Here is a 229723-nt window from a genome sequence, read left to right as displayed (position 1 = left end):
CCACCGTGCCGTCGCCGCGCCGGGTCTCGACCCGCCCGCGGATCCCCCCGGCCGCGGCGGCCAGCAGCCCGTTCGCCTCCGAGGGATGCCAGACGAACAACTCGCGGACGGGGTCGAAATCGGCTGCCTCGAAGGTGAACACCGCGACCCCGCCGAGCGCGGCCAGCCGGCCGGCCAGTTCCCTGCCGCCGAGTTCCCCGTCCAGTCCCATCCCGGCGACCACCAGCCGCACCGGCAGCCCGGAGCGCACGCTCGCCGCCAGCGCCAGCGAGTCCGCGAGCGGCGTCCGCAGCCCCCGCTCCCCGCCGGTGGCCAGGATGTCGCCGCCGACATCCACCACCACTACCTGGTCTGCGTCGAATTCCTTTGCCGCCGCGGCGATCTGGGCACTCACCCCGGCCGCGCCACCCACCGGATCCAGCAGCAGGACACGCTCGCGCACCACGGCGGCCACGGCGGGCAGGGTCGGCCGGGCCCCGCTGCGCAGGCGCGAACCCCCGAGGATCTCGAACACCCCGGGCGCCACGTCGACCCCGCCGACGAAATCCGCCCGGCCGCGTGGCCCGGGCGCGGGGTCGAGCATGAGCCGATCCCACGAATAGCTCAGTACCGCCGCGATATCCACCCCGAGCCTGCGCCCGGCCACCCCGGCGGATATCGCGTCGCCCCCGCCGCCCGCGGCGATCACCACAGCACGCGCCATGCCCCGAGTCCCCTCCCCCTCTGTCCGCCGATAACCGTGAACCAACTGGTCAGCGGCAAGATGCTACCCGCAGGGCAGCGCCGAACGGCGGCAGAAACGCAGGGCCGGGCGGCATTTCGGGAGCTGCCGTGCGGACCACGCCGCAACCCGGTCGAGTTGCCACCGGAACCGCCCGGTGGACGACCGGTCGCGGTCGCGAACCCCGCCGAGCCGCGAGCGGCCGACCGCCTCGCACCGGGGTGAACCCGGGGCGAGGCGGCGGGCAGTCGGCCCTGCCTCGGCGGGTCAACCGTCGACGGTCAGCACCGTTCCGGCGGCAACGGTCCGGCTGCCCTCGCGGACGGCGAAACCGAGGCCCGGCTCGAGCGGAACCGGGCGGCCCAGGGTCACCGTCACCTCGACGGTGTCGCCGGGTACCGCCCGGCCCGCCGGGAGCACCACGTCGCCGACCACGTCACCGGTGCGCAGGTAGAACTGCGGCCGGTAGCCGGTCACGATCGGCGTACGCCGCCCGCCCTGGGCGGCGGTGAGCAGGTGCACCCGCGCGGTGAAGGTGGTGTGTACCGCGACGCTGCCCACGGCCGCGACCACCTGACCGCGCTGGACCTGACCACGCTGGACCCCGCGCAGCAGCAGCGCGACGTTGTCGCCCGCCTCCGCCGATTCCATGGTGCGGCCGAAGGTTTCGACCCCGGTCACGATGGATTCGAGGCTGTCGCCGTAGCCGAGCACCGCGACGCGGTCACCCATGCGCACCCGCCCGCGCTCGACCGCGCCGGTCACGACGGTGCCGCGACCGGTGATGGTGAGCACGTTCTCCACCGGCATGAGGAACGGCGCGTCGGTGTAGCGCACGGGCAGCGGTATGTACTCGTCCACCGCCTCGAGCAACCGCAGCAGCGCGGCCGACCAGTGCGGGTCCCCGTCCAGCGCGCGCAGGCCCGACACCGGTACCACCGGCACCCCGTCGCCGTCGTACCCCTGCGCGGACAGCAGTTCCCGCACCTCGAGCTCGACCAGCTCGAGCAGCTCACCGTCGCCGGCGTCGGCCTTGTTGAGGGCGACCACGATGTGCTCGACCCCGACCTGCCGGGCCAGCAGCACGTGCTCGGCGGTCTGCGGCATGATGCCGTCCAGCGCCGACACCACCAGGATCGCCCCGTCCAGCTGGGCCGCTCCGGTGATCATGTTCTTCACGAAGTCGGCGTGCCCGGGCATGTCCACGTGCGCGTAATGCCGGGTGGCCGTTTCGTATTCGACGTGCGAGATGTTGATGGTGATGCCGCGCTCGATCTCCTCCGGAGCCCGGTCGATGCGGTCGAACGGCACGTAGGCGCCCCCGCCCTGCTCGGCGAGGACCTTGGTGATGGCGGCGGTCAGGGTGGTCTTGCCGTCACGCTCGGGAGCGCAAGGACCTCAGCGACGGGCCGACCTTCCCCGTCTGAGGTCCGGGACGTCCCGGGAAAGGTCAGCGTCGTGCGCCGTCGAGTGCGGAGATCACCAGGGCAGCGACCATCGCACCCGCGGCTGCGGGCAGGCTTGCGATGGTGTGCGCGAACATGGGTAGCAGGGTGCCCCATGAACGGGGCCGTGCGCCAGCGAATTTCGCTCACGCACGGCCCGGCATCGGGAGCGGGGTCAGCTCGAGAGCACCTCGAGCATGCCCGGGGCGAGCACCGCGCTCAGCTCGGACCAGGGAATCGTGATGTCCACGACCCCCATCGCCGAGGGGCCCACCGAGCCCTGCTGGAAGTAGACGCGCATGCCCTCCGGGGTAGCGGTCCAGACCTCGAAGTTCTCCGAACTCGCGCTCGCGCCGCGGGAATCGAAATCGTCCCCCGCCCGGGTCCGTGGGCCCAGCTCGGCGGCCTGCGCCGCGAGCACGTCGAGTCCGGCCCGGCTGTCGGTGAACAGATCACCCAGCCCGATCGCTTCCCCGGTCTCGCGATCGGTGACATGGCTCGCCAGCATGGACCACGGATGCGCGCCGCCGCCGTCGAAGCTCACCCACAGCAGCCCGCTCACCGCTCCGGCGCCGATGTGCTCCACCACGCTGCGCCCGTTCGGGTCGGTGATGCTGACCGGAGGATCCTCGTCGGATACCTGATGACCGGACACGAAGCCCTCCAGCAGCTCACGCATGCTCGCGTTGAATTCCGTTGCCGCCGCGCCGGTTCCGGGTTCCACCTGCGGAACCCGCACGTCGTAGCTCACCCGGCCCTCGGTCCCGTTCACCCGGACGCTCGCGGCCGTGAGCTTGCCGGTGCCCGGGCGCGTGGTCACGGTCGTGGTGGCCGCGGCCGACGTCGTGGCCGATGTCCCGGGACCCGTGGTCACCGGCACGGTGGTCGTGCCGTCCTCGCAGGCCGACAGGCTCAGTGCGATCGCCGCGATACCGGCGACGGTGGCGGTCCGAATCCACATGGAACCCTCCCGTTGTCAGGGCATCGCCGTCCGGCGGTGCTGTTCCCCCAGGGTCCGGGCTCACACCAGGCGCCGACCAACGAACGACCAATCGAGCCCGCCGGGCCTAGCGGGCTCGGCCCACGAATTCGAGCCAGCGCGGCGCGATCTCGGGCCGGATCCCCATCTCACGCAGCAGTTCCAGGGTCTCGGGCCAGGTCAGTCCCGCGCGGCGGCATGCCCGCCACGCGGCCCGGGTGCGGTCCCCGAGATCCTCGAGGTCACCGGCGACGAGCCAGTCGCGCACCCAGCGCCGATGCGGCAGCAGCGTCGCGATCACCTGCCACAGCGGCACCCGCAGGTCCGGGCTCGGCCGATCGTGCCCGGGATGGCAGCGGCGCAGTTCGTTCACGGTGGCGACGGCCTCGAAGCGCTGTTCGAGGGCGAGCAGATGACCCAGGAACGGCCGGCCGGCGGACTCGTCGGTGTACAGCCAGTGCCGCATCCGGTGTTCGAGGTGGATCTGCAGGCGGTGGATCCGTTCGCGGGTGACACCGAAGTCCACGGCGAGCCGTCCGAGGCCGGCCGGTTCGGTGGCGAAGATCAGCCCGGCGGCCACGGCCCGCCGTCGCACGTCCCAGTCTCCGGTCAACTCGCCGAAGGCGGCCAGTGGCTCGGACAGCAGGGCGGGTGCGGGCAGGATGGCGGCATCCGCGGCGGCGGTGAGCCGGGTGACGCCGCGCGGCGCGGGGCCCGGCCGGGGTGATGCCGCGGGCCGGAATTCACCGAACCGCGGATCGCGACCGAAGCTGTGACACCGTGACACTCGCCCTCCCCCGAAGCACCTGTGCGACCCACGATCGGACCGATATTCCATGATGGGAGGCCCCGATCAATGGGGAATAGTCGACGAATCAACGGAATTTCCGCACCTCTACACTCTCGAACGGGGAGGTCGGTTTGCTGAAGTTCTCGATACTGGGCGAAGTTCGCGCGTGGCTCGCGGACACGCCCCTGGATCTCGGTCCGCCGCAGCGGCGTGCCGTGCTCGCGGCGCTGCTGTTGCGCGCGGGCAGGGCCGTCACGGCCGCGGATCTGGTCGAGGGCATCTGGGGTGAGGATCCGGTGCCGCGCGCGGTCCCCGCCCTGCGCACCCACGTGGCCAAACTGCGGCGCGAACTCGAACCCGGCCGGGCCGCGCGCGGCCCCGCGGCGCTGCTGGTCTCTGTCGGCGACGGCTACACCCTGCGGCTGTCCCCCGGCAGCACCGACATCGACGCGGTCGAGGCCCTGCTCGCCCGGGCCGCCCGGCTGCGCGACGAGGACCCCGTCGCCGCCCGCGACACCCTGGTCGCCGCGCTCGCGCACTGGCGCGGCCCCGCCCTGAGCGGGCTGCCCGGCCCCTTCGCCGAACGCCAGCGCGCCCGGCTCGAACAGTGGCGGCTCACCATCATCGAGGATCGCCTCGCCCTGGACATCGCGACCGGGTACAGCGCGGACGCGGTCGCCGAATTGGGCCCGCTCATCGAGCAATTCCCGCTGCGCGAACGCTTTCGCGCCCTGCTGATGACCGCGCTCTACCACTGCGAACGCCAGGCCGAGGCGCTCGAGGAGTACGCCCGCGCGCGCCAGGCGCTGGTGGAGGGTATCGGCGTGGAGCCCGGCCCGGAACTGAGCGCGGTGCACGCGCACATCCTGCGCGCCGAACTGCCGCCGGTGACGCGTCCGGCGCCCGTGCGCTCCCCCGCGCAGTTGCCGCCCGATATCGCCGACTTCACCGGCCGCTCCCGGCTCACCGCCGAACTCGCCGCGCAGTTGGTCGGCGACCGCAGCGCCGTGGTCATCTCCGCGGTCGGCGGGATGGGCGGGGTCGGCAAGACCACGCTCGCCCTGCACGTGGCGCATCGGGTGCGCGATCGGTTCCCGGACGGCCAGCTGTATGTGAATCTGCGCGGTGTCGACGACGAGCCCACCGCCCCGGGCGATGCCCTCGGCGGATTCCTGCGCGCGCTCGGCGGCGCTGAGGGCGCGATTCCCTCCGGGGTCGAGGACCGGGCGGCGCAATTGCGAACCATGCTGTCCGACAAGCGAATTCTGCTCGTCCTGGACAACGCCCGGGACAGTGCCCAGGTCCGGCACCTGCTACCGGGCACTCCGGGGACCGCGGTGCTCATCACCAGCCGCTCCACCCTCACCGAACTGCCCGCGGTCCGGCGCACCCGCCTGGACGTGCTCGAGCCCGCCGAGGCGCTGACCCTGCTCACCCGGATCCTCGGCGCGGAACGGGTGCGTGCGGAACCGGACGCGGCCCGCGCGGTCATCGAGCAGTGCGCATGCCTGCCGCTGGCGGTGCGCATCGTCGGGGCGCGACTGGCCGTGCGGCCGCGGTGGACCATCGCCGATCTGGCCGCCCGCCTGGCCGACGAGAGCCAGCGCCTGGACGTGCTGCGGACCGGCGACCTCACCGTGGAGGCGGCCTTCCGGCTCGGCTACGCCCACCTGAATCCCGAGCAGGCCGGGGCTTTTCGCGCGCTGGCCCGGGCCGACGTTCCCGACTTCCCGGTGGCGGGCGCCGCCGCGGTGCTCGGGGTGAGCGTCACCCGCGCCGAGTACGTCTGCGAATCGCTGGTCGATCTGAGCCTGCTGGAGACCACCGCGCCCGGCCGCTACCGCTATCACGATCTGCTGCGTCTGTTCGCGCGCGGTCAGTCCGGCGCGGACGAGGAGACGGTGCTCGCGGGTCTGCTCGACCACTATCTGGCCAGCGCCAAGAATCTGCTCGCCGCGATCGACTACAGCAACATCTCGGGCCTGCTCGTGCCCACCGTCGCGCCCGGTCATCGGTTCACCAACGGCTCGGACGGCCAGTCCTGGAACGACATCGAGCGTCCGGTGGTCATCGCGCTGCTGCGCCAGGCCGCGCGCCTGGGCGGCCCGGTGGTCGCGGTGGCGGCCGACCTGGCGTGGATCACCGCCGAGACCATCGACGCGGGCACCCGGGCCCGCGAACTCGCCGAGGCGCTGAAGGCCCTGCTGCACACCGCGATTCGTGACGAGTGCCACGGATCGGTACGCCGCCTGCGGGTTTCGCTCGGCGCACTGCTGCAGGTCGGGCTCGGCGAGGTCGAGGCGAGCAGGCGGTATCTGCGCGACATTCCCCCGCCCACCGACGACGCGGGCCGTCGCCTGCAGGTGCTCACCGAACTGCTGCTCGGCATCGCCGACCGCAGGCTGGGCGACACCGAGGACTCGCACCGGCGCTTCCACGAGGCCCTGGCTCTGACCCGGATGCTCGGCGACCGTTCCATGGAGGCGTGGATCCTGGCGCTGTCGCTGCGCACGCTGTGCGAATCGGGCCGGTACGAGGAGACGATCACCGTCGCCGGCCACGCCCTCGCGCTCGCCCGCGAATCGGCGAACGATCTCGCACTCTGCTGGGCCACACACGAATTGGCCGCCACCTATTCGCTGCGCGGGGACCACGAGCGCGCGCTCGAGCTCGGCGAGCAGGCCGTGCGCATGGCCCAGTGCAACGGCGTACGCCTGTGGGAGGGCTGGGCACGCACCCGGCTGGCCCAGATCCAGCTTCGCGCCGGGCGCGTGTGCGCGGCCGAGACCGAGGCGGCCACCGCCCTGGATCGCCTGGCCATCGCGGCCGATCCGCTGGACCGCGCCCGCGCGCTGGTGCTGCGCGCCGCCGCCCTCGACGCGCGCGGGGCGACCTGCGAGGCGGATCGGGACGCTCGTGAAGCCGCCGCCGTCTTCGACCGCGCGGGTCTGCCGCCACCCACCTTGACCACGCTGTTCAATCCCGCGGCCGCGCTGCCGATCACACAATAGAGAACGTTTATTCCTTATTGATCGGCGCCTGACAGGCTGGTGTCCGGACGCCACGCGTGGTGATGGGCAGATCCCCGGCACCGGCGTCCATCCGGTCATGTCCGCGTATGTGCGAGGGGTACGTACGCGTGTCATGCCGTTCTCGCGCCGCCCGCGGGTGCCCGCGCCGCGCGCCGCCGCCCCCGTTGTGACCGCGTTCTCGCGCCGGATGACACCCGTGTGATTTAGGATTGCCCGCAGTTTCGCCAAGAGTTTGCTGTGCACCGAACCTGTTGTCCGTGATCGGCGATGAAGGCGGGCCCGTGGGCATATTGCGTGAGCACAAGACCTTGCTGTCCAACGTCGCGCTGGTGGCGGTGCTGCTGGCCGGCGGGTCGTATCTCGCCTTCGGCGTGGCCCGGGTGCGGCCGCCGGGCGATACCTACTCCGTCACAGTGCATTTGGATCGCTCCGGCGGACTGCAGGCGGGCAACGACGTGACCTGGCGCGGGTACCGCGTCGGCAAGATCCGGAAGATCGAACTCGTCGAGAACGGGGCGGAGGTGGCCGCGGTCGCGGAGATCTACCGGCGATACGACATTCCGGCCGACACCGCCGTCCACGTCGGCGCGCTGTCCGGGGCGGGCGAGCAGTACCTGGACTTCCGGCCGAACACCGACGTCGCGCCGTACCTGTCCGACGGCACGGTGATCCGATTCGATCCCGAGCGCATCACCACCCCGGTGCCCATCTGGTCGGCGCTGGACAACACCAGCGCCCTGCTGGCACAGGTCGACCCGGACAAACTGACGGTCATCCTGAACGAACTCGACACCGCGCTCAGTGGCGGGCCCGAGCAGCTGCGCCACCTCATCGAGGGTGTCAGCCTGGCCACCACCGGCCTGGACAACCTGCTGCCGCAGACGACCAGCCTCATCGAGAACCTGCGTGTGATCGCCGATACCTCCTCGCACGCGCAGCCGGATCTGGGGACCCTGACCCGCAATTCGCGCATCCTGGTCGATCAGGCCAACGCCGCCAACGGCGAACTGAACCGGTTTCTCACCGACGCGCCCGGCCAGCTGGCCATCGCCGAGGCCACGCTGACCCGCAACGAGCAGCCCATCGAACAGCTGGCCCAGACCCTGAGCGCCATCGTCAAGAGCGCGCTGCTGCGCACGCCCGCGCTGCGGGCGCTGTTCCCGGGGCTGGTGGTCGGCACCTCCGCCATGGGAGTTCCGGCGCACGACAACGAGTTCCACACGATCCTGGACGCCTGGCCGCGGCCGTGGTGCGACTACACCAGCAGGACGACGCCGCTGCAGCAGGCGACCGACGGCACCTTCGCGCGGTGGAACTACTGCGTCAATCCGCCGCCGGAACAGCAGATTCGCGGCTCCGGCAACGCGCCCCGGCCGAGTATTCCGGACAACGGCGCGCAAATGCCGACCTGGGGTGACCCGGAGGACCGCACGCCACCGCCGGTGCGCTGAATTTTCCTCCGCGATTCTCCCCGCGTGTCGGCACACCCGGCGCGGGTTCATCCCGCGAATTTCCGAATGGAGCCCGCAGAATATTCCCGTGGTACCGCCAGGTGGTCCCAATGCTTGTGCCCATGTGATGTCCCGCCGCCCCGATCGGCAGTTCTCGAACCGGGTGGCGGGCAAGGCTAGAGAGGTCAGATGACTCGATGACGATCAAGCGTTCCCTCGGCCTGGCGGCCCGTTCGGCCGTCCTCGCCGGTGTCGCGTCGGCCGGTCTGGTGGCGGCTCCCGCGCAGGCCGAGCCGCTGTGGCCCGGTGGCCCGGAGGTCCCGGGCGTGCCCGCGATCGTGCCCACCGTGCCGGTCACCGCGCCGTGTTCGGAGAAGGCCCGGGCGTGCTTGCGGCTGAGCACGAACGAGGCCTGGCTGATGGACAAGGGCGAGGTTGTTTTCGGTCCCACGCCCATTTCGCATGGAATGCCCGGTTTCGAAACTCCGCCGGGCGTTTTCAACGTGGCGTTCAAACGGCCGTTCCATTGGAGCACGATGCATCACGCGCCGATGGAATACGCCATCTTCTTCAATGGCGATATCGCTTTCCACATCGGTCCGGTGGACAAGCAGTCGCACGGCTGTATTCGTATGACGCCGGACGGGGCGAAGGAGTTCTTCCGCTACCTGCAGACCGGTGATGTGGTCGAGGTCGTGGCCTGACCCGAATCTCGTGTGCGCGGCCCCCTTCCGGTCATCGGGAGGGGGCTTTCCCTTGCCGTCCGAGGTGACCGCCGTTACAGTTACGCACCAGTAGGAACGCTAGCGTTCCCTGAACGCCGGCAATCCCCGATCGAAGTGTGGAGCTGTAGATGACGAGACCGACCACCGCCGTATCGGATCGGACCGCCGTGACCGCCATTTCGACTCCGCTGCACGATGCCCGTGCGCTGTCCCGCACGCTGGTCACCCATTTCGCCGAGCACGTCGCGCCCTGCGGCACGCTGCCGGGCGACGCCCTGCGCGGCGACGTCACCGCGGTGACCAGGACCTGCCTCGAGCTCGCGGCCGCCGTTCTCGAGGGCCGCGACGTCAGCACCAAGCTCGAGCGTCTGCGCCGCGCCGGCGCGGACTGGGCGCGCGAGGGCATCCCGATCGGCACCATTCACCGTGCGGTACACGACGGTTTCGCACTCGGGTTCGATCTCATCCTGGACGCGGCCGGCCCCGAGCACTACGAGCGGATCGCCGAGACGGCCCGGCGGCTCATGGAGGTGCAGGCCATGGTCGGCACCGCGTTCGCGGTCGCGTACGTGCGCGAGCACCGCGCGGTGGTGGCCGAGCACCACTCCGCCGTGCACACCGTCACTTCGGCGCTACTGGCCGGACATTCGGCCGCGACGATGGCGCGCGCCGGCGGGGTCGAGATCGACGAGGCGTATCACGTGCTGGCACTGAGCATTCCGTCGCACAGCGGGGAATCGGATCCGGCCATCGACCCCCAGGTGGTGGCGCGGCGCAAACTGCGCCGCCTGCAGTCCGAACTCGCGGATCGGTGCGGCGGGCGGGCGCTGGCCCTGCTCGGCACCGACGGGGGCACCGTGCTCCTGCCCCAATCCGTCGTCGCCACAGCCGATCTCGACCCCCTGGTGGCCGCCCTGGCCGCCGCCGCGCAGGTGCCGATCACCGCCATCGCGCTGCACACCGCGACCGCGACCATCCCGCAGGCCGCGGACCAGGGACACGAACTGCTGGATCTGGTGCACCGGCTGGGCTGCGCGCCGGGGCTCTACAACTTCGACGACCTGGCCATGGAGTACCAGCTGACCCGGCCCGGCCCCGGACGCGAATACCTCGGCGCGCTCCTGGATCCGCTCGACGAGCACCCCGAACTGCTCGACACCCTGCGCCGGCACATCGCCAACGATCTCAATCGCAAACGCACCGCACGGGTCCTGGGTGTGCACGCCAATACGGTGGACTACCGGCTCAAGCGCATCGGACAGCTCACCGGTTTCGACCCCGCCCAATCCTCGGGACTGTGGTATCTGCGCTCGGCGCTGGTGGCACGCTCCTACGATCGGCCCGGGTCCGCGGTGGGCGACCCGCTGCCATCCGCGCCAGCGTCCCGGCGAAGGCCAGATGTCCCGCGAGAGCCGACCGGCTCGACGCCACCGACCACACCGTGCGCACCCCCGCGGGGTCCGGCGAGCGCTGGGCGAAGCGGTCCGCCAGCCAGTCGGTCATGAGCGGCGCGGCCAGGAACTGCAGGGGCAGATGCATACTCAGCCGATCGCGGATGTAGCGCACGTCCGCGCCGTGGTCGAGATAGCGCCGCACGTGCGCGTCGATATCGGCGACCGCGATGACCTCGTCGTTGACACCCTGCACCACCAGCAACGGCATCGCGGGCGCCTGGGCGCCCGGCCGGATCTCGTCGAGTACCGCGCGCAGGTGCGGATGCGCGAACATGGCGGCCAGCCCAGCCCCGGAATGACGTTCGGCGTCGCGCCCGGCGAACCGGGCGAGCAGCGGGAAGGTGGCGGTGGTCTCGGCGCGCTGCAGCAGCGCCAGGTATGCCGCCGAAAGATGTTCGCGCAGCACCGGATCCAATTGCGGATAGGCGCGGCGCAGCGCGGCGGTGAAGACCATGGCGAAGCCGGCGAAGGGTGACCCGTTCAACCGCATGAACGCCGCCGCCGGATCCCCGACCGGAGATCCGGCGACCGCGCCCACGATGTCGAGTTCGGGCGCGTACTCGGCGGCGAGTTCGGCCGCCCACGCGGTGGCCAGCCCACCGCCGGAGTACCCCCAGAGTCCGATGCGGGTGGCGGCCGAGAGCCCCAGCGGCGCGAAGCGCAGGGCCGCGCGGGCGGCGTCCAGTGCGCGGTGGCCGGGTTCGCGCGCGGCCCCGAAATGCCCGCCGGCGCCCTCGTGATCGGGTACCGAGACCACCCAGCCGCGTTCCAGCGCACCGATGATGAGCGGCAGTTCGATCTGCGGTATCGAGCCCGCCGCGCGGGCGCGATGCCGTAACGCGTAGGAGGGGAAGCACATCGGCGCGACCGCGTCGATCGCGCACTGGAACGAGAGCAGCGGGCGGTCACCCGGATCGGGTCCTTCGGGCAGCAGCACCGTGGTCACCGCGGCCTCGGGCGCGCCGCGCAGGTCGGTGGTGCGGTACAGCAGTTGCCAGGCCCGAACGCGCTGGGGCACCAGTCCGAGCAGCCCCAATCGCACAGCGCGCGTGCGCAATACGGTGCCGGGCGCGAACGCGCCCAGCCCCTCGGGCGCGAGGTGGAACGGATCGGCGTCGGGTAGCAGCGGTCTGCCCCACTCCGGTTCGGCGTCGTTCCGGAGCAGGGGTTCTTCCAGCGAGTCGCCGATGGTCATGGTGTTCCTCTCGGGCAGGGCGCTCGGCGCCGGGCGGGCGCCCGGCGCAAGGTCGCGGTCGCGGTCAGAGCTGTCCGCCGCCGCCGATCAGCCAGGGATTGAACGCGCACGCCAGTTCCGGCGAAGTACCGGATCCCAAGGCGCGCAAGGCGATCGACGCCGCACGCGGCGAGTACAGCATGGTCAGGTGATCGGAGAGATCCTGGTCGCACCCCTCCTGCAGGGTGATGTTCTGAACCGTGGCCCCCGGCCCGGCCTGCAGGAAGGTCCACTCGTACGGGTTGGAAACCTCGTCGTGCCGGGTGCCGACCACGGTGTACTCGACCCCGGGAACGGTGTCACCAGCGGCGTTGAGCCGGGAGTAGAAGGACGAGCCCACCACCTGCTGGATGTTCGACTGCCCGAGCAGCGGCTGATAGAAGCCCAGGATGTCCAGCCCGAGGTTGTTGATGGCCCGCCCCAGCGCCGCGATGCCCATCAGCGAGGTGCCGTGATTGGTCGCGCCGAAGGAGATGAACTTACCTACCTTTCCCTCTCCCCCTTCGAATTTCAGATACTGGGAGGCCACCGGACCGCCCTGCGAATGCGCCACGACATCGACCGCGCCCGCCCCGGTCGCCGCGAGCACCCGGTCCACGAACGTCCCGAACTGGCGGGCGGAGTCCTCCATCGGCCCGACCCCGTGCCTGCCCGGCAGCACCGTCCCGACGCCGCCGCCGTTCAGCAGGTTCTCGCGCCCGTAATTGAAGGCGAACACGCAGTATCCGGCCCGCGCGATCCGGGGCGAGAGGTAGGCGAAACTGTCGTAGGCGTTCATCCAGGTACCGTGCAGCAGCACCACCGGCCGCGGGTGTTCCGCGCTCGGGCGGCAGTCCCACCGGTTCGCCCCGGGCGGGGCCGCGTCGGGATGCAGCAGCCCGTATCCGAAGGCGGCCAGGTACGCCGACACCTCCGGTCCCTCCCCCACCGCGTCGGAGGCGACACTGGCCGTCGCGGATCCCGTCCCGCTCCCGGAACCGCTCCCAGACCCACTGCCGGTCCCGACATCGGCCCGCGCCACGCCGCCGGCGCTCAGCACCGCCAGCGCGGTGGCCCCCGCGCACAGAATCGAGCCCAGCGTCCTGCTCGTCCGTCTCATGACATCTCCCACCGCATCGCATGAATCGACATCGGCGTCGAATTCGCTTGCGAACGTAAGGCGGTGGCGTGAGCGCTGTCACGGGCGCTGTGTCAGATGACAATGCCGCCCTCCCGCGCCGGGCGGGCGGTTGTGGCGATGGACAGCCGGATCAGGCGGCGGGGGTGCCTGCGATGACGATGGCGGTGCGGGTGAACAGATCCGTCAACTCCGGCAGGGCCGCCGCGCCGTGTTGATGCAGGCACGCCCGCACCCGATCGTCGATGCCGCCGAGCAGCATGTCGATCATCTCCCGATCCGGCTCCCCGGTGAGATCGCCGTCGCGGACCCCGACCCGGGCCACGGCCAGGATGTAGTCGGCGAACTTCTCGTGCACCTGGGCGCGCTGGGCGACCAAACCCGGTCCGGCGGCGAGGGTTTCCACGTACAGCGCCCGGGCCGCGCCCGGCTGGGCGGCGAGCATGCCCAGGTAGATCTGGAAGGAGAAGCGCACCCGGTCGGCCCAGCGCACGCCGTCCATGCCGGTGACGGTGGCCTGCAGCTGATCCAGCGCCGAGGTGACCGCGAGATCGTAGGCGGCGGCGAAGCATTCGTCCTTGCCGCCGAAGACGGCGTAGAAGGTCCGCCGGGCCACCTGCGCGCGGCTGACGATGTCGGCCACGGTGGTCGCCGCGTATCCCAGTTCGCCCACCGCCTCCAGCACCGCGCCGCACAGCCGCTGATACTGCGAGGTGACGACTTCTTCCCGGCTCAGCCCGTGCCGCCCGCGCGGCAGGGGTCCGGCCGACCCGATAGCTTCCACACTCACCCCGCCAGAATATGGCCTGTGCGCACGCGGCGAAGCCCGGCTAGCGTTTCGGCCAGTACCAGGGCGGCTCGTCGAGGGTGCCCAGCCCGTCCACGACGGTCGCCCCGTCCCGCTTGACCAGCTCGATGGTGTGCAGGTCCGGGGCGTGCGCGGCGATGGCCGCGATGAGCGGGCGGGCATGGCTCACCACGACCACCTGGGTGTCGCGGGCCACGGCGGCGACGAGCGCGCCGAGCGGGCCGAGCAGTTCGGGGTGCAGACTGGTTTCCGGCTCGTTGAGCACCAGCAGTTCGGGCGGGCGGGGCGTGAGCAGGGCCGCGGTGAGCAGCAGGTAGCGCAGGGTGCCGTCGGAGAGTTCGGCGGTGGTCAGCGGCCGGACGAGACCGGGCTGGTGCAGCAGCAGCTCGAAACGACCGTCCCGGCTGAGGATTTCGATCTCGCTGCCCTCGAACGCGTCGTCGATGGCCCGCGCGAGGCCTTCGGCGTCGCCGATCTCCCGGATCGTCTGCAGGGCCGCGGCCACGTCGGCCCCGTCGTGCGCGAGGACCATGGTTCTGGTGCCGATCCGCGGGGTGCGCGCGGGTGCGTCGGCGTCGGTGCGCAGATGGTCGTAGAAGCGCCACGATCGCATGCGTTCGCGCAGGACCAGCAGGTCGGGGGCGGCCTGCGGATCGGCCAGTTCCGAGAGCATGCTGTCGAAGGACTTCAGCGGGTGCGGCACCATGGCCCAGTCGCCGTCCGCGCCGCGCAGGCGCAGCACCGGTCCGCCGCGCTCGGCCAGCAGGGTCGCGGGCCGCAGTACCGGACCCGCCCACACCGCCTCGGCCTTGATCTCCGGATCTCGATCGAACATCGACTGACCGGGCACCGGCACGCCCAGGTCGGCGGCGTATCCGAAATCGTCGCCCGCGTAGCCCAGCCGCAGGGCCAGGGGTTCACCGCGCGCGGTCCGGCGCGGTCCGGCCCACAGGGTGGAGTCGATTCCGCCTTCGCGGGCCAGCCCGGCCACGGCTCCGTTGCGGGAGAACTCCGCGAGCAACCGCAGGACCCGGTACATGCTCGACTTGCCGCTGCCGTTGGCTCCGGTGACCACGTTGAGCTGACGCAGCGGTACGACCAGCCTGCGCAGTGACCGATAGTTCTCGACAGCCAGGGTGGTCAGCATGCGGCCAGTCAACCATCGGTTACCGACAGTGCCGCGATCGGACGCGGGGCGCGCGGTGCCTATCCCGCGCCGAGTGTGCCGACGTGAACATCGTCGGGCGCGGATGGCGGCCAGGGGATCGGGTGCACACCGGCGCGACCCCACAGGGCGTTCCAGCCGCCGCCGGGCAACCAGGATGCCGGGACGCGCAGACCGGTGTCGGCGACGTGCGCCCAGAACAGGTCGGCGCTCGCGCCCAGCGCGACGGCCGTCGGCCAGCCGCGCTGCCAGGGGCCCGCCGGATCGTCGAGGGTGGTCGCGGGAAAGCCCGGCACGGTGACCATTCCAAGTGCGGCGACCGCGACGGTCCGGCACTCGGGCGGGGTGGTGGTGAGCGCGAGTATCAACGGGCACAGGAATTCGGCGCGCGGATCGCGGAGCAGCGCGCGGGCGAAGACCGGATCGTCCGCGCGGGCCAGGGCGTGCAGCGCCGCGCGCAGGCGCAGCGCGACCAGCTCGATCGAGCGGGCGGTCCCGATGTCGGGATCACGGACCAGCAGGCGCAGGGCCTTCGACGGCAGCGCGGTGTCGTCGGAGAGCCGGCGCACCCGGGGGTGACGAGCGATCAGATCCGGATCGAGTCGCTCGACCGCGCGGGTGAGCGGGCGTGCGCCCGACGCCGCCCAGAGCTGCGGCAGCGTGAGAAGTCCGTCGGACAGCGCCGTTCGGATGTGCCCGGCGAGCCGCTCGGCGCTCGCCCGGCGCAGGACGGTCAGCGCCTTGCCCGCCGCCTCGGCGTCGAACGCCGGTTCCCGCCGCCCCGCGGGCGCGCGGGCCACGGTCCCGCGCCGCGTGTCCGTCGCCGCGGACACCGGTCGGCGGTATTCGACCGGTGCCGGCAGATTGTTCTGTCCGGCAGCCTTTTTCGAGCCGATCGACACTCCCGTCCCGGCGACGGGCGCATCCGCGAGGGCGATGAACACCGCGCGGGTGGTAGCGACGTCTCGCACCGGCTCGCACACCACGGCGCGCAGCGCGGGGCCGAGTTCGCGCACCGCGTTCGGGGCCGAGCGGCGCGGGCGCGCAACCGATTCCGGGTCCGGCGTCTCCGGTTCGGTGTCGGGTTCCACCCGGCGCAACTCCCGTACGAGGCGTTCCAGCGCGGTCTTCAGCACCGGGTCCGGATCGTCGTTGAACCTGCCTTTGATCTCGCTGATCCACCAGCCGTACCCGGTGGACCGGAGTTCGGCGTTGACCAGAATGATGTCCTGCGCGTCGCGCAGGGCGAGCAGCACGTTGCGCCCGGCCATCGCCATGTCTCGATAGGGTGATCCCGCAATACAATTGCCCATGTAGTCCGACCATTCGGCCAGTCGCCCGGTATCGCGCGCGACCTGGACGCGGGCATCGGTGCCCGGCAGCCGCTGCCCGTCGAGGTCGAGAATCGTTTCCGGAACGTCGAATTCACCGCCGAGCGCCGCCGCGACCGCACCGCCGGTCATCAGCCCCGCGCACAGACTCGCCCAGTCGGGGCAGCGCGCGGGCGGGGTCGCGCCCAGCGCGACGAGTTGCGCCGCGCCCGCGACCGCGAGCGGGATCGAATCGAGCCGCGGGGTCAGCGGCTCGGGCCGTTCCGCGGCCGGGTCCGGGTCGAAGTGCGGGACACAGCCGTAGCCGGTCCGGATCTCGGCGGCCCGGTGACCGCGCAGGCTCACGACGGCGTCGGCGAGTTCGCCGTACCACAGCAGATCCGAGGCGTGCTCGCGCGCTGCGGGGTCCTGTTCGAGCCGCCGCGCCAACGGCGTTTCGGCGAAGCGCGCCACATAGGGATTCATGTCCCAGGTCGCCGGGGCGCGGGTGCCGACGTAGCCGATGGCGGCGCGCCACTCGCGCAGCGCCGGCGGATCCCAGTGGGCGCCGGGCAGCAGCTCGGTCATCTCGCGCAGCGTGAGCTGGAAGGCCTGCTCGACGACGGTGGCGTACGCGAGCGCGGTCGCGGTGCGCACGCGCACGAATTTCTCGAACGCCCGGTTCATCGGCTGCTGCTGTCGCAACCAGGAATCGATGTCGCGCACATGGCAGATGGGGCGGGCGGGCAGCGGGCACTCCGCGGGCGCGTCGCGCCGCGCGGACTTGACATCGTGCCGGCCGACCATGGCCGACGCCGCCGCGAGTTGCGGGCGCAACGCGGTGATGCCCGCGACCACGCCGTGCTCGTGCACGGCCACCGCGAGGCGCACCAGGACCGTGGCGGCGACGGCGTCCTGAATCAGCCGCTCCAGCACCGGTTTCCACACCTCGGCGAAGACGGGGACGCGGCGAATCGCGGTCAGCAGCGCCAGCGGATCGGTCGGGTCGATCCCCAGCTCGGCCACCGTCAGCTCGGCGTCGTACTGCCGCCGGCGCCGGTACAGGCTCTCGGCCCGGCTCATGTCCTGGGCGCGAATCCGGCTCTCGGCCAGCGCGAGCGTCGCCTGCCGCGCGCCGACCCGATCCCACAGATCCCGGAGCAGTGCCCGCCTGCGCTGCCGCGGGTAGCGGTTCAGCACCGGCGCCAGATTCGCGGCCAGGGCCGAGGGGGCGCCGGCCGGAATCGGATCGGTCCCCGCCGGCGCGTGCCAGCCCAGCACCTCGGCCACCTGTTCGGGCCCGAGGAGTTCGGCCGCGGCCGAGGCGAGCGTCAGCGCGGCCCAGCGCTGTTCGCGAATCGCCTGTTCGGCGGCGGCGCCGACCGGCTTGGTGGCGCTCACCCCGAACAGCGCGACCAGGGTGCTCGCCCGTGCGCCCAGCCGGGCGGCGCCCTCGATACCGAGGACGCGCAGCGCGGCCAGCACCGCGTCCCGGCGATCGCCGGTGGCCCCGGCCAGCCGGGCCGAGACGAGGCCGTCGCCGAGGTCGATCCCGGCCCCGGCGATCACCGGGCCGCCCGCGGCCATCCACCGCGCCAGGGTGTTCCGGGCCGCGGCGACCCGCTCGGGTGCGCTGTCGCGGTCTCCGAGGACGACCGCCGCGCCGGCCCGCAGGTCGTGTGCGCGCGGATCCACCGGTTCCCCGGTCTCGGCCGACCAGGCCCCCAGTGTTCTGTCCGCGACGACACCCCAGGCCAAACGAACCGCCAAACCGAAACTCCCACCGCCGCTTTCCGCGCGGGCATCGGATCGATGCGCGCGGCGGCCAACCATACGAGTCACCGCCGGCCTCGGCAATCGAATTCTCACCCCGCGCGCCGCGCCCGCGAGACGTAGTGTGCCGTCAGGTTTCCCGCCGGTTCACCGGCGGTGAAATCGCGGATTCCCGATCGCGAGAAATGGCGTGCACCGATGCGAAATAGCGCAGTCCACCTGCGAAATCCAACCGCCCGGAATGCGATCGACACAACCGAATGCCTCCCGTACCATCGCCGTACGGGGAGTAGGGGCCGGTCGAACGGGGGCACGGTGTGAGAGGTCGTCTGTCGGCGACAATCCGCGACGGGGTGGGGTGGCTGCGGCGTTTCGCGCGTACCGCGCCGGGCGCCATGGGCGCGGTCGTGGTGGGTCTGGTGATCGTGTGCCTGGTGTCCGGGCTGGTGTCCGCGAATGAGCTCGATGACAAACGAACTCGCCGCGACACGGTGTTGCAGCACACCGAACCGCTGGCGAATGCCGCCCAGCGCCTGTATGTCGCGCTCTCCGCGGCGGACGCGGCCGCGTCGGCCGCATTCCTGTCCGGCGGAATCGAATCCACCGAGGTGCGCGCCCGCTACCGGCAGGCGCTGGCCGACGCCGCCGCCGCGCTGGCCGAGGCCACCACGGGCGCCTCGGACGCGCAGACCCGCGAGATCGTGGCGCGAATCGCCGTCGACCTGCCCGCCTACACCGGGCTGGTGGAAGCCGCGCGAGCCAACAATCGCCAGAATTTGCCGGTAGGTTCGGCCTACCTGCGCCAGGCGTCCGCGCTCATGCAGGACACCCTGCTGAGCAAGGCCGAGGAACTCGAGCGCACCCGGCTCGCCGCGCTGCACGAACAGCAGCGTGTCATTTCCGGTCCGCCGCTGATCGGTGTCGTGCTGCTCGTACTGCTGCTGATCGGCTGCGCGCTGGGTTCGCGAGAGCTGCTGCGGCACACCAATCGCCGGGTGAATCTCGGCGTCCTGGCCGCCGCGGGGGCGGCCGTGCTGACCCTGCTCTGGATCGCGGGAACGACGATCGCGGCCACCACCGCCGTCGACCGCGGCGAGCACGGCGCCACCGCACGCTTCGAAACCCTCGCCAAGACACGGATTCTCGCCCAGCAGGCCCGCACCGAGGAGACGCTGCTGCTGGTCACCCGGGGTGACGTCGACGCCAGCGAGGCCCGCTATACCGAGATCAGCACCGCCCTGCGCGAGAGTCTGCTCTCGGTGGTGAGCGCCGATTCGCCCGCCGCGCAGGCGTTCTCCAGCTGGCAGGACAGCCATCGCGCCCAGATCGTGTCCTATCGGGGCAACGAGTACGGCGCGGCGGTGCAGCGATCCATCGGCGCGGGCGACGATTCGGCGGCTGCGCGTTTCGCCGCTCTCGACGAGGCGCTGCGCTCCGATCTCGAGCAGACCCGCGAGCGGGTGCGCGACGGGGTGGACGCGGCGGGCGACGCGTTGTTGCTGGCTCCGCAGGGCGCCCTGCTCCTGCTGTTCGGGGCGGCCGCCGCGGTCGCGCTCGGGGTCTGGCCACGGTTGAAGGAGTTCCTGTGAGCAGTCGGCACGCACGAATTCGGCTGGCCCTGCTGGCCGTTGCCGCCACGCTCGCCGCGGCCTGCAGCGGCAACGCGCCCGATGCACCGATCATGGTCGTGGACCCGGGCAGCGGTCTGCCCCCGGGCGCCACCGAGATCACGACCGCCCCGCAACCCCAGCCGCAGACCTGCAATCCCACCGCGAGCCTGCGTCCGGTCAATCAGCCGCGGTCCGGGGCCATGCCCGCCGGATCGACCATGGCCGCGATCGTGGCCAACGGGAAAGTGCGGGTGGGCGTCGACCAGAACCTCTTCCTTTTCGGATTCCGCAACCCGGCCACCAATCAGCTCGACGGATTCGATATCGGCATCGCCAAAGAGATCGCGAAGGATCTGTTCGGAGATCCCGATCGGGTCGAACTGCGCCCCATCGATACCGCCAATCGGGTGGCCGCGCTGCGCGACAACGAGGTCGATCTGGTGGTGCAGACTTTCTCCGCCACCTGTGAGCGCCGCCGTGAGATCGAGTTCTCCACCATCTATTTCACGACCCAGCAGCGCATTCTCACCACCAATGGCAACGGCATCGAATCCGCCGCCGATCTGAAAGGCCGGCGAATCTGCGCGCTGCAAGGAACCACCACACTCGAGGCGATATTCGCGCTGAAGGACCGGCCCACGGTGATCGGGATGAACAATTGGCTCGACTGCCTGACCGCGTTGCAGCAGGGCCAGGTCGACGCCCTGAGCACCGATATGCCCATCCTGGCGGGATTGCGGGTGCAGGATCCGAATCTGCACATCGTGGGTGGGTCGATCGCCGTCGACGATTACGCGGTCGGCGTGCCGAAGCAGGCCACCGATATGGTGCGTTTCGTCAACGGCGTGCTCGAGCGAATTCGCACCGATGGCACCTGGACCCGGCTGTATCAGGATCATCTGGTCGCCGAGCTCGGCGCGTCGCCCGGCCCGCCCGCACCCCGATACCTCGACTGACGGCCATGACGGGGACATCGGGCCGCGCGCTGACCACCGCCGAGATCGACCGCGACATCGGCAGGCGCGCAGGCGAAATCGACGCCATCGCCACCACCCTGGTGGAAGTGGACGGCCATGCCGGCCTGCACCTGGTGCGCCGCTGCCCGCCCACCGGGCGCACCGCCGAACGCTGGGCTCCGGCTCACACCGCGCTCGACCGGCTGTGGGTGGACTTCGGGCACCTGCGCGATCTGCTCGAGCGGGTGCGCACCGCGCGCGCCAAGCGCCGGCTCGAGCCCCGGGACCGCGCCGAGCTCACCCGGCTGCTGCGCGGGCAGCCCGTGGAACTGGCGCGCGTGGCGATTCCGCTGGCGCGGCGCACACTCGACGGTCCGGCCGAACACGTCGAGCACGCGGGCTTCCGGGAGCTGGTGGACCGGATGCGCGCCGAATTCCCCGGCATCGTCGAGGTGCTCGACGCGATCGAGGCCGCACACCGGCGCGCCGTGGACCGGATGACACCGGTGCGGGCCGAGCTCGCCGCCGCGGCGGCGCTGCCCGAATCGCGGTCCCTCACCGCCGATCTCGCCGCCCTCGCCGCGCGCGCCGACACCGACCCGCTGTCCCTGACCAGGTCGGAGCTCGACGCCGGGCTGGGCGAGATCACCACCCGGCTGGCCGATCTCACCGCGCGCCTGGCCGAACTCGAGGCCGTCACCCGTGACCGGGACGCGGCGATCGCCCGCCTGCGGGCGCGGATGGACACCCTGCGCGACACCCGGGCGCGCGCCGAGCTCGCCCGCGTCGCGGTGGAGCGGACCATCCTGACCGGCCCGCTCCCCCGCCACGCCGACGACAGCGGCGCGCTCGGCGCCGAACTCGACACGCTCGCAGCCGATTCGGCCGCGCCCGCCGATCGACTGCTCGACCTGCGGCGGCGCCTGACCGCGGCCATCGCCGCGGCCGCCGAGTCCGAGGAGGTCGCGCTCGGCCTGCTGGACCGGCGGTCCGAACTGCGCGGCAGGCTGACCGCCTACCGGGCCAAGGCGGCCCGGCTCGGCGTCGGCGAGGACCGCGACGTCCTGGCCACCGACCGCATCGCCACCGGTCTGCTCACCCGCAAACCCTGCGACCTGGCCGCCTGCACGCGCGCCGTCGCGGACTATCGCCAGCTCATCGCGCAGAAATCCGGGAGACGACCGTGAAGTGCACCGAACCGGACTGCACCGGAACCGTTGGGACGGACGGCTACTGCGATGTCTGCGGATTCGCGCCCGCGCCGCAACCGACCGCCGCGCCCACGACGGTCGCGCCCGCCGCCGTGGCGCACAGCGGCACGCTCGGCCCCGCCTCCGGCCAGGTCTCCGCGGGCAGCACCGTCTGGTCCGCGAGCCATTCGGTGCGCACCGGCAGTTCGCGCTCGGGCCAGGCCGGGCGGGGCAGGCTGGGCGCGGGCATGGTCAAGATCCCGCCGGTCGCGCCCATCGATCCCGCCTCGGCCGTGCTGGCCGACCCGATGGTGCCCGAGAACCAGCGCTACTGCGGGAACTGCGATCAGCCGGTGGGGCGCAGCCGCGGCGACAAGCCCGGCCGCGCCGAGGGTTTCTGCGGCAACTGCGGCACCCGATTCTCGTTCACGCCCAAGCTGGTTCGCGGTGAGCTGCTCGCCAACCAATACGAGGTGCTCGGCCCGCTCGCGCACGGCGGCCTGGGCTGGATCTACCTGGCCATCGACCACAAACTCGACTTCCGGCCGGTGGTGCTCAAGGGCCTGCTCAACACCGGGGACGCCGACGCCATGCGCGCGGCGGTGGCCGAGCGCCGCTTCCTGTCCCGGGTCAAACACCCGAATGTGGTGTCGATCCACAACTTCACCGAGGAGATCGGCGCGGACGGGGTACCGGTCGGATACATCGTCATGGACTACGTCGGCGGCACCTCGCTCAAGGAGCTGCTCCGGCGCAGGCGTGCGGCCGACGGCACGTATCTGCCGCCGGCCCAGGCCATCGCGTACGTCCTCGAGATGCTGCCCGCGCTGGGCTATCTGCACTCGCGCGGGCTGGCCTACTGCGATTTCAAGCCGGACAACGTGATGCAGGCCGAGGAACAGTTGATCCTGATCGACCTCGGCGCGGTGATCAGCATGAACGACAAGGACAGCCCCATTTATGGCACCCCGGGCTACCAGGCGCCGGAGCTCGCGCACACCGGGCCGACGATCGCCTCGGAGGGCTACACGGTGGGCCGCACCCTGGCGGTGCTGCTCATGAAGATCCCTCAGGTCGACGGCAAACTCGGACCGCTGCCGACCCCGGACGCCGAACCCCTGCTGGCCCGGCACGATTCGCTGCACCGCTTCCTGCTGCGCGCGACCCACGACGATCCGGCGGCCCGCTTCGGGTCGATGGAGGAGATGGCGGACCAGCTCACCGGCGTACTGCGCGAAGTGCTCGCCGCCGAGGACGGTCAGGCCCGGCCCGGTCTGTCGGCGTGCTTCGGTCCGCCGCGCGCGGTCTTCGGCATCGGGGACGCGCTGGCCGATGATCCCGCGGCCATCATCGCCGCGCTGCCGGTCCCGCTGGTCGATCCCGCCGACAGCGGCGCGGCCCTGCTCGCCAGTTCCACCGCGATTCGGCCCGACGAGCTCGAACGCGAGCTCACCGCGGGTTTGAAGGCGGTCATCACCGGTAAAGACGAATCGGTGGAAATTCCGCTTCGATTGCTGCGCGCCGCACTGGAATTCGGCGACATCGCCGAGGCCGACCGCCGCCTGACCGAGCTGGACGACTCGTTCGCCGGTGACTGGCGCCCCACCTGGTATCGCAGTCAACTGCTCCTGCTGCGACGGGAGTGGTCCGCGGCCGCCGGGGAACTCGACGCGCTGTACACCGCGCTGCCCGGCGAGCCCGCGCCCAAGCTCGCGCTCGCGGTCACCGCCGAGCTGATGGCGCGCCACGGCAACGGCGCGGATCCCGAACCGGCCCTGCGCCGTTCGGCGCAGTACTACGAGATGGTCTGGCGCACCGACCGTTCCTACGCCAGCGCCGCCTTCGGCGCGGCTCGCCTGCGCCGCTCGGTGCCCGACCGCCCGGGCGCGGTCGCGGTCCTCGATCAGGTGGACCGGGCCTCGGCGGTGCACACCGAGGCCGGGGTGACCGCGGTCGACATCCTGCTGGCCGTCGACCGCCCGGGTGAGCTCACCGAGGCCCTGCTGCGCGATGCCGGGGCCCGGATCGAACACCTCACCCTGGACTCCAAACGTCGTGCCGCACAGGCACGTATGCGGGTACTGGACGCGGCGCTGCAATGGCTGCGCCTGGGCCGGGTACCCGTCGATCCCGCGCCGCTGCTGGGGGTGACCCTCGATCAGCAGGGCGTGCGGACCGGACTGGAACGCTGCTACCGGGAGCTGGCCCGGGAGACCGACGATATGTGGGAGCGCATCGCCCTCGTGGAACAAGCCAACACCGTCCGCCCCAGGACGACACTGTGAACGCCCGCTGCGGAGCCTGCGGAGCGTTCGCCGCCGAAACGGACCGCTTCTGCGAGGAGTGCGGCCGTGAACTCGTACCGCAGCGCGTGGCGCTGCCGCCCGGCGGCGGCGTGTTCGCGCCCGCCGCGGTCACCCTGCCCGCGGGTGATCCCGCGCTCGCTCCGGCGCCGCTGACCGGGACCACCGTCACCTTCGCCGATACCGCGCCCGGCCCCTGTGACGGCTGCGGCGGAGTCGATTTCGACGCCGACGGTTTCTGCGCGGGCTGTGGTCAGCGCCCGCGCGAACGGGACCGCTTCGAAGCCGATCTCGAAATCACCTGCGTGGTCACCGATCGCGGGCACAGTCACGCGCACAACGAGGACGCCGTCGCGGCCGCCCGCCTGACCGACGCCGGCGGCGCGGCGGGCGTGGTGATCGCGGTCTGCGACGGGGTGTCGAGTTCGGAGGATCCGCAGGCGGCCTCGGGCGCCGCGGTGCGCGCCGGGGTCGAGGCCACCCTCGCGGCGCTGTCGGCCGCGTGCCCCGCCGAGGAGGCGGTGCTGGCCGGGCTCACCGCCGCCGGAAAAGCGGTGCACGACATCGGCACCCCCGACGGCCGCTCGCCGTCCTGCACCTACGTCTCGGCGCTGGTGCTGTTCGACGACACCGGGGGCGCGCGCGTCACCATCGCCAATGTCGGTGACAGCCGGGCCTATTGGCTCCGGCCCGAGCCCACCGGGTCCCTGCGGCTGACCCTGGACGATTCGCTCGCGCAGGAGTTGATCAACTCCGGCGCCATGGACGAGGACGCCGCCATGAGCGCCCCGCACGCCCACGTGCTGACCCGCTGGCTCGGCGCGGACAACGACCGGCACAGCTGGTCCCCCGACTGCGTGCGCACCACCCACATCGCCGAGCCCGGCGTGCTGCTGCTGTGCAGTGACGGTCTCTGGAACTACCTGCCCGAACCGGCGGATCTGGCGCGCATCGCCACCGCCGGCGCTCCGGTCCCCGCGTCCCGCGCGCTGGTCGACTACGCGCTGCAGGCCGGTGGCAAGGACAACATCACCGTCGCACTGGTTCCCGTTCCGTTCTCCGAGCGAGTAGGAGATGCACCATGAGTTCTGCTGAGACACCCGGTCTTTCGGTCTTCATCGATCAGAACGAGTACCTGGCCGAGGGCGTGCGCACCGTCGACGCCATCATCAGCGTCGAGACCACCGACGATCTCGTGGTGGCCGCCCCCGCGCAGGAGCGCGTGGAGATCCTGATCATCGACTGCTCGGGGTCCATGGCCGGGGCGGACAAGTTCCCCGGCGCCCGCCGCGCCACGCTGGCCGCGCTGGACGTGCTGCCCGACGGCTGCCGGTTCGCCATCGTCGAGGGCACCGACAAGGCCGAGGTGGTGTTCCCGCGCGACGGTGCGACCGCGGTGGCCGACCGCGAGACCCGGCAGGCCGCGCGGCTGGCGCTGGACAAGCTGCGTCCGCACGGCGGCACCGCGATGGGCACCTGGCTCGGGTTGTCGCGCATGATCGCCCAGCGGCATCCCGCCGCCATGGTGCACGCCATCCTGCTCACCGACGGCCGCAACGAGCATGAGACCTCCGAGCGGCTGGCCACCGAGATCCGTGCCTCCCAGGGCCTGTTCACCTGCGACTGCCGCGGCGTCGGAACCGATTGGGAGCCCGCCGAACTGGAGGCCATCGCGGCGGCGCTGCACGGGACGGTCGACATCGTCAAAACCCCCGATCTGCTCGCCGCCGATTTCGCCGCCATGATGCATTCCTCACTGGCCAAGGCGATTCCGGAGCTGACCCTGCGGGTCTGGACGCCGGTGGGCGCGCGCGTCAAACTGCTCAAGCAGGTGGATCCGACGCTGGAGGATTTCACCGGACGCCGCACCGAACCGGCCGCGCAGATCGGGGAGTATCCGCTGGGGCCGTGGGGCGCGGAAGAGCGCGGGTACCACATTCAGCTCGAACTCGAGCCCGCCCCCGCCGGACGCGAGAAGCTCGCCGCCCGAGTCAGTGTCGTCGCCGACGGCGAGGTGATCGGCCAGGGCCTGGTGAAGGCGGTGTGGACCACCGACACCGATCTGTCCGCGCGGATCAGCCGCCGCCTGGCCCACTACACCGGGCAGGCCGAACTGGCGCAGGCCGTCCAGGAGGGCCTGGCGGCGCGCAAGCGGGGCGATATCGCCGCCGCCACCGCGAAATTGCAGCGCGCGGTCGAGCTGGCGCGCGAGTCCGGCAACGAGAACACCGCCAAACTGCTCGCGGCGGTGGTCGAGGTGGAGGAGAGCACCGGCACCGTCCGGTTGCGCGCGAGCGTCGACGCCGCCGACGAGATGGCGCTGAACGTGCGGTCCCGCAAGACCGTTCGCGTGCGCGGGGAGGCGGACGCGTGATGCCGAGGTGTCCCGAGGGCCACGAGTCCACCGCCACCGACTACTGCGACTACTGCGGTTCGCCCATGGTGGGCGAACCGCAGGCGACCACCCTGCAGGTCACCCAGTGCCCGGGCTGCGGCGCGCTCATGGAGGGCCGCTACTGCGAGGACTGCGGCCACGATTCGGTGCTCGGCGCGCCGGAGCCGGTCGCGGCGCCGACGGTGACCGATGCCCCCGCGGTGCCGATTACCGTGGCGGACGCGGCGGCGACCTGGGTGGCCACCATCACCGCCGATCCCGCGCATTTTCAGCGCATGCGCGCCCAGAAGGGCCCGGACATGGATCGCGTGGACTTCCCCGCCTACTATCCGGCGCGCCGAATTCCGTTGCCGGAGGGCGACGTTCTCATCGGCAAGCGCAGCTCCTCGCAGGGGGTGAATCCGGAGATCGACCTGTCCATCGCCCCCGCCGACATCGCGGTGTCGCGCTCGCACGCCATCCTGCGCCTGGCGGACGCGACGGTGACGGTCACCGATCTGGGCTCGACCAACGGCACCTGCGTCAACGACAGCCCGACGCCGATCCCGGTCCGGACGCCCGTGCCACTGCGCCCGGGCGATCGCATCCACGTCGGCGGCTGGACCACGATCACCCTCACGACCGAAACGGCCTGATCACCGCACTCGGACCGGATTCCCGGCGGTGGGAATCCACCGAATCCGCCATGCTGGTCCAGCGTCCAAGTTAGGCTCCCGGCTCGAATACGCACGCTCGCGTGCGAAGCTCGCAGACCGAGGGACCCGAATGAAGCTGACTCGCCGAGAGTTCGTCCGTGCCACCGTGGCCGCCGCCGCGGGCGCCGCCGCCGCCGGACTCGCCGCGCCGGGCGCCCTGGCCACACCGCTGCGCCGGACCCTCGGCGCGCCCCGCTCCTGGATGTCCGGTCTGGCCGACAGCACCTCGCTGCTGCGGCTGACCATTCCCGGCACCCACGACTCGGTGTGCGTCGATCCGGCGAACGGCACCGAGTGGTCGCACACCCAGAACTGGGACCTGGCCGAGCAATTCGAGCGCGGCATCCGCTTCCTCGACATCCGCTGCAACGGCCTGCAGGACCACATGGACGATTCGTTCGGCGTCTATCACGGCCCCGCCTATCAGGACATCACCTTCGACGGCGTCCTGAATCGCTGCCGCACCTTCCTGACCGGCAGCCCCGACGAGGTGCTCGTCATGCGGGTCAAGAAGGAGGACGGCACCGAGAACGACGTCGGCGCGGATTTCGCCCGCATCTTCGACGGCTACCTCGATACCAAGGGCTACCGCCCGCTGTTCTGGATCGGCGACCGCATACCCACCCTGGGCGAGGCGCGCGGCCGCATCGTGCTGATCACCCAGTTCGCCAATTCCCTGCCCGCCCTACGCTGGCCGTCCGGTGACAACGGCACGTTCACCGACAGCCGCTTCCACCTCCAGGATCGGTACAAGGGCAAGGGCCTGATGGGCCTGGACACCGCCTCGGCGAGCGGCTCGGCCGGCGGATCGGCGAGCGGTTCCGGTGACACGGCTTCCTCCGGCGGCAACAAGTTCGAAGACGTGCGAGCCTGTTTCGACAGGGCAGCCGCGGATCCGGACAACACCCTGCAGTACATCAACTTCCTGAGCTACGCCGACAACGCCTGGCCCAAGGACAACGCCAAGGCCATCCTGCCCAAGGTGGAGCAGTACCTCACCGAGAACCGCTCCCGCCCGGCCCACTACGGCATCGTCGCGATGGACTTCCCCGACCTGTTCCCGAACATCGTGGATCTGCTGCTGGAGAAGAACTTCGCCTGAGGCCGAGGTCTCCCCGGGCCGGGTACACCGGCGACCGCGCGTCCGAAAGACACTGGGGTCAGTCGATCTCGGCTGTCAGCGGGAGGTCGTCGACCGAGGTGCCGAGGTGCAGGGTGAAGGCGCCCGGCTCGACGGTCCAGCCGCTGTCGGTCCAGTGTTCGAAAGCTCGCGCGGGCACATCGACCGTGGCGGTGACGGATTCGCCGGGCCCCACGGTGACCGCGGTGAAGGCGGCGAACCAGCGGACCGGTCGATCGACCGCGCTGCCGGGGCGGGACAGGTACGCCTGCACCACCTGGCGGCCGGGCCGGTCGCCGGTGTTGCGCACGGTGACGGTCGCGGTCCGGCCGGTGACGGCGAGGTCCGACAGCGCCCACGTGGTGTAGCCCAGGCCGTGCCCGAACGGATAGGCCGGGGCCACACCGGATTTCAGCCAGGCCCGGTAGCCGATGTGGATCCCCTCGGTGTAGGGCAGGGTGTTGTCGGCGGCGGGCTTCGTGTCCACCACCGGCACATCGGCCAACGTCCGGGGCCAGGTGGTGGGCAGGCGGCCGCCGGGTTCGACCGCGCCGGTGAGCACGTCGGCCAGCGCCGCGCCGAACTCCTGTCCGGGGAACCAGGTCAGCAGCACCGCGGCGACCTCGTCCCGCCACGGGAGTTCCACGGGCGCACCCGAATTCACCACCACGATGGTGCGCGGATTGACCGCGGCGACGGCGGCGACCAGTTCGTTCTGCCGGCCGGGCAGGTCCAGATTCTTCCGGTCGAAGCCCTCGGATTCGATCTGCTCGGTGGTGCCGACCACGACCACGGCCACCTCACTGGTGCGCGCCAGCTCCACGGCCGCGGCGAACTCCTCGTCGGCCGCGCGGCGCGGGCGGCCCACCGCGTAGGTGATGCCCATGGCGGGCAGCCCCTGCGCGAGGGCGGGCGCGAGCCGGATGCGCACCTCGACCTGCTCGCCCTCCGCGAGTTCGCGGGTCACGAAGCGCTGCGGCGGATTCAGCAGCAGCTCGACCGGATCGCTGCCCTCGGGCAGCACGGTCTCCTCGAGCACCGGCTCGCCGTCGATGTCCAGGCGCAGCGCGCCCACCCCGGCGAACCCGATCCGCCACTCCCCCGCCATGTCGGCGCGAAGCCTGCCGGTGAGCTCGAAAGCGTCGGCGCGCTGGGCATTCGGATTACCGAAGAGCATGAGGTTGCCCGCGGTCCGGTGCTCGGTCTCGAGGATCGTCTCGCCCTCGAGATAGCGCAGCGACAGTCCGGGGGTACCGGTCTCGGGATCGGTGACCAGGTGCAGCGGAACCGGGATCAGGTGATCGCTCAGATGCACGCCCGGGGTGTACCGCACCGGCAACACGTCCGACAGCCCCCGCAGTGGCGAGGTCGTGTGCCCCGGAATCACGGTGGCGCTGCCGCCGCCCATGAAGCGCGGTTCGGCGGCGGCCGCACCGAGCAGGGCGACGGTGGCCGGCTTGCCCAGCGGCAGCGTGCCGTCGTTGCGGGCCAGCACCATGGCCCTGGCGGCGGCCGTGCGCACCAGTCGCTGCGCGGCCTCGTCGGTGAACGCGGGCGGAACGACCGGATCGTCGTTCAGCGCGCCGACCCGGGTGGCGAATCGCAGTATGCGGCGGACCTTCTCGTCGATCGCGGCCTCGGGCACCTCGCCCGCGCGCACCGCCGCGAGCAGCGGCGCGCCCCACAGTTCCCAGGGCCCGGGCATGGCGATATCGGTGCCCGCGGCCGCGCCGGCGGTACTGCGCACGGCGGTCCAGTCCGAGACGACGACACCGTCGAATCCCCATTCGCCCTTCAAAGGCTCTGCCAGCAGCGGGTTCTCGGTCATGGTGACGCCGTTGACCGAGTTGTAGGCGTCCATGATCATCCACGCGCCCGCGCCGACCGCCCGCTCGAACGGGTGCAGGTACAGCTCGCGCAGGGTGCGGTCGTCGGCGATGACGTCGGCGGTGAAGCGCTCGGTCTCGGAGTCGTTGGCCACGTAGTGTTTCGGGCACGCGCTCACCCCGTGCGCCTGTACGGCGGACACGTAGGCGGCGGCCATCTCCCCGGTCAGCACCGGGTCTTCGGAGAAGCACTCGAAATGCCGTCCACCGAGCGGTGATCGGTGCAGATTGATGGTCGGGCCCAGCACCGCGTACACGTTCTTGCGGCGCGCCTCGGCCGCGATGAGCGCGCCGATCTCGCCGAGCAGTTCCCGGTCCCAGGTCGCGGCCAGCGCGGTGCCCGAGGGCAGGCTCACCGACGGATCGCGCTCGTCCCACAGCTCGCCGCGCACCCCCGACGGGCCGTCCGATACCGGCATCTCGGCCAGGCCGATGCTCTCCTCGCCCGCGAATCGGAAGACCCCCGAGCCCGAGACGAGCCGGATCTTGGCCTCCAGGTCCAGCTTGGCGAGCAGGTCGTCGATGCCGTCGTTCATGCCTGTACCTCCCAGAAGATCGAGGGTTCGCGCCGGGTGTCGGCGTATCGGCCGCCGCGGTTGGCGCGGCCCGGTCCCGCCGACCCGAGTGTGCCAGCGCCCCGCCGGCCTACCGAGCGGACACTAGGTAAAGTTATCGTTTCGTGATCCTCGGCGATTCGGGCCGCCCCCGGGCACGGACTACTGTCCGTGCTCATGAGTCCCCATCCCCAACGCCGCAGACGGGGCGAGGACCGGCGCGAGCAGATCATCGACGAGGCCCTGAAAACCTTCGCCGACAACGGATATCGCCACGCCTCGATCGCCGAGATAGCCACGCGCTGCGGGCTGTCCCAGCCCGGCCTGCTGCACTACTTCCCCACCAAGGCCGCGCTGCTCTCGGCCGTCCTGGACCAGCGCGACCGCCTCGACTACGAACGACTCGGGTTCGAGCGCCGCCCGCGCGGCATCGCGGCACTGGACCGCCTGGCCCAACTGGTCGAGCACAACGCGCACGTCCCCGGCCTGGTGCGACTGTTCACCGTGGTCACCGGCGAGGCCGTCACCGCCGACCACCCCGCCCGAGACTGGGTGGTGCAGCGCTACCGCACGGTCGAGACCTTCCTCGCGGGCGCCCTCGACGACGGCATCGCCGACGGCGACATCCGCGCCGATGTCGACACCCTCGCCCTCGCCCGGCAGATCCTGGCGATGATGGACGGGTTACAGCTGCAGTGGCTGCTCGCCCCGGACCGAGTGGACATGGGACGGCTCTTCCGCGCGTACATCGGCGAGGTCACCGCCCACATCTCGGCCTGAATACGCTACAGTTCGGACACCGCACCCGCGTGGCGCACGCCACTAGAACGCGTTATCGTTCTGTCCATTTGCCAAGGGTGGACGGTGACTCCGTTCGGAAGGTGGGCGACGCGACGATGCGAACCTGGGACACTTCGGCCGATGTGGTCGTCGTCGGATACGGCGGGGCCGGCGTGGCCGCCGCGCTGGCGGCGCGCGAAACCGGTGCGGAGGTTCTGGCCATCGACCGGTACATCGGCGGCGGCGCGACGGTGCTGTCCGGCGGCATCGTCTACGCGGGCGGCGGCACCTGGGTGCAGCGCGCGGCCGGCGTCGAGGACGATGTCGACAACATGCTGGCCTACCTGCGCGCCGAGGTCGGCGACGCGGTGAGCGAGCAGACGCTGCGCCGGTTCTGCGAGGGTTCGGCGAGCATGATCGACTGGATGACCGGGCACGGCGTCCCGTTCGACCCGTCGCTGTGCCCGTACAAGACCTCCTACCCGACCGATGATCACTACCTGTACTACTCCGGTAGCGAGAACTCCGGCGGCTTCCGCGAATTGGCGCGGCCGAGCCAGCGCGGGCATCGCGCGCACGGGCGCGGCGTCTCGGGCAAGAAGATCTTCCAGCCGCTGGCCGCGTCCGCCGCCAAGCGCGGGGTCCGGGCCCAGACCGCCACGCGGGCAACGGGACTCATCGTCGAGGACGGGCGCGTGGTCGGCGTCCACGCCACCACCCTGGCCGACGCGCCGCCCAAGATCCTGCGCCGCTTCCGGCTGCTGTCCAAGATCTCCGCCAAACCCGGTGTGTACCACCCGGGTCTGCGCAAAGCCGTTCAGGCGCAACTGGATCGGCTCGAGCGCCGCTACGGCCATCCCATCCGCATTCAGGCTCGCTCGGGCGTCATCGTCACCACCGGCGGCTTCATCGCCAACGGCGACATGGTGAACAAGCACGCCCCGGACTACCCGTGGGCCGAGGGCCTGCCGCTGGGCACCGCCGGCGACGACGGCAGCGGCATCGCCATGGCACAGGAGATCGGCGCGGCCACCGGCAAGATGGACGCGATGTCGACGTGGCGCTTCATCGCGCCGCCGAGCGCGTTCTTCGGTTCCATCGCCGTCGACGCCAACGGCCAGCGCATGATCGACGAGTCCCGGTACGGAGCGGCGCTGGGCGCCGCCATTGCCACCAGCCCGGGCAATCGCGCCTGGCTGCTGCTGGACGCCGACCTGGAGGCCGAAGCGCGCCGTCAGCTCGGCCCGCAGTCGGTGTGGTTCCAGCGCATGCAGTCCGAACGACTGCTGCGCGTGGGCCGGGTGAGCGGCAACACCATCGAGGAGGTCGCCGCCCGCGCGGGTATCGAACCGGCCGCGTTGCGCAAGACCGTCGACGCCCACAATCGCGCCATCACCGCGAATCTGCCCGATCCCATGGGCAAACCCGCCGACATCCGGCGTTCCCTGGTCGCGGGCCCCTTTGCGCTGCTGGACATTTCGTTCAAGGCACGGCTGAGCTACCCGATGCCCATGCTCACCCTGGGCGGACTGCTGGTCGACGAGGACACCGGGGCGGTGCGCACCGAGGACGGCGGCACCATCCCCGGTCTGTTCGCGGCTGGGCGCGCGGCCGTCGGCGTCTGCTCGAACTCCTACGTCAGCGGTCTCTCGATCGCGGACTGCGTGTTCTCCGGACGCCGCGCGGGCGCGCACGCGGTGCGACTCGCGGCGGAGCCGGCGCAGGCCCAACTCGGCTGAGTTCGGCCGCCACTCAGCTCGGCGGATTCTCCCCGTGGATCACGCCGAAACGGGCACCGAAGGGGTCGGACAGCTTGGCGAAGCGTCCGGCCCCAGCCATGGTGACCGCCGGTGAGCGCACCGCGCCGCCGAGTTCGAGCGCCTTGGCCACGACCGCGTCCACATCCTCGACCTCGAAGTAGGTCAGCCAGTACGGGCCGCCGGCCGCCTCCACCGGATCGCTGTCCAGCGGGACGATGCCCGCGAACATCTCGTCCGGTCCCTGGTCGGCCGGGTTGATCGTGGTGTACTCGCCCTCGGGCATGTCCATGGTGGTGAAGGCGTGGCCGAAGACCGCGTTGTAGAACGGCTGCGCGCCCGCGTCGTCACCGGTGTACAGCTCGAGCCAGCTCAGCGAACCGGGCGTATTGACTGCTTCGAGGCCGGCCATGTCCCCCGGCTGCCAGGAGGCGAAGACGACGCCCGCGGGATCGGTGTACACCGCCATCCGGCCCAGGCTGCCCACGTCCATGGGCGGGGCGAGGACGGTGCCGCCGTTCGCGGCGACGGCCTTGGCGGTGGTGTCGCTGTCGGGCGACTGGAAGTAGACGGTCCAGCCCGGCTCGCCCTGATCCGCGGTGACCTGCATGGCGCCGCCGACCGCCTTGCCGTCCACCAGGAATTGGCTGTAGCCGCCGAATTCCGGGCCGCCGGGCGCGAAGGTCCAGCCCAGCAGTCCGGTGTAGAAATCCGCGGCGGCCCGCAGGTCCGGCGTGGACACGTCTATCCAGTTGGGGGATCCGGTGACGAAACGGGTGGTGAGCATAGGAAACTCCTTTGCGGTCCGGTTCTGGTCCGGTACCGAGTCTGCTCCCGATCCACCCGTCCGGTGGTCGATTCGACCTGGTTGCGGCGATTCACAGGATCTGTTTCACGACCGTTCACCCGGATTCCCGGGCGGCACCGGCAGCCCGGAATCGATGGACCAGTCCGGAATGTGCTCGACGATGCCCAGTACCTCGAGCAGGTTGTCGGCGGTGTCCAGGAGTTGACGTTCGGTGTGCTCGCCGGTGAGGAAGAACCGCAGCCGCTCGGTGCCCGCCGGCACCACCGGGGACAGGATCGCCCCGGCGTTGAATCCGCGCTGCAGCATGGCGGTGGCGGCGTAGCCCGCCCGCACCTCGCCGGGCACGATGACCGGCACGATGGGGGTGGCCTGGGAATCGGCGAGGTTCATGCCGCGCTCGCGCAGCGCGGTGCTGAACACGCGGGCGTTGGTCCACAGCCGCTCGAGGCGATCGGGTTCGGCGGCCATGACGTCGAACCCGGCCAGGACGGCGGCCACGTTCGAGGGTGAGGGCCCGGCGGTGTACAGCGCCATCCCCGGCGCCGCGTACTTGATCGCGCGCACCAGATCGGCGTCACCGGCGATGAATCCGCCGGTGCTGCCCATGGCCTTGGACAGGCTGCCCGCCCAGATGTCGACGAGATCGCCCGCGATGCCGAAGTGTTCGGGGCTGCCCAGTCCGTTCGGGCCGAGCACCCCGAGCGCGTGTGCCTCGTCCACCAGGACCGCGCAGTCGTAATGGCGTGCCACCTCGGCTATTTCGGCGATCCTGCCCAGATCGCCGTCCATGCTGTAGTGCCCCTCGATGATCACCAGTGCCCGGTCGAACCGATGCCGCGAGGACCGCAGCAGCGCCCGCAGGGCCTCGGGATCGTTGTGCCGGAAGGTGACCCGGCGGCATCCGGCCCACCGCGTGCCCGCGACCAGGCTGGCGTGTGCCAGCGAATCGCACACCGCCACATCGCCTTCCCCGAGCAGGAACCCGATGACCGCGGCGTTGGTCAGGAAGCCGCTGGAGGTGACCAGCGCCCCGCCGACCCCGTAGACCTCGGCCAGGAAGTCCTCGAGCTGGGCGTAGAGCGGGATCTCCCCGGTGACGATGCGGGTCGCCGAGGCCGAGGTGCCGTAGCGCTCGGCCGCGGCGTTGGCGGCGGCGACGACCCGGGGATGCTGGGCCAGCTCGAGATAGTTGTAGGAGCTGAAGTTGACCAGTTCCCTGCCGCCGGAATGGATCACCGCGCCGTTGGGCCCGTCCGGGGACAGGAACAGCGGGTGCGGCAGCCCCGTCACGTCGACCAGTTCCTGAATGGCGGCCTGCTTGCGCAGTGCGGCGACGACCTCGGGATGATCGGCGAACTGCCGGCCCGGCCCGCGCCGGGTTCGCACCTGGGCCCGGGGCGGATTCACCGGTGGCCGTGCGGGTCCCGCGTCCCCGCGATTGCCCGCGAGCAGTCGCCGGGCGATGTCGCGGTCGTCGGTGGTCATACGCGCGCCTCCCGTGCCGTGCCGTCCGCGCCGACGATGATGTCCGCGATCCGCGCCCCCGCCTGGGCCAGGCTGAACGAGCGGCCCAGCTGCATACTGTTCATCTCGACGCCCAGGGTCTTGGTCACCAGCGCGCCGAATTCCACCGCCATGAGCGAATCGAGCCCGAGTTCGGGCAGTGGCACATCCAGGTCGATCGAGTCCGCGGCGACGCCCATGACCTCGGCGAGCTGTTCGGCCAGCACATAGCCCACGACCGACGCGCGCTGCGCGTCGTCGAGCGCCCCGATCTGCCGACGCAGCCCGGCCGCGGCCGAATCGTCCTGCGCGGCGGCCGCGATCAGGTCGGCCACGCGCGCGGTATACGCCGCCTGCGGGGCCGCCAGCACGACCTTGCCCCACTCCACCGGGATGATCGCGGCCTGACGCACGCCCAATCGCAGTGCCTCGCCGAGGTATTCGGTGCCCTCGTCCATGTCGATGGTGTCGAACCCGGTGATGCGCAGATACCGCTGCACGGTCTCGTCGGCCTCGACCATGCCGCCGCCGGACATCGCGCCCCAGCCGATGCACAGCACCCGTTGCCCGCGCCGGGCCAGCAGTTCGGTGAAGGCCTGCAGCGCGAGATTGGCCGCGGTGTAGGAGTACTGGCCGATGCCGCCCATGATGGCGCTGCCGGAGGAGAAGAGCACGAACACGTCCAGCTGTGCCCCGGCGGCGGTCACCGCGTCGTGGATCGCCCGTGCCCCATCGAGTTTCGGCCGGAACACCGCGTCGAGGCTGGCGCGGTCCATGGTGCCGATGCGCTGGTCGTCCAGGATGCCCGCGGCGTGGAAGACGCCGCGCAACGGCAGTTCCGGGGTGTGGGCGCGCCGCACCAGCGCCGCCATGGCCGCGGGATCGGTGATGTCGGCCCGTTCCCGAGTGACCTCGATGCCCTCGGAGGCCCACGCCGCCAGCTGTTCCCGGGCCATCTCGGTGCTCGCGCCGCTGCGGCCGACGAGCACGAGATGCCGTGCGCCCCGGCCGATCAGCCATCGGCCGGTGGCCAGGCCGAAGGCGCCGAAGCCACCGGTGACGAGGTAGCGCCCGGCCGCGGTGATCGGCACGTCCGCGTACGCCGGCCGCACCGGCGGGTGCTCGGTGCCCAGATGCAGTGCGATACGGCCGATTCGGGTGGAGCGCAGCGCCTCCTCGAACGCGCCCGCCACCTGGCCGGTGGCGAACGACTCGTAGGGCAGCGGCCGGTACTCCCCGGTTCCCATCTTCTCGTTCACGGCCGCGACCCGGCCCATGACCTCCGCGCGCCGCAGCTTCAGCATGCGGTCCAGGTCGAAGGAGTAGTAGGCGACGTTCTTGTCGAAGTTGCGCATGTCGAGCACGCCGCCCGCGTAGATGTCGGCCTTGCCGATCTCCACGATGCGGCCGAATTCCGCTACGGCCCGGAAGTTCTGGTGCACGATCTCCCCGGGCGCGGTGCTGAGCACGATGTCCGCGCCGCGGCCACCGGTCAGCGCGAGCACGTCGTCGACGAAATTGAGCGACCGCGAATCCAGGACCTCGTCCGCGCCCTGTGCCAGCACGTAGGCGCGGCGCTCGTCGGTGCTCGCGGTGCCGATCACCGTGGCGCCGTGCAGTTTCGCCACCTGCACGGCCAGGCTGCCGACACCGCCCGCCGCGCCGTGCACCAGCACGGTCTCGCCCGGGCGCACCCGCGCCAGGTCCAGCAGGGCGTATTCGGCGGTGACCATGGAGACGGTCGAGGTGCACAGTTCGGGCCGGATGCTGGCGGCCGTGGTGCCGACGAGTTCGGCGGTGGTGACGTGGTAGCGCTCCATCATGCCGGGCGAGGCGAGGCCCACCCGGTCCCCGACCCGGAATCGCTGTTCCCCGGGGCCGACGCGCACCACGGTGCCCGCGCCCTCCATTCCGGGCGATGTCCCGAAAGCCGTTGCCGCGAGCTCGTTCTCGCCCAGCACGCCGAGGATCTTGAGCGGATCCTTGAAGCCGAGGCCAATAGCCTCCATCCGCACCTCGATCTCCCCCGGTCCGGGCGCCCGGCGCGGGGCGGCGCGCCAGCCGAGCTGGGACAGCAGCCGCGATTTCGGGATGTCGAGGGCGAAATTGGCTTCCGGGTCGGTCAGCGGCTCGGGCTGATCCAGGGCCGCGAGGCGGTCGGGCAGCGCCCGCGTGACCACGGTGGACCAGCGCAGGCCGTTGCGCAGGAACACCTCCTCGCGGTAGTCGCCCGAAAAAGCGCCGGGGACAGCGAGTTCGGCGGCGAGTTCGCCCTCGGTGGTGTCGGGCTCGATGTCGATGAGCCGCCACCCCAGTGCAGGCTGTTCGTTGAGTAGCACCCGGCGCGCGCCCGCCAGCCCGGCGTGATCGGGATCGGGTTCGGCCGGATCCTCGGGGTGGGCGAAGGCGCGCTGGGTGACGAGCGTCGCGTGGATCGAGCCGTCGCCGGTGAGCGGCAGCGGTTCGGGGTGCACGCTGTCGGAGAACGCTTCCACGACCAGGGCCAGCCGGCTCAGCAGCCAGAGCGCGTCCGTGGCCGCGGCGTCCCCGGACACGAAGCACACGTGGATCCGGGCCACGCCCGGGGTGCCGTACGCCTCGTGCAGGGCGTCGAGCAGGGTGTGCTCGGCGTCGGCCGCGGCGGTGTCGATGACGAAGCTGCCCGGAACCGATCGGATGATCTGTTCGATCCGGCCCGTGGTCACCGCGCCCAGCGGCGCCAGGATCGTGCGGGCGTTCTCCGCCGGCGCCATCGCCGACCGGTCCAGGGGATCGCGCAGGGTCCAGCGTTCCTCGTAGTAGAGCCCTTCCAGCCGCCGCAGCAGGCCGCCGCCGAACGGGACGGCCTGGAAACGCGCACCGGTGATCTCCAGCACCGGGGTGTGGTCCGCGTCCAGGACCAGGACATCGGCGTGCAGTGGGCCGGTGAGCCGGGCCACGACCACGACCTCGGCCGGGATCGGGGCGTAGTGCCGCACGATGTCCGCGCCGACGGGGATGACCGCGCCGTCGTGGGCCGGGCCGCCGGTATCGCCGAGCGAGACGACCTGCCAGGCAGCGTCCAGGACGCAGGGATGCGCGAGATGCCCGGAGCCCGCGCCGATTCCGCCGTCGATATGGGCGACGACGGTGTCCCCGGCCGCCCAGGCGCGGCGGACGAGCCGGAAGGACGGCCCGTGCTCGACGCCGGTGGCGGACAGGTCCGCGTACAGCGTGGCCGGGTCGATCGCGGTCATGGAATCGGTGTGCGGCACATCGGCTTTGCCGGGATCGAACGCGCCCTCTACCAGCCGGCCGGTGGCGTGCACGGTCCAGGTCGTGCCGGTCGCGGTGCGGGAGCGGATGGTGAAGCGGCGGGTGGCCTGCTCCACGGTCAGTTCCATGACCGGCACGTCACCGGCCCCGATGACCAGCGGCGCGATGAAACGCACCTGTTCGATCGCCGGTGCGCCCCGGTCGAATTCGAGGGCGGCCGCGCTCAGGGCCGCGTCGAGGTAGGCCGCGCCGGGCAGGATGCGGACGCCGTCCACGACGTGATCGTCCAGCCAGGGCAGCACCCCGGCGGCGATGTCCAGGGTCCAGCGCCGCTCGACCAGCAGGTCCGGATCCCCCAGCATGGTCGGTATGTCGGCCGTGCCGTGGCGGTGCTGCGCGCCGAGCGGCAGGTCCGCGCGCAGGCGGGTGCGCTGCCACGGGTAGCGCGGCAACGGCAGGTGCGCGGCCGGTGTGGCGCCGACGAGCGCGTCGATGTCGAGCGCGCCCGCGGCGTACAGTCCGGCGACGAGCTGCCGCAGGCTCACCGGGTCGGGCTGCGTGCGCTGCAGGGTGGGGACCGTCGCGCCCTTCTCCCCCGCCGCGATCAGGATCTCGCGAATGTTCGCGCCCAGCACGGGATGCGGGCCCACCTCCACGAAGACCCGGTGCCCGGCGCCGACGAGCGCGCGGGTGGCGTCGGCGAAGCGCACGGGCTCGCGGACGTTCGCGCACCAGTAGTCCGCGTCCCAGTCGCCGTCGGTGACGCGCGCGCCGGTGACGGTGGAGTACAGCGGAATCGTCGGCGGCCGCGGCGTCAGGTCCGCCAGGGCGGTGCGCAGTTCGTCCAGGACGGGTTCCATGAGAACGCTGTGGTACGGGACCTCGACGCGCAGCCGCTTCGCGAAACCCCCTTGCTCGGTGAGGTATTCGGCGATCGCGTCGAGGCGGTCGCGGTCGCCGGACAGCGTGCAGGCGGTGGGGCTGTTCACCGCCGCGATGTCGACGGCGGTATCGCCGTCCAGCAGTGCGGCCGCCTCGTCGGCGGAGAGTCCGACGGCGAGCATGCCGCCGGTGCCCGCCGTGCGGGCCTGCAGTCGCGCGCGGTGGTAGGCCACGGTCACGGCTTCGGGCAGGGTCAGCACGCCGGTGACATAGGCGGCCGACACCTCCCCCACGCTGTGCCCGACCACGGCGGCCGGCGTGATGCCCAGGGCGGCAAGGGTTTCGAAGAGCGCCACCTGCACGAGGAAGTTCGCCGGCTGTGCGACCTCGGTGCTGGTCACCCGCGATCGCGCCTCGGGCCTGGCCAGCTCGTCCAGGATGGACCAGCCCGCCACGGCGATGAACGCGTCATCGATCCGCCGCGCGGCGGCGGCGAACAGCTCATGGGTGGCGAGCAGGTCACGGCCCATGCCGAACCACTGCGGGCCCATGCCGGTGAAGACGAAGACGGGTGCGCCGGCGGCGACGACGCGGGTGGCGTCACGACCCGCGCCCGTCGCGAAACTCCGCAGTTCGTTGAGCAGTTCGGCGTCCGAGTCGAACGGGACGCCACGCCGATACGGGTGGTGGTTGCGGCGCGTCCAGGCGGCCGCGGCGATATCGCGCACCGCCGCACCGGATTCGATGAGATCGGCATAGGCCCCGGCCAGCTCGCGCACGGCGCGTTCACCGCGCGCGGACAGCGGCAGCACCCCGTGATGCGGGACCGCCCGGCCGCCGTCGCCGGTCGCGAGGTGCCCCTGCAGAATCGCGTGCGCGTTGGTGCCGCCGTAGCCGAAGCCGTTGACGGCCACCGTCATCGGGCCCGCGTCCGCGTCCAGCACCCGCGCCTCGGATTGGATGGCCAGCCGCAGCTCGTCCAGTGCGAGATCGGGATTGGGTTCGGAATCGAGCCAGCCCTGCGGCGGCAGGGTGCGGTGGAAGACCGCCAGCGCCGATTTGATGACGCTCGCGATGCCCGCGGCGGCCTCGGTGTGCCCGAGCGTGGCCTTCAGCGATCCGACGCCCAGCGCCGCGGTGCGGCCCTCGACCACCCCGTACGCCCGCCCGATCGCCCTGAGCTCCAGCGGATCTCCCACCGGCGTCCCGGTGCCGTGCGCCTCGACGTAGTCGATCCGATGGGGTGCGACGCCCGCGCGGCGGCAGACGGCGCGTGCCAGGGCCTCCTGGGCGTCGGCGTTGGGCACGGTGATGGCGGTGGTGCGCCCGTCCTGGTTCGAGCCGGTGGCTTTGACCACCGCGTACACCCGGTCGCCGTCGCGTTCGGCGTCGGCGAGCCGCTTGAGCACGACCATGCCCGCGCCCTCGCCGCGCCCGTAGCCGTCGGCGGACGCGCCGAAGGACTTGCTGCGCCCGTCCTCGGCGAGGAAGCCGCCCTTGCACATGGAGATGAAGGTGCCCGGCTGCAGCATGAGGTTCACCCCGCCCGCGAGCGCGGTCTCGCAGTCGCCGTTCTCCAGCGCGCGGCAGGCCAGGTGCAGGGCCACCAGCGAGGACGAGCAGGCGGTGTCGACGGTGATACTGGGCCCGCCGAGGTTGAGCGCGTAGGAGATTCGGTTGGAGAGCATGGTGTACGAGGTGCCCGCCGAGGAGTGCATGTCGATGTGCGCCACCGCCTCGCCGGTGAATCCGACCGCGAGCTGATCGAGGGTGAACGCGCCGACATAGACCCCGACCGGGGCGCCCGCGCTACGCCCGGCGGCCCCGGCGTCGTCCAGGGCCTCCCAGGCGACCTCGAGGATCAGCCGCTGCTGCGGGTCCATGGCGGTGGCCTCGCGCGGTGAGATGCCGAAGAAGTCCGGGTCGAAGGCCCAGGGGTCGCCGGTCAGGAAGGCCGCTCGGGTGGTGTGCATGCGGCCCGGGGCGCGCCGATCCGGGTCGTAGAAGCGCCGGGCGTCCCAGCGGTCGGCCGGGATCTCGGTGATGGCGTCTCGTTTGCCGACGACGAAGTCCCAGAACGATTCCGGCGAGTCGATGCCGCCCGCGTACCTGCACCCGATGCCGACGATCGCGATGTCCGACAAGGAAGCCCGCTCCTCACAGTGTGTAGCTCGATGTTCTCGCCCGGATTGCTCCCGGGAGTTGGAATTGGTGCCCGTACAAGGTGATTCACCCATCGCGCAGACTCGACGGCAGCCACATCATGACGTTGATCATCGGCCCCGAGCGCCCGAGCCGGATCTTGCCCAGCCGCTGCGCGCCGAACAGCTCGTAGTAGCCGACGTTCCCGTCCTTGCACAGGCACAGCGCGGGCACGGCCGCCTTCTCGATCTCGGTGATGGCGAATCCCAGCAGCGCCGCGCCGACCCCGGAGTGCTGCCGGTGCGGGTCCACGCCCAGGGTGACCCCGAAACAGTGCGGCAGCCCCGGGGCGATGTTGGCGATGGCGGAATCCACCGCGAGCACGCGCGGCCCGCCCGCACCCATGGCCCAGGTGAATTCCGGAATCGAGGCGAGGTAGCGCAGCGGGCCGAACCGGTAGCCCGGCGGCTTCCACAGCATGCCGCCGGCCACGACGCCGTCGAGGGTGGCCACGTGCGCGCCGCCCAGGGGCAGGTACTGGTGCCGGATCATGGCCCGGGTCAGCCGGGGCTGTGCCCGCGCCCGCTTCGCCGGGTCGGGAAACATGTACTCCCCGAAGGGATCATCGGTGCCGAAGGCCCGGTCCAGGGCGGCGGTCAGCGCGGGAATGTCGCTCCGGACGGCCGGTCGAATCTCTATGTCCTGCAGTGTTTTCGGCATGGTGAAACCTTCGGTCCCGCGGTGGTGTGGTTCGTCCGATGCCGGGCATCTCCCGGCGGACGATGTGACGCTCGGGCTGTCGCGCCCGGCTACTCGCGCTGATCCGGCGCGGTGTCGCGGGCGGTGGGCCGCATCATGAGCGCGTGTTCCGGTGCGCCCACGAAGGACATCTGGCGGCGCACCGGTCCGGGCGTCGCGAGGTCGAGCCGGAAGCGCTGGGCGATGATGGCCATGGTGAGCACCGCTTCCATGGTGGCGAAACCCTGTGCGATGCAGACTCTCTTGCCCGCGCTGAAGGCGAGTGAGGCGTGCCGGTGGTCGGCGGTCATGTTCTCCGGCAGATACCGGTTCGGGTCGAACTTCTCGGCGTCCGCCCAGACGCGGCCGTTGTAGTGCACCCCGTGCAGGCTCACCACGACGGTCGTGCCCGCGGTGACCCGGTAGCCGGCGAGGACGTCGTCCTGCTTGGCGACGCGGGTGAGCCCGATGATCGGCGGGTAGATGCGCATGGCCTCGGAGAAGATCGCCTTACACCAGACCAGCTTGTCGATGTCGGCGGCGGTGGGCAGCCGGCCGGCCAGGACGCTGTCGAGTTCCTCGTGCAGCCGTTCGCGCGCCCAGGGGTTTTCCGCGAGCAGGTCCCACACCCAGGTCAGCGCCGTCGCGCTGGTCTCCATCCCCGCGCCGATGAAGGTCATGAGCTCGTCGCGGATCTCGGTGTCGCTGTACCGGTGCCCGGTCTCGGCGTCGGTGGCGGCCATGAGCAGGCCGATCAGGTTGTCCTTCCCCGCGATCCGCCCCGCGCGGTGATCGGCGATGAGCGAGTCGACCGCCGCCTCGATCCCGCGCAGTTCGATCATGAGATGCGGGGCGGACACCCAGGTCAGCGCGCGCATGGCCCGGATGGGCAGTCGCGATCCGATGCGCTTGTCCGGATCCTTCTCGGTGTGCTTGACGACCCACGTCGACAGCTTGCGCAGCGGCCGGCTCAGCCCCGAGGCGAACCCGACCCCGTAGAACTTCAGCAGATTACTGAGGTTGATCTTGTGGATCGGCCCGGACAGGTCGGTCCCGAACATGGTGCGCGCCACGATATCCAGCATGAGCCGGTTCATCTCGGACCCGATGTCGATGGCACTCCCCTGCCGCGCCACGGCATCGATACGGTCCGCGGTGTCCAGCACCGCCGCGGTCATCGGCTCGGCGAACGCGTCGATGGCGCTGCGCGAGAAGATGGGCCGCACGAGCCGCTGGTTCCGCAGATACCGCCGCTCGTCCATGTCGGTGACCAGCCCCTGCCCGAACGTCACCGCCATCATGTCGTACTCCGCACTCTTGGCGTAGTTGTCCTGGTTGGACACCAACACCCGCCGCGCCAGCTCCGGACTCCGCACGATGACGTACTTCAAAAAGGGCAGCCGAGCGACCATGACGTCGTCCGCCCCCGGCAACTCCGCCGCCAGGTAGTGCACGAGCGTCCGGTCCCGCCACCGCTTCCCCATCCCGAAAGCCAGCCGCCACGACTCCCCCCACCCGATCCGGGTCCCGTGCCACCGCATAGGCGCCGGCAACCACGGCGGCGGATACAACTCGGTACCACCCCGAGCAGAGGCCATAACCCACCCTCCACATCCCGAATCTCGTTGACCCCGTATGGGTTCCCAGAATGCTACCGCACAGTAATAGGTTGCACAGCTTGGAATGTGAGTGCGGGTTGTCTGCGGCGTCCCCACACCAAGAAACTGGCACCCACCTGCCAATGTTCCCCAAGAACTAGGGTCTACCCCCGCTCCCAGGTCCGTGCTTCGGAGCCAGATTTCCCATCTCCAGCCGAACCACAGCATAGTTTCCCCAGATCCCCGCACCACGCAACACATTTCAATCCCCGTCACCCCCCACAGCTCCCCTCCCCGCCGACCGCCGGCCCCGCGCCACAATCCGCCCGCCCACCCCGTTTTGTACCAACCGCCCACCCCCTCCCCGGAATGACGAACACGCCCACAACCAGCCGATTTGGAGTTTGAGGGGGGTCCTGATGTACTCTCATCAAGCACAAAGCGCAGCGGAGTGCAACGGGCTGTGGCGCAGCTTGGTAGCGCACTTGACTGGGGGTCAAGTGGTCGCAGGTTCAAATCCTGTCAGCCCGACAGGGTATCAACCCTCCTATCAGCGGAAACGCTGATAGGAGGGTTTCTCTTTTCGCCACTGTATCTTCAGCTGTAGCTTATGAGCTTTGACATTCAGCTGGACACCGCAATGATTCGTCACCCTCACCAGAAGCGAATCGTCGCAATTTCCACGTCCGTTCGAGCACGAATCCTGCAGTCCTGCCGGAGTTTTCGACCCTTCGTCCGGCTCCTCTTTCGAGCACACACCCGGCCCCACCGCTTTCGACCTCGATACCATTCCGGATAGCCGCCCCGGCACGCTGTCGACCTACTTGATGCAATGACTGCGTCACCCTATTGTTGTGTCATGCTGTTTCCCACTCCGGCACTGACCAGCGACGATATCCGCGTCCTCGCTGACGTGGACCGAATGCGCGATCAGCTTCGGCACGAAGTGCAATCCAAGCCCGGCAAATGGGCGGGCGGCCTCCGCAAGTTCCTGACCGCAGACTCCGTAGCCGCGTCGAACTCCATCGAAGGGTTCAGAGTCTCGACCGTCGACGTGGAAGACCTGATGGCCGGCGAGCGGGACGTCGACGTCTCCGAGGAGAACAAGGCCGAGACCCTCGCCTACGAGCGAATGATGACCTACATCCAGAGCCTGCACGATGTGGACGACTTCGCGTACAGCAAAGGCTTTCTCAACGCCTTGCACTGGATGTTGCAGGGGCACCGAAACACTCATCGCCGTCCGGCCGGGCAGTGGCGTTCGGGTCCGGTCTACGTGACCGACCCCCGCGACCCGAGCATCGCCGCCTACACCGGCCCCGACGCCGATTCACTGCCGGAGCTGACCGGAGAGTTGGTCGATTGGCTGAACACCGAGGACGGCACGCATCCACTCGTACGCGCGGCGATGGCGCACCTGCACCTCGTGTCGATCCACCCCTGGGCCGACGGCAACGGCCGCATGTCCCGATCACTCCAAACCCTGATGATCGCCAGGGAAGGCGTTCTCGCACCCGAGTTCTCGTCCATCGAAGCCTGGCTCGGCAGGCCCGGTAACACGTGGGAGTACTACCAGGTCCTCGGCCGCCGCGGCAGCACCTACCGACCGGATCAGGATGTCTCCGAATGGATCCGGTTCAATCTGACCGCCTACCACCAACAGGCCCAAACCGTGCACGCCCGGTGGGTCCGGTCCGGTGCGGTATGGGCAACCCTCGAGGACTACGTCGCAGGCATACATCTCGACGAACGGGTCGTGAGCGCACTCCATGACGTCGCGATGTCCGGCAGGGTCCGGCGCTCCCGCTACGAACAGTCCGAAGGCCTGAGCCTGCAACAGGCCCAACGCGATCTCCGCGACCTCGTGACGCTTCGGGTACTCGAGCCGGTCGGCAAGACGCGGGCCCGCTTCTACACCGCCGGACCGGCATACCCGGCCGCGACACTGGAAGTCGCAAACACCCCGACCACCCTTGATAGCCCGTACTAGCCAGCAGCACATCGACGCACGAACCCTCGAATAGGGCTTGCCACCTGTAGCTACAGCCGACGGTCTGCTGTGTAGCTTTGGCGCGCAACAACCGTCGACCATGCGTGAGATCCACATGCGACCCGGCGGTCCGAAAACGATTAAGCCAGCGACATTTTCTCGCCGCGAACGTTCTCTGCCCGCTGGAAGGTGAGAACGACGGGCGCTGCCAACCGACTTTGTCGCACAGCTCTCGAGATACCGTGACGCCGTGATTCGCAGTGTGGTGTTCGACGTCGGCGAAACCCTGGTCGATGAGACCCGAGAATATGGGACCTGGGCCGACTGGCTCGGCGTACCCCGGCACACGTTCGCCAGCGTTTTCGGCGCCACCATCGCGCAGGGACTCGACTACCGCGAGGCCTTCCAAGTCTTCAAGCCCGGCTTCGATCTCGCCGAGGAGCGCGAGGCGCGCGCTGCAGCGGGCAGGCCCGAGACCTACGGCGAGGAGGATCTGTACCCCGATGTACGGCCCGCGCTGTCGGCGCTGCGCGAGCAAGGGGTCTGGGTGGGCATCGTCGGCAATCAGACGCTACGGAGCGGCAAGATCCTGCGAGGTCTGAGCCTGCCGACGGACTTTATTGCAACGTCGGATGATTGGGGCATCGAGAAGCCCAATGTCGAGTTCTTCGAGAAGGTTGTCGAGGTCGCTCCCGGCGACGCTCACGAGATCGTCTACGTCGGCGACCGCCTGGATAACGACCTCACCCCGGCGAAGGCGGCGGGCATGCGGACCGCATTCGTTCAGCGCGGGCCGTGGGGCTGGATTCAACGCAATGCGCCGGAGGTCGGTGAGCTTGCCGATTGGAGGATCCGCGATCTCCACGAGTTGCCGAGGATCACCGCAGCCGAGAACGGCTAGGAGTTCGATGAGCGAATCATGTTCCGCAATCCATCAGCGCGCCCACACCTATTGATAGCAAATCTTTAGCTACCATTACCGCGTGGCCCCGCAGGATCAGCCCGACGTCAACGAGGTCGTTCGCGCCGCCATCGAGCTGCTGACCATGTGGATCTCCGAGATCGACGGATCACGGGACCAGCAGGCCGAATACATCGGCCGGCGGATCGCGGACCTCGATGAGACGGGGCGCATCCACCTCATCCGCGGGCAGTTGTATCTCAACGAGTTGTTGCTGATGTCCGTCACCGAGACGGACGGCGACGACGACGCCGCGTCCCTGCACGCCCAGAGCCTGCTACTGCTGCGCGAACTCGCCCTCGAAGTGGCCGAGTAGGCAGGACGGTCGGGCCACCGCTTTTCGATCAGGCCGACCATGACTATAGTTCTCTATAGTTAGAGTTCGAGCCTGGACGCGAAGAAGGTAAAACATGACCACACTCGAGGGAGCGACCGTTCTGGTCACGGGCGGACAGCGGGGGCTGGGGAAGGCGTTCGCCCGGGAGTTCCTGGAGCGGGGTGCGGCCAAGGTGTACGTCACCGCCCGGAAACCGCAGGAGAGCGACGACCAGCGCATCGTGCCGCTGGAACTGGAGGTCACCGACCCGAATTCCGTTGCCGCCGTGGCGGAGCGGGCGAGCGACGTCACCATCGTCGTCAACAACGCGGGGGTGCTGCGGCCCGCCCCGCTGCTGCGGGCCGACTTGGCGGGGGTTGAGGAAACCTTCGCCACGAACGTCTTCGGCCCGCTGCGGGTCGCCCAGGCGTTCGCTCCGATCCTGGCGGCGAACGGAGGCGGCGCCCTGGTGAACATCCACTCGGTGCTGTCGTGGAGTTCGGGCGCCGCGGCGTACGGCGCGTCCAAGGCGGCGCTGTGGTCCGTCACGAACTCGCTGCGCATCGAATTGGCCGGGCAGGGAACGCAGGTCGTCGGCGTCCACCTCGGGTTCGCCGACACCGATATGGTCAGGTCGATCCCGGCGGAGAAGCTCGCGCCGGCAGTCGTCGCGGCCCAGGTCGCCGACGGCGTGGCGCAGGGCGCGTCCGAGGTTCTCGTCGACGACTTCACCAGACAGGTCAAAGCCTCCCTGTCGGGGCCGGTGGAGGGACTCGCCCTGACGCTGGGGAATTGAGAGCCCCGGGTGGGCCCGATCGTGAATCCGGCCGGGCCCACCCGTCGCCCCACTACGAGCACTGTGACAGCAACAGGGTGAGCACAACCACCGCGACAACAATGCTGCCGACCCACAACGCCATGCCCGGCCCGTCACCCCCGCCGGATGTCGCAGGCGCGGAGCGGCTCCGGCGCTCGTCTTCCTCCTCCGCGTTCCAGTCGGCGACGATCGCACCGCGAAGCTGGATCATCGCCTGGGACTGGCCGATCTCGTCGGCATAACCATCCAGTTGCCGCGTGAGCCGAACCGGGTCTCCCCCGCGCCAGCGAACCCCTCTGGCGGACAGGATCACCGTCTCGTTCGACGGCGACTTCCCCTCCGACATCAGCGTGACATAGCTGCGGACATTGGCCAGATACTCTGATTCGTCTGCCATGAGCCTTCGCACCTCTTCATAGCTCGAAGCTATAGTTTAAATCCCTTCGTGCAGTAGGCATATGACCTAATGTGCCTGTGCACCATTAGATTCACGCCATGGCGATTGTGGCGGTTATGGCTCCCGACGACGCGCTCGGTTTCGAGGTGATGATCGCGGACGTCGTGTTCGGGGCGGCGAACGCCACGGTCGAACGCGACCACTACGACATCCGGATCGTGACCAAAAGCGGTAGTGCGGACATCGCTTCGGGCGACGGGGTGGTGGGACTGCGCAGCCGGTGGAGCATCGAGAGCCTCGCGGTGGCCGACCTCGTCATCGTGCCGGGCACAGCGGGTTTCCTCACCGAGCCGGACCGGGAGATCGTCGACGCGCTCAAACGCGCCGGCGAGCGCGGGGCCCGGCTCGCCTCGGTGTGCGTCGGCGCTTTCACGCTCGCCGCGACGGGACTCTTGGACGGGCTGCGGGTCACCACGCACTGGGAGTACGCCGACGAGCTGGCGCGGCAGTATCCACGCGTCGAAGTCGATGCTTCGGTGCTGTACATCGACAACGGAAAGGTGCTGACCTCCGCCGGTATCGTCGCCGGGCTGGACCTGTGCCTGCACATCGTGCGCCAGGACCTCGGCGCGGCGATCGCGGCGGACACCGCGCGCCGAATCGTGATGCCGCCGCGCCGAGATGGCGGGCAGGCGCAGTTCATCAACCACGCAGAGCCCGTGCGCACCGACACCTCGCTCCGCCCCGTGCTGGAGTGGATGGAGGCGAACCTATCGCGCTCGCTGACGCTGGAAGAGGTTGCCGCGCAAGCGGCCATCAGCGTACGCAGCCTGAATCGCCGCTTCCGCTTGGAGATCGGAACGACGCCGCTGCAATGGCTGCTGCGCAGACGAGTGCATCACGCACAGCGGCTACTGGAAACCACACGGCTGTCCATCGAACACATTGCTACGGAAGCGGGATTCGGAACCGCGACCACGCTGCGATACCACTTCGCGCGGTTGACGCAGACCACACCCCAGGCCTACCGCAACAACTTTCAGCACCGCGCGGATCCGCACCCGACGCGCATCGCGGGTTAGCGACGACAACCCCGCGACTGGCCAGAATTGTTCGGCATCTGGCTATCCGGCCACTGGGCAACGAGTTCCGGCGATTCGAGACTGGAGACGCGCCACGGAACGATCTCCACTTCGCGGCGCGACCCCGACAACGCGGAGAGGACCCGTCGTGCCACACCCTCAGCCGACCACCGAAAACAGCCGAGCCACAGCACCTTCCGAACACCACGAATCACTGACACTCCCACCCACACCCCTCACCACCGACACCCTCGACCTGATCACCACCGCGCTCGAACCGCCCATCCGCAACCACAGCGTGCGCGGGTTCCTGTTCGCCCGCGCCCTCGCGACCTCCCGCGGCCTGCGCCCCGGCGCGGACTACGACGAGGAAAACATGTTCCTCATCTGCGCCCTCCACGACATCGCCCTGTCCGATATCGCCAACGGCCCACAGCGTTTCGAGGTCGACAGCGCCGACTACGCCGCCCGCTACCTGGAGGAGCGCGGCATCACCGACAACCGCGTCGACATCATCTGGGATGCCATAGCCGCACACACCACCGGCCTGAGCGACTCCCCCGTCTACCAGCGCCGCCGCCCCGCCGAGATCTGGCTGTCCGTCACCGGCATCGGCTACGACCTGGGCGGCGACCCCGGCGACCTACCGCCCGGCTTCGCGGCCCACGTCCACGCGACCTACCCCCGCCTCGGCGGCATCCGCGCCCTCTCCGCCGCGATCGAGCGCCAGGTGGTCGCCGATCCCCACAAGGCCCCGCCCGGCAGCCTGCCCGGTGAGATCCTGCGCCTGAGCCACCCCAAGCTGGTGCCCTTCACCTGGAACACGGTCCTCGACACCAACCCGTGGGGCGACTGACCTTTCGCAGTCAGTCGGTCGATTTCGCCAAACCGTGGGTGATGTACATGAACGTCGGGTCGTGGCTCTCGCCGCGGTAGTAGGCGAAGGCCATGCCCGCCTCACTGTTCATCGACCGGAAGAGGAAGAACTGCAGGTCCGGGAACATCGAGTTCAGGTGTTTCAGGATCCCCATCGCGTCGGTCTCGAAGCGTTGCAGCTGGTCCGGGGAAGCTCCGTTGTCCTTCAGGTGGCGCAGGACCCGCTGGAAGTAGCCCTTGAGGTACTCCTTCAGTTCGCCTTTCGTCTCGAACCCGGTTTCGGTGTAGCCGAACCCGATCGTGTCGTCGATGACGTTGTTGACCCGAGGGGTGTCGGCGTCACCGGGCGCGAGCGGACTGCCGTCTTGGGCGACGATCCGCGACTCGACTTCGAACAGACCGGTGACGACATCGCCCCGGGCATCGGAGACCGCCGCGGTGGCGAACGACTTGGACATCACGTGGTCGTTCGTGAAGATATCGTGCCAATCGCGCATCGCCGTTCACCTTCCGAAGAACTTCAGCCGAATTCCACTGCCATGAAACAGATTACGGGCGCGCTCCGGACCACGAACCGCGTTCGAGTCCTCGACCGGTTCAGCGCAGCACACCCGCCCGGCGCGCCGCCGTCAGCCAATCGGGGAACTCGCTGAAGCTGGTACAGCTCGGCATCACTCATCGCGTCGATGTCGGGAACCGCGAAGAAGCCCGCGTTGTCGACCACGCGACCGTCGAGGGTGTCGAGCTTGCGCAGGATCCCGAAGTCGTTGCGGCCCAACCCGATGAACTGCCAGAACGCCGGCAGGTTGGAGGCCTGGCGCATCAGGGCGGTGATCTGGGCGCGGTTGTGGAAGCCGCCATCGGTGAAGAACAGCACGAGCGCGGGGTCGGCGCCGGGGCGCAGGGACCCCAGAATGTCGGTCATGACGGGTATCTCGTCATTGACGCCGCCGATCTGACGGTCGTAGTCGATGCCGCCGTGCCGCCCGGACAGGTGCAGGTAGGTCGCGCTCCAGGCGTCGGCGGTGGCGACGGTGACATCGGGGAGCTTCGCGAAACTGTCACCGTACAAATAGGTTTCGAGGTTGCCATCGTCGTCTAGCTGGATGGCCACGGGGATCATCCGCTCCACCACCCGGTGCACCACCTTCTTGCGGTACAGGCTGTGCATGCTGCCGGTCTTGTCGATCACCAGGATCACCCGCGCCCGAACCCCGCCCGCGCCCTTGGTGAGCAGCACTTTGGCGACTTCCCGCTTGCGCAGGTCGAGGGTCTGTCGTTTCTCCAGCGAGAGGGTGGCTTCGCCCGCGACGGTGCGCACCCCCGAGGGATCGTCCTGCGGCGTGACGGGCGCATCGTCGACGGTGATGCCGTGGTCGGTGACCAGGTCCGCGAACCCGCCGGCGTAGCCCTGGCCGACGGCGCGGACCTTCCACTCGGCGTTGCGCCGGTAGACCTCGAGCGCGATGACCACCGACTCCGGCCCGAGCTGGTCGATGCGGTACTGGCACAGCACTTTTCCGGTGTGGTCGGCGACGGTGGCGACCGGCGGCGGAAACTGCCCGAAGCTGGCGCGCGGATCGTCGAGGGTGATGACGGCGCGGATCTGGTCGATTCCGGCGGGCACCCGCGCCGGGGAGATCCGCAACGCGCCCGCGGACAGGTCTACCCCCGGCGCGTGCGGCTGGTTGTAGAACACGAAGTCGTCGTCGGACCGGACTCGCCCGGCCGCGGTGACCAGTAGCGCGGACAGATCCACCGCGGCGCTGGAGTGAACGGAGACCACGAGATCGGTGGCCTGCAGAGCGATGTTCTGTCCCTTGAGCAGCTGCGCTGTCATGATCGAATGCCTTTGTCCGTGCCGGGTTCCAGCGAGGAGGATCCGGGCCAACGCTACGGCCTGATCCGGCCCGCCTCACCGTGGTTTCCGCGATGCGGCGCAAATCGTCAGTTTCCGCTGCCTCGAGCGATGCCCGGCGCCGAAGACTGTCGCTCGTGCGCGAAGCGGCCGCTGACCGGGGCACGGACGGACGAACTATGGGATGCTCGGCGGGCCGGTGCGGGTGTAACCGGTCGTGGCGGACCTTGGTTCCGGAATCCGGCCCTGTCCGGCGCGCGACGAATCACACGGGGTGGGTATGGCGCGCAGATCACTGCTCGGGATCCTCGAGCAGGGCAAACGGAATCCCGAAACGCTGGCGGACACCGTCACGCTGCTGCGGCGTGTGCACGCGGTGGTACCCGGGATCGAACCCAGTCTCGCCGAGGCGCTGCACTTCCTGGCGCGGGCGCTGTCCGACGAAGGTCAGCTCGAGCGGGCGCTGGCCGCCGTCGAGGAGGCGATCCGGCTCTATCGCGGCGGGTCGGCCGTCCGGCGATCGCGGCGCGATGCCCGGCTCGCCAGGTCCCTGAGTGTCCGGTCGGACATCCTCGAGGATCTGGGTCGCAGCCGGGAAGCGGCGGCGGACGCGCTGGAGGCGATCGCACTGTGCCGGGCCGGACTCCCCCGCGACCCACGCCGGTTCGGGCCGGCCCTGCTGATGGCGCTGGATACCGCCGCCCGGGCCTTGGACGAGATCGAGGAACCCGAGCAGGCGCTTCCCCTCGGCGCGGAACTCGTCCACATACTGCGCCGCCTCGCACCGCACCGACCGAGATACGAACCCCTGCTGGCCGGCGCGTTGCAACAGCTCGGGCTCTACTCGTTCCACGCGGGCGAGCTCGGGGACGCGCTGCGCGCCACCGACGAGGCCGTTCGGCTGTACCGGCGCCTGGAAGACGAGCAGCCGGAATCCGCTGCGCAACAGCTCGACTCGGCGATCGGCAACCGAGACTACTTCCTCGATCAGCTGGAGCTGTCCGGAAAGGTGGTCCTGGGCCCGTATCCGCTGTGCGCGGAATGCGAACGGACCAACGGCGGTCTGGTGGCGGTGCGCCACCGCCAGATCCACGTCCGCGCCGCCGGTCGCGAGTCCTGCGTCGACCACGCCCTGCGCATGATCATCGCGAGGCTGTGGGAGAACGGTTGCGATACCCGGAACTCCTGCCAGGATTTCGATTCCCGGGCGATGGTTGTCCCGGTGGCGGGACAGACTCGGCTTACTGTAGAAGTATTGGCGCGCATGGGCATTCATGCCGAAGTCGTAGACACCGCCGTGTTCTTCCCGCGTCCGACGGGCACTGCCGACGGACCCGACAACACGCCTTTCAGCGAACAGGCCGAGACGCCGCGTAGTCGCGGAGCACAGTGAGGTAGCCGGGCGCGTAGAGCGAACGAGGGGCGAACAAGGCCGTCGCGACAGCGCGCCAGTCCTGATCGTTCTCGAAGGATGCCTTCACCAGGCTGTGGGAGGCGTTCGGGAATCGGTGGACCGTCAGTTGTTCCGGTGCGAGGTGGGCGCGGTAGGTGCTTTCCGTCTCGGTCACGTCGACGTTCAGATCCTCGTCGCCCAGGACGACCAGGATTGGGGACTTGATCCGGGGCAGGAAGCCGGTCGCGTCGGACAGATAGTTCAAGCGGACGAAATTCCAGCGGGCCGCCGACATCGGGGGCGAATCCGGTTGGGCGGCAAGGTATTGCTCGTAGGTGGCGTTCTCGCGTAAGAGCCGCAGGACGGTGGTGCGGCGGTCCAGGGCCTCGGCCAAGTCCGACTCGGGGGCATCGTGGTGGCGGAGCTCAGCCCGCAAGTTGTACTCGCCCTGGCGTAGCCAATTCACCGCCCCGCCAACGAGAATCAGGAACTGCAGGGCAGGATCGTTCGCGGCCACCTCGGGCAGCACCCAGCCGGCCTGGCTGATCCCCCACAGGCCGATGCGACGGGGGTCTATGTCGGCGCGCTCACGCGCCCAGGCGATCACCGCTTCGGTCTCGCCGGCGCGGTCGTGCATCGTCTGGTCGAGCCAGTTTCCGGGGGCGCCGTCTACGCCGGGCTTGTTCCAGGACACGGACGCGTAGCCGGCCTCGGCGAACGACTCCCAGATCGGTTCGTAGAACGAGTCGCGGGTGGCGTCGGCGGGGCCGTCGCCGTGCACGAAGACGACCAGGCCGAAGGGGCCGTCACCGTGTTCGGGCAGGGCCAGGGTCGCGTGCAGGGGTTGCGTGGATCCGGGAATGGTCAGCTCGTGCCGCTGGACGGCGAAGTCGTTCGCGTGGATCACCCAACCGCCCGCGCCGACCATCAGCGCGATTACGCAGGCGAGCGCCACGACCGCGCGCCGCAACCACCGCCGGGGACTGTGCGCCCGATTCGGGGCATCGTCCGGGTTGGTTCGTGGGTCCGGCACACCTTCCATGTTTCTAACGTATCAGATACGTCCGTTTTTAATTCGTAAGTTTCAATGGACGGCAACCGCGCACTATCGCGACGGACAAGCCGGGCGACCGGAAACGCAGTCGTTGTTGGGGTACTCGTTGACCCAGTGGAACCCGTCTCGGCGCAGCGTGAACCGGTCCGGGTCGTACCGAACCATTTCCACGGTGAGCGGCCTGCCGTTCGCCTCGCCGGTGAGGTGCAGCTGATCCGGGGTCGGACGGGACACGGTGAAAACCGCCCACGGGGCAGGGACCGCATCGTCCAAGGATCGGAAGGTGAGCTGGGCGGTGCCCTGGTTCATGTCCGCCCGGACCGGGGTGAAGCGATCATCCATCGCCTGAATATCCACGGTGTCGAGCTGATCGAACACCAAACGCCGCCAGCGCGTTTCGTCACCCAGTACCGCCGGCACCGGCACGCCGTCCCGGACGAACTCGGTCACATCCCAGATCCCGTACAGCGACGGCTCGGACTGCCGCTGCTGGGCGGACACCAGCCCTTTCGCGGTGCCCGAGATCAGCAACCACAGCAGCAGCGCGATCTGCAGGCCCGCGACGACGCGACGCCCGCGCGGAGTTCGGCACGGCAGCGGCGCGGTCGAGGGGCCGGCGGCGTTGCCGAGCAGCACCGCCGTGATGCGCCGCGCCTCCGGCGCGACCAGGACCAGGGCCATCAGCAGAACGTGGAACGACAGGATCTTGACCGGGACGTCGTAGGTCATGTTCAGGATCCAGATCTGGGTGGACCCGACCACGGTCAGCAGGGCACCGGGCACCGCCGTGCGCGGAGTCAGAAGCAGTACGCCGCAGAGGATTTCCACGAATCCGAGGATGGATTCGTAGACCGGCGACACACCCACCTGGCTCCACAGCACGCCCATGGGCGTGAGATCTCCGAACGGCTGGAGCAGCCGAGTCAGTGACGGCGGCGGCATCTGGAGCTGGAACGCCTTGACGATGCCGTAGCTCAGCATCGTCCCGGCCAGGCACACGCGCAGGAAGACCATGAACCACGCTGCCGCCGTGCGATATTCGGAGCGCCCGCGGTCCAGGACGCTCCAGACGAGCGTCGCGAGCACCGCCGTGACGAGAAGGCAGAACAGCAGCACCCAGTCGTAGGCGGTGTCACCGCTGCCGGAGTTCCGCCGCACGACCTCGATTCCGAAAACCGTGCGCCCCACCCATTCGACGCCTGGCCGCGGCGCTCCAGAGCCGATCGGCCCCCACCACGCCGCCATCCCGGGCAGCTCCAGGATCACCTGGGTCAGTAGCGCGAACAGCCCGAAATACACCACCCCGAACCGAAACAGAATTCGAGTGATCGGCCGCCACCCGGTCTCGCCCGGCGAATCCTGCTCCGCGACAGCACGGCTCGGCTCCACGATTACGGTACTCATCCACGGTCCTTCCCCCAAGGCCACAGCCCCTCCGGAAACAAGATCGCGGTGCGGACGCGGGGCGCAACAATTCCCGCGATCCAGTCCCCGGCAGCCGAGGGAACCCCCCTATCCCCGCGTCGCGGTCAACACCTCCAAAGCGACCGGTTCGACGAATTGCCCACTCGGTTCGATAGCGAGCAGCTCGGCGGCTACCGCCTCTTCGAACTCGGCGCGCCGGTCTCCGAGCAACCGCCGCAGCGGCAACGAGGTCGAATAGAGGTAGCCCATCGCCTGTTCGAGAGTCCACGGCCGAGGGAACTCGTACACCCGCCGGTGCACCCGTGAAAATGCCGACTCTGCCAGCACGTGTTCGTGCCGGTGCCGCGGGTCCGCCGGCGGGGTCGGACGCTCCTGCTGATCCGGGGGCAGAAAGCGGCGCTGCACGCCGTCGATCGCTCGTTGCCAGGCCGTCGTCGGCCGAACGAGACAGCTGTCGTTGGCTATCACCACGCTGCCGCCGTCGACGACCCTGCCGTCGAGGTCCGCCAGCACCTGCGCACGGTCCATCCAATGGAACGACCGGCCCATGGTGACGACCCGAAACCCGCCGAGGTCGACCGGCAGGTCAGCCGAACTACCCCGCCGCCACGTCACATTGGTCACCGCCGCCGCGCTGGCCTGGCGCGCGGCCTCGGCCAGCATCTCCGGTTCGGGATCCACGCCCACGGCCTCTAGCACGTGCCGCGCCAGCGGAATCGTCAATTGCCCGGTGCCGCAACCCAAGTCCAGCAACCTGCCGGCGCCGTCGAGCCCCGTGCGCCGAACCAGATCATCGAGCACTTCCGGCGGGTAGCCGGGGCGATAGCGGGCGTAGTGCCAGGACGTTCCCGCGAAGAGACCGGTGTCCCCCGTCGATTCGATCGCGCTCATCTCGTTATCCTTCCGGCAGAAATCGGCCCATTCGATACCCAGCAGCGACTGTCCCGTGTCTAACACCGTGTTCCGGCCGGCCGATCTATCCGGTATCAACCGTCTCTCTGCCGAAGGCTGGTGCGACATGCGTCGCATACTCTCGATATTCGTAGCGCTCGCAGCGCTCGTTCTCACCCTGCTACTACCCGTCGGGCAGGCCCGCGCGACGCCCTCCTACTGCGGACTGGTCTGGGGCTCGCTCGACAAGTCCGACCCGGACCATTCGACCGCCACACTGACCAATGTGAGGTCCGGGCGGCAGGACTGCTACGACCGCATGGTCATCGACCTCGCGGGCCCGGTCGCGGGCTACCGCGTCGGCTACGTCGACGGTGTCTACATGGACGCCTCCGGCGAGCCGGTTCCGTTGCGCGGCAGTGCTTTCCTGCAGGTGGTCGTGTTCGCCCCCGCCTATGACGGCTCCGGCAACCTGACCTACAACCCCGCCAACCGCAAAGAACTGACCAACGTCTCCGGCTACGACACCTTCCGCCAATTGTCCTGGGCCGGAACGTTCGAGGGCCAGACCACGATCGGCCTGGGCGTACGCGCCCGCCTCCCGTTCCGGGTGTTCACCCTCGACGGTCCGGGCACCGGCAACCGCATCGTGATCGACGTCGCCCACCGCTGGTAGTCGAGCGAACCATCAGCCCCTCCGGAGCCGGCCCGCTCGGCTCCACCCCGGCCGTGCACAATCGTGCCGCCACACGGAGAGCAGGTTCGTTGATCGAGAACACACATCACTCGCGCCCGCACTTCGTCGTGGAGCACTCCGGATCCTCATCTGCTTCCCAAGCACCCACTTCCCTGACTATCGGGCCACCTGCACGAGCGGCGCGCGAAGAGGAGTCAGCTCGTCACCAATCGTAGATTGGCACGATCCGTCACCTCGACGCAGTTAATCGGTGGCATAGCATTATTCGCGCTGTTCAAGCATCAGCAGAGAAGTTCTAGATATACCCAGCGCGACTTCAGACATCAGGGTGGCCCCAACTTGAATACGAGATCTTCGCTCAGCAAAGGCGAGAACGCCTCTCTGTCAATCGGTTCCGTCACTTGCTCCGTCACATTGCCCGGCCTGTCCATTGACGTATCGGCTCTCCTGGTCGGATCCAACGGAAAAGTACGCGGCGATAACGATCTCGTCTTCTACAACCATCCGGTGCAGGACGGAGTGTCCGTATCCGGAAGCACGATCACCGCAGATCTGCCACACATGCCCGGGAACGTCGAGAAGATCGTCATCGCGGCAAGTGCGGATCCCCTGGTCCCGGGGACCGTGTTCACCACTGCGCCCGTGCTGAGCATCTCGCAAAAATCCGGTCCCGAGCTCAATTTCGAAGCGCCGCGGTTCAGCGGAGGAGAGACCCTCGTCGTACTGGCCGAACTGTACCGACGGGGTGAGGGCTGGAAGGTCCGAGCGGTGGGCCAAGGCTACTCCAGCGGTCTCGCTGGGCTCGCCGCAGATTTCGGGGTAGCGATCGATGACGACGAAGGCCCCGCCACACCGACACCTACCGGGTCGAACACGCCCCCTGCCACTGATCCGACGGTCGACCTGACCAAGGTGGAGCGGCGGGCGCCTGCGCTGCTCGCGCCCGCACGCGAAGCAAGCCGAGCGCTCGCCGATGTTGGGTTGAGTGGTCGACGTGCGGCGGTCTATCTGATGCTCGACCACAGCTATGAAATGTCCGATTTCTACGAATCATTCGCGGTCCAGGCCTTTGCCGAGCGAGTTCTCGCCCTGTCTGCGAGTCTCGATGACGACGGCACTGTGCCGGTAATCTTCTCCGGTGATCGTGAACCGTTCATCGAGGAAATGAGTCTCGATAACTATCGCGGCCGAATCGGGGATTTGCACACCCAAGTGGATTGGGGCTGGGGCAATGTCGCCTCGGCGATGCGTCGAGTAGTCGGCCACTACCAAGAGTCCGGGAGCACCGACCCGGCTTTCGTCGTTGCCCAAGTCACCGGAGACCCGTCCGACAAGGCAGAGATCCGATCACTGCTGCAAAACAGCGCAGCCCTGGGCGTGTTCTGGCTGTTCGTGGGTTTCGGACGAGGCAAATTGGCGTTCTACAAGAACCTGAACGCATCGACCTCGGCCACCTTCACCAATGTGGCGTTCTACGACGCGGGTGGCAACCCGGGTTCCGTACCTGGGAACAAGTTCTACTCCGGACTCGTCAAGAACTTCGGAAGTTGGATGCGCCTTTAGCCGTTTGCGATAGGTAGGGGCTCGTGACTGCTCGGGCCGTGCCCCCTCCGGCGATCAAGTCTCTGAGCCGAACCAGGCGGGGATCACCTCGCGGGCGAAGGCGCTGATGCACTCGGCGGTCGGGCCGGACAGGACCTCGCCGGTGAAGTAGATCGAATCGCGGCCCTGGACCCGGGCGACACGATCGAACCAGCCGGCGCGGACCGCGGGGGCGCTCGGGTGGGCGGGCCACTCGGCGATCGTTTCGGTGATCAACTCGGGGTCGTCGAACAGGAACAGGCTTTCCTTCGCGAGGGCCCAGGCTTCGGCGGGGGTCACCGAGAGGTCGGAGTTGCTGAAGCACACCCAGTAGGGGCCGGGGTGTTGTTTGTTGGCGGCGGTGATCCGGTGCAGGGCCTGCTCGGGATCGGTGTCGGTGTGGCTGCCCTGGGGATCCATCAGCCAGAAGCCGAGGGGGTCTGGGGCATTCGTCGGGAACGTGATGATGTCCCCGGGGACTTTGATCAGGTAGCTGCGGGTCCAGGTGCGGGGGCAGTTCCGTTCGGAGAACAGGTCGTGGAGCTCACCGCGGGGGAAGATCTCGCGGATCTGGGTCGGGCGGGCGGTGACCACCACGCGGGAGTAGATCGCGCTGCGCGACTCCGTACCCGCCCGCCAGGACACCCGAACCCGCCGGGGCCCAACGGGTTCTATCGCGGTCACCCGGCTGTTCACCTGAACCTGGAGCTCGTGGTCCCGCAGCATCCGCCGCAGAAAGCTGATGAACCCGCGGCGGAAGCTCAGGGTCACCGGGCGGCGCGAACCGATCTGGGCGACGAGCGAGGGCGGCATCCGGTCCAGCAGCTCCGCGCGCCGTCCCGCGTGCAGGGTCAGCAGCATCTTGGCCAGCTGCGAAACATGGCCGGAGATATGGGCATTGATGTTGATGATGGTCTCGACCGGCTGACGCGGCCTGCGCATGTTCGCGTACAGCGCGATGCCCTGCAATACCTCGCCCACCAGCGGTGCGCGCCGCGCCCGCCAGCTCTCCCAGGTCTCCCCCGGCACCCGGTCGAAGTTCAGCCCGGCCGGCCCCGGCCCGTGTTTGGCGCGGACGGCCCGTTCGATGATGTTCCACGCCTCGACCAACTGGTCCACCGCCTGCTCGGCGGTGAGGGTGGACAGCAACGGCGGAAAGTGCGGCGGCACCGCGAATCCCGGCTTGCCGGACTCGGTTCGGGAGACGAAGTACAGCGCCTCGGGCTGGAGCTCCACCGGATGCCGGCGGAGCAGCTCGTCGATGGCGGTTCCCGACATATCCGCGCCGAAATCCTGCTGGATGACGAGATGCGCTTGGAAATCATAGATTTCGCCGTCGACCTCGGCGGTCCGGCAGTATCCGCCCGGCTCCGGCCCCGCCTCGAGGATGTCGATCCGCTCGTGGCCGAGGCCGCGCAACTGCGCCGCCGCCATGATGCCGCTCTGACCGGCTCCTATGACGCAAACGGGTGCGGTGACATCCATGGGAACTCCCCCATCGACACGAACGCGGAACCCCGATTATGCGCCTCGGGCCGGGCTCGCACCGTGGGTTCCACGATGCGAGCCCGGCCCGGGCAAAGTCAGCGACCGGCGTGGATCGCGTTGGCCACCACCGCATCACCCTGTGTGGACGGGTGGAAGAACAGGCCGCCGAGGTCGGCGCGCGGGTCGAAGACGCCGTTCACCCACGGGGTGGCCGAGCAGAGGCCGTGACCGGCGGTCAGCGCGCGGGCGTCGATGAACTCCAGACCGAGAATCTCCGCCGCCTCGCGCTGCGCCCGATCGATCCGATCGAAGTACTCGACCGCGGCGCGACCGCGCGGATTGACGAACGGGGCCACGCCGAAGAAGTTGAGGCACACCGTATCCGAGCCCGACACGAACAGTTCCGGATAACCGACCAGCACCAGGCGCGCGTTCGGCGCGTAGTAGCGGATGTAGGTCACCGCGTTGCGCATGCGCTCGGCGAAGAGTTTTCCGGAGACGCCGTTGTAGTCGGGTATCCGGCCCTCGTCCACGGCCTCCGGACCGCAGCCGAGTTCGACGTTGAACACGCACTGCTGCAGCGAGTTCCACATCGTCTGCTCGTTCTTGCCCCACTTGTCGTTCATCCCGAACTGGAACGTGACGACCTTGGTGCGCGGCCCGAAGGCCCCCTCCTCGTCCGCCCGCTTGGCCTGCATGGCCAGGGTCCACCCCGGCCCGCTGTCGATCGAGGCCCCCGGGCACGACGGATTCGACATGCGGTCGGTCCCGTCCACCCCCATCAGCTTGCCCAGCTGCCTGGGCCACGCCGTCGGACCGTGCCGGCGACAGTCGGTCTCCTGCTCGATGATGTTCCACACGTTCGCCGAGAACGAATCCCCCAGCACGACGAGTTCCTTACCCTCGGGCGCCGGGTCGGCCCCCGCCGCCGTCGCCCCGCTCACCGACGCGGAGACCGCCACCGCCGCCGTACACAGCCACCGCACGCCACTGCCGAACACTCGAACTTCCCGCCTTATACCGAATTGCCCGCCGACCGCGTCGAATGTGGCCAACCTGTGCACTTTCGGCCAGACAGTACTGCAGACACAAATCCCCGGCAACGCCTTCGCTCGGCGGCAGACGAATTCGGCGGGCGCTCCCGGATTTCCCGCGCTGGAATCCACAATTCTGCCGACAATTCTGTCGGCTTGACGATCGATCGATCGGCTGCTCCGCGACACCGGCACGATTGCCGATGATCTTTCCGGGTAGCCGGAGGACAGACCGCTCTCCCCGAACAAAGGACACCAGCCATGACTACCAGCCCCGATGCCGCACGTCGGGCGGACCGTGATCGCGACGAGGACGAGCCCGCGGCCGAGCCCGACCCCATCGCCACCACCGAAGACCAGGCCGCCAACATGGATAACGAGGGCGACACCCCGAACTGAGGAAAGACGGCGCGAATTCGTCTCTCCCGGCCGCCCGAACCGAATGGCAGCGCCACTCGAATTCAGCGTCGGGCCCGATTCCGACGCGACGGATTCAGCGGGCGAGCACCGACCGGAACATCGCAGCGGCGGCATCGGCTGCCGCCTCGATGAGCCTGGGGTCGTCGTAGAAGTCGATCTGTCCCACCGACTCCAGCCAGAGCTCGGACTTGGGGCTCGGCACCGTCGCGTAGAACTTGCGCGCGAAGGCCGGGACCAGGGCGTTCTCCGAATGCACCAGCAGGTACGGCACGGCGATGCGGGCGGCCGCCTCGACGGCGTCGAATTCGCCCGTGTAGGCGAAGGATTCGACGGCGAACGCGTTGGTGTAGTTCGGCACCGCGCCGCGGGGAGTCCCGTAGTACTCGTACGCTTCACGCAGCGGCATACCCACGTCGCCGCCGTCCGGGGCGACCGCCGGAATCGTCTCGGTGACACCGGTTTCGAGCCGGCGCTGGGCGGCCGCCCGGCCCCGGGCGATGGCCTCCGCGCTCGGCGTCGCGACCGAAGTGTCGGAGTAGTACCCCGCCACCCCGGCGTACGCCCGGATCCGCGGGTCGTCCGCGACCGCGCGCGCCATGTACCCGGCCCCGGCGCACACGCCCAGCGCGACCACCGGCAGGTCCCGGGTGCGCTCGTCGCCGAGCAGCGCCGTCACCGCCGCACCGATGTCCTCGGCCTTGCCGTACGGATTCTCGAACTGACGCGGCTGCCCCTCGCTCTCCCCGAAGGTGCGGTGGTCGAACGCGAGCGCCGCGAACCCGCGCGCGGCCAGCGCCCGGGCGTAGGCACCCGACGCCTGTTCCTTGACCGAGGTCAGCGGACCGGTGGTGACCACCGCGGCGAGCGGCTCGCCGGCAGGCAGGTGCAGCACACCCGCGAGCCGGTCGCCCGCGCTGGTGAAGCCGAATTGTGCTGTGCTCATTCAATCCTTCAATCGTTGTGACGGCGTGAGCCTGTGCGGGCACCGCCGTACAGCCGCACACCACAACGAGGCGACCGCACGCGCCCATTCCCGCATCCGGAAATATCACCGTCGCGACTTCGCACGCGAGCGCACCGGTGCACCCGTCGGGCGAACCGGTCTGATTGCAACGGCCCATTGCGGGAAACCGAAACAACGACCGGCATCCGTCACCGCGACGGGCGCCGCACGATGGCAGGAGGTTCGGATTGTCTGTCGACCGGCAGGACGTCGATGTCCCGACGAGGGTGGCCGATCCCGGCGAGCGCCACGATGATCTCGTGGCCGCCGAGCGGTTCGCCGTCCGCAGCGGCGTGGCGCTGCTGGTCGCCGTGGCCGTCGGAATCGGTTTCGGTGCGCTCGCGGTGCCGGCCCGCACCCGGTGGGAACCGATGCAGCGGGTGGACCAGCAGATCGTCGACCGGGTGGTCTCGGTGGTCGCGGCGAACGACGCACTGCGCAGCGGCCTGGAGGTCCTGACCAGGTTCGGGTCGAGCGTCACCCTGGTCGTGCTGCTCGCCCTCGCCGCCATCTGGCTGGCCCAGCGCGACCAGCAGCGCCTCGCGGTGTACGTAATCCTGGCCGCCACAGGCAGTTTCATCCTCAACGTCGCGGTCAAGGCGGTGGTGGGGCGGCTGCGCCCCGAGGCCGAGAATCCGGTCTACACAGCGGGCGGGTGGAGCTTCCCCAGCGGGCATTCGATGAATTCCCTGGTGTGCTACGGGATTCTGCTGCTGGTGTTCCTTCCGGCCATGGGCGCCAAGACACGGCGCGCGGTCGTCGCTGTCGTGACGCTGCTCGTCATCGCGATCGGGTTCAGCCGGATCGCGCTGGGTGTGCACTTCGCCACCGACGTGCTCGCCGGCTGGCTGCTGGGGTCGCTGTGGCTCGCCTCCGCCACAGCCGCCTTCCTGCGCTGGCGGCGCGATTCGGGCATCCCCGAGGACGGACCACTGCCGGGCGATCTGCCCGGAGACGACGAGCGGGAGCTGCGGCCCGTCCCGGACGGACACGCGGCCCCGATGCCGCACCCGTGGCGCGGGGCGGCGCGGCTCGCGGCGGGCTGGCTGCTGGTGGGAGCGCTGCTCGTCGGACTGGGCCTGACGATCCGGGCACTCCAGTCCGACACCACCGCGCTGCGGGAAGATCACGACAGCGTGGCGACGCTGTCCGAAAACCGCAATCCCACACTGAATTCCATCCTCGGCGTGTTCGGCGAGGTGGGCAACACCACCGCCGTGATCGTCGTCGCCCTCATCGTCGCGGTCCTGGCGCTGGGCGCCCGGCGCGACTGGCGCCCGGCCCTGTTCCTCGCGGTGGCCATGCTCGGCGAGATCACCCTGTTCCTGGCGACCACCGCGATCGTCGACCGCGACCGCCCGCGCGTCAACCATCTCGACCCGAATCTCCCCCCGACCTCCAGCTTCCCGTCCGGGCACGTCGCCGCGGCCCTGACGCTCTACCTGAGCATCGCGCTGCTGCTGTGGTTCACCACCACCGGACGGCGCTACCGGGTCCTGGCCGCGATCGTGCTGCTGATCCCGGTCCTGGTTGCCGCGCAACGGCTCTACGCGGGCGCGCACCACCCCACCGACGTGCTCGGCTCGGTCATCCTGGCCGTGGCGTGGACGACCATCTCCTGGCGGGTCATCGCGCCCACACGCACCCGCACGCCGCGGCGCCCGGAACCGGCCTCACTGTGAAATCAACTGCCGCTCGGCGCTTTCCGCCACCGGTGAGCGGGTGCGTCGCAACCATCGCGGCGCCCACCAGCACCGGTCGTCCAGGATCGCCATGGACGCCGGGACCAACAGAATGCGCAGGATGGTGGCGTCGATGAACAGCGCCGCCATCATCCCGTAGGCGATGTATTTCATCATCAGCAGGTCGGAGAAGGCGAAGGCGCCCACCACGACCAGCAGCACGAGCGCGGCCGCGGTGATGATGCGCGCGGTCTCGGCCGTCGCGGTGCGAATCGCCTCGCGGGTGGACAGCCCGGACGCGCGCGCCTCGGAGATCCGGGACAGCAGGAAGACCTCGTAATCGGTGGACAGGCCGTAGATGACCGCGATGACCACCACCAGAATGAGCGCCATGATCGGCTGCGGGGTGAAGTCGAGCAGGCCCGCACCGTGGCCCTCGATGAAGACCCAGGTCAGAATCCCCAGGGTCGCGCCGAGCCCGAGGGCGTTGAGCAGCGCCACCTTCAGCGGCAGCACCACCGAGCCGAAGGCGAGCCACAGCAGCACCGTGGTGGTGAGCAGGACGATCGCCAGCATGGGCGGCAGCCGATCCGCCAGGGCGCGCAGACTGTCCCGCAGGATCGCGGGCTGACCGCCGACCAGCAGGGTCGCGCCGTCCGGCACCGCGATGGCGCGCAGGGCGTCCACGGTGGGTCCGCCGTTGTGCGAATCCACCAGCGGCGCTTCGGTGACGAACACGTCCGGCAGCTCGGTGCTGCGGCGCGGCACGGCGAAGGGCGCCGCCAGCCCCGGAACAGTGTTGGCCGCGGTCCAGACCGCGCCCGCCGCCGTGGGATCCGAGGTCCGGATGATCAGGTGCACCGGATCGACCCGGCGCTGGGGGAACAGCTCGTCGAAATGCTCCTGGGCCACCCGCGTGGGGTGCTCCGGGGGCAGGAACCGTTCGCTGATACCGCCGAAACTCATGTCGGCGACCGGCGCGATGAGCAGCAACAGCCCCGCACACACCGAAACGAACACCGCGACACGATGTTTCACCACCCGCGCGATCAGGCGATACCAACCCGCACCGGACCCGCGACGCTGAAACCGCCGCACCCCCAGCAGATTCACCCGCCGCCCGAGCAGGGTGAGCAGCGCGGGCAGCACCGTCAGGGCCGTGATCGCCGCCAGCGCCACGGTCACCATCGCCCCGAGTGCGAAGGACCGCAGGAAGTTCTGCGGGAACAGCAGCACGCCGCCGCTGGCCGCCACCACGATGACCGCCGAGAACGCGACCGTGCGACCGGCCGTGGCGACCGCCCGCCGCGCCGCCGCCTCGACCTCGTCGCCCGCGTCGAGCTGTTCCCGGAACCGGCTCACGATGAACAGCCCGTAGTCGACCGCCAGACCGAGGCCGATCATCGAAACGACCGGTGAGACGAAGGAATTCACCTCCATGCCGGTCGCGATGACCCGCATGACGCCCCACGCCGCCGCCACGGTCAGCGCGCCGATCACCAGCGGCAGAGCCGCCGCCACCGCACCGCCGAAGACGAAGAACAGCAGCACCGCCACCGCCGGAATGGCGAGCAGTTCCATGCGCAGCTGGTCCTGCACCATGGTGTCGTTGAGCGCGCCACCCACGGCCTGCCCGCCCGCGACCTGCATCTCGACCCCGTCGAGCCGCAGCGCGCCGGCGATCGTGCGGTAGTCCCGCATGACCGTGGTCTCGTCGTCGCCGGCCAGCGCGATGGAGGCGAAGCCGTACTGCCGGTCCTCGGTGCCGAAGACATTGCGCTGCGCCACACCGGTTTCGGTCGGCCAGTAGGCGCCGTTCACCTTCGAGATCTCGCGCGGATGATCACGCGGCAGGCTGTCCAGGAACCCGGACACCGTGGACGCGAAACCCGGGTCGTCGATCGTCGCGCCGTCGGGTGCCCGGAACAGCAGGATCACGTCCCCGGCGCGGTCGCGCCCGAACGCGCTCTCGCGTAACCAGGCCGCCCGCACCGATTCCGACCGCGGATCGTCCCAGCCGCCCGAACTCAGGTGCGCGTGCAACCCCAGTCCGTAACCGCCGAGGGCGAGCAGGCCCGCCGACACCAGACCGAGCACCAGCAACCGCCGGCGCACGACGAAATCCGCCCACAGCGCGAACCCGATGAACAAAGAACACTCCCGAGATCGTGGGTACGCGCGCCGATGCTACCCGGCGCCACCGGACCGCAGGAGCGATTCGTGGCGCCTCACAGAACCCCGGACGAACCTTTGTGGCCGTGGATCAACCTGCTCGCTCGTCGGACGAAACCCCTTGTGGCAGCGTTAATATCGGCCGCACCACAGCGCGGTGGGCGGCCGATGTCCACGGCCGCAGGGTCCGGTCGTGCCGCACGTCCGGACGATGATCCGGCGTCGTTCCCCTTCGAGAGACCGCCGTTGTCTTGCGCGCCCCTTCGAAAGGAAACCTATGTCGGATATCGCTGTCGTCGGTATCGGGTGCCGTTATGCCGGCGGAATCGACTCACCGCAGAGTTTCTGGGATTTCGTGGTCGAGAAGCGGGACGGGGTCGTGGAGATACCGGCCACCCGCTGGGACTACCGCCGCTGGTACGACGAGGACCGCCGGGCGCCGGCCCGCAGTTACACCAAGCACGGAGCCTTCCTGACCACCGACCCGTGGGAGTTCGATCCCGACTTCTTCGGCATCTCCCGGCGCGAGGCGACCGGACTCGATCCGCAGCAGCGGTTGCTGCTCGAAATCACTTGGGAGGCACTCGATGACGCGGGCGCCGCGGCCCGCGCGGCCGGTGCGCCGGTCGGGGTGTACGTGGGCGGATTCGTGGTCGATCAGTCGGTGGTCGGCGTGGTCGGCCCGGCGCTGCCGCAGGTGGATATGCATACCGCGGCCAGCGCCTCCTACACGATGCTCTCCAACCGAATCGCGTACGCGCTCAACCTGACCGGACCCGCGCTCACCGTCGACACCGCGTGCTCGTCCTCGCTCGTCGCGGTGGATCTGGCCTGTCAGGCCCTGAACCGCGGCGACTGCGCGGTGGCGCTGGCGGGCGGGGTGAACATCATGCTGCAGCCCGAGACGTTCGTCATGATGTGCAAGGGCGGCTTCCTGGCCGCGGACGGGCGGTGCAAATCCTTCGACGCGGCCGGTGACGGCTACGGCCGGGGCGAGGGCGGCGGCATGATCGTGCTCAAGCGCCTCGACGACGCCGTGCGCGACCGCGACCGCGTCTACGCGGTCATCAAGGCCAGCGGGACCAACCAGGACGGGCGCACCACCGCGATCACCGTGCCGAACGCCACGGCGCAGGAGTCGCTGGCCCGAACCGTCTGTGCCCGTGCGGGATTGGATCCGCGGGACATCACCTACGTGGAAGCGCACGGCACCGGCACCCCGGTCGGCGACCCGATCGAACTGCGCGCCCTGGGCCGGGTCTACGGTGCGGCGGGCGGGCGCCCAGGCACCCTGGGCGTCGGTTCGCTCAAGGCCACCCTCGGCCATACCGAGGCCGCCTCCGGGGTGGCGAGCGTGATCAAATCCGCACTCGCCATCTCCCATCGCACGATCCCCCCGCAGGGCTGGTTCGACACCGCCCACCCGGACATCCCGTTCGCCGAGCTGAACCTGCACGTCCAGCTCGAGCCGGAGCCCGTCGATCCGGCGGTCGAGCGTATGACCATCGCGGTCAACGGCTTCGGCTACGGCGGCACCAACGCGCACGTCATCCTGACCGAGCACGCCGCCACGGCCGAACCGGAACCGCACGCCCCCAGGCATTTCGGGGTGCTGCCGGTCTCGGGCCGCAGCCCCGCGGCGGTCCGCGAGCTCGCCGGGCGGTTCGCCGACCTGCTGGCGGCGGGCGCGGATCGGGATCGGCTGGCCGAGGCGGCCTGGACCCGCATGGCCCATCATCCGTACCGCACCGGGGTCCCCGTCGGGGACGACCTCGGGCGGGAGTTGCGTCGCTATTGCGCGGGCGACGGCAGGGACGCGGTGCGCACTCCCGCGCACCGCGTTCCCGAGCCGGTCTTCGTCTTCTCGGGCATGGGCCCGCAGTGGTGGGGAATGGCGCGCGAATTGCTGGGCGCCGACGGCGTTTTCGCGCGAACGGCGCGGCGCGTGGACGAGGCGTTCCGGGCGGTCGCCGGCTGGTCGATCATCGAGGAACTGCTGCGGCCCGAGGAAGAATCCCGGGTCACCGCCACCGAGGTGGCCCAGCCCGCGAACTTCCTGGTGCAGGCCGCACTTGTGGACGAATTGGCCGAACTCGGCGTCGTCCCGGCGGCCATCGTCGGCCACAGCGTCGGTGAGGTGGCCGCCGCGTACGTCGCGGGTGTGCTGTCGCTCGAGGACGCGGTCACCGTCGCCTATCACCGGGCGCGGCTGCAGGCCACCACGGCCGGATCCGGCGGGATGCTCGCGGTGGGCCTGCCCGCCGACAAGGCGACCGCGCTGATCGAGGACGACGCGCGGGTGGACATCGCCGCGGTCAACGGCCCGGGCTCGGTCACGCTGTCCGGCGAGGTGGAGCGCCTGGACGAGATCGCCGAAACCCTCACCGACGACGGCGTATTCGCGCGCCGCCTGCACGTGGAGGTGCCCTACCACAGCCGGCTGATGGACCCGATCCTGGACGAACTGCGCACGGCGCTGGCGGGCATCACGCCGCACGAGCCCCGGCTGCCGCTGTACTCCACCGTGACCGGCGCGTCGGTCACCGCCGCGACCTGGGACGGCGACTACTGGTGCGCGAACGTGCGCAGGCCGGTGCGCTTCGCCGCCGCCGTCGCCGCCCTGGCCGCCGCCGACCACCGCGTGTTCCTCGAGGTCGGCCCGCACCCGGTGCTGTCGGGCAACATTCGCGAGGTACTGCTGGGCGTCGACGACACCGGTGTCACGGTCGCGACCCTCGATCGCAAGCAGCCCGATTCGGTGAGCCTGCGCCGCACCCTCATCGGCCTGTACGCCGCCGGCGTCGTGAGCACCGAAACCCTCTTCCCCGCGGATCATCCCGTCACCGCGCATCTGCCGCTCCCCCGCTACCCCTGGCAGCACGTGCGCCTGCACGCCCCGCACCCGCTGTTCGAGCAGCTGCGCCTGGGCACCCCGGGCGGCTACGCGATGCTCGGCGACCCGGACCTGGAGGGCCGCTCCGGCTGGCAGCTGCAGGTCGGCGCGCAAACCCTGCCGTGGATCGCCGACCACGTGGTCGCGGGCTCGCGCATCCTGCCCGGCGCCGCGTATCTCGATGCGGCGCTCAGCGCGGCCGCGGGCCGTTCCCGGCACGGCCGGGTGGCGCTGGAGGGGGTGCGCTTCGTCGCGCCGCTGATCATGGCGCCCTCGGACATTCCGCTGCTGGAGACCAGCGTCGAGGATTCCAGCGGCCGCTTCCTCATCCGCTCGCGCGCCGCCACCGGCTCGGTGTGGACCGTGAACGCCACCGGCCGCCTGCTGACCGACGGCTACGAGCCGTCGAAAGTCATCGTCCCCGAGGATGATTCGGCCACCGAGTTCGATCCGGAGCTGTTCTACGCCGCTCTGGCCGCACGCGGGCTGCAGTACGGCCCCGCGTTCCGCCGGGTGACCTCGGTGCGCGCCACCGTGGACACCGTGGTGGCCGCGGTCGACGCGGGCATCGGCGTCGACTCCGGTCATCTGGCCCACCCCGCGGTCGTCGACGCCGCCATGCAGACGGTCGCGCTGCTGTTCGCGGACGCGAGCATGGGCGAGGGCGCCATGGTTCCGGTCGGCGTGGAGGACGTGCGCCTGTACGGCCCGCTTCCCGAGAAGGTCACGGTCGTCGCCCGCCGCGACCCGAACTCCCCGCTCTGCGCGGACGTGGACCTGCTCGACGAGGATCGCAACCTGTGCCTGCGCCTGATCGGGGTGCGGGTGGGCGCGCTCAACCCGGGCGCGGACCCGCTGCGGCGCATGGTCGATTTCTTCTACACCGACACCATGGAACTGCGCGACCCGCTGGATCCCGGCGTGCTGCCCCCGACCAACGGCACCGCGAGCGTGGTGGTGGCGCTGGGTCTCGGCGGCCGCGCCGATCGGCTCGCCACGGTGCTGCGGCCCTCCCGGTATCTGCACGCCGATGCCGCCGACACGGATCTGGAAGCCGAACTGGCCGCGGAACTGGCCGCCGCCGCGGCCGAACCCGGTGTGCACCAGGTGCACGTCTGCGTGGTCGCGGGCGCGATCGAGGACGATCTGGCCGCGCTGTGGGCGTTCAAGCGGATCGCGGTCGCGGTGGACGAGTACGCGGCGAGCACCGAGGACGCGGACGCGATGTCCACCGAGGCGGGCCGGTTCCGCGCGACCCTGATCACCGAGCGCGCCTTCACCCTGCCCGGCAGCACGGTGCTGCCCAACTCGGCGCAGGCGGCGCTCGCCGGGGCCCGGCGGGTGCTGCTCAACGAGCAGTTGCGCCTGCGCTGGCGGCTGGTGGACATCGAGCCCGGTATCGCGCTGATCGATCTGGTCACCGAACTGGCGGTACCCGGCGCGTTCACCCTGGACAATTCCGACGAGATCCTGCTGCGCGGCGGCAAGCGCTGGGCCCCGGTGATCCAGCGGGCACTGCAGGACCGGGTCGACACCCTGGACACCGCGGTCCCGCTCACCGATTCGAACGCCAATTTCGCACTGGAACAACCGCGTTCACGCCTGCTCTCGGCGCTGACGTGGCGCGCCTGCGCCCGGCCCGATCCCGGGCCCGGCGAGGTCGAGGTGCGCATGCGGGTGGTCGGGCTCAACTACAAGGACCCGCTCAAGGTCATGGGCATCCTGGGCGAACGCGAGCTGGGCGCGACCTTCTTCGGCACCGCCCCGGGCATGGAGGGCGTCGGCACGGTGGAGCGCGTCGGCCCCGGGGTGGCCGGGGTGGCGGTCGGCGACATGGTGGCCGTGGCCGCCAAGGACATGATGCGGCGCTTCCGCATCGTGAACGAGCACCTGGTGATCCGGCTGCCCGCCGGTGCGGCGCCCGAATTGTGCACCAGCACCACCGCTTTCGGCACGGCCGAGTACGCGCTGGTCGATCTGGCCCGGCTGCTCAACGGCGAGACCGTGCTGATCCACGGCGCCGCCGGTGGCGTCGGCTCGGCCGCCATCCAGGTCGCCAAGGCCCTGGGCGCGCGGGTCATCGGCACCGCGGGCACCGACGAGCGCCGGGCGCACATCCTCGAACTCGGCGCCGACCACGCGCTGAACTCACGGTCGCTGAACTTCGCCGACGACGTGCTGGCCCTGACCGACGGGCTCGGCGCGGACGTGGTGCTGTCCACCGCTCCGGGCGAGATCCTGCGCCAGAACTTCAAGGCCGTAGCCGAATTCGGCCGGATCGTGGAGGTCGGCAAGGCCGACGTCTACACCGGCGGACTGCTCGAACTCGCCAATTTCGACAAGAACCTGACGTACTTCTCCATCGACCTGGACCGCATGTGCGCGGTGCGGCCCCGGCAGCTGGCCGAACTGCTGCGCCGGGTCTACAGCAAGATCGAGGCCGGGTTCTATAACGCCCTGCCCTTCGAGACGTTCGAAACCCACGAGGTGGCACAGGCTTTCGACGAGGTCATCCGCTCCTCGCGGACGTCCCGGGTCGCGCTGCGCCTCGACGCTGCCGCCCCGCCCGTGCGGCCGAACCTGCCCGAGGTCCGAATCGACCGCGCGGCAACCTATCTGGTGACGGGCGGCTTCGGCGGATTCGGCCTGACCACCGGCCGCTGGCTGGTCGGACGGGGCGCGCGGCGGCTCATGCTGGTCGGGCGCAGCGGCGCGGCCACCGCGGCGGCCCGCCAGCAGATCGCGGCGTGGCGGGCGCTGGGGGTCGAGGTCCTCGAAGAAGCCGCCGACGTGACCGATTTCGCGGCCGTGGCCGGTTTCATCGCCCGCGCGCACAGCACCGGGCACCCGCTGCGCGGCATCTTCCATGCCGCCGGGGCGGTCTCGGACAACCGCGTGACCGCCATGGATCTGGATCAGCTGGCCCGGGTGTACCGCCCCAAGGTGCACGGCGCACGGGCCCTGCACCGCGCGGTCACCGCGGCCGGCATCGAGCTGGACGCCTTCGTGCTGTACTCCTCGGGCGGCTCGATGTTCGGCATCTTCGGCCAGTACAACTACTGCGCCGCGAATGTCGCGGTCGAGGCGCTCGCCGAGCAGTGGGCCCGCACCGGGATGCCCGCCCTCTGCATCGGCTGGGGCCACATGTCCGGTGCGACAGGCGGTATGGCGGCCGAGGAGAAGGTGTCCAAGTACCTCGACCTGGTGGGCTTCGCCGCGATCGACATGGCCGACGGCACGTCGTATCTGGAGCAGTCCCTGCGCCTGGGCGTGACCCGCGCCGCGATCATCCCCACCGACTGGGGCAAGCTCACCGCGGCCTTCCCGCAGATGGCCCGGATCGGTCGCGTGGCGACCCTGGTCGCGACCTCGGTGCGGGACAATTCCGCACTGGCGCAATTGAAGACCGAACTGGGCGCGCTGGAGGAGAGCAAGCGCGGACAGGCCGTGGCCCGCATGCTGGCCGATCAGCTGGCGGTCGTCATGGGGGTGTCGCCGGAGTCGATCGACCTGACCGTGCCGGTGCCCGAACTCGGCCTGGATTCGCTCATGGCCGTCGAATTCGGTGCGCGCGTCGCCAAACAGCTCGGCATCGAACTCATGTCGTTGCAGATGGGCCGCACCTTCAGCCTGCTGCAGGCCGGGCCGAAGGTGGCCGAACTCATCCTGGCCACCGGCGAGCCCGTCGGGGCTCATCCGTGACCGAGATCGCCGCCGATCGCCGGGCCGAGCCGGGCGGGGCGACCGCCTGGCTCGGCTTCGCGGGCTGCCTGATCGCGGTGTTCATGCAGATGATCGACGTGACCATCGTGAACACCGCGCTCCCGGCCATGACCGCGGACCTGGACGCGACCCGCCAGCAGCAGCTGCTGTTCGTCACCGCGTACTCGCTGGCCTTCGCCTGCACCCTGCTGACCGCGGCCCGCCTCGGTCAGCTGCTGGGGCGGCGGGTTATGTTCCTGGCCTCGGTGGTCGCGTTCACCGCGGCCTCGGTGTGGTGCGGAATGGCGGACAGCGCAGGGGAACTGGTGATCGCGCGGACCGTTCAGGGCGCGGCGGGCGCAGGCATGGGCGCGCAGACGATCGCCATCCTGACCGCCACCTTCCCGCGCCGCCTGCACGGGCAGGTGTTCGCCCTGTACGGCGGCGTGGCCGGATTCGCGGGCATGCTCGGGCCGATCCTGGGTGGAGCGCTGGTGACCGCGAATCCCTGGAATCTGGGCTGGCATTCGGTGTTCATGATCAACCTGCCGCTGGGGGTGCTGGCCTTCGGGCTGGGCCTGCGGTATCTGCGCCTGGGCAGGCCCCGCGAGCGGGTGCGGTTCGATCCGGGCGGGGCCGTGCTCTCGACCGTGAGTCTGTTCGCGCTGCTGTACGCGCTGACCGACCTCCAGCAGCACGGGTGGCGCGCCATGACCGCCGTGCAGCTGGGCGTGGCGCTGCTGTGGGGGGCGGTGTTCGTCGCGCAGCAGCGCTGGGCCGGCCGCCACGGCGCCGACCCGCTGCTGCGCTTTGACCTGTTCGCCGATCGCGGTTTCGCGGTCGGGGCCGGCCTGGTCGCGGTGTTCTTCGGCCTGTTCACCGCGTTCGTGTTCACGGTGTCGGTCACCCTGCAGGACGAGATGGGCCTGTCGCCCTGGCATACCGGGCTGCTGATGACCCCGTTCGCGCTCGGCGCGGGCGCGGGCGCGCTCGCCTCACCGTTCCTTGTGGGGCGGTGGGGCGTTCGCACGCTGGCCGCCGGAATGGCGCTGTACGGCGGCTGTGTCGTCTTCGGCACGACGTACCTGTACCTCGTCGAGAGCGTGCCCGCCCTGCCCCTGGCCGCCGGGCCGGTCTTCCTGTCCGGCCTGGGCGTCGGGCTGTTCGGCGTGCAGTTGCAGCCGATCATGCTCTCGGCGCTGGACCAGGCGCGCATGGACGCGGCCTCGGGACTGCTGCCGACCATCGAGCAGATCGGCAACGGACTGGGACTGGCCCTGTTGAGCGCGGTGTTCTTCCGCTCGCACACCATGACGGGCAGCATCACCATGTTCGCCGCCATCGCGGTGGTGGCGCTGCTGGTCGCCGCGGCCACCCTCGCCCTGCCCGAACCGGCCGAGCGGCCATGACATTCCCGCGCGCAGCAGACCCCGGGGTTCCCGCGAAGTCCGCGACCGCGACCGGATCGCCCGCGCCGCACCCGTTCGCCTGGCGCGCGGTCGGTCTCGTCACCGCCGCGGCGGGCGCGCTGTTCGCGGTTCGCCTGGGCCGGTACGACTTCGGCGGGGACGAACTGTATTTCATCGCCGCCGGAAATCATCCGGCCTTCGGGTACGCCGATCAGGGCCCGCTGATCCCCCTGCTCGCCGCCGCCGCGAACGCGCTCGACCCCGGTTCCACGGTGGTGCTGCGCATTCCGGCGCTGCTCGCGACGCTGGCCGCGATCGTGCTCTGCGCCGCCATCACCCGGGAGTTCGGCGGCGGCCGCACCGCGCAGACCGTGGCGGCGCTGGCGTACGCCGCGACGCCCGCCGCGGTCATGCAGTCGGCGATCCTGACCACCTTCGCCCTGGACGCCACCTGCACCGCCGCGATCAGCTGGCTGCTCATCCGCTGGGTGCGGACCCGGCAGGACGTGCTGCTGGTGGCGGCCTGGCTGGTGGCAGCGGTGGATCTGCAGGTGAAATGGCTGGTTCCCATGGTGTGGGCCGGTCTGATCGCCGGCGTGCTGATCTTCGGTCCCCGGGAGATGCTGCGCCGCCGGGCATTCTGGCTCGGTGCGGCCCTGTTCGCCGCCGCCGCGGCGCCGACCGTGTGGTGGCAGCAGGCCAACGGCTGGCCGCAGCTGGGCATGGGCGCGGTGATTCGCGGGGAGCAACTGGCGACCAGCGGGGGCACCTGGGCCATGCCGTGGCAGATCGTCATGGTGACCGGACCGCTGGGCGCGCTGCTGCTGGTGGGCATGTGGGCGGGTGTGCGCTGGGAGGCGGTGCGCCCCTATCGATTCCTGATCCCCATCGTGTGCGCGTGGCTGCTCGCGGTCCTGCTCGGCGGACTGCGCACGTACTACGTGGTCGGCGCGTTCCCCGGGCTGTTCGCGGCGGGCGCGGCGTATCTGGCCTGGCGCGGCCTCGGGACCTGGTTGCGCAGGTGCGGGCTCGCGCTGCTCGCGCTGGGCGCCGCGCTCACCGTGCTCGCCGTACTGGCCCTGCCGATCTCCGAATCCCATCTCCGGCCCACCGACAGCTACGCCCAGATCGACTGGCGCGCACGACTGTTCGGCCCGTCCGGCTGGGAGGATCTACTCGCGGGCGTCGAGGACGCGCACGGCCGGGTACCGGCGGCGCTGCGCCCCGAACTGGTCATCATCACCCAGAACTACTGGCAGGCCGCCGGACTCGAACATTTCGGCCGGACCGTGCGCCTGCCACCGATCTACAGCACCAACCGGGGCTACGGGTACTTCCCGCCGCCGCCCGACACCACCGAGGCCGTGCTGTACGTGGGCGTCGACGAACCCCGCACCGGGCTCGGCGTCGACTTCGCGGAGGTCACCGCGCTCACCCGCATCGACCGGCCGCTCGGCTTCCCGAGCGTGAATCGCGATGTGACGGTGTGGTTGTGCCTGGAACCGCGCGTGCGCTGGTCCACCGCCTGGCCGAGCCTGCGCACCCTGCGCATGGTCGACGGCACGAGCAACTGACAGTGAAGAACGGGATTGAACAATGGTGAGTTTCGGATTGATCGACGAGTGGGAGCCCACCCCCGGCCGCGTGCTGACCTGGGCCGCCACCCCCGCGGCACTGGCTGCCGCCGCGCTCGCGCCGGTCCATCCCGCGCCGCCGTCGCACCAGCAGGAGGAGTACCTGCGCGGCGCGGACCGCAACGCCGGCGCGGACTTCCGCTTCTCCGGACTGTGCCTGGTCACCGCCGAGGTACCGGGCCTGCTCGACCGCGGCGCCATGACCCGGGCCATCAACGCTTTCCTGCTCCGGCACGACACCTTCCGCACCTGGTTCGAACGCACCGGCGGCGGCGAACTGGTGCGCCATCTGCTGCCGCCCGAGGCGGTGGAGTTCGAGCCGACCGATCACGGCGAGATCGACAACGCCGAGGCCATCCGCCAGCACGTGCACAAGACCACGCCCGGCCCGTTCCAGTGGGACTGCTTCACCTTCGGCGCCATCGAGCACGGCGGCGGCACCACCCTGTACTTGGCCGTGGACCATCTGCACACCGACGGTGTCGCACAGTACATCTCGTGCTTCGATCTGGCCCAGCTGTACGCCCGCGAGATCGGCGAGCTGACCGAACCGCTCATGGAGCCCGCCAGTTTCGTGGAGTACTGCGCGCGCGAGCGCGAGCGCTCGGCCCAGCTCACCCCGGCGTCGCCCGGGGTGCGCAGATGGCTGGAGCTGGTGCGCGGCAACGACGGCGAACTGCCGTGCTTCCCTTTGGATCTGGGCACCAGTCTGGACGGCTACAGCCGTAGCGCCCACCGCACCCTGCCGCTGTTCGACGAGACGCAGGCGCGCGCCTTCGAGACCGCCTGCGCGGCGCACGGCGCGGAATTCACCGGCGGCATCTTCGCGATCGCGGCCCTGACCCAGCGCGAACTCACCGGCGGCGACTACTACTTCGGCATGACGCCCATCAGCACCCGCGCGACGTTCGCCGAGATCGCCACCGTCGGCTGGTTCGTCACCCTGGTACCGGTCGCGTTTCCGGTCAGCGCCACCGCGGATTTCGATCGCACCGTCACCCGCGCCCAGCGCGCCTACGAGAACGGGGTGCGCCTCACCGGCGTCTCGTTCCACCGCGTCCTGGAACTCGCCGCCGACGACGCGACGATCTCGGTGCCCGCCGGCTGGGTGACCCCGATGATCTCGTACGTCGACGCCCGGGACTTCCTCGGCAACGAACTGTTCGATGTCGCGAACGGCGGCGTGTACGCCAATCGCGCTGCCAGCGAACAGGTTCTGATGTGGATCAACCGCCTGCCCGCGGGCACGTCACTGAGCGTCATCTACCCCGACACCCCGATCGCGCACGAGTCGGTCGACCGCTACCTCACCGTCATGCGGGCCGGCTTCCTGCGCGCGGCGGGCGCGCTCGATCACTGATCCAGGGCCGCGGCGAACAGCGGCCAGGAGTTGTGCAGGTCCTGCTGCCAGTAGGGCCAGGAGTGGGTGCCGCTCGGGCGCATGTCGAAGGTCGCGGGAATGTCCAGCTCGCGCAACCGATCCCGGAGCTGCCCTGTGCACCGGGCGGTCACCGCGTCCAGGATCCCGCCGATCACCAGTTGGTCGACCAGCTTGACCGGGTTCCCGTTCACCCCGGGCCCGCCCAGGGTGTCGTAGGGGCCCGGGACGCCGGTGCCGGTGGCGACGTAGATGGCCAGCCCGCGCAGCCGATCCGCGTGCAGGTAGGGGTCGTTGAGCGCCCAGGCCGGATCGCCCGGCGGGCCCCACATGTTCAGCGGATTGCCACGGCGCGCGGCCACTATCGCGTTGACCATCAGCTGCCCGAACGGATCGCTTGTCCGCACGCAGCCGCTGTAGGAACCGATCGCGCGGTACCGGCCGGGCGCGGCCAGGGCCAGCCGGAACACCGACGAACTCGCCATCGACAGGCCCGCGACCGCGTTGGCCCCGGTGCCGCGGAAGGCGGAGTCGATCACCGGCGGCAGTTCCGCGGTCAGGAAGGTGATCCAGCGCTGGCGGCCCAGAATCGGATCATCGGCCCGCCAGTCCGCGAAGAACGTGCCCCCGCCGCCGATCGGCATCACCACGGTCACCTGTTTGTCGGCGAAGAAGCGTTCGGCGTCGGTTCTGGTGAGCCAGTTCGCGCCGTCGCTCCACACCCCGCTGTCCGAACCGCCGTCGACGCCGTTGAGCAGGTACAGCACCGGCGCTGATCGCGAATCATCGTGGGCAGGAAGTATTTCCACCGGTATCGCGCGACCCATGGCGGCGGAGTAGACGCTCAGGTTCACGATCCGGCCCGGCCCCTGCCCGGCCGAGATCAGGTGCGCGCCATCGGCGCCGGGGCGCGCGGCGACCATCGCGCGCTCGGGCAGCGGGGCCTGGATCTCGACCACCGGATCGGCGCGCACGGTGCCGAGCGAGGCGAGCAGGAGCAGGGTGACGGACAGCAGGGCCACGCGCATCATGCGGAGAAAAGTAGGCCCGTGCGAGCGCCGGAACGGCCGCTCGTCGCAATCCTGGAGAACGCTCCAGTTCGCGGGCATCGCCGCTGGTATCGGCCACAACAGCGGGTGCGGCGAAAAGATGAGCGGACCGCGCACATCTGCCGCGCGAAGTTCCGCCGGACCGCCACCATCCGTCGCCATCGCGCCTGGTCACGACGCATTTCATCGGGTCCGGAAACCGGTCGCGGAAGGGAGTAGAAGGTGAGCCGATGATCACTTTAGAGTTCGACAGGCGCCGTTGACGCGGTATCCATCTCGAAGGGAGTCGACGATGACATCCGACAGAGCACACGGATCGGGACTGATGGTCTCGGGCGAACCGATGTCCCGCCCGCTGCGGGATGTGGGCACGGTGTCCCGGAAACTGGTGGGGCACTTCATAGACAATGTGATCCCCTGCGGCACGCTGCCCGGCGATGTCATCTCCGGCGAGGTCACCGCCATCACCCGGGTCTGCCTGGAGCTGGCGGTGAGCATGCTGGACGGCAAGGACATTCCGGCCAAGACCGGGCGGCTGTCCGAGGCGGCGGCCGGCTGGGCCCGCGAGGGCGTGCCGATCGACACCGTCCTGCACTCCATTCACGAGGGCTTCAAACTCGGTATGGATCTGATCCTCTCCGACACCTCGGCCCAGGAGGACCATCGCAGCCTCATCACCGGCGCCAAGCTGGTGGTGGAGATGCTGGACACCATCTCGGTGCCCGTGGTGGCCGCCTACGTGCGCGAGCACCGCGCGGTGGTGAGCGAGCACCACACCTCGGTGCACACCCTGACCTCGGCGCTGCTGAGCGGGCACGCCACCTCGACCATGGCCCGCGAATGCGGCATCGACATCGCCGCGGAGTATTCGGTACTGGCCCTGGCGATTCCGGAGCACCCGGACGAGCGGCACCCCATGCTGGACGGCCGGGTGGTCGCGCGCCGCAAGTTGCGCAGGCTGCAGGCCGAACTCGCGGTGCGCTGCGGCGACACCGCGCTGGCGCTGCTGAGCGTCGACGGCGGCACGCTGCTGGTGCCGACCGGGGCGACCGGCCCCGACCGGCTGCCGGAACTGATCGCCAGGCTGTCGGCGGCGGCCCGGGTCCCGATCACCGCGACGGTGGTCGTCGCCGTACCCGGCGACGTGCCGTCGGCGGCGGATCGCGCGCACGAACTGCTGGACATGGTGCAGTGCCTGAACTCCGAGGCCGGGCTGTACCGCTTCGCCGACATGGCCCTGGAGTACCAGTTGACCCGGCCCGGCCTGGGTCGCGAGATGCTCGGCGCGCTGCTGGATCCGCTCGACAATCATCCCGAGCTGCTGCAGACCCTGCGCTGCCATATCAGCACCAATCTCAATCGCCAGCGCACCGCGCGACTGCTGCACGTGCACACCAACACCGTCGACTATCGGATCAAGCGGATCTGCCAGCTGACCGGCTTCGACCCGGCGGCGGCCTCGGGCCTGTGGCAGCTGCGCGCGGCCCTGATCGCGCGCTCGTTCAACGCCGCCGAGCAGGGGTGAAGCTCACCTCGGCGGTGGCGTAGCCGAACAGCTTGGCGCCGTGCGACTTCGCGTCGATGGCGATCGTCGCCACCCGGCGGCGGCGATCGCAGGCCACGACCCGGCCGTTGAATTCCAGTTCCGCGCCGCCGATGTCGGGCACCGCGAGATGGTGCATGCGATCGGAGTATTCGACCCAGTACTTGGTGACAGCGGCGGGATCGCGCGTCCACTCGCTGACGTAGCCGGTGGCCAGCGCCGACACCAGCATGCTCGGGACCACCAGGGCGGGCCGATCCCTGGACAGGAAGCGGTCGGAGACCGTCCCGGGTTCCGGATCACCCACGGCCAGGCCGTAATTCACGATGTCACCGGCCGCGACGGTGACATCGGCGGTCGGCAGTTCGGTGCCGACCGCCAGGGCGTCGAAGTCGATGCCGGTCCAGGCCGTGCGACTGTTCCGGATCACGCGCCGGCCGCGGGTCGCGGCGGCCGGATTCGCGCGCGCGGTCCGGATCGCGCCGTCCCCGGCGGCCAGGGTGCTGGTGAGCAGCGCCGCCGAGCCGCTCTGCACCACCGCACCGGTCTGATCGGTGAGCACGCCCGTCACCGTCACGACGTCGAAGGACCGCAGGTGCCGCACCGATTCGAAGGTGATGTCGCAGTCCAGCACGTCCCCGGCCACCAGCGGGCGGCCGATCTCGAGCGTCTGATCGACGTGGACGACCCGATCGATCCGATATCCGGACAGCAGCTCACCGAGAATCTCCGAGCGGGCCCGCTGCCACACCAGCGTGGCGAACGTGGGCGGCGCGACGACCGCGCCGAATCCCAGTTGCCGCGCGGCCGATTCGTGCCAGTGCGCCGGATGATAGGCCTGCACCGCGCGGGCGAATTCCCGAATTCGGCCGCGCTCCACCGGAAACGGGCTCGCACACCGGATTCGCCTGCCGACCAATTCTCGGGACCGGGCCGGCGCTACGCGCTGGGTACCACTCATCATCGGTTCCTTTCGGGACATCGCCGTGGGCGCCACGCGGAGCCTGCACGCGTACACCGGTCCGGACCATGATTCGCCGTCCGGAAACGCGGGTGGGGAATCGAATGGGATGTCTAGGCAATTCACCATGGTCGCGGCCGGACTTTGTGACTGTCCAGCATCGGCCGGCCAGGCACGGCGACGTGCGGAAACCCCGGACCGCGGCACCGCAATTCGCCCCGGGAGCACGGATTCTTGTCCGTACTCATGGTTTGCCCCAATCGAATTGGTGACCTATCCAGAACCGGTGTGCAGCGGCACCGGACACCGGTCCCCCGGTTCTAGCGTTGCCGCGGTCGCGAGTTGAGAAGACCGCTTACGCGGCGGCACGACTCGCGCCTTCACTGCGCTGGAGAAAGGCACGCAATGACACGAAGCAAACGCCCCGGGGCGATACGGGTGGCGGTGCTGGCCGGGGTATCGATGCTGGCCCTCGGATTCACCGGATCCACCACCACGGCCGCGCCCGAAGCCCCCGCCACCGAACAGCAGCTGGCCGACTACATCGCGGCCGGGGTCGAGGTGGGAACGGTCGCGGGGACCGGATCCGCCTGCACCTCCGGCAGCGGCGCGGGCTCGGGCAACGGGTCCGGCGACTGCCTGGGCGGATCCGGGTCCAGTTCGGGTTCCGCGGGCGGGCGCGCCACCGACACCCAGCAGTACGGCCCCGAAATGACCTCGTGGCTGGCCGCTTTCGGATACGGCCTGGCCAATCCCGACGCCGCCCCGCCGGGCACCAACGACTGGAACTGCAAACCCACCGCGGAACATCCGCGCCCGGTGGTACTGGTGCACGGCACCTGGATGAACGCCTACAACGGCTTCGCGTACATGAGCAAGCCCATCACCGATGCCGGATTCTGCACCTTCACCTTCAACTACGGCCGCTCCGACCTGCTCCAGGGCGGCGGGCTCGGTTCGGTACTGCCCGGCGTCATGGGCACCGGCTACATCCAGGACTCCGCGAAACAGCTGGCGGTGTTCGTGGATCGGGTCCTGGCGGCGACCGGCGCGAGCAAGGCCGACATCGTCGCGCACTCGCAGGGCGGCTCGATGTCCAACTGGTACACCAAGTTCGAGGGCGGCGCGGCGAAGGTGCAGAACCTGATCACCTACGGCGCGACCCACCACGGGACCTCGCTCGTCGGGATCGGTGCGCTGGGCCGGGCCATCAACAACTTCGGCATCGACGTGCTGGGGCTGGTGGAGATCTTCGTCGGCCACGCGGGCATTCAGCAGACGGTCGGCTCGGACTTCGTGAACAAGCTCAACGCCGACGGCGACACGGTGCCCGGGATCGACTACACGATCGTCGGCAGCCGCTACGACGAGATCACCAACCCCTTCGAACTGACCTTCCTGAAGGCCGGACCGGGGGCGAAGGTACAGAACATCGTCCTGCAGGACGGCTGTGAGCAGGACGCTTCCGACCACCTGACGATGATGTACTCACCCCGCGCGCTCTCCATCGCGCTGCGGGCGCTGGACCCGGTGCGATTCCCCGCGCTGGCGTGCACCTTCAATCCGTGGCTGATCGGCGGCGGCGGCAAGATCTGACCGCTCGCCGGTGCGTGCCGGTCGGCCGCGGTCGCTCACCCGCCGCCGACCGGCACGCTCTCGTCCAGCTCCGATTCGATCCACGCGGCCATCATGCGCGCGGTCGTGGAGATGACCTCCTGGCGCTCGTCGCTCCCGATCTCCACCGCCGAGGCCCGGACCACGGCCGCGAATCCGGTGTTGACGAACACGAACGACATCACATCGTATTTGTGGTCGTTGCCCGGACCCATGATCTGAATCAGCAATACCTTGACCAGCAAGCGGAATCGCGGCTCCAATTCCGGCAGCCCGCTGCTGTAGAACTGCACGCCCGCGACCAGCGCGCGCACCAATTTCGCGTTCGCGACGAGTTCCTCGGCGAACACCTCGAGAATCTCGGTGATCATCCGCGATCTGGCCTCGAGCGCGGGCATTCCCTGTTCCGTGCGTACGCCGGACAACCACTGCGTGAAGCGCCGTTCGAGCTGTTCCAGCAGCCGCTGCAGCAATTCGTCCACCATGACTCCGCGATCGGAGAAATAGCGGTAAACGGTGCCGATACTGACCCCGGCCTCGGCGGCTATCCGATTGGTCGAGGTATCGGCGATACCGCGTTCACCGAACAATCGGGCCGCGGTATCGAGAATTTGATCGCGGGTTTCGCGGGATCGCTGCTGAGTTGGAGTACGGCGCCGCGGTGGAGCTTTCGGCGGCATACGACCTCCTGCCGTGCGGTGAAGAATGAGCTTTGCTCATCTTAGGGCGCGACGGGTGCGGTCCTGTAGGTTTTTCGCCACGGGCCGCAGGGAGGTACAAAGAATGGCGAGTCGAGTTCCCAAGGGCAGACTCGTGCGCGGCGGCCAGTTGGGGCGGCTCGCCGCCGGGCAGGCCGCGCGCGGTGTCGGCACCCGGCTGGCCATGATCGGACAGCCCGAGCAGGCGCGCCGGATCCTGGCCGAGCGTTCGGCGCTGCAGGCCGCACAGCAGCTGGTGACGGTGCTGGGCGGTATGAAGGGCGCGGCGATGAAGCTGGGCCAGATGCTGTCGGTGCTCGACGTCGATCTCATACCCGAGGAACACCGGGATATGTTCCGGGACAAGCTCGCCGAGCTGCGTTCACGCGCGCCGGCGGTGTCGTTCGAGGCGATGCGCACGGTGCTGGAGGGCGATGTGGGGCCGCTGGCACGGGTTTTCGCCGATTTCCAGGAAACGCCGGTCGCCGCCGCCTCCATCGGCCAGGTGTACCGGGCCACGCTGCGGGACGGGCGCGCGGTCGCGGTGAAGGTGAAGTATCCGGGCGTGGACGAGGCGGTGCACGCGGACCTGCGCAACCTCGAATTCTTCAGCAGGATGTGGCGTTCCGCGCTGCCGAGCGCGGCCGACGCCGGGGTGCTGGACGCCGTCGCCCGCAACATCGGCGGTGAACTCGACTATGTCCGCGAGGCGACGACCCAGCGCCGGGTCGCGGCGCGCTTTCGCGGCCACCCGTTCATCATGGTCCCCGATGCGATCGAAGAGCATTGCGGCCCACATGTTCTCGTGACCGAGTTCATCGACGGCGCACCGTTCGAGCACATGCGGGCACTGCCCGAACCCGAGCGCGACCGCATCGGGGAACTGATCTACCGCTTCTACATCAACTCGCTGTTCACCGACCACGAGTTCTGCGGCGATCCACACCCGGGCAATATCCTGCTGGCCGCCGACGGCCGTGTCGGATTCGTCGACTTCGGCCTCTACAGCGCCATGGACCCCGCACACGTGGAGTTCGAGCGCACCGCCCTGCGCGCGGCGGGCGAACACCGGGCCGACGACCTGTACCGGCAGTGGGTGGATCGCGGCATCGTCGATCCCACCGCGGGCGTCTCCCCGCAGGAGTGCCTGGACTACGTCTGGGCAGCGGCGGGCTGGCACCTGCTCGACGAGGAGGTCACCATCACCCCCGAACTCGCGACCGGCGCGGTGGTGCTGGCGGTCAATCCCCGCTCGGCCGAATTCCGCGGCATGCGCCGGCAACTGCTCCCGCCCGAACACGTCTTCTCCCGGCGCACCGACCTGTTCACCTTCGCCGCACTGGGCCAGCTCGGCACCACCGCGAATTGGCATCGCATCGCCCGCGAATGGCTGTACGACGAGCCGCCGACCACCGAGATCGGGCGGGCCACGGCGGCCTGGGCCGCCGGCCGCGACTGACCGACGGGTTCGAATCACCGCGATCCAGACCATGGCCCGGGCCCGCCGCGCCCGACAGAATCCCCGCGGAAGGTTCCGGCTCGGGACCTCGTGAATCGAGACGTGGGCAGGATGGCGATCGGGTGACGCAGGCGCCGAGCGTGGTCGCGAGCGCGGACAGCGCCGTAACCGCGCGGATCAGCGGCCGGGTGCGGCGGGGGCCGGACGGCTCACGCGTGCGCGGGGCGGGGGTGCGGCTGCTGTCGCTCGGGGTCTTCGTGACGCTGTGGTGGGCGGTCTGCGCCGCGAAACTCGTGGACGCGCAATTCCTTCCGGCTCCCGGAGCGGTCTGGGACGCCTTCGTGCGGGCCAACAGCTGGCACGAGCTCGCGCCGGGGGTGCCGCGCGAGGTGCGCGGCGAGCAGAACTACTTCCTGTGGGAGCACCTGGTGGCGAGTCTGCAGCGCATCGGCATCGGCGCGGGGGCGGCGGTGCTGCTCGGCCCGCCGGTCGGTTTCGTGCTCGGCGGCTCCCGGCTGGTGAGCGCGATCGTGGAGCCGTATCTGAACTTCCTGCGCATGCTGCCCCCGCTCGGCTACATCGGCCTGCTGATCGTGTGGTTCGGCATCGGCGACACCTCCAAGGATTGGCTGCTGTTCCTGGCCGCCTTCCCGCCCATCGTGATCGCGACCATGTCCGGCGTGCAGGGTGTTTCGGCCGATCGGATCAACGCCGCGCGGTCCCTGGGCGCGAATCGGCGGCAGGTGATCACGCGGGTGCTGCTGCCCGCCACCCTGCCCGAGGTGATCGGCGGCATCCGGGTGGCGGTCGGGTTCGCCTGGACGACGGTCGTGGCCGCCGAGCTCAACAACGGCATCCCCGGTATCGGCGGACTCGCGTATCTGGCCGGGCAGCAACTCAATACGCCGCTGACCGTGGCCTGCATCATCGTCATCGGACTCACCGCGCTTGCCCTGGACGCGGTGATCAAACAGGTCGGCGCCCTGGCCGTCCCCTGGAAAGGTTTGGCATGAACCGCACTCTCACCGCACTGGCCCTGGCCGGCGCGCTCACCCTGGCCCTGACCGGATGCGTCGAATCCGATCGCACGGACTCCGCGCGCGGCGCCGGGGACGCGGTGGCCTGCCCGGTCGCGGTGGACGAAAGCTTCACCGGCACCGTACGACTGGGCTATCAGGACATCCCGAACGGCGATCTGATCGTCAAGGACACCGGGCTGTTGCAGACCTGCCTGCCCAAGGCCACCATCACCTGGTCCAAGTTCGCCTCGGGGGCCACGGTCATCCAGGCGTTCGGCGCGAACTCCATCGACCTGGCGCTGCTCGGCAGCGCCGCGGTGGCGCGGGCGGTGTCGGCGCCGCTGAACCTCGACGTGAAGACGGTCTGGATCCACGATGTGATCGGCGCGGCGGAATCGCTGGCGGTCAAGGATCCGGCCGTCACCACGGTGGCGGGCCTGCGCGGGAAGAAGATCGCGGTCCCGTTCGCCAGCACCTCGCACTACAGCCTGCTCGCGGCGCTCACCGCGGCGGGGATCGAACGCGATGTGACGCTGGTGAATCTGGCCCCGGACGCGATCCTGGGAGCGTGGCAGGGCGGCGGGATCGACGCCGCCTTCGTCTGGGATCCGACCCTGAGCCGGTTGCTGGAGAACGGGCACACCGTGACCACCGCGGCCGACACCGCGAAGGCGGGCAAGCCGACCTTCGATCTGGCCGGGGCGCGCGGCGAATTCGTCGCCGCCAACCCGAAGTTCCTGGCGGTGTGGACCGCGGCGCAGAACTGGGCGGTGCAGCAGATCACGCAAGATCCACAGGGCGCGGCCACGCATATCGCCGCGCAACTGGGGATTTCGGTCGACGAGGTGCGTAAGCAGTTGGGCGGCTACGTGTTCCTCGACGCCGCCGCGCAGGCCGGCAAACCCTACCTGGGCGGGCAGCTCGGCGCCGATCTGCAGGGCTCCGCGCAATTCCTGTTGAGCCAGGGCGAGATTCAGGGGCTGGCCGCGCCGGAGAAGTACACGGCCGCGGTGTACGCCGACGCGGCCGCCGGGGTGAGCGCCAAGTGAGTTCGGCGCTCGATCTGCGTGATCGGGTCGTATTGACCGATGTGTCGAAGACCTACGCGAGCGCGAACGGGCCGACCCTCGCGCTCGCGCCCACCGATCTGGTGATCGAGCCCGGTGAGTTCGTGAGCGTGGTCGGGCCGTCCGGTTGCGGCAAGACCACGCTGTTGCAACTGCTCGGCGGGTTCCTGACCCCGACCACCGGCGATCTGCTGGTCGGCCCGGACCGCGTCGCGGGCCCGAGCCCCGAGCGCGGGGTGGTCTTCCAGTCCCCCACCCTCTACCCCTGGCTGTCGGTGCGCGGCAACATCGAGTTCGGGCCGCGGTGCCGGGGTGTGGACCGCAAGACCCGCCGGGCCGAGGCCGAACGGCTGCTGGCACTGGTCGGCCTGGGCCCCGAGGTCGGCGGACAGCGGCCCTACCAGCTGTCCGGCGGCATGCAGCAGCGGGCGCAGATCGCCCGCGTGCTGATCAACGATCCGCGAATCATCCTGATGGACGAGCCGTTCGGGGCGCTGGATCAGCTGACCCGGGAGCGGTTGCAGGTGGAACTGCTGCGACTGTGGCGGCAGGCCGGCAAGACCATCGTGTTCGTGACGCACTCGGTCGAGGAGGCGGTGTTCCTGTCCACCCGCGTGCTGGTGATGAGCGCGCGGCCCGGCCGGATCATCGTTGACCGGCGGATCGAGCTGCCCGGGGATTCGCCCGACCGGCCCCGCGCGCAGGCGGTGACCGCGACCCCGGAGTTCCAGGCACTCAAATCGGAACTGGCGCAGGCGATCTACGACGCGCACGCCTGACGTCCACGCTGGTGAGCGGCCCGGGCGGGGCACCGCGCGGCGGGCAATCGCCGAGCGAAGAAGCGCGTTGCCCAGCAAAACCGTACTTCCGGGACATCGTGCACATCATCCGGCCCGGAGTGGGTACAACGGAATGGTGACCGCAAGAAAGCCCTGGGCTGTGCTCGCGTCAGTCATAGCCGCCGCTGCCATCGCCGTTCCGACCGCCACGGCGGCCCCACCGGCGGGGGTGGTCGCCGAAGTGCCCGCGGGCGAGCAGATTTCCCGCCTGGACGTCTACTCGCCCGCCATGAATCAGGTCATCTCCAACCGGGTGATCCCCGCGGCCGGCGGCGGCCCGGCGCCGACGCTGTACCTGCTCACCGGAGCCGGCGGCGGCGAGGACGGCATCTCCTGGTGGAACGACACCGATGTCCGGCGGTTCTTCGCCGACAAGAACGTCAACGTGGTGCTCCCGACCGGCGGGGCGTACAGCCTGTACACCGACTGGATCGCCGACGACCCGATCGCCGGGCGCAACAAGTGGCAGACCTACCTCACACGGGAACTGCCCGCGGCGGTCGACTCGCACTTCGCGACCACCGGCCGCAATGCCGTGGCGGGCGTGTCCATGAGTGCGGGCTCGGCGCTCGACCTGGCCATTCAGGCGCCCGAGGTCTACGACGCCGTCGCCTCCTACAGCGGCTGCCCGTGGTCCTCGGACGCCGCCGGGGTGGCCATGGCCGCGGCCATCGTGCTGCGCGGCGGGGGCAATCCGGGCAACATGTGGGGCGTGCCCGGCAACGAGGTGTGGCGCGCGCACGACCCGTACCTGCACGCGGACCGGCTCGCGGGCAAGACCGTCTACCTCTCCGCCGCCACGGGGCAGCCCGGGGCGATCGATCGCGGCGGACTCCCCGCGCCGCTCGTCGAGGCCATCGCCAACTCCTGCACCGGGGCCTACGCGAGTCATCTGGCCCGGACCGGCATCCATTCGATCTACGTCCATCGCCCGGAGGGCGCGCACACCTGGGGGCAGTTCGAAACGGATCTGCACGAGTCGTGGCCGCACCTGGCCCGGGCCATCGGCGCGTGAGCGTTGTCTCCCGGGCAGGCCGTCAGCCGCCCAGGTAGGCGCGTTCGACCCGCTCGGGATCGTCGCGGAATGCCGCGGCGGTGTCCTGGTCCGCGATGTGGCCGTGAACCAGGATCGCGGCGCGATCGGCGACACCGAGCGCCAGGTGCACGTGTTGCTCGACCAGCAGCACGCTCAACTGCTCCTCGGTCGTGAGGGTGCGCAGTACGTCGAGGATCTCGGTGACGATGACCGGGGCCAGTCCCATGCTCAATTCGTCGATGAGCAGGACCTTCGGCCGCTGCAGCAGGGCGCGGCCGATGGCGAGCATCTGCTGCTCGCCGCCCGAGAGCTTGCCGGCCGCCACCCCGAGCCGCTTCTCCAGCGCCGGAAAGTATTTCAGGACCTCGTCCACGCCGCTGCGCCGGCGCGCCCGCTCGGCGATCGCCAACTGCAGGTTCTGCCGGGTGGTCAGCCAGCGGAACAGCGCGCGATCGTCGGGCACGAGAACCATTCCCGCGCGGACGGTCTCGCGCGGACGCCCGCTGCCGATTCCGCTCCCGGCGACCAGCACCTCACCGCCCTCGCGGGGCACGAGCCCGGACAACGCCATGAGCAACGTCGTCTTCCCGGCCCCGTTCGGCCCGAGCAGGCAGGTGATCTCCCCCGCCGTCAGCCGCAGGTCCACGTCCCGCACACACGGCCGCTGCTTCACGTACCCGGCCGAGAGTCCCCGGCACTCCATGGCGACACTCACCGCGACGCCTCCTTCTCGGCCGTTGCGCCGCTGCGTGATTCGGGTTCCATCGCGGCACCGATCGCATCGCCGGACTCCGGTTCCGGGTGCGGATCGCCGGTCTCGCCGGACGCCGATGTCTCGCCGGGGACGAGCCCGGCGGCAGCGGGAGGATCGGCGGGCATTGTGGAGTCGGCGTGCGCGGATTGTTCCGGCGTGACCGGCTTTTCGACGGTTGTGTCTTCGGTAGCGGCCGATGGGTTCGCAGCCCTGGGCGATTCCGGGACCTCCGCCGGCAGGCCCAGGTAGGCGCGCCGCACGTCCGGGTGGGCGCGGATCTCGTCGGGGGTGCCGGTGGCGATCACCGCGCCGAGGTCCAGGACGATGACGCGGTCGCAGATGCCCAGAACCAGTTCCATGTCGTGATCGACCAGGAGGATGGCGGTCCCGCTGTCGCGGACCGAGCGCAATTTCTCACCGAGCCAGCGACTTTCGCCGTGGTCGAGGCCGGCGGCGGGTTCGTCGAGCAGGGCGACCTTGGGTTCGGCGGCCAGGACCCGGGCCATGGATACCAGTTGGCGCTGGCCCTGCGAGAGCGAAGCCGCTTCGCGATCGGCGAGCTCGTCCAGGCCGAGGACCGCGAGCGTCCGTGAAACACGCTGGGCGACGGGAAGTTCCGAATGCGAGCGGGCGGCGCCGACGCGCACGTTCTCCGCCACCGTCAGGTCGTCGTACAGCTCCACGTCCTGGAAGCTGCGCCCGAGCCCGGCGCGACTGCGCTGATGCGGCGCTCGGCCGTCGATCCGCACGCCCGCCAGCCGCACCGAACCGGTCGCGGTCGCGAATCCGGTGACGGCGTCGATGACGGTCGTCTTGCCCGCGCCGTTGGGCCCGATCAGACCGACGATCTCACCCGGTCGGACTTCGAAGCCGACGTCGGTCGCGGCCTGCACCGCACCGTAGTTCACGCTCACCCCGGACACGGCGAAGACCGGCTCGGCCGCGTCCACCGGCCCGGGAACGACCGTCTCCGGCGCGGTGTCGAGCGGTGTTCCGCCGCCGCCCACCGCCTTGCGCGCGGGCCAGGGCAGGCGGGGCAGTTTGGCGGCGATGCCGTCGGGGTTGGTCATGACCGTCACGATGAGCAGCACGCCGCTGGTCACCGCGTAATAGTCTCCGGCGCCGAGGAATCGGTCGACCAGCAGGTAGAGCACGCCACCGGGGGCCATGATGCCGGCCAGTATCGCGCCGGTGATCGAGGTGATGCCCGCGACGTAGATGATCGCGAACAGCGAGATGCCGAGGAAGACCGTGAACGGTTCCGGCGTCGCCACGCCGTGCTGATAGCCCAGCAGCGATCCACACAGGCCGGCGATGAACGCGCCGATCGCGAAGGCCAGCAACTTGGTTCGCGAAACATCGATTCCGGCGGCCGCGGCCGAACGCTCGTTGGCCCGCACCGCGAGCATGTCGGTGCCGAGCCGGCTGCGGCGCAGCCACGCGACCCCGAGCCCCACGACGGTGAGCACCCCGAGGCACAGCAGCGCGAAGGCCATGCGCGGATAGGCCTCACCCGCACCGATTCCCAGGTCGATGCCGAACAGGCGCGGGGTGTCCACGCGCGCCCCATCCACGCCGCCGTTCAACTCGGAGTTGCGGAACCAGAAGGCCTCGACGAACACCGCCAGCGCCAGGGTCACCACCGTCAGCGGCAACCCGCGCACCCGCAGCGCGGGCAGCCCGACCACCACGCCGACGAAGGTGGCGAACAGCGCCGCGAGGATCGGCGCGAACGGAAACGGAACGCCCAGATGCAGATTCAGCACGCTCACCGCGTAGGCCGCGACCCCGGCCAGGGTGAGCTGGGCGAGCGAGATCTGCCCGGCGTACCCGGTGATGACCACCTGGGAAAGCCCGAGAACGGCGAAGATTATGCTGCTGACGATGGCGGCGCGGTAGCTGCCGGTGGTCGCCAGCAGCGCGATGATCACCACCGCCAGCGAGATCAGGACCGGGATCGCGATGGCGTCGGGCCGGGGCGCGCGGCCGAGCGTCTTGCGCACCACGCTGCCGCGATCGGGCAGCGGCCGCCCCTTGAACACCAGGAATCCCAGGATCAGCAGCAGCGAGATGGCCTCGGCCATACCGGATTTGGGAACCCAGTCGTAGAGGGACTGCAGGTTGGTGGATTCGGCCTGCAGCGCCCCGATCGCGATACCCGCCGCCACCGTGAGTGCGATCGAATTGAAGTTGCCGACCAGGGTCGCCGCCAGCGCCGGCACGATGAACAGCGAATAGGCGACCGGGTTGAGCGCCACCAGCGGTGCGATGAGGATGCCGCTCAGGCCCGCGACCACCGAGGACAGCGCCCAGTTGCTGAAGGCGATCCGATCGGGTGACAGGCCGGTGAGGTAGGCGCCCTTCTCCGATTCGGCCGCGGCCTCGGTCGCGACGCCGAAGCGGGTGAGGCGGAAGATCGCCAGCGCCACCAGGGCGATCACCACGACCGCCACCGCCAGCCAGATCCGATCGGTGGGCACCTTGCGGTCGCCGATCGCGAAGGTGTCGAGCTTGAAGATCGGCTCCACCGAGATCAGCCCGGTGCCCACGCGCTGGGCGATGAGCGCCTGGATGACGATCATCAGGCCGATCGAGGCGACGGCCTTGGCGACCACCGGCGCATCGCGCAGCGGCCGGAATATCAGTGCGTAACAGAGCACGCCGAGAACGGCGGCCACAACCAGGGAGATCGCCACGGCGGGGCCCACGCCCAGGCGCTGCCCGACATCGATCGTCTTGGGCAGACCCGGTATGGGGACCATGAATTCACCGGTCCGCAGCAGGGCGTAGGTGTACGCGGTGTAGAGCGCGATGGTGCCCGTCGCGAAATTCACGACACCCGAACTCTTGAACGTCATCACGAGCGCGAGTCCGAGCGCCGCGTACACCGCCCCGTTGCCCAGACCGAGCACGAGGAAGAAAACATGGTCTGTCATGGCGAATCTCTCTGGCTGAAGCCCTGCTGTAAACCCTTCGCGCGCTGGTTATCCCGCGAGCTTGAGGTTGACGGCCACACCCTTGTCGTTGATCTCGCCGTACATCATCTGGCGCGAGCAGATCGAGGCCATCATGGGCGCCGCGCTGCCGTCGCAGGTGAAGGTAATGCCGCCGCCCGCGGGCATCTCGACATTGCGCGCGGACTTGAGCGCGGTCTTGATGGCGTCCGGGGTGATATCGCCCTGGATGCCGGCGCCCGCCTTCACCAGCGCCATGACGACCTGGTAGCCGGAGGCCGCCATGCCGGTCACGTGGGTGTCGGGTGCGTACTCCTGCAGCACGCTGCGGTACAGCACCGAATCCGGGCGGTCGGACAGGTAGTCGGTGCCGGTGACGCCGATGCTGCCGACCACCGCGTCCATGCCGATGATCTTGGTGACGGCGGGGTCCAGGCAGACCGGGATGAAGACCTTCTTCACCGCGGGGTCGGTGGTCTGGATCGCCTTGAACACCGAGCTACAGGTGGCGGCGTCGGCCACCACGCTCACACCCTCGGGCTTGCTCGCCAGGCCCGAGGTGACCAGCGGGGTCGGATCCGGCACGCCGAGCGGGATCGGCACGACCTTCAGTTCGATGCCGGCGCCCTTGAAGATCGGCGCGCCCATGGCGTTGATGATCGCGCCCGCGCCGCCGCCATCACTGGCGAAGATGGTGAACGTCTTCAGGTTCTGCGACTTGGCCGCCGCGGTCATCGCGGTCAGCATGCCGGGCAGGCCCGCGGACAGCGCCGAGGAGCCCGGCGAGGTCAGCTCGGCCGCGGAGACGCCGCTGAGGGTGATGTAGGGGATGTTCGCGCCCGCGGCGATGGGAACGACGGTTCCGCCCTGGGAGGTGCCCGCCGCCAGCACCGCGCTGACCTTCTTCTCCACCAATTCGTTGGCGCACTTGGTCGCCGAGGTCGGCTCCTCCTGCTGCTTGCAGACGATGAGCTCGATCGGGCGGCCCGCGAATCCGCCGCCGTTCTTGTTGACGTACTGCACGGCGGCTTCGGCGCCGGCGCGAATCTCCGGGAGCGAGACGACGGCGCCGCCTTCGGTCGAGACGAACCCGATCTTCACCGGATCGCCCTTCGCCGGGTTGCTCGTCAGCGACGTGGTCGCCGCGCCCGCAACGGGATTGTTCGCGTCCGATCCCTCATCGCCCGCGCATCCCGTCGCCGCGAGTGCCGTGAACAGCACCAGGGCGCTCACCGCCGAGAAAGTCCGTCTGCGACGCCGAAGTACACCGTTTTGCATTTGTCCGAGCTCTCCTTCTACACCAGCAAGGGCCTGGTGTTCTGCGACACACTAGAGGGCGGCGGTAATCTGCACCACTTATCGAGTAAGCCGTCGCACTTACCCGTCGGTAGCCTGCGCGCTCGTGTGCCGCGGTCGCGGGTATCGCGCGGCATCGGCCGAATTCGCCGATGCCCGAAGATCTTCCGGATATGCTCGCCGGGGACGCCGACCAGTGGGAGGGAAACACACTGGACACCCTGTGGAGCTTTGTCGTCGATCACCGCCGTCAATTACTGATGGACGGATACCTGCACGTCTCGGCGGTCGTGCAGTCGGTTCTGATCGCGACGCTCCTCGCCGTGGCGCTCGGCGTGCTGGTGTATCGCAGTCCACTCGGTTCGGCCGCGGCCACCGCGACGGCCAGCATCATTCTGACCGTGCCGTCGTTCGCGCTGCTCGGTCTACTCATACCGTTCATGGGTCTCGGCGTGCCGCCGACGATCACCGCGCTGGTGCTGTACGCGCTGCTGCCCATTCTGCGCAATACGATCGTCGGGCTGGCGGCGGTCGATCCGGCGGTGTCCGATGCCGCGCGCGGAGTCGGCATGAATCGCGCGCGCGTCCTGACCCGTATCGAATTGCCGCTGGCCTGGCCCGCCATTCTCGCCGGAATGCGCACCAGCACAGCGCTGATCATGGGCATTCTCGCCATCGCCGCCTACGCCAAAGGGCCCGGGCTCGGCAATCTCATCTTCTCCGGGCTCTCGCGCGTGGGCAGCCCGAACGCCGTGCCGCAGGCGCTGGCGGGCACGGTGCTCATCGTGGTGCTCGCGCTGGTGCTGGATGGATTGCTCGTGCTCGTCGGCCGATTCACCGTCCCCGGGAGCGTCCGTGACTGAAACCAGAGCCGTGTCCGGCGCCGAGATAGTGCTGGACGAGGTGACCAAACACTATCCGGGACAGGCCGATCCGGCGGTGCAGCGGATATCGATGGTCATTCCCGCCGGGGAGATCGTGGTGCTGGTCGGGCCGTCCGGGTGCGGGAAGACGACCACGATGCGGATGATCAACCGGCTCATCGAGCCGTCGTCCGGGGCCATCACCATCGACGGGCGCGACGTGCTCGGCATGAACCCCGACCAGTTGCGGCGCGGCATCGGGTATTCGATTCAGCAGGCGGGGCTGTTCCCGCATCTGTCGGTCGCCAAGAACGTGGCGACGGTGCCCGGGCTGATCGGCTGGGATCGGCGGCGGGTCGCCGCGCGGGTGGACGAGATGCTCGACCTGGTCGGGCTGGATCCCGATACGTTCCGGGACAGGTATCCGCGGCAGTTGTCCGGCGGGCAACAGCAGCGCGTGGGTGTGGCCCGGGCGCTCGCCGCCGATCCGCCGGTGCTGCTCATGGACGAGCCGTTCGGGGCCGTGGACCCCATCACCCGTGGGCTGCTCCAGGACGAATTGCTGCGTTTGCAGGCGGAATTGGGCAAGACGATCGTCTTCGTGACTCACGATTTCAACGAGGCGGTGAAGCTCGGGGATCGCATCGCGGTGCTGGGCGAGGGTTCGCGCATCCTCCAGTACGACACCCCGGCCGCGATTCTGGCCGATCCGGCGGACGACACCGTCGCCGGGTTCGTCGGCTCGGACGCGGGGCTCAAGCAGCTGACCCTGACCAGGGTGCGGGATGTGCCGCTCGGGGACTGTCCGGTCGCGGTGGAATCGGATGCGGTGCGGTCACTTCGGGATGCCGTCGACGCCGGGGCGCAGGACCGGGGGCTCGTGCTGGACGACGTGCGGCGGCCGCTGCGCTGGGTGACGCGGGAGCAGCTCGCGCACGCGGATTCGCTGCGCACGACCGGGACGCCGGTGGACGGCAAGGTTGCACTGGAATCGACGCTGCAGCAGGCGCTCGAATCGCTGCTGGCCCAGAGCAATGCCACCGCGGTAGTCACCGGGAGCGAGGGCGAGTACGCGGGTCTGATCACCATCGACACGCTGGTCACGCATCTGTCCGCGATGCGAAACACGCACGGGCGCACCGGCGGCGGCCGATGACCAGCGCACCGGAACGGCAGGCGGATCGCATCCGGCTGATCGCCCAGCCGGTGCTGGCGCTCGCCCTCGGTGCGGGAGTGCTGACCTGGGCGTTCGCGCGGGACCTCACGGTGACCCAGCAGGCCAGTCTCACCGCGGGCAATATCACCGCGGTGACGTGGCAGCATATCCGGATCACCGCGACGGTGGTCGCCATCGTCATCGTGATCGCCGTCCCGCTGGGCACCGTGCTGACCAGGCCCGGATTCCGCAGGCTCGCACCGCTGTTCGTCGGCATCGCCAACCTCGGGGCGGCGGCGCCCGCGATCGGGCTCATCGTGCTGTTCTATCTGCTCACCCGGGCGACCGGGTTCTGGACCGGCGTCGCGCCCATCGTGCTGCTGTCCCTGCTGCCGGTGCTGCGCAATACGATCCTGGGCTACCAGCAGGTGGATCCTGCGGTCATTGACGCCGCGCGCGGGCAGGGCATGGGCGCCCCGGCGGTGTTGCGGCGCATCGAGTTTCCGCTCGCGGTGCCGTACATTCTGGCCGGGCTGCGAACCTCGCTCGTGCTGGCGGTGGGAACCGCGACGCTCTCGTTCCTGGTGAGCGCGGGCGGGCTGGGGATTCTCATCGACACCGGATACAAGCTGCGCGACAACGTCACGCTGTGGGTGGGCGCGCTGCTGGCGGTGGCGCTGGCGCTGCTCATCGACTGGCTGGGCGCGCTGGCCGAGCGATATCTCGAACCCAAGGGGCTGCGATGAGGGGCAGAATCCGGCGCAGCTGTGCGGCATTGGCGGCCGCGGTCGGGATGCTGCTGGTGGCGTCGTGCGGACTGGAAGCGGGCAGTTCCATGCCGCTGCAGGTCGGGCCGGGCAGTATCCGGCCGGTGCCGGAGCTGGACGGCGTGCGAATCACGGTGGGATCCAAGGATTTCACCGAGCAGAACGTGCTGGGCTACATCATCGGGTTCGCGTTGAGCGCGGCCGGGGCGCAGGTGCGGGATCTGACCAACATCGTCGGATCGAACAGCCTGCGGGACGCGCAACTGCTCGGGCAGGTCGACATAGCCTACGACTACACCGGAACCGGGTGGATCAACTACCTCGGCAACGAGAACCCGGTGCCCGGCTCGGACGCGCAGTTCGCGGCGGTCCGCGACGCCGACCTCGCCGAGAACGACATGGTGTGGGCCGCGATGGCGCCGCTGAACAACACCTACGCGCTGGTCGCCAACCCGCGCACGGCGGCCGAGAAGAAGATCTCCACCCTGTCCGACTACGCCGCGCTGGCCGCCGCCGATCCGAGCGCCGCCGCCACCTGCGTCGGCACCGAGTTCAATGTCCGCCAGGACGGTTACCCGGGCATGGCGCGCAAGTACGGCATCGACGCGGGTGCGGTCCCGAAGCAGATAGTCACCGACGCCCTCGTCTACCAGGTGACCGCCGATGGAACCCAGTGCCGCTTCGGCTCGGTGGCGGCCACCGACGGCCGCATCCCCGCCCTGGATCTGAAGCTGCTGCCCGACGACCGCGGCTTCTTCCCCCAGTACAACGCCGCCCTGGTGATGCGGAACGATTTCGCGTCCGCCCATCCCGCGATAGTGCCCCTGCTGGAACCGATCTCGGCCCGCCTGACCAACGAGTCCATCACCCAGCTCAATCGCGAGGTGGACATCGACGGCCGCGAACCCGCCCGCGTGGCGCGCGACTGGCTCGTCGCCGAGGGGTTCGTCACCGCGCGGTAGGAACCGGCGCGGCGAGATCACGGCGCCGAACCACCACCAGCCCGGTCAGTGTGACGTAGAGGTCCCCGCGCCGTCGGATCTCGGGCGGAACGCTGTCGCCGGCCCCGAGCAGGTCGCGTACGGTCGGCGGCGCACCGTCCACGCCACGAATCTGAGCGAGCCCGCACAGGTGTTGTCCCAGCGTGGCTCCGGTCAATGCGGGCAGCGCCACCAGTTGCAGGGGCATCAGGGTCCAGAACGCGATACCGGCACCGATCTCGAAGCCACCACCGGCGAGTGAAGCCACCCACGCACCGAGGAGCGGCGTCACGATCATGATCGCGACGAAGTCGATGACGCTGGAGGTCACTTTTCGCCGGTCCCGATCCGAGGGGTATCGCGGATCACCGTCTGCACCATGGTATTCCGGTGCTCCAGCGGGGCTGCCATCCGCGCTCGGCTCCCTGGCGGCGCGATAGGCGACCAGATCCCGCCGCCGCACCACCACGAGATGCGGTGCCAGGGAATGAATCCCGCGAATGCGGAACGGCGACCCCCGATGTCGCGCGATGGCCCGCCCGGTGTCCCGGACCCGCGCCCGGCCCGCGTCCCGGCAGCGAATCACCGCGAGCCCGCACACCACCTGCCCGGGGCTGCCGCCCACCCAACTCGGCAGCAGAAAGAACAGCACGAACGCAACGACCGGAACCACGAAGTACGCCAGCGGAGCCTGTGATGGGCCCCCGAGAACCACCTGCGCCCAGGTGACTCCCGCCGCCACCGCACCGAGCACGATGATGTCGATGAACGCGGCCAGCACACTCCGTATCCGTCGCGTCGATGGAAACCTCGAATCGGCCGGATCGCCCAGGTAGCCCGGCTTCCGCTCCGCCGTACCGCGTTGCGGCCCCCCGCTGCGAATCATCGCGCCATCATGGCACAGGTTGTCGGCTCGTTTCGACCGTGCCGTGCCCGCCGGCACCCGCCGCCACTGCATCGGCCCAGGTGGGGAAACCGCGTCGAACACGGACCAAACCGCAAGGGTGGGCACCGCGAACCCCTGTGCTGTCACGACTTTTGACTATCGGTCCAGCGGAAGGGACAGCGGATGAGAGCGGTGCGATCTACGGCGTTGGGGCGGTTGCGGTGGGTGGTGGCCCTGGTGGTGGCGGCCGGGGGCGTTGTCGCCGGCGGCGGTCAGAGCGGGGCCGCGCCCGAGGTCGCGGGGGTGGTGTCCGTGCAGGCGATCAATGATCGGGAGGACCTGGTCCAGGTGTTCTCGCCCGCCATGGGTACGGCGGTGCCGGTGCGGGTGGTCAAGGCGACCGGGGCCGGACGGCCGACGTTGTACCTGCTCAATGGGTCCCGGGGCGGGCCGGAAGAGAGCGGGTGGGACGCGCAGACCGATGCGCTGACGTTCCTGCGGGACAAGGATGTCAACGTCGTCAACCCGATGGGCGGGAGCAGCTCGTACTACACCGATTGGGTGCGAGCGGATCCGGTGCTCGGGGTCAACAAGTGGCAGACGTTCCTGACGAGCGAGTTGCCGCCGGTGATCGAAGGACTGCTGGGGGCCAACGGAACCCGTGCGCTGGCGGGGGTGTCCATGAGCGGGACGTCGGTGTTGAACCTGGCCATCGCGGCGCCGGGCTTCTGGCGCGGGGTGGCCTCGTACAGCGGATGCGCGCAGACCTCGGATCCGATCGGGCAGCAGTACGTCCGGATCACCGTGGAGAACTGGGGCGGCGGGCGCAGCGTCGAGAACATGTGGGGGCCGCTCGACGGACCGCTGTGGCGCGCCAACGATCCGCTGGTGAACGCGGATCGGTTGCGCGGCACCGCCATCTACCTGAGCTCGGGCACCGGGATTCCGGCGGCCCCGCACGACACCCCGGCCGATCGGCGGGTGGCGGAGGGCCGGATTCCCCTGCCCATCCAGGTCACGTTCGGCGGGATCATCGAGGCCGCGGTGCGGCAGTGCACGACCAACCTCACCAACCGGCTGAACGAGCTGTCCATCCCGGTGACGGTCGACGAACGACCGGTGGGCACGCATTCCTGGGGTTACTGGGAGGATGACCTGCGCACCTCGTGGCCGTTCCTGGCCGGGTCGCTCGGCCTCGCCTAGGGCACACGCGGCGTTCCGGGCCCGGGAACCGGCGGCGCGAATTGCACGTCAGCGAGCACGGTCCCGAGTTGCTGCTGCAGCCGACCCTGCCGGCGGAGATTCTGACGGCACGGTCACGACGAGAATGAGTTCGCCGCGATCACCCTCCGCGCGAGAGGTTTCCGGCCCGTTCTCGCCGCCGACCGGCAGCTCACGGGCGGTCGGCGGCGGCGATGTGCTCGCGCAGCTGGCGGCGGGAGGAGATCCCGAGCTTCCGGAACACCTTGCGCAGGTGGTAGTCGACGGTGTTGGGGCTGATGAACAGGGTCGCGGCGATCTCGGCGTTCGTCGCACCGGCGGCCGCCAGCGTCGTCACCTGTGACTCCTGCACCGTCAGTTGGACTTTCGGGATCGGCTGATCCTTCGGGGTGGCCTGTTCGCCCAGCGCGGCGAGTTCACGGTTGGCGCGGTCGGCGAACATCGTCACGCCGATGCGCAGGAAACCGTCTCGGGCGAGGCGCAATTGGATCCCTGCGTCCTTCCGCCGGCGTTTGCGGCGCAGCCACTCGCCGTAGAGCAGGTGGGTGCGGTACAGGTCCGAGGGTGTGCTCGTGGCGGCGAGGGTTGCCAGCGCGGACCGGAAATGGGGTTCGGCGGACGGTGTGTCGTCGATCAGGGCGAGGCATCGGCTGCTGACGCCCAGGATCCACGGCGCGCCGCAGGCCGCCGCGAGACCGGCCAGTTCCGCCGCGGCCTCGGCGGCGTCGGCGAGATGACCGCTGCGCACCGCCGCTTCGACGTATTCGGGCAGATAACGCGGGCCGGTGTGCAGAAACGCGTTGTGCCGCAGCGCTCTCAGGTGCTCGAGCGCGGCATCGTAGCGGCCGTCGGCGAGGTCGCGGATCGCCAGACCGTGCACGGTCGCGGAGTGCACCCCGGCGAGTCCAACGACCAGCGCGGCGTCGGCGAGCTGCTCCACCTGCTCGTAGGGTGCGCCGGTCCAGGCCAGATACGAGCCGTTGATGACATGCTCGGCGGGATAGCCCATGGCCCTGCGGGTTTCACGGACTCGCTCGATGGCCTGATCGGCCGCGCGGATGTCGCCGCGCTCCACGTCGGTCAGCGACCGGATCCACAGGTAGCTGTCGAGTGCCTTGAGCGCACCGTGCGCGACCGCGACTCGCTCACCCCGCGCGAGGTGGAGGTCGCGGGCACGCTCGTCCCAGAGCGCGGTGGTGAGCGCGACCCCGGTGGAGCCGAAGAGCAGGAAGCGGGCGTCGTCGAGCTCCGCGATGGCGGCGACCGCGGCCCGCATCGGCGCGACGGCCTCGGGGTACGGATCGAGGATGAGTGCGGCGAGTGCGGACAGAACCGTGGTGAGAACGCCGGGCCCGGTGGCGGCCGCCCGCATCCGCTCCCCCAGCTCGGTGGATGTCGTTCCGCGCATGAGCCTTTCCACCGGCAGGGCCGCCTCGAACGCGCGCAGGAGAGCGAGTTGTTCGAGGTGCGGGTCACGACCGTGGAAGAGCTCCGCCGCCTGTTTCAGATGCAGGGGCGCGAGCGGCATCTGCTGTGCGTCTATGAGGAAGGTCGCCAGCGACGCGCGCAGCATCAGACGGCGCCCGGCGGCCACCGCGTCCGCGTCGGTCATCGAATCCGTTCGGCCGGTGCCTACTTCGAGCGCGCTCGGCCCGGTCGAACCGGTCGTGTGGACGGTCGCCGTAGACCGGCCGACGTCCCCGCTGTCCGGTGCGCCGCCATCGGCTCCCGTGGCACCGATTCCCGAGGCAGGCGCCTCGGATGCTCCGGTTCCCTCGATCCGTTCCAGGAGGTCCAGGGCAAGATAGCCGGCTCCCGCCTCGGCGGCCGCTTCGGCGGCGTCGAGCAGATGCCCGTGCCGCGTCTCGGGATCGGTGGCGAGTTCGGCGGCCTTGCACAGCAGACTGGTACGGGAGATCGAACCGCCGCGCTGGGCGGCCCGTTCGGCCGCCGCGACCAGGAGCGCGGCGACCCGGTCGTCCCGGCGGGCAGCGGCTTCGGCGGCGTGCCAGGCGTGGATGTCGTCGAGGCCCCGCAGCTCGGCCGCCCGCGCCAGGGCGGCGTGCACCCGCCGCCGATCGGCCGCGGGCGCGGCGCCGTAGACCGCGGCGCGCACGAGCGGATGCCGGAAGCGCGCGGTGCCGTCGATGATCACCAGACCCGCCGAATCGGCTGCCTCCCCGGCATTGTCGGGAATCGAGAGCAGAGCGCCCGCCGCGTCGACCAGTTCCAGGTCCCCGGTGGCCTCCGCGGCGGCCACCAGGAGCCAGTCCTGGGCGTCCGGCGGCAGCGCGCGCACCTGACGCTGATAGAGCTGCTCGAGCCGGTGCCCCGCGCCGACCGGGTGCGGGGCGAAAGAGGAGTCCGCGAGTTTCCTGGCATCGAACTCGTGCGCGAGATCGGTCAGCGCCAAGGGATTTCCGCCGACGGCCGCCACGATATCGGCGGCGACGCGCGGGTCGAACCGCACTCCCAGACGCGCGGTGAGCAATTCGATCGCCGTCGCTCGCTCGAGTTCGGCGACCGGGTGGACCGCGATACCCCCGAGATGCACATCCACCTCTGGGTCCGGCCGCGAGGCGAAGAGCACCAGCACCGCGTCCGCGTGCAGGCGACGGGCCGCGAAACCCAAGGCGTCCAGCGATTCCCGGTCGATCCACTGCGCGTCGTCGATGGCGCACAGCACCGGCCGACCGCGTGCGGCCAGCGCGAGCAGACCCAGCAGCGCCTGACCGACGAGGAACCGGTTGGGCACGGGCCCGGTCCGGTGCCCGACCGCCACGCCGAGCGCCTCGCGATGGTGCGCGGGCAGGTCGTCCAGCGGAATGTCCGCGCGCGCGAGCAGCCGCTGCACCCCGGCGTAGGGCAGCGCCTGCTCGACCTCGAACCCGTCCGCCCGCAGCACCCGGAATCCACCGGCCCGCGCGACGGCGGCTTCCACCAGCGCCGTCTTCCCGATCCCCGGCTCCCCCAGCAGCCGCAACGCCTGCCCGACCCGGTTGCGCGCGGCACTGATCCGCCCGCTCAGCTCCTCGAGTTCGGCCACCCGCCCGACGAGCACGCCCTTGTCCCCGGTCACGGTAGCCACACCTGTCGCGAAAGTGGTCGCGCACCGGCAGTCCGGACCGTCGCGCCCCCTCGGCTACGAAGACGCGTCACCACCGACCCGCCACAACCCAATCGCACGTTCATCGGAACCTCACACGCGGAACGGCCATCGAAACGCTCCCTCCGTGTAACTACAGGCCCGGAATGGGAAGCCTAGATCCCGCTGAGCAGCACATTGTGCCAGGAGTGCACGGGTTTGCGCCCGACAGCGCACGAAGGTTTGGATCTCACTGCCTGCGACGCGTCTCCCGGTACGGAGGTCGGCGATGCCCCGCGTATCGCTCGTCGATCATGTTCACCAGTGCTCGTCGGCGACGACAGTTCCCTGGTGGTAGAGGATCGTCCAGTCATCGCCGACGCGTTGCCAGACGGTCAGACGCCGGGTCAGCCGAGCCCGCTGTAGCAGGGTGTAGGTGAGCAAGAAGGTCCCCGGGGCGATCTCACGCAGCTGGAAATCGCCGGTCTCCCAGGAGTCGCGCTCATCGTGGTGCTGCTCGCTGAAGGCTTGCCGTTGTTCGATGGTGGCCCAGACGAAGTCCCGGCTGTAGCGCTGCCCGGAAGCCCCGGTCTCCCAGAAATCCACAGCGGTCACCCACTCGAAGTCCTCGCGCGTCATGTCGGGCCCATGGAAGATCGGTTCCCGACGTGCGAGGTCGTCCAGCAGCGACTGAAGATGCTCTGCGGTGCGTCGATCGGGCTCCGATTCCGGGTATTCCACAGCAGTCATTCGTCCGACCCCACGCGGCAGGAAGTGGTCGCGCCCGCCCCGGTGCGCCGCCGCCCCCGTTCGACGTCATGTCGTCCGGCGAGATCCTTGCCACCCGTGCGGAACCGCCGGCGACTGCCGATCTCACTACGGATTCCCTTCCCACCGATCGTTGCCCGCGTGCGTCACGCGCCGCCACTCGCTCGGCGTCATCCCGTAGGCGCGGCGGAAGCGGCGGGCGAAGTGGGAACGATCGCGAAAGCCCCAGCGGGCGGCGATCACGCCGATCGAGCGGTGGGCGGCCAGGGGACCGGAGAGCTCGGCCCGAATCCGTTCCAGGCGTTGGTCGATGATCCACTGGGCGAGGGAGAAGTCGGCGGCGGCGCAGATCTTGTAGAGGTAGCGGGGAGAGACGCCGTGGGCGCGGGCGATCATGGTCGCGTCCAGGTCGGGGTTGCCCAGGTTGCGCAGGATGTAGGCGCGGACTCGGGTCAGGAGCACGCGGCCGGGCAGGATCGTCGCGTCGAGATCGGGACGGGCGGCCGAGAGCAACAGGCCGCGAACCAGTTCCGCGCTGGCGGAGCCGGTGTACACGGCGGCGACGCCGGCGCTGAGCGCGTCGGCGGCGGCCGTCAGCGCCAGTATGTGGTCCGCGGTCAGGCGGTACAGGGGACTCTCGCGCACCGCGCGGGCCGCCGAGTGCAGCACGCGCGGCGGCAGATCCAGCCGATCCAGCGGCACGTACAGGCAGGTGGAGGCCCCGCGCCCGCTCCAGCGAAAGTCGTACGGCGCGTTGAGGTCCATCACGTGCAGCTCGCCCACCGGCACCGTGCACCGATCACCGAACTGTTCGTACCGGCCGAGGCCGCGCTGCTGCACCGCGATGGCGAGCATGGGCGCTTCGAACGCGCGCACCTGACGTTCGGTGCGGCGCAGCCGGATTCCGGACATCTCGGCCCGGAACACGCTCTCGGTCCCGAACTCCCACGTCTCGAACACGCCGTGCACCGGTCCCCCGGGGTCCTCGTGCGTCACGTGCGAGGGCACCGAGGAGGTCTGCATGGCATCGCAGATGGCGTCGGCGCGTTCGTGCGCCGCGAGCTCCCGCGTATCGAAAACTATGGTCACGGCCGTGACGACCGATGGAGATCTGCTGGCATGGTCAGCAGATTCTGACATCTTGGACCGATGTCCGGTTAGTGCACGATCCGCATATGTCGCCGGTACCGGCGCCGAATCCGGCACCGGTACCGGTGGGTCACCATTCCTCGCGAGACATCATCGGCTCGCGGTCACGGCGGCCTGGATCGTGTCGGCCACCACCGCGGGCTGCGAGACCAGCGACGCGTGGGAGGCATCGATCTCGACGGTGGTGCCCGGCGCGGCGCGCTGGGCCATGAAGCGCTGCGAGGCGGCCGGAATCACCCGGTCGTCCCGCGAGAGCAGATACCAGCTCGGCGTGGTGGCCCACGACGGTGCGCCGCTCGGTTCGAGATTGGCCCACAGCGCCGCCGAGTTCTGATGATCGAACATGGTCGCCGCGGTGGCCGCGCTGACATCCTGGGCGAAGATCTCGTGGAAGTAGGGTTCGGCGATGTAGCCGTCCACTCCCCCGTCGACCGGCTTCAATTGCAGTGCGGGCGGCAGGATTCGGCTGCCCGGGAACTGGATCGGGCTCAGCAGTCCCTGCACGAACTCACCCTGCGCGGGCGCGAACGCCGCGATGTAGACGTTGGCCTTCACCTTGTCGTCGTGGGTGTTGGTGATGACCGCGCCGCCGTACGAATGTCCCACCAGCACAACGGGTCCGTCGATGGTGTCGAGCGTGCGCTGTACGGCCTGCGCGTCGTTGCTCGGTCCCCGGAGCGGATTGTCCACGGTGACAACGCGATACCCGCGCTCGCGCAGTTCCGCGACCACGCCGTCCCAGCTGGAGGCGTCGGCGAACGCGCCGTGCACCAGCACCACCGTGGGGTCCGCAGGCGCGGCGGAGGCGGGGGCGAGCGGCGCCAGGGCCAGGACCGCCGCGGCGAGCGCGGCCGCCAGCGGGCCGCGCCGGAACGATCTACCTACCGTCGATGGCATGTCCGATCAGCCTTTCGCCGAGTTCTTCAGGGACCAGTCCAGGGCGTAGTCCGCGATCTCCTCCCAGCCGTCCTGGCTGACCAGGCGATGGGTGCGGCCCGGGAATTCCACGCGCTCCACCAGCGCGGTGCCCTTGGCGTACTTGGCCAGGGTGGCCTTCTGAATGGCGGGCGGGGCGACATTGTCGATCTCACCGGAGATGAGCAGCAGCGGCGCGCGATCGGCTTTCCGGAAGTCGACGGCGGTGATGCCGCCCTTCTCCCGGGGCAGGGACAGCACCCCTTCGAAGAACACCCGGTTCGAGGAGTTCACCGCACTGGCCTCCCACTCGCGGTCGGACTCTTCGCGACTCAGGTCGTTGCCGAAGGTGTAGTGGAAGTGCGCCTTGGAGATCGGCTTGGCGCCGTTGCGCCCGAACGGATTCGACAGAATCGGCAGTCCGGTGCGCAGCGTCGAGTTGGGCAGGGTCAGGATGCCCGCGGGCTGGCCGGGGGCGACGCCGACCGCGGCGACGCCATAGCCGCGATCGGCCAGCATCTGGGTGAAGATGCCGCCGAACGAATGCCCCATGATGATGGGCTTCTCGGGCAGCGCCTCGATGATCCGGGCGTAGGAGTCGACGATCTGCACGATGCCGACCCCCTTCAGCCCGCTGGGATCCTTGCGCACGTCGGCCGGGGAGCGGTCGTCGATGCCCGGCCAGCCCGGGGTGATGACCTGGTGGCCGCGCGCGCGGAAGCGACCGGCCCAGGTGTCCCAGCTGGAGGGGGTCATCCAGAGGCCGTGAATGAGAACGATGGGCGGTTTGGCGGTGGGGGCCGGCTGATTCATTGTGGTGTCCTCCGTGATCACGAGCGGATGAAGGTGAGCAGGTCCTGGGACAGGCGCTGCTTCTCGGTGTCGGGCAGGGCGTGTCCGGCGCCGGCGTAGACGATCAGCTCGGCGCCGGCGACGAGCTTGGCCGAGCGTTGCCCGCCGACCTCGAACGGCACGATCTGATCGTCGTCGCCGTGGATGACCAGGGTCGGGACGTCGACGCGAGCCAGGTCGTCCCGGAAATCGGTGGCCGAGAACGCGGCGATGCATTCGTAGGCGTTGCGGTGCCCGGAAGCCAGGCCCTGCAACCAGAAGGAGTCCCGAACACCTTGCGGGACATCACCGTTCCGATTGTGGCCGAAGAACGGCCCGTCGGCGAGATCGCGATAGAGCTGCGACCGCGAGGCGCGCTCGCCCGCGCGGATGCCATCGAACACCTCGATCGGCAGCCCCTCGGGGTTGTCCTCGGTCCGCAGCATGAACGGCGGCACCGCCGAGACGAGCACGAGCTTGGCCACCCGCGCCGACCCGTGCCTGCCCACGTAGCGGGTGATCTCCCCGCCGCCGGTAGAATGCCCGACGAGCGTCACCCCGGTCAGGTCGAGGGTGTCGAGCAGGGTCGCGAGATCGTCCGCGTAGGTGTTCATCTCGTTGCCGGTCCAGGTCTGCGTAGACCTGCCGTGCCCCCGCCGGTCGTGCGCGATGACCCGGCACCCGTTCTCGGCGAGAAAGAGCGCCTGACTCTCCCACGCGTCGGAGTTCAACGGCCATCCGTGGCTGAGCAGGACCGGCTGCCCGTCCGCGGGCCCCCAGTCCTTGTAGAAGATCCGGGTCCCGTCCTCGGTGATCACATGGCTCATGACGAAGTCCTACTGTTCGGTCGGCGACGCGCTACCTCTCGAACTTCCCCCACGAACGTCCCCGCCGGACCACGTGAACCGGATAGTCCTGTCCGGAATACGACGAAACCGGTCGGATCCAGCGGCGCGCTGCTCGCATTACGTCGTCGTCGCCGGCCTGTCGAGCCTTACAACGGAGGCGCCTGCCGACGGTGCCGGGAGCGCACCGCGTTGCCGCCGTGTGGCTTTCGGGTGGCCCGAACGCCGGCTTTCGGCGCCGGCCCCGACTCCCAGCGAACCTCGTAATCACGCCCCGTGACAGCTCGCACCGCCGACCGCAGCGCAGTCACATTCTGCGGCTGGGCCAACCGCTGGGCCAGTGGCTGATGAACATGGGTCAGGACGATCGCCCGCTCTTCCACTCGAACGATGGAAGCCCCTTCCAACAGAGCCGCTACCGCCGCGCCATACGCTCTCGCCTTCGCTCTGATGTCGGGCCAGGCATCGGCAATGTCGAGAGTCTCGTGCGGAGCCGCGCGTTCGTGCGCGACCACTCGCCGAACCGCCGTCGCCAGCTGGGAACAGGTGGCGAATCGATCGTCGGGGGCCTTCGCCAGGGCACGCGCGATAATGCCGTCGAACGCGGTGGGCACCGCGGCGTTCTCCGCGCTCGGCTTGGGGATAGGCGCATTCGAATGCGCCGCCACGAGCTGCACGGTGTCGCCGTCGTACGGGAGTGCGCCGGTCAGGAACTGATACAGCGTGCATCCCAATGAGTACACGTCCGCACGCCCATCGACCTCGGCCCGGAAATCGAACCGCTCGGGTGCGGCGTACCGGAAGGAGCCGATCATGTTTGACGTGAGCGTCAGTCGACTCGTGTCGTGCACGGCCTTGGCGATACCGAAGTCGGTGAGAATCGCGCGTTCACATATCCCTGCGGTGAGCAATACGTTGGCGGGCTTTACATCTCGATGGAGAATTCCCTTCGAATGCGCGAAGTCCAAAGCCTCCGCCACATCCGAAACAATCGACGCCGCGCGGGACAAATCGAGAGGACCGGTCCGCAGCTCCCGATCAAGCTCGGGCCCGTCCACGTAGGACATCGCAATCCACGGTCGGCCGTTCTCCGTGCCCGCCGCGTGAATCGCGATGATATTGGGGTGAATCAGGGCGGCTACCGCCCTGGCTTCACGGTCGAACCGCTTGCGGAGATCCGGGTCGATGCTGGCGAGGGGCCGCAGAACCTTCAACGCGATCATGCGGTCCAGCCCGTTGTCACGAGCCAGGTACACCTCACCCATTCCACCCGAACCGATCAGATATTCGATCTCGTAGTCGGCAAATACGTGCCCCCGCTCGAGTGAGCCGCTCACCCCGCGCTTCCTTCCGTCACGATCCTCTCTCGACGATACGCGCGAATTTGGTGGCGGCGACCGCAAATGTATTGTCGTTCTTGTATTTTCGGCGAATTGACACACACTGAGGAATAGCCGGACGGGCGGCTGGATGGTTGCCGATCGACACCCTCCGCCAAGTACTCGGCACTTCTCGAGGTGCTATCGGGTTCGGCACGCGCGGATCACGGCTCGGTCGCCTGGCGGCCCACTTCTTGGATCGCGCCGCCCAGGCGCTCGAGCCAGAACTCCATTGTGGCCGTGAGGACCTCGACCGACTTCTCGATCTCCATGACGCCGGCGACGTGGCCGACCGCCAGGCCGACGCCGGTGCTCAACACGCCACGTACGGCGCTGTCCACCAGCGGGCCGGTGACCTCGGCGCCTTCGGGCAGGTGTTCCAGGAACAGGACCCGGCCGGACTCGACTATCCGTTCGACCGCCTCGATGGTGACCTCACGCTGACCCGGATCGCGGATCACGCTGATCGCGTACTCGGCGGCCAGGATCATCGGGGCGCGATTGGCCGCCATCTCGGCGGACCACCACGAGCTGATCGCGTCGCGGCGCTGGTCGAGGCTGCCGTCACCGGCGGCGATCGCCTTGACCAGCCGAGACAGCGAGGAGTTGCCCCAGCCGCGCAGCACCTCGAGGCACAGCGCTTCCTTGCTCTCGAAATTGCTGTACACCGCGCCGATCGTGCGGCCCGCCTCGGCGGCGATCGCGGCGAGGGAGGTGGAGAAGTAGCCGTTGGCGTAGAACAGGATCTCCGCGGCCTCGATCAACTCATCGCGTGTGCGCGCCTGACTCTCGGCGCGGGTCAACACTTTACGAGCCGCCATCCGATCCTCCGATGTCGTCCGCCGACGGGCCGGCCAGCACATAGTTCGATATTTCGAGTACCGAGACTATCCGGTTCTGTGCAGATGCCCAAAGCGTTCCGCCACCGACGGCCGGTGAACCCTCAGGAGCGTGCGCGCGCGGCCAGCACCCGCCCGATCTCGGTGACCGGAGCGTCCCCGTAGAGCCACTCGCGCGCGATGCTGTGCCAATTGCCCGTCGCCCCGAGCTGCCCCAGGATCCCGAAGGTCAGAAAGTCCGCGCGGCGAGAGAAGACATGTTCGGGCGGCAGCATCTGATGCCGTACCGCACTGAATTCGGCGACCCGCGGATCGACCGCGGAAACCACTGCGGCGGTGGCGATTTCCGGCGTGATGGCGATCTCCTCGTCGGCCAGGTTCCACGCCGACGCGGCCCAGATGTATCCCAGGCATTCCTCGGGATCGACACCGGCGTCGGGATCCACGATGCCGCGGCGAACCAGCAGCGCGTAGAGATCATCCGCCCGCTGCTCGCACGCGAGCCGCCCGAGCTCGCGCTCGAAGTCGACGTCGGCCGGGCTCATCCGGTTGTACAGACCGAAGTCGATGAACCCGACCCGCCCGTCGGCGGCCAGCAGCACGTTGCCCGGATGCGGATCACCGCAGAACTCACCGCGCTCATACAGCGATCCGACATAGAACCGGTAGATGAGTTCGCCGATGTGATCGCGGTCCACGGCGGGCAGCGTCCGCATGTGGTCGAACGACTCGGACTCGAGGTACTCGGTCACCAGCACCCGGTCCGAGCAGAGCTCGGGCACGCTGTCGGGCACCACGATGAACGGATGCCCGCGATAGTGCGCCGCCACCGCGTGCTGGGTGTGCGCCTCGCGCCGATAGTCCAATTCCGATTCCAGGTTGCGGGCGACCTCGTCGATCAGCTCTCCCCCGCTCAGCGCCGGCCACATCGACTTCCAGAGCTTGGCGAACAGGGCCAGATTGCGCAGGTCCGCCCGCACCGCCCGCTCGACGCCCGGATACTGCACCTTGACCACGACCGCACGGCCGTCGCGCAGCGTCGCCCGGTACACCTGGCCGATCGAGGCGGCGGCGATGGGAGTCTCGTCGAAGTCCCGGAAAACCGTTGCCAGCGGACCATATTCGTCTTCGATCACGGCGCGCATCGCCGGGAATTCGACGGCGGGCGCCGAATCGCGTAGCGCCGCGAGCTTGCCCCGGAAGCGTTCGCGGTGCGACTCGGGAACCAGATCGAGATCGATCATCGAGAACATCTGCCCGATCTTCATGGCCGCGCCCTTCATGCCGCCCAGGACGTCCACCACCTGTTCGGCCGCCTCGATGGTCGATCGCTGCGCCAGCATCTCGCGCGCCCGCTCGGATCGGCCGATCATGCTCAGCTTGACGGTCGCCCCTCGGGCTGCCTGCCCGGCGGCCAGCATTCCGAGCTTGCGCCCGCGCGCGATGCGGCCCGTGGGAACCCGTTCGCCCATACGGACCCCTCCCCTCGCCAAATACACATTGTGTTACTATTTACATAGTCATACTATCCAAGGGATGGTGATCGTCAATCCCGCGATGGGGCTAACCACGGGCAGCGAGAGGTCGACCGCCGATGGCGACGCGTAAAGTCCTCACCCGAGCCGAAAGCCAGGCTCACACTCGCGAAACGCTCCTGGACGCGGCCGAACGACTCTTCTTCGCCGACGGCTATCACGCCACCTCCATCGCGGCCATCGCCGCCGAGGCCGGTCGCACCATCGGCGCGCTGTACAGCAACTTCGACAACAAGGAAGCCCTCTGCGCCGAGGTCATCCAGCGCGGCCTGGGCCGCGAACTGGCGAAGCTGATGCCGTTGCTGATCGCGGCGCCCGAGGACATGGAGGCCCGTCTCGAGGTGCTGTCCCGCTGGTGGACCCGCTCGTCCACCGATACCTCGCTGCTGATTCTCGGCGCCGAGTACCTGATCATCATCATGCGCAGCGCCGCACAGCGGGAGAACACCGCCGAGATGATCAGGCGCGTCGTCGAATCCGGCCGAGTACTGCTGGAAGACTTTCTGCCGGAGGGCATTCCATCGGATGACCCGATGACCGAGGACGCGGTCCGCGCGATCTTCGCCACCGGCGCGGGACTGATTCTCGGCTCGGCGGGCGAGTCCATCACCGCGGACGAGTCCGCCCGGCTGCTGGCCGAGACGATCCGGCTGTGGGTGCGGCGGATCCTCGAACACGCCGCCACGGTGAGCATCGCCGGCGAGGCCCGTTGACCCCGCGCTGCCGCCCGGCGGTGACGACCACCGGGCGGCAGCGGTCTCACACCGCGTTCGGCACCGGTTTCGCGCCATCGCTCGCGGCACGCTCACCGGCCGATTCCGCTGTCTCGTAACGGTAATCGTCCAGCGGGAACTCGCGCGTGCGCCGCCGGGCGGCGAAGAAACTCTCCGGCCGGATGTAGGTACTGTCCCCCTGCGAGTTGCGGTAGTACGTCGGCACGTGCCCGTTCAGTTCGCACAGGTAGTAGCGCACGCCCTCGGCCCGCGCGTGTACCTCGCGGTGGTATCGCTCGGCGGCGTCCGCGCGCACCTCGCAGACGTCGGCGCCTCGCCGGCGGGTCTCGGCTATCGCCCGGATCGCGTGATCGGCGGTCGTCTCCACGAAGGCATGCCAGCTGGTCCCGCTCCAGGAGTAGGGACCGACCAGCGTCCAGCGATTCGGCAGGCCCGGCACCGAGACGCTCTGATACGCCTGCAGGCCTTCGGCGCGGTAGAACTTCGCCAGGTCGAAGCCATCGCGGCCGACAACCGTTCCGGGAAGGTAGGTTTCGGGGTCGGAGAACACCTCGTATCCGGTGGCCAGGACCAGCACGTCCAGTTCGCGCAGCACCCCGTCGCGGGTCCGGACGCCGCCGGGGGTGATCTCCGCGATCGGATCGGTCACCAGCGCGACGTTGTCCCTGTTGTAGGCCGTGAGGTAGCCGGTCGACATCGTCGGACGCTTGGCCAGGACCCCGAAATCCGGGCTCAGTTTCGCGGCGGTCTCCGGATCCTTCACCGCGAACCGGACGTACCGGCGATAGCCCGCGATCATCCAGGCGTCGAACCGATTCGCTGCCGGGCGGAACACGCCGATCGGTGAGTTCGAGACCAGGCGGAGTATGAGATCCACTGCCACGAACGCGATTCCGTTGATGGCCGCGGACACCCCGGGCACCGCGAGCGCCTTCTTCATGATCGCCGGGACGACGAAGTCGGGCTTGGGCACCGACCACACCGGGGTGCGCTGGAAGACGGTGAGGTGCTCGACCTCGGGCGCGATAGCCGGAATGATTTGCACCGCACTGGCTCCGGTTCCGATGATCCCGACTCGCTGCCCGCGCATGTCGAAGTCGCCGTCCCAGGATGTGGGGCGCTGAACCTTGCCCGCGAAGGTGTCCGCGCCGGGAATGCCGACGTCGCCCTTGGGCCGGACGAACGCGCCGATCGCACTGATCACGAACCGCGCCGTGATCACCGAACCGTCCTCGAGGTGCAGGGCCCAGCACCGCGCCCGCTCGTTCCACACCTCGCGTTCGACGTTGGCGTTGAAGCGAATTCGCTCGTAGAGGCCGAAGCGGCGCGCCACGTCGGCGTGATACCGCTGCACCTCGGGACCGTGGGCGAAGAACCGGGTCCAGTCGGGCTTGCGGGCGAACGAGTACTGGTAGGTGGTCGAGGGCACGTCCACGGCGATGCCGGGGTAGCTGTTCTCGTGCCAGCTGCCGCCGACGTCCTCGGCGCGTTCGAGCATGACGAAGTCGTCGATCCCGCTCATCCTGAGCTTGGCGCCCGCGGCGATGCCGCCCGGCCCCGCGCCGATCACGGCGACCTCGTACTGCGGTCGGATCGTCATCTCATCCACGGCCGACCACCTCCGAAACAGTCTCGTGTCCAATGGATTCCGCGAACTTCTCCGCGCCGGCGATCAGCGCGTCGGCGCGGTCCCGGGCCCAGTCCACGAACTCCCAGGCGACGGTGCCCGCCACCCACAGCACCGGGCACAGCACGCCGGCGAAAGCCCCGATCATGCCGTTCTCGCCGTTGAGCGGGCCGGAGAGCGTGAAAACACCGGTGATCGTGCAGATGTCGACCACGATCACCGCGACGCACAGGTGGTTGAACCAGCGCGGGAACAGGCCCGAGCGCCGGGAGATCAACAGTGCCGCAAGGGCGAACGGGACCCATACCGGCCCGAGCAGCGCCGCCGAGACCAGCGTGACGATGTGCAGGCCGTGGATGATCGAATCCGGGGAGTTGCCGGACAGCAGCACCGTCGCCGCGAAGATTCCGGATTCGGCGAAGAAGAGGCCGAGCACGAGGATCTCGCTGAAGATCGCCGACCAGGTGTAGACCCGGTTGCGGCTGGTGTCCGCGGCCCACAGGGTCCCGATGAACGCCGCGGACCAGACGCCGCCGAGTACGAACATCAGCGCCAGACCGGCCGAGACCACCCGCAGCAGGGTGTTGTATTTCTCGTAGAACTCCACGGTCCCGGCGATATCCGAGCCCTCGGGCATGACGTAGACGAGCAGCAGCACGGTGACCACGAGTATCGCCATGCTCACGGCGATGACCGACGCGTACCAGAGCTTGATGGCCGTCGGTTTGATCATCGTCAGGGCGAGCCGGTCGAGCGCGGCTTGGGCGAGCGTGGGCTCCCCCGCGTGCCGACCGGAATCCGGGTGCCGAGTAGAGCTTTGCGCCATTGCAGAACCTCCTGTTTTCGGGGCGATGGGAGCGCTTCCCGAAGCATTCAGATAGCCACGATATCCAGATATCTACGACACGGCAAGAACCAGCAAGCTCCCAGCTGGACGCTGATAGTCCGTACGCGAGCTGGGCCGAACCCCGTTGGGAGCGACTACAAGTCCCAGTTCAGAGACGATCTAGATCCACAGAGATTTGCCGACAATCCAGATTGCATCACTATTCCAATAGGTTTACTATCCGTTTCAGGGAGATGCGCATCAACCGAACCGCCGGGCTCGCGCCGCCGCGAATTCTTCGGCCGCGAGCGGGATCAAGGACGATCGACAGGAGTCGGAACATGGGTTCGAACACCAGGAAGCGCGCGCCCGCCGGGCCACTGCCCGAACTGGAAGCCGTGGTGGTCGGCGCGGGCGTCGGCGGTATCGCGGCCGGGTGCCAGCTGCGGCGCGCGGGCATCGACGACTTCGTGATCCTGGACCGGCGCGCCGATTTCAGCGGCACCTGGATCGCCAACACGTACCCGGGCGTCGCACTCGATGTGCCCTCGACCTCGTACGAATTCACCTTCGCCCCGAACCGGTGGTCGCGGGTGTTCGCGCCCGGCGCCGAGGTGCGCGAGTACTGCCGGCGGGTGGCCCGCGAGCACGGGCTGTACGAGCGCGCCCGCTTCGGGGTCTCGGTGGAGCGTGAGGTGTGGGACGACGACAATGGTTTCTGGACACTGCATTTGGACGACGGGACCACGCTCACCGCGCGGTACGTGCTCAACGCGACCGGCTTCTTCCTGGAACCGCGCTCGAACTCCGGCATCCCGGATGTGGAGCGATACCGGGGCAAGCTGATGCTCTCGGCCGGATGGGACCACTCCTACGACTACACCGGCAAGCGCGTCGCGGTGATCGGCACCGGCGCGAGTTCGATGCAGATCGTGCCGTCACTCGCCCCGAATGTGTCCCAGCTCGACGTCTACCAGCGCACCGCGACGTGGTGTTTTCCCAAGCCGGACTTCGCATTCGGCCGGATCGGGCGCGCGCTCATGCGCTCCCAGCGCTTCCATACCGCGGCGTACATGGCCAATTGGTATGCGTACCAAGCGATTGTCGTGGCGGCCGAACGACTGCCCAAGCGCGCCGCGCTGGCGTTGGTCGCCGCGGCCGAGGCTGCGCTGCGCGCGGCCTACCGGGTGTATCTGCGCTTCCAGGTGAAGGACGCGCGGGCCCGCGCGGCGCTGGTGCCCCGCCACGGCATCATGGCGAACATGCCCACGTTCGGGCGCGGATTCCTGCAGACGTTCAGCCGGGCGAACGGGCAACTGCTGACCACACCGATCGAGCGGTTCACCGAACACGGCATCCGCACCGCCGACGGCGTCGAGCGCGCGTACGACATGATCGTGCTGGCCACCGGATTCCAGGTCGCGTCGGATCCGGAGTCGTTCCCGATCGGCGCGGTCACCGGCCGCGACGGGCTCGATCTCGGCGAGTTCTACCGCGCGAACGGGATGCAGGCGTACGCCGGTGTCACCATGCCGCGCCTGCCCAATCGCTGGTTCCTGTACGGGCCGTACGGCTGGAGCGGGGTGACCTGGATGAGCATGATGGAAAGCTCCGGGCTGCACGTCGCCCGGGTCATCACGGAGGCGCGGGCGCGCGGAGCGCAGGTCGCCGAGGTGACTCCGGCCGCGCACGACGCCTGGCACCGGGCCATGATCACCAGTCCGTTCACCGTCGTCGCCCAGGAGTATCTGGTGGAGCGGCAGGTCAAGCGGCACAACGTGCGCAGCTACTTCTCCAACGCCCGGGGCGAGACGCCGATTCTGCGGCCGTCGCAGGGATTCCGGAACTCGCTGTGGGATCACAGCGAAACCTTCGATCCCGCATCGGATTACACGTTCCGGACGGTGGGCGGCACCCGGACGACGAAGGCCACGGAGTCGACGGGCGCGACCACGTCCGAGCCCGCACCGGCCGCCACGTAGCACCGTCGTCGCGCGCTCCGGCCTCATCGCGCAATAGGCGTTCACAGACAACCGAATTGGAACTGATCATGAGAATTCCGTTCAACGGCCCCGTTGCGAACAAACGAGGGCGCGTCGTCATCATCACCGGTGCGGGCAGCGGGATCGGCCGCGCGATCGCGCTGCGCCAGGCGGCCGCCGGCGATGTCGTCATCGCGACCGACATCGACCTCGCCGCGGCAGAGCAGACGGTGAAGCTGGCCGAGGGCAGCTGCCACGCCTACGCGCTCGATGTGCGCGACCCCGAGCAATGGGAGTCGGTGACCGCCGAGGTGATCACCCGCTTCGGGGTGCCCGACATCCTCGTCAACAATGCCGGGATCGCGGTGGGCGGCGCGTTCTTCGACCAGACCCCGCAGGATTGGGAGAAGGTCATGGCGATCAACGTGCACGGGATCGTGCACGGCAGCCGGGTCGTCGGGTCGACAATGGTGGGGAGCGGTCGGCCAGGTCACATCGTCGTCATCGCCTCGGGCGCGGCGTGGACGCCGAACCGCGTGGCCCCGTCCTACTCGGCGTCCAAGGCGGCCGCGCTCATGGTGGCCGAGTCCCTGCGAACCGACTTGGCGCCCAAGAACATCGGCGTAAGCGCGATATGCCCAGGCGTGACCCGCACACAGCTGGCGGCCAACGCCACCCTGGTAGGCGGACAGGACACCGAGGCGATCGAGGAGTTCCGCACCCACTTCGCCGACGCCCAGTCCCGCTACAGCTTCGCGACCCCGGACATGGTGGCTCGAGCGGTACAACGGGCGATCCGCTACAACCTCGCCGTGGTCCCGGTGAATTTCGACGCGACCGCCGCCTGGCTGCTCCACCGCCTCTCCCCCGGCCTGCTGCGCGCGATCTGCTCGATCCCGACGATGGATCTGGCTCAGAGCGGCGCGAGCCTGGCCTTCAGGCGCCTGCCCGCCAGGCTCGCATTCCACCGCGATTGACTGTGGCGCGGACGTTCGGACGCCCGAGGCCGAGCCCCGATACTGTTCGGGCCGTTTGGCTTCGGGCGTTCCGCGCCGTGCGGACTACTTAACCGCCTAGACCGCGCATCTCGGTCGAGCGATACAACCATTCCTGCCTTGAATGTGGTGTTTCTAGCGGTTGCAGATGACCGGAACATCCAACCGCCACATGGGGAGTTCGCCGTTGTAGTCCGCCAGCGACCAGATCCTGGCCGTCAGCTCAGTGGGCGAAGAGATTCCGTTACTCAGGAAAGCATCCGCGAGCCGCCGCGCGACGTTGTCACAGACGTTCTTGGCGTTCGCGAGCGATGTCTCCCAAATGTCGTACTCGTTGAGCGTCCAGCCCTCGGCGTGCCACACCTCGATGTCGTCGTCGAGCCCGAAAGGGTGCGTCGAGACGGTGAACACCTCGAACATCGATTCAGCGACCTGTGCCGTCACTCCCTTGCCTGGCACGTCGAACTGTATGACGGTGTCGCCGCACAGGCCTTCGCGCACCATCGCTGCGAGATCTTCAGCGAACCGGTCCCATTCACTCATGCTCGTTCGGGGTCCGACGGTGTTCCGGTCCGCCGGCGGATCGGTTCGGCCGGTCCAAGTGCCCAATCGGACAGCGGTGAGCCACCGATCGGTTCTCTGGTCGCGCTGAGCAAGGTCTGCCGCGGGAATCACCACGAGCTCGTAGTTGTCTCCGCCGGTATCGATCGATACCAGGGCGCATCCCAGCTCATGACAGCGCTCCCCGGTCAGCTCCAGGAAGAACTCCAACTGGTCACCGAACGACCAATCCTGGCACTCCGCCAGGAAGTTTGGATGCCACTCCCAATACGTGCCACGGGGATAGAAGCCCCGTGTCTCCACTGCGTCCCGCGCTACCCGAACAGGGTCGCTGCAGTCCAGAAACACACGCTCCGACCAGATGGCCGCGCTCAGCTCCTCGCGAGGATCATCTGCCGTCGACCGAATCGCCTCCGAAACCTCAGGCATAGCACGCGCGACCACTGCCGCCACCGCCAACATGTCTTCCCGCAGCGATTCTGCCGCCCCTACCTGGCGATTCACCGAAACTTGCTTATCCATCAGAATTCCCTTGCCCAAAGACGCTGCCTTGCAGCGAATTAAAGCCGAGTCCACCGACACGAACTCCGACCAGGTAGTTCACGGCACGTCCCGCAGGTAGACGTCGACCAATCCGGTGGCCAGAGTTCCGCGAACTCTCGTTTTGCCGCACACCGCGCTGACCGAATCTCCGGCGGGAGCCGGACGCAGCGAGACCGGCTGCGGCGCATGTTCATCCGCTCCAGCCGAGTTGCGGTCGACTCCCTACTTATCGCGCACTATCGGCCATTCAATGACGGTTTCCGCCAAATCTCGGGCGATTGTGCACGCTAATTCGCCTCCGAGAGGAGCGGCACCCATCCGATGCCGACGAGATCCACCCGCACCAACATGCGCAAGAACCTCGGGAACGGCCGCAACCCGCGTCTTTCGTCACAGCCACGGTGACCGTCGGCGAACGCACCGAACTGCCGAACTCCACGCCGCCGCGTCCTGGCGAGGGTCGGAGGGAGTGTCGGGCCCGAGCCGAGGTATCAGTCGTTGTGCTGATCTGGTGACTGCTTGGCGGGTGCGCAGGACATCGCCAACATGGTGGGAATGGTGCTGAACCATCGCTGGTAGTCGGTCCATTCGGTTGCCGGAATATCGTTGTGCGGCAATTTAGGTGGTTCGTGTATGCCGGTGACGACGAGGCCGTGGGCTGTCAACTGTTCGACGTACCACGACAGCGGCCGATGGTAGTGGCGGTGTCCGCCGAAGGAGTCCACCCACCGGGTTTCGGATTCCAGATATCCGGTCACCTTGCGGTAGCGGTTTCCGTCGGGGTCGTCGACGATGGCGTGGTTGAAGAAGGCCGGGTGCAGGATCGAGAAGACGAACACGCCCGAATCCTGGAGTGCGGCGGCGACATCGGCGATCAGGCGGTCCAGGACGGGGATGTCCATCAAGACCATGTGCGCGACGACTCGATCATACCGACGGGCCGCCTCGGGAAGGCCGAGGGCGAGATCGTGCTGACGGAAGTCGATCTCGGGATAGTCCGATCGAGCAGCGGCCAACAGCGCCTCGCTGCCGTCGATCCCGGTAACGCGGGCGCCGGCTAGACGCATTCGCTCCGCCAGCCATCCGTGCCCGCACCCCAGGTCCAGAATGTCGAGATCGTCCACAGCACCCAGTCGAGACCACAGGAACGTGTCTATCCGCCGATAGAAGCTGTCGGCCGATCCCAGAACTGTCGCGGCGTACTTGTCGGCGGCCGCGTCCCACAACCGCAGGTCTTCGGAACTGTTCGTCACCGTCAAAGCCTGTCCCGCCTCGGCGGGACGATCAACCTCTTTGCCGCAGGACTGCTCAGATGCGGGCGACCATTCCAGTGCTGCAGAACAATTGATGACTTCGCGAGCAAACCGACCGGATAACCCTTCGATGACAGCGAAGGCCATCGCTGACATCTCATCGGCCGCGCACCGCGCTGAGCGTACCCACCAGCGCGAGCACTGGAAGATCGACAGGCCGCACCGACTCGAGCTGGCAGAGTGACCGATCACGCCGACTATCCTGACGTTCCCCGGTAGCCCGCCCAGTGAACGAGATCGTTGATACTCACCCGCCAGGACCGGACCACCGAATTGGTGACGAATACAGCGACCTCCGGAATCCCTTCCAGCTCGGGGACAGTCGCGAGCAGGTGCAGGTACTCGCCCGTGTCGAGCTGCGCCGCGAAGGGCTGATCAGGATCGTCGAGCGCGGCCTCGACCCGCGTCTGCGGCTCATCGCCGACCCATGGCCTGAGCAGAGCCGCAACCTGCTCGAACGACATCCCGCCGAGCCAATGTTGTTGCGGCTGACCGATGGTGAGGGAATCGACCGCCTCGAAGCACATCGATGACCAATCATCGATGTTGTCAGCCCGGCATCGGCGAGCCAATGAAACGATGCTGAACTCACGCGGACAAGGTTGCGGATCGCCGACCGCCAACACCACGCACCCCATGTCGATGTCCTGGCCGTCGGCGCCGAAACAGCCGAGGGCCTCGTCCACCTCCTCGACGAACAGCGCGTACTCGTCGGTGGTGAAGTGGCCGCACCACTCAGGGACCATGGTCTTCGCTCCGCTCACATCTCAGGCAACCGGCCACATCGTAGGGCCCGGGCCCGACATCACACCCAGTTCGCCGAGGGCCTCGTCGATCATGCCGAGCTCTCTGGAGCCGCGTCGGACTCCTGTGCCATGGTCCCGCCGTTCGGTGAGCCGAGCGGAGCGGTCAACAGTAGCGGATAGGTTGGGGGGCACCGGCCGTAGAACCTCAGATTGCGGACTGTCCGGGCGAGATCTCGGTCTTCGGGTTCCAGTATCGACGATCTCGACGACGAGATCCGGGAATACCTCCGCCAGGTGCGGGAACTGCTCCGCCGTCATTCTTCGCACCCTACCGCCGACCGCGGACGCACCTCGATCGGCGATCTGGCTACAGAATTTCCCTTGCTGGACAGTGATTCTCAACATGTGCAACGGCGAGTTGAGGAATGCGGGACCGAGGTTGGTCCAATCCCCGACCGCTTGGCCGAGCGTCAGCGGCGGGGATCTCGGGCGCTCACATCGACCCGGTGCGGAGGTAATCGGAGCTGCCGAACGACACGCAGGGGTCCTCCTCCGGTTGCGGATCGGGGGTGCTGCCGGCGGGGGCGGCCTCGATCGTCACCACCAGTTCCTTGGTGATGAATCCCGACTGGGCTCGCAGGGTGTGGGTGCCGGGGGTGGTGGGGACCCAGGCCATTCGGGTGAACCGGGGGAACTGGTTGCCGGTTGGGACGACGTAGGTGCTGCCGACGCAGCGGCCGTTGTCGTAGAAGTTGACCGTCGGGGTCTCGTACATATTGGTCGTGCCGATCGGGGCGTTCAGGTTGTACGTCTTACCTACGTAGTAGGTCGTGTGCTGACCGCTGATGGTGAAAGTGGCCTCGGCGGACGCGGTCGGCGCGGCGGCGAACGCCAGCGCCGTCGCCAGCAGGGAAACCTTTGTCGCCCAGCCGAATCGGCGGCGGGCGGTGGCGGTGGTGATCATCGAGTCCTCTTCCTACGGGAGCGGTCGATGAAAGGTAGCGACCCGCAGGAGTGAAATACTTGGACTTCAGAAATTCGTTGTGCCCCGAATTATGGGGTCGGATCAGCCGGGGTGGACCTTCCAGGTGATGGTGATATCGGCTGTCGGGACGGCTTTTTCGATCGCCGCGCGCAGGGACCCGTCGAAAGCCTGCCGCCACTGCTCGAAGTCGGGGACGGGCAGGGGAGTCTCGCTGCGGCCGTATACCGTCCACATATGGTCGGCCATGGCGACGCCCAGGCGGACGTGGGTGCTCAGATCCTGGTCTTCGAGCAGTCGGGTTACCGCCTCGTAGACTCCCTCCCCTTCGTTGTCACCGATCATTCCGTAGATATCGAACGTCCAACGCAGGTCACCAGACATGCAGTACAGCCTAAGACGGGCAACCGACATTCACTGTCGGACAATCAATCTCGAGCAGCAGGGATGATGAACGTCACCGGCACCGGTCGGAGTGCTCCAGATCGCTGAATGTGGCTCGGCGCGGACCGCCTGCCGCTGGTCGACACCGCGACCCTCGCCCACACGGCGGCGTCAGTCGGTCAGCTCCACCACCGCCCGGGGCTGCCAGGGAAGCGGGCCGCTCGGGAAGCTGAAGCGGACCATGCGGTGGGGAGCGGACACTTCGAAGTGGGCGACGAAGGGGGGTAGGAAGCCGGAGACCACCTTGTCCAGGAGGGCGTTCATGTGGCTGAAGCTGGGGCGCATGCGGACCTGCCACGCATCGATAGTGCCGGCGGGGACATCGACTCGGGTGCGCTTCTCCACCTTGACCTCCAGCGGCCAGTGGATCGAGAACGCCAGCCACAGGTCGATTTTGGATTTCGCACCGGGGCGGAAGTCGAGGCCGCGCAGCAGTGTCAGGCCGCCGAGCAGGGGCATCACGCCGCGCGGGAACGGTGACAGTTTGCCGCCGAACTGCACGTGCTGCGTGTCGATGAAGTAGCCCTCCTCGCGGGAGACCATGCGGCCCTCGAAATACGAAGCGGCCTGGTAACTCTCGGCGCTCAGGCGACCTTCGGCGCGGCGGATGCGCTGTTCGACCTTCACGCTGTACGAGTCCTCGGAACCCGCCTCCAGGTACGAAATGTAGGCGTCGCCGTCCTGCTCGATCAGGCCGACGATCCGGGCGCCTTCGGAATCGTCACCGAGTGCGATCCGGTAGAGCGACTTCTCACCGTCGGCGATGGCGGGATCACGGAAGGGGCTGTTCATGGCATTCCTTGTCGTCGAGACCGCTGCGGCCTGCGTGCACTCTTCACATACTATCGCTATGCGAATAGCGACACAATTTCCAGACCGCTGCTATCCGGGAACGCGCCGGTCACGCGACATATTCGCGACCGCTACTTGACAGCAATCGGTCAGACAATAGTATGGCTATCCAGATAGCAAGTGAATTTCATGGTCGCTCCCCCGTCCGGCGGTAGCGACGGCGCCTGTCGGCAACGGGCGCGCGGGACGTCCGCAGTCATCGCATCGGCGCCGCCCCGAGAGCAGTGATCCCTCGCAGGATCCATTCGACGACACAGTCATTCGCCCTTCGAGGGAGTAAGTCCATGCTGGCAGTCGGTTTCGAACGCTTCGGCGGGCCGGAAGTGATGACCCTGCTGAACCTGCCCGAGCCGCACGCGGGACCGGGGCAGGTCCGGATCAAGGTCGAGGCGGCCGACATCAACCTCTCCGATGCCGTCGCGCGCTCGGGAGCGATCGCGCAGCATCTGCCGCAGTGGTATCCGGTGCACTCCGGGCCCTACGTCGTTGGCTGGGACGCCGCGGGAGTGATCGACGAAGTAGGCGCGGGCGTCGAGGGCAGGCTGCTGTGCGGCGACGCGGTGATCGCGCTCGTGCACCCTCGATTGGCCTGCGGCGCACAGGCGGAGTACGTCATCGCCGAAGCGGCGTCGGTCGTGCGGGCCCCGCGCGGCAAGACGCCGGTCGAGGCGGCGACGCTGCTGATGAACGCGCTCACCGCGCGCATGGCACTGGATTCGCTGCTGGTCGGCGAGGGGTCGACCATCGCGGTGACCGGTGCCGCGGGCGCGGTGGGCGGCTTCGCCGTCGAACTCGCCAAGGCGGCGGGGATGCGGGTGATCGCGGACGCGACGCCGGACGATCGTGATCTGGTGGCCCGGCTCGGGGCGGACATGATCGTCGACCGCGGGCCGGGGCTCGCGCACGCCATCCTCACCGCGTGCGGGCCGGTGGACGGCATCATCGACACGGCCATGCTCGACGACGCGATAGCCGGGGCGGTCGTGCCGGGCGGGGCGGTCTACTCCGCGCGCGAGCGCACCGGTAGCGGCGACGGTATCCGCCGGACCTATCGGCCGGTCTACGAGTTGCTCAGCGCGACAGCGACTCTGGAGCAGCTGCGCGATGCCGCCGAGCGCGATGAACTCACCCTACGGGTGGCGGGCACCTGCCTGCCGTGGCAGGCGTCCGATGCCCACCGGCGGATCGAGGCCGGCGGCACACGCGGCCGGTTGGTCTTCATCTTCTGATCCGCGGCGCGGTTCCATCGCGGCGACGGGAGGACGGCACATGGCAATTGAGGGCACGGTAGGTACACCGGTACGAGCGTGGACCGCGTTCGCGCTCGAGACGGCGGACGCGTACGCCGCGGGCTTCGCCCCGGACGTTGTCGTCGAGACGGCGTCGACACCGATCCTCGGCGCGGCGGCCGTCAGGGCCACCATGCGCACGGCGAGCCCCGGCCCGGAGTCGTTGCGCTTCCCCGAGCAGGTCAGCCGCGGTCCGCAGACCTATATCGATTGGGAGGCAAGAACTTCGGACGGCGTGCCCCTGCACGGGGTGATCGTCATGACGCTGGACGACGAGGGTCGCGTCACCCACCTCGCGCTGTGTCAGCGACCATTGCAGGCTCTGCTGCCCTCGGCCACCGGCGAACGGGAGCCGTGCACGCCGCGCGGATCGCCGACGTCCGGCCGGACAACGACAACGCGCCCGGCCCCGCCGTGAAACGGGCGGTCCGGGCGCGGCATCGCGCAGATCAGCTGCGTCGGTTGATCTTCGAGGCCGATCGGTCGGCTACGAGTCGAAGTCGATGTCGGAGAGCCGGTAGTACGCGGTGGGCCTCTCGTCCACCTCGTGACGAGCGCCCTGGCTCGCCTCGGTCTCGTTCTTCGTCGGCTCGTTGGTGGCCGGATCAGACATCACACACACCTCTTATTGCTCCGTGTAGCCCGGGAAAAGCATCTGCCGAGTAGGTTAGCGAGCCTCGGTCCCGGATCGGTAGAAATTCGCGGTCCCGGCTTGCGAAGATGCCTCGAGCAGCGCGTATCCGATCCGCGTTTCGCGGTAGCCGGTAGCGTGCTGGCCAACGCCCGCCGCGCAGACCCCCTCAGCGCTCCCAGATCCCGCTCGCGAGAATGTCGTCCCACGCCGCCTCAGGGAACCAGAGCTCCGGGCCCGCGACATCCTTGGAGTCCCGCACCCCGACCCGCTCCGCACGGACAGAGGATCCCGGGCGCAGGGACGCTAGTTGTGGGCGGGTTCGGCGGTCAGGGGTTGCGGAGCCGGGTCGACTTCTACGGGAGTGCGGTAGGTGTAATCGTCGCGATCGAAGCGGACCGCTTTGCGGTAGGTCTTCAGTAGAGACCAGGGGCGGATGTACGGGGATTTGCCTTGGGAGTTGACGAAATAGCTGTTAGAGCCCTCGCAGCGAGTTTGCAGGTAGTAGGACAAATTTCGGCCGCTGCGTTGCATGTCGGCGTGGAAACGGTCTTGAGCCTCGGGGCGCACCTCTACTATCGATGCGCCGCGGCGGCGGGTCTCGTCGATCACCGTCGCTATGTGGCGCATCGCGTTCTCCACGAAATAGTGGAAGGCGGTGCCGGTCCAGGAATAGGGGCCGATCATGATGAAGCGGTTCGGGAGTCCGGCCACCGACGTGCTGTAGTACGCCTTCAGCTCCTCGGTGTTGTAGAAGACGCCGAGGTCGAAACCGTCACGGCCGATCACGGTTCCGGGGCGGTAGCTCTCCGGATCGGAGAACACCTCGTAGCCGGTGGACACCACCAGTGCATCTATCTCCCGTTCCAAGCCATCCCCGCTGCGAATTCCGGTCGGGGTGATCTCGGCGATGCCGGCGGTGACCAGTTCCACGTTGTCCCGGTTGAGGGTGGGCAGGTAGTCCCCGCCCGCGCCGCCGCGAATGCACACGATCCCGAAATCGGGGCGCAGTTGTTTGCGAATCTCGCTGTCGCGCACCTTGTATCGCACCCAGGCCCGGTAGGCGTTGCGCCCGGCGAAGTCGATGACGCGCGCCCCGCCCCGCCAGACCGGCGCGGGCGTGTAGATCGCGATCCGCAGCGCGGCGTCGATCACCGTCTGCGCGAGGCCGTTGGCCGCGGCCGACCCGCCGGGCAACGCGAGCAGCTTCTGCATCCACGGCCGCAGTACGAAGTCGGGCTTGGGGAGATACACCTGCGGCGTGCGCTGATAGATGTCGAGCCGCTCGGCCCGGGCGGCGAGCTTGGGCGCGATCTGCATGGTGCTGGCGCCGACCCCGATGATGCCGACACGCTTGCCGGTGAAGTCGTAGTCGTGATTCCAGTGCGCGGGATGCATGGACACACCCGCGAACGTCTTCAGGCCGGGGATGTTCGGCTCGGTCTTGGGGTTGATGTACGCGCCGACGGCACTGATCACGAACCGGGCGGTGATCACCTCCCCGGTATCGACGTGCAGCCGCCACAGCCCGTGGTCCTCGTCCCACACCTCACGAACGATGGTGGTGTCGAACCGCATTCGGCCCGGCAGGTCGTGGTCGGCCGCGACATCGCGCAGATACTCCAGGATCTGGTCCCGTTTGGCGAAGAGCCGATCCCAGTCGGGCTTGCGGGCGAAGGAGAACTGATAGGTGGTACTCGGGATGTCGCAGCCGGCGTCGGGGTAGCTGTGGCTGAACCAGGTGCCGCCCAGACCGGCGACCCGATCCACGATCAGGAAATCCTCGATCCCGATCTCCCGCAGCTTCACCCCGGCGCAGATGCCGCCGATCCCCGCGCCGATGACCACGACCTCGTGCTGCGGATGCTCGAGCGGGCCGGCGTACGCGCCCCGGAATCCGTTGGTACGACTCACTTCACGCCCTCCTCGGCGGTCCGGCCACTCGGCGCGGGCGCGGCGACGCCGTTGGTGTGCACCGACCGCAGCGACGGCCGGGCCTCGCCCGCGATCCGATGCACGCGCCGGACGAACAGGGGCCCGATACCCCCGATCCGATAGGCCAGGCGCCAGACCGCCGGGAACCAGGTGGAGAACCGCAGCGGCAGGCGCGGGGTGACGGCGACCTTCCACACCACCCTGGTGCGGCCGTTTCCGAGATCGCTGAAGACCTTGTCCTCGCCGTATTGGCGCACCAGCAGGTACTGCATCCAATTGCCGCTCACCACACCGAAGGTGATGCGCTGATTCGGCTCGTACCGCCAGAACTTCTCGCGCTCGACCCACAGCGCGCGCACGGGCCCGAAGACCGAACCCATCTCGCGCACGACGCCGACGCCCTGGGCGGGCGAATCGTAGATCACCCCGACGCCCGGAAACGGCAGCCACTTCCACGCGTGGTCGTCGTCGATGGCGGTCCACACCGCGTGCACCGGGGCGTCGAACTCCTTCTCCACGGTGAACACCAGCGCCGCGGTGTCGAAGAGGGTGTCGTCGACGGCGGGCACCGAGGAGGGATGCTGTGTGTGCAGGAACGACGTGATACTCATTGCTCATCCAATCTGTGCGGGCGCTTCGGCCGGGCGCCGCGACGGTCCCGGAAGCAGATCCCCGGGCCGGGTGATGTCAGGGTTCGATCAGGGCGGGCACGGGCTCGGCACGCGGGTCCGAACGCACCGGCCGCACCGTCGAATACCGGTAGTGATCCAGCGGGAAATGCCGGTTGCTCCAATACATTCCGGCCTGGGTGGTGGCGCGGAAGGCGGGCCCGTCGCCCTGGTAGTTGATGTAGTACGTGCGAGACTCGGCGCAGCCCTGCTTGAACAGGTAGGTGTTCTTGTTGCGGGCGTACATGCGCTCGAAGTACGCCTCGTGCGGCTCGCGCCGGATCTCCACGCGGGTCGCGCGGCGGCGCAGGGTCTCCCCGATCGCGCGGGCGCTGTGCGCGGCGGTGGCCTCGATGAGGGGGATGACCGAGCCGGGGGCGTACCCGTAGGGCCCGAAGATGTGGAACATGTTGGGGAACGCGGGCACCGACACGCCCTCGTACGCCTGGTACTTGTTCCGATCCCAGAAATCGCCCAATTCGATTCCGCCGCAACCGTACACGGGATAGGGCGGCGTCGCGCCCTTGTCCATGACCTGGAAGCCGGTGGCGGTGACCACCATGTCGAACTCCCGCGACGTCCCGTCCTCGGTGACGATTCCACCCGCGGTGAACTTCGCGATCGGGTCGGTGACCAGGTCAACGTGCGGCAGGGTGTAGGTGCGGAAGTAGGTGTTGGAGATCGACGGCCGTTTGCAGCCGAGCCGGTAGCTCGGGGTCAGCGCCCGGCGCAGCTCCGGATCGCGAATCTGGGTGCGCAGATAGGCTTTCAGCGCCCGCTCGCCCGCGCCGAGTACCGCCGAGGTCGCGCGCGGATAGTCCGAGAGTGCGAAGCCGACACCCAGGAACGCGTTCACCGCGACATTGCCGATGAGCCGCACCGCCTGCTGCGCGGGCGGGAAATCCAGTGCCCGATTGCTCAGCGCGCCCATGGGGAAGTCGGGTTTGGGCGCCACCCAGATGGCGGTGCGCTGGAAGACCGTCAGGTGCTCGACCTGTTCGGCCAGCCGTGGAATCACCTGCAGCGCGGTGGCGCCGGTGCCGATCACCGCGACGCGCTTGCCGGTGAAGTCGTAGGAGTGATCCCAGCGCGCGGTGTGCATGAGACGCCCGGCGTAGTCCTCGATACCCGCAATCGCAGGTGGCTTGGGCTGTTCCAGCGCCCCGACGGCGCTCACCAGGAACCGCGCGGTGATCTCGTCACCGTCCGTGGTGCGCACCCGCCACATATCCGCGGCCTCGTCGAATCGCGCCTCGGTCGCACCGCACCCCAGCCGGAGCTTGCCGCGCAGTCCCTGCCGATCGACGACCTCCTCCGCGTAGCGCTGAATCTCGTTGCCCGGCGGGAAGAAGCGCGACCAGCTCGACCGCTGCTGGAAGGAGAAGTTGTAGATCGGCGCGGGGACGTCGACCGCGACGCCGGGATAGGTGTTGGCGTTCCAGGTGCCGCCGACCCGGTCCCACTTGTCGATGATCAGAAAGTTCTCGACGCCCACGCGGCGCAGTGCCGTCCCGGTGCCGATGCCGCCGAAACCCGCGCCGATGACGAGGACTTCGAAGACCGGTGTGTTGCTGGAGCTCATAGGGTGGTTTTCCTCTTCGACGGGCCGATCAGGCGGCGGTGGTTCGATCGGCGAATCCGAGTGCGCGACCCTCGATCACGCGGCGGATGAAGGACCCGATCTCGGTGACCGCCGCCCGGGCGTCCGGCAGCACGTCCGCGCCGGCCTGAAAGACGTGGATGGCGTTGTTCCAGATCTGGAGGGTGTGCGGAACCCCGGCCTCGGCGCAGCGCTCGGCGAGCGCCTCCGAGTCCGGCAACAGCACTTCGATGTCGCTCACCTGGATCAGCGCCGGGGGCATTCCGGTGAAGTCGTGATTGACCGGCGACCACGCCGGATCCAGCACGCCGTCCCGGGCGAAACCGATCAGCGCCGGGATCGACAGCGCCCGGGCCGAGAGCATCGAATCGGTGCGATCGTTGGGATGGGCGAACCGGGTCGCGGGATCGAGATCGGCGAAGGGCGCGATCGCCATGAGACCGGCGGGCAGTGCCATCCCCCTGGCGCGAGCGGCCAGCGCGGCCATGAAGACCAGTCCCCCGCCCGCCGAATCACCGGCGAACACGATGCGTTCGGCGGTCCGGCCGCCCTCGAGCAGATACCGGTACGCGGTGAGGGCGTCCTCGACTGTGTCGGTGATGTGCCCGGCGGGTAGCTGCCGGTAGTCCACGTTCAGCACCGGCAGCCCCGCGGCCCGCCCGATGCGCGCGGCGTGGCGGCGATGGCTGTGCAGACCGCCGGCCACGAAACCGCCGCCGTGGAAGTACAGGATCGCGCCGCGCTCGCTCTCGCCCGGCCCGGGATCGTCGCGGTGCCAGAGCCATTCGGCCCGGAAGTCCGCGAAGCGCACCATTTCCCGGCGGGTGCCGCGCGCCGGGCGCAGCGGGGCGGCCAGCACGTCGACCCGGTTGGCGATGCGGAACGCCCGTTCGCCGCGCAGCAGCGGGCTCTCCCCCGCCACGCAGACCACGTGCAGCCCGGGTCGCAGGATGCGGCGCAGCACCGCGTTCGCCACGCGCAGCCGCCTACTGGCCCGGCTGGAGAACTCGATGTTGACCCGACCCGGAATCGCCGGGTGGTCGAACGCTGTTGCGCCGCCGGTCATGGTCGCGGTCATGCCGGCACCGTCGCTTCCGCACGGCTGCCGTAGGCGTAGTCGTCGAGCGGGAATCGGCGATTGCCCCGGCGCGCCTCGAAGAACCCGGACGGGCGCACATAGGTGGTGTCGCCCTGCGAGTTCCGGTAGTAGGTCGGGACGTGGCCGTTCAGGTCGGCCAGGTAGTAGCGCAGGGGCTCACCCCGCTCGTACACCCGCCGGTGATAGGCCTCGGCAGCATCCCTGCGGATCTCGCACCAGCCGGCGCCGCGCCTGCGCGTCTCACCGATGGCCCGCACGGCGTGATCGGCGGTCATCTCCACGAAGGCGTGCCAGCCCGATCCGGTCCAGGAGTACGGGCCGACCAGGGTCCAGCGGTTGGGCAGGCCGGGCACCGACACGCTCTGGTACGCCTGCAATCCCTCCTCGTGGTAGAACTTCGCGAGGTCGAATCCGTTGCGTCCCACTACCGTTCCGGTTCGATAGGTTTCGGGGTCGGAGAACACCTCGTACCCCGTCGCGAGCACGATCGCGTCGAATCGGCGCAGGGTCGCGTCGCCGGTACGAACGCCGGTGGGGGTGATCTTCTCGATCGGCGCGGTCACCAGCTCGACGTTGTCGCGGTTGTAGGCGCGCAGATACCCGTTGGACATGGTCGGGCGCTTGGCCACCGGCCCGAAATTCGGCGTCAGGCTCGCGCGGGTCGCCGGGTCGTCGACCACGCGGGTCAGATAGCGCCGATACAGCGACCGGCAAACCGCGTCGAAGCGATCCAGCACCGGATGCGTGACGGCCGGCGGCGCCCCCACGGCCAGCCGCAGGGCGAGGTCGATGACCACCAGCGCGCTGCCGTGCAGAAAGGGCTGCACCCCCGGAACCGACAGCACCCGCCGCACCGCGGGTGGCACCGGGAAATCGGGTTTGGGCAGCGACCAGACCGGCGTGCGCTGGAACACGGTCAGGTGCTCCACCCGCGGCGCGATGGCCGGAATGATCTGCACCGCACTGGCTCCGGTGCCGATGACGCCGACGCGCTTGCCGGTCAGGTCGTAGTCGTCGTCCCAGCTGCTCGGCCGCAGCACCTTGCCCTTGAAGGTGCGCGCACCGGGGATGCCGACGTCGACCTTGGGCCGCACGAAGGCGCCGACCGCGCTGATGACGAAGCGCGCCGTCACTGCCGACCCGTCCGCCAGGTGCAGCGTCCAGTGCCCGGCGTCCTCGTCCCATTCCTCGCGCTCGACCTCCGCGCCGAACCGCACCCGCTCGTGGACGCCGAACCGGTGCGCGACCTCCACGTGGTACCGCTTGACTTCGGCGCCGAGCGGAAAGACCCGGGTCCAGTCGGCCTTGCGCGCGAACGAGTACTGGTAGGCCAGCGCCGGAATGTCCACGCCCAGACCGGGATAGTGATTCTCGTGCCAACTGCCGCCGACCTCGTCCGCGCGCTCGAGCACGACGAAGTCGTCGATGCCGGCCCGGCGCAGTTTCACCGCGGCCGCGATCCCGCCCGGACCGGCGCCGATGACGGCGACCTCGAATTCCGGTGTCGCGATGGTTGTCATGGTTGTCTCACTTCGTGATCAGGTTCAGCAGCGGCTGAACGCGCGGCAGGAGCCGGTCGGCGAAATCGAGGGAACCCACACTGCCCGCGGCCCGGACCAGGCCAGGGGACAGCCGGAACATGCCGTAGCCGAACCAGGCCTCGGGATTGACCGGGACGACCGCGGGATCGCGGCGAATCGATCGCTCGACGGCACGGGCGACCTTGTCCGGGGTGGCGTAGGCCAGCGATTGGACCCTGCCCAGGCTGGCGCGCCAGGCCTCCTGATCGGCGCTCCCCAGGCCGGCGCGGGTGCCGTGCGCCAGCAGATCGGTGCGGATCGCGCCCGGGCAGATGGCGGTGACGCCGATCCCCTTGGGACGCAGTTCGACTCGCAACGACTGACTGGCCAGCAGCACGGCCGCCTTGGCCGCGGCGTACGCGGGGATGTACCGGGCGGGGAAGAAGGCCGCGGCCGAGGACAGGTTGACGATGTGCCCGCGGACGCCCGCGTCGATCATCTGCCGGGCGAAGACCCGCGAGCCGTAGACCACGCTCATGAGGTCGATGTCGATCGTGCGCTGCCATTGCGCCGCACTGGTTTCCACGAAACCGCCGGTGTCCAGGATCCCGGCGTTGTTGACCAGCACGTGGGCGGGGCCGAACTCGCCGCGCACCCACTCGGCCGCCTTGTCCCACTGCGCCTCGTCTGCCACGTCCAGCCGGAACGCGTGCGCCCGGCCCCCGGCGGCCGCGATCTCGTCGGCCACCGCCGGCGCGGCCTGCTCGTCGATATCCGCGATCACCACGCGGTATCCGGTGCGCGCGAGCAGGCGCGCGGTCTCGCGGCCGATGCCCGCGCCGCCGCCGGTCACGATCGCCGTCCTCATCGCAGACCTCCCAGCACCCGACTCGACAGGTCGACCACGTTCTCGGCCAACGGCATTCGCGCCAGCCCCGTGACCCCGCGCAGCACACCGGGCGCGAGCCGGGACAGATACCATCCGGCCCAGGCTTCGACGCCGACCGGCACCGTGGCCAGGTTCCAGCGGATCGCACGGTCGATCGCGGCGGCGACCCGTTCGGGCGAGCGGCCGAAGACCTGTTGTCCCCGAGCGAGTTTGGCGGCCCACTCGGCCTCGGTGACGGCATCGGCGCCCGCGCGGGTGCCGTTGGCCGACAGGTCCGTCCGGATCAGGCCCGGGCAGATCGCGCTGACCCGGATGCCGCGGCCCGCGTATTCCGCGCGCAGGGCCTGGGTGCCCATCCAGGCCCCCGCCTTGGCGGTCACGTAGGAGGGCGCGAGCGCTGTGGGCAGGAACGCTCCCACCGAGCAGATGTTCACGATCGCGCCACGTTTGCCCGCATCGACCATGCGCTGCACGAACACTCGCGACCCGAACAGCGGGCCCATCATGTTGACGGCGATCATGCGCCGCCAGTCGTCGCCGGACTGTTCGAGGAAGCCGCCGGAGATCAGGATCCCGGCGTTGTTGACCACCACGTCCGGAACGCCATGATCGCGAACGACGCGGTCCGCGAACTCCTCCCACCCGGCGGCGTCGGCCACGTCCAGGCGACGGAACTCCGCGCGGCCGCCGGTCATCCGGGCCCGGGCCACCGTGGCGTTGCCGCCGGTCTCGTCGATGTCGGCGACGATCACGGTCGCCCCGTTGCGTGCGAAGCGCAGCGCGCTCGCCCGGCCGATTCCGGCGGCCGCGCCGGTCAACACGACCACCGTCATGTCCGGCACCCCCGTCGCACGATCACGGTCAGATTCGAATGCGTCATGAATCGACTCCCTTGTCGTCTGAAGCCGCCCGCGAATGCGGGATTGACATGCACTCAATTAGCGGACGGCCGTGTCATTAAACTAAACCGTCCCAGACAGTTACGCAAGGGGTGGGCGGTCGCGAGCGGCCGATCACGGCGGGCCCGCGGGCGCATACGATGTGCTCGATGACCGAATCAGCCAAGCGCGGCCGCGGACCCGGCCGCCCGCGCGACGAACAGAACACCGAGCGGCGCCGGCGCGAACTCGTCGCGGCGGCGTACCACGTGTTCACCACCAAGGGATACGCCGCGGCCTCGGCCGCGGACATCGCCGCCGAGGTGGGCGTCGGCTACGGCACCTTCTACCGCTACTTCGACAGCAAGCGCGCGATTCTGGACCCCGTGGTGGACTACGGCATCGATCGGTTGCTCACCGAAATCGCCGGGGACGTCTTCGAACCCGCGCTGCTCGAGCGGGAACTCACCCTCGAGGAGCTCATCGCGACCTGGTCCGGCGCGGTCGAGCGCATGTGCCACATCGCCGAATCGGATCCGAACCTCATGCACGCCATGCTGTTCGACCTACCCGGCATCGACGAGGCGCTCAACACCCGAATCCTCGGCCTCGGCGGCGTTCTCGCCGCGACGATCGGCCGATTCCTCACGCGCGCGGTCGATTCCGGCGTGCTGCGCGATGACGTGAACACCGAGGACGTCGGCTGGATACTGCTGGCGCTGACCATTCCGCCGGTCGTGCGCGCGCTCCAGGGCGGCGATGCGGCCGAACGCCGCCGGTACATCGACACCGCCGTGGCGGTACTCGGGCCGGGCCTGGGCCGCGTGCCGACGACCCCGTAGCCGGCGTCGGGCGCGCGCCGACTGCTGATGGCGCGCGCTCGGACGGGAGCTGTTTATCGAAACCCGCTGTGTCAGGCCAGTTTCGCGGTCAACAGGGGTGCGAGGGTGCGCAGGATCGGGAGGGGATCGCCGCCGAGGGGCTGGACCGCGACCTGGTCGGCGCCCGCACGCACGTGAGCCAGGAGCTGATCGGCCACCTCGTCGGGGGCGCCGTGCGCCACCAGGGCGTCGATCAGGCGATCGGAACCGGGCTGATCGGTGTCGGCGGCGTCGAAACCGTAGCGGTGCAGGTTGTTCACGTAGTTGCTGAGACCGAGGTAGAAGCCGACGGTCGCGCGGGCGGTGGCCCGGGCGCTCGTGGGATCCGCGTCCAGGACCGCCTTGTGCTCGGTGACGATCAGGGCATCGGGACCGAGTTGCGCGCGCAGGGCGGCGGTGTGCTCGGGCACGGTCAGGTACGGCAGCGCGCCCGCGGTGCGATCGGCGGCGAGGCGGGCCACGCGCGGGCCCAGGGCCGCCAGGGCGCGGCGGTCACGCGGTACGCCGTGCTCGTCGAGCTGGTTCAGGTAGTCCACGAGGGCGTCGTAGGGCTTGACGTAGTCGGCGGCGTGCTCGGGATGGCCGATGCCGACCCCGAGCAGGAAACGGCCGGGATACGCGTCCGCGAGGCGGTGATAGGTCGCCGCGATGTCCTTGGCCGGGGTGGCCCACACATTGACGATGCTGGTGGCGACGGTGAGGGTCTCGGTCGCCGCCAGCAGCGCGTCGTATCCCTCCCAGTCCGCGGCGGGCGAGGCGCCCACCCATATCGCCCCGTAACCGAGGGCGTCGAGTTCGCGCGCGAGCTCCGGAGTCGCCTGCGGATACGCCAGCCAGACGCCGATCTTTCCCAGTTGTTGGTTCGCCATTCGCCGGGTAACAGCGGCCGCCCGGCACGCATTCCCGACACGTGCGCGGCACACCGATCGCCATTGCGGTCACGGTGATCGCAAGGGTTCAACCGGGCCGATCACCGCGTGATACTGCGAAGCGGTCCACAAGATCCCCAGGAGAACCATGACACTTGCGATCGGCTGGAAAACAGCCGACCGGCAGGCCGCCGCCACGGGCGCGCCTGCGGCTCGGCGCACGAGTCAGTTCTGGCGCAGCCCCTGGCTGCTGCGCTCGCTGACACCGCTGGCACTGCTGCTCGCCTGGCAGGCGGGCTCCAAGACGGGCGTGCTGTCCGAGGACATCCTGCCCGCGCCCTCGGTCATTCTCGATGCCGGACTCGAGGTCTGGCGCGGCGGCGAATTCGGCGACGCGGTCACGGTTTCCGGTCAGCGCGTCCTGCTCGGCTTCGCACTCGGCGCCACGGTCGCGGTGCTGCTGGCGGTACTGGCCGCGTCGAGCCGGATCGGCGAGTACGTCGTCGATCCGCCCATGCAGATGCTGCGGACGGTGCCGCTGTTCGGGCTCATCCCGGTCTTCATCATCTGGTTCGGAATCGACGAGCAGCCCAAGATCTTCCTGATCGCCCTGGGCGTGGCGTTCCCGCTGTATCTCAACACCTACGCGGGCATCCGCCAGCTCGACCCGAAACTCGCGGAGCTGTCCCAGGTTCTGGGCCTGACCGCGTGGGAACGACTGCGGGACATCGTGTTCCCGGGCGCACTGCCCAGTGTGCTCGTCGGCCTGCGGCAGAGTCTGGGCATCGCCTGGCTGTCGCTGATCGTGGCCGAGCAGATCAACGCCAGCGCCGGGCTCGGGTTCATCGTCAACAACGCCCGCGAATTCCTGCGGATCGACATCGTCATCTTCGGCCTGCTGGTCTACGGCACGCTCGGGCTGCTCACCGACGCGCTGGTGCGGGCCATCGAGCACCGCGCACTGCGCTGGAGCAGGCGATGAGCGCCCCCGCGACCGGGCGACTGGCCCGGATCCACGGCGTCGGAAAGAGTTTCGGCGATCGGTCGGTGCTGCACGGGGTCGATCTGAGCCTGCGCCAGGGCGAGATCGTGGCCCTGGTCGGGCGCAGCGGCTCGGGCAAGTCCACGCTGCTGCGGGTGCTCGCCGGGCTGGCCGGGGAGCACGAGGGCAGCGTCGAGATCGACGGCCGCGTGGCGGTGGCGTTCCAGGAGGCCCGGCTGGTGCCGTGGCTCTCGGTGGAGCGCAATGTCGCACTGGGACTGCCCGATCGGCGCAAGCGCGCCAGGGGACAGGACCGGGCGCGGGCCGTGCTCGACGAGGTCGGGCTCGCCGATCGCGGTGCGGCCTGGCCGATCACGCTCTCCGGTGGTGAGGCCCAGCGGGCCGCGCTGGCCCGCGCGCTCGTCGCCGAACCGGCGCTGCTGCTGCTCGACGAACCCTTCGGCGCGCTGGACGCGCTGACCAAGATCGCCATGCACGATCTGCTGCTGCGGCTCTTCGCCGAACACGGATTCGGCGTGCTGCTGGTGACCCACGATGTCGCCGAGGCGGTCACCCTCGCCGACCGGGTGCTGGTCCTGGACGAGGGCCGCATCGCCCACGAGATCGACATCCCCCTGGAACGTCCGCGTCGTCACGCGGGGCCCGAAGGCGCCGTGTACGCGGCCCGCCTGCTCGAACTGCTCGGTGTCGAGCAGTAGTTCGTTTCTCTATCCCCTGGAGATCCCTGTGAAGAAGTTGTTCCGTTCGGCTGCCCTCGTAGTGGCCGCCACCCTGTCGCTCGCGGTCACCGCCTGCGGCAGCGACGAGGCGCCACAGTCCGGCGACAAACCGGTCGATCTGAGCGCGGTCACCCTGAAAGTCGGTGATCAGAAGGCGATTTCGATCGAGGTGCTGCTGAAGGCCTCCGGGCAGCTGGACAACCTGCCCTACAAGATCGAATTCTCGACCTTCACCGCCGGTCTGCCGCTGGTGGAGGCGGCCAGCGCGGGCGGCATCGACCTCGCCCAGACCGGCAACACCCCGCCCATCTTCGGCGCCGCCGCCAAGGCCGACGTCAAGGTGATCGGCGCGCTCGCGGCCACCGGCAAGGGCGATGCCATTCTCGTGGGCAAGGATTCGCCGATCACCTCGGTCGCGGACCTCAAGGGCAAGCGCGTCGCGGTGTTCAAGGGCAGTTCGGCCAACGCCCTGCTGCTGCTCTCGCTGGAGAAGGCGGGACTGAGCCTGCAGGACATCGAGCCGGTGTACCTCGCGCCCGGTGACGGCTACACCGCGTTCAAGCGCGGCGACGTGGCGGCCTGGGCCATCTGGGACCCGTACACCGCCATCGCCGAGCAGGAGGCCGGCGCGAAGCAGATCGTCGCGGCGGACACCGTCGGCAACGGCAACAACTTCTGGGTCAGCGGCGACAAGGCGCTCGCCGACGCCGGCAAGGTCGAGGCCATCGAGGACTTCCTGAAGCGCTACGCCGCCGCCACCACGTGGTCACAGAACAACGTCGCCGAGTGGAGCGCCAAGTACGCCGAGCTGACCCAGATCAGCCCGGCCGCCGCCCAGGTCACCTGGACCCGCTCGATCAAGCAGCCCATCACCCTCACCGACGCGGTGATCGCCTCCGAGCAGCAGATCGCCGACGCGTTCACCGAGGCCAAAGCCATTCCCGGCAAGGTCGATTTCGCCAAGTTCGTCGATCGGAGGTTCCAGCAGTGAGCGCACTGTCCTTTCACTGGTTCCTGCCCACCTACGGTGACTCGCGCGGTCTGGTCGCGGGCGGGCACGGCACCTTCATGTCCGGCAGCCGGCCCGCGAGCCTGCGCTACCTGAACCAGCTCTCGGCCGCGGCCGAGGACAACGGCTTCGAGGCCGTACTGACCCCGACCGGCGCCTGGTGCGAAGACGCGTGGCTGACCACCGCCATGCTCGTGGAGACCACCGAGACGCTCAAGTTCCTGGTCGCGCTGCGGCCCGGACTCGTCAGCCCGACCCTCACCGCGCAGATGGCCGCCACCTACCAGAGGCATTCGCGCGGAAGGCTACTGCTCAATGTGGTGACCGGCGGCGAGCCCCGCGAACAGCAGGCGTACGGCGACTTCCTCGACAAGGACCAGCGGTACGCGCGCACCGGCGAATTCCTGGACGTGGTGCGTTCGCTGTGGACCAGCACCGAGCCGATCGACTTCGAGGGCGAGCACATCCGGGTCCGCCAGGCCCTGCTCAGCAGCCGCCCCGACCCGATCCCGCCGGTGTTCTTCGGCGGCTCCTCCCCTGCCGCCGGGCCGATCGCGGCCCGGTACGCGGACACCTACCTCACGTGGGGCGAGCCGCTGGACGCGGTGGGCAAGAAGATCGACTGGATTCGCACGCTGGCCGCGCTCGAGGGCCGCACGCTCGACTACGGCCTGCGCATCCACGTCATCAGCCGTGACACCGCCGCCGAGGCCTGGGCCGAGGCGGACAAACTGCTGGCGGGCATCGCGCCCGGCGAGATCGAACGCGTGCAGGCCTCGCTCGCGCAGAGCGAATCCGAGGGGCAGCGCCGCATGGCCGCGCTGCACAACGGCCGCACCGACGGCCTCGAGATCGCCCCGAACCTGTGGGCGGGAGTCGGGCTGGTCCGCGGCGGCGCGGGCACGGCACTGGTCGGCTCGCACGAGGAAGTGGCCGACCGGCTCACCGAATACGCCGAACTCGGCATCGGTCACTTCGTGCTCTCGGGCTATCCGCACCTGGAGGAGGCGTACTGGTTCGGCGAGGGCGTGCTGCCGATCCTGGAACGCCGGGGGCTGTGGTCCCATCCCCATCGGGGCCCGGTCGTGGCCGCGGGGACCCCTTTCGCCGCCACGAGCTGAGCCGATCACCGTCCCGACACCGCCCGGCGAACAACCGGGCGGTGTCGGGCGTTTCGGCGTACGCCGTCATCGCACCCGCTGTCACCACGCGGGCGCACCGGGCGGCACGGCCGAATGCCCGAAGTTGGCCCGATCGCCTCCGAGGTGGAGCGCCGACGCCCGAACCGAGTGCCGAGCGGTTGCCGAAAGACCTTCGTATGCAGGCAAAAGCGTCGAAATCACGGCCAAAGATCTTGCGGCGCGGCCGTATCGAGCACGCCCGGCGGTCGCCAGGGCAGCCGGTCACGCGCGCTTCACCCGGCGTTCGGCGGGGACAACGGCAGCCGTCACGGGGGTAACCGGCGGGATCCGGTAACCACATCTTGATCTTAATGAGCGCAAATCCCGGGTTCGATGTGTTCGAATACCGTTGTGCTCACCACTGTTTCATCCGGCCAACCGCCGGCAACCCGTTCGCCCACCGCGTTCCGGCCCGCCGGCCGATGTCCGGGAACGGGTCGTTACGCCTTCGAAAACCCAGTTATTTTCTCGAGGTGAACGCACGTGAGGGACAATGGAATTCTCGGGCGAATGATGCGGGAAGTGCTCTCCAGCGACTCAGGGCGTTGCTGTGAGTGCACCGTCGGGGCCGGATCGAACGCCGGAGCAGATCCGCCGATTCCTGGAGCCGTCATATCGTCCGACGTTCTCGTACCTCTCTTTCCAAGCCTCTCCCCTCCTCGGTTGCCGGCCATCTCGCTCTGTCCCGCGAAGCCACGAGCGCCGCATCAGGTGATGGTCAGATCCGATAGCTGACGTGCCAGCCCCACCAGCGGTGCACGCCGGTGCGATTCGAGCCCTCGAGCCGACCAGGAAATTCGCTCGAGGACAGTGAGGAACCACCATGAAGTCACACATCCAGATGAAGGAAATTCTGGCGGCTGTCGAGTGCCTGCCGCACGAGAGAGTTTTCCCGAGCCCCCATATGGACCAGGTCCACGCCCAGGTCATGCGCTGGGCCCGCAGACACGGCATCGACGCGGGCGGGCACTTCGAAAAGACCTGCTGCTGGAGTTGCGCCGCCTACGCGCTGCCGGACGCGCCCGCGGCGGTGGTCGAGATCGCCGCCAAGCTGATCGGCTGGATGTTCGTCTTCGACGACGAGTACGGCGAGGGCGCGGATCCGACCGCGGCCATCGAGATCTTCGACGCCTGCGAGCGGATCCTGCGCGGCGGGCAGGCGCCGGACGACAATCCATACCTATTGGCGCTCAGTGATTTACGCGAGCAATGCGCGCTGCTGGCCAGCGACGCCTGGCTGGACCGCTTCGCGACCAGCATGACCCTGTTCTTCCACGGCTGCCTGTTCGAGATGCCCTATCGGCAGATGGCCCTCATGCCGTCGCCCGAAGCGTACTGGTATCTGCGCACACTCAGCATCGGGCTGTTCCCGCCCTTCGATCTGCTCGATCTGGCCTGGGGCGAGATCGAGGACACCCATCTGCGCCGCTTCCGCGAGGTCCGCCAGACCAGCGCCATGCTGTGCGCGATCGTCAACGACCTGTACTCGGTGGTCAAGGAAGACGATTCGCTCAACGCGGTGACCGTGCTGCGCGCGGAGACGAATCTGACCGGCGCCCTCGCCGACATCGTCGCGCTGTACACGAAGTTGCTCGAGCGCCAGCGCGAGCAGATCGCCACGCTGGCCGCCCTGCCCGAACTGAGCGCGGGCGAGCGCCGGATCGCGCGCAGCCTGCGCGGCTGGGTGCACGGCAACTACGCGTGGACGAAACTGTGCGCCCGATACAAGCTTCCGGCCACCGCCTGAGGCGCGTCGCCGGCGCTGCCCGCTCGCCCGCGTGCTTCGGCTCCGCGTGACCACCTCACCGGACGCGGGCGCGATTCTCGCTCAGGCGAACCTCCATCGTCACCGCGACCGCGGGCACCGCGAGGGCCTGACACAGCCGGGCCACCGCCTCGTCCTGCACGCGCGCGCGTAGCTCGGTGATGTCGGCATCGGTGTCGGCGGTGAGAATCAGGTGCAGTTCGGGCGCACGGGTGGGTCCGGTGAGCCAGGCGGCGGCGGACTCGACCCCGGCCAGCGTTTCGATGTCGGCGGCCACGGCCGCGGCGGCGACGGCCGAGGACAGCGTCGTGGCGTTCGGGGAATCGGCTTCGGTCAGTTGCCATTCCACGGCGGTCGGCATGCGGAACAGCTGCGCGCCGAGCCAGCGCAGGCACAGCAGACCGAGCACCGCGGCGGCCGCGATCGTCGCGTAGAAGACCCACTGCGCCGGTGCGGCGTCACCCGGTGTGAGCGGGTCCGATCGACGCGCCCAGCCCAGCCAGCCGCGCTGCGCGGCGATCAGATAGGCCCCGCCGGCCACGAGGAGCACGCCGATACCGGCGAGCAGGACGCGGTTGAGGCGAGCCGGGCGGTTGACGGCGGTCATCGGGAACCTCCGGATGTCGCGGGGCGCAGACGGGTGCGTACCTCGGGCGCGGTCGCGGCTCCGAGGCGCTCGAAGGTGCGGGTGACCGCACTGTCGACGGTGTCCGGCAGGCCGTCCACGTTCGCCCGATCGGAGACGCCCGTGACGCGAACGGTATTGCCGCGCAGGTCGACTCGCGCGGACGCGACCCCGGGCAGAGCGGTGACCGAGCGACGCAGCGCGGCGCGCAGGCTGCGCCGGTCGATCCCCGCGTCACCACCGGGCTCCAGCGTCCGCAGCGGCAGCACCACCGCCCGGCCGGGCGTCGCGGCGGCCGCGAGCAACGCCACCCCGGCCAGTACGAGGACGATGCCGGCGGCGAGCACCACCGGATCGCCCCAGTCGGTGCCGTGCAGCCTGCTCGCCACGCTGTCGTAGGACAGGTACTGCCTCGAACCCGAAAGCCGCTGTGCGAGTGAGACGATCACCGCCACGCACAGGGCCGCCAGCGCCAGCGCCACCAGCACGGCCGCGCCCGAACGGCGCGACCGGCGGATCACAGCACCCGCCGATGCGGCACGGCCTCCACGGGGGCGGCGGCTTCGACCACCAGGGCGGAAATGGCGATGTCCACCCCGGTGACCCGCAGTCCGGCCAGCTCGGCCACCCGTTCCACCAGGTGCGCACGGCACGATTCGGCGACCCGGGCCACCGGCAGCGGATAGCGCACCGGCAGCCGCACCCGCAGCGCGGCGGTGTCGGCGGTGACCAGCGCGTCCACGCTCACCGCGGCGGCCACCCCCTCGACTTCGGTGGCGGCGCGCTCGGCGATGCGGCGGACCGCGCGGTCACTGACGGTGGTCGATCCCGGCAGCTCGAGCGCCACCGTCATCGCCGGCTCCGGTCCTGTACCGACCGCAGCGCACCGGCGACGTCGATCGCGCCGTCGAGCCAGCGGCCCACCAGCAGGCCGAGGCCCGCGAACACCAGCACGATGGCGAAGGCGCCGAAACCGCCGAAAGCCATGGCGAATCCCAGTGCCAGTCCCACGGCCAGACAGGTCGTTGTGGCGTTCATCTGCTACTCCTGACGGGGAACGGATGATTACTGAACGCGATTGGAGCTCGACTCGGCGGCGTCGTCATCGTCCTCGGGGATGTAGACGTCGTTGATGTTGATGTTGACCTCGACGACCTCGAGACCGGTCATCTGCTCGATGGCGTTGATGACGTTGCGGCGCACGACCTTCGCGAGTTCGGTGATCGACACGCCGTACTCGATCACCAGTTCCAGATCGACGGCGGCCTGCTTCTCGCCCACCTCGACCGAAACACCCTGTCCCACACTGGCGGACGCACCCGGAATCCGATCCCGGATCGCCCCGAACGCACGCGCGGCGCCACCGCCGAGCGCGTGCACGCCGCGCACCTCGCGCGCGGCCAGACCGGCGATCTTCTGCACCACGATGTCGGCGATGCTGGTGGTGCCCTGATCGGTCACCAGCTCGGTGGAGCCGCCGGCGGCCTTGCGCACGGCGCCCTCGTGCTCGGCGGGCGCGGTCTTGGCGGCCGACTTCTCGGTGGCGGTTCCGGTCATGTGTTCCTCCTGATCTCGTTGGTGTCGCTGAAAGCGGCCGGGTCGAGCTCGACTATCCGCAGGCGCACGGTCGCACCCGCGAAATCGGTGCCCTTCAGCAGCGGGCGGACCGCGCCGGAGAGTGCGTCGAGCAGCGGCGGCAGCGGCAAACGGCTTGCCGCCACCCGGATCTCGACCACGTCCCGGTTCAGGTCCACGGCATAGGTCTTGCCGCCGCCGCGGGGGAGCCAGCTGACGGCCTCGAGTCCGAACGGTGTCGCCGGACGTAAACCCTGCACCTCCTCTATCGCGCCGACTATCGCGTCGATCAGCTCCGCGCTCGCGGTCACACGCCCCCCGGTTCGATATCGATGATCACGACCGACACCTGATCGATCCGGACGCCGGTGTGTTCGAGCACCGCGGCGGTGACCGCGCGCTGAATCGCCGCGCCGACCTCCGCCGCCCGGCAATCGCCGCCGAGTGAGACATCCACCCGCAGCGCGCGGCCACCCGCGGCCGTCTTCTCCACGCGGACACCGTCGCTCGCGAGCGAATCCTGTCCGCGCAGCAGCTGTTTCCCCGAACGCGCCCAGCCCGCGACCATGCCGCGCAGGCCCGGCTCCAGGCGGACGACGCCGGGCACCGCCGCGGCGGCACGGGCCGCGACACCGGCGATGACCGGGTCCGAGACGACGATCTCGTGTTCCGAACTCAGGGCCGTCACCGATCCCTCTCCTGGTACACGTCCACGACGGACACATCGAGCCGCCCGAGCAGCAGTCCGGCGCGGGCCGCGACGGCCGTGGCGACGCGCTGACGCACCTGCGGCACGATGCCCTCCAGGCTGTCGCCGCGCATCCGCACCGCGATGGCGATGGCGATCTCGACGATGTTCTCCCCGTCGGGGGCGGTGCCGACGCTGCGAATCCGGCAGCGCCGCGCCCGCACGCCCGGCACGGTGTCGGCCGCGAAACGCACGACCGCGGCGACAGCCTGCTCGCTCACCTGAACGGTGCCCGGGTGCTCGGTCGGCAGGTCGAGGGTCTGGCCGCGCCGCACCTCGGCGCGCACGACGGACATGATGCGGCCGAACAGGTCCGGGGGCGGCGGGTCGGGTTCGGCGATGAGTTCCTGGGTGGCGGTGCGCAGCGCGAGCAGGCTCTCGCGCGCGGCCCGGCAGTCCGTGCAGCGCGACTCGTGCGCGTCGGCGTTGCCGAGCCGGACGGCGTCGAGACGGCGCCACACCTGTTCCATACCGCGGCCGCAGGGCAGTCGATAGTCCTCGTCCGCGTCGGTCACGTTCGTTATCGCCACGCCTTCATCACCTCCGCCAATTGGGCGCGGGCCCGGGCGATCCGCCCGCGCACCGCGGTGACATTCGCGCCGACGATCTCACCGATCTCCTCGTAGGAGCGGCCGTGCACCTCGCGCAGCAGCCAGCACGCCCGCTGCTCGGGGGTGAGCTCCTGCAATGCCACGGTCAGGGCCTCCATCTGGCTGTTCACCTGCGCCGCGTGCTCCGGGCGCAACCCGCGCTGCGGGGACACGGTGGTGTCGGGGTCGATATCGGTGGTCGGCTGCCGCTTGCGCAGCACGTTCAGGCAGCGGTTGGTGGTGGCGCGGTACAGCCACCCCACGAAGGCGGCGTCGTCCTCGAGCTGGCCCAGCCGCCGCCAGGCGGTGAGGAAGACGTCCTGGACCACGTCCTCGGCCTCGGCCTGATCGGCGAGCATCTTGGCCGCGAGCCGGTACATAGCCCCTTGATAGCGGACGACCAGCTGCTCGTAGCTTCGGATGTCACCGTCGCGGACGCGGCTGACCAGGGTCGCATCGTCGAGTTCCGCCTCAGCTCCGGCATCGGTAGTGCTCACACCGCCTCCTAACCGTTCGTCGAATAGACCCGGGCGAGCACGATCTCTCACGCAGCATTATCCGTGACCGTTGTCTCATAAGTTGCTGAGTGACATACCGCCCTGTCCGCTGTCCTAGTGAATGTGCCCCGTCCCGGGCACAGCCAATCGACAACGGAGGTTCCGATGTCTCTGCGCGACAAGATCGATAACAAGGCCGAGGAGCTGGGCGGCAAGGCCAAGGAAGCCGCCGGCAAGATCACCGACGACCAGGACCTGGAGGCCGAGGGCAAGGGCGATCAGCTCTCCGCCGGGCTGAAGGACGCGGCCGAGGACGTCAAGGACGCCGTCAGCGGCGCGGTCGGCAAGGTGAAGAAGGCGCTCGGCAACGACTGACCGGCATCAGCCCGAGACCGGATCGGGAGGCGCGGGACGCGTCTCCCGGCCGGTGTCGCCGCTCAGCAGTGCGAGGACAGATGCCGGGCCGGGGCCGTGCCGAGGAAGCGCACGGTATCCGTGCGATCCCAGAGTTCCATGCCCGCGGTCGCGGACTGACAATCGCGAACGCAGCGCAGCACCGCGTTGCGCACCTGGGGGGTGAGGCGCAATTCGTCCATCTCCGGCCGGATCGCCGCCGCGGCGGCGAGGTTGTCCCGGACCCGATCGGCGATCATGGCGCGGACCTGCGCCACGGCGTCGGGCAGATCGAGGCCGCGATGGCGGCGCAGGACCGTGACGAGGTTGATGGGGTCCTCGGTCTCGGTCTCGACCGCCAGCGAGTGCAGGTCGTTGATCCAGCACATGAGATCGGCGGTGGTGGCGATGATCTCCTGGTAGGCCGGGCCGAAGTACAGGGCGTCGGGGACGACGGCGCGTTCGGCGATCTCGGCGAGGTCGACCGTCGGCAGGACGGTGCAGGCGTCGCGGCGCAGGCGGGGATATTCGGCCGGACCGGGGACGGTCGAGCTGGCGCGGAAGACGTTCTCGCGCGCATGACCCATCAGCCAGATTTCCAGGTTCAGCGCGAATCGGCGTGCGGCGGAAGGGTTCTGGCGCGGGTAGGTGCGCTCGCACAGGTTCTCCAGCGCGGCGATGACCGGGGTGGCCGGCTCGGCGGGCCGGGCGCGGCGATGGATGACGTCTAGGGCGCGATAGCGCAGGCCGTCGTACTCGTCCGCGCGCTGTTCCGCGATCGCCGCGTCCTGGAGATCGTCGAAGATGAAGAAGAGCGTTATCCATTCGGCCAGCAGGGCCAGATCCGCGAAGCTCGCACCGGAGCACCAGTACGAGGCGAACCGGCCGTAGCCGAGCGATTCGAAGCGGCGCCGCGATCGTTCGTCGGCGAGCAACCCGAAACGGGTGGCCCAGTGCTGAGCGTGCCGTTGCGCGCGGGCGCCGGAGAGGTGTGGTCGCGGCGGGAAGGGGAGCGTGATCTCCAACTGCCGCAGGTCGCATTCGTTCATATCCAAGACCGATCCGCTCTCGGAGAGGGTCCTCCCCCGTCGGATAGCCGGACCCTCGTTGTACGACCGTGCAGCTGCGTGCGAACGGCTTATCCTCCAGCATAACGACATTCGGAATGATCAAGACATTCTTTGCGAATACCCTGTCCGCAAGTGTCCGCTCCGGAGCACGCTGAACAAACCACTCGGTCGGGATGTGGCGAACACCCAACTGCCCGAAACATGGTTGCTGGCACAGGTGCAATGAGAAAATGCCAGCGTGGAGCAAACCGTCGTCGGCGCCGTCGAGGTCTCGTCGTCACCAACCACCCCGCCGCAGCAGGCCTTCGAACAGTGGGAGGCGGTGATGGCGGACGCCGTCGCGCCTTCGGTGCTCGAACCGCTGTCCAAGGGCCCGTGGCGCGGACAGTTGAGCAGTGCGCAGTTCGACAACTTCGCGGTCTCGCGGATGCGGGCGGGCGCGCAGCGCGCCCTGCGGACCCCGCGCCACGTCGCACGCTCGTCCGAGGAGTTCCTGCTGGTGAACATCGTGCTGGAGGGCACGAACTGGACCGAGCAGGCCGGTCGGGTCGCGGTGTCGACGCCCGGCACCATCACGTTCTTCGACAGCGGGCTGCCACTCGAGAGCCACACCAGCAATCACAACGTCTCGGCGATGGTGCGCGCGCCCATGCAGCTCGTGCTCGATCACGCGGGGCTCAATCGCGAGCAATTACCCACCGCCGCAGCGATTCCCGCCACCGGCGGGCTGGGTGTGATCGCCGGCTTCTTCCGCAGTCTGGCCGAGTTGCCGACCGGCGAGGTGGACAAGGCCGTCACCGTGCTGGCGAGCGACGCGCCCGGCATGCTCGCCTCCGCGGTGCTGCTGGCCTCGGGGAGCGCGGCCCCCACCCACACCGAGGCCCAGGCCATGCGGCAGCAAATCCTCGCCTACATCCGCAAACACTTCGCCAACCCCGATCTGACCGTCGACGACATCGCCCGCGCGTGCCTGATCTCCCGGCGCACCCTCTACCGCGTCTGCGCCGGCTTCGGCGAGCCCGGCGGCATCATCCGCCGGATGCGCATCGAACACGCCCGCCGCCTGCTGCGCGCCGACCCCACCCGCGCGATGTCCGGCACCGCCGCCGCGTGCGGCTTCGCCAACGACCGCCACTTCTACCGCGCCTTCAAGGAGGAGACCGGCCTGACCCCGGGCCAGTTCCGCGAGCAGATCCATTGCGGCATAGCCCAACTCGACTGAGCCGCGGGTCATCTCGGCCCCGTTGACCGGCCCGGGAGGATCGAGCGGTCAGCCCGCGTCCAGGGACCAGTCCGGGAGCGGTTCGCGGGCGGCGAGCCACCCGGGCGGGATGGCCCGCGTTCCGGTGTGGGCGGCGACGATGCCGCCGACGATCGCGGCGGTGGTGTCGGCGTCGCCGCCGGCTTCCACGCAGGCGGTGATGGCGGCGGGGTAGTCGGTCAGGTGGGTGGCGGCCACCCAGAGGGTGAAGGGCACGGTGTCCTGGGCCGAGACCTGCGCGCCGTTGCCCAGCTCGTAGGCCGCCTCGGCGACGGACTTGCCCAGCAGGGCTCGGGCCCGGCGGATACCGGCGGCGACGCGGCCGTCGATCAGGTACGGATCGACGGCGTCGAAGAGTTCGGTTGGGGCGCACTCTTTTCCGCGCGTCGACGCCGCGTGGGCGGTGGCCACCGCGACCGCCATCGCGCCGAGGACGGCCTCGGGGTGCCGGTGGGTGATCTCGGCGGTGAGGGCCGCCTCGGCGGCCGCGCGGTCGGGAGACTCGGCGAAATGGGCGCCGAGCGGAGCGACCCGCATGGCCGCGCCGTTGCCCCAGGAACCGCGGCCGTCGAAAGCCGCGGCGGCGGCTTCGTGCCAGGGCCGGCCCCTGCGGATGTCGTGCAGGACGACGACCGTGCCCGCGCCGTAGCCGCGATAGGGCTCGCAGCGGTCGGCGAACGCGGCGGCCAGCCGGTCGCGATCGACGCGGCCGTGGGCGCGGAGTTCGCGGTAGACCGAGCAGGCCATCTCGGTGTCGTCGGTCCAGGGCCAGGGGCCCGCGGGTGGCCGGCCCGCACGCAGATCGGGGAAAGAGGTTCCGGGGACGAAGAATTGAGCGCCGAGGGCATCGCCCACGGACAGGCCCTCGAGGCTGTCGCGGGCGGGATCGCTGGTGGGATTCATACGGGCGCCATACTGCCAAGGGTGCGCGAGCGCGGCAACATTCACGGTGGTCACGCGGCCGCGTGACCACCGGCGGGCAGATCAGAAGTAGCGGGCCCAGAGATACAGCCAGGCCAGGACGCAGGAGACGACGGTGACTATCACACCGTATTTCGTGAAGTGCCAGAACGTTATTCGATGTCCGGCGCGCTTGGCGATGTCCAGGGCCACCACGTTGGCGCTGGCCGCCACGGCCGTGCCGTTGCCGCTGAAGTCGGCGCCGAACGCGAAGGACCACCACAGGGCCTGACCGGTGGCCGGGTCCGGGGCCCGGGCCGCCAACTCCTCCACCACGGGGGCCATGGTGGTGGTGTACGGGATGTTGTCGATGAAGGCCGCCACCACGGCGGAGCCGAACACCAGGATCGTGGCGGCCAGGAAGGGGTTGTGGCCGAAGGCGTCCGCGGCCGCGGTCCCGAGACGATCGATGACACCGGTGTGCACCAGGCCCGCGACCATCACGAACAGGCCCATGAAGAAGACCAGGGTGCCCCACTCCACCTCGCGCAGCACGTCGCCGATGTCCAGATCGCAGACCAGCAGCATCGCGCCCGCGCCGAGCAGGGCGATGATCGAGGGCGCCACGTGCAGGACCGAGTGCAGGCCGAAGCCGATCACGACGCCGGTCAGCACCAGCAGCGAGCGGGTCAGCAGCTTCGTATCGGTGATCGCCCGGCGCTCCTGCAATGTCATCACCGCGTCGATCTGCGGATCCAGTTCCCGGAAGACGTTGCGGAACAACAGCTTCGTGCACGCCACGAAGATCACGAAGATCACCGCGACCGCCGGGGCCATATGGATCAGGAAGTCGTTGAAGGTCAGCCCGGCCCGGCTGCCGATGATGATGTTGGGCGGATCGCCGATCAGCGTCGCCGCGCCGCCGATGTTGGCGGCCAGCACCTCCGCGATCAGAAACGGCTGCGCGGGAATGCTCAGCCGGTTGCACACCACCACGGTGACGGGCGCGACCAGCAGGATGATCGTGACGTTGTCCAGGATCGGCGAGGCGATGCCGGTGATCACCATCAGCATCACCATGAGCCGGAAAGGGTTGCCGCGCGAGCGTTTCGCGGCCCAGATCGCCAGGTAGTCGAACAGCCCGGTGTGCCGGACCACCCCCACGATGATCATCATCCCGAGCAGCAGGAAGATGACGTTCCAGTCGATGCCCGCGTGCGGGTCGTAGAAGATCCGCTCCCCCGGCACCAGACCGAGCACGGCCATGAGAGCGGCCGCCACCAGCACGGTCTTGACCTTGTTGGCACGCTCGGTGGCGATGAACCAGAACGCACCGACGAAGATCGTCAGTGCCAGAATCTGATTCATCGCCGACCTCGCCGGGGAGCGTGAGCCCGGATCACTCGTCCGGCCCGGCCACGGCCAGGCTGATGAGCAGTCGTTCCAGGGTGATGGCGCCCACGAGCCTGCGCCCGCGATCCACCACGGCCACCAGCGGAGAGTGCTTGCGCGCCATCACCGCCGCGACCTCGAGCAGCGTCGCGTCCGGCCGCACGGTCGCCGGCCGCACCGCGGGCGCCGGCAGGCAGTCCCCGACGCTGGAACCGCCGGGCTCGAGCCAGAACAGCTCGGCGTGCACCTCGTCGATGGTGCGCGCCAGCGCCGGATCATTCTGGTAGGAGCTGGGAATGGCGAGTTTGAGCACCTGGGTGCCCGGCAGCACCGCGACCGGATAGTCCTGCTCGTCCACCACGATCATGCCGGGCAGCCGGTGCACGACCATGAGCCGAATGGCCTTGACCACCGGATCGCCCATGCGGACCGTCGGGAGTTGAATCGCGATATCGCGTGCTTGCATGGCGGGACCCTTGTGGGCGTACAGAGCGGTGAAGGTGGTGGTCATGGTCTGCTCCGCCGCTGGGTGAGCAGATCCAGGCGCTGTTCGAGGCGGGCGAGCCGATCCGGCAGCGAGAAGCTGTGCAGCAGATCCGCGACCTGATCCGCCTCGTCGACCTCGAGCGCGATGGCATGCGCGGGTTCCTCGGAGCGGGCGTCGTAGACCAGCAGATGCCGGTCCCCGTCCGTCTCTGCCAGCACCGCGAATCGATCGCCGCCGCGTGTGACACAGTGGTGCAGCACGCCCCTGCCGGGGACCGTCGAGCGGTCGATGTCCATACCCAGCTCACCTCCCGCTGAACGAGAATCAATCAGTTTTCGCTGATCAGTCTGTGTTGCCGGGGGTTCACGGGGCTATCGGCGGGACTAGCCATAAGGCGTGGGGAAAACTATGTAGGCCCGGCACGCGCCGGTTGGGTGCGCGGCCTGATGGACACCGTGCGACCGCATGACCAGACTGAGGGGTATGGATCGCCCCGCCCGAGGTCTCGGCCTCTTCCGGCGGCACACCCGCACCCCCGTCGGTGCGCTGTTCCGGCGGATATTCCTCATCAACGGCCTGGTGTTCACGCTGGGCACGCTGGTGCTGGCGCTGTCGCCGGCGACCGTGTCCGCGCGGGTGCGACTGACCGAACTCCCGGTGCTGCTCATCGGCCTGGCCGTCATCCTGGCCGCCAACGCGCTACTGCTGCGCACCAGCCTGGCGCCCCTGGACGCGCTGATCGCCTCCATGCGCCGGGTCGATCCGCTGCGGCGCGGCGAACGCGTCGACAGTCCGCCCAACGGCGACCTCGCCCATCTGATCGACACCTTCAACGCCATGGTGGAGCGACTCGAATCCGAGCGCACCGCCGCCAGCGCCTCGGCCCTGGCCGCGCAGGAGGGCGAGCGCAGGCGCATCGCCCGCGAACTGCACGACGAGATCGGCCAGAGTCTCACCGTCGCACTGCTTTCCATGAAACGCGTGATCGACCGCGCCCCCGCGGAGATGACCGAGGATCTGCACGGGGTGCAGGAGACCGTGCGCGGGTGCCTGGACGAGGTGCGCGGCATCGCCCGCAGACTGCGCCCGGACGTCCTCGAGGATCTCGGCCTGCACTCGGCCCTGGCCGCACTGTGCGGCGAGGTGACGGCCGCCGGTCTCGAGGTCACCCGCGACATCGACCGGCAGCTGCCGCGGCTGTCACCGGACGTGGAACTGGTCTGCTATCGCGTAGCGCAGGAGAGCCTGACCAACATCGTCCGGCACGCCGGAGCCCGGCAGGTGCACATCGGCCTGCACGCCCGGGACGATCACCTCGTGCTGCGGGTGCGCGACGACGGTCGCGGCGGTGTCCAGCGCGAGGGCGCGGGTATCCGGGGTATGCGCGAGCGCGCCCTGCTGATCGACGCGGCGCTGTCCATCGAGTCGCCGCCCGGCCACGGCACGGTCCTGCGACTGGCCATCCCCCGCAACGACTTCGAGAGCCGACCATGACCGCACCCAGCGCCGCCCCCGCCCGTGTCCTGCTCGCCGACGATCACGCGCTCGTGCGCTCGGGTCTGCGGCTCATCCTCGACGCCGAACCCGACCTGAGCGTGGTCGCCGAGGCGGCCAACGGCTACGACGCCGTGCAACGGCTCGGCGAGGTGCCGGTGGATCTGGCCATCCTGGACATCGCCATGCCGCGCATGACCGGCATCCAGGCTGCGCGCGAGATCGCCCGCGATCATCCCGAGGTCCGCATCCTCATGCTCTCGATGTACGACAACGAGCAGTACTTCTTCGAGTCGCTCAAGGCCGGCGCCTCGGGCTATGTCCTGAAGTCGGTCGCCGACCGCGATCTGCTCGAGGCCTGCCGCGCCACCATGCGCGGCGAGCCGTTCCTGTACCCCGGCGCGATGACCTCCCTGATCCGCGACTGGCTGCAGCGCGCCCGCGAGGGGTCGGCCCCGCCGGAGAACGTGCTCACCCCGCGCGAGGAGGAGATCCTCAAACTCGTCGCCGAGGGCCACTCCTCCCGGGAGATCGCCGCCACCCTGGTCATCAGCGCCAAGACCGTGGACCGGCACCGCGCCAACATCCTGGCCAAGCTCGGGCTGCGGGATCGGCTCGCGCTGACCCGCTACGCGATTCGCGCGGGCCTGGTCGAACCCTGAACCGCCCGCCCGCGAATCGCCGCCCGGGATCGGGTCCGAGGGATGCGCGCGATGGCCCTGCCGCGAAATTGGATGGTTGGGCTCGGCACTCGCGGCGGCGTCGTATAGGTTGGCAGGTGTGTCGATGATGAAGGGCGCCAACGTTCCGGTGTCGGCGGGGGCGGTTCGGATCGAGTTGGGCTGGCAAGGCGGGCAGGGTGTGCCCGACGCGGACGCGTCCGCGCTGCTGCTGGTCAGCGGAAAGGTCCGTTCCGACAACGACTTCGTGTTCTACAACCAGCCGGTGCATCCCTCCGGCGCGGTGCGGCACGAAGGTAAACAGCACGGGCCCACCGTGCTGGATGTGTTGTCGGTGAACCTGTCCCAGGTCGAACCGCAGATCGAGACCATCGTGATCGCGGCCTCCGCGACCGGTGGCACCTTCCGCCAATTCCAAGGTCTCCAGGTCCGGGTGCTGGACGCGGCCAATGGCGCCGAACTGGCGCGATTCGCCAGCGCCGACGCCACCACCGAGACCGCCTTCGTGCTGGGCGAGCTGTATCGCCGCCAGGGCAGCTGGAAGTTCCGCGCGGTCGGGCAGGGCTACAACACCGGGTTGGAGGGGCTGGCAACCGATTTCGGCATCTCCGTCGACAGCGAGCCCGCGCCCGCGCCGCCGCCCTTCAGCCCGCCGCCGCCGGCGCCGCAGCCCTTCACGCCCCCGCCGCCGCAGCCTCCGTATGCCCCGCCGTACACCGGGCCGTCCCAGCAGCAGTACGCACCGCCGCCGCCACCTCAGCAGCAGCAGTACGCACCGCCACCGCCGCAGCCGTATACCCAACCGGCGCAACAGCAGTACGCGCCCCCGCCGCCGCCACAGCAGCAGCAGTACGCGCCGTCGCCCCAGCAGGGATACGCGCCCCCGCCGCCTCCACAGCAGCAGGGCGCACCGGTCAACCTGTCCAAGATCTCGCTGACCAAGGAAGCACCGACCGTCTCGCTGACCAAGTCCGGTGCGACCGGCGGCACGATGCGGATGAACCTGAACTGGACCACCAGCCGTGGCACCGGTCTGTTCGGGCGCAAGGCCAGCAACCTGGACCTGGACCTGTGCTGCTTCTACGAGCTGGCGAACGGGTCGATCGGCTCGGTACGCGCCCTGGACCGCAGGTTCGGCGATCTGCAGAATCCGCCGTTCATCCGGCTGGACCAGGACGACCGCACGGGTTCCAGCGCCACCGGTGAGAACCTCGACATCAACCTCGATTTCACCCGGTTCTTCCGCCGCATCCTGATCTTCACCTCGCTGTACGAGGGCGCCCGCGATTTCCGCGGCGTGCAGGCGACCGCGACGCTGTACCCGGTCAACAGCGTGCCGATCGAGATGACCCTCGACGGCTGCGTCGACGATTCCCGGGACGCGGTGCTCGCGATCATCGAGAACATCAACGGCGAGTTGGTCGTCCGGCGCGAGTGCACCTTCATCCGCCCGCCGCACGGGCAGCCCGGCGGCGGCATCACCGAGATCGTGCGCCGCTACAACTGGGCCTTCGACATTCGGGCCGGGCGCGGTAAGGACTGAGTTCGCCACCGGTGGAGACCAGCGCACCCGCCGCGCCCGCGAAGGCGGGCGCGTCCAGGTGCACCGAACCCGCCGTCACCAGCTGCATGATCACGGTCGCGGCGAAGGCCTTGGTGTTGCTGCCGGCTCGGACCCGGGCGTCCTCGGGAAAGCCCGCGCCCGTGCCCACGTCGCCGACTCCCGCGGTGGCCTGCCAGTCCCGGCCGTCCTCGGTGACCACGACCTGCACAGCGGTGGTGCCGGCGGCGATCACCGCGTCGAGCGCGCGCCGCACCTCGGCCCGGGCGGAATCGGAGAGTATCTGCGGCGCTTCGGAATCCGTGCTCGTTCCGCAGGCGGTCAGCGCGCAGGCCACCGCCAGTGCACCCGCCGCCGCCCGCAGCGTCCTCGGCATGGAAGTCATACCGGCAGACTCACACGGGCGCCCCGGGGCGCACATCGCCCCCAGGTCCCACATCCACCCTGAGATTTCCGGAAGGCGGCCCGGGAGCGAGGCAGCGCCTCCCCGCTCCCGGACCGCGGCCGGTCAGATCACGCCGGCCAGATCCGAGAGCAGGCGGCGCTTGGCGCGCGCGCCGACCATCGTCTTCACCGGCTGCCCGTCCCGGAACACCATGAGCGTGGGCGTGGACATGATGCCGTAGGTGGCTTGAATGTCGGGGTTCGCACCCACGTCGACCTTCACGATCCTGATTCGCCCGGCCTCTTCGGCCGCGACCTCCTCGAGCACGGGGATGAGCATGCGGCAGGGACCGCACTGTTGGGCGAAGAAGTCGACGAGGACCGGCAGGTCGGACTCGAGGACCTCGGCCGTGAAGTCGGCGTCCGTCACCGGAACGACCGCGTCGGTGGTGGTCATAGCACTGCTCTCCTGGTGAATAGGGCCGAGCGCGCGGTATGGACGCCGGGCGGCTCCCATTCGCACCTCGGCTGTTCGCCACGGTCGGTGGCGTCGGAATCGTTCCGGGTGAGCTGTTCGCGAATCCAGTTCCGCACGCCCTCGAGCTGTGCGATGCATTCCTCGATCTCGGCGAGCTTGTTGCGGTAGACCTCGGACGATGCCGGACACGAGTCCCCCGTGGGATTGCCCTCGCGCAGGCAGTCCACGAAGGGGCGGATCTCCTCGAGATCGAACCCGATGTCCTGCAGGGTCCGGATCTGCCGCAGCACGTGAAGATCGTGCTCGCCGTACACCCGGTAACCGGCGTCATCACGCTCGGCGGACAGCAGACCGCGCGACTCGTAGTAGCGCAGCGCGCGGGTCGTGGTGGCTGCGCGCCTGGCCAACTCGCCTATTCGCATAGCCTGTTCCTCCTGCGTGTGATGCTCGAGATCCGATGCTAAACATTGACGCCGACGTCAAGGCAAGCCCCAGAATCCGGTGATACAGCGGGCTTCAGGCTGTTCGGGAAACCCGGCCGCCGGCGACGGGGTCTGCCAGTAGCCCGGCGATCAACTCCGGGTGGGTGAGGTGGGGATTGTGGCCCGCGCCCGGGACGGTCACGACCGGGTGCGCGGTGGGGACGCGCAGGGGGTCGTCCGCGCCGTGGACGATCAGGACCGGAACGCGCAAGCGGGACAGGCGGGCCGCCAGATCGGCGCGGTAGGTCGGGGCGCTGACCGTCGACAGGGCGGACACCACGCGGGCGGCCGCGCCGGGGCGGCGCAGGGCCGCGTGGGCGCTCGCCGCCGCCGGACCGTTCGGGATGCCCAGGCGCGCTGCGAGTTTCGGGGCGGACAGGCGCGCGAGAACCTGGGTCGTCAGGGGGTTGCGCACAGTCCAGGGTGCGCGTTCCTGGAGGAAGAACGGGGAGATCAGGACCAGGCGGGAGACCCGCTCGGGATGGCGCTCGGCGAACTCCACGGCCGCCGCCGTACCGAGGGAATGTCCGACCAGGACCGGGCGGGTGCGAACCGGGGCCATGAGCTCGTCGAGCCAGTCACCCAGGGCGCCGGGGATGCCGGGGCGCGGAGCAGAGCGGCCGAATCCGGGCAGGTCGGCCGAGAGCGTGGGCACGGCAAGCGCTTTCGCCGCCTCGTCCCACGAGTCGCTGTCGAGCGGAAGACCGTGCAGGAGAACATACTCGGGCTCGACGACGTCGCCCGACACCCAGGTTCCGGCCCGGAACCCGGACGCGGGGCGTTCGGGGATCGTGCCGTTGCGGGTGGCGACCACCCCGTCCGCCCAGGCGCGCAGGACGTCCGCGAACGGCCGGTGCTCGATCCCGAGGGTGCGGGCCACCGCGTCGGCGGCGCTCGTGTCGTAGCGATCGCCGGAGATGAAGCCGAGGGACTCCGGTTCGGCACCGGTCAGCGCCCGCGGCAGGGCCCGCAGCACCGGGACCGGGACGCTCAGGCGCGGCGCGGGCACGCCCAGGTGCTCGGCGATCAGGCGGATCAGATCGGGCAGGTCGGGGGTGGCCGGGTCCAGGAGGGTGTAGGCCCGGTCCGCCGTCTCGGGCAGGGTCGCCACCCGCGCCAGAAACCGTGCCACATAGTCGATTCCGACGATCGGCACGAAGGAGTCGCGCCGGCCGGGCAGCGCGGGCAGCCGCCCACGCCACAGCTGGTCGACGAGGTCGGAGAGTCCGAAGTACTGCCCGGGACCGAGCACCGACGCCGGGTTCGCCACGGTCAGCGGCACGCCCAGTTCGCGGGCCAGCTCCCGTAAAGCCTTGTCCGCCTCGGTCTTCGACGCCTCGTACGCGCCCGCGCGATAGTCGGCCACGGTACCGCCCTCGGCGGTCACCCGATACCCGCTGATATGGACGAGGCGGCGCAACCCCGGCTGCGCGCTCGCCCAGCGCGCCACCTCCAGCGCGCCGGTGAGGTTGACCCGTTGCGCCCGTTCGGCGTCGAGCCCGAACTTCATCAGCGCGGCGGTGTTGTAGACGTCGCGGATGCCGTCGAAGCCCACGGCGAGACCGAGATTCAGCGCGGTGATGTCCGCCGTGGCGACGATCAGACCACCACGGTCGACGCCCTGATCGTCGAGCCAGCCGACGAGGCGATCGTGCCCGCCGGCCCGGACTGCGGCCACGACGGTGTGACCGTCCCGCAGCAGTTCGGCGACCAGCGAGCGGCCGATGAATCCGGCGGCGCCGAAGACGATGGAGTCGGCGTGTGCCATGGCGTTCTCTTTTCAGTAGACCGATTTACATATTCAGCGGTGAAGAAATCGGCCGCGCGTCGGCGGCCGGGATCGAGCGCGGTCAGACGAGGGATTCGAGGGTGTCCGCGATCCGGCGCAGGGGCCCCCGATCGCGATGGGCGCGACTCAGGATCAGCCCGCCCTCCATGAGCGCGAGCGCGGCGGTCGCGAGGCGCTCGGGTTCGGGATGCCCGTACGCGGTCAGCCGGGCGCGCAGCAGACTCTCCCATTCCGCGTACGCCGCCGAGCAGGACCGCTGCACGGTGCCGTCGGCGGGCGGCGCGTCCAGGGCCACACCCGCGACCGGGCAGCCCGCGATCCAGCCCGAGGATTCCAGGCGGTCCCCGAGCAGCTCGACCAGCACCTCCAGGTAGGCCCGGGCGTCGGGAGCCTCGGCCGTCCCGATGACCGCAGAGATCTCGGCAGCCGACTCCGCGATGGCCTCGGAGACGATCTGGTCCTTCCCGCCGGGAAAGTGGAAGTACAGCGAACCACGCGGCGCGCCACTGACTTCCAGGATCTGATTGAGCCCGGTTCCGTAGTAGCCGTGCGATTCGACGAGCGAGCGCGCCGCCGCCAAGAGCCGCGTTCGAGTCTCGGCGCCCTTCGTTCCCATGCCCGAAACAGTAGACCGGTCATCATATTCTGGCAACCGGGCTCCACCCCTGGGTGTGAATTCTCCACCCCCTCGGAGTCCACACCCCACCACTCGGGCCACTCGAGCGAGCCGCGAATTCGGGAGACAGTGGAGACACCACCGAGCAGACCGGAGAATCCGATGTCGAAGTCCAGCACGATCGCCCCGACGGCGGAACGTCGTGTCCCGGTCTCGACCGCGGACGGGGTGGAACTGTCGGTGCGCGAGTACGGCCCGGCGGACGCCGACCTCACGGTCGTCCTGCTGCACGGGCACTGCCAGCGCGCCGAGACCTGGACCCGGGTGCGCGACGCGCTGCTGCGGCAGTACGCGGGAGCCCGGGTGGTCTGCTACGACCATCGCGGGCACGGCGCCTCGGGTGCGGCCGCCCATCGCACCTACACCCTCGAGCAGCTCGCCGCCGACCTGGGCACCGTGCTCGACACCGTCGCGCCCACCGGGCCCGTCGTCCTGGTCGGCCATTCCATGGGCGGCATGACGGTACTGACCTACCTGAGCCACCACACCGCCGAGATCGGCGACCGCGTCACCGGCGTCGCGCTCATCGCGACCGCCGCGAACGGGCTGACCGAAACCGGCTTCGGCACCCTGCTCCGACACCCGCTCATCACCCTGTTCCAAGCGGCCGTGCGCTGGGCCCCGCACCCCATGCAGTACGCGAAGCAGCTGGCGCGCAAGGTTTTCGCGCCGATCGTGCGCGGCGCCGCCGACGGGCGCGCGGTGGGCCCGCGACTGCTGAGCCTGGCGAACGCCATGCACAACGAGACCTCGGTGGTCACCATGGCGAGCTTCCTGCGCGCCTTCACCCACTACGACCGGACCCACGTGCTGGCCGCCCTGTCGCACATCCCGACCCTGGTGCTGTGCGGCTCGGCGGATCCGATGACCCCGCCGTCGCACTCGGTCGCCATGGCCGCCGCGGTCGACTATTCGGACCTGGTGCTCATCCCGGGCGCGGGCCACTCGGTGATCCTCGAACAGCCCGCCCGGGTCGCCGAGGCGCTGACGCGGCTGCTGACCCGCGCCGGCGGGCCCGCCCCGATCGGCTCCGCCCGTCCGGCGCGCGCCCGCCTCGCCCTCGTCGCCTGAACCTCAGTCGCAGACCGCGCCGTAGGACGCCGAGCCGACCAGCCTGGCGTACTTGGACAGCACACCCCGGGTGTAGCGGGGCGGCAACGGATTCCAGCCCTCGGCGCGCCGGTCGAGTTCCTCCTTGTCGACCAGGAGATCGAGGGTGCCCGCACCGACGTCCAGCCGGATCGGGTCGCCGTCGCGCACGAAGGCGATGGGACCGGCGTCGACCGCCTCCGGGGCGACATGCCCGACGCACAGGCCGGTGGTGCCGCCGGAGAAACGGCCGTCGGTCAGCAGCAGCACGTCCTTGCCCAGGCCCGCGCCCTTGATCGCGGCGGTGATGGCGAGCATCTCCCGCATACCCGGGCCGCCCTTGGGGCCCTCGTAGCGGATCACGACCACGTCGCCCGCGGTGATGGTGCCGTCCTCGAGCGCGTCCATGGCGGCCCGCTCGCGATCGAAAACCCGTGCGGTGCCGGTGAATACGTCGGAATCGAAGCCCGCCGACTTGACCACCGCGCCGCCGGGCGCGAGCGAGCCGTGCAGGATCGTGATGCCGCCGGTCGGGTGAATCGGGGAGTTCATCGCCCGCACCACCTTGCCGTCCGGATCCGGCGGCGCGATGTCGGCCAGGTTCTGCGCCACGGTGCGCCCGGTCACGGTGAGGCAATCCCCGTGCAGCAGACCGGCATCCAGCAGCGCCTTCATCATGACGGGCACGCCGCCGATGCGATCCACGTCGGTCATCACGTGCTTGCCGAACGGTTTCACATCGGCCAGGTGCGGCACCCGCCGTCCGACCCGGGCGAAGTCGTCCAGGGTCAGGTCGACGTTCGCGTCGTGCGCGATGGCCAGCAGATGCAGCACCGCGTTGGTGGAACCGCCGAACGCCATCACCACGGCGATGGCGTTCTCGAACGCCTCCTTGGTCAGGATGTCGGCGGTGGTGATGCCGCGGCGCAGCAGCTCCACGACCGCCTCGCCGCTGCGCCGGGCATAGCCGTCCCGGCGCCGGTCGGTGGCCGGCGGCGCGGCGCTGCCGGGCAGCGACATGCCCATGGCCTCGGCCGCGCTGGCCATGGTGTTGGCGGTGTACATGCCGCCGCACGCGCCCTCACCGGGACAGATGGCACGTTCGATGGCGTCGACGTCCGCGCGGCTCATGAGGCCGCGCGAGCACGCCCCGACCGCCTCGAAGGCGTCGATGATGGTCACCTCGCGCTCGCTGCCGTCGGTCATCTTCGCGATGCCGGGCAGGATCGAGCCCGCGTACAGGAACACGCTCGCCAGATTCAGCCTGGCCGCGGCCATGAGCATCCCGGGCAGGGATTTGTCGCAGCCCGCGAGCAGGACCGAACCGTCGAGGCGTTCGGCCTGCATGACCGTTTCCACGCTGTCGGCGATCACCTCGCGCGACACCAGAGAGAAGTGCATGCCCTCGTGGCCCATGGAGATGCCGTCGGACACCGAGATGGTGCCGAACTGCATGGGGAAGCCGCCGGCGCTGAACACGCCCTCCTTGCTGGCGGTGGCCAGGCGGTCCAGCGAGAGGTTGCAGGGTGTGATCTCGTTCCACGAGGACGCCACCCCGATCTGCGATTTGCCCCAGTCGGCATCGCCCATGCCGACCGCGCGCAGCATGCCGCGGGCGGCGGTCTTCTCCAGTCCGTCGGTGACGTCACGACTGCGGGGCTTGATGTCGGGGCCGCTCGAATCATTGGACACGGTGCCGATCATCCCTCGAGCGGGTCCGAATTCCGGCGAATCTCCGTTTCGCGCGTCACCGGCCGGTCGGCCGCGCTCCCCCGCGCGCCGGGCCGATCATCGGGTGGCGACGACGAATTGTCCCTGCCCGCTGACGAATTGGTTCACCTCGGTGCAGCCCGCCCGGCGCAGCCGCGCGGTGATCTCGTCCCGACCGAAGATGTGAATACCGCTCGACCGCGCGAGCACGGGTTTCACGAGCGGTATGCGGGTCAGTTTCTCGTCCACGGTGGTGAAGATCGCCAGCTTCCCGCCGGGCCGGAGCACGCGGATCATCTCGTCGATCACCGCGTGCGGCGCGGGAATCAGGTACAGCGCCGCCAGGCAGCTCACCGAGTCGAAGGTCTTGTCCGCGAAGGGAATCGAGTGCGCGTCCGCGCGCAGGAAGGCGACCCGCTCGGCGCCGGAGTCGCGCACGGCCTGGGTCAGCATGGGCGCGGAGACGTCGAGACCGACGGCCAGCCCGTCCGGGCCGAGCCGCGCGGCGAATTTGCGGGTGTGCAGCCCCGGGCCGCAGGCCACGTCGAGCACCAGGCCCGCACCGGCCGGGGCGAGCTCGGCCAGGATCCGGTCGGTGTACCGCTTGGTGCCGGGGCCGCCGAAGCTGAAGGCCCGGGTGAACATCGGCCGCCACAGGCTCTCGTAGATCCGCGCGAGCACCGGGTTCTCCATGGCGACCTGGGCCATGGATCTCTTGGCCGACCCCTGCGCGGCCAAGAGATCCAGGTACCCGGCGTCGTCGCCGATGTGCGCGGGCACCCGGCCGGGGTCGAGCAGATCCGACAGCAGCTCCCGCGGCGATCGTTCGCGAACGTGTTTCCTGGCCAAGCCGGGCTCCTCGATCCGTATCGGATCGTCCGATACCTGCCATCTGTCAGAATTATTGTCTGAGACAGTATAGCCCGAGCGGCCGGAGCGGAAGAGAGCTGGAGAATCTTGCCACTCGGAGCCGGAGCCGGGATCTAGAATTCCCCTGCACGATCGCGCGACCTCGGAGTTCACCAGAACCTGCCACGGGACGGAGCGGACGATGACGCTGACGGTTGATCCGGTCGATGCCGGTACCGCCCACCGCCCCGGGACGCTGGTCCGCAGCGAAGAACTCCCGCCCCGCATGTGGCCCGCGCACACCGCCGCCGGATACCGGGTCTGGTACCGGGGCGTCGGCTACGACGGCACCGGGCGCGTCATGTCCGGGTCGGTGTTCGCGCCCGTGGGCGCGGCGCCCGACGGCGGCTGGCCCGTCATCGGCTACGCGCACGGCACCACCGGACTGTCCGACGGCACAGCGCCCTCGGTCGCGGGACTGTCCCGGCCCGAGAGCCGCCACGTGTCGGCCTGGCTCGAAGCCGGATACTTCGTCACCGTCACCGATTACGAGGGCCTGGCCTCCCCCGGCCCGCACCCGTACTTCAACGGCGAGGCGGTCGCGGACGACGTGGTCGACATCGTGCGCGCGGCCGGGCAGCTCGGGCACCCGCTGAGCCCGCGCTGGCTGGCGGTCGGGTTCTCCCAGGGCGGGCACGCCGCCCTGTTCACCGGACTCATGGCCACGAAATACGCTCCGGAACTGGACTTCCGGGGCACGGTGGCGCTGGCGCCGCCGGTCGAGGTGCCGATGATCGTGGGCCTGCAGACCGCGGCCGATTCCACACCCGTCACCCTGTTCCTGCCGTACCTGCTGGCGGGGCTGCGCACCACCCGCGGGCTCGCCACCCAGGACTTCATGACCGGCCTCGGGCAGCGGCTCATCGCGCTCGCCGAAACCGCGCCGGTGCGCGACATCCATTACGCCGTAGCGGTTCTCACCAATCAGGACATCGGCACCACCGGCCTGACCGGCCGCCCCGGCCTGGACGCGATGCTGCACGCCTGCCGGGTGCCCACCGCCCGCTTCGACCGCCCCGTCCTGCTGGCCGCCGGCACCGAGGACGCGGTGCTGCCCATGGCGGTGGTGGAGCAGTTCGCCGCGGAACTGCGACGTGCGGGCACCTGCCTGGAATTCGTGACCTGTACCGGGGCCGATCACACGCGCATGCTGTCCGCCGCCACCGCGCAGATGCTCGCCTGGGCGAGCACGCAGATGGCGGCCGCACCGCACACGGTCGCGGAAACCTTCGGCGTCCGAAGCGGTTTCAACCTGCTCGACATCACCGGTGACGGCTACCTCACCGCCGACGACTACGAGGCCTTCGGGCTGCGGCTGGTCCAGGCGTACGGCGAGGCGCCCGGCTCGCGGCGGGCCGCGGCGGTGCGCGCCGGTTACCGCGCGCTGTGGCACTCGATGCGCGGGCGGGCCGATACCAACCAGGACGGGCGGATCAGCCCGGATGAATTCCGGGCCTGGCTCGAAAATCATTCGGACGACGACGATTTCGATCGCGAGATCGCGCCGCTTGCCCAGGCGGTCATCGATCTGGCCGACGCCGACCGCAACGGGGTGCTCGACCGCGACGAGCTGATCGGGCTGCTGATCGGCTGCGAGCAGACCCCGGCCGAAGCCGCCGCCCTCTTCGATCGGCTCGACATCGACGGCTCGGGCACGATCACGACCGCGGAGCTCATCACGGCCATCCGGCGGTTCTGCCTCAATCCGTCCGCGGACGAGCCCGGAGCGTGGCTCTTCGGGCGGTTCTGAGCGGTCGGCCCCACGGCCCGAGCCGGTTTCGCCCCGCCGCGTTCCGCGCGGTGAGCGGCTGTGATCGGGCTCATGGTTGCGTGATCCGCGCCGCGTCGGGTACCGTGGCGGTGTCTGATTATCACGGTCGCAGGTTTCACCTCCCGTAGACGGTCGGATTTCCTTCTCCCGGATTCCACGAATCCATTCGTACGATCCCGGTCCTCGCGGCTACCGCGACGACCCACATGCCCCCGGCGCGCATCGCCGTACGGGCCGTCTCTCATCTCGCGTCGCCGCGCCGTACCCCGGTTCCGCGCTCCGCCGCACCCCGACACGTAGGGAAACATCATGAACGACAACATCTCTCAGCAGAGTGTCGAGAACGGGCGCACCGTCGCCGGGATTCTCGACATCACCGACAATCACGCGTCGCTGCGCGTCGAGGGCTACCTCCCCGATCCCGGCGACATCCACGTCTCGAACCGGCAGGTGCGCGAGAACCACCTGCGCCGTGGCGATGTCGTCACCGGGCTCGCGGCGCCGCCCCGCGGCAACGCCAAGCACGATCAGCTCGTGCGGGTCTCGACCGTCAACGGCCAGCCGCCCGAGCGGGCCGCGCACCGGCCGGCGTTCGCGGACCTGGTGCCCATTCACCCGAATCAGCGACTGCGACTCGAGACCGAGCCGCACGAAATGATCACGCGCGTAACCGATCTCGTCATGCCCATCGGCAAAGGACAGCGCGCGCTGATCGTCGCACCGCCCAAGGCGGGCAAGACCTCCGTGCTGCGGGCCATCGCGCACGGCATCGCCAAGAACCACCCCGAGTGCGAACTCATGCTGGTCCTGGTCGGCGAAAGGCCCGAAGAGGTCACCGATCTCGCGCGGTCGGTCCCGGCCACGGTCGCCGCGGCCACCTTCGACCGCACCCCGAAAGAGCAGGTGATCATGGCCGAGTTGGCCATCGAGCACGCCAAGCGCCTGGCCGAGACCGGCCGCGACGTGGTGGTGCTGCTCGACTCGCTGACCCGCCTGGCCCGCGCGTACAACCTGGGCGCGCCGTCCTCCGGACGGGTGCTCTCCGGCGGCGTCGACGCCGGTGCGCTGACCCTGCCCAAGCGATTCCTCGGCGCCGCACGCAATTTCGACGGCGGCGGCTCGCTGACCATCATCGCTACCGCTCTCGTGGAGACCGGATCGGTCGCGGACACGGTCATCTTCGAGGAGTACAAGAGCACCGGCAACGCCGAACTCAAACTCGATCGCGGCATCGCCAACCGGCGCGTCTACCCCGCCGTCGACATCGGCCAGTCCAGCACCCGCAAGGACGAATTGCTGCTCGCCCCGGGCGAACTCGCGGCCACCGATGTCCTGCGCCGCACCCTCGCGGCGGTGGAGGGCCAGTCCATCGAGCTGCTGCTCGAGGGGCTGCGCCAGACGCCGACCAACGCCGAATTCCTGGCGCAGCTCGGCACCGCGCCGCGACGCTGAACGGGCGCCCGCCGACGCTGAGCGAGCGAACCTGTCGGTGGGCTCCCCTACCCTGAGAACGCAGGTCCCCACCTCGCCCATCAGCGTAAAGAGTTGATCTTCATGGCCGTCTTCGCCATTTACGGGGCCACCGGTCACACCGGCCGCCTGGTCACCGCCGAATTACTCGCCCGCGGAAAAGATGTCATCGTCGCCGGCCGGGACCCGGACGCCCTGGCGGCGCTCGGCCCGGCCCGCACGGCCCTCGCCCCGATCGACGATCCCGAGGCCCTGCGGGCGCTCGCCGCGGCCGCCGACGTGATCGTCCACTGCGCCGGCCCGTTCGCGGTCACCGGGCCGCCGCTGGCCACCGCCGCCGTCGAAGGCGGGTGCCACTACGTCGATCACGCGGTCGAGGTGCATCACGTGCACCGGCTGTTCGAGGAGTTCCCCGAGCGCGCGCAGGCCGCCGGTATCACCATGCTGCCGAGCGTGAGCTTCTACGGCGGCCTCGGCGATCTGCTGGCGGGCGCGGTCGCCGCGCGTGTGCCCGAGATCGAGCGGGTCACCGTGGCGTACGCGGTGCACAACTGGATGATGACGCACGGCGCGGTGGAGACCGCCCGGCTGCTGTTCGCCGACACCGATCGCATCGGATTCGAGGACGGCGCACCGCGATACGGATTCGTCGAACCGCGCAACGCGATCTTCGCGTTCCCGCCGCCGGTCGGCCCGCGCGCCATGATCGCGCCGGTGCCGTTCCCCGAGGCGGTCACCGTGCCCCGGCACGTGCGCACCCGCGCGGTGGAGGCGCAGCTGACCGCGCACACCTTCACCGAGGATCAGGCGTTCACCAGCGAGGGCGTCGCCCCGGACGAGCGGGCCGGCAGCGAATTCACCATTACCGCACAGGTTCTCGGTGCAGGCGGCTCCGCGACCGGGCATCTGCGCGGGCGCGACCTGTGGCGGGCCGCGGCCGTGGCATCGGTGGAGGCGGCCGTGCGGATCGCCGAGGGCGGGGTCAAGAGCGGAGTGCTCGCTCCCGGTGAGGCTTTCGACGGGGCGGAGTTCCTCGCCGCGCTCGCCGCCCGGGAGCTGTTCACCCTCGAGCTGCCCGAAGGAGTGTGAGGGCCGTGGATCCGATTCTGGTCACCGGTGCGGGCGGCGGCTCCCAGGGCGGTACCGGGCGCACGGTCGCGCACACGCTGCTGAGCGCGGGGCTCCCGGTCCGGGCGTTCGCCCATCACGACGATGCCCGGGTCGCCGAGTTGCGGGATCTGGGGGCGGAGGTCGTGGTCGGCGATCTCCGCGAGATCACCGCGGTGCTGCCAGCCGTCGCGGGGGTGCGCCGCGCGTACTTCACCTACCCGGTCACCGCCGGAATGCTCGACGCGGCAGCGGTTTTCGCCGCGGCCGCACACGAGGCGAAACTCGAGCGGGTGGTCGCGGTATCGCAGCTGGGCTCGGCGCCCACCGCGGGCACCCCGCACATGCGCAGGCACTGGGTCGCCGAACAGGCGCTGGACCGGGCCGATATCGGCGCGGTCCATCTGCGGGCCGCGGTGTTCTACGAGAACCTGCGGGTCGCCATCGGCGATACCGGCGAACTGGCGCTGCCGCTGGGCTCCCCCGACACGGTGCTGCCGCTCATCGCGGCGGCCGATGTCGCCGGGGTCGGGGCGGGCGTGCTGCGCGCCGAGGGGCCGGTGGATCCGGTGCTGTGGCTGGCCGGGGACATCCGCACCGTCGGCGAGGTAGCCGCCGGCTTCGGCGTCCCGTACCGGGACGTCGACCCGCGCGCCTGGGCCGCGACGGCGCGCACGATCTATCGCGACGAGGTCACCGTCGAACACCTCACCCACCTGTGGACGATGTTCGCCGCCATCGGTTCCGGGCACGAACTCTTCCGGGTCACCGACACCATCGAGCGGTTCACCGGGCGCGCGCCGGTGTCGCTGCGGCAGTACCTCGCACAGCACTGAGCCACACATCGCACAGCACTGAGCAACACTTCGCACGGCACCGAGCCACGCCGGGAACCCGCCGGAGGCGGCGGCGCGGGCGGCGACCGATAGGGTGACGGATGCACTGTCAGCCGATAACCAGCTTCACTAGCCGGTTGCGTTCAGGAGTGATGCGCTGTGACTGTCGGACCGGCGGTGACTCCCGAATACCGGCCCCAGCCACCGACGTTCGGGCAATTGCTGCGCCGGTTGCGCGATGATCGGCGCATCTCGCGCGAGCGCCTGGCCTTCGCGGCCGGGGTAAGTGCGAGCTATCTCACACTGCTCGAACGCGGTCAGCGCGACCGCCCGACCGACGTCGTGGTGGAAGCGCTGGTGCGCCAATTGGATACGGCCGGGCCGCTGTCGGACGCGGACCGGCGGAACCTGCTCGATCTGGCGGGCCTGCCCCGGACCCGCACCCCGTCCGCGGACGAACTGCGGGCCGAACTCACCCCGGACATGCACGCCGGCCTGGCCCTGTTCGCCCCGAATCCCGCCGCGTACTACGACATCCGGCTCAATCTGCTGGCCTGCAACGAGCCGTACGCGACCGCGCTGCCCGGTCTCACCGAGGCCGGGAACTGGGTGCGCTGGATCTTCGGCGCCGACATCGCCAAACAGGTCATGGTCGAGTGGGAGCTGGAGACCGCGATCACGGTCTCGCGCCTGCGCGGGGTCCTGGGCGCCGCCGGAAATCCGGACTGGTCCGCCGATCTCATCGCCGACTACGGCGACTTCCCGCGGTTCCGCGAGCTCTGGCGGCACAGCGCAGCCTCCTTCAGCCGCTCCGAGATTCCGGTCCGCCTGCGCGATCTCACGACCGGCACGGTCACCACCTACTATTCCCAGTCCCTCGGCGCCCTCTCCACCAACCACCCCGGCTGGATCGGCTACGTAGCCTGCGTGCCCATGCCCCCGGACGACCCCCGGGCATCGGGTGCCGGAACCGGTTATCCGCGTGGGAGTTCGAACCCCACTTCCGCGCCGCCGGCGGGGTGATTCGCGGCCGCGACAGTGCCGCCGTGGGCGGTGACGATGTCGTGGACGATCGCCAGGCCGAGGCCGGAGCCGGGGGTCGAGCGGGTGCGGTCGGCACGGTAGAAGCGGTCGAAGACGGCCCGGTGGTCGGTGGCGGGGATGCCGGGGCCGTGGTCGCGGACCGTGAGCGTGGTGTTCCGGACGTGCACGGCGACAGGGGTTTCGGGCGGGCTGTACTTCAGGGCGTTGTCGAGGAGGTTGTCGACGCAGCGGGCCAGGGCCTGGGGGCGGGCGGTGACCGGCGCCGGATCGTCGACGGTGACGGTGATGACGCGGCCGGTGCGGCGGCGGAAGCGCTGCGCGCACTCCCGTGCCAGGTCGGTCAGGTCGACGGGGGCCGGATCCTCGGCGGTGTGCCGGTCGGTGGCGAGGTCGACCAGTTCGGCGATCAGGGCGTCCAGGGCCTTGGCCTCCTGCACCAGGGTGGCCAGCACCTGGGTCTCGTCCGCGGGCTCGAGCCGGCCCCGGGCGCGCTGCAGGAGTTCGGCGCTGCCGCGGATCGAGGTCAGCGGGGTGCGCAGCTCGTGGCTGGCGTCCTCGACCAGGCGATGCTGTTGCGCGCGGGAGAAACGCAGGGCCGCGAGCATCGTGTTGAAGCTGTGGGTCAGGGCGCCGACCTCGTCCCGGCCGGGCTCGGGCAGCAGCGTGGACAGATCCTGGGTGGTGCTGATGCGCCGGGTCGCCGCGGCCAGCCGGCGCATCGGCCGCAGAATCCGGCCGATGGCCAGCCAGCTGAAAAGCGCTGCCGCCGCGACCGCGATGGCGGTGATCGAGGCCGTGCGCCAGAGGAACGCGTGATCGACCCGTTCGACCTCGGCGTAGTTCTGGCCGACCATGACCGCGCCGCCGCCCCCGGGCCTCGCCTTGGTGAGCACCCCGTAGCTCACCTCGCCCAGCACGACCTCGGTCTCGGTCATCCCCCGGCCGGCGCGCGCCACCGCCAGGTCGGAGTCGTTGACCGGCAACGCCTCTCGTCCCGGGGTGAGCGGGCGGACCGTGCCGTCCGGCAGCAGCAGCTGCTCGGTCATGTCGGGGCGCACGGGCAGCGCGGCGCCCGCGTCCAGCAGCGCGAGCACCGTGTCCGCCCGATCGGCCAGGCCGCGATCGACCTGATCGGCCACCAGCGGCGAAACACTCTGGTAGGCGGTGACAATGGCGACCACGATCGCCGCGATGCTGGCCGCGACCGCGACCAGGGTGAGCCGGGTCCGCAGCATCACGCGGTCCTGATGGTGTAGCCGACGTTGCGCGCGGTGTGGATGAGCCGGGGCGCGCCGTCGAGCTCGGTCTTGCGCCGCAGGTAGCCGATGTAGACGTCGAGCGAACGGGATTCGGTGTCGAAGTCGAAACCCCAGATGTGTTCGTAGATCTGACTTCTGGTGAGCACGATCCGCTCGTTGCGCATGAGCAGTTCCAGCACGTCGAACTCGGTGCGGGTCAGTTCGACGAGCCGGTCGCCGCGGCGCACCTCCCGGGTCGCCGGATCCAGGGTCAGATCCGCGACGGTGAGCAGCTCCGGCGCCGCCTCGGCCTCGGGTGCGCTGCGGCGCAACAGCGCTCGCAGGCGCGCCAGCAGTTCCTCGGTGTCGAACGGCTTGGCCAGGTAGTCGTCGGCCCCCGCGTCGAGCCCGGCCACGCGGTCCCCGACCTGATGCCGCGCGGTGAGCACCAGGATCGGGAGCCGGTCGCCGCGCCGGCGCAGCGCCCGGCACAGCGACAGTCCGTCCAGCCGGGGCATGACCACGTCCACGACCGCCAGGTCCGGGCGGTCCGCCGCGAGCAGTTCGAGCGCCTCCTGGCCGTCACCGGCCAGGACCACCCGGTAGCCCTCGAAGCGCAGCAGCTGGTCGAGGGTACTGCGCACACTGGGGTCGTCCTCGACCACGAGGACGGTTGCGGATGCCATGCGGTCAGTCTGGCCGGTGCCGGATTCGGTCATTTCTCGCGCCCGGTCAGTTCGTGACCGGGACCACGGCGATGGGCGGGATGGCCGCCACGCACTCGGTCGAGCCGGTCGCACCGGTTCGCACGAACCGGTCGATGATGCTCACGACGCAGCCCGTGGGCTCGAGGTCCGGCACATGCCCGGTGTTGGGCACCGACAGGAAGGTCGAGCGGGGGAACCGGGCCGCGGCCCGCACCCCGTTGGCGTCGGGCGTGATCGCGTCGAGGTCGCCCGAGAGCACCAGGACCGGGACATCGGGCATGGGGGTGCGCACCTCGTCGGGCCGCTGGTGGCCGGTGATCCCGGGCCAGCGGATGCACGCGTCCGCGCCGTCGCGCTGCGCCGCGCCGAAGCCCTCGGCGCTGAACGCGCCGTTGGTGCCGATCCGGGCCAGCGCCTCGCGATACTGCTGTTCCCGTTGCGGCAGTGCGGCTTCGGGCGACCACAGCGGCCGGTAGTCGTTGCAGGCGACCGTCAGATAGAGCCCGATGTTCTCGTACCCCGGGGCCGCGGTGGCGCGGCGGGTGAACTCGCTCAGCAGTGCGTCGTCCCCGCGGGCCGCGGCGTGCAGGGCGGCGGGCAGCATGCCGAGGGTGGCGTCGGCTTCCGGGCCGGAGCCGACGTTGGAGGTCGCGGCCTCGAAAATGAGGTTGCCCAGCTTGCCCTCGTCCAGGACGACAACGCCCTTACCCTGCACCGTGATCGGCCGGTCCCGCAGGCGCGCGGCGACCGTGCGCAGGTCGTCCACGGCGGTCTGCCCGTCGCAGGCGCCGCTGCGCTCGCAGATGCGCCGCAGCGTCAGCGACACCGCGTCGGCGTTGGGCCGCTGCAGCGGATCGGCGTCGTGCGGGTACGCGCCGGTGAGAATCATCGACCGCACGTGCTCGGGATGCCGCTGGGCGTAGATCGGCAGCAGATAGGTGCCGTAGGAGATGCCGTACGGAATCACCTGGTCGATGCCGAGCCGCTCGCGCACCGCGTCGAAGTCGTCGACCGTCGCCGCCGAGGTGTAGCCGGCGGCCTTCGGCCCCAGGCTCTCCCCGCACCGCTGCACCGCCGCCAGCTGCTGTTCCCTTGTGCCCAGCTGGAATTCGTCCTCGTCCACACCGCAGTCCATGGGGCTCGAGACCCCGGTGCCGCGCGGATCGATGAGCAGCACATCGTGATCGGACATCATCAGGCCGGACAGCATCGCGGCCTCGGCGGCGTGGGCGATCATCGGCACGCCGGGCCCGCCGGGGTTGGGCAGCAGGGTGCCCGCCGCCGGAATGTCGCTGCGGCTGTGCCGAATCCGCGCGTAGCCCACGTCGATCACGCCCAGGTCCGGTTGCCCGGCGACCAGCGGCCGTTCCACGGTCCCGCAGTCCACCTGATATCCCTCGACGGTGGGGCACCACTCGGGCGTCGCGGCCCGCGGCGCCGCGGACTCCCCCGCTCCGCACCCGGTGATCAGTCCACCCAGGATGGCCGCCGTCGCGGCGATCCCCGCTATCGAACGCATTCCCGCACGCATGTCCGCACTCCGTTCCGCCGTGTCCGGCTCGGTCCGCCCGAGCCGATGAGCGCAATCCTGCGGGGCGACCGGCAAAGCGACGTCAGACGAAAGGCAAAGCCGTGTAAGAATCCGGCGCGCCCGCGAATCGGGCCCGCGACACCCGAAAACCGCAGGTACACCCCCCGGCCCCGGACAGCAGCTACGCTTTTGGCCGAACTCGAAGCGGCATTCGCGGAACACCGGCCTTACCGACGGGGCGGACCGAGAGGACATTCGATGAGCGCAGGGACCGACGCGCCCAACTCCGACTGCACCGGTCTGCTGGCCGGTCTCCTGGGCAAGCACATGATCTACGCCTACGAGAACGGCTGGAAGTACGAGCTCTACATCCGCAACGCGGACACCGTCGCGACCCGCTGCCTCATGGGACCGATGTTCGGCCGATGGACGACGAATCAGTCCGCCAAGATCGTGTCGCTGGGCGGGGCGATGCACCGGGACGGGCTGTACACCGACGAGCAGTACAAGCTGGCGTGGGTGGAACCGACCGGGTCGACCATGGTCGCCATCGTCTGGCCGGGCGAACGCCGCGTGCACACCACGGCCACCTTCCCGCAGTGGATGCTCGACTACCCCGAGAGCACGCTGACCCACTACGAGGACAATCTCGGCGCCATCCGCGCCGATCGCGACCGCGGCCCGACCTATCCGCTGACGCTGGTGTCCTCGAGCGGGCGCATCACGTACCTGGAGAGCCGCGAGCCCGACGACGACACCGTCATCGACTGCCCGCCGAGCAAACTGCCCCCGGGATACGCCGACCGGATGAACTGATCGAGATACCGTGCCGGACCACCCGATCGGACCGGACCCGCACGGGTAGTCTCTGCCCGAGAACTCCCCGGATCGCCACCGCCGGCGGATGGTTCCTTTCCTCCGAGGGTGCGCGCGGGAGTCGCTGGTTCAGATGTGTTCACCTCGAATCGTCCAGGTAGCCCACGAGACCGCCGAGACCCCGCGCTGGAGCAGGCGGGCCTGGCTCGGCGCGGCCGGCCTGGGCGCGGTCGCCGCACTGGCGCCGGCCGGCACCGCGGCGGCCGCTCCCGAGCGGACCGGCGCGGTGGTCGATCTGACCCATGTCCTGAACGCGGAACTGCCGGTGTGGCCGGGCAATCCGGCCTTCTCGGCGATCCCGGTGGCCTGGCACGATCGCGGCGGCTTCGCACAGCAGGCGCTGGTGCTGTGGGAGCACACCGGAACCCACGTCGACGCGCCGCTGCACCGGGTGCGCGACGGGATCTCGGTCGACCGGATCGCCGAGCGGGATCTGGTGGCGCCGCTGGTCGTCATCGACATCTCGGCGCGGGCCGCCGCCGATGCCGATGCGGTACTGACCATCTCGGACATCACCGACTGGGAGGCCGCGCACGGCGCGATTCCCGAACGCGCCTTCGTGGCCATGTATTCGGGCTGGGAGCACCGGCTCGGCGCCCCCGGCACCTTCCTGAACCTGGACGCCGGCGGACGCCCGCACGCACCGGGATTCGCGCCCGAGGCCGCCGATTTCCTGGTGACACAGCGCGATATCGTCGGCGCGGGCGTGGACACGCTGAGCCTGGACCGCGCCGCGAGCACCGAATACGGCGCGCACACCGCGATTCTCGGGGCGGGCCGCTACGGGGTGGAAATGCTCGCGCGGCTCGATCGAGTGCCGCCGTCCGGCGCGACCGTGGTCGTCGGAGCGCCCACACACGCGGGCGGCACCGGCGGGCCCTGCCGGGTCCTGGCGCTCACCTGAGCGGAACCGCCCCGGCTCAGCCCGGCCGGTCGAGCGAAAGCGCGTGCCGGAACACGGTTCCCGGGTCCCAGGTGGCCTTGATCGCCCGCAGCCGTTCGTAATTGGCGCCGTAGTAGCACGAATGCCAGGGCACCCCGGACGTATTCCATTGCGGGTCGGCCAGATCCGCGTCGGGGTAGTTGATGTAGCTGCCGCCCTGCGCCTCGTTCGGCACCGGCACGCCGCCGGTCGCGGCGTACACCTCGCGGTACATCTCCCGCGCCCAGGTGACGAAGCGCTCGTCGTCGGCGGGATTGCGCCAGGCCGCGTGAATGAGCATCTTCAGGAAGGAGCCGCGTTCGGCGGACGCCGTCGCATCGGGCGCGACGGCGTTGACCGCGCCGCCGAAAGGCAGGAATTCCACCTGTGATTCGCCGAGGAAGCGGATATCGGTCAGGTAGCGGTACAGCACGCGCAGCTGGTCGGCCGAGTACGCCCGGCGCAGATACCCGGATTTGACCTTGACCCGGAAACCCGGCATGCCCTTGGGGTAGTAGACGTTCGACAGGGTGTCCGCGTACGAGCCGCGACCGGGCGGCAGCACGAGCGGCGGCGGGGTCACGCCCGCGGAGATCGCGGCCACGAATTCGTCGAACCGCTCCTGCGCGCCGGGGCGGTCCGCGTCCAGCAGGATCAGGATGTCCGAGCCGGTGATGCCGGGCTTGAGGTGCAGCGGCGCGTACAGCCCGGCGAAGGGATCATCGGGTGCGCCGTGCTGTTCGAAGAAGGCGATGTAGTTGCCGACGAAGCGCACGAACGAGTCCTCGGTCGCCAGCGGCAGAACCACGCGCGTGCTCAGCAGCGCGCCGGGCGCGGCGGGCAGCGCGCGGGCCGGATCGGAGCCGTCGGAATCGGCCGAGCGCAGCAGGTACCGGGTCACCACACCGAAATTGCCGCCGCCACCGCCGGTGTGGGCCCACCACAGGTCGGCGTTCGGGCCCTCCCTGGTGGCCAGGACCGTACTCGCCCGGCCGTCCGCGCCGACCGTCACGAGCTCCACGCCGTACAGGTGATCGGCCACCAGCCCGAAGCGCCGCGACAGCGGGCCGTAACCGCCGCCGCCGATGTGGCCGCCCGCGCCGACGCCCTTGCAGATGCCGGCGGGCACGGTCACGCCCGAGCCGAGCAGCCTGTCGTACACCGCTCCCAGATCGGCCCCGGCCGCGACCGAGAACGCCCGGTGTTCGGCATCCCAGTCGACGGCGGTCAGGCGCTGCAGATCGATGATTGAGCGGGTGTCGGCGTTGTCCACGAAGTCGTCGAACCCGTGCCCGCCCGAACGCACCACCGTGCGCAGGCCCTCGTGCACCGATCGCTCGACGGCCGCGCGCACCCCGTCGGCGTCGGCGGGCACGAAGATCCGCTGCGGGCGCGCGGTGAAGCGGCGGTTGTATCCGCGCTGGGTGAGCGCCGCGTAGTCGGGGTCGCCCGGGCCGACGACTCCGGGTTCGGCGGCTCGCGCGGCCGGGAGTCCGAGTACGCCGGCCGCGGTACCGAGCGCGGAGGCGGCGAAGAGGCTACGACGAGACAGCGGCACGAGACTCCCCGATACGGTTCACTTAACTCGCCGAAGTAAACAGTAAGTGCCCCGCGAATATACGCGAAACGGACAAGTCGGTCGGGTTGCCGCGCGGTGGGTGGCGGCGCGCCGCCGCCCGCGACCCGCGCGGACGCCTAGCCGGCCGCCGCGGTCGTCGCCGGAACGGTCGTCGCGGGCGGGGCCTCGGTGGTCGCCACCGTCGTCGTCACGGCGGGCGATGTCGTGGGCGCCGTCGTGGTGGCCGGGAGCTGCGAGGTGGTCGTGGCGCGCAGGATGGCGGGGCACCGCCCGTCCCGCTCACCGATGCTGTTGATCTCCTCGTTCGACCGCACGTCGCCGGTGTAGTCGTTGCGGTCCGTGCACTTCTCCGCGGGGACGCCGCACACGACCTCGCCGCCGCAATTGTCGGTGCCGAGCGGGCCGCAGTAGGTCGCGCCGCAGGTGTCGGTACCCGGTTGTTCGCCGCCGGGCGCGGGCGCCTCGGGCGAGTGGTAGTACGACGACTCCGGCGCGGCGGGGTCCGCCCGGTACCCCGCACCTCCCGGATTGTCCTGCACCGCAGCCGAACTCGCCGGTGCGGTCGTCTTCGTCACCGAGACCGAGGTGGCCGCGGGCGTACTCGACGCCGCCGCGCCGGACCCGGATTCCTTGGTCGTGCATCCCGACAGCACCACGATCAGTGCCAGCACCGCCACCAGCAGGCCGAGCGCGGCGCGCGGCCGACTCCCCATCCGCCTCATTCGAACTCACTCTCCTCCTGCCGCCACAGCGGCTCACCCACCGACCCGACGCCGAGGCTAGGAGGATCGCGACACCACGGGTATCGGGCACATGCCCTATTCCGCACCGCACGAACGCAATCCGGAACCGCCGCGCGGCCGCACACGCGGCGCTCCGGTGCCCGACGCCGGCCCGCTCGCGCACTATGGTTGTTTCACATCACCTGTCCAGGAGGGCCGCTGCCATGCCGCATCTGACGGTTTCCTACACCGCCGCCCTCGCGGGCACCTTCGATACCACCGGCTTCGCGCGCGACATCTTCGGCGCGGCCGCCGCCATCCTCGACGCCGACCCCGCCACGTTCAAGGCCCGCTTCACCCGCATCGACGACTGGGTGATCGGTCTCGACGGCTCCGAATCGGGCACGGACTGGGTGCAGATCTTCCTGGACATCGCCTCCGGCCGGACCAGCGAGATCAAAGCCGCGCTGGCCGAGGCGATCCTGACCATCGCGGGCAAGACCCTCACCGTGCCCGACGGGCAGGCGATCTACGTCTCGGCCGACGTCCGCGAGCTCGTGCCCCCGGGCTTCGCGCACCTCACCCTCGGCTGAGCGGTCCGCCCGGTCAGCGGAAGCTGCTGCGCGTGGTCCACACGTCGGCGTTCCCCGCGCCGGTCCACCGTTCCAGCAACCGGGTCGTCGCGTATTCGGAGATCCCCGGCAACGGCGACGGCCCGATATGCACGCTCGGCCGCGGCTGGTCCGGAAAACCCGGGTGCTCGTCGGGCAGCAACCGGAACGGCAGGAAAACGCGAACGCCGTCGGCTCCCGGCGCGAAACGCAACTCTTCGCCGGGCGGGTCCGCGTCGAATTTCAGTAGACGCCATTCATTTTCGGCGTGAAACGACGGATTCTTGATGAACAATCCGTACAACCGCAATTCGTCGAACAACAACTTCGCGCGTTCCTCGATCAACTCCGCGTCCGGCCGCACGGAATCCGGGCCGAGCAGCCGGAGATGACGCTCGAAGAGTTCACTCACCATCAGGTGCATATCGTCTTCGTCATAAACGCATTTGGCGAGATACCACCCCTGGCCCTCGGCGGCGGTGCGCACCATCTCGAACGGCAGCCCCAGGCATACGCCGCCGCGTGATCCGTACGCCCGCCACTGCGAGAGCGAATCACCGTCCGCGCTCAGCGACACCAGATACGGCGCACTGCCCTCGTGCGCCCGGCCCTCGTAGATTCGCGCGGCGACGCGTTGCGCGAACGCCTCCCCCGCCGGGTCGGTCCTGGCCAGGGGCCGGTCCCGGGCGATCGTCCCCAGCCAGTGAAAAGCGCGGATCTGTTCCTCGGCGTCGTTCATCTGCACGGGCAGACCGGCCCAGAAATGCCTGCTGTGGATTATCGAGATCAAGGACGCGGCATTGGTGTAGTGATAGAGCATCGGGGGCGGCACGGGATAAAGCAGCCGCGCCGCGACCGGCAGGAGATCGATATTGCGCACAGCAGAACGTCCTTCCACCACGGCAACCGTTAACGGCAGTTCGACAGTATCCGATGACCGTGATGTGCGACGCTGGAGCACAACATCGTCACCTCGATTCGTATCTTCGGCCGGCTCGGCAGAGCGAAGGAGACGTCATGGACCAGACCACCGCGTGGGCAGGCGACCGGGAGCCCTCGGTCGATCTGGATGTTTTCGCGCCCCCGCAGCAGCGCCGCTGGACGGTGCTGCTGCGCATCATTCTCGCCATTCCGCACCTGATCGTCATGTGGGCCTTGAGCGTCGGCGCGCTCGTCGTGGTGATCATCGGCTGGTTCGCCGCGCTGTTCACCGGCCGACTGCCCGATTGGGCCGGTGACTACCTGCGGTCCTACGTGGCCTACGCCGGCCGGGTGTACGGCTACACGATGCTGCTGGTGGACCAGTTCCCGCCGTTCACCCTCGACACCGCCCCGGATTACCCCGTGCGCGTGCTGTTCCCGCAGCCCACGCCGCTCAATCGGCTCGCCGTGCTGTTCCGATTCTTCCTCGCCCTGCCCATCCTCATCCTGGTCAACTGGTTCATGGCCGGATGGGCGGTCATGGCCATCGTGATCTGGTTGATCGTGCTGATCACCGGGCGGCTCCCACAGGCCCTGTTCGAATCGACCGCGGCCGTGCTGCGCATGCAGGTCCGGCTGGACGCCTACTTCTACCTGCTCACCCCCACCTATCTGAAGGGCATCTTCGGCGACGGCCAGGCCGCCCCGCAGCCCGCCCCCGCCCCGGCCTACCCGGCGACGACGGGCTTCCCGGCGGCGGACGCCTTCCCCACCCCGGCCGCGGGCTTCCCCGCGAGCTCCCCCACCCGCCCGCTGCTGCTCTCCCAGGCGGCGCGCATCCTGCTCATCGTCATGCTGGTGCTCGGCATCCTGTCCGGCGGCGCGCAGGTGGTCACCGGCCAGACGACGGACACGGACGACGACTACGTCTCGCTCGTCCTGCCTTAACACCGGTTTCGTTCCCTCGGGCTCGATGCCGGCTCCCGCTCAGGAGCCGGCATCGAGCCCGTTCGGCAGGTAGGCGTACACGGCCAGGGCGCACACCACCGCGACCAGTGTTCCGCCGGCGATCAGATTCACCCGGCGATGGGAGTCGACCACCGCCGCGAACTCGCGCAGGAACGCCGCAGGCACGAAATAGCGGGCGGTGTGCGCGCCGACGGCCTGCGCGTCCAGTCCCTGCCTGCGCGTCAGCGCCGCCGTGCGCATCACATGAAAATCACTGGTGACCACCGTGATTCGCGCATCCTCGGCGAAGCCGCGCGCGGCCAGCTCGGCCGCGGTGAAACGCAGGTTCTCCTCGGTGTTGCGCGAGCGCCGTTCCCGGATGATCACCGCCGGATCGACGCCGGCCGCCTCCAGATAGTCGCCCATCGCGTCCGCCTCGGCCACCGTCTTGCCCGGTCCCACCCCACCCGAGGCCACCAGCACCGGCCGTGCGCCACCGGCCAGTTCGTCGCGGTAGACCTCGAGCGCGCGATCCAGCCGCGCGGCGAGCAGGGTGGTCACCCGGCCGTCGACGAGGCCGCAGCCCAGCACGACCACCGCGTCCGCGCCCGGCCGATAGGGCAGTCCGGCGTACAGAACCGCGTACACGGTGAACGCGAGCAACTGCGCGAGTAGCAGCAGACCCAGCAGCGTCACCATGACAGCGGTCGCCGTCACCCAGATGGGCGCGTGCGGCCACGCGTTCAGCGCCCAGATCGCCGCGAACGGCAACGCGAGCAGCGCCAGCCCGACCACCGGGGCGACGGCGGTCGAAATGCGCAAACCCTCACGCCGGGTGACGATCACGCCGTTGGCCACCAGGCCGAGTCCCGCCAGCACCAGCGACACCGGCGGCAGCACCAGGAAGACGACGACGCCGATGATCGCACCCCACGGGTACCACCGGGTGCCCAATTCGATGGCCGCCCACAGCGCCACCAGCGCCACGGCGCCGAGCAACACGAGTCCGGTGGAGATGTGCCGGGGCTCGCGCAGCATCCGCAGCGCCCCGAACACCGCCAGTACCGCACCACCGAGCAACAGCATCTGGGTCATACCGCCGAATCCTCCGCTCATCCCGGCCCGTCGCGGCCGCCACTGTTCGATCGACGATCTGGCGGATGCCCATTCCGCGACGCGACACACCCGCGATGGGACGCGACACACCAACGATAACCGGCGAATAGCCACCGCTTCCGGGACGCCCCGGCCCTCACGCCGGGAATCGACGTTCCGGCGGACCGGCGGTGAGCGATCGAATACGCTGGGAACGCGGATTTTTCGCCGATCCGGGGTGGGTGCGGAGTGGGGCCGGGGAGTGAGCCATTGATCGAGCCGCTGACGGCAACCGAACCGTCCATGATCGGGCGCTATCGACTCCTGGGGGTGCTCGGTCGCGGCGGAATGGGCCGGGTGCTGCTGGGCACCGCCCCCGACGGGCGCTTCGTGGCCATCAAGCAGATACATCCGGATCTGCTGGACGATCAGGAATACCGCGACAGATTCGCGAACGAGGTGGGCATCTCGGCGCGGGTATCGGGCGCGTTCACCGCCGCCGTCATCGACTACTCCGTCTCGGGCCACCGGCCCTGGCTCGCTTCGGTTTTCATCGCGGGCGTGCCCCTCGATCGCGCCGTGTCCACTTTCGGGCCGCTGCCGGTGTGGGCGCTGCGCACCCTGGCCTCGGGCCTGGCCTCGGCGCTGCACTCGATTCACGGCGCCGGACTCGTGCACCGGGATCTCAAGCCCGCCAACGTGATTCTCGCCGCCGACGGCCCGCGGGTGATCGACTTCGGCATCGCCCAGCGGGTCGGCGCGACCGGTGAGCTCACCGGGGCCGGTGTGGTGGGCAGCGTGTCGTACATGTCGCCGGAGCAGGCCACCGAACAGCAGCTCACCGCGGCGAGCGACGTGTTCTCCCTGGGTACCCTGCTCTATTGGGCCGCCACCGGGACCAACCCGTTCAGCGCCGCGCATCCCACACTCGTCCTGGCGAACGTGGTGAACCGAACGCCCCGATTCGACCGGGTGCCCGCGGAATTGCGCGCGCTCCTGGGCGCCTGCCTGCACAAGAACCCCGCGAACCGGCCGACGCCGGCGCAGATCCTCGATCATCTGGGCCCGCAGTCGATTCGAACCCAGCCGTGGCCCGCGCCCGTGCACGGCGCGATCGAGGAACAGGGTCGGCGGCTGCGCGCGTTCACCGTGGACCCGGAGGCCACTCAGGTGATCGTGCCGCCGCGGGCGACCGCACCGGAGCCGGAGCGCGCGCGAAAGCGCCCGTCGCGCCCGCTGATTCGAACCGCGGTGCTGGCGCTCGTGCTGATCCTGGCGGCGATCACGGTGGTACTCGCCCGCCGCGGGGTCGACACCGGCGCAACCACCGCCACCCTGCCCCCGCTCGCGGACCTGCGCGGCACCGACGCCTGCGCCTGGGTGCGACGAGCGCTGGGGCCCACACTGCCCGCCGACGCCGTACGCGAGGCGGGGACGATCCGGGAGATCGCCGCCTGGCGCTGGTCACGCACCGAGGCGTGGGGCTGTCTGGGCACCTCCGGCTCCGAACAGCTGGGTGTCGAGATCGGCACGGGGCTGGACAGATTCGGGCCGGCCGAGCGCACCGTGAACGGGTTCGCGCTGAGCAGGCGGGGCGCCGAGTGCGCCTACGCGGTGGGCGACCGGGACCCGGCGCCGCGCTGGGGCATCACGGTCGTCACCCGCGACGGCGCGTCCTGTCCGCTGGCCGAGCACACCATCGAACGACTCACCGCCGAGCTGACCGACCGGCCCCGCGAACCGGACGCTGAGCGGTCCCTGGCCGCCGTGGATCCCTGTGCGCTGCTGCGCGATTCGGAGGTCGAGGCGGCCGCGGCCCGGGGGCCCGGAATCGCCACCGCGCACACCTGCGAATGGCGCGGGGACGTCTCGGTGGAACTGCTGCTGGAGCTGCCGCGACAGGTGGACGTGGTGACCGAGACCTTCGACGCGGGCGGCGGACTCGTACTGGAACGGCCGAGCACCTTCGATTCCACCATGCACTGCAAGCGCCTGTACCGCTATCGTGCCATCGACGAGACCTACGTCGAAACCGTGACGGCACTGGTGATCTCGGACAGGCAGGACGGTTCGCAGTGCAGGGCGGCGGCCGCGTTGCTGACCTCCGTCATCGCCCGGCTGCCCGGACGCTAGCGGGGGTCGGTCTTCGGTACGGAGGTGGTAGGCGGCATGGGTCCTCGAATGCGGACGCCGATCGCGCTGGCGGCGCTGCTGCCCGCGCTGCTGACCGGCGCCGGGTGCGGCGGCGACGCGGGCGACCCGGATCCCGGGACGTACCCGACCGTCGCCGCCCCGGCGGACTACGACGACGCGGCCGGTTACGCGCGCGGAATTCTGGTGGAATCCTTGCGGATCGGCGAGACGGTGATCTCCGCGCAGCAGATCGAGTCCGATCTCGTCCACGGGCGCGGGGGCGGCGTACTGGTCGATCACGCCGGAACCTCGGGACCGCTGCCCGCCGCGGTCCGCACGGCGCTGGCCCCGTTCGAGGTGCTCGGCGGCTTCGGCGCGGTCGCCGCGGACTCGGCGCAGACCGGCGGGTCGACCGCCAAATCCCTGACCGTCGCGGTCCTCGCGCTGCCCAGCGTCGAACTCGCCGCGGCGGCCGCGGGCGCGGCGGCCGCCGCCGCCGACGCCGTGGACACCCTGCCGCTGGGTTTGTCGGGAACACCTGCCGCACAGGCGTATTGGCGTCCGGCCACCGCGACCGCGGGCGGGTGGCTGTCCTGGAAATCGCTCGTCATCGGCGTATCGGCGAAGTTCACCGGCGCCGCGGGCGATCAGCTCGCCGATGTGCTCTCGCGCGCCGTGCGCGCCCAGGTGAGCGCACTGACCGACTTCGTGCCCACACCGCCCGCGGACCTGCCGAAGCTGAAGCTCGACCCCGATCGGCTCCTGACCGGGCTGGTGCGCACCGGCGCGGATACCCCGGACAGACTGGATTTCGCGGTGTACGGCCCCCGCGCGCACGCACTGCTGCTCGACCGGCCGGCCACGCGGCTGGCCGAGTTCCGCGAGCAGGGGGTGACCTCGATCGCGTTGTCGCACAACAACCAGCTCTATCGCACCCGGGACGCGGAGACCGCCGAGGGACTGGTGCGCGTGATCGGCGACCGGCTCACCGGACAGGGGTACGTGCGCGTCGATGCCGGTCCCGGGGTGACCGGCGTGTCCTGCTACGCCGCGACACAACCCGAGCCGCTGGTGCTCGAGGCCCGGCGGTACGCGTGCCTGCTGCATCGCGCGGACATCGCGGTCCGGGTCAACAGCAATCAGGAAGCCGATGTCCGCCGACTGGCCGCCGCCCAGTCCATACTGCTCGGGCAGGACCGATGAAAGCCCGCGGCCGCCACATCCCGAAACAGCTGGGCCGCTACCGGATACACGCCACGATCGGGCACGGCGCGATGGGCGAGGTACTTCTCGGGCGGGCCCCGGACGGGCGCCTGGTGGCGATCAAGCTCGTGCACGACGAGCTGGCCGGTGACGAGACCTTCCACGCCAGGTTCCGGCGCGAGATCGAGGCGTCCGAACGGGTCACCGGGGCATACACGGCGGGGATCGTCGATCACGACATCGACTCCGAACGCCCCTGGCTGGCCACCGAATTCATTCCCGGCCCCACGCTGCAGGAGGTTCTCGACCGGCACGGCAAACTCTCGCTCTCCGGGCTGAAGCTGCTCGCCATCGGGCTGTCCTCGGCGCTGGTGGAGATCCATCGCGCCGAGCTGGTGCATCGCGATCTCAAGCCGGGCAACGTGCTGCTCACCGCCGAGGGGCCGCGCGTCATCGACTTCGGCATCGCGCTGGCGCTCGAAAGCGATGTGCCGCTGACGATCGCGGGCGCGCGGATCGGCTCGCCCGCGTACATGTCGCCGGAACAGGCGGCCGGGCACACGCTCACCCGGGCCTCGGACGTGTTCGCGCTGGGCGCGGTGCTGGTGATGGCCGCGACCGGCGCCATCCCGTTCGGCACCGCCGGTCCGCTGCACGGGCGGGCCGAGCTCGGCGGGGTGCCGGTGGAGATCCGGGGCCTGATCGAAGCCTGCCTGGCTCCCGACCCCGCCCGCCGCCCGACCCCGGTCCAGCTGCTCGACGCGGCGGAATCCATTCCGGGCGACCCGATCTGGCCGGGACCGATTCGACGCACGATCGAGGAGTTCCGCGCCGAGGCGCTGCGCTGGGCGGAACAACCCGCGCCCGGGGACACGAAGTCGTGGCGCGGCGAAGCCCGCCGGGGGCGGGCGCTGATCGCCGCCGCGGCCCTCGGCGCGGTCGTGGTCGCGGCCGCCCTGCTGGTCGATACGACGGTGCCGGGACACGCGATCGCGATGGTGGATCCACCGTTGGCGCTCACCGATATCGAAACCCGCACCCTGGATCCCTGCGCGCTGCTCGAACCGTCCGTCATGCACCGATTCGGTACCTACGTCGAGGAATTGCGGCCCGACGGCGCCATGTCGTGCGCCACGGCGCTCGCGGACGGCGGCCGGAAAACCTCGTACACCCTCGGTTTCGCGACTCCGGTGGACCGTATCCGCGCCGAGCAGGCGCCGACGGGCAGGACCGTGGCATGGATGCCGGTTCTGGGCGCGGCCGGGCCCGCCGCCCGCTGCGATCGCTACATCCTGACGCAGAGCGGGCTGCCGCTGGCCCTGGGCATGCGCGCCGAGGTCGCCTCCGGCGATGCCTGCGCGGCAGCCGAATCCGCGCTGCGGGCGGTCGTCGACCGTCTCACGGTGAACCCGCCGCTGCGCACCCTGACCGGGCCCTCGCTGCTGGGGCTCGATCCGTGCGCGCTGGTCGAGGCCGGGCCGATTCCGGCGGGCATCGGTGATCCCGCGATACCCCGGGTTTCGGGACCGCACGGGTGCCGAATCTCGGGCCGGGACGGGGATTTCGCGATCACGTTCGACGATCGCCCGCGGCCCGCGTGGTCGGGCGCCCGGACGCTCGGGTTCCGTTCGGTCGAGGGCCGCAAGACCTGGACCGTCGAGCGCGCACCCGGGCGCTGCGCCTACGTCGTCATGGTTCGGCCCTCGGCGGGCAAGAACGCCGAGATCGCGGCCATCGACTACACCGCCCGCCGGCCCACCGACCGGGACGCGTGCGATATCGCGGACGCGGTGGCGATCCCGATTCTGAAGAAACTGCCGAGGTTATGAGCATCGAATCGATTCCGGCCGGCGAACCGCAGCGCATCGGGCCGTACCGGCTGCTGGGCGTGCTGGAATCCGGGCCCGGATTCCGCTGTGTGCTGGGAGTCGGCCCGGACGAGGGCGTCTACGTGGTGCGCCAGGCCGGGGGTCCGCAGCTGACCGTGCCCGGCTTCCGGTTGCGCTGGCGCCGGGACGCGCTCGCCGCCATGCGGGTCACTGGGCCGGGCAACGCCACCGTGGTCGACGTCGACGCCGACGACGAGTACCCGTGGCGTTCCACGGTTTTCGTGGCCTCGGCCCGGCTCGACGGGGTCCTCGAACGACACCGGTCGCTACCGGAACCCGCCGTGCTGGCGCTGGCGACCGGGCTGGCGGCTGCCCTGCGCGAGGTGCACGCGGCCGGCCTGGTGCACGGACGCGTGCGCACCGATACCGTCGCGCTCACGCGCGCGGGGGTGCGGCTGGTCGAGGCCGTACCCGCGACCGCTGACGAGTCCGTGTGTCCCGCACCGGAACTGAACGGCGGAGCGGATCTCACCGTGGCCTCGGACGTGTTCGCGCTCGGCGTGGTGCTGGCCGCGGCGGCGTCCGGCCGGGATCCGTTCGCCCGCCTGCCGGTTCGCGATGTGCGACCCGACCTGCGGGACGTGCCCGAGCCGATCCGCACGGTCATCGCCACGTGCCTGCGCGAGGATCCGGCGGGACGGCCCACGCCCGAACAGATTCTGGACTACCTCGGGCCGGGGGCGAGCGCCCCGGCCTGGCCGGTGTCGGTGCTCAACGCGATCGACGCGCAGGAGCGCGAGATATCGGAGCTGGCCGGCACCCTGACCACCACCGCCGCCGCCGGAGAGCCGCGCGCGTGGCGATCGGCGGCGGCCGCCGTCTCGGGCGCCACCACCGAACTCGGCGATCGCTCACTGCGCGCGATCCGGGAGCGGGCCGGGGACACCACCGCGCAGATACAGGCGCTGGTGGGCATCACCCTGGTGCTGGTGACCATCGCGACCCTGATCCTGGCCGTGCGGGGCGGCGGCGAAGCGGCGGATTCCGGTCCGGAACCCGTTGCGGCCACCGGTCTTTCGCTGGACCGGCTGCGCCGGATCGACGCCTGCCGGTGGCTGGGCGACGCGCTGGGCGGGTCGGTGCCGGTCGCGCCCGCGCCGCAGCCCGCCGCGGCGTGGAAAACCGCCGGCACCCCGGGCTGGGGTTGCAAGGCCACCGCGGCCGGGTACGAACTCGAACTCCAACTCGGTACGCAGCTCACCGGATTCACCCCCGAGGTGACCCTGCTCGACGGAATTCCCCTGCGGCACGCCGCGGGTGAGCGCTGCGCCCGGGCGATCGCCGCGCCCGCGCCCGAGGACGCGGCCGGGATCACCGTCGAGCTGCGATTGCCCGCGGGGGTGAAGGATTGCCGCGGACTGGAATACGTGGCGACGAACCTGGTCCGCACCTTCGGCGCCGCGCCGGACGCGAAGCGGTCCGACACCGCGCTCGCGGTGCTCGCCCCCTGCGACCTGATCACCCGGGAGGTCGTCACCAAGGCCATCGGGCCGACCCCGGCGCAGCCGTCGGTCGCGGACGCGCACAGCTGCGTGTGGGACGGCGGACTCGAATTGACGGTGCGCTCGAGCCAATCCGGGCGCTACACCGGCGGTCCCGACACCGCCGTGGTGGAGGGCGTCCGCATGTTCCTCGACACCCCCGCCGCCGCACCCGACACCTGCACCCGCGAATACCTCGTCCCGAACAGCGGCACCGACACCGTGGCGGTCACCGTGCGCTGGACCGAGGGCACGCGCGAATCGAACTGTCCCATAGCCGAATCCATGCTGCGGACCGTGGTGGCGCGGCTGCCCGCGCGGTGATCGGGTGCGGGCTACGCGCGCGCGGCCGCGACGAACGCCCGGATCAGCTCCGGCGATTTGACCCCGCGCTCGATCTCGACGCCGCTGGACACGTCCACGCCCCAGGCGGCCGTGACCCGCAGCGCCTCGTGCACGGTATCGGGGCCGAGCCCGCCCGCGAGCAGCCACCGGCCGCGCGGCGCGACGAATTCGTCCGCGCCCCAGTTCCACGGCTTGCCCGACCCCGGGTCCGGCGCGTCGAGCAGCAGCAGGTCCTCGCCGTACTCACCGCAGCTCTCGACCCGATTCGCGGTGGCGCGCACCAGGGTTCGCCCCGCCGCGCGCAGCGCCGCGAAGTCCTCCGGCCCCTCCTCGCCGTGCAACTGCACCGCCCGCACCCCGCTCGCCGCGGCGATGTCGGCGACCTCGGCCACCGACTGCCCCCGGAACACCCCGACGGTGAGCACCCGGTCCGGCACGCCCGCGACCAACCGCCGAGCGGTCTCGGCGTCGATCGTGCGCGGACTGCCCGGGGCGAACACGAAACCCACCGCGTCGGCGCCGGCCTCGACCGCCGCCGCGACGTCTTCCGCGGTCTTCAACCCGCAAATCTTGACGAATGGCCCACTCACGGTCCCAGTCAACCAAACGCCGCGGCCGGGCGGTTGGGCGGCCTGATGAGGCAACGGGGCCGCTCGAACCGCACCGGGTCGGCGTGGATTCCGTTCGCCGCATCGACCCGCACCCTGCGACTCCGGCGGACGCGCTGCTGTCCCCGGGGACGCACCGCGAAACAGGATCGTCGCGTCGCTGGATCTTCATCGCGGGCCGTTCATCCTCATCTCGCGCCTGCGCCCCGCCACGGCTTTGCTGGAGGCCGTCGTGGCTCGGCGCACTGCAGGCCACAGCGACCCGGCTCTCATCGAGGGGTCGGTGCGGCAACGATCACAGCCCGATAGGGACAGCAGGTCCACGGCATCGAGCGGTCGGCGAGTACGCCGGGAAACTTGCCCCCATCTGCGTTGATAGTGAATTTCTATCGACTGCGCCCCGGGGTTCACGGGCGAGGTTGCCGAGCGTACGCTGCAACGCCATGGACGACAGCGGCTCGGGAACCGTTGTACACAGCCACGCACCGTGGGGCAGCCGGTTGCTCGGCTCGGCGGAGGAGAACTCCGGGGTGCGGCGCATCCGCATCCAGATCCTGCTGACCGCGGCGGTTGTCATGTCCAATCTCTTCGGCATCGCGCTGGTCGTGGCGCTCGTGGGGTTCGTGCTGCCCGGGCCGTCGCTGTTCACGCGCGAGCTCCGGTACGTCAACGCCGTCGCGCTACCGCTCTACGCGGCGGTGGCCCTGGTCGTGGGGGTGCTGTGGGGCACCCGGTGGGCCCTGAGCACGTTGAGCTGGACCTCGGACCCCGATCGAATCCCCACCGAGGAAGAGCAGGCGTCCGCCGTCCGGGTGCCTCGGCACCTGGTGATCGTGCAGGGCGTGCTGTGGGTGGGCGCGATCGCCGTGCTGACGCCGCTCTACGGGCGCGCGGACCCGGCGCTGATCCCGAAGGTCGTCCTGGGCATCGGGGCCACCGGCATCGGCGTGTGCGCCAACAGCTATCTCGCGTCGCAGTTCGCGCTGCGGGCGGTAACCGCGCGTGTGCTGGACGCCGGGCACATGCGGCGGCGGCGCGGCATGGGCGTCTTCGGCCGCTCGGTGCTGGTGTGGCTACTCGGCACCGGGGTGCCGGTGGCGCTGTCGATGATCGTCGCGGTGCAGGCGCTGCTGCTGCCGGAGGTGAGCAAGGCCAGGTTGGCGGTGTGCGTGCTCACGCTGGGCGGGGTGACCCTGGTCTACGGCCTGCTGATGATGATGCAGACCCTCGCGGCGACGGTGGCGCCGATTCGCGGGGTGCGGCGCGCGCTGCGCCAGGTCGAGAACGGCGATCTCGGCGTCGTGGTCACCGTGTACGACGGCACCGAATTGGGTGAACTGCAAACGGGTTTCAACCACATGGTGCAGGGTCTGCGAGAGCGCGAGCAGATTCGCGAGCTGTTCGGCAAGCACGTCGGGCACGAGGTTGCGGTCGCGGCCATCGCGAGCGAATCGGCGCTGGGCGGGACCGAATGCGAGGCGGCGGCGCTGTTCATCGACATCATCGGGTCCACGACGATGGCGGCGACGCTGCCCGCGAACGACCTGGTGCAGATCCTGAATCGATTCTTCGGCATCGTGGTCGACGAGGTCGAGCGACACGGCGGGCTGCTCAACAAGTTCGAGGGCGATGCCGCGCTCGCGGTGTTCGGCACCCCCGCGGAACTCGACTCCGCGGCCGGCGCGGCGCTGGCGTGCGCGCGGGCGATCCAGGACCAATTGATCTGCCAGTCCTCGGATTTCACCGCGAGCATCGGGGTGGCGGCCGGGCGGGTGGTGGCGGGCAACGTGGGTTCGGATCAGCGCTACGAGTTCACCGTCATCGGTGACGCGGTGAACGAGGCCGCGCGGCTGTGCGAACTCGCCAAGCAGGAGGTCAGCTTGATTCTGACGTCCGGAAACACCGTCGCCGCAGCGGATTCCGCCGAAGCCGCGAACTGGAGCGTCGGGGAGTCGGTGATCCTGCGCGGGCGGCTCACGCCCACGGCGCTGGCGCGGCCGTACGAGGTGGCGAGGGTGTTCGCGGGCGAGTCCGAACCCGGCCGGGTGCCCGGCTAGTTGCGGCTCGGCGTTCGCCCGCGAAATCCCCTGTCGCGCAGCCGATCAGCCGCGACGGTCAACCGCAGCCCAGGACACCAGCGCCACGACGCCGGAGACCACGGCCACCGACGGCCAGGCGCCGATCTTCTTGGCGAGCGGATGCGAGGCGCCCATGGCGCCGATGGACAGCCCGGTCAGCGCGGCCGCACCGGGCGTTCCGACCGCCCGGCGCCAGCGCGGGAAGGCCGCGGCGGTTCCGGCGGCGAACACCGCCCCGCCCAACTGCCGCTGCTTGGTGGCCTGCGCGAGCGCGAAGCCGCCGGTGAGACCGCCGACCGCCAGCAGCGCGGTCGGTACCGCGGGAATTCCAGCCATGCCACTACCTCCACAGTTACTCGAACGAACGATTCGACCGTAGCCGGAGGGCCGACCGCCGTTTCATTCGAGCCCCGGCCGCTCCTCGGCCGGGCGGTACCGGAGCCGCACTAGGCTGACGCCATGACGCGTTCCGAATCCCTGGCGGCGATCCGCGCCGAGCGCGCGGCAGTGCTCGACTTCCTGCGCACGCTGAGCGCAGCGGATTGGGCGCGCCCCAGCGCGGCCGCGGGCTGGTCCGTACAGGACGTGGTCACCCACATGACCGGCGCGGTCCGCGCGTCGATCACCCCCGCCGCGTTGCGGCTGATCTTCTCCCGCGCCGTCGAGCGCACCAACGAACGCGTGCTGTCCGAAAGCCGTTCCCGCACACCACAGCAGACCCTGCACGACTTCGAAACCTGGAGCGCCCGGGGCATTGCCGGCCTCTCCCTGTTCACCGCACCCGGCCTCACCCGAATCCCGCTGCGCATAGGCGAACTCGGCTGGTACCCCCTGCGGGATCTGCCCGGCCTGTACGTCTTCGACTGGCACACCCACCTGCGCCACGACCTGGCCCCCGCCCTGGACCGACCGGCCCCGCCCACCGACGACGCCCGCATGCGGGCCCTGATCGCCTGGCTGATGACGCTGCTGGAACATTCCCACCGTGAGCAGCTGTCCTGGCTGACCGCCCCGATAGCACTGACCTTCACCGGCCCCGGGGCTTCGACCTGGACGGTCGGCCCCGCCCCCGCTCTTCGGGTCCACCCCACCGCTCCCCCGGCGCCCGCCGCCCACGTTTACACCGCGTCCCTCGATTTCCCGGCGTGGAGTACGACCCGCCGTGCGTGGCGAGACTGCGACGTCACCATCGACGGCGACTCCGAGGTCGCCGCCCGGTTCCTGGACTCGATCAATCTGGTCTGACGAGATCCAAGGGCGTCAAAAACTCGCCGCCACACCACATTCGGGTGCAGCGACCAGTTGGAGCTGTGGTAACAGCACTGATCGCGATCGCCGGATCCAAGAACTGGCCGACCAGGCGATCGAAGCCATTCGGTCGATTCAGCGCGCCGGCGTCGCACCGGCCGGTCCCGAGGAGCATGCCATTCTGCTGAAAAAGGCGAGCGAGGCGATCGAAGAGTTCGTCGCGCGGGCGGCGGCGGATGTGCAATCCCACGAACCGAAAGCGCTGTCGACGGGCCGGTAGGCGCTGACACCGGATTCCGGTGCGGGGCAGGGTGATTGCCCGCTCTCGTCGACGGGCGGTGGCTCGGGGCGGGGCATGCCCAGGGTGGGACAGCGATTGGGCTGGGCTGCAGCACCCTGGGGGGTCAGGGCATTACTGGCGGCTGAAGAGGCCTCGGCTGGTGGTGCCGGAGCCGGGGTTGCAGGCGCAGCGCTGGGCGGTCGGGACGTCGCCGAGCACTTCCTCGACGTGCTCGCCGCAGCCCTGGAAGGAGGGCTTGCCGCAGCCCTGACAGACGATTCGCTGGCACACGATGATCTCCTTGGCGTGGTGAATGAGCGAAATACCACTAAGGGGTATTCCTCGGCAGTCTACGGAACGACCGGCGAACCGGTGGGAGCACCCGGGGTTCACGGCGCGGTGCGCGGAGATTCCCGGGCCGCGGGCGCGGTGGCCGGACGGTTCCCTGCACGGGGTGCGCGGACCCCGGCGGCTACGGCTGCGCCGTGTCCGAGCCCCGCGCGGGAGCCGCTCGAATGTGAGCCCGTTCCCCTTGCCTGCCAACAAGACTCAAGAACTCGACCGGCCCATCGGCGGTGGCCCCGAACCAGTGCGGGGTGCGGGTATCGAACTCGGCGGCCTCCCCCGGTTCGAGCCGGAGATCATGCTCCCCCAGCACCAGCCGCAACGTGCCGTTGAGGACGTAGACCCAGTCGCAGCCGTCGTGGGTGCGCATGTCCGGGACGGCGTCGTCGGCTCCGGCCGGTAGCACGAACTTGTACGCCTGAATTCCACCCGGCCTGCGGGTGAGCGGCAGCACGACCGCGCCGTCGCCCGCCGGAATCGGCCGCAGATTGATGCGCGGGTCGCCCGTCGGCGGCGCGTCGACGAGCTCGTCGAGCGTGACACCGTGCGCGCGGGCGAGCGGCAGCAACTGCTCGAGCGTGGGCCGCCGCAGGCCCGCCTCGAGCCGCGACAGCGTGCTGGTGGAGATCCCGGTCTCCGCCGCAAGGTCGGCGAGCGTGACGTCCCGGCGCAGCCGCAACCGCTTCAACCTGGGTCCGACGGCGTCGAGAGTGCGGTTCACGGGGTCACTCATGCCCGAGAATTTTGCCATTCGGCAATATTGTTTGCGCATCCGACTCACCGCTCCGCACGATGTCGATATCACCGGCAGCACCGCCGCCGGGCATCGAGAACGAGGAGGACGCCCCGATGACGCAGACCTTCGACCGGGACTTCTGGGACCGACACTGGGAGCAGCGACCGGCCGGCAGCTCGATGGCCACCGCGCCGGCGAACCCGTATGTGGCCCGCGAAACCGATGGGCTGACACCCGGCACGGCACTGGACGCCGGGTGCGGCGGCGGGGCCGAGGCGATCCTGCTCGCGAGCCGGGGATGGCGGGTGACGGCAGCCGACATCTCGTCGCGCGCGCTGGCCGGGGCGCGGGAGCGGGCCGGGGCGAGCGGGGTCGCGGATGTGCGGTGGGTCGAAGCCGACTTGAGCAGCTGGCAGCCCAGCACCCGGTTCGATCTCGTCATGACCAACTACGCACATCCGGCGATGCCGCAGCTGGATTTCTACGCGCGGATCGCGGAGTGGGTGGCACCGGGCGGGTCGCTGTTGATCGTTGGGCACGTGCATGGCGGGGAGGCTGGACACGGGGCACACGGGCACTCCGCGCACGGGCATCAGCCGCCCGAGGAGGCGTCGGCTACAGCCGCTGGGATCGTTGGGCGGTTGGATCCGGAAGCTTGGGAGATCGTCACGGCCGAGGAGTTGGGACGCATGGTCGAGACAGGGGGTGGGCGATCGGTTTCGTTGCGGGATGTGGTTGTTCGGGCGAGTCGGAGGGCCGAATAGGGACTCGGATGGGGGGTTCGAATCGCGGGATTCGGTTGCGCAATGCCTGGGAGATCAGCAGTCGCTCAGAATGGGCGAAAAGTACGAATTCGGTTGCACGACAATAGAATTGGGCTATTCATATCGGCTATGAAGGAGTAGAATAGGGGTATGGATTCGGGAGAGGTACCCACAATCGCGCAGAGTGCCGACGCACTCGCCGCCGCGGTGGAGAACCTGCTCGAATTGCCGATGTACTCGCTGGGTGATGGCGAGTTCACCGAGTTCATGCAGAAGCTCGAAACCAGCTTCCGCAAACTCGAAGCCGTGAAACAGCGGTGCGCACTCGAAGCCGGGGCGCGTAACCTGCCCTCCAAGGCCGGCGTGAAGAGCCCGATCCTGTTCCTGCAACAAACTTTGCGACTGTCGTACGCCGAGGCCGCTGCCCGCGTTCGCAACGCCGATCTGCTGTCGACGGTGTCCGTGGGTTCGAGCACTCGGCCGCCGGTGCTGCCGCTTGTAGCCGCAGCGCAACGGGCCGGGGAGGTCTCCGCCGATCATGTGAAGGCGATCGACGATGCGATGAAGCGGATACCTGATGCTGCCGGTGTGGAAGCGAGAGATCGTGCCGAGCGGCACCTGACCGACTATGCCCGTGAGGGTGATCCGAAGGGTGTGACCAAGCTCGGCGTGCATATCCTGGCCCACGTCGATCCTGATGGGCGTTTGACCGAGGACAGGGACCGGCAGCGGGTCCGGAGTATCAAGATCGGGCATCAGGGCATCGATGGCATGTACCCGATCTCCGGGTTCCTGACCCCGCAGTTGGGGGCGGTCATGATCCCGATGTTCGAGAAATTCGGCCGCCCCGGCATGTGCAACCCCGACGACCCCGAAAGTCCCTGGACCACCGCCGAACTCGGGCTCGATACCGAACTCGACGACGGCAACGACACCGACGACGCCGATGCGAACGACCCGTCCCTGACCCCGGCCCAGCGTGCCCGCGCCGCCCTTCGCGCGAAACTGCGTGCCGCCGCCAAACGCGATCACCGCAACGCCGAACAGCGCAACCACGACGCCCTGCTGGTGTTCTTCCGCCCGGACATGGGACCCACGAAGCTGGGATCGCATCGCGGACTTCCGGTCTCGACCATCATCACCATGAGCATCGACGACCTCGAGAAGCGCGCAGGGGTCGCCACCACCGCCACCGGCGGCACCATGTCGATCACCCAAGCCCTCCAAGTCGCCAGGAATTCGACCCCGTACCTGGTCGTGCTCGATCGCAATGGCCGACCGCTTCATTTATCCCGGGGACAGCGCCTCGCGAACCCGGCCCAGCGGTTGGCGCTCACCGCCACCGAACGCGGGTGCACGCGCCCGGGATGCGATGCGCCAGCGAGTCGCTCGGCCGTGCACCACATCAAGGAATGGGCCGATGGCGGCGAAACGGACATCGAGAACCTGACCTTGGCGTGCGATGCCTGCCACGCACAGGTCAACAACGGCCCGAACGGGTGGGAAACCGTTGTAATGGGTGAGGATTCGGAGAATCCGGGCAAAACGGGGTGGATCCCACCACCACATATCGACCCGGCTCGGAGACCTCGTGTGAACTTCCGTCATCATCCCCAGTTTCCGGGTATCCCCGCGCGATGGCGCTGCTAGCCACCTCACCCGGTCGCAGCTCCCCGCTCACTGCTTTCCACGCTGCCTCTTCGGCTTTCCCATGCCGAAGAGGCTTTCGCGCGCCGACACACCCCCACCCCCCTTGGCGTCGAACCCACCCGAACTCCACCACCAGCACCGGGCAATCCCACACGGCGACTCTGCAAGCGACCACAGCCCCGGCCTGATATCCGTCCTACTGCTCTACGCACTTTCGTTCACGGCTTCATCGGCCTTCGACGCCGAACGGGCACGCGCCCACCCGCCTTCGCTATGGCCCGGCCATCCCACCCGGACAGCCGGTGCGGCCACACGAATCAGTGTTCACGCCCGTGGCCGACGTAGCCCACACCCGAACCCACCCCTGCGGCTTCCAGCGGGGTTCGGGAGAGCAGGCAAAACAGATGCGACAGTGCTGGTCACCTCGCCTGCCGTACCCGACTTTCGGCTCCCCAGCCGGGAGCCCGTTCACCCTTCCAGCCGGGTCGACCGGCCGTGGGAACCTTCTCGAGACCTACAGACAAAGACTCGTCATCAGCACAATTTGGTGATGTCTATGGCGGTGATTGCCGTGCCTGGTCCAGGGTTGGGAACTCGGCCACGCATCCGAGGGCTTCGATCCCGTTGATCGGCCCGGAAGGGCTGGAACCGCCGCCGAGGCACCCAACCCGCCCCCGCTCGTACTCCGTTATCCAGGCGTCCTTTCCCCGGCAGGGCACCCAACCGCCGCCGAGGCACCCGACGTACCAATGCTGGTACTCCGTTTTCGAGGCTTCGTTTTCTGCGGTAGGTCACGCGACCGCTACCGAGTCTCCCAAGGTGCCCCGCTGGTACTCCGTTGTCCTGGCATCTTTCCCCCGGTAGGGCACCCCACCGCCATCGAGTCTCCTGACATGCCCCCGCCGGTACTCCGCTATCCAGGCGTCTCTCCCCCGGTAGGGCACCCCACCGCCATCGAGTCTCCCGACGTGCCCCCGCCGGTACTCCGCTATCCAGGCATCTTCTCCCACACCGCTGGAACCGCAACCGAACCCCTACCCCACCCCCATCACATCCCGCTGAATCCGCCCCACGATCTCCCCCATCTCCCAACCCGAATCGATCCGCACCTCATCAACGAACCCCAGCGGCTGCCAGCCGTGATACCACCCCGCCATCTCCGCAGCGCCGAACTCACTCGCCTGCGCCCGTCCCGCGTGCCGAATCAGCGTCTCCTCGAATGTCAGGTCGAAGCTGTAGTGGAACGCGTAATCGGCTACCTCGGACAGCCTTTCGAGCATGCGACCGTAGTGGCCGACACTGAGAATGCCCTCAACCACGACCACCAGATCGCGTGTCAGGCCGAATGTCGCTATCTGCCCGATCAATTCGACATTGCTCGCCGACGGGGTGTCGTATTCCCGCAGCATGCGCCGACGAACCACGTCCTGTGGCACCAGCAGGCATCGGCCCCGCGGAAAGAGCCGCTGGACCGCGTCGGCCACGGTGGATTTTCCCGATCCCGAGTTGCCGCGGATGACCACGAGCACGCTCATCGGGCGCAGCGGGTCGAGAGGGTGTGGGTGAGCTTGGCCAGAAAGCGCGGTAGGTGGGGATCCGAGGCGGGGGCGCCGGCAATGGGATACCAAGCACCGGAGGCGAATTCGGAGGGGTCGAGAGGGTAGGGGGTGGTGTGGCGGCCGCGGATAACGTGCCAGAGGCTGATGTCGGTGTGCGGGGCGGGAAGGCTCACGGGGGTGACCGTCAGGAAGAACGGCGTTTCGCCGACCACGTCGAAAGCGGGGATCAGGTTCAGCTCTTCGCGAGCTTCGCGGCGCGCGGCCGACAGCGGGTGCTCACCGGGATCCACGTGTCCGCCCATGGGCAGGTTCATGCCGGATTTCAGATGGTGGCCGAGGTAGATGGCTCGGGCATCCGGGTCTATCAGGACCGTGTAGACGACCAGGTGCGGTGACGGAGTCGCCGGCGGAATGCGGCGGTGGATGTCGTCGGTGGCTGCCAGCCAGGTGAGAGTTTCTCCGATATGGCGCTTTTCGCGATCGTCCCAGGGTTCGATGGCGGCGACCAGCTCGGCTACGGCGGCGGTGAGGGCGCGCATGAGTGAGCACGGTATCGGCCGAGTCCGACAGATCGCGCGCGCCGGATCGCCGGCGGCGCGTCAGCGGATGGCGACGCGCGCGCCCGCGGCTTCCAATTTGTATCGGGCGTTCTCGGCCGCGTCCTGGCTGACGGCTTCGAGGATGGGCTTGGGCGCGGATTCCACCAGATCCTTCGCCTCCTTGAGACCGAGGCCGGGGATGAGTTCGCGCATCGCCTTGATGACCTGGATCTTCTTGTCTCCGAAGGATTCCAGGATGAGATCGAATTCGGTCTTCTCCTCGGGCGCATCGGCCACCGCGGCCGCGCTGTCGCCGGGAATCGGCGCGAGCGGGATGGCGGCGGACACGTCGAATTGATTCTCGAAGGCTTTCAGGAATTCGGAAAGCTCCAGCAGCGTCATGTCTTTGAAGACATTCAGCAGTTCTTCGATGGTCATCTTGGCCATGATGTACCCCTTGCAGCGCTGACCAGGCGGTACATCAATCATAGGTGCCGATTCCGCGCCGCGGCGCGGCCCGAGGTCTCAGTTCCGCACGGCCTCCAGCGTGCCCAGGTAGTCGCGTTCGGCGGGCGAGAGCGCTCGCGGGGCACCGTCCTCGATCGTGACGAGGGTGGAAGTCGCTGCGAGATAGGAGAATTGCTCGTCGCGGATTTCGTGGGTGAGCGTGAACGACGTGGTGCCGATGCGCTCGACCGCGGTGGTCACCGTGACCGGTTCGGAACGAAAGACCAGCGGCATGCGGTAGGTCAGCCGCTGATTGGCGACCACCACGCGCCACGATCGCGAGTCGTGGCGCGCGAGCAGGTCCGCGCGGGCTTCGTCGAGGTACTGCGCGAAGACCACGTTGTTCAGGTGCTGCAGTGCGTCCATGTCGGTTCGGCGCAGTTGAATGGCATAGGTGTGCATCAGGCACTCAACTCCTCGAGCATGGCGCGCTCCTCGTCCTGCAGTGGGCGCGAGCGCTGGGTGACCGTGTCGAAGGCGACCATGGTGCAGGTGGCGGTGGAGTACAGCACGTCCTCGTCCCGGATTTCCTGCATGAGCGTGAAGGACGATCCGCCGAGCTTGGACACCCAGGTTTCCACGCGCACCGGCTCGGGCCGGTAGCGCAGCGGCGTCAGGTAGTCGATGTCCATCTGCGCGACCACGCACGATCCCGACAGTCCACCGCGCTGCCGGAAGACATCGATCCGGGTTTCCTCCAGGTAGCGCAGGTGAACGGCGTTGTGCACATGCCCGTCCGCATCCATGTCGGACCACCGCAGCGGGCACAGGTAGAGGTGTCGAGACATTCGGCATTCATACCATCGGTCAGTGCGCGAGCTTGAGGCCGACCACGCCGCCCACGATCAGGACCAGCAGCGCGATCTTCACCGCCGACGCGCTCTCGTCGCCGGTGATCATCGCGTAGGTGACCGTCAGCACCGCGCCGATGCCCACCCACACGGCGTACGAGGTGCCGGGCGGCAGGGTGCGCATGGCATAGGCGAGTCCGGCCATGGAAGCCACGAGTGCGGCCGCGAATACCGCCGAGGGTCCGAGTTTGGTGAATCCTTCGGACTTTCCGAGAGCGGTCGCCCACACGGCCTCGAATACGCCGGAAATCACGAGCACCAACCACGCCATGACAACAATCCCCTTTCAGGAACTACCGTCTTGTCAGGTCTGGGTACGGTCGCAATCGTCCAGTGAACCGCGGTGCGCGATCCCCTTCGACCGTACCCAATGGAGAGGCCCACAGGTGGAGACACTCCTCACCATTGCCCTGCGAGTGCGGTGAGCAGTCGGAAATCGGGACGAAATCGACCGGCTAACTACCGGTTCCGGGCGCCGGGTCCTCGAGCAGCCGCTTGGGATGCATGCCGTCCACCTGGCCGATGAACGGCGGGTGGATGCTGTAGCCGAGCATGCGGCGGATGTCCTCGTCGACCACGCGGGCGATCTCGCGCGGGGTGGACAGCGTGAACGCCTCCTGCGGGCGCAACCAGGGTTCGCAGTACTGGGCCGTGGCCGCGAGCCGGGGCGCGCCCGAGCGATTGGGTCCGCCGCCGTGCCACAGCGTGCCGAGGAAGAACACGCACGAGCCCGCGGACATCACGACCGGCCGCCGATCCACCGAATTCGGTTGCGGCAGTTCCGAACCCCACAGGTGACTACCGGGCACGATTTCAGTGGCGCCGTTCTCGGCCGTGAAATCGTCGAGGGCCCAGATGGTCGCGGCGGAGAGCGCGGGGCGCGGGCGCGGCAGCGGGTAGAAGCCGTCGTCGGTGTGCAGCATCTGCGCCGCCTCACCGGGCAGGATGTTGATGATCTGCAGCATGGACAGCAGGTAGTTGGGCATGAGCAGCCGGTCGAGCAGCGCCAGCACTCGCGGATGGGCGGCCATGCGATCGCAGGTGCGGGTCTTGTTCAGGACGCTGTACACGCGCTGGGTGGCGTGGCCTTCGAAGTTGTTGCGGCCCTTGAGATCCAGCAGCGGGTCCACGTCGGCGCGAATGGCGCGCAGCTCGGCCGTGGTGAGCAGGTCCGGCAGGATGACGTACCCGTCGCGCAGGACCGCCTCGATGTCGGCGTCGGCCACGGCGGGATCCACGCTCTGGCCGCTGCTGTGCGTACGGCGGTACTTTCCGGCCAGGTCACCGGCCAGATCGGTGACGGAGGAGACTTCGGCGCTCACGGCGTTCCCCTTTACATAACTGAGTTCTGTTATGGTTCGGAGCATGGCACGGGCTCCCCTGGGACGTCAACAACTATTGGACGCCGCGCGCGCGGAGATTCTCGCCGGGAACGGCCTGGTGGATCTCAACGCCCTCAAACGCCGATCCGGGCTGAGTACCGGCGCGCTCTATCACCATTTCGGCTCCAAAGCCGGTCTGCTGGTGGCCATCTACGAGGAGTTCCACGCCGGACTCGTGGCCGCCATCGCCGACGAGACCCTCCCCGAGGGCGCGGGCTGGGCCGTGCGCGAACACGCCCGCACTCGCAATTTCGTGGCCTACCACTTCGCCGACCCGCTCTCGGAATTGCTGCTCGGGCGGATCGGCACCGCACCGGAGGTCGCCGAACTCGAGGCCGCGGCCCTCGAGCGCATCATCGAATCCGCGGGCCGCAATATCGAGCTCGGCCAGCGCAGCGGTGAACTCGACGCGACCATCGATCCCGGCCTGGCCGGGGCCTGCGTCATGGGCGCGCTCCGGCACGGCATCGCCGAGCAACTTCGCCGCGATCCCCGCCCGACGGTGGACCGGTCGACCGCCGAACTGTGGCGCTTCATCGCCGCCGCGGTGGGCGCGAAGTAGACACGGACACCGCACGCCCCGGCCCGACCTGCGGCTATGGGCAATGCCACACGATATTTCCGTCTGCCAGAAGCGGCGTATACCGTGGAGCGCGGCACCAGTGTCCACACCGAACGGGACCCATGGGTAATACCGCTGCACTGCTCAAAGCGTGGTGGCGAGATCCGGTCGACCACCGCTGGCTAACTCATGTGCTTGCCGCACATTCGATGTTGCCGCTGCAACGCGCCGTCGTCGGCATGGGCGGACTGCTGCTGGCGTTCATCGCCGGGGCGGCCGCGATATCCACCGCCGGGCCGCAGCACACCGCCGGAACGGTGACCATGTGGGGCATAGCGGCCGGCGCGCTGCTGTGGGCGCTGCGCTGGTGGTTGCTGCCGTGGCCGAGCGAGCGGGAATCGCTGCTGCTGTTCGCCGCTGCCGACGGCATGATCACCCTGGCCTGCCTGCTGGATTCCAATCGGGTGTACGGGGCGCTGGGCGCGATGCTGCTGGTGGTCACCGGCGGCTATCTGACCTTCTTCCACAGTCCGAAAGTGCTTGCCGCGCATGCGGCCTGGTCCCTGGCCTCGGTGCTGGTGCTGTCCGCGCGGATGGCCGCGGGCCCCGAGGATCTCCCGCTCGCGGTCGCCATCGTGCTGACCATGGTGAGCGCGGTCGTGGTGACGCTGCCGTCGCTGCAGTTCATGTTCTGGCTCGTGCGGATGGAATCGCTGTCCGATCCGCTGACCCGGCTGCTCAATCGGCGCGGACTGGAGTTCCATCTATCGGGGATGTTCGGGGTGCAGGATCAACCCGGCATCTGCGTCATGGTCGCGGACCTCGACCAGTTCAAGGGTGTGAACGATCTGCTCGGCCATCCCGCGGGCGATCGGGTGCTCATCCGCACCGCCGAACTGCTCTCCGCGCTCGCCGGGGAGGGGCTGGTGGTCTCCCGCACCGGCGGTGAGGAGTTCGCGCTGGTCGGGTATCTCGACCCGGAGGCGGCGCTGGCGCAGGCCGAGACCGTGCGGAACGCGGTGGCCTCGGATCCGGACATCCCGGTGACGGTGAGCATCGGCATCGCGGCCTACGACGGGCGCACCGGGCATCGCCGGCCCACCCCCGACGAGCTGCTTCGGCGGGCGGACACCGCCATGTACCGGGCCAAACGCGGGGGCGGGAATCAGGTTTTCGTCTGCGATCGGACATCGCCGCCGGTCCGCGGGCGCTGAATCGGCAGCGGGTGGCCGGACACCGGATCAGCGCGAACGGGATGCCACCCCGGCGGGTTCGGGCGTCCAGTCCAGGATCGGGGCCAGCGCCCGCAGCTGCGCCGACGCGGGCAGCGCGCGCATGAGGGTGTCGCGCAGTGTGGCCAGTACCGGGTTCGCCGTCTGCGCGACCGTGCCGATGCGCGCGGATCGGGCGGCGATCATCCGGGTGCGCGGGCGGCGTTCGGCGTCGTAGGCGTCGAGCGCACCGCCCGAGTCGGCGACGCGGGCGAGCACCACCGCGTCCTCGAGCGCCTGGCAGGCGCCCTGCCCGAGGTTGGGGGTCATGGCGTGCGCAGCGTCCCCGATCAGCGCCAGCCGCCCGCGGACGTAGGTCGGCAGGGGCGGTAGTTCGTAGATGTCGTTGCGCAGCACCGCGTCCGGATCCGCCGCGGCCAGCAGCGCGGGAATCGGCGCGTGCCAGTCGCGGAAGCGGCGGCGGAGTTCGGGGAGGCCGCCGTCGGGGGCTCCGGCGGCGATGTTCGCCGCGGCGAAGCAGTACACCCGGCCGTCGGCGAGGGCGGCGTAGCCGAAACGTTCACCGCGACCCCAGCTTTCGCCCAGATCGCCGATCGGTTCGGTGGGGGTGACCACCACGCGCCAGGCGGTGTAGCCGCTGTAGCGGGGTTCGACCGCACCGCAGACGGCACGGCGAACCACGCTGTGAATGCCGTCCGCGCCGACGACGACGTCGCCGCGCGAGGTTCCCGCCGAATGGCGCACCGAACCGTCGGTACCGGCCTCGGCCACGGAAATGCCGGTGCGCAGGGCGGATTCGGGGACCGCCGCGCGCAGGATGTCCAGCAGATCCGCCCGGTGCAGGACGACGGGGGCACCGTACCGGGCGCGCAGGGCAGCGGTATCGGTGCGCGAGAGCCATCGCCCCCGGGCGTCGCGGATACCGGCGGCGCCGTCCTCGATGGCCCGCTCCCGCACCCGATCACCGATGCCGATGTCGTCGAGGGCCCGAAGGGCGTTGGACCACAGCGAGATTCCCGCGCCGACCGCGGTCAGGCGCGGGGCCCGCTCGAGCACCTCGACCTCCCAGCCCCGGCGATCGAACGCGATGGCCGATGCGAGACCGGCGATTCCGCCGCCGACGATGAGCGCTTTCGACATGGCGCACTTCCCTTCGAATCTCGGCTCCGCACTGGGGAGCCCGATACGAGGAAGTTACTACAGGCGTAGTTTGAAAACTACGGATGTAGTGGAATTCACTACTGATGTAGTGTCCCGGTATGCCTACCAAGCGGGAACTGATCCTCGACGGCGCGATCGAGGTGCTCGGCGCCAGCGGTCCGCGCGCGCTCACGCACCGGGCGGTGGACACCGCCGCCGAGATGCCCGCCGGATCGGCGTCCAACTACTTCCGCACCCGCGAGGCCCTGCTGTGCGGCATCGCCGAACGCCTGGAGGAACGCGACTACGCCGACTGGAACGCCCTGAGCCGGGCGCCCGCACCCACCACGGTCACCCAACTCGTCGACGGCTTCGCCATCCTGCTCACCCACGCGGTCACCACCGACCGCACCCGCACCCTGGCTCGCTACGCACTGTTCCTCGAGGCGGGCAGCGTCCCCGCGCTCGGGGAGAGCGTGCGGCGCGGGCGCGAACGGCTGACCGCGTGGATCGCCGGCATGATCAGCAATGTCGCACCCGGCAGTACCGACGCCAAGCTGCTCGTCGATTACCTGGACGGTGCCGCACTGCATGAATTGACCAGCCCCGCAGTGAATTTCGATCCCCGCGCCGAGGTGGACCGCATAGTGCGGGCGCTGCTGCGCTGAGCGGCCCGGCGGGTCCCGAACCGGGCCACTCCGGTGCGGCGGGGCCGCATCGCAGCCGTGCCCGGCCGAGCCGTTCGCACGTGCCCCAGCCGAGCAGCACCGGCGCGCGCGAGCCGAGCACGGCCGCCGACGCGGCGCCGATCCGCCCGGACCGCGGCCCGCCGGATCCCGCTGACGCGGGGGCGCTCACCAACGGCTGCGACGCGCGCGGCGGCGGGTCTTGCGGGCGGCGCGGGTGCCGCGACGTTTGGCGACCGTGCTCAGTTCCGAACCACGATCGCGCGCCGCCTCGGCCAGTTCGGCGCCGCGATCCTTGGCGGCCTCGGCGAGTTCGGCGCCGCGCTCGCGGGCCAGGTCCGCCCATTCCGCGCCGCGGACCTTGGCCACCCCGGCCAGTTCGCCGCCGCGTTCGCGGGCCACATCGCCGAAGTCGGAGCCGCGATGCTTGAGCACCCCGCCCCACTCCGCGCCACGATCCTTGAGCGTCTCGCCCAGTTCCGCGCCGCGCTCCTTGAGTACCCCGCCGAGTTCGGCGCCACGTTCCTTGACCACTTCGGCCACCTCGGGCGCGCGATCCTTGACGGTTCGCGCGACCTCCGACCCGCGGTCCTTCACCACCTCGGCTACTTCGGAGCCCCGCTCCTTGACCACCTCGGCGACGTCGGAGCCGCGTTCCTTGGCGACTTCGGCCAGCTGCGCGCCGCGGATCTCGGCGGCGGTGGCCGCGGAACCCGCTCCGGCGGCGGCCTTTTCGGCGAGGGTGCGCAGCAGCGGGGGCCGGCCGCCGTGGTCGGTGGAGGCGATGAGCAGACCACCGAGCAGGCTCAGATCCTTGAGGAAGGCCGTGCGTTTGGCCGAGCGCAGCTCGGGGTTCTGCTCGGCCCAGAAGTCCTGTTCGGTGACCGTGGCGGGAATGACGGTGACCGCCAGGATGGCCGCGGCCAGTCGCGGTGCGCGGCCCAGCGCCAGCAGCAGGCCGCCGCCGATCTGCGCGGCCGCGTTCACCCGCACGATGCGCCCGGCGTCGGGCACCTTGGCCGCGTACTGTTCGGGCAACCGGCGCTGGATCTGGGTCACGCGATCGGCGGCGGCCTTCGCGCGCTCCTGCGGATCGGTGAGGGCGTCCAGCCCGTCGACGACGAACGCGGTCGCCAGCAGTGGCCGGGCAAGGCGTCGCATAGCCATGGTGTGAGGTCCTTCCCGAGGGGTGCGTAGACCTTCACGCAGTTACCGGAATCCGGACTCGCAAACGTAGCCGGGAACAATCGCCGGTCAGCGCGCCTTTCCCAGCGCCCGCGCGATGCGGCGGGCGTCGCGGGCGAGTTCGCGGAACATGCCGCTGATCGGGTTGGTGAAGCCGGTGAAATACAGGCCGGGCGCGTTCGGATGCGTCTGTCCGCCATGGACGGTCGGCCTGCCCTGGGCGTCGAGCAGATCGAGGTGCCCGACCAGATCGGTGAGGCCGTGATCGAACCCGGTGGCGGCGATGACGGCCTCGGGCGCGATGCTCGCGCCGCCGGCCAGCAGCACCTTCCCGTTCTCGAAACCGGTTACCGCCGAGACGGTTTCGACCTTGCCCGCGCGAATCAGGTCGATGAGGCCGACGTCGATGATCGGCACCGCGCCGTCGGCGAGCAGCCGGGTGTAGGCGTCGGGCGCGGGGCGGGGCAGGCCGAAAGCGGACAGGTCGGGGGTGGTCATCCGGCTCGACAGCGCGATGATCCGGTTGACCAGGGGCACCGGCAGGTGGCGCAGCACGATGCCCGCCGAGCTCTGGCCGATCTTGGGCGCGACCTGGCGGCGCACGAACGTCGGCACGGTCCGCACCGCGAGCAGCACCCGGGAGGCGCCGCCCTCGACGAGATCGACCGCGATCTCGGCGCCGGTGTTGCCGGTGCCGACGACCAGGACCTCGCGGCCGATGTAGGGCGCGGCGTTGCGGTACTTCGAGGAGTGCACGATCTCGCCCGGAAAGTCCTGGCGGCCGGGCCAATCCGGGATCAGCGGGGTGTGGTTGTAGCCGGTGGCCACCACGACCCGATCGGCGGTGATGTCGCCCTGGGCGCTGCGCGCGATCCAGCGGCCGTCCACCCGGTCGAGCCGGTCGATCGTTGTGCCCGAACGCAATTCGATGCGGTGGTGGCGCGCGTAGTCGTCGAGATAGCGCACGACGTTCGCGCGCGCGACCCAATCGCCGTACGCGCGTGGGATCTTGAACCCGGGCAGATGCGAGTGCGCGCGAATGGTGTGCAGGTGCAGGCGCTCGTAGTGCCCGCGCCAGGCCGAGCCGACCGTGTACGCCTTGTCGACGATCGTCACGTCGTAGCCGCTGTCGCGCAGACAGGCCGCCACGGCGAGTCCGCCCGGGCCGGCGCCGACGATCAGAACCGATTCACTCACTGGACCACCACTCGCTCAGACCGAACCCGGCAACACGTTTGCGCACGACTATCGCACAGACCGACCCCCAGAAAGGGGCAAGTCGGACAGTTTGTGGTCAGACGTCCAGATTGCCCGGTCGCCGGCACGCACCCATCCCACGAGCAGAACCAAGCAGTTGCTTGTTTTTCTGCCGTGGGCTACCAATGAAGAGATCCGATCGTCGCGCCCGCCGCGACCCGCACCCGAAGGACACCATGGACGACTTCGCTCACCGGTCCGGCGCCACCGTGGTGCTGGGCGCCAGCGGCGGCCTGGGTGGCGCCATCGCGCGGATGTTCCTGGACCGCGGCAGCGACGTCGCGCTGACCTGGTTCCGTTCGGCGAGCAAGCTGGACCCGGTGCTGGCCGCGGCCGAACAGGCGGGACGGCGCGCGCGGGGCTGGCAACTCGATCTGTCGGACGCCGACCTGGTCGCGCGGGTGATCGAGCAGGCCGCCGCCGAGTTCGGGGGCATACACACCCTGGTCTACGCCGCGGGCCCGCACATTCCCATGCGGCACCTGAGCCGGGTCGCGCCCGCGGACTTCCGGGCGCAGCTCCTGGACGACACCGCGGGCTTCTTCGCCGCCGCGCACGCCGCGCTGCCGTTCCTGCGGGAAAGCGGCGGCAACATCGTCGCGGTCACCACGGCCGCCACCGTGCGGTTCCCCGTGCGCGACGGGCTGTCCAGCGCGCCGAAGGCCGCGGTGGAGGCGCTGATTCGCGGCATCGCGGCCGAGGAGGGCCGGTTCGGGGTGCGCGCGAACTGCGTCGGGCCGGGCATGACGACCGACGGCATGGCCGAAAGGCTCATCGCCGCGGGCGAATTGGACGACCACGCACTCGAGGTGGCGCGCAACAACATTCCGCTGCGGCGCTTCGGCGACGCGCAGGACATCGCCGAGGCGGTGTGCTTCCTGGCCTCGGACCGCGCGGACTTCATCAGCGGCCAGAAGCTCGACATCGACGGCGGCTACGGGGTCTAGCGGGGGGTCTAGCGGTCCGAGACGACGATGCCCAGGGCGTGCGCCAACGTCGGGGCCAGATCGAACAGCTGGGCCTGGGCGATGGTCGCGCCCGCCAGCGACTCCACGCCCTCGTAGATGCCCAGCGAACGGGCCCCGCGCAGATCCACCTTCTTCAGCACCGCCTTGCGCATGGACAGCGCCTCGATCTCCGACCCGGGGAAGGTGACCGAGGTCAGTTTGGCCTCGCCGATATCCACGTGGCGCAGCAGGCAATCCACGAACGAGACGTCGGTGAGGGTCGCGCCGCGCAGATTCACCGAATCGAACTTGCAGTTGTAGAACTTCACCCGCCGCAGCCGCGCGCCGAAGGCTTCCACGCCGGACAGGGCGTTCATCACCAATTCCGCGTCCAGCCAGGAGGATTCGGTCAGGTCGGCGCGGATCCACTGGGTGCTGTGGATCCACACGTCGTTGAAGCGGGCGAAGGACAGGGTGCCGCCGGAGACGGTGGTGCCGGAGATGGCGCATTCGGTGAAACTGGCGCCACGCATGTTGACGTCGTCGAGGTCGAGGCCGTCGAAGTGGCCGCAGTCGTATTCGCCCTCGATGCCGACCTCGGTGTGCGGTTCCAGATGACGTGCGAACGGCAGGTCGACCAACTCCCGCGACATGCGGCTCCCTCGATTCGATCGGCGCGGCCCGGTGCCCGCGATATCCGGCCCGTCGACCGTAGACGAGCCCACCGACAGCACTGCCCGGCGGGCGCGCGGCACCCCTGAAGCAGACCGACCGGTTCTGGCGCGGCGCGCCGGGCGCGCGCGGTCCCGGAATTTACGATGGGGGGATTCTTCGGCGTCGGTGCGCACGGACGGAAGGCGGTTCGACATGCGGGTTGCGGCTGAGATTCTGGTGGGATTGCTCGCGCTGCTGCACATCTACATCCTGGTGATGGAGATGTTCCTGTGGACCACGCCCCGCGTGCGCGCGGCATTCGGAATGACCGCGGAATTCGCCGAGGACACCAAGGTGCTGGCCGGCAATCAGGGCCTGTACAACGGATTTCTGGCGGCCGGACTGATCTGGGGCCTGGTCGCCGGCGACCCGGTCGGGCGGGCGGCCCAGATCTTCTTCTGCATCTGCGTGGTCGTCGCGGGGGTCTACGGCGGCACCACCGCCAGCAAGCGAATTCTCTATGTTCAGGCGTTGCCGGGCGCTCTGGCATTGACGGCGGTACTACTGGCCGGGTAAACGATAGCGACGACTGCACCACTGACAGGGACTCGCGCCAGCCCCGAAAAGGAATGTCGAGTAACAATTTCACCTGGATCGAAGACTTAGGTGAGGATGTACGGTGCAGACCGACGACGTGGCCGACGTTGACCCTTTGGATTGGAATTGACTGTTCGATGAAGTTCTCTGCTCGACGCGGCGCGGCCGCTCTCCGGATGACCGCGATAGCGCTGACCGCCGCACTCTCGGTGGCGACGTTCAGCGGTGTCTCCTCGGCGGAGCCGCAGAAGCCCTCCTCCATCACCTCCGTCAAGAAGGACGGCCGCACCTGGCACCTGAAGGTGTACTCGGCCGCGATGGCCAAGGAGATCACGGTCGACGTGCAGCGCCCGGCCGACGAGTCGGTTTCCGCGCCCAACCTCTACATGCTCAACGGTCTCGACGGCGGTGAGGGCACCGCGAACTGGAAGGCCCGCACCGACGCGCTGCAGTGGCTCTCGGACAAGCCGGTCAACGTGATTCAGCCGATCGGCGGCATGGGCAGCTACTACACCGACTGGATCAAGGAGGATCCGCGACTCGGTGTGAACAAGTGGACCACCTTCTTCACCCAGGAGCTGCCGCCGCTGCTGGACGCGGAGCTGAACTCCACCGGTCTCAACGCGCTGACCGGCCTGTCCACCTCGGGCACCTCGGTGCTGCAGCTGGCCGAGGCCAAGCCGGGCCTGTGGAAGACCGTCGCGGCCTACAGCGGCTGCGCGCAGATCGCCGACCCGGTCGGGCAGCAGTTCGTCAAGCTCTCCGCCGAGACCTGGGCGGGCGGTAAGACCGAGAACATGTACGGACCTTCCGACAGCCCGCTGTGGAAGGAGAACGACCCGGTTCTCAACGCCGAGAAGCTGCGCGGCACGCACCTGTACATCTCCACCGGTAGCGGCATCCCGGTCATGGAGGACGTGCAGTACTACCTGGACAGCGCGCCCGGCATCAGCGGCGTGGTCAACCTGAGCCTCGGCGTCATCATCGAGGCCGCGGTCAACGGCTGCACCGCCAACCTCAAGAACCGCCTGGACGGCCTGGGCATCCCGGCCACCTACCAGTTCAACCCGGTCGGCACGCACTACTGGCCGTACTGGGAGCAGGCGCTGCACGAGTCCTGGCCGCTGCTGGCCCAGGGCATGGGTATCTAAGGGCGAGAGCCACTCTCACACCCGCGACGCGGGCGGGGTCCGATATCGGACCCCGCCCGCGTTGTCGTTCGCGTGGTCGCGGGCTAGTTCGCGCCGCAGCCGTTTGCGCCCAGCGTCGACAGCTCGATGAGCTCGGCCATGGCGTGGTAGCCCGCCGGATTCGGGTGCAGCAGATCGGGTCCGGCGTACCGCGGGTCGAGGCGGTCGGGGTCGGCGGGGTCCTGCAGGGCCGCGGCGAAGTCGATGACCGAGTCCGAGAGGCGCTGGGCGCGAATCCAGTCGTTGACGCGCAGGCGAATCGGGTTCTGGCGGGGTGCGAGGGTGTCGCCGATGAGCGAGTTCCCCGTCGGGGTGAGGGTGCCCAGGTGTACGCGGACCCCGGCGGCGTGCAGGCGCGCGATGAGGGCGGTGTATCCGGCCACCAGGCCGTCGTAATCCGCGCCCAGCGGCGAGTCCAGATCGTTGATGCCCGCCAGCACGATGACATCCGAAACAGCCGCCTGGGCAAGGACATCGGAGTCCAGGCGGGACAGCAGGCTGGGCCCGAACATGGGAATGATGCCGTCGTCGACCAGTTCGTTGCCGGAGATGCCCGCGTTCAGCACGACCAGCGGCAGCCCCGCCGCGTCGATGCGGCGCTGCAGGAAGTCCGGATAGCGGGCGTCGGCGTCGAGGATGCCCGGATGCTGGGGCACGCCCACGTAATCGGCCGAGACGTAGCCGTCGGTGATCGAATCCCCCAGGGCCACAACGGCCGAGACCGCGGGCGACGCGGTGACCTCCAGCGCCGACACCAGGGGCGCCGAGGTGGTGGTGAGACCGTAGGCCGCGCCGGTGACGTCGGCGGTGCTGTCACCGCTGCCGGGCGGGGTGTACCAGCTGGTGGCGTTGGCGTTGAAGTGACCGCTCAGCAGCGGTGCGGCGCCGGGCAGGTACACACTCACCGCGAGCGATTCCCATGCCGTGGCGGCGAAGTCGATCGGGTCGCTGAGCAGTTCCTGTCCGGCGTCCAGGGTCACCGCGGTGCGGCCGCCGAAGGTGATGGGCCGCAGCGATTCCGCCGCGACGGCCGCGCCCGCACCCCGCTCGGCGACGGTGACCCGGCCGACGGTGAGCGGGAACGGCCGGAATCTGTTCGTCAGCTTGACGCGCACCCGGTCCCCGCCCCGATGCGGGGTCACCACGACGCGATAGGTCTGTTCGCCGACCGCGGCGATGGGACGCAGCAGCGGATCCACCAGTCCCAGCGCGTCCGAGGGGCTGGCCGACCACGCCCCCACCCAACGCTCCCCCGCGCAGGCGCCGTCCCCGGCGTCGGCTCGCGCCGGCCCCGCGCCGACGACCCCCGCGACCGTCAGCGCGGCGAGCACTCCGGCGCCCGTTCGCGCCGAACGCGAATCCTTGTTCATCCCGACCACTTCCATCAGCGACCGCCGGCCCCGGACGGACTGGACGGGCGGTCAGCCTATCCGCGACGCCGGGCCCGCCGTCGGGATTTCGCCCGCTCTCGCCGCGGTCGTCCCCCGCGCGAATCCCGGCTCCGGCCTGCCGATCCGGCGGCCGCGGCGCTTCGGCGGTCGGATGTCCAGATCGGTAATTTCGCGCACCGGCCCTACCGCGGTGCGCGCGAGGTGGATACGATCGGTGCGCGTGCCCCACCGCTCGAAACGTTTTCCAGCCCGCTGGCCTTGCTAATGTTTGGATCGCCGATATCGGTGGAATGATGCTTTCGATTGCCATTCACCTCAACGAGGAGGCACGGAATGAGTTTCGAAGGGCCCGAATCCGAAAACGAATTATCTGATCCGGTTCTCTCCCTTTTTCCTCGCTCGTCCGCATGGCGTTCGACCCGTTCGGAGAACACGACCGAACGGCCCCTGCACATCGTTATGGTCGCTCCGCCCTACTTCGATATTCCACCGGCCGGCTACGGCGGCGTGGAGGCCATCGTGGCCACCCTGGCCGACGAACTGGTCGACCGCGGACACCGCGTCACCCTGCTCGGGGCGGGCCGTGAAGGCACCCGCGCCCGGTTCATCCGGGTGTGGGACGAGGTACTCACCCATCGGCTCGGCGAGCCGTATCCGGAGATCGTGAACGCGCTCAAGGCAATGCGGGTGATCGAGAAATTACACGCCGAGGATCCGATCGATATCGTCCACGATCACACGTTCGCCGGTCCCGGCAATGCCGCGGCCTATCGAATGATGGGAATCCCCACGGTCGTCACCGTGCACGGGCCGGTCGACGCCGATATGGACGACTATTACCGGTCCTTCGACCACAGCGTGCAACTCGTGGCGATCAGCGACAGGCAGCAGGCCCTGGCCCCCGATTTGAATTGGATCGCCCGGGTACACAATGCGATCTGCCCGGAGGAATGGCCCTTCCGGACCCAGAAAATGGATTACGCGCTGTTCCTGGGCCGCTACGCGCCCTACAAGGGCCCGGATCTGGCGCTGCGCGCCGCGCACGCCGCCGGAATGCGCCTCATCCTCGCGGGCAAGTGCAACGAACCACCGGAGAAGGCGTACTTCGAGGAGGCCGTGCGACCCTTGCTCACCGATTCCGACGACGTGTTCGGCGAAGCCGACGCCACCGCCAAACGCCAGCTGCTCGCGGGCGCGCGCTGCCTGCTGTTCCCGATCTCCTGGGAGGAGCCGTTCGGCATCGTGATGATCGAGGCGATGGTGTGCGGCACCCCGGTGGTCGCCCTGCGCGGCGGCGCGGTCGCCGAGGTCGTCGAGGACGGGGTCACCGGCTTCATCTGTGACGACCCCGAGGAGCTCCCGGTCGCGCTCGCGCGGATCGACGAGATCGATCCGCACGCCTGCCGCGCGCGGGTGGAGGAACTGTTCGCCGCCGATCGCCTGGCTCAGGGCTACGAGGCGGCGTACCGGCGAGCCGTGAGCACGGGGCCGCAACGGGTTTCGCCCGCGCGCGCCCATCGCATCATGGTGCCCGCGGTGGCCGGGCTGGCGGACGAGATGGTGCCCAGCCGGACATGACGATCTTCAACGCCGGTCAGCCGCCGGTCACCGACGATCGCGGCGGCATCGTGACCATGGTCGAGGCGAGCACGTTCTGTCTGTCGGACGCGCTCGGCGATATGCACGCGGGCACCGCGCAGGGACTGTTCTATCGCGATGCCCGCGTCCTGGCCCGCTGGGAACTGCGACTGGACGGCCGTGCGCCGGAACAGCTTTCGGTGATGATGCCGGAGGCGTTCCGGGCCCGGTTCGTCGCGCGCAAACCGCCGAACCCCGGCGTGGCCGATGCCACGGTGCTGGTGCTGCGCCGGCGCATGATCGGCGACGGCATGCGCGAGATCATCGTGGTGCGCAACCTCGGCGACGAGGACACGGCCATGACGGTCACCCTGCACGCGGACTCCGATTTCGCGGACCTGTTCGCGGTCAAGGAGGGCCGGGTGAACAGCGGCGGCTGCGAGCTGCGGGCCGTGGATCATGTTCTGCACCTGAGTGATCGGAACGAGTCCGGGCGCGGACTGACGATCACCGCGACCGAGGATCCGGTCATCCAGCCCGGCACGCTGACGTGGCAGATCGTGGTGCCGCGACGCGGGGTCTGGGAGACGACGGTGCAGTGCCAGCCGATTCTGGACCACCGCGCGGTGGCGATGAACCTGGCCTGCGAGGACGAGGGCAACCCGTCGAACAAGATCCGCCAGTGGCGTTCCACCGCGACGTCACTGGCCGCTACCGGGCCCGGGCTGACCGCGATCCTGCAGCGCACCGAGAGCGATCTGGGCGCGCTGCGCATGGACGATCCCGCCGACGGGACCGCCTACGTCGCGGCGGGCGCGCCCTGGTTCATGGCGCTGTTCGGGCGCGACAGCCTGCTCACCTCGTGGATGGCGCTGCTGCTCGACTCCGATCTGGCGCTGGGCACACTGCGCCAGCTCGCGAAACTGCAAGGCACGGGGGTGAATCCGCTCACCGAGGAGGAGCCCGGCAAGATCATGCACGAGATGCGGCACGGGCCCGGCGGTGACCAGGTGCTGGGCGGGTCGGTCTACTACGGCACCTCCGACGCGACGCCGCTGTTCGTCATGCTGCTGGCCGAGTGCCGGCGCTGGGGTGTCGATCAGGCCGCGATCGCCGAACTGCTCCCGGCCGCGGACGCGGCGCTGGCGTGGATCGACGACTACGGCGACGCCGACGGCGACGGGTTCGTGGAGTACCAGCGCAAGACCGATCGCGGGCTGGCCAACCAGGGCTGGAAGGACAGCTGGGACGCCATCAGTTTCGCGGACGGGCACCTGGCCGATCCGCCGATCGCGCTGTGCGAGGTCCAGGGCTACGTGTACGCCGCGCGGCTGGGCCGGGCCGAGATCGCCGAGGACGCGGGCGACACCGCGACCGCGGATCGGCTGCGCGAGCAGGCGCGGGAGCTGAGAACCCGCTTCGACGAAGCGTTCTGGCTGCCCGAGCGCGGCTGGTACGCGATGGCGCTGGACGCGGCCAAACGCCCGGTGGACGCCCTCGGCAGCAATGTCGCGCAGCTGCTGTGGACCGGCATCGTTCCCGACGAGCGCGCCGCGGTGCTCATCGAGCGACTCGCGAGCGCCGACATGGACAGCGGTTTCGGGTTGCGGACCCTGTCCGCGGCGATGGGGCGCTTCAATCCCATGGGCTACCACAACGGTTCGGTGTGGCCGCACGACACCGCCATCGCGGTCGCGGGTCTGCTGCGCTACGAACACGTTCCGGGCGCGTGGGAGCTGGCCGAACGGCTCGCGGGCGGGCTGCTCGAGGCGATTCGCGATTTCGGATCCCGGCCGCCGGAGCTGTTCTGCGGCTTCGATCGCGGCGAGTTCCGTTCGCCCGTACCGTATCCCACCTCGTGCTCCCCGCAGGCGTGGGCCAGTGCGGCGCCGTTGCTGCTGCTGCGCTCGTTCCTGGGGTTGTCCCCGAACGTGCCGCGGCGGACGCTGATCGTGCTGCCGCGACTGCCCGAGCGCGCGGGCCGGGTCCGGCTGGCGGATCTGCGGCTGGGGACGGCGACGGTCACCATCGAGGCCGAGGGCAGCGCGGTCACGGTCGAGGGCCTGCCCTCCGACTGGAATCTCGTGCAGCCCTGAGCGATACCGGGCGCGCGCCGACGGCTCGGTGACACGGGACCGTCGGCGTGGTGCGCGGACCTACCCGCCGTAGCGGCGCAGCGATTCGACCGCGGCGTCCTGGGCGTCGAGGAGTTCGTCGCCGTGGGCGGTGGCCCAGGCCGCCAGGGCGCGCAGGGGGCCGTCCACGAGAGACGTTCCGAGGGCGGTCAGCTCGTAGTCGACCCGGGGCGGAGCGGCGGGGACGGCGCGGCGGCGGACGAGACCGTTGGCCAGCAGGCGCAGCAGCGCCTCGGTGAGGGGTTTGTCGCGGAGTCCGCCGATGGCCGTGCGCAATTCGGCGCGCCGGCGCGGCCCCTCGTGCAGGGCCGCCAGGATCACCGGGTCCCAGGTGTGCGCGAACAGGTCGGTGGCCGCGCGCATGCGGCAGTCGGCTACGGGTTCGCAGCGGTCGTCGGGGCGGGTCACGAGTCCATGATCGCGCATCGCGCGCGCACCGATCGGTGCGCTTCGGAGTGCCTAGCGTGGCCGACGCCGATCACGAGCGAAGGAGCGGGCGATGCGAATCACCATTTTGGGTACGGGGACACTGGCCGGGGCGCTGGGGGGCCGCTGGGTGCGGGCCGGGCACGAGGTGACGGTGACGGGACGATCGGCCGACCGGGCCGGGGAACTGGCCCGGCGGCTGGGTGCGCGGGCGATCGCCCCCGGCGCCGCGGTCGCCGGGGCGGACGCGGTGCTGCTGGCGGTCGCGTGGAGCGGGGTGGCACAGATGCTGGCGAGCGTGCGGGCCGAGAGCGGAAGCCTCGGCGGCACAGCGCTGATCGATCCGACCAACGCCATCGATCACGGCGTCGGGGCGCTGCTCACCCCGCCGGGCGGCTCGGGCGCGCAGCACATCGCCGCTCTCGCGCCCGGGGCGCGAGTGGTGAAGGCATTCCATCTGTTTCCCGCGAGCCAGTGGACCGATCCAGCCGATTCGCCTGTCACGGTGGCGATCTGCGGTGACGACCCGCGAGCGCTGGACACCGCCGGGACTTTGATCCGCGATGTCGGCGCGACGCCGGCGGTCCTGGGCTCGCTCGCGCGAGCGCGCCAGCTCGAAGAGGTCGCGGGTTTCGCCATCGGGCTGGCGTTCCAGGGCATCGACCCGCGGCGCGCACTGCCCGGCGCTGCCGCCTAGGCACACCGAAGTACCACGCGCGCAAGGCATCTCGCGCTGTCTCGCGGCGTGGGTCTTCATGACGCGGATTGCGCTGCGGGGCAATCGGTCTATGCGTACGGTAGCTAACGATATCGTGAAGCCCTTCCGGGACAAGGGGAATGAATCGTCCCGGTTGACCGCACCCGCCATCCGCCCACGACCACCTTGGGAATCCCACCGTGACCCCTTCCTATCCGTCCGGACCTCCGCAGCGGTCCCCGGAGCCGATGTACACCAGCGAATTCGCGCAGGACCCGCACGCGGCGTACACGCGGTGGCGTGCGAACCACGGGTCACTCGTACCGGTCGAACTCGCACCGGGCGTCCCGGCCACCCTGGTGGTCGGGTACGCCACCGCATTGCGAATCCTCAACGACCCCGCGCACTTTCCCGCGGATCCGCGGGGCTGGCAGACCTCGGTGGACCCGGGCTGCCCGATCCTGCCGATGATGGAGTGGCGGCCCAACGCGCTGCGCAGCAGCGGGCACGAACACGCCCGCTACCGAGCCGCCAACGTCGCGGCGCTCGGCACGGTCGACCTGCACGGCATGCGTGCGGTCATCGAGAAGTTCGCCGATCCGCTGATCGCGCAGCTCGACAGCGGGGAGGCGCCCGGCCCGCAGGCCACCGCGGATCTGCTGGGCCGCTACATCTATCCGCTCATCCATCAGGTGCTGGCGTACGTGCTCGGTTTCGACGACGACACCAACGAACAGGTCAGTGCCGGAATGGCATTGATGTTCGACGCCACCGCCGACTCCGCCGCGGGCAACGCCATGCTCATCGCCGCGCTCGTGGAGCACCTCGAGCGCAAACGCGCGTGCCCGGGCGCCGACGTCACCTCGCGCATGCTCGGTGCGGCCGACCTGGACACCGAGGAGCTCATCCACCAGCTGGTGACCCTGCACGGGGCAGGCAGCGAACCGCAGGTACACCTGATCGCCAACACGCTGCTGCTGATGATGACCGACGAGCGGTTCGCCGGCGATCTCATCGGCGGCAGTCTGCTCACCCGCGACGCGCTCGACGAGGTGCTGTTCACCAATCCGCCGCTGGCCAATTTCTGCACTACCTATCCCCCGCAGCCGACCCTGATCGACGACACCTGGCTGCCGGCACATCAGCCGGTGGTGATCAGCATGGCCGCGTGCAACGCCGACCCGAGCATTCACACCGACCGCACCCAGCACATCGGTAATCGCTCCCACCTGGCGTGGAGCGCCGGGCCGCATCGATGCCCGGCCCAGCACCTGGGCTATCAGATCGCCGTCGACGCGATCGACCACCTGCTCGATGTCCTGCCGGACCTGCGGCTGGCGGTCGCCACCGCCGAATTGAACTGGCGGCCCGGCCCGTTCCACCGGGCGCTGACCGCGCTGCCGGTCACCTTCCCCCGATCCACGCATCCGAATTAGTTCAACGAGTGAGGAATACGATGACCGAGACACCGCTGGTTCTGGATCCGACCGGCAGAGACATCCAGGGCGAATCCGCGCGCATCCGCGCCCGCGGCCCGGTCACCCTCGTCGAGCTGCCCGGCGAGGTGCGCGCGTGGTCGATCACCGATCAGGACATCCTGCACTCGCTGCTGCGCGATCCGCGGGTGTCCAAGGATGCCCGCCAGCACTGGCCCGCGTTCATCTCCGGCGAGGTGGGCCCGGACTGGCCGCTCTACACCTGGGTCGCGGTCTCGAACATGTTCACCGCGTATGGAAAAGACCACACCCGCCTGCGCAAACTCGTGCAGCCGGCCTTCACCGGACGGCGCACCCAGGCCCTGCGCCCCCGGGTGGAAGCCCTGGCGGCGGAGCTGCTGGACCAGCTCGCGCAGACCCCGCCCGGTCAGCCGGTCGACCTGCGCGAGGCGTTCTGCTACCCGCTGCCGATCGCGGTGATCTCCGAGCTGATGGGCGTGCCCGAATCCCTGCACGCGGGTCTGCGGGTGTGCGTCGACGGCATCTTCGACACCTCGCTGACCGCGGAACAGGCGTACGCCAATTTCGGTGAGATGCAACGGATCCTGCACGAGCTGGTGGCGTACCGCCGCGACAATCCCGGCGACGACATGACCAGCGTCCTGATCACCCATCGGGACGAGGACGACGGCTCCATGCTGACCGAGCAGGAGCTGGTGGACACCCTGCTGCTGGTCATCAGCGCGGGCCACGAGACCACCGTCAACCTGCTCGACCAGGCCATCTACCTGCTGCTGACCCAGCCCGAGCAGTACGCCAAGGTCGCCGCGGGAACCGTGTCGTGGAGCGATGTCGTGGAAGAGGCGCTGCGATTCGAGGCCCCGGTGGCACATCTGCCGCTGCGCTACGCCGTCGAGGACCTGGATATCGACACCCCCGCCGGCCCGGTCCGCATCGCTCAGGGCGAACCCATCCTGGCCGCCTACGCCGCCGCGGGCCGCGATCCCAAGGTGCACGGCGACACCGCCGACGAGTTCGATGTCGCACGAGAACTGAAGGCGCACATGTCCTTCGGCTACGGAGCCCACCTGTGCCTGGGAGCTCCGCTGGCCCGCCTGGAGGCGCACATCGCCCTGTCCGCGCTCTTCGAGCGCTTCCCGGACATGCGCCTGGCCAAGGACCCCGCCGAGCTCGGCACGACGAGCTCGTTCATCTCCAACGGCCACGACGCCCTGCCGGTGTACCTCGGCTTCTGACCCCGCGCATCCGGCGGGCGGGGCGATTCCCGCCCGCCCGCCGGATGTTCCGGAATCACGACACGTGATCGCAATATCGATCGGGTCGCGACGGTGGCAGGATGCGGGTGTGGGTGACTTCTTCGAACGGATCGTCGATCTCGAGGTGAGCGCGGGCGAGGCCGCGGCCGCCGGCGCGGGCGTGATCGAGTGGATGGTGTCCCGGGGGTGGCTGACGCGGGAGACCTCGGGTGAGGCCATGTACAGCCGGCATGCCGAGGAGGGGTTCGTCGCGGGGCCGGGGTGGGCCGAGATCGCCGGGGACTGGGGCGCGGACTGGATTCCGGGGCCGGTCGCGGTGATCACGGGCAGGCACGCCCACTACGGCGGGCAGGGGGAGATCGAGCCGGCCGCGGCGCTATGCCCGCGGTGCGAAGCCAGGACCGTGATCATCGACTACCCGCAGCAGTGGGAGGCCGATCCCGCGGTGTGGCAACCCTTCTCCGAGGCCATCGAGGCGTGGGAGCACACCGGCGAGGGGGCGGCGACCTGCCCCGCCTGCGGCGCGTCGAGCCCCATCACCGAGTGGCGGTGGGCCGACGAGATGGCGCTGGCGACACTGGCTTTCGACTTCTGGGGCTGGCCGCCGCTCACCGACGCGTTCGTCGCCGAGTGCGCGGCGCGACTCGGCCGTCCCGTCGCGCGCCAGAGCGGCAAGTTCTGAAGCGTGACAGCGTGATTCGGGCGGTCACCGCGCACCCCGGCCGCCCGTAGCCGGGGTCCGCTACCGTGCGACCGGGGCACGGCCGCAACGGATTCGGCGCCTACGCCGCGCGGCGGCGCAGGACGAAGACCGGGATCTCTCGGGTGGTCCAGGACTGGTAGGTGTCGAAGTCGGCGTAGATCTCCACCAGCAGCGGCCACAGGCGCGCGCGTTCGGCGGCGGTGGCCAGGTCCGCGCGGACCGCGCGATGCTCGCGGCCGATGCGAATGTGCGCCTCGGGGTTGGCGCGCAGGTTGTGATACCAGTTCGGGTTCTTGGTCAGGCCGCCCTGGGACGCCACGATGACGATGTCGTCGCCGTCGCGCAGGTAGAGCAGGGGCGAGGTGTAGTCCCGGCCGGACTTGGCGCCGCGATGTTCGAGCAGCAGGGTGTCGACCGGTTTGCGGAAGCCCGCGCCGATCCGCCATTTGCCGCCGATCCGGCCGCCGGTGCGTTTGAAGACCCACACCTGGGCCCGGCCCATGATCCGGAACATGGTCGGGAGCGAGGGGTGATCGAGTTGTTTGGGACGCGGGGGCGGGGTACCGGCCATGGTCTTCCTTCCGTCGAAGCACGATGACCATACATCGGTAACCATGTGTATGGTCAAGACGGGAGCGGCGGTGACCCGGTACCGTCGACCACGATCGTTCCGACGACTAGGGAGGCAGCGTCCGGTGCGCACGCACGGTTGGTCGGGAGCGGCGCCCGTCGACGACGACGAGGCCGTCGCCCGCATCCTCGCCTCGGCCCGGCGGGCCATCGACGTCTCGGGCAGCGACATCAGCATCGCCGAGGTGGCCCGCGATCTCGGCGTCACCCGCCAGACGGTCTACCGCTACTTCCCCGGCGCCGAAGCGCTGCTCACCGCGACGGCCATCGCGCACACCGGCGAGTTCCTGGACGTGCTGGCCGACCATCTGCGCGAGATCCGCGATCCCGCCGAGGCCGTGGTGGAGGGCATCGCCTACACCCTGGAACGGCTGCCGCACGAGAAGTACCTCAACCTGCTGCTCACCCCGGGCCGCGCGAGCGCGTTCTCCGCGGGCGTGACCTCCGATGTCGCCCTGACCTTCGGACGGTCCATCCTGGACCGGTACGCGGTGGACTGGGCGGCCGCCGGCCTGTCCGGCCCGGCGCTGGACGAACTCGCCGAACACATGCTGCGCGTGGTGCAGTCGTTCGTCATCGACCCGGGCCGCCCGCCCCGGCACGGCGCGGAACTGCGCCGCTACCTGCACGAGTGGGTCGCCCCGGCGCTCGTGCGCCGCTGAGCGGGCCGGTCGGGAACGACGCCGGACGCGCCGCGGTCCCGGCCACCGCGGCGCACTCCGGAGCGAACAGCGTTCGCGCTCAGGCCAATTCGTTGATACGAACCTGATTGCCCGCCGGGTCGCGGAACGCGCAGTCGCGAATCCCGTAGGGCTGCTCGGTGGGTTCCTGCACGACCTCGGCGCCGGTGGCCTGCACCCGCTCGAACACCGCGTCGAGATCCTTGGCCGCCAGCACGATCGTGGCGAAGGTGCCCTTGGCCATCATCTCGGCGATGGTGCCGCGCTCGGCGTCGGTGATGCCGGGATCGCCGTTCACCGGGTGCAGCACGATCGAGGTGGCGGGCTGATCGGGCGGGCCGACGGTGATCCACCGCAGGCCGTTGTAGCCCACGTCCTGGCGCACCTCGAAGCCGAGCTGGTCCCGGTAGAAGGCGATCGCGGCGTCCGCGTCGTCGTGGGGCAGGAAGCTGGATTGAATGGTGAGTGTCATGCCGACAACGCTAGGAGCGGCACCGCCGCCGGCGCTTCTCGATTCCTGACCGGTCTCCGCGCGCCGCGCTCAGGCGGGTGCGGCGTCGTCCACCCGGCCGGGATCGTCGAACCGCCCAGTGGCCAGGGCCGAGTCGCGATGGCGGGTGGGAAAGCCCGGGCCCAGGCGCACGGACATGTCGGCATGTTGCAGCGGTTCGCGGCAGTGCGCGCACACCACCTCGGCGTGGGTGTCGTGCGCGCAGGCGGTGTGATGCAGGATGACCGGCGGCCCGGCCTCGGGGGCCAGCCAGCGATCACCCCAGCGCATCATGGCCGCGATGACGGGGAAGAAGTCGCGGCCCTGCTCGGTGAGCCGGTACTCGTAGCGCGGCGGCCGCTCCTGATAGCGGACGCGCTCGAGCAGATTCTCCTGCACCAGCCGGGTCAGGCGCTGGGTCAGGATGTTGCGGCTCAAGCCCAGCGTGCGCTCGAAGTCGTCGAAACGCGTGGCCCCGTAGAAGGATTCGCGCAGGATCAGCGGCGTCCACCAGTCCCCGATGAGGTCGACGGTACGCGCCACCGTGCACGGCCAATTCGCGAAGGTCGTGCGTTTCATTCGGGCACGCTGTCCGGACTCATACCGGCACCATATCCAAACGGGCGGGCACGTACTTGTGCCACGGGGTGCCGACCCATTCGTCGCGCGAGTCGAACTCGGTGAGTTCGTTGGGCGCGACCCCGGTCGTCACCGATACCCCGTCGGGGCCGGTGACCGAGAGCCCGAAGCCGTTCGGCAGCGACAGATGCCCGGGCCGCATGCGGTCGGTGGGCTCGACCGGAACCTCGGTGCTGCCGCGCCGGGTGGTGACCCGCACCAGATCGCCGGCACGCAGGCCCAGGGCGTCGGCATCGACGACGCTCAGGCGCAGGGTGCCGCCGCCGTCGCGTTTGCGCCAGCGCGGATCGCGCACGATCGTGTTGGCGGTGAAGGCGCGGCGCTCGCCCGCGGACAGGACGAACGGCCAGTCCGCGGAATCCCCGTCGACCTCAGGCAGATCGGCCAGCACCGCCAGCAGTTCGGGGACGACCAGGCGAATCGTGCTGTCGCGCAGCCGGTTCCAGGTCACCTCGTAGTCGTCCTCGGTGATGACGATGCCGTGCTCACCGGCGAGGATGGCCTCGAAGAGCCGCTCGCCCGCTCCCAGACCCGTTCCGTACCCGGCGCGTTCGACGCTCTCGGGGAACTTGCGCACGCAGTTGTAGGCCGCGGCCCACAGCAGCGCCGCACCCGCCGCGCCGTCGGGCAGGGTGGGCCCGAGGGTCCGATACAGCAGCACGGGTGCGAGTTTCGCGCGGCGCGGATCCGCCAGCACGCCGAGGAAGGCCATGGCGAACGCCTCGCGGCCCTGCTCGAGCGCGGCGCGCAGCGGCGCGTAATCGTCCTCGGACAGCGCCCCGGCCGCTTCGACCAGCCGGGCGTGGATCTCGGGTTCGGCCAGCACGCCCGCGGGCGCGGGCAGCACCGGGTGGCGCAGGTGGAAGATGTTGCGCGGGAAGTCGAAGTTGAAGAAGGTCGCCTCGTACTTCTCGAACTGCGTCGCCGCGGGCAGCACGTAGTCGGCCTCGCGCGCGGTCTCGGTCATGGCCACGTCGATGACCACCACCAGCTCGAGCGAGCGCAGCGCCGCGCGCATGCGCGCCGAATCCGCCAGCGAGTGCACCGGATTGCTGCTCTCCACGACCATGGCCCGGTAGCGCGCGGGATGGTCGGTGAGGATCTCCTCGGTGATCACATTGCACGGCACCAGGCCGCTGATGATCGGCGCGCCCGCGACCGGGGACCGGGGACCCTCCCCGGCCGGGTGGCCGCGATCGTGGCCGAGCGCGGCCATACCGGTGAAGGCGTACTGGGTGCCGGGCTTGCCGACGTTGCCGGTCAGCAGCCACACCAGCTTCTCCACGTAGCTGACCACGGTGGAGTAGCGGTTCATCTGCACCCCGAGATCCTCGAGCGCGGCCACCGACCGCGCCCGCGCCAGCCGGTGCGTGGCCGCGGTCACCAGCTCGAGGTCGACATCGGCGGTGGCGCAGTACTTCTCGATGGGGACCGCGCGCAGCACGGCCAGCACCTCGTCCAGGCCCTCGGCCCGTTCGGCGAGCCAGGCGCGGTCCAGCAGGTCGTCGCGCACCAGGATCGCGGCCATGGCCGAGAGCAGGTATACATCGGTGCCGGGGCGCAGCTGCAGGTGGAAGTCGGCCAGTTCGGCGGTCTCGGTGCGCACCGGATCCAGCACGATCATCGACCGCTCCGGATCCCGCGCGATCTCCTTCAGGACCGTGCGCGCTCGCGGAAACCCGTGCGACTGATAGGGATTCTTGCCGACGAAGAACGCCACCTCGGCGTGCTCGACATCGGCGCGCATCGGGTAGCCGAACATCCGGGCGCCCACCCAGAAGTCGCCGGTCTTCTCCTGGGCCAGGGCGCTCGAGCGGTAGCGCATGCCGAAGGCGGCCATGGTCGCCGGAGCGTAGGCCCCGCCCAGGTGATTGCCCTGCCCGCCGCCGCCGTAGTAGAAGATCGATTCGCCGCCGTAGCGCAGCGCGACCTCTTGCAGTCGCGCGGTGATATCGGAAATCGCGGTGTCCCAATCGATTTCCTCGTACTCGCCGTCCGCGCGGCGGCGCAGTGGCGTGGTGATCCGCCCGGTGCGCCCGTTCTGGTAGTGGTCCAGCTGCAGCGCCTTGTTGCAGGTGTAGCCCGCCGAGGCCGGGTGCAGTTTGTCACCGCGGATCTTCTCGAACGAGCGCCCGTCCGGCCCGAGGAGGACCTGGATACCGCAGTTGCACTCGCACAGGATGCAGGCCGTGGGCTTCCACTCACTCATCGGCCCAGCGTAAGCCAGTCAGTTCACAAACGCTACCGACTTCGCCGAATCGATTCCCGTACGCTCGACACCGACGCACGAGCACCAGCCCGAACAGCACGAACCGGACGATCCACCGGACCGTCCCGACCCGTGAGAGGCGATCCGTGAGCACTGCGAGCGACACTTCCGCCGACAATCTCGACACCGGCGAGGGCGACACCATCGCCCCCGAGCCCTACCGGCTCACCGACGCCCCCGGCCCGCTGAGCCCCGGCGAACTCACCGCCCTGGACGCCTGGTGGCGCGCGGCGAACTATCTCGCGGTCGGGCAGATCTACCTCATGGACAACCCGCTGGTGCGCACCCCGCTCGAACCACGGCACATCAAACCCCGCCTGCTCGGGCACTTCGGCACCGTCCCCGGCCTGAATCTGGTGTGGGCGCACGCGAATCGGGCCATTCGCGCCCGCGATCTCGACGCCGTCTTCGTGGCCGGCCCGGGGCACGGCGGACCCGGCCCCAACGCCTGCGGCTGGCTCGAAGGCACCTATTCCGAGCTGTACAGCGACATCCCGCAGAACGCGGAGGGCATGCGCGCGCTGTTCGCCCAGTTCTCCTTTCCCGGCGGCGTTCCCAGCCACTGCGCCCCCGAAACCCCCGGCTCGTTCCACGAGGGCGGCGAACTCGGCTACTCGCTGCTGCACGCTTTCGGTGCGGCACTGGACAATCCGGATCTGACGGTGTTCTGCGTCATCGGCGACGGTGAGGCCGAGACCGGGCCGCTCGCGGGCAGCTGGCACGCCAACAAATTCCTGAGCCCCGCCCGCGACGGCGCGGTGCTGCCGATCCTGGCGCTCAACGAATACAAGATCGCCAATCCGACCATCCTGGCCCGGATTCCCCGGGACGAACTCGAATCCCTGCTGCGCGGTTACGGTTACGATCCGCACTTCGTCTCCGGCAGCGATCCCGGCGCGGTGCACCAGGCCATGGCCGCGGCCCTCGACGCGAGTCTCGACGCCATCGCCGCGGCCCAGCGCGCCGCCCGCGCCGACGGCAGCACCGAGCGCCCGGCGTGGCCGATGATCGTGCTGCACACCCCCAAGGGCTGGACCTGTCCCCCGGTCGTCGACGGCGAACCCGTCGAGGGCACCTTCCGCGCGCATCAGGTACCGCTGCCGGCCGCGCGCCAGAACGCCGAACACCGGGCGGTGCTCGAGCGGTGGCTCGAGTCGTATCGACCGCGCGAACTCTTCGACGCCGACGGCACGCCCGTGCCCGAACTACTGGCCCTGTCCCCGGCCGGCGACCGGCGCATGAGCGCCAACCCGGTGGCCAACGGCGGTGCGCTGCTGCGGGATCTGACCCTGCCGCGCTGGCGGGACTTCGGCGTCGAGGTCGTCACCCCCGGCGCGGTCAAGCACGAGGCCACCCGCGTGCTGGGCGGCTGGCTGGCCGAGGTCACCCGGCGCAACCCCGACAACTATCTGACCTTCGCCCCGGACGAGCTCGCCAGCAACCGGCTCCAGGACATCCTCGCGGTCACCGGCCGCGACTGGCAGGGCGAGATCGGCGAATTCGACGTCGATCTCGACCGCACCGGCCGGGTCGTCGAGGTGCTGTCCGAACACATCTGCCAGGGACTGCTCGAGGGCTACCTGCTCACCGGCAGGCACGGCACCTTCACCTGCTACGAGGCGTTCATCCACATCGTCGACGCCATGTTCAACCAGCACGCGAAATGGCTCGACGCCAGCGCCGCCGTCCCGTGGCGGCGGCCCATCGCCAGCCTCAACTACCTGCTGTCCTCCCATGTCTGGCGCCAGGACCACAACGGCTTCACCCACCAGGACCCCGGCTTCCTGGACGTGGTGCTGAACAAGAGCCCCGAGATCGTGCGCATCTACCTGCCGCCGGACGCCAACACCCTGCTGTCCACCTTCGATCACTGCCTGCGCTCACGGCACTACGTGAACGTGGTGGTGGCGGGCAAACAGCCGCAGGAGAGCTGGCTCTCGGTCGAAGCCGCCGCCGAACACTGCGCACGGGGCATCGGCATCTGGCCGTGGGCGGGCAACCACGGCGAACCCGGCACCGCCCCCGACGTGGTGCTGGCCTGCGCCGGTGACGTCCCGACCCTGGAAACCCTTGCCGCGGCGTCGATTCTGCGCGAGCGGCTGCCCGAACTCCGGGTCCGGGTGGTGAACGTGGTCGACCTCATGCGCCTGCTCCCGCGCGACGATCACCCGCACGGCCTGCCCGACAGCGAATTCGACACCCTGTTCACCCGCGATCGCCCGGTCGTCTTCGCCTTCCACGGCTACCCCTGGCTCGTACACCGCCTGACCTACCGGCGCACCAACCACTCCGGGTTCCACGTGCGCGGCTACAAGGAGAAAGGCACCACCACAACGCCTTTCGACATGGTCATGCTCAACGACCTGGACCGCTATCACCTGGTCATGGACGTCATCGACCGGGTGGAGTCACTGCGCGAACACGCCGCCGAACTGCGCCAAGACATGGTCGACGCGCGCTGGCGGGCCCGGGCGTGGACCCGCGAACACGGCGAGGACATCCCGGTCGTCGCCGACTGGAAGTGGCTCTGAGAGTCCTCAGGCCGAGACGCTGACGGGCGTGCGCACGATGCGCCCGCCGAGGCGTTCGTTGACCGCGAACCCGTGTCGTCGGCACCACGCCGCCAGCGTCGGCACCGCGGAATCGTCGTCGCGGAAGGTCGGCACGAGCTGGCCGACGATGTACAGGTGCTGGGCGTCCGCGGCCCGGCACAGCTGACCCAGCAGCGCCGAGCCGAAACCCGACCCGCGCAGCTCCGGAGTGACGGTGATGTTGTCGAGTTTGATCGTGTCGGCGTACAGGTCGAACACCACCTCGGCCAGCGCGTCGGCGCGGCGCAGGGCCAGCACGTCCGGCGGCAGCGGGCGCAGCTCGCCCGGCAGATGATCGGCGAGCCGGCGCGCGGCGTCCTCGTCCGGCGCGGCCCGGGTCACCGCGACCACCAGCTCGGTCAGCTCCGACACCGCGGCCCGGTCCCCGTGCGCGGCCGGCGGGCGCGTGCGCTCGGCGGTCTCGAACACGACCTGCAACTGCCGCGCCCACTGCGGCGCGGTCGCCTCGTACTCCGCGATCAGGTCCCGCAGGGTGTGTTCGAGACAGATCGAGCGCCCGAGACTGCGAATACGGCCCCCGGACAACACACCCCAGTCGTGGTCGTCCGCCCCCACCCCGTGATGGGCCAGTTCGCGCAGCAGCGCGTCGCGCCGACCGGCCGCGTTGGCGATGGACGCACCGGGCAGCCGGGCCATCCAGCGCCGCCAGCCGGTGAGATTGGCGCGAATCCGGACGGCCGCCACATCACCGCTGGCATCGAGGTAGTTGCGCAGCGCTTGCTGACGTCTCTCCAGCAGCTCGCTTCTGCGCTCCAATCCCGGATCCGCGGGTAGTGATTCGGCCTCACTCATACCCAACAAGCTAGCGCCAGGGTCACAAGAGGCAGGTTATCGGCGCGCTCGAGATTTCATTCGATGCAAAAACCGCTGCCTGCGCGCTACCGGGGAACGGTTTGCTGGTCGGTCCACAGGACATCCGACGGAGCCGGGCGCACGGGCCGCGGCGGCTCGTCCGCGAGCGCGGAGATCCGGGTCAGCAGATCCCACTCGTACTGTTTGGCCTGCGGGCGCGTGTAGTGGAACGACGTGCGCAACGCCTCTCGCGCCTTGCGCCGCCGGCCGTGCGTCAGCAGCGACTCCAGCGCCGACAGTGGGCCCAGCTCCCGCGCGGCCGGCTGGGAGATGGTGGCGCGGAACCACTTCCGCTCCTCGCCCAGCACCCAGCGGTAGGCGAGCAGGAAGATCGCCAGGTCGATCACCACCGGCAGGAACAGCACCAGCACACCGGGGCCGGCCGCGCGCGGCGCGTCGAAGATCGCGTGCATGGACACCGCGAGCAGATAGAACAGCGTGAAGGTCGCGATCCGCCACACCCACGACCGGTCGGTGCGCGTCAGCAGCACGACGATGCCGACACCCACCAGCGCCGACATGGCCCAGTGCGAGGTGAACGCGGTGAGCAGCCGCAGCAGCGCCACCACGAACACGTCGAGCACCGGGTGCTGCGGCGAGGCCACCGCCGTCTGCAGGCTGTACAGCATGTCCTCGGAGATCTGCGCGCCCAGACCGACCGCGCCGCCGATCAGGAAGCCGTGCATCGGGCGACTCAGCCGCGACCGGAACAGCACCGCCACCACCGCGATGCCGATCGCCTTGATGAACTCCTCGTCGATGGGCGCGGCGATGGCGGCCTGCCAGTTCGAGGCGAACTCGTCGCCGCCCAGGTTCGTGACCACCCGCGTCACCCGGTCGTTGGCCCACAGCGCGGTACCCGGCCACACCAGCGCACCCCAGGCGAAACCCATCACGATCGGCGCGAGCAGCCGGGTCCGGGCCCGGAACATGTCCAGCCAGAACAGGATTCCGCCGAACACCAGGAACGTCAGCGCGGTGATCGGCAGCGCGGCCAGGGCCGGTCCGCCGCCGTAGACCACCAGGCCGAGCGCCTGGATCAGGAACAGCAGCGGCCCGTACACCAGGGCCGCGCAGTACACCCAGAACAGCGCCGACCGCGGCTGCACCCAGCTCACAGTTCCACCGCCTTCGTGCTCGCGAGCACCATGTCGATCAGGGCCCGGCCCGCCTCCCGGGTCGGGCCGGACACGGTGATCGTCACCCCGATGTCGCCGCTGTTGGCCACCGCGCACACCGCGCCCGCCGTCCCCGGCAGTACACAGGTGAGGCCGCGGAACGAACCGTCGTCGATGCGGCCGCCGTCGAAATCGGCGGCCTGACCGGAGGCCTTGATCGGCAACAGCAACCGGGGCGCTGCGGTGTCGAAATCGGTGATGCCGTCGACCACCGAGATGATCATGCGCTGTTCGCCGATCTCGGATCTGAGCACCGCGGTGGACTCGCTGCCGGTGGCGACGCGCGCCATGGCCTCGGGCACCGCGAAGGTGATGGCGTTGGCCGGATCCACGCCGCCGTTGATCGCGCCGACACCGCTCGCGGACAGGGTGATGGTGTCACCCTTCGAGACGGGAGTCTCCCGCGTCGGGACCGCGTGATCGACGATGACCGGAACGATCAGAATGGCCGCGAGCGCGCCCACCGTCGCTATCGCGGGACCCACCGAATGCAGCGAATCCAGAAGGCGCGTCATGCTTTCCAGCCTCTCGGTCCGGGCGGCGCGAGCGCCACGGTCCGTGCCCGTCACCGGGCCGCTCGCCGAAAAGCCGTCCGCCAAAGCTTGCCGAAAGTTAACCACAAAACAGACAAATCGCCTGGCATAAACGCCGGGAAATCGAGAGGCGACAAAAACGGCTCCCGGAGGCCATCTCCGGGAGCCGCTCTCGACCGCCCCGCGCGGGGCGGTGCGGTTACAGCAGGTTCGCCAGCCCCGACAGCGGACCGGGCAGCCCGGCCACGTGGTTCTTCAATCCGGTCAGCACCGGGTTGGGCGTCGCGGCGCGCAGCCGATCGAGCTCGGCCTGCATGACGCCGAGCGTCTCGTCGTAGAGCCCGTCCACCAACTCGGCGTCCTCCGGATCACCCGGCTGGGTGGACCAGTCCAGGGCGGGCAGGAAGCTGACGTCCACGTGCGAGGGCAGCGGAATCTGCGGCACGATCGGCGCGACACCGAAAGGCAGGCCGACGGTGTACGGAAACACCTTGGCGCGCAACATCTTGTCGATGCCCAGCGCACGCGCGGTGCTCTCCCCGCGGCTGAGGATGAAGATCGAGTCGTGCCCGCCGTTCGCGACCGCCGGAATCACCGGCACCCCGAGCTTGAGCGCGAGCCGGATGAAGCCCTTGCGATTGGCGAAATCCACCTTGCCGCGCTCGGTCCACGGCCGGCAGGCTTCCCAGTCCCCGCCGGGGTAGACCATGACCGCGCCGCCGTCCTTGAGCCCGGCCGCGGCGGCCTCCTGCGAGGCCGGAATCACACCGAAGCCGCGCAGGCCGTCGCCGATTCCCGGTGCGCGCAAAAGGATTTCGTGCGCCACACCGTAGGTCGGCTCGTTCGGCCTGCGATCCAGGGCGGCCATGAAGGTGATCCACACCTCCGGCGCCCAGTAGATCGAGGAATGGTTGCCGATGATCAGCGCGGGACCCGAGGCCGGCAGATTCTCGATACCGGTGACCTTGGGCGTGAAGTAACTCGTGTAGGCCCGCGCGAACGGCAGCAGCGGGTGGTTGGGATCGGGCAGTACGGGTGTCTTGTCCATGAAATTGTCCTGTCGTATTGCGTTGCCGGTGACGGGCTGTACGCGACGACATACGCCGACACTTGATCCAGCTGCGAGCCGAAAGAATTGCCCCCGGTCACATCCCCATTGATATTCCGACGGCCGCGCCCGCGCGGTCCGGTATGGCAGTGCGATTGTCGCTGCGTTGCGACTGGTTGCCCGTCACCGTCCTCCTGCCCCTTCGACGTTACCAACCCAAGCATTTGCTTGGTAGGAAGTGTGCGAAACCCAACAGCCGATGGAAACGGCCACCCGGCGAATCCGGGTGCGGCTTGGGATGTCCGACGGCCGCTGCCCAGGAGGTCCGGGCGGTTTTTGTGCGGCGCACCGGAACTCGATCGCGAATACGGCACGCCGGATTCACATGCCCAGATGCGCATATCCGGGTAAAGGAATGTCGTGGGCGCGCGGGGGCCCCCCGGCGGCCCCCCCATAGACGCTTGGGGGGGGGGTAAGTCCCCGCCCCGGCCGGCGGCAACGCCCCCCCCGGCCCCGGAGCCCACCACCGCCCTCCCCCCCCACCCCGCCACCGCC

Annotated in this window: 198 protein-coding genes, 1 tRNA gene and 3 pseudogenes (1 of these 202 only partly in view); 90 read left to right on the top strand and 112 right to left on the bottom strand. The window is 69.7% G+C overall.

What is annotated here, in order from left to right:
* From ACWIGI_RS01135 to ACWIGI_RS01120, 4 genes and pseudogenes are all read right to left on the bottom strand, one after another.
* Positions 1-703, bottom strand: a pseudogene (locus tag ACWIGI_RS01135) (DUF1152 domain-containing protein) (its annotated part extends 146 nt beyond the left edge of the window); the annotation flags it as partial.
* Positions 704-988: 285 nt separating this feature from the next.
* Positions 989-2095: pseudogene (locus ACWIGI_RS01130) on the bottom strand (elongation factor Tu); the annotation flags it as partial.
* A 246-nt stretch (positions 2096-2341) separates the two neighbouring features.
* Positions 2342-3127, bottom strand: coding sequence for an RsiV family protein (locus tag ACWIGI_RS01125; RefSeq protein ID WP_454200295.1), 786 nt, complete (start codon positions 3125-3127; stop codon positions 2342-2344).
* A 106-nt stretch (positions 3128-3233) separates the two neighbouring features.
* On the bottom strand, positions 3234-3932 hold the full coding sequence (locus ACWIGI_RS01120) for a hypothetical protein (protein ID WP_454200294.1): 699 nt from the start codon (positions 3930-3932) through the stop codon (positions 3234-3236).
* A gap of 134 nt (positions 3933-4066) precedes the next feature.
* On the opposite strand from ACWIGI_RS01120, the gene ACWIGI_RS01115 reads away from it, so the two are divergent.
* The 4 genes from ACWIGI_RS01115 to ACWIGI_RS01100 all read left to right on the top strand — a co-directional run bounded on the left by ACWIGI_RS01115 (position 4067) and on the right by ACWIGI_RS01100 (position 10648).
* A complete protein-coding gene (locus ACWIGI_RS01115) occupies positions 4067-6946 on the top strand; it encodes a BTAD domain-containing putative transcriptional regulator (protein ID WP_454200293.1) in 2880 nt (959 codons plus the stop codon).
* 302 nt (positions 6947-7248) lie between these two features.
* Complete coding sequence (locus ACWIGI_RS01110) at positions 7249-8418, top strand: MlaD family protein (protein WP_454200292.1); 1170 nt, start codon at positions 7249-7251, stop codon at positions 8416-8418.
* Positions 8419-8615: 197 nt separating this feature from the next.
* Complete coding sequence (locus ACWIGI_RS01105) at positions 8616-9122, top strand: L,D-transpeptidase (protein WP_454200291.1); 507 nt, start codon at positions 8616-8618, stop codon at positions 9120-9122.
* 149 nt (positions 9123-9271) lie between these two features.
* Positions 9272-10648: a PucR family transcriptional regulator gene (locus ACWIGI_RS01100; protein WP_454200290.1), complete on the top strand. Its 1377-nt coding sequence runs from the start codon at positions 9272-9274 to the stop codon at positions 10646-10648.
* A gap of 22 nt (positions 10649-10670) precedes the next feature.
* Here the strand turns inward: ACWIGI_RS01100 and ACWIGI_RS01095 are convergent.
* The 5 genes and pseudogenes from ACWIGI_RS01095 to ACWIGI_RS01075 all read right to left on the bottom strand — a co-directional run.
* Positions 10671-11456 (bottom strand): annotated as a pseudogene (locus ACWIGI_RS01095) (lipase family protein); the annotation flags it as partial.
* A 400-nt stretch (positions 11457-11856) separates the two neighbouring features.
* On the bottom strand, positions 11857-12930 hold the full coding sequence (locus tag ACWIGI_RS01090; protein ID WP_454200289.1) for an esterase/lipase family protein: 1074 nt from the start codon (positions 12928-12930) through the stop codon (positions 11857-11859).
* A 151-nt stretch (positions 12931-13081) separates the two neighbouring features.
* Positions 13082-13738: a TetR/AcrR family transcriptional regulator gene (locus ACWIGI_RS01085; protein WP_454200288.1), complete on the bottom strand. Its 657-nt coding sequence runs from the start codon at positions 13736-13738 to the stop codon at positions 13082-13084.
* 40 nt (positions 13739-13778) lie between these two features.
* On the bottom strand, positions 13779-14903 hold the full coding sequence (locus ACWIGI_RS01080; protein ID WP_454200287.1) for an AAA family ATPase: 1125 nt from the start codon (positions 14901-14903) through the stop codon (positions 13779-13781).
* A 59-nt stretch (positions 14904-14962) separates the two neighbouring features.
* Positions 14963-18001 carry a hypothetical protein gene (locus tag ACWIGI_RS01075; RefSeq protein WP_454200286.1) on the bottom strand — a complete coding sequence of 1013 codons (3039 nt, stop codon included), beginning with the start codon at positions 17999-18001 and terminating at the stop codon, positions 14963-14965.
* A gap of 320 nt (positions 18002-18321) precedes the next feature.
* Here ACWIGI_RS01075 and ACWIGI_RS01070 point away from each other — a divergent pair, with 320 nt between their 5' ends.
* From ACWIGI_RS01070 to ACWIGI_RS01035, 8 genes are all read left to right on the top strand, one after another.
* A complete protein-coding gene (locus ACWIGI_RS01070; RefSeq protein WP_454200285.1) occupies positions 18322-19593 on the top strand; it encodes a hypothetical protein in 1272 nt (423 codons plus the stop codon).
* Positions 19590-20570 carry a glutamate ABC transporter substrate-binding protein gene (locus ACWIGI_RS01065; protein ID WP_454200284.1) on the top strand — a complete coding sequence of 327 codons (981 nt, stop codon included), beginning with the start codon at positions 19590-19592 and terminating at the stop codon, positions 20568-20570. The genes ACWIGI_RS01070 and ACWIGI_RS01065 overlap by 4 nt, the downstream gene beginning before the upstream one ends.
* 5 nt (positions 20571-20575) lie before the next feature.
* Positions 20576-21757, top strand: coding sequence for a hypothetical protein (locus ACWIGI_RS01060; protein WP_454200283.1), 1182 nt, complete (start codon positions 20576-20578; stop codon positions 21755-21757).
* A complete protein-coding gene (locus tag ACWIGI_RS01055; protein WP_454200282.1) occupies positions 21754-24045 on the top strand; it encodes a tetratricopeptide repeat protein in 2292 nt (763 codons plus the stop codon). Before ACWIGI_RS01060 ends, ACWIGI_RS01055 begins: the two co-directional genes overlap by 4 nt.
* Complete coding sequence (locus ACWIGI_RS01050; RefSeq protein WP_454200281.1) at positions 24042-25148, top strand: PP2C family protein-serine/threonine phosphatase; 1107 nt, start codon at positions 24042-24044, stop codon at positions 25146-25148. The genes ACWIGI_RS01055 and ACWIGI_RS01050 overlap by 4 nt, the downstream gene beginning before the upstream one ends.
* Positions 25145-26437 carry a VWA domain-containing protein gene (locus ACWIGI_RS01045; protein WP_454200280.1) on the top strand — a complete coding sequence of 431 codons (1293 nt, stop codon included), beginning with the start codon at positions 25145-25147 and terminating at the stop codon, positions 26435-26437. The genes ACWIGI_RS01050 and ACWIGI_RS01045 overlap by 4 nt, the downstream gene beginning before the upstream one ends.
* Positions 26437-27093 carry an FHA domain-containing protein gene (locus ACWIGI_RS01040; RefSeq protein ID WP_454200279.1) on the top strand — a complete coding sequence of 219 codons (657 nt, stop codon included), beginning with the start codon at positions 26437-26439 and terminating at the stop codon, positions 27091-27093. The genes ACWIGI_RS01045 and ACWIGI_RS01040 overlap by 1 nt, the downstream gene beginning before the upstream one ends.
* 130 nt (positions 27094-27223) lie before the next feature.
* A complete protein-coding gene (locus tag ACWIGI_RS01035; protein WP_454200278.1) occupies positions 27224-28255 on the top strand; it encodes a phosphatidylinositol-specific phospholipase C in 1032 nt (343 codons plus the stop codon).
* 58 nt (positions 28256-28313) lie between these two features.
* Here ACWIGI_RS01035 and ACWIGI_RS01030 read toward each other — a convergent pair whose 3' ends face one another.
* Positions 28314-30695 (bottom strand): beta-glucosidase, encoded by a 2382-nt coding sequence (locus ACWIGI_RS01030; RefSeq protein WP_454200277.1) that lies wholly within the window; start codon positions 30693-30695, stop codon positions 28314-28316.
* Positions 30696-30890: 195 nt separating this feature from the next.
* On the opposite strand from ACWIGI_RS01030, the gene ACWIGI_RS01025 reads away from it, so the two are divergent.
* Entirely contained in the window at positions 30891-31493 is a 603-nt protein-coding gene (locus ACWIGI_RS01025; protein WP_454200276.1) for a TetR/AcrR family transcriptional regulator, read from the top strand.
* A gap of 101 nt (positions 31494-31594) precedes the next feature.
* Positions 31595-33232, top strand: a complete 1638-nt coding sequence (locus ACWIGI_RS01020; RefSeq protein ID WP_454200275.1) for an FAD-binding protein — start codon at positions 31595-31597, stop codon at positions 33230-33232.
* 13 nt (positions 33233-33245) lie between these two features.
* Here the strand turns inward: ACWIGI_RS01020 and ACWIGI_RS01015 are convergent, their stop codons facing one another.
* From ACWIGI_RS01015 to ACWIGI_RS00995, 5 genes are all read right to left on the bottom strand, one after another.
* Positions 33246-34037 (bottom strand): VOC family protein, encoded by a 792-nt coding sequence (locus tag ACWIGI_RS01015; protein WP_454200274.1) that lies wholly within the window; start codon positions 34035-34037, stop codon positions 33246-33248.
* Positions 34038-34142: 105 nt separating this feature from the next.
* On the bottom strand, positions 34143-35543 hold the full coding sequence (locus ACWIGI_RS01010; protein ID WP_454200273.1) for an aminotransferase class I/II-fold pyridoxal phosphate-dependent enzyme: 1401 nt from the start codon (positions 35541-35543) through the stop codon (positions 34143-34145).
* Positions 35540-41842 carry an SDR family NAD(P)-dependent oxidoreductase gene (locus ACWIGI_RS01005; RefSeq protein ID WP_454200272.1) on the bottom strand — a complete coding sequence of 2101 codons (6303 nt, stop codon included), beginning with the start codon at positions 41840-41842 and terminating at the stop codon, positions 35540-35542. The genes ACWIGI_RS01010 and ACWIGI_RS01005 overlap by 4 nt, the downstream gene beginning before the upstream one ends.
* Positions 41843-41927: 85 nt before the next feature.
* Positions 41928-42560 carry a GNAT family N-acetyltransferase gene (locus ACWIGI_RS01000; RefSeq protein WP_454200271.1) on the bottom strand — a complete coding sequence of 211 codons (633 nt, stop codon included), beginning with the start codon at positions 42558-42560 and terminating at the stop codon, positions 41928-41930.
* An 89-nt stretch (positions 42561-42649) separates the two neighbouring features.
* Positions 42650-44062, bottom strand: a complete 1413-nt coding sequence (locus ACWIGI_RS00995; protein WP_454200270.1) for a cytochrome P450 — start codon at positions 44060-44062, stop codon at positions 42650-42652.
* Positions 44063-44633: 571 nt separating this feature from the next.
* On the opposite strand from ACWIGI_RS00995, the gene ACWIGI_RS00990 reads away from it, so the two are divergent.
* The 5 genes from ACWIGI_RS00990 to ACWIGI_RS00970 all read left to right on the top strand — a co-directional run bounded on the left by ACWIGI_RS00990 (position 44634) and on the right by ACWIGI_RS00970 (position 48239).
* A tRNA-Pro gene (locus ACWIGI_RS00990) sits at positions 44634-44707 on the top strand.
* Between the two features lie 301 nt (positions 44708-45008).
* The gene (locus tag ACWIGI_RS00985; RefSeq protein ID WP_454200269.1) at positions 45009-46166 is read left to right on the top strand and encodes a Fic family protein; all 1158 of its coding nucleotides are present in this window, start codon (positions 45009-45011) and stop codon (positions 46164-46166) included.
* Between the two features lie 250 nt (positions 46167-46416).
* On the top strand, positions 46417-47067 hold the full coding sequence (locus ACWIGI_RS00980) for an HAD family hydrolase (protein ID WP_454200268.1): 651 nt from the start codon (positions 46417-46419) through the stop codon (positions 47065-47067).
* 82 nt (positions 47068-47149) lie between these two features.
* A complete protein-coding gene (locus tag ACWIGI_RS00975) occupies positions 47150-47443 on the top strand; it encodes a hypothetical protein (RefSeq protein WP_454200267.1) in 294 nt (97 codons plus the stop codon).
* Positions 47444-47537: 94 nt separating this feature from the next.
* Positions 47538-48239, top strand: a complete 702-nt coding sequence (locus tag ACWIGI_RS00970) for an SDR family oxidoreductase (RefSeq protein WP_454200266.1) — start codon at positions 47538-47540, stop codon at positions 48237-48239.
* Positions 48240-48291: 52 nt separating this feature from the next.
* On the opposite strand, the gene ACWIGI_RS00965 is transcribed toward ACWIGI_RS00970, so the two are convergent.
* Positions 48292-48657, bottom strand: a complete 366-nt coding sequence (locus tag ACWIGI_RS00965; protein ID WP_454200265.1) for a hypothetical protein — start codon at positions 48655-48657, stop codon at positions 48292-48294.
* Positions 48658-48755: 98 nt separating this feature from the next.
* On the opposite strand from ACWIGI_RS00965, the gene ACWIGI_RS00960 reads away from it, so the two are divergent.
* Together ACWIGI_RS00960 and ACWIGI_RS00955 are read left to right on the top strand one after the other, a co-directional pair.
* The gene (locus ACWIGI_RS00960) at positions 48756-49739 is read left to right on the top strand and encodes a GlxA family transcriptional regulator (protein ID WP_454200264.1); all 984 of its coding nucleotides are present in this window, start codon (positions 48756-48758) and stop codon (positions 49737-49739) included.
* Positions 49740-49887: 148 nt separating this feature from the next.
* Positions 49888-50595 carry an HD domain-containing protein gene (locus ACWIGI_RS00955; protein ID WP_454200263.1) on the top strand — a complete coding sequence of 236 codons (708 nt, stop codon included), beginning with the start codon at positions 49888-49890 and terminating at the stop codon, positions 50593-50595.
* Between the two features lie 10 nt (positions 50596-50605).
* Here the strand turns inward: ACWIGI_RS00955 and ACWIGI_RS00950 are convergent, their stop codons facing one another.
* Entirely contained in the window at positions 50606-51112 is a 507-nt protein-coding gene (locus ACWIGI_RS00950; protein WP_454200262.1) for a hypothetical protein, read from the bottom strand.
* Between the two features lie 23 nt (positions 51113-51135).
* Entirely contained in the window at positions 51136-52455 is a 1320-nt protein-coding gene (locus ACWIGI_RS00945; RefSeq protein WP_454200261.1) for a vWA domain-containing protein, read from the bottom strand.
* Positions 52456-52753: 298 nt separating this feature from the next.
* On the opposite strand from ACWIGI_RS00945, the gene ACWIGI_RS00940 reads away from it, so the two are divergent.
* The gene (locus ACWIGI_RS00940) at positions 52754-53866 is read left to right on the top strand and encodes a tetratricopeptide repeat protein (RefSeq protein ID WP_454200260.1); all 1113 of its coding nucleotides are present in this window, start codon (positions 52754-52756) and stop codon (positions 53864-53866) included.
* Here ACWIGI_RS00940 and ACWIGI_RS00935 read toward each other — a convergent pair.
* The 3 genes from ACWIGI_RS00935 to ACWIGI_RS00925 form a co-directional block, all read right to left on the bottom strand.
* A complete protein-coding gene (locus ACWIGI_RS00935) occupies positions 53823-54794 on the bottom strand; it encodes an alpha/beta hydrolase family protein (protein WP_454200588.1) in 972 nt (323 codons plus the stop codon). The genes ACWIGI_RS00940 and ACWIGI_RS00935 overlap by 44 nt on opposite strands.
* A 177-nt stretch (positions 54795-54971) precedes the next feature.
* Complete coding sequence (locus tag ACWIGI_RS00930) at positions 54972-56324, bottom strand: DoxX family protein (protein WP_454200259.1); 1353 nt, start codon at positions 56322-56324, stop codon at positions 54972-54974.
* 108 nt (positions 56325-56432) lie between these two features.
* Complete coding sequence (locus tag ACWIGI_RS00925) at positions 56433-57236, bottom strand: class I SAM-dependent methyltransferase (RefSeq protein WP_454200258.1); 804 nt, start codon at positions 57234-57236, stop codon at positions 56433-56435.
* A gap of 127 nt (positions 57237-57363) precedes the next feature.
* Here ACWIGI_RS00925 and ACWIGI_RS00920 point away from each other — a divergent pair, with 127 nt between their 5' ends.
* Entirely contained in the window at positions 57364-57912 is a 549-nt protein-coding gene (locus ACWIGI_RS00920) for an AMIN-like domain-containing (lipo)protein (RefSeq protein ID WP_454200257.1), read from the top strand.
* A 237-nt stretch (positions 57913-58149) separates the two neighbouring features.
* The gene (locus ACWIGI_RS00915; RefSeq protein WP_454200256.1) at positions 58150-59496 is read left to right on the top strand and encodes a VWA domain-containing protein; all 1347 of its coding nucleotides are present in this window, start codon (positions 58150-58152) and stop codon (positions 59494-59496) included.
* A 54-nt stretch (positions 59497-59550) separates the two neighbouring features.
* Here ACWIGI_RS00915 and ACWIGI_RS00910 read toward each other — a convergent pair whose 3' ends face one another.
* Both ACWIGI_RS00910 and ACWIGI_RS00905 read right to left on the bottom strand, forming a co-directional pair.
* Entirely contained in the window at positions 59551-60999 is a 1449-nt protein-coding gene (locus tag ACWIGI_RS00910) for an FAD-dependent oxidoreductase (protein WP_454200255.1), read from the bottom strand.
* 98 nt (positions 61000-61097) lie between these two features.
* Positions 61098-62057, bottom strand: coding sequence for an SGNH/GDSL hydrolase family protein (locus ACWIGI_RS00905; protein ID WP_454200254.1), 960 nt, complete (start codon positions 62055-62057; stop codon positions 61098-61100).
* Between the two features lie 240 nt (positions 62058-62297).
* On the opposite strand from ACWIGI_RS00905, the gene ACWIGI_RS00900 reads away from it, so the two are divergent.
* Positions 62298-62435 (top strand): hypothetical protein, encoded by a 138-nt coding sequence (locus tag ACWIGI_RS00900; RefSeq protein ID WP_454200253.1) that lies wholly within the window; start codon positions 62298-62300, stop codon positions 62433-62435.
* Between the two features lie 94 nt (positions 62436-62529).
* Here the strand turns inward: ACWIGI_RS00900 and ACWIGI_RS00895 are convergent, their stop codons facing one another.
* Positions 62530-63399, bottom strand: a complete 870-nt coding sequence (locus ACWIGI_RS00895) for an alpha/beta hydrolase (protein ID WP_454200252.1) — start codon at positions 63397-63399, stop codon at positions 62530-62532.
* Between the two features lie 248 nt (positions 63400-63647).
* Here ACWIGI_RS00895 and ACWIGI_RS00890 point away from each other — a divergent pair, with 248 nt between their 5' ends.
* Positions 63648-65141 (top strand): phosphatase PAP2 family protein, encoded by a 1494-nt coding sequence (locus ACWIGI_RS00890; protein ID WP_454200251.1) that lies wholly within the window; start codon positions 63648-63650, stop codon positions 65139-65141.
* Here the strand turns inward: ACWIGI_RS00890 and ACWIGI_RS00885 are convergent.
* On the bottom strand, positions 65133-67292 hold the full coding sequence (locus ACWIGI_RS00885) for an MMPL family transporter (protein WP_454200250.1): 2160 nt from the start codon (positions 67290-67292) through the stop codon (positions 65133-65135). The genes ACWIGI_RS00890 and ACWIGI_RS00885 overlap by 9 nt on opposite strands.
* Before the next feature lie 298 nt (positions 67293-67590).
* Between ACWIGI_RS00885 and ACWIGI_RS00880 the strand changes: the two genes are divergently transcribed.
* The 4 genes from ACWIGI_RS00880 to ACWIGI_RS00865 are packed head-to-tail and all read left to right on the top strand — an operon-like array spanning position 67591 to position 78311.
* Positions 67591-73908 (top strand): type I polyketide synthase, encoded by a 6318-nt coding sequence (locus ACWIGI_RS00880; RefSeq protein ID WP_454200249.1) that lies wholly within the window; start codon positions 67591-67593, stop codon positions 73906-73908.
* Positions 73905-75317 carry an MFS transporter gene (locus ACWIGI_RS00875; protein WP_454200248.1) on the top strand — a complete coding sequence of 471 codons (1413 nt, stop codon included), beginning with the start codon at positions 73905-73907 and terminating at the stop codon, positions 75315-75317. Before ACWIGI_RS00880 ends, ACWIGI_RS00875 begins: the two co-directional genes overlap by 4 nt.
* Positions 75314-76891: a glycosyltransferase family 39 protein gene (locus tag ACWIGI_RS00870; protein ID WP_454200247.1), complete on the top strand. Its 1578-nt coding sequence runs from the start codon at positions 75314-75316 to the stop codon at positions 76889-76891. Before ACWIGI_RS00875 ends, ACWIGI_RS00870 begins: the two co-directional genes overlap by 4 nt.
* Before the next feature lie 22 nt (positions 76892-76913).
* Entirely contained in the window at positions 76914-78311 is a 1398-nt protein-coding gene (locus ACWIGI_RS00865) for a condensation domain-containing protein (RefSeq protein ID WP_454200246.1), read from the top strand.
* Here the strand turns inward: ACWIGI_RS00865 and ACWIGI_RS00860 are convergent.
* Entirely contained in the window at positions 78305-79360 is a 1056-nt protein-coding gene (locus ACWIGI_RS00860) for an alpha/beta hydrolase (RefSeq protein ID WP_454200245.1), read from the bottom strand. The genes ACWIGI_RS00865 and ACWIGI_RS00860 overlap by 7 nt on opposite strands.
* A gap of 310 nt (positions 79361-79670) precedes the next feature.
* On the opposite strand from ACWIGI_RS00860, the gene ACWIGI_RS00855 reads away from it, so the two are divergent.
* Positions 79671-80903 carry a PucR family transcriptional regulator gene (locus ACWIGI_RS00855; protein ID WP_454200244.1) on the top strand — a complete coding sequence of 411 codons (1233 nt, stop codon included), beginning with the start codon at positions 79671-79673 and terminating at the stop codon, positions 80901-80903.
* On the opposite strand, the gene ACWIGI_RS00850 is transcribed toward ACWIGI_RS00855, so the two are convergent.
* The gene (locus tag ACWIGI_RS00850; RefSeq protein ID WP_454200243.1) at positions 80881-81882 is read right to left on the bottom strand and encodes an FAS1-like dehydratase domain-containing protein; all 1002 of its coding nucleotides are present in this window, start codon (positions 81880-81882) and stop codon (positions 80881-80883) included. The genes ACWIGI_RS00855 and ACWIGI_RS00850 overlap by 23 nt on opposite strands.
* 405 nt (positions 81883-82287) lie before the next feature.
* On the opposite strand from ACWIGI_RS00850, the gene ACWIGI_RS00845 reads away from it, so the two are divergent.
* A complete protein-coding gene (locus tag ACWIGI_RS00845; RefSeq protein WP_454200242.1) occupies positions 82288-83478 on the top strand; it encodes an esterase/lipase family protein in 1191 nt (396 codons plus the stop codon).
* A gap of 35 nt (positions 83479-83513) precedes the next feature.
* On the opposite strand, the gene ACWIGI_RS00840 is transcribed toward ACWIGI_RS00845, so the two are convergent.
* Positions 83514-84086, bottom strand: a complete 573-nt coding sequence (locus ACWIGI_RS00840) for a TetR/AcrR family transcriptional regulator (protein WP_454200241.1) — start codon at positions 84084-84086, stop codon at positions 83514-83516.
* Positions 84087-84279: 193 nt separating this feature from the next.
* Here ACWIGI_RS00840 and ACWIGI_RS00835 point away from each other — a divergent pair, with 193 nt between their 5' ends.
* The 5 genes from ACWIGI_RS00835 (at position 84280) to ACWIGI_RS00815 (ending at position 89593) form a co-directional block, all read left to right on the top strand.
* Entirely contained in the window at positions 84280-85653 is a 1374-nt protein-coding gene (locus ACWIGI_RS00835; protein WP_454200240.1) for an ABC1 kinase family protein, read from the top strand.
* Positions 85654-85775: 122 nt separating this feature from the next.
* Positions 85776-86666: an ABC transporter permease gene (locus ACWIGI_RS00830; protein WP_454200239.1), complete on the top strand. Its 891-nt coding sequence runs from the start codon at positions 85776-85778 to the stop codon at positions 86664-86666.
* On the top strand, positions 86663-87721 hold the full coding sequence (locus ACWIGI_RS00825; protein ID WP_454200238.1) for a taurine ABC transporter substrate-binding protein: 1059 nt from the start codon (positions 86663-86665) through the stop codon (positions 87719-87721). The genes ACWIGI_RS00830 and ACWIGI_RS00825 overlap by 4 nt, the downstream gene beginning before the upstream one ends.
* A complete protein-coding gene (locus ACWIGI_RS00820) occupies positions 87718-88518 on the top strand; it encodes an ABC transporter ATP-binding protein (RefSeq protein WP_454200237.1) in 801 nt (266 codons plus the stop codon). Before ACWIGI_RS00825 ends, ACWIGI_RS00820 begins: the two co-directional genes overlap by 4 nt.
* A 133-nt stretch (positions 88519-88651) precedes the next feature.
* Positions 88652-89593: an alpha/beta hydrolase gene (locus tag ACWIGI_RS00815; RefSeq protein ID WP_454200236.1), complete on the top strand. Its 942-nt coding sequence runs from the start codon at positions 88652-88654 to the stop codon at positions 89591-89593.
* A gap of 22 nt (positions 89594-89615) precedes the next feature.
* On the opposite strand, the gene ACWIGI_RS00810 is transcribed toward ACWIGI_RS00815, so the two are convergent.
* From ACWIGI_RS00810 to ACWIGI_RS00800, 3 genes are read right to left on the bottom strand one after another with little or no spacing between them, the layout of a single operon-like run.
* Positions 89616-90317 carry an ABC transporter ATP-binding protein gene (locus ACWIGI_RS00810; protein ID WP_454200587.1) on the bottom strand — a complete coding sequence of 234 codons (702 nt, stop codon included), beginning with the start codon at positions 90315-90317 and terminating at the stop codon, positions 89616-89618.
* Between the two features lie 8 nt (positions 90318-90325).
* Positions 90326-93304: an ABC transporter permease subunit gene (locus ACWIGI_RS00805; RefSeq protein ID WP_454200235.1), complete on the bottom strand. Its 2979-nt coding sequence runs from the start codon at positions 93302-93304 to the stop codon at positions 90326-90328.
* 48 nt (positions 93305-93352) lie between these two features.
* Positions 93353-94555: an ABC transporter substrate-binding protein gene (locus ACWIGI_RS00800; RefSeq protein WP_454200234.1), complete on the bottom strand. Its 1203-nt coding sequence runs from the start codon at positions 94553-94555 to the stop codon at positions 93353-93355.
* Between the two features lie 275 nt (positions 94556-94830).
* On the opposite strand from ACWIGI_RS00800, the gene ACWIGI_RS00795 reads away from it, so the two are divergent.
* The 4 genes from ACWIGI_RS00795 to ACWIGI_RS00780 are packed head-to-tail and all read left to right on the top strand — an operon-like array spanning position 94831 to position 98366.
* Entirely contained in the window at positions 94831-95481 is a 651-nt protein-coding gene (locus tag ACWIGI_RS00795) for an ABC transporter permease (RefSeq protein ID WP_454200586.1), read from the top strand.
* On the top strand, positions 95426-96637 hold the full coding sequence (locus ACWIGI_RS00790) for an ABC transporter ATP-binding protein (protein WP_454200233.1): 1212 nt from the start codon (positions 95426-95428) through the stop codon (positions 96635-96637). The genes ACWIGI_RS00795 and ACWIGI_RS00790 overlap by 56 nt, the downstream gene beginning before the upstream one ends.
* Positions 96634-97383, top strand: a complete 750-nt coding sequence (locus tag ACWIGI_RS00785; protein WP_454200232.1) for an ABC transporter permease — start codon at positions 96634-96636, stop codon at positions 97381-97383. Before ACWIGI_RS00790 ends, ACWIGI_RS00785 begins: the two co-directional genes overlap by 4 nt.
* Complete coding sequence (locus ACWIGI_RS00780) at positions 97380-98366, top strand: glycine betaine ABC transporter substrate-binding protein (RefSeq protein ID WP_454200231.1); 987 nt, start codon at positions 97380-97382, stop codon at positions 98364-98366. The genes ACWIGI_RS00785 and ACWIGI_RS00780 overlap by 4 nt, the downstream gene beginning before the upstream one ends.
* Here the strand turns inward: ACWIGI_RS00780 and ACWIGI_RS00775 are convergent.
* Complete coding sequence (locus tag ACWIGI_RS00775; RefSeq protein ID WP_454200230.1) at positions 98353-99165, bottom strand: RDD family protein; 813 nt, start codon at positions 99163-99165, stop codon at positions 98353-98355. The genes ACWIGI_RS00780 and ACWIGI_RS00775 overlap by 14 nt on opposite strands.
* 288 nt (positions 99166-99453) lie before the next feature.
* Here ACWIGI_RS00775 and ACWIGI_RS00770 point away from each other — a divergent pair, with 288 nt between their 5' ends.
* On the top strand, positions 99454-100473 hold the full coding sequence (locus ACWIGI_RS00770) for an alpha/beta hydrolase (protein ID WP_454200229.1): 1020 nt from the start codon (positions 99454-99456) through the stop codon (positions 100471-100473).
* 190 nt (positions 100474-100663) lie between these two features.
* Here the strand turns inward: ACWIGI_RS00770 and ACWIGI_RS00765 are convergent, their stop codons facing one another.
* From ACWIGI_RS00765 to ACWIGI_RS00725, 9 genes are all read right to left on the bottom strand, one after another.
* Positions 100664-103570 (bottom strand): AAA family ATPase, encoded by a 2907-nt coding sequence (locus ACWIGI_RS00765; RefSeq protein ID WP_454200228.1) that lies wholly within the window; start codon positions 103568-103570, stop codon positions 100664-100666.
* A 324-nt stretch (positions 103571-103894) separates the two neighbouring features.
* Entirely contained in the window at positions 103895-104326 is a 432-nt protein-coding gene (locus ACWIGI_RS00760) for a nuclear transport factor 2 family protein (protein WP_454200227.1), read from the bottom strand.
* 126 nt (positions 104327-104452) lie between these two features.
* Entirely contained in the window at positions 104453-105433 is a 981-nt protein-coding gene (locus ACWIGI_RS00755; RefSeq protein WP_454200226.1) for a helix-turn-helix domain-containing protein, read from the bottom strand.
* 150 nt (positions 105434-105583) lie between these two features.
* Positions 105584-106390, bottom strand: coding sequence for an alpha/beta fold hydrolase (locus tag ACWIGI_RS00750; RefSeq protein WP_454200225.1), 807 nt, complete (start codon positions 106388-106390; stop codon positions 105584-105586).
* A gap of 6 nt (positions 106391-106396) precedes the next feature.
* On the bottom strand, positions 106397-107221 hold the full coding sequence (locus tag ACWIGI_RS00745) for an alpha/beta hydrolase (RefSeq protein ID WP_454200224.1): 825 nt from the start codon (positions 107219-107221) through the stop codon (positions 106397-106399).
* A 17-nt stretch (positions 107222-107238) separates the two neighbouring features.
* The gene (locus ACWIGI_RS00740) at positions 107239-108066 is read right to left on the bottom strand and encodes an alpha/beta fold hydrolase (protein ID WP_454200223.1); all 828 of its coding nucleotides are present in this window, start codon (positions 108064-108066) and stop codon (positions 107239-107241) included.
* A 167-nt stretch (positions 108067-108233) separates the two neighbouring features.
* Complete coding sequence (locus ACWIGI_RS00735) at positions 108234-109421, bottom strand: protein kinase domain-containing protein (protein ID WP_454200222.1); 1188 nt, start codon at positions 109419-109421, stop codon at positions 108234-108236.
* Positions 109422-109627: 206 nt separating this feature from the next.
* The gene (locus ACWIGI_RS00730; RefSeq protein WP_454200221.1) at positions 109628-110284 is read right to left on the bottom strand and encodes a TetR/AcrR family transcriptional regulator; all 657 of its coding nucleotides are present in this window, start codon (positions 110282-110284) and stop codon (positions 109628-109630) included.
* Positions 110285-110406: 122 nt separating this feature from the next.
* On the bottom strand, positions 110407-111774 hold the full coding sequence (locus tag ACWIGI_RS00725) for an ABC1 kinase family protein (RefSeq protein ID WP_454200220.1): 1368 nt from the start codon (positions 111772-111774) through the stop codon (positions 110407-110409).
* Between the two features lie 122 nt (positions 111775-111896).
* On the opposite strand from ACWIGI_RS00725, the gene ACWIGI_RS00720 reads away from it, so the two are divergent.
* Complete coding sequence (locus tag ACWIGI_RS00720) at positions 111897-112550, top strand: TetR/AcrR family transcriptional regulator (protein ID WP_454200219.1); 654 nt, start codon at positions 111897-111899, stop codon at positions 112548-112550.
* Positions 112551-112596: 46 nt separating this feature from the next.
* On the opposite strand, the gene ACWIGI_RS00715 is transcribed toward ACWIGI_RS00720, so the two are convergent.
* Both ACWIGI_RS00715 and ACWIGI_RS00710 read right to left on the bottom strand, forming a co-directional pair.
* Complete coding sequence (locus ACWIGI_RS00715; RefSeq protein WP_454200585.1) at positions 112597-114171, bottom strand: flavin-containing monooxygenase; 1575 nt, start codon at positions 114169-114171, stop codon at positions 112597-112599.
* Position 114172: 1 nt separating this feature from the next.
* Positions 114173-115024, bottom strand: coding sequence for a hypothetical protein (locus ACWIGI_RS00710; protein WP_454200218.1), 852 nt, complete (start codon positions 115022-115024; stop codon positions 114173-114175).
* Positions 115025-115365: 341 nt separating this feature from the next.
* Between ACWIGI_RS00710 and ACWIGI_RS00705 the strand changes: the two genes are divergently transcribed.
* Together ACWIGI_RS00705 and ACWIGI_RS00700 are read left to right on the top strand one after the other, a co-directional pair.
* Positions 115366-117006, top strand: a complete 1641-nt coding sequence (locus ACWIGI_RS00705) for a flavin-containing monooxygenase (RefSeq protein WP_454200217.1) — start codon at positions 115366-115368, stop codon at positions 117004-117006.
* 68 nt (positions 117007-117074) lie between these two features.
* Entirely contained in the window at positions 117075-117983 is a 909-nt protein-coding gene (locus ACWIGI_RS00700; protein ID WP_454200216.1) for an SDR family NAD(P)-dependent oxidoreductase, read from the top strand.
* A gap of 153 nt (positions 117984-118136) precedes the next feature.
* Here ACWIGI_RS00700 and ACWIGI_RS00695 read toward each other — a convergent pair whose 3' ends face one another.
* The 6 genes from ACWIGI_RS00695 to ACWIGI_RS00670 form a co-directional block, all read right to left on the bottom strand.
* Positions 118137-119084 carry a DUF6630 family protein gene (locus ACWIGI_RS00695; protein WP_454200215.1) on the bottom strand — a complete coding sequence of 316 codons (948 nt, stop codon included), beginning with the start codon at positions 119082-119084 and terminating at the stop codon, positions 118137-118139.
* A gap of 512 nt (positions 119085-119596) precedes the next feature.
* The gene (locus ACWIGI_RS00690; protein ID WP_454200214.1) at positions 119597-120505 is read right to left on the bottom strand and encodes a class I SAM-dependent DNA methyltransferase; all 909 of its coding nucleotides are present in this window, start codon (positions 120503-120505) and stop codon (positions 119597-119599) included.
* A gap of 110 nt (positions 120506-120615) precedes the next feature.
* Positions 120616-121164, bottom strand: coding sequence for a hypothetical protein (locus ACWIGI_RS00685; RefSeq protein WP_454200213.1), 549 nt, complete (start codon positions 121162-121164; stop codon positions 120616-120618).
* A gap of 493 nt (positions 121165-121657) precedes the next feature.
* On the bottom strand, positions 121658-122128 hold the full coding sequence (locus ACWIGI_RS00680) for a hypothetical protein (protein WP_454200212.1): 471 nt from the start codon (positions 122126-122128) through the stop codon (positions 121658-121660).
* 102 nt (positions 122129-122230) lie between these two features.
* Complete coding sequence (locus ACWIGI_RS00675; RefSeq protein ID WP_454200211.1) at positions 122231-122530, bottom strand: hypothetical protein; 300 nt, start codon at positions 122528-122530, stop codon at positions 122231-122233.
* Positions 122531-122701: 171 nt separating this feature from the next.
* Entirely contained in the window at positions 122702-123382 is a 681-nt protein-coding gene (locus ACWIGI_RS00670; protein ID WP_454200210.1) for a hypothetical protein, read from the bottom strand.
* Positions 123383-123726: 344 nt separating this feature from the next.
* Here ACWIGI_RS00670 and ACWIGI_RS00665 point away from each other — a divergent pair, with 344 nt between their 5' ends.
* Positions 123727-124671 (top strand): NADP-dependent oxidoreductase, encoded by a 945-nt coding sequence (locus tag ACWIGI_RS00665; protein ID WP_454200209.1) that lies wholly within the window; start codon positions 123727-123729, stop codon positions 124669-124671.
* 40 nt (positions 124672-124711) lie between these two features.
* Positions 124712-125149: a nuclear transport factor 2 family protein gene (locus ACWIGI_RS00660; protein WP_454200208.1), complete on the top strand. Its 438-nt coding sequence runs from the start codon at positions 124712-124714 to the stop codon at positions 125147-125149.
* A 69-nt stretch (positions 125150-125218) separates the two neighbouring features.
* Here ACWIGI_RS00660 and ACWIGI_RS00655 read toward each other — a convergent pair whose 3' ends face one another.
* The 9 genes from ACWIGI_RS00655 to ACWIGI_RS00615 all read right to left on the bottom strand — a co-directional run bounded on the left by ACWIGI_RS00655 (position 125219) and on the right by ACWIGI_RS00615 (position 133906).
* Entirely contained in the window at positions 125219-125344 is a 126-nt protein-coding gene (locus ACWIGI_RS00655) for a hypothetical protein (protein ID WP_454200207.1), read from the bottom strand.
* A gap of 187 nt (positions 125345-125531) precedes the next feature.
* On the bottom strand, positions 125532-125663 hold the full coding sequence (locus tag ACWIGI_RS00650) for a DUF397 domain-containing protein (RefSeq protein ID WP_454200584.1): 132 nt from the start codon (positions 125661-125663) through the stop codon (positions 125532-125534).
* Between the two features lie 5 nt (positions 125664-125668).
* Positions 125669-127276 carry a flavin-containing monooxygenase gene (locus tag ACWIGI_RS00645; protein WP_454200206.1) on the bottom strand — a complete coding sequence of 536 codons (1608 nt, stop codon included), beginning with the start codon at positions 127274-127276 and terminating at the stop codon, positions 125669-125671.
* Positions 127273-127908: an SRPBCC family protein gene (locus ACWIGI_RS00640; protein WP_454200205.1), complete on the bottom strand. Its 636-nt coding sequence runs from the start codon at positions 127906-127908 to the stop codon at positions 127273-127275. Before ACWIGI_RS00640 ends, ACWIGI_RS00645 begins: the two co-directional genes overlap by 4 nt.
* Positions 127909-127984: 76 nt before the next feature.
* On the bottom strand, positions 127985-129547 hold the full coding sequence (locus ACWIGI_RS00635) for a flavin-containing monooxygenase (RefSeq protein ID WP_454200204.1): 1563 nt from the start codon (positions 129545-129547) through the stop codon (positions 127985-127987).
* 28 nt (positions 129548-129575) lie between these two features.
* Positions 129576-130643 carry an alpha/beta hydrolase gene (locus tag ACWIGI_RS00630; protein WP_454200203.1) on the bottom strand — a complete coding sequence of 356 codons (1068 nt, stop codon included), beginning with the start codon at positions 130641-130643 and terminating at the stop codon, positions 129576-129578.
* The gene (locus ACWIGI_RS00625; RefSeq protein ID WP_454200202.1) at positions 130640-132184 is read right to left on the bottom strand and encodes a flavin-containing monooxygenase; all 1545 of its coding nucleotides are present in this window, start codon (positions 132182-132184) and stop codon (positions 130640-130642) included. Before ACWIGI_RS00625 ends, ACWIGI_RS00630 begins: the two co-directional genes overlap by 4 nt.
* A gap of 7 nt (positions 132185-132191) precedes the next feature.
* Positions 132192-133052 carry an SDR family NAD(P)-dependent oxidoreductase gene (locus tag ACWIGI_RS00620; protein WP_454200201.1) on the bottom strand — a complete coding sequence of 287 codons (861 nt, stop codon included), beginning with the start codon at positions 133050-133052 and terminating at the stop codon, positions 132192-132194.
* Positions 133049-133906: an SDR family NAD(P)-dependent oxidoreductase gene (locus tag ACWIGI_RS00615; protein WP_454200200.1), complete on the bottom strand. Its 858-nt coding sequence runs from the start codon at positions 133904-133906 to the stop codon at positions 133049-133051. Before ACWIGI_RS00615 ends, ACWIGI_RS00620 begins: the two co-directional genes overlap by 4 nt.
* 215 nt (positions 133907-134121) lie before the next feature.
* Here ACWIGI_RS00615 and ACWIGI_RS00610 point away from each other — a divergent pair, with 215 nt between their 5' ends.
* Positions 134122-134793, top strand: a complete 672-nt coding sequence (locus ACWIGI_RS00610) for a TetR/AcrR family transcriptional regulator (protein WP_454200199.1) — start codon at positions 134122-134124, stop codon at positions 134791-134793.
* 71 nt (positions 134794-134864) lie between these two features.
* Here ACWIGI_RS00610 and ACWIGI_RS00605 read toward each other — a convergent pair whose 3' ends face one another.
* Positions 134865-135701, bottom strand: coding sequence for an LLM class F420-dependent oxidoreductase (locus ACWIGI_RS00605; RefSeq protein ID WP_454200198.1), 837 nt, complete (start codon positions 135699-135701; stop codon positions 134865-134867).
* A gap of 148 nt (positions 135702-135849) precedes the next feature.
* Between ACWIGI_RS00605 and ACWIGI_RS00600 the strand changes: the two genes are divergently transcribed.
* The 5 genes from ACWIGI_RS00600 (at position 135850) to ACWIGI_RS00580 (ending at position 141360) form a co-directional block, all read left to right on the top strand.
* On the top strand, positions 135850-136683 hold the full coding sequence (locus ACWIGI_RS00600; RefSeq protein ID WP_454200197.1) for an ABC transporter permease: 834 nt from the start codon (positions 135850-135852) through the stop codon (positions 136681-136683).
* Positions 136680-137402, top strand: coding sequence for an ABC transporter ATP-binding protein (locus ACWIGI_RS00595; RefSeq protein WP_454200196.1), 723 nt, complete (start codon positions 136680-136682; stop codon positions 137400-137402). The genes ACWIGI_RS00600 and ACWIGI_RS00595 overlap by 4 nt, the downstream gene beginning before the upstream one ends.
* Positions 137403-137430: 28 nt before the next feature.
* The gene (locus ACWIGI_RS00590) at positions 137431-138414 is read left to right on the top strand and encodes an ABC transporter substrate-binding protein (RefSeq protein WP_454200195.1); all 984 of its coding nucleotides are present in this window, start codon (positions 137431-137433) and stop codon (positions 138412-138414) included.
* On the top strand, positions 138411-139553 hold the full coding sequence (locus tag ACWIGI_RS00585; RefSeq protein WP_454200194.1) for an LLM class flavin-dependent oxidoreductase: 1143 nt from the start codon (positions 138411-138413) through the stop codon (positions 139551-139553). The genes ACWIGI_RS00590 and ACWIGI_RS00585 overlap by 4 nt, the downstream gene beginning before the upstream one ends.
* A gap of 883 nt (positions 139554-140436) precedes the next feature.
* Positions 140437-141360 (top strand): terpene synthase family protein, encoded by a 924-nt coding sequence (locus ACWIGI_RS00580; RefSeq protein ID WP_454200193.1) that lies wholly within the window; start codon positions 140437-140439, stop codon positions 141358-141360.
* 55 nt (positions 141361-141415) lie between these two features.
* Here ACWIGI_RS00580 and ACWIGI_RS00575 read toward each other — a convergent pair whose 3' ends face one another.
* From ACWIGI_RS00575 to ACWIGI_RS00535, 9 genes are read right to left on the bottom strand one after another with little or no spacing between them, the layout of a single operon-like run.
* Positions 141416-141985, bottom strand: coding sequence for an alkaline shock response membrane anchor protein AmaP (locus tag ACWIGI_RS00575; RefSeq protein WP_454200192.1), 570 nt, complete (start codon positions 141983-141985; stop codon positions 141416-141418).
* Entirely contained in the window at positions 141982-142524 is a 543-nt protein-coding gene (locus tag ACWIGI_RS00570) for a DUF6286 domain-containing protein (RefSeq protein WP_454200191.1), read from the bottom strand. Before ACWIGI_RS00570 ends, ACWIGI_RS00575 begins: the two co-directional genes overlap by 4 nt.
* The gene (locus ACWIGI_RS00565; RefSeq protein ID WP_454200190.1) at positions 142521-142856 is read right to left on the bottom strand and encodes an Asp23/Gls24 family envelope stress response protein; all 336 of its coding nucleotides are present in this window, start codon (positions 142854-142856) and stop codon (positions 142521-142523) included. The genes ACWIGI_RS00570 and ACWIGI_RS00565 overlap by 4 nt, the downstream gene beginning before the upstream one ends.
* Entirely contained in the window at positions 142853-143041 is a 189-nt protein-coding gene (locus ACWIGI_RS00560) for a hypothetical protein (protein ID WP_454200189.1), read from the bottom strand. Before ACWIGI_RS00560 ends, ACWIGI_RS00565 begins: the two co-directional genes overlap by 4 nt.
* A gap of 27 nt (positions 143042-143068) precedes the next feature.
* The gene (locus ACWIGI_RS00555; protein ID WP_454200188.1) at positions 143069-143560 is read right to left on the bottom strand and encodes an Asp23/Gls24 family envelope stress response protein; all 492 of its coding nucleotides are present in this window, start codon (positions 143558-143560) and stop codon (positions 143069-143071) included.
* On the bottom strand, positions 143557-143889 hold the full coding sequence (locus tag ACWIGI_RS00550; protein ID WP_454200187.1) for a hypothetical protein: 333 nt from the start codon (positions 143887-143889) through the stop codon (positions 143557-143559). The genes ACWIGI_RS00555 and ACWIGI_RS00550 overlap by 4 nt, the downstream gene beginning before the upstream one ends.
* Entirely contained in the window at positions 143886-144266 is a 381-nt protein-coding gene (locus ACWIGI_RS00545; RefSeq protein ID WP_454200186.1) for an Asp23/Gls24 family envelope stress response protein, read from the bottom strand. The genes ACWIGI_RS00550 and ACWIGI_RS00545 overlap by 4 nt, the downstream gene beginning before the upstream one ends.
* Positions 144263-144856, bottom strand: coding sequence for an Asp23/Gls24 family envelope stress response protein (locus ACWIGI_RS00540; protein ID WP_454200185.1), 594 nt, complete (start codon positions 144854-144856; stop codon positions 144263-144265). Before ACWIGI_RS00540 ends, ACWIGI_RS00545 begins: the two co-directional genes overlap by 4 nt.
* Positions 144847-145413: an RNA polymerase sigma factor gene (locus tag ACWIGI_RS00535; protein ID WP_454200184.1), complete on the bottom strand. Its 567-nt coding sequence runs from the start codon at positions 145411-145413 to the stop codon at positions 144847-144849. The genes ACWIGI_RS00540 and ACWIGI_RS00535 overlap by 10 nt, the downstream gene beginning before the upstream one ends.
* A gap of 165 nt (positions 145414-145578) precedes the next feature.
* Between ACWIGI_RS00535 and ACWIGI_RS00530 the strand changes: the two genes are divergently transcribed.
* The gene (locus ACWIGI_RS00530; RefSeq protein ID WP_454200183.1) at positions 145579-145788 is read left to right on the top strand and encodes a CsbD family protein; all 210 of its coding nucleotides are present in this window, start codon (positions 145579-145581) and stop codon (positions 145786-145788) included.
* A gap of 62 nt (positions 145789-145850) precedes the next feature.
* Here ACWIGI_RS00530 and ACWIGI_RS00525 read toward each other — a convergent pair whose 3' ends face one another.
* A complete protein-coding gene (locus ACWIGI_RS00525; RefSeq protein ID WP_454200583.1) occupies positions 145851-146855 on the bottom strand; it encodes a terpene synthase family protein in 1005 nt (334 codons plus the stop codon).
* Between the two features lie 259 nt (positions 146856-147114).
* Here ACWIGI_RS00525 and ACWIGI_RS00520 point away from each other — a divergent pair, with 259 nt between their 5' ends.
* Positions 147115-148098, top strand: coding sequence for an AraC family transcriptional regulator (locus ACWIGI_RS00520; protein WP_454200182.1), 984 nt, complete (start codon positions 147115-147117; stop codon positions 148096-148098).
* 48 nt (positions 148099-148146) lie between these two features.
* Here ACWIGI_RS00520 and ACWIGI_RS00515 read toward each other — a convergent pair whose 3' ends face one another.
* From ACWIGI_RS00515 to ACWIGI_RS00500, 4 genes are all read right to left on the bottom strand, one after another.
* Entirely contained in the window at positions 148147-149040 is an 894-nt protein-coding gene (locus ACWIGI_RS00515; protein ID WP_454200181.1) for an ADP-ribosylglycohydrolase family protein, read from the bottom strand.
* 81 nt (positions 149041-149121) lie between these two features.
* The gene (locus ACWIGI_RS00510; protein WP_454200180.1) at positions 149122-150405 is read right to left on the bottom strand and encodes an ArsB/NhaD family transporter; all 1284 of its coding nucleotides are present in this window, start codon (positions 150403-150405) and stop codon (positions 149122-149124) included.
* A gap of 31 nt (positions 150406-150436) precedes the next feature.
* Positions 150437-150940, bottom strand: a complete 504-nt coding sequence (locus ACWIGI_RS00505; protein WP_454200179.1) for a CBS domain-containing protein — start codon at positions 150938-150940, stop codon at positions 150437-150439.
* A complete protein-coding gene (locus ACWIGI_RS00500) occupies positions 150937-151212 on the bottom strand; it encodes a hypothetical protein (protein WP_454200178.1) in 276 nt (91 codons plus the stop codon). The genes ACWIGI_RS00505 and ACWIGI_RS00500 overlap by 4 nt, the downstream gene beginning before the upstream one ends.
* Positions 151213-151399: 187 nt before the next feature.
* Here ACWIGI_RS00500 and ACWIGI_RS00495 point away from each other — a divergent pair, with 187 nt between their 5' ends.
* The 3 genes from ACWIGI_RS00495 to ACWIGI_RS00485 all read left to right on the top strand — a co-directional run bounded on the left by ACWIGI_RS00495 (position 151400) and on the right by ACWIGI_RS00485 (position 154633).
* Positions 151400-152410 carry a histidine kinase gene (locus tag ACWIGI_RS00495; RefSeq protein WP_454200582.1) on the top strand — a complete coding sequence of 337 codons (1011 nt, stop codon included), beginning with the start codon at positions 151400-151402 and terminating at the stop codon, positions 152408-152410.
* Positions 152407-153072 carry a response regulator gene (locus ACWIGI_RS00490; protein WP_454200177.1) on the top strand — a complete coding sequence of 222 codons (666 nt, stop codon included), beginning with the start codon at positions 152407-152409 and terminating at the stop codon, positions 153070-153072. The genes ACWIGI_RS00495 and ACWIGI_RS00490 overlap by 4 nt, the downstream gene beginning before the upstream one ends.
* Before the next feature lie 124 nt (positions 153073-153196).
* The gene (locus tag ACWIGI_RS00485) at positions 153197-154633 is read left to right on the top strand and encodes a TerD family protein (protein WP_454200581.1); all 1437 of its coding nucleotides are present in this window, start codon (positions 153197-153199) and stop codon (positions 154631-154633) included.
* Here ACWIGI_RS00485 and ACWIGI_RS00480 read toward each other — a convergent pair.
* The 5 genes from ACWIGI_RS00480 to ACWIGI_RS00460 form a co-directional block, all read right to left on the bottom strand.
* Positions 154569-155036: a serine hydrolase gene (locus ACWIGI_RS00480; RefSeq protein ID WP_454200176.1), complete on the bottom strand. Its 468-nt coding sequence runs from the start codon at positions 155034-155036 to the stop codon at positions 154569-154571. The genes ACWIGI_RS00485 and ACWIGI_RS00480 overlap by 65 nt on opposite strands.
* Before the next feature lie 123 nt (positions 155037-155159).
* Positions 155160-155492, bottom strand: coding sequence for a thioredoxin (trxA, locus tag ACWIGI_RS00475; protein ID WP_454200175.1), 333 nt, complete (start codon positions 155490-155492; stop codon positions 155160-155162).
* Entirely contained in the window at positions 155489-155935 is a 447-nt protein-coding gene (locus ACWIGI_RS00470; protein ID WP_454200174.1) for a MerR family transcriptional regulator, read from the bottom strand. The genes trxA and ACWIGI_RS00470 overlap by 4 nt, the downstream gene beginning before the upstream one ends.
* Before the next feature lie 94 nt (positions 155936-156029).
* Positions 156030-157763, bottom strand: a complete 1734-nt coding sequence (locus ACWIGI_RS00465; RefSeq protein ID WP_454200173.1) for an alpha/beta fold hydrolase — start codon at positions 157761-157763, stop codon at positions 156030-156032.
* Positions 157764-157845: 82 nt separating this feature from the next.
* Positions 157846-158400, bottom strand: coding sequence for a TetR/AcrR family transcriptional regulator (locus ACWIGI_RS00460; RefSeq protein WP_454200172.1), 555 nt, complete (start codon positions 158398-158400; stop codon positions 157846-157848).
* A 162-nt stretch (positions 158401-158562) separates the two neighbouring features.
* On the opposite strand from ACWIGI_RS00460, the gene ACWIGI_RS00455 reads away from it, so the two are divergent.
* Positions 158563-159531 carry an alpha/beta fold hydrolase gene (locus tag ACWIGI_RS00455; protein ID WP_454200171.1) on the top strand — a complete coding sequence of 323 codons (969 nt, stop codon included), beginning with the start codon at positions 158563-158565 and terminating at the stop codon, positions 159529-159531.
* A 3-nt stretch (positions 159532-159534) separates the two neighbouring features.
* On the opposite strand, the gene ilvD is transcribed toward ACWIGI_RS00455, so the two are convergent.
* On the bottom strand, positions 159535-161241 hold the full coding sequence (gene ilvD, locus ACWIGI_RS00450; RefSeq protein ID WP_454200170.1) for a dihydroxy-acid dehydratase: 1707 nt from the start codon (positions 161239-161241) through the stop codon (positions 159535-159537).
* A gap of 96 nt (positions 161242-161337) precedes the next feature.
* A complete protein-coding gene (locus tag ACWIGI_RS00445; protein WP_454200169.1) occupies positions 161338-162108 on the bottom strand; it encodes a methyltransferase domain-containing protein in 771 nt (256 codons plus the stop codon).
* A gap of 202 nt (positions 162109-162310) precedes the next feature.
* Between ACWIGI_RS00445 and ACWIGI_RS00440 the strand changes: the two genes are divergently transcribed.
* The 5 genes from ACWIGI_RS00440 (at position 162311) to ACWIGI_RS00420 (ending at position 168375) form a co-directional block, all read left to right on the top strand.
* Positions 162311-163918, top strand: coding sequence for a lipase family protein (locus tag ACWIGI_RS00440; protein WP_454200168.1), 1608 nt, complete (start codon positions 162311-162313; stop codon positions 163916-163918).
* Positions 163919-164248: 330 nt separating this feature from the next.
* Positions 164249-165391, top strand: coding sequence for a transcription termination factor Rho, short form (locus ACWIGI_RS00435; RefSeq protein WP_454200167.1), 1143 nt, complete (start codon positions 164249-164251; stop codon positions 165389-165391).
* A gap of 102 nt (positions 165392-165493) precedes the next feature.
* Positions 165494-166498: a saccharopine dehydrogenase NADP-binding domain-containing protein gene (locus ACWIGI_RS00430; protein ID WP_454200580.1), complete on the top strand. Its 1005-nt coding sequence runs from the start codon at positions 165494-165496 to the stop codon at positions 166496-166498.
* A gap of 5 nt (positions 166499-166503) precedes the next feature.
* A complete protein-coding gene (locus ACWIGI_RS00425; RefSeq protein ID WP_454200166.1) occupies positions 166504-167352 on the top strand; it encodes an NAD(P)H-binding protein in 849 nt (282 codons plus the stop codon).
* A gap of 159 nt (positions 167353-167511) precedes the next feature.
* Positions 167512-168375 carry an MmyB family transcriptional regulator gene (locus tag ACWIGI_RS00420; protein ID WP_454200165.1) on the top strand — a complete coding sequence of 288 codons (864 nt, stop codon included), beginning with the start codon at positions 167512-167514 and terminating at the stop codon, positions 168373-168375.
* On the opposite strand, the gene ACWIGI_RS00415 is transcribed toward ACWIGI_RS00420, so the two are convergent.
* Genes ACWIGI_RS00415 through ACWIGI_RS00405 form a run of 3 tightly spaced genes read right to left on the bottom strand, consistent with a single transcriptional unit; the run spans position 168327 to position 171872 of the window.
* A complete protein-coding gene (locus ACWIGI_RS00415; RefSeq protein ID WP_454200164.1) occupies positions 168327-169631 on the bottom strand; it encodes a HAMP domain-containing sensor histidine kinase in 1305 nt (434 codons plus the stop codon). The genes ACWIGI_RS00420 and ACWIGI_RS00415 overlap by 49 nt on opposite strands.
* Positions 169631-170320 (bottom strand): response regulator transcription factor, encoded by a 690-nt coding sequence (locus ACWIGI_RS00410; protein WP_454200163.1) that lies wholly within the window; start codon positions 170318-170320, stop codon positions 169631-169633. The genes ACWIGI_RS00415 and ACWIGI_RS00410 overlap by 1 nt, the downstream gene beginning before the upstream one ends.
* Positions 170321-170366: 46 nt before the next feature.
* Positions 170367-171872: an alpha/beta fold hydrolase gene (locus ACWIGI_RS00405; protein WP_454200162.1), complete on the bottom strand. Its 1506-nt coding sequence runs from the start codon at positions 171870-171872 to the stop codon at positions 170367-170369.
* 258 nt (positions 171873-172130) lie between these two features.
* Here ACWIGI_RS00405 and ACWIGI_RS00400 point away from each other — a divergent pair, with 258 nt between their 5' ends.
* The gene (locus ACWIGI_RS00400) at positions 172131-172688 is read left to right on the top strand and encodes a phenolic acid decarboxylase (protein WP_454200161.1); all 558 of its coding nucleotides are present in this window, start codon (positions 172131-172133) and stop codon (positions 172686-172688) included.
* 133 nt (positions 172689-172821) lie between these two features.
* Positions 172822-173652: a cyclase family protein gene (locus ACWIGI_RS00395; RefSeq protein ID WP_454200160.1), complete on the top strand. Its 831-nt coding sequence runs from the start codon at positions 172822-172824 to the stop codon at positions 173650-173652.
* 16 nt (positions 173653-173668) lie between these two features.
* On the opposite strand, the gene ACWIGI_RS00390 is transcribed toward ACWIGI_RS00395, so the two are convergent.
* A complete protein-coding gene (locus ACWIGI_RS00390; RefSeq protein ID WP_454200159.1) occupies positions 173669-175228 on the bottom strand; it encodes an FAD-binding oxidoreductase in 1560 nt (519 codons plus the stop codon).
* Between the two features lie 137 nt (positions 175229-175365).
* The gene (locus ACWIGI_RS00385; protein WP_454200158.1) at positions 175366-175962 is read right to left on the bottom strand and encodes a hypothetical protein; all 597 of its coding nucleotides are present in this window, start codon (positions 175960-175962) and stop codon (positions 175366-175368) included.
* A 233-nt stretch (positions 175963-176195) separates the two neighbouring features.
* On the opposite strand from ACWIGI_RS00385, the gene ACWIGI_RS00380 reads away from it, so the two are divergent.
* Positions 176196-176564 carry a 5-carboxymethyl-2-hydroxymuconate Delta-isomerase gene (locus ACWIGI_RS00380; RefSeq protein WP_454200157.1) on the top strand — a complete coding sequence of 123 codons (369 nt, stop codon included), beginning with the start codon at positions 176196-176198 and terminating at the stop codon, positions 176562-176564.
* Positions 176565-176577: 13 nt separating this feature from the next.
* On the opposite strand, the gene ACWIGI_RS00375 is transcribed toward ACWIGI_RS00380, so the two are convergent.
* The gene (locus tag ACWIGI_RS00375; RefSeq protein WP_454200156.1) at positions 176578-177462 is read right to left on the bottom strand and encodes a DUF2971 domain-containing protein; all 885 of its coding nucleotides are present in this window, start codon (positions 177460-177462) and stop codon (positions 176578-176580) included.
* A 137-nt stretch (positions 177463-177599) separates the two neighbouring features.
* On the opposite strand from ACWIGI_RS00375, the gene ACWIGI_RS00370 reads away from it, so the two are divergent.
* Positions 177600-178451 (top strand): DUF4389 domain-containing protein, encoded by an 852-nt coding sequence (locus tag ACWIGI_RS00370; RefSeq protein ID WP_454200155.1) that lies wholly within the window; start codon positions 177600-177602, stop codon positions 178449-178451.
* A 39-nt stretch (positions 178452-178490) separates the two neighbouring features.
* Here the strand turns inward: ACWIGI_RS00370 and ACWIGI_RS00365 are convergent, their stop codons facing one another.
* The gene (locus ACWIGI_RS00365; protein WP_454200154.1) at positions 178491-179546 is read right to left on the bottom strand and encodes a YdcF family protein; all 1056 of its coding nucleotides are present in this window, start codon (positions 179544-179546) and stop codon (positions 178491-178493) included.
* A gap of 270 nt (positions 179547-179816) precedes the next feature.
* On the opposite strand from ACWIGI_RS00365, the gene ACWIGI_RS00360 reads away from it, so the two are divergent.
* Genes ACWIGI_RS00360 through ACWIGI_RS00345 form a run of 4 tightly spaced genes read left to right on the top strand, consistent with a single transcriptional unit; the run spans position 179817 to position 186576 of the window.
* The gene (locus ACWIGI_RS00360) at positions 179817-181679 is read left to right on the top strand and encodes a serine/threonine-protein kinase (RefSeq protein ID WP_454200153.1); all 1863 of its coding nucleotides are present in this window, start codon (positions 179817-179819) and stop codon (positions 181677-181679) included.
* 48 nt (positions 181680-181727) lie between these two features.
* Positions 181728-182882, top strand: a complete 1155-nt coding sequence (locus tag ACWIGI_RS00355; RefSeq protein ID WP_454200152.1) for a DUF7373 family lipoprotein — start codon at positions 181728-181730, stop codon at positions 182880-182882.
* The gene (locus ACWIGI_RS00350) at positions 182879-184711 is read left to right on the top strand and encodes a serine/threonine-protein kinase (RefSeq protein WP_454200151.1); all 1833 of its coding nucleotides are present in this window, start codon (positions 182879-182881) and stop codon (positions 184709-184711) included. Before ACWIGI_RS00355 ends, ACWIGI_RS00350 begins: the two co-directional genes overlap by 4 nt.
* The gene (locus ACWIGI_RS00345) at positions 184708-186576 is read left to right on the top strand and encodes a hypothetical protein (RefSeq protein WP_454200150.1); all 1869 of its coding nucleotides are present in this window, start codon (positions 184708-184710) and stop codon (positions 186574-186576) included. The genes ACWIGI_RS00350 and ACWIGI_RS00345 overlap by 4 nt, the downstream gene beginning before the upstream one ends.
* A gap of 11 nt (positions 186577-186587) precedes the next feature.
* Here the strand turns inward: ACWIGI_RS00345 and ACWIGI_RS00340 are convergent, their stop codons facing one another.
* Positions 186588-187187 (bottom strand): phosphoribosylanthranilate isomerase, encoded by a 600-nt coding sequence (locus ACWIGI_RS00340; protein WP_454200149.1) that lies wholly within the window; start codon positions 187185-187187, stop codon positions 186588-186590.
* 461 nt (positions 187188-187648) lie between these two features.
* Here ACWIGI_RS00340 and ACWIGI_RS00335 point away from each other — a divergent pair, with 461 nt between their 5' ends.
* Complete coding sequence (locus ACWIGI_RS00335; RefSeq protein ID WP_454200148.1) at positions 187649-189262, top strand: adenylate/guanylate cyclase domain-containing protein; 1614 nt, start codon at positions 187649-187651, stop codon at positions 189260-189262.
* A 45-nt stretch (positions 189263-189307) separates the two neighbouring features.
* Here ACWIGI_RS00335 and ACWIGI_RS00330 read toward each other — a convergent pair whose 3' ends face one another.
* Entirely contained in the window at positions 189308-189619 is a 312-nt protein-coding gene (locus ACWIGI_RS00330; protein ID WP_454200147.1) for a hypothetical protein, read from the bottom strand.
* 123 nt (positions 189620-189742) lie between these two features.
* Here ACWIGI_RS00330 and ACWIGI_RS00325 point away from each other — a divergent pair, with 123 nt between their 5' ends.
* Positions 189743-190528 (top strand): maleylpyruvate isomerase family mycothiol-dependent enzyme, encoded by a 786-nt coding sequence (locus tag ACWIGI_RS00325; RefSeq protein WP_454200146.1) that lies wholly within the window; start codon positions 189743-189745, stop codon positions 190526-190528.
* Positions 190529-190943: 415 nt separating this feature from the next.
* On the opposite strand, the gene ACWIGI_RS00320 is transcribed toward ACWIGI_RS00325, so the two are convergent.
* Together ACWIGI_RS00320 and ACWIGI_RS00315 are read right to left on the bottom strand one after the other, a co-directional pair.
* Positions 190944-191102: a hypothetical protein gene (locus ACWIGI_RS00320; protein WP_454200145.1), complete on the bottom strand. Its 159-nt coding sequence runs from the start codon at positions 191100-191102 to the stop codon at positions 190944-190946.
* A 181-nt stretch (positions 191103-191283) separates the two neighbouring features.
* Positions 191284-191889, bottom strand: a complete 606-nt coding sequence (locus ACWIGI_RS00315; RefSeq protein ID WP_454200144.1) for a helix-turn-helix domain-containing protein — start codon at positions 191887-191889, stop codon at positions 191284-191286.
* A gap of 116 nt (positions 191890-192005) precedes the next feature.
* Between ACWIGI_RS00315 and ACWIGI_RS00310 the strand changes: the two genes are divergently transcribed.
* Entirely contained in the window at positions 192006-192656 is a 651-nt protein-coding gene (locus ACWIGI_RS00310) for a class I SAM-dependent methyltransferase (protein WP_454200143.1), read from the top strand.
* Positions 192657-192806: 150 nt separating this feature from the next.
* Positions 192807-194306 carry a DUF222 domain-containing protein gene (locus tag ACWIGI_RS00305; protein WP_454200142.1) on the top strand — a complete coding sequence of 500 codons (1500 nt, stop codon included), beginning with the start codon at positions 192807-192809 and terminating at the stop codon, positions 194304-194306.
* 1034 nt (positions 194307-195340) lie between these two features.
* Here ACWIGI_RS00305 and ACWIGI_RS00300 read toward each other — a convergent pair.
* The 7 genes from ACWIGI_RS00300 to ACWIGI_RS00270 form a co-directional block, all read right to left on the bottom strand.
* Positions 195341-195841 carry a hypothetical protein gene (locus ACWIGI_RS00300; RefSeq protein WP_454200141.1) on the bottom strand — a complete coding sequence of 167 codons (501 nt, stop codon included), beginning with the start codon at positions 195839-195841 and terminating at the stop codon, positions 195341-195343.
* Entirely contained in the window at positions 195838-196404 is a 567-nt protein-coding gene (locus ACWIGI_RS00295) for an NUDIX domain-containing protein (protein WP_454200140.1), read from the bottom strand. The genes ACWIGI_RS00300 and ACWIGI_RS00295 overlap by 4 nt, the downstream gene beginning before the upstream one ends.
* A gap of 60 nt (positions 196405-196464) precedes the next feature.
* The gene (rplL, locus tag ACWIGI_RS00290) at positions 196465-196851 is read right to left on the bottom strand and encodes a 50S ribosomal protein L7/L12 (RefSeq protein WP_454200139.1); all 387 of its coding nucleotides are present in this window, start codon (positions 196849-196851) and stop codon (positions 196465-196467) included.
* A 78-nt stretch (positions 196852-196929) separates the two neighbouring features.
* Positions 196930-197313 carry an acyl-CoA thioesterase gene (locus ACWIGI_RS00285; protein WP_454200138.1) on the bottom strand — a complete coding sequence of 128 codons (384 nt, stop codon included), beginning with the start codon at positions 197311-197313 and terminating at the stop codon, positions 196930-196932.
* Complete coding sequence (locus tag ACWIGI_RS00280; RefSeq protein WP_454200137.1) at positions 197313-197699, bottom strand: acyl-CoA thioesterase; 387 nt, start codon at positions 197697-197699, stop codon at positions 197313-197315. The genes ACWIGI_RS00285 and ACWIGI_RS00280 overlap by 1 nt, the downstream gene beginning before the upstream one ends.
* Before the next feature lie 19 nt (positions 197700-197718).
* Positions 197719-198033 (bottom strand): DMT family transporter, encoded by a 315-nt coding sequence (locus tag ACWIGI_RS00275; RefSeq protein WP_454200136.1) that lies wholly within the window; start codon positions 198031-198033, stop codon positions 197719-197721.
* Between the two features lie 184 nt (positions 198034-198217).
* Positions 198218-199084 carry a phytanoyl-CoA dioxygenase family protein gene (locus tag ACWIGI_RS00270; RefSeq protein WP_454200135.1) on the bottom strand — a complete coding sequence of 289 codons (867 nt, stop codon included), beginning with the start codon at positions 199082-199084 and terminating at the stop codon, positions 198218-198220.
* Between the two features lie 43 nt (positions 199085-199127).
* On the opposite strand from ACWIGI_RS00270, the gene ACWIGI_RS00265 reads away from it, so the two are divergent.
* Entirely contained in the window at positions 199128-199706 is a 579-nt protein-coding gene (locus tag ACWIGI_RS00265; RefSeq protein ID WP_454200134.1) for a TetR/AcrR family transcriptional regulator, read from the top strand.
* Positions 199707-199828: 122 nt separating this feature from the next.
* The gene (locus tag ACWIGI_RS00260) at positions 199829-200920 is read left to right on the top strand and encodes a diguanylate cyclase (protein WP_454200133.1); all 1092 of its coding nucleotides are present in this window, start codon (positions 199829-199831) and stop codon (positions 200918-200920) included.
* A gap of 27 nt (positions 200921-200947) precedes the next feature.
* On the opposite strand, the gene ACWIGI_RS00255 is transcribed toward ACWIGI_RS00260, so the two are convergent.
* Positions 200948-202078, bottom strand: coding sequence for an FAD-dependent monooxygenase (locus ACWIGI_RS00255; protein ID WP_454200132.1), 1131 nt, complete (start codon positions 202076-202078; stop codon positions 200948-200950).
* Between the two features lie 119 nt (positions 202079-202197).
* Here ACWIGI_RS00255 and ACWIGI_RS00250 point away from each other — a divergent pair, with 119 nt between their 5' ends.
* The gene (locus ACWIGI_RS00250) at positions 202198-202746 is read left to right on the top strand and encodes a TetR/AcrR family transcriptional regulator (protein ID WP_454200131.1); all 549 of its coding nucleotides are present in this window, start codon (positions 202198-202200) and stop codon (positions 202744-202746) included.
* A 186-nt stretch (positions 202747-202932) separates the two neighbouring features.
* On the opposite strand, the gene ACWIGI_RS00245 is transcribed toward ACWIGI_RS00250, so the two are convergent.
* Positions 202933-203931 (bottom strand): DoxX family membrane protein, encoded by a 999-nt coding sequence (locus tag ACWIGI_RS00245; protein ID WP_454200130.1) that lies wholly within the window; start codon positions 203929-203931, stop codon positions 202933-202935.
* Positions 203932-204018: 87 nt separating this feature from the next.
* Entirely contained in the window at positions 204019-205146 is a 1128-nt protein-coding gene (locus ACWIGI_RS00240) for a flavin-containing monooxygenase (RefSeq protein WP_454200129.1), read from the bottom strand.
* 236 nt (positions 205147-205382) lie between these two features.
* Here ACWIGI_RS00240 and ACWIGI_RS00235 point away from each other — a divergent pair, with 236 nt between their 5' ends.
* The gene (locus ACWIGI_RS00235) at positions 205383-206153 is read left to right on the top strand and encodes an SDR family NAD(P)-dependent oxidoreductase (RefSeq protein WP_454200128.1); all 771 of its coding nucleotides are present in this window, start codon (positions 205383-205385) and stop codon (positions 206151-206153) included.
* 8 nt (positions 206154-206161) lie between these two features.
* On the opposite strand, the gene ACWIGI_RS00230 is transcribed toward ACWIGI_RS00235, so the two are convergent.
* Positions 206162-206806 (bottom strand): pentapeptide repeat-containing protein, encoded by a 645-nt coding sequence (locus ACWIGI_RS00230; RefSeq protein ID WP_454200127.1) that lies wholly within the window; start codon positions 206804-206806, stop codon positions 206162-206164.
* 214 nt (positions 206807-207020) lie between these two features.
* Between ACWIGI_RS00230 and ACWIGI_RS00225 the strand changes: the two genes are divergently transcribed.
* Both ACWIGI_RS00225 and ACWIGI_RS00220 read left to right on the top strand, forming a co-directional pair.
* Positions 207021-207383 carry a DUF1304 domain-containing protein gene (locus ACWIGI_RS00225; RefSeq protein ID WP_454200126.1) on the top strand — a complete coding sequence of 121 codons (363 nt, stop codon included), beginning with the start codon at positions 207021-207023 and terminating at the stop codon, positions 207381-207383.
* A gap of 158 nt (positions 207384-207541) precedes the next feature.
* Positions 207542-208555 (top strand): alpha/beta hydrolase, encoded by a 1014-nt coding sequence (locus ACWIGI_RS00220; RefSeq protein WP_454200125.1) that lies wholly within the window; start codon positions 207542-207544, stop codon positions 208553-208555.
* 83 nt (positions 208556-208638) lie between these two features.
* Here the strand turns inward: ACWIGI_RS00220 and ACWIGI_RS00215 are convergent, their stop codons facing one another.
* Positions 208639-209964 (bottom strand): GDSL-type esterase/lipase family protein, encoded by a 1326-nt coding sequence (locus tag ACWIGI_RS00215; protein WP_454200124.1) that lies wholly within the window; start codon positions 209962-209964, stop codon positions 208639-208641.
* A 480-nt stretch (positions 209965-210444) separates the two neighbouring features.
* Here ACWIGI_RS00215 and ACWIGI_RS00210 point away from each other — a divergent pair, with 480 nt between their 5' ends.
* Both ACWIGI_RS00210 and ACWIGI_RS00205 read left to right on the top strand, forming a co-directional pair.
* The gene (locus tag ACWIGI_RS00210; protein WP_454200123.1) at positions 210445-211563 is read left to right on the top strand and encodes a glycosyltransferase family 4 protein; all 1119 of its coding nucleotides are present in this window, start codon (positions 210445-210447) and stop codon (positions 211561-211563) included.
* Entirely contained in the window at positions 211560-213659 is a 2100-nt protein-coding gene (locus ACWIGI_RS00205) for an amylo-alpha-1,6-glucosidase (protein ID WP_454200122.1), read from the top strand. Before ACWIGI_RS00210 ends, ACWIGI_RS00205 begins: the two co-directional genes overlap by 4 nt.
* A gap of 60 nt (positions 213660-213719) precedes the next feature.
* Here ACWIGI_RS00205 and ACWIGI_RS00200 read toward each other — a convergent pair whose 3' ends face one another.
* On the bottom strand, positions 213720-214106 hold the full coding sequence (locus tag ACWIGI_RS00200; protein ID WP_454200121.1) for a winged helix-turn-helix transcriptional regulator: 387 nt from the start codon (positions 214104-214106) through the stop codon (positions 213720-213722).
* Between the two features lie 91 nt (positions 214107-214197).
* Between ACWIGI_RS00200 and ACWIGI_RS00195 the strand changes: the two genes are divergently transcribed.
* The 4 genes from ACWIGI_RS00195 to ACWIGI_RS00180 all read left to right on the top strand — a co-directional run bounded on the left by ACWIGI_RS00195 (position 214198) and on the right by ACWIGI_RS00180 (position 218216).
* Positions 214198-214821, top strand: a complete 624-nt coding sequence (locus ACWIGI_RS00195; RefSeq protein ID WP_454200120.1) for an NADPH-dependent F420 reductase — start codon at positions 214198-214200, stop codon at positions 214819-214821.
* 248 nt (positions 214822-215069) lie between these two features.
* Entirely contained in the window at positions 215070-216257 is a 1188-nt protein-coding gene (locus tag ACWIGI_RS00190; protein WP_454200119.1) for a cytochrome P450, read from the top strand.
* A gap of 20 nt (positions 216258-216277) precedes the next feature.
* Positions 216278-217513, top strand: coding sequence for a cytochrome P450 family protein (locus tag ACWIGI_RS00185; RefSeq protein WP_454200118.1), 1236 nt, complete (start codon positions 216278-216280; stop codon positions 217511-217513).
* Between the two features lie 109 nt (positions 217514-217622).
* Positions 217623-218216 (top strand): hypothetical protein, encoded by a 594-nt coding sequence (locus ACWIGI_RS00180; RefSeq protein WP_454200117.1) that lies wholly within the window; start codon positions 217623-217625, stop codon positions 218214-218216.
* A gap of 100 nt (positions 218217-218316) precedes the next feature.
* Here the strand turns inward: ACWIGI_RS00180 and ACWIGI_RS00175 are convergent, their stop codons facing one another.
* Positions 218317-218808 (bottom strand): nitroreductase family deazaflavin-dependent oxidoreductase, encoded by a 492-nt coding sequence (locus tag ACWIGI_RS00175; RefSeq protein ID WP_454200116.1) that lies wholly within the window; start codon positions 218806-218808, stop codon positions 218317-218319.
* A gap of 124 nt (positions 218809-218932) precedes the next feature.
* Between ACWIGI_RS00175 and ACWIGI_RS00170 the strand changes: the two genes are divergently transcribed.
* Positions 218933-219529, top strand: coding sequence for a TetR/AcrR family transcriptional regulator (locus tag ACWIGI_RS00170; protein WP_454200115.1), 597 nt, complete (start codon positions 218933-218935; stop codon positions 219527-219529).
* A gap of 79 nt (positions 219530-219608) precedes the next feature.
* Here ACWIGI_RS00170 and ACWIGI_RS00165 read toward each other — a convergent pair whose 3' ends face one another.
* From ACWIGI_RS00165 to ACWIGI_RS00155, 3 genes are all read right to left on the bottom strand, one after another.
* Complete coding sequence (locus tag ACWIGI_RS00165; protein WP_454200114.1) at positions 219609-220019, bottom strand: VOC family protein; 411 nt, start codon at positions 220017-220019, stop codon at positions 219609-219611.
* Between the two features lie 69 nt (positions 220020-220088).
* Positions 220089-220616 carry a winged helix-turn-helix transcriptional regulator gene (locus ACWIGI_RS00160; protein WP_454200113.1) on the bottom strand — a complete coding sequence of 176 codons (528 nt, stop codon included), beginning with the start codon at positions 220614-220616 and terminating at the stop codon, positions 220089-220091.
* A gap of 19 nt (positions 220617-220635) precedes the next feature.
* Positions 220636-222885: a molybdopterin-dependent oxidoreductase gene (locus ACWIGI_RS00155; RefSeq protein WP_454200112.1), complete on the bottom strand. Its 2250-nt coding sequence runs from the start codon at positions 222883-222885 to the stop codon at positions 220636-220638.
* Between the two features lie 203 nt (positions 222886-223088).
* Between ACWIGI_RS00155 and ACWIGI_RS00150 the strand changes: the two genes are divergently transcribed.
* Positions 223089-225476: a phosphoketolase family protein gene (locus ACWIGI_RS00150; protein ID WP_454200579.1), complete on the top strand. Its 2388-nt coding sequence runs from the start codon at positions 223089-223091 to the stop codon at positions 225474-225476.
* A 6-nt stretch (positions 225477-225482) separates the two neighbouring features.
* On the opposite strand, the gene ACWIGI_RS00145 is transcribed toward ACWIGI_RS00150, so the two are convergent.
* The 4 genes from ACWIGI_RS00145 to ACWIGI_RS00130 all read right to left on the bottom strand — a co-directional run bounded on the left by ACWIGI_RS00145 (position 225483) and on the right by ACWIGI_RS00130 (position 229168).
* On the bottom strand, positions 225483-226349 hold the full coding sequence (locus ACWIGI_RS00145; RefSeq protein WP_454200111.1) for a hypothetical protein: 867 nt from the start codon (positions 226347-226349) through the stop codon (positions 225483-225485).
* Positions 226350-226435: 86 nt separating this feature from the next.
* On the bottom strand, positions 226436-227527 hold the full coding sequence (locus tag ACWIGI_RS00140) for a PrsW family intramembrane metalloprotease (RefSeq protein ID WP_454200110.1): 1092 nt from the start codon (positions 227525-227527) through the stop codon (positions 226436-226438).
* Entirely contained in the window at positions 227524-228102 is a 579-nt protein-coding gene (locus ACWIGI_RS00135) for a hypothetical protein (protein ID WP_454200109.1), read from the bottom strand. Before ACWIGI_RS00135 ends, ACWIGI_RS00140 begins: the two co-directional genes overlap by 4 nt.
* A gap of 217 nt (positions 228103-228319) precedes the next feature.
* A complete protein-coding gene (locus tag ACWIGI_RS00130; protein ID WP_454200108.1) occupies positions 228320-229168 on the bottom strand; it encodes a lysophospholipid acyltransferase family protein in 849 nt (282 codons plus the stop codon).
* Between the last annotated feature and the right edge of the window lie 555 nt (positions 229169-229723).

Source organism: Nocardia sp. NPDC055321 (genome assembly GCF_053645575.1).
The sequence above is the reverse complement of the archived record's forward strand: the minus strand, read 5'-3'. Positions and strand labels throughout refer to the sequence as shown.

What these genes read in the sequence shown, in the direction of transcription:
- ACWIGI_RS01125 (WP_454200295.1), bottom strand. Translation starts at nt 3,127, where the DNA reads ATGTGGATTCGGACCGCCACCGTCGCCGGTATCGCGGCGATCGCACTG.
- ACWIGI_RS01105 (WP_454200291.1), top strand. Translation starts at nt 8,616, where the DNA reads ATGACGATCAAGCGTTCCCTCGGCCTGGCGGCCCGTTCGGCCGTCCTC.
- ACWIGI_RS01100 (WP_454200290.1), top strand. Translation starts at nt 9,272, where the DNA reads ATGACGAGACCGACCACCGCCGTATCGGATCGGACCGCCGTGACCGCC.
- ACWIGI_RS01090 (WP_454200289.1), bottom strand. Translation starts at nt 12,930, where the DNA reads ATGAGACGGACGAGCAGGACGCTGGGCTCGATTCTGTGCGCGGGGGCC.
- ACWIGI_RS01080 (WP_454200287.1), bottom strand. Translation starts at nt 14,903, where the DNA reads ATGCTGACCACCCTGGCTGTCGAGAACTATCGGTCACTGCGCAGGCTG.
- ACWIGI_RS01060 (WP_454200283.1), top strand. Translation starts at nt 20,576, where the DNA reads ATGACGGGGACATCGGGCCGCGCGCTGACCACCGCCGAGATCGACCGC.
- ACWIGI_RS01045 (WP_454200280.1), top strand. Translation starts at nt 25,145, where the DNA reads ATGAGTTCTGCTGAGACACCCGGTCTTTCGGTCTTCATCGATCAGAAC.
- ACWIGI_RS01040 (WP_454200279.1), top strand. Translation starts at nt 26,437, where the DNA reads ATGCCGAGGTGTCCCGAGGGCCACGAGTCCACCGCCACCGACTACTGC.
- ACWIGI_RS01035 (WP_454200278.1), top strand. Translation starts at nt 27,224, where the DNA reads ATGAAGCTGACTCGCCGAGAGTTCGTCCGTGCCACCGTGGCCGCCGCC.
- ACWIGI_RS01030 (WP_454200277.1), bottom strand. Translation starts at nt 30,695, where the DNA reads ATGAACGACGGCATCGACGACCTGCTCGCCAAGCTGGACCTGGAGGCC.
- ACWIGI_RS01025 (WP_454200276.1), top strand. Translation starts at nt 30,891, where the DNA reads ATGAGTCCCCATCCCCAACGCCGCAGACGGGGCGAGGACCGGCGCGAG.
- ACWIGI_RS01015 (WP_454200274.1), bottom strand. Translation starts at nt 34,037, where the DNA reads ATGCTCACCACCCGTTTCGTCACCGGATCCCCCAACTGGATAGACGTG.
- ACWIGI_RS01010 (WP_454200273.1), bottom strand. Translation starts at nt 35,543, where the DNA reads ATGACCACCGACGACCGCGACATCGCCCGGCGACTGCTCGCGGGCAAT.
- ACWIGI_RS01000 (WP_454200271.1), bottom strand. Translation starts at nt 42,560, where the DNA reads ATGCCGAAAACACTGCAGGACATAGAGATTCGACCGGCCGTCCGGAGC.
- ACWIGI_RS00995 (WP_454200270.1), bottom strand. Translation starts at nt 44,062, where the DNA reads ATGGGGAAGCGGTGGCGGGACCGGACGCTCGTGCACTACCTGGCGGCG.
- ACWIGI_RS00985 (WP_454200269.1), top strand. Translation starts at nt 45,009, where the DNA reads ATGACTGCGTCACCCTATTGTTGTGTCATGCTGTTTCCCACTCCGGCA.
- ACWIGI_RS00970 (WP_454200266.1), top strand. Translation starts at nt 47,538, where the DNA reads ATGACCACACTCGAGGGAGCGACCGTTCTGGTCACGGGCGGACAGCGG.
- ACWIGI_RS00965 (WP_454200265.1), bottom strand. Translation starts at nt 48,657, where the DNA reads ATGGCAGACGAATCAGAGTATCTGGCCAATGTCCGCAGCTATGTCACG.
- ACWIGI_RS00960 (WP_454200264.1), top strand. Translation starts at nt 48,756, where the DNA reads ATGGCGATTGTGGCGGTTATGGCTCCCGACGACGCGCTCGGTTTCGAG.
- ACWIGI_RS00950 (WP_454200262.1), bottom strand. Translation starts at nt 51,112, where the DNA reads ATGCGCGATTGGCACGATATCTTCACGAACGACCACGTGATGTCCAAG.
- ACWIGI_RS00945 (WP_454200261.1), bottom strand. Translation starts at nt 52,455, where the DNA reads ATGACAGCGCAGCTGCTCAAGGGACAGAACATCGCTCTGCAGGCCACC.
- ACWIGI_RS00940 (WP_454200260.1), top strand. Translation starts at nt 52,754, where the DNA reads ATGGCGCGCAGATCACTGCTCGGGATCCTCGAGCAGGGCAAACGGAAT.
- ACWIGI_RS00935 (WP_454200588.1), bottom strand. Translation starts at nt 54,794, where the DNA reads ATGGTCGGCGCGGGCGGTTGGGTGATCCACGCGAACGACTTCGCCGTC.
- ACWIGI_RS00930 (WP_454200259.1), bottom strand. Translation starts at nt 56,324, where the DNA reads ATGAGTACCGTAATCGTGGAGCCGAGCCGTGCTGTCGCGGAGCAGGAT.
- ACWIGI_RS00925 (WP_454200258.1), bottom strand. Translation starts at nt 57,236, where the DNA reads ATGAGCGCGATCGAATCGACGGGGGACACCGGTCTCTTCGCGGGAACG.
- ACWIGI_RS00920 (WP_454200257.1), top strand. Translation starts at nt 57,364, where the DNA reads ATGCGTCGCATACTCTCGATATTCGTAGCGCTCGCAGCGCTCGTTCTC.
- ACWIGI_RS00910 (WP_454200255.1), bottom strand. Translation starts at nt 60,999, where the DNA reads ATGGATGTCACCGCACCCGTTTGCGTCATAGGAGCCGGTCAGAGCGGC.
- ACWIGI_RS00900 (WP_454200253.1), top strand. Translation starts at nt 62,298, where the DNA reads ATGACTACCAGCCCCGATGCCGCACGTCGGGCGGACCGTGATCGCGAC.
- ACWIGI_RS00895 (WP_454200252.1), bottom strand. Translation starts at nt 63,399, where the DNA reads ATGAGCACAGCACAATTCGGCTTCACCAGCGCGGGCGACCGGCTCGCG.
- ACWIGI_RS00880 (WP_454200249.1), top strand. Translation starts at nt 67,591, where the DNA reads ATGTCGGATATCGCTGTCGTCGGTATCGGGTGCCGTTATGCCGGCGGA.
- ACWIGI_RS00870 (WP_454200247.1), top strand. Translation starts at nt 75,314, where the DNA reads ATGACATTCCCGCGCGCAGCAGACCCCGGGGTTCCCGCGAAGTCCGCG.
- ACWIGI_RS00865 (WP_454200246.1), top strand. Translation starts at nt 76,914, where the DNA reads ATGGTGAGTTTCGGATTGATCGACGAGTGGGAGCCCACCCCCGGCCGC.
- ACWIGI_RS00860 (WP_454200245.1), bottom strand. Translation starts at nt 79,360, where the DNA reads ATGATGCGCGTGGCCCTGCTGTCCGTCACCCTGCTCCTGCTCGCCTCG.
- ACWIGI_RS00855 (WP_454200244.1), top strand. Translation starts at nt 79,671, where the DNA reads ATGACATCCGACAGAGCACACGGATCGGGACTGATGGTCTCGGGCGAA.
- ACWIGI_RS00850 (WP_454200243.1), bottom strand. Translation starts at nt 81,882, where the DNA reads ATGAGTGGTACCCAGCGCGTAGCGCCGGCCCGGTCCCGAGAATTGGTC.
- ACWIGI_RS00845 (WP_454200242.1), top strand. Translation starts at nt 82,288, where the DNA reads ATGACACGAAGCAAACGCCCCGGGGCGATACGGGTGGCGGTGCTGGCC.
- ACWIGI_RS00835 (WP_454200240.1), top strand. Translation starts at nt 84,280, where the DNA reads ATGGCGAGTCGAGTTCCCAAGGGCAGACTCGTGCGCGGCGGCCAGTTG.
- ACWIGI_RS00825 (WP_454200238.1), top strand. Translation starts at nt 86,663, where the DNA reads ATGAACCGCACTCTCACCGCACTGGCCCTGGCCGGCGCGCTCACCCTG.
- ACWIGI_RS00815 (WP_454200236.1), top strand. Translation starts at nt 88,652, where the DNA reads ATGGTGACCGCAAGAAAGCCCTGGGCTGTGCTCGCGTCAGTCATAGCC.
- ACWIGI_RS00810 (WP_454200587.1), bottom strand. Translation starts at nt 90,317, where the DNA reads ATGGAGTGCCGGGGACTCTCGGCCGGGTACGTGAAGCAGCGGCCGTGT.
- ACWIGI_RS00805 (WP_454200235.1), bottom strand. Translation starts at nt 93,304, where the DNA reads ATGACAGACCATGTTTTCTTCCTCGTGCTCGGTCTGGGCAACGGGGCG.
- ACWIGI_RS00790 (WP_454200233.1), top strand. Translation starts at nt 95,426, where the DNA reads ATGGATTGCTCGTGCTCGTCGGCCGATTCACCGTCCCCGGGAGCGTCC.
- ACWIGI_RS00785 (WP_454200232.1), top strand. Translation starts at nt 96,634, where the DNA reads ATGACCAGCGCACCGGAACGGCAGGCGGATCGCATCCGGCTGATCGCC.
- ACWIGI_RS00780 (WP_454200231.1), top strand. Translation starts at nt 97,380, where the DNA reads ATGAGGGGCAGAATCCGGCGCAGCTGTGCGGCATTGGCGGCCGCGGTC.
- ACWIGI_RS00770 (WP_454200229.1), top strand. Translation starts at nt 99,454, where the DNA reads ATGAGAGCGGTGCGATCTACGGCGTTGGGGCGGTTGCGGTGGGTGGTG.
- ACWIGI_RS00760 (WP_454200227.1), bottom strand. Translation starts at nt 104,326, where the DNA reads ATGACTGCTGTGGAATACCCGGAATCGGAGCCCGATCGACGCACCGCA.
- ACWIGI_RS00750 (WP_454200225.1), bottom strand. Translation starts at nt 106,390, where the DNA reads ATGCCATCGACGGTAGGTAGATCGTTCCGGCGCGGCCCGCTGGCGGCC.
- ACWIGI_RS00745 (WP_454200224.1), bottom strand. Translation starts at nt 107,221, where the DNA reads ATGAATCAGCCGGCCCCCACCGCCAAACCGCCCATCGTTCTCATTCAC.
- ACWIGI_RS00740 (WP_454200223.1), bottom strand. Translation starts at nt 108,066, where the DNA reads ATGAGCCATGTGATCACCGAGGACGGGACCCGGATCTTCTACAAGGAC.
- ACWIGI_RS00730 (WP_454200221.1), bottom strand. Translation starts at nt 110,284, where the DNA reads ATGGCGGCTCGTAAAGTGTTGACCCGCGCCGAGAGTCAGGCGCGCACA.
- ACWIGI_RS00725 (WP_454200220.1), bottom strand. Translation starts at nt 111,774, where the DNA reads ATGGGCGAACGGGTTCCCACGGGCCGCATCGCGCGCGGGCGCAAGCTC.
- ACWIGI_RS00720 (WP_454200219.1), top strand. Translation starts at nt 111,897, where the DNA reads ATGGCGACGCGTAAAGTCCTCACCCGAGCCGAAAGCCAGGCTCACACT.
- ACWIGI_RS00715 (WP_454200585.1), bottom strand. Translation starts at nt 114,171, where the DNA reads ATGACGATCCGACCGCAGTACGAGGTCGCCGTGATCGGCGCGGGGCCG.
- ACWIGI_RS00710 (WP_454200218.1), bottom strand. Translation starts at nt 115,024, where the DNA reads ATGGCGCAAAGCTCTACTCGGCACCCGGATTCCGGTCGGCACGCGGGG.
- ACWIGI_RS00705 (WP_454200217.1), top strand. Translation starts at nt 115,366, where the DNA reads ATGGGTTCGAACACCAGGAAGCGCGCGCCCGCCGGGCCACTGCCCGAA.
- ACWIGI_RS00700 (WP_454200216.1), top strand. Translation starts at nt 117,075, where the DNA reads ATGAGAATTCCGTTCAACGGCCCCGTTGCGAACAAACGAGGGCGCGTC.
- ACWIGI_RS00695 (WP_454200215.1), bottom strand. Translation starts at nt 119,084, where the DNA reads ATGGATAAGCAAGTTTCGGTGAATCGCCAGGTAGGGGCGGCAGAATCG.
- ACWIGI_RS00690 (WP_454200214.1), bottom strand. Translation starts at nt 120,505, where the DNA reads ATGGCCTTCGCTGTCATCGAAGGGTTATCCGGTCGGTTTGCTCGCGAA.
- ACWIGI_RS00685 (WP_454200213.1), bottom strand. Translation starts at nt 121,164, where the DNA reads ATGGTCCCTGAGTGGTGCGGCCACTTCACCACCGACGAGTACGCGCTG.
- ACWIGI_RS00680 (WP_454200212.1), bottom strand. Translation starts at nt 122,128, where the DNA reads ATGATCACCACCGCCACCGCCCGCCGCCGATTCGGCTGGGCGACAAAG.
- ACWIGI_RS00675 (WP_454200211.1), bottom strand. Translation starts at nt 122,530, where the DNA reads ATGTCTGGTGACCTGCGTTGGACGTTCGATATCTACGGAATGATCGGT.
- ACWIGI_RS00670 (WP_454200210.1), bottom strand. Translation starts at nt 123,382, where the DNA reads ATGAACAGCCCCTTCCGTGATCCCGCCATCGCCGACGGTGAGAAGTCG.
- ACWIGI_RS00665 (WP_454200209.1), top strand. Translation starts at nt 123,727, where the DNA reads ATGCTGGCAGTCGGTTTCGAACGCTTCGGCGGGCCGGAAGTGATGACC.
- ACWIGI_RS00660 (WP_454200208.1), top strand. Translation starts at nt 124,712, where the DNA reads ATGGCAATTGAGGGCACGGTAGGTACACCGGTACGAGCGTGGACCGCG.
- ACWIGI_RS00655 (WP_454200207.1), bottom strand. Translation starts at nt 125,344, where the DNA reads ATGTCTGATCCGGCCACCAACGAGCCGACGAAGAACGAGACCGAGGCG.
- ACWIGI_RS00640 (WP_454200205.1), bottom strand. Translation starts at nt 127,908, where the DNA reads ATGAGTATCACGTCGTTCCTGCACACACAGCATCCCTCCTCGGTGCCC.
- ACWIGI_RS00635 (WP_454200204.1), bottom strand. Translation starts at nt 129,547, where the DNA reads ATGAGCTCCAGCAACACACCGGTCTTCGAAGTCCTCGTCATCGGCGCG.
- ACWIGI_RS00630 (WP_454200203.1), bottom strand. Translation starts at nt 130,643, where the DNA reads ATGACCGCGACCATGACCGGCGGCGCAACAGCGTTCGACCACCCGGCG.
- ACWIGI_RS00625 (WP_454200202.1), bottom strand. Translation starts at nt 132,184, where the DNA reads ATGACAACCATCGCGACACCGGAATTCGAGGTCGCCGTCATCGGCGCC.
- ACWIGI_RS00620 (WP_454200201.1), bottom strand. Translation starts at nt 133,052, where the DNA reads ATGAGGACGGCGATCGTGACCGGCGGCGGCGCGGGCATCGGCCGCGAG.
- ACWIGI_RS00615 (WP_454200200.1), bottom strand. Translation starts at nt 133,906, where the DNA reads ATGACGGTGGTCGTGTTGACCGGCGCGGCCGCCGGAATCGGCCGGGCG.
- ACWIGI_RS00610 (WP_454200199.1), top strand. Translation starts at nt 134,122, where the DNA reads ATGACCGAATCAGCCAAGCGCGGCCGCGGACCCGGCCGCCCGCGCGAC.
- ACWIGI_RS00605 (WP_454200198.1), bottom strand. Translation starts at nt 135,701, where the DNA reads ATGGCGAACCAACAACTGGGAAAGATCGGCGTCTGGCTGGCGTATCCG.
- ACWIGI_RS00600 (WP_454200197.1), top strand. Translation starts at nt 135,850, where the DNA reads ATGACACTTGCGATCGGCTGGAAAACAGCCGACCGGCAGGCCGCCGCC.
- ACWIGI_RS00595 (WP_454200196.1), top strand. Translation starts at nt 136,680, where the DNA reads ATGAGCGCCCCCGCGACCGGGCGACTGGCCCGGATCCACGGCGTCGGA.
- ACWIGI_RS00580 (WP_454200193.1), top strand. Translation starts at nt 140,437, where the DNA reads ATGAAGTCACACATCCAGATGAAGGAAATTCTGGCGGCTGTCGAGTGC.
- ACWIGI_RS00575 (WP_454200192.1), bottom strand. Translation starts at nt 141,985, where the DNA reads ATGACCGCCGTCAACCGCCCGGCTCGCCTCAACCGCGTCCTGCTCGCC.
- ACWIGI_RS00565 (WP_454200190.1), bottom strand. Translation starts at nt 142,856, where the DNA reads ATGACGGTGGCGCTCGAGCTGCCGGGATCGACCACCGTCAGTGACCGC.
- ACWIGI_RS00560 (WP_454200189.1), bottom strand. Translation starts at nt 143,041, where the DNA reads ATGAACGCCACAACGACCTGTCTGGCCGTGGGACTGGCACTGGGATTC.
- ACWIGI_RS00555 (WP_454200188.1), bottom strand. Translation starts at nt 143,560, where the DNA reads ATGACCGGAACCGCCACCGAGAAGTCGGCCGCCAAGACCGCGCCCGCC.
- ACWIGI_RS00530 (WP_454200183.1), top strand. Translation starts at nt 145,579, where the DNA reads ATGTCTCTGCGCGACAAGATCGATAACAAGGCCGAGGAGCTGGGCGGC.
- ACWIGI_RS00525 (WP_454200583.1), bottom strand. Translation starts at nt 146,855, where the DNA reads ATGAACGAATGCGACCTGCGGCAGTTGGAGATCACGCTCCCCTTCCCG.
- ACWIGI_RS00515 (WP_454200181.1), bottom strand. Translation starts at nt 149,040, where the DNA reads ATGAATCCCACCAGCGATCCCGCCCGCGACAGCCTCGAGGGCCTGTCC.
- ACWIGI_RS00510 (WP_454200180.1), bottom strand. Translation starts at nt 150,405, where the DNA reads ATGAATCAGATTCTGGCACTGACGATCTTCGTCGGTGCGTTCTGGTTC.
- ACWIGI_RS00505 (WP_454200179.1), bottom strand. Translation starts at nt 150,940, where the DNA reads ATGACCACCACCTTCACCGCTCTGTACGCCCACAAGGGTCCCGCCATG.
- ACWIGI_RS00500 (WP_454200178.1), bottom strand. Translation starts at nt 151,212, where the DNA reads ATGGACATCGACCGCTCGACGGTCCCCGGCAGGGGCGTGCTGCACCAC.
- ACWIGI_RS00495 (WP_454200582.1), top strand. Translation starts at nt 151,400, where the DNA reads ATGGATCGCCCCGCCCGAGGTCTCGGCCTCTTCCGGCGGCACACCCGC.
- ACWIGI_RS00490 (WP_454200177.1), top strand. Translation starts at nt 152,407, where the DNA reads ATGACCGCACCCAGCGCCGCCCCCGCCCGTGTCCTGCTCGCCGACGAT.
- ACWIGI_RS00485 (WP_454200581.1), top strand. Translation starts at nt 153,197, where the DNA reads ATGATGAAGGGCGCCAACGTTCCGGTGTCGGCGGGGGCGGTTCGGATC.
- ACWIGI_RS00480 (WP_454200176.1), bottom strand. Translation starts at nt 155,036, where the DNA reads ATGACTTCCATGCCGAGGACGCTGCGGGCGGCGGCGGGTGCACTGGCG.
- trxA (WP_454200175.1), bottom strand. Translation starts at nt 155,492, where the DNA reads ATGACCACCACCGACGCGGTCGTTCCGGTGACGGACGCCGACTTCACG.
- ACWIGI_RS00470 (WP_454200174.1), bottom strand. Translation starts at nt 155,935, where the DNA reads ATGCGAATAGGCGAGTTGGCCAGGCGCGCAGCCACCACGACCCGCGCG.
- ACWIGI_RS00465 (WP_454200173.1), bottom strand. Translation starts at nt 157,763, where the DNA reads ATGGCACACGCCGACTCCATCGTCTTCGGCGCCGCCGGATTCATCGGC.
- ACWIGI_RS00460 (WP_454200172.1), bottom strand. Translation starts at nt 158,400, where the DNA reads ATGGGAACGAAGGGCGCCGAGACTCGAACGCGGCTCTTGGCGGCGGCG.
- ACWIGI_RS00455 (WP_454200171.1), top strand. Translation starts at nt 158,563, where the DNA reads ATGTCGAAGTCCAGCACGATCGCCCCGACGGCGGAACGTCGTGTCCCG.
- ACWIGI_RS00440 (WP_454200168.1), top strand. Translation starts at nt 162,311, where the DNA reads ATGACGCTGACGGTTGATCCGGTCGATGCCGGTACCGCCCACCGCCCC.
- ACWIGI_RS00435 (WP_454200167.1), top strand. Translation starts at nt 164,249, where the DNA reads ATGAACGACAACATCTCTCAGCAGAGTGTCGAGAACGGGCGCACCGTC.
- ACWIGI_RS00430 (WP_454200580.1), top strand. Translation starts at nt 165,494, where the DNA reads ATGGCCGTCTTCGCCATTTACGGGGCCACCGGTCACACCGGCCGCCTG.
- ACWIGI_RS00415 (WP_454200164.1), bottom strand. Translation starts at nt 169,631, where the DNA reads ATGCTGCGGACCCGGCTCACCCTGGTCGCGGTCGCGGCCAGCATCGCG.
- ACWIGI_RS00410 (WP_454200163.1), bottom strand. Translation starts at nt 170,320, where the DNA reads ATGGCATCCGCAACCGTCCTCGTGGTCGAGGACGACCCCAGTGTGCGC.
- ACWIGI_RS00405 (WP_454200162.1), bottom strand. Translation starts at nt 171,872, where the DNA reads ATGCGTGCGGGAATGCGTTCGATAGCGGGGATCGCCGCGACGGCGGCC.
- ACWIGI_RS00400 (WP_454200161.1), top strand. Translation starts at nt 172,131, where the DNA reads ATGAGCGCAGGGACCGACGCGCCCAACTCCGACTGCACCGGTCTGCTG.
- ACWIGI_RS00395 (WP_454200160.1), top strand. Translation starts at nt 172,822, where the DNA reads ATGTGTTCACCTCGAATCGTCCAGGTAGCCCACGAGACCGCCGAGACC.
- ACWIGI_RS00385 (WP_454200158.1), bottom strand. Translation starts at nt 175,962, where the DNA reads ATGGGGAGTCGGCCGCGCGCCGCGCTCGGCCTGCTGGTGGCGGTGCTG.
- ACWIGI_RS00380 (WP_454200157.1), top strand. Translation starts at nt 176,196, where the DNA reads ATGCCGCATCTGACGGTTTCCTACACCGCCGCCCTCGCGGGCACCTTC.
- ACWIGI_RS00370 (WP_454200155.1), top strand. Translation starts at nt 177,600, where the DNA reads ATGGACCAGACCACCGCGTGGGCAGGCGACCGGGAGCCCTCGGTCGAT.
- ACWIGI_RS00365 (WP_454200154.1), bottom strand. Translation starts at nt 179,546, where the DNA reads ATGACCCAGATGCTGTTGCTCGGTGGTGCGGTACTGGCGGTGTTCGGG.
- ACWIGI_RS00355 (WP_454200152.1), top strand. Translation starts at nt 181,728, where the DNA reads ATGCGGACGCCGATCGCGCTGGCGGCGCTGCTGCCCGCGCTGCTGACC.
- ACWIGI_RS00350 (WP_454200151.1), top strand. Translation starts at nt 182,879, where the DNA reads ATGAAAGCCCGCGGCCGCCACATCCCGAAACAGCTGGGCCGCTACCGG.
- ACWIGI_RS00345 (WP_454200150.1), top strand. Translation starts at nt 184,708, where the DNA reads ATGAGCATCGAATCGATTCCGGCCGGCGAACCGCAGCGCATCGGGCCG.
- ACWIGI_RS00335 (WP_454200148.1), top strand. Translation starts at nt 187,649, where the DNA reads ATGGACGACAGCGGCTCGGGAACCGTTGTACACAGCCACGCACCGTGG.
- ACWIGI_RS00330 (WP_454200147.1), bottom strand. Translation starts at nt 189,619, where the DNA reads ATGGCTGGAATTCCCGCGGTACCGACCGCGCTGCTGGCGGTCGGCGGT.
- ACWIGI_RS00325 (WP_454200146.1), top strand. Translation starts at nt 189,743, where the DNA reads ATGACGCGTTCCGAATCCCTGGCGGCGATCCGCGCCGAGCGCGCGGCA.
- ACWIGI_RS00315 (WP_454200144.1), bottom strand. Translation starts at nt 191,889, where the DNA reads ATGAGTGACCCCGTGAACCGCACTCTCGACGCCGTCGGACCCAGGTTG.
- ACWIGI_RS00310 (WP_454200143.1), top strand. Translation starts at nt 192,006, where the DNA reads ATGACGCAGACCTTCGACCGGGACTTCTGGGACCGACACTGGGAGCAG.
- ACWIGI_RS00305 (WP_454200142.1), top strand. Translation starts at nt 192,807, where the DNA reads ATGGATTCGGGAGAGGTACCCACAATCGCGCAGAGTGCCGACGCACTC.
- ACWIGI_RS00300 (WP_454200141.1), bottom strand. Translation starts at nt 195,841, where the DNA reads ATGAGCGTGCTCGTGGTCATCCGCGGCAACTCGGGATCGGGAAAATCC.
- ACWIGI_RS00295 (WP_454200140.1), bottom strand. Translation starts at nt 196,404, where the DNA reads ATGCGCGCCCTCACCGCCGCCGTAGCCGAGCTGGTCGCCGCCATCGAA.
- rplL (WP_454200139.1), bottom strand. Translation starts at nt 196,851, where the DNA reads ATGGCCAAGATGACCATCGAAGAACTGCTGAATGTCTTCAAAGACATG.
- ACWIGI_RS00285 (WP_454200138.1), bottom strand. Translation starts at nt 197,313, where the DNA reads ATGCACACCTATGCCATTCAACTGCGCCGAACCGACATGGACGCACTG.
- ACWIGI_RS00280 (WP_454200137.1), bottom strand. Translation starts at nt 197,699, where the DNA reads ATGTCTCGACACCTCTACCTGTGCCCGCTGCGGTGGTCCGACATGGAT.
- ACWIGI_RS00275 (WP_454200136.1), bottom strand. Translation starts at nt 198,033, where the DNA reads ATGGCGTGGTTGGTGCTCGTGATTTCCGGCGTATTCGAGGCCGTGTGG.
- ACWIGI_RS00265 (WP_454200134.1), top strand. Translation starts at nt 199,128, where the DNA reads ATGGCACGGGCTCCCCTGGGACGTCAACAACTATTGGACGCCGCGCGC.
- ACWIGI_RS00260 (WP_454200133.1), top strand. Translation starts at nt 199,829, where the DNA reads ATGGGTAATACCGCTGCACTGCTCAAAGCGTGGTGGCGAGATCCGGTC.
- ACWIGI_RS00255 (WP_454200132.1), bottom strand. Translation starts at nt 202,078, where the DNA reads ATGTCGAAAGCGCTCATCGTCGGCGGCGGAATCGCCGGTCTCGCATCG.
- ACWIGI_RS00250 (WP_454200131.1), top strand. Translation starts at nt 202,198, where the DNA reads ATGCCTACCAAGCGGGAACTGATCCTCGACGGCGCGATCGAGGTGCTC.
- ACWIGI_RS00245 (WP_454200130.1), bottom strand. Translation starts at nt 203,931, where the DNA reads ATGGCTATGCGACGCCTTGCCCGGCCACTGCTGGCGACCGCGTTCGTC.
- ACWIGI_RS00235 (WP_454200128.1), top strand. Translation starts at nt 205,383, where the DNA reads ATGGACGACTTCGCTCACCGGTCCGGCGCCACCGTGGTGCTGGGCGCC.
- ACWIGI_RS00230 (WP_454200127.1), bottom strand. Translation starts at nt 206,806, where the DNA reads ATGTCGCGGGAGTTGGTCGACCTGCCGTTCGCACGTCATCTGGAACCG.
- ACWIGI_RS00225 (WP_454200126.1), top strand. Translation starts at nt 207,021, where the DNA reads ATGCGGGTTGCGGCTGAGATTCTGGTGGGATTGCTCGCGCTGCTGCAC.
- ACWIGI_RS00220 (WP_454200125.1), top strand. Translation starts at nt 207,542, where the DNA reads ATGAAGTTCTCTGCTCGACGCGGCGCGGCCGCTCTCCGGATGACCGCG.
- ACWIGI_RS00215 (WP_454200124.1), bottom strand. Translation starts at nt 209,964, where the DNA reads ATGAACAAGGATTCGCGTTCGGCGCGAACGGGCGCCGGAGTGCTCGCC.
- ACWIGI_RS00210 (WP_454200123.1), top strand. Translation starts at nt 210,445, where the DNA reads ATGGTCGCTCCGCCCTACTTCGATATTCCACCGGCCGGCTACGGCGGC.
- ACWIGI_RS00205 (WP_454200122.1), top strand. Translation starts at nt 211,560, where the DNA reads ATGACGATCTTCAACGCCGGTCAGCCGCCGGTCACCGACGATCGCGGC.
- ACWIGI_RS00195 (WP_454200120.1), top strand. Translation starts at nt 214,198, where the DNA reads ATGCGAATCACCATTTTGGGTACGGGGACACTGGCCGGGGCGCTGGGG.
- ACWIGI_RS00190 (WP_454200119.1), top strand. Translation starts at nt 215,070, where the DNA reads ATGTACACCAGCGAATTCGCGCAGGACCCGCACGCGGCGTACACGCGG.
- ACWIGI_RS00185 (WP_454200118.1), top strand. Translation starts at nt 216,278, where the DNA reads ATGACCGAGACACCGCTGGTTCTGGATCCGACCGGCAGAGACATCCAG.
- ACWIGI_RS00175 (WP_454200116.1), bottom strand. Translation starts at nt 218,808, where the DNA reads ATGGCCGGTACCCCGCCCCCGCGTCCCAAACAACTCGATCACCCCTCG.
- ACWIGI_RS00165 (WP_454200114.1), bottom strand. Translation starts at nt 220,019, where the DNA reads ATGACACTCACCATTCAATCCAGCTTCCTGCCCCACGACGACGCGGAC.
- ACWIGI_RS00160 (WP_454200113.1), bottom strand. Translation starts at nt 220,616, where the DNA reads ATGAAACGCACGACCTTCGCGAATTGGCCGTGCACGGTGGCGCGTACC.
- ACWIGI_RS00155 (WP_454200112.1), bottom strand. Translation starts at nt 222,885, where the DNA reads ATGAGTGAGTGGAAGCCCACGGCCTGCATCCTGTGCGAGTGCAACTGC.
- ACWIGI_RS00145 (WP_454200111.1), bottom strand. Translation starts at nt 226,349, where the DNA reads ATGAGTGAGGCCGAATCACTACCCGCGGATCCGGGATTGGAGCGCAGA.
- ACWIGI_RS00135 (WP_454200109.1), bottom strand. Translation starts at nt 228,102, where the DNA reads ATGACGCGCCTTCTGGATTCGCTGCATTCGGTGGGTCCCGCGATAGCG.
- ACWIGI_RS00130 (WP_454200108.1), bottom strand. Translation starts at nt 229,168, where the DNA reads ATGGACAAGACACCCGTACTGCCCGATCCCAACCACCCGCTGCTGCCG.